Raw genomic sequence first — 230,686 nt, 5'->3', positions numbered from 1 at the left:
TCATAAGCGGTTCCAACCACTTCATTTGTAGAGTTTAATGTTGCGCTGCGCTGGTAGGCATTATTTTTAATGGTAAGGTAAATGCCAATTAAAAAAAAGATAAAAAACAAGAAAAATGCGTTGTATCTGCTTATGAAAATCCAAAGGTTACGCATGCACGTGATAAGTTATAAGTAATACGTTATAAGTTACAAGACTTAAAACTTATAACTTACAACGTACGACTCGGTTTATTGCATTAAAAATTTATAAGTTCCGATGTTTTTAAGGGCTATACCGGTTCCGCGAACAACCGCACGTAAAGGGTCTTCAGCTACGTGGACTGGTAATTTTGTTTTAGCTGCAACACGTTTATCCAAGCCTCTTAACAATGCACCACCACCGGTTAAGTAAATACCAGTTTGGTAAATATCTGCAGAAAGCTCTGGTGGTGTAATCTCTAAAGCTTTTAAAATTGCTTCTTCAATTTTTGAGATAGACTTATCTAAACAGTGTGCAATTTCAGTATATGAAACTGTAATCTGTTTTGGTACACCAGTCATTAAATCGCGGCCCTGAACAGCAAAATCTGCAGGAGCATCCTGTAATTCAGGTAAGGCTGCACCAACTTCAATCTTAATTTTTTCAGCTGTACGGTCTCCAATCATAATGTTGTGTTGGCGACGGATGTAATTCACAATATCCGAATCGAAATTATCTCCCGCAACGCGGATAGATTGATCGCAAACGATACCCGACAATGCAATTACTGCAATTTCAGTTGTGCCACCGCCAATATCGATAATCATATTACCCATCGGTTCTTCAACATCAATCCCAATACCAACCGCAGCCGCCATTGGTTCATGAATTAAATAAACTTCTTTAGCACCAGCAATTTCTGCGGAGTCGCGTACTGCACGTTTCTCAACCTCGGTAATGCCTGATGGGATACAAATTACCATCCTTAAAGATGGAAACATCCAGCCTTTACCGCCATTTAGCATGCGGATCATGCCTTTAATCATTGCCTCGGCAGCGTTGAAATCGGCGATAACACCATCTTTTAATGGCCTGACAGTTTTAATATTATCATGGGTTTTACCCTCCATTTGCATCGCCTGGCGGCCAATGGCGATAACTTTATTTGTAGTACGATCGAATGCTACGATTGATGGTTCATCTACAACCACTTTGTCGTTATGTATAATTAGGGTGTTCGCTGTGCCCAAATCGATGGCAACTTCTTGCGTAAACCAGTTAAATAATCCCATGTATTAGGTTTGTTTTCTTTATTTTGTTAAATCTATACTATTCCTAATGTAAAAATAGCTTTTTTATTGTTTAGTCAGTTAGTTTGTTGGTTAGTTTTATAGTTGTTTAGTTTTTAACCAATCAATCAAACACCTAATCAACCAAACAACCAACTAGTGTTTAAAATGTCTAACACCGGTTGTAACCATAGCTATTCCTTTTTCGTTTGCTTTTTCAACAGAATCAGCATCTTTAATAGATCCTCCGGGTTGTAGAACCGCTGTAATTCCAGCATCAGCAGCAATTTCAACACAATCAGGGAAAGGGAAGAAAGCATCGGATGCCATAACACTTCCTTTAATGCTGAATCCGAAAGCGGCCGCTTTTTCAATCGCCTGTCTTAAAGCATCAACACGAGAAGTTTGACCAACTCCGCTTGCGATTAAAACGTCATCCTTAACCAAAACAATGGTATTGGATTTAGTATGTTTTACAATTTTATTAGCGAAGTATAAATCTTTTAGCTCTTGCTCAGTTGGTGCTTTTTCTGTAACTGTTGTCATTTGCTCAGGGCCTTCGATAATTAAATCCTTATCCTGTTCAATAACCCCATTTAATAAAGTTTTGAATTGTTTTTTACTCAATTCTACATGGTTACGCTGTAAAATAACGCGGTTTTTCTTTTTGCTGAATAATTCAACAGCTTCACGCTGATAAGAAGGTGCAATTAAAACCTCGAAAAATAAGTTGTTAATTTCATGGGCAGTTTCTAAATCAACCTCAACGTTTGTAATTAAAACACCGCCGAAAGCCGAAACCGGATCGCAGGCTAAGGCATCAATCCATGCTTGTTTAACAGTTGGTCGAGATGCAATACCGCAAGCATTAGTGTGTTTTAAAATCGCAAAAGTAGGGTCTTCGAATTCATCAATTAATGCCACCGCAGCATCAACATCTACCAGGTTGTTATATGAAAGTTCTTTGCCGTTTAGCTTGGTGAACATGGCATCTAAATCGCCATAAAATATACCACCCTGATGAGGGTTTTCGCCATATCGCAAAGTTTTGGCTGTGTTCACGCTTTGTTTAAAAACATCAAGCGGTTCTTCTGTGTTGAAGTAATTAAAAATTGCAGTGTCGTAATGAGAGGAAGTGTGGAAAGCGATTTTAGCATAAGTTTTTCGTTGAGCTAAAGTTGTTTCGCCATTTTGTGCTTCTAATTGAGCTTGCAGCGTAGGGTAATCATTTTTTGATGCAATAATAACCACATCATTAAAGTTTTTAGCCGCTGCACGAATTAATGAAATGCCACCAATGTCGATCTTTTCGATAATTTCTTCAGCAGTTCCACCTGCCTTAACAGTTTCCTCGAATGGATATAAATCAACAATTACCAAATCAATTTCGGGAATTTCGTATTCAGCAATTTGCTGCTTATCGCCTGCTAAGCCTCTGCGGTTCAAAATACCACCAAATACTTTTGGGTGAAGCGTTTTAACTCGGCCACCTAAAATAGAAGGGTAGCCGGTTAAATCCTCAACAGCGGTAACTGGCAGATTTAAATCTTTAATAAATTGTTCTGTACCACCGGTAGAAAACAGCTGTACGCCCTGAGCGGCTAATAATTTTACCAATGGCGCTAAACCATCTTTATAATATACTGAAATTAAAGCATTTTTAATCTTAATCGAGTCACTCATTCTACTGTAAATTTTGAGCCGCAAAGGTAGTAAAATAGGGTGGTTTTTTTGTTATGTTAACAGTAAAAAAACGATTCGCTAAGCTGGTTGTCATCGCAGCCATTTGTTCGGCTCACCGCCGCCGAGGGGCTCCTTCTTTTTTCTTGATAAAAAAGAAGCAAAAAATCAAGGCTTGGAACTGATGTTGGCTATCCTCGTTGAAACTTACATTGCGGCAGCGCAAGCACCCGATGCAGAATCGGGCAAGGGTGTGCTGCCTTGGTTTCTGCTAGCATTAAAATTTCTGCAAAAGCTTTAACGTTTTCTCCTTCCATCATCTGTGCCGGATAGCCGTGGTAATCTATTTATTTAAAGGCCTCCGCTCTGGCTTTGTTCGGCTCACCGCCGCCGAGGGGCTCCTTCTTTTTTCTTGATAAAAAAGAAGCAAAAAATCAAGGCTTGGAACTGATGTCGGCTATCCTCGTCGAAACTTTCATTGCGGCAGCGCAAGCACCCGATGAAAAATCGGGCAGGACGCGCTGCCTTGTGCAGCAGTATTTTAACGTCAGTGCAAAAGTTTCAACGGGCAACCCTTCCATCAGCTCCTATGCCGGATAGCAGGGTGCAAAAACTTGTCTAATCCCAAAGTCGTTATTCTCGCGTATGTGGCAATCTCTCTTTCAGTGGAGTATTCCATTCAGCAAACCTCATCCATCAAAACCTCATCCTCAGCTTGACTGGGGATCTTTTAGATCTAGATTCTTTGGATGCTTTTTCGCCTCATTGGCGGCGGCCTAGTCCTTTTCTCTTGAAAGAAAAGTACCAAAAGTTCAAGGCTTGGATCTGATATCGGCTATCCTCGTTGAAACTTACATTGCGGCAGCGCAAGCACCCGATGAAAAATCGGGCAGGACGCGCTGCCTTGTGCAGCAGTATTTTAACGTCAGTGCAAAAGTTTCAACGGGCTACCCTTCCATCAGCTCCTATGCCGGATAGCAGGGTGCAAAAACTTGTCTAATCCCAAAGTCGTCATTCTCGCGTATGCGGGAATCTTAATGCAAAAGCTTTAACTTTTTACCCCTCCATAATCTCCTATGCCGGGTTCATATTGCAGGGGTTATAAGTTTCCTTGCTCGAACCCTTTTCCTTCGGGGCAGGTGTTCCGGTAGGTGGATTGGTGTTTTTAAACCATATGAGTTCGTCCTTTGACAAGCTCAGGGTTACAACCTGAAATAGGTTAGAAAAAAGGCGATGATCTCCAAAAATTGTGATTGCTTGCTGCGGTAGGCATTCGAGAAACGCTTACAGGCCAATAATACTGTCTATTTCTTTATCTTCTTCACCAAGCTCTCTATTATTCTTGGATAATGTAAATGTTCCAGCTGCTGACCTTTAAACTTAACCATTTCTAAATTATCGTTCTTGTCGATTTTATATTTAGCCTGGTAAATGTATTCGCCTTCATCATAATGTTCATCCACATAATGTATGGTTATACCACCTTCTGTTTCGCCTGCTGCAATTACTGCATTATGAACATGGTCTCCGTACATACCTTTACCACCAAATTTTGGTAAAATAGCCGGATGGATATTTACGATTCTTCCGGGATAAGCATCAATTAGATTTTTTGGGATAAGCCATAAAAAACCAGCGAGAACTATAAAATCAACATCAAGGTTTTTTAATAAATCAATAACCTCATCTGTTTCATAGAATTCGTGTTTATCAAAAATATGGCTTGGAATTTCAAAATTATCGGCTCTTTGCAAAACATAAGCATCTGCATTATTGGTTAATACTAAAGAAATTTCTGTATCGGTACTCCGTTTAAAATGCTCCATGAGTTTTTGGGCATTAGAGCCCGAACCCGAAGCAAAGATGGCTATTCGTTTTTTCACTCAAAATTCGTTTTCTCCAAAAATAACATTTTTAGGCAGCTATTCTTATAGATACTGTTTTTTATACTATATAATTTGTTTATGCTAAATGATTAAATTTATTTTATTTTTGAACTGTAAACTAAGAGCTAAAAAAAATCGATAAAAAAATTAAAAGTGTTTTGTAATTTAAAAACATTAATCCTATATTTGCAACCCGAATTATAGGAAACGATTAAGAAAAAATAAAGGCTAAATTAAAATGGCAAATCATAAATCTTCATTAAAAAGAATTAGAGCAAACGCTACAAAACGTTTACGTAACAGATATCAGGCAAAAACTACACGTACTTTTATTAAAAGGTTACGTGCAGCAGAAGATAAAAAAACTGCTTCAGATTTATTGCCTAAAGTAATTTCTATGCTAGATCGTTTAGCAAAGAAAAATGTTATCCACAAAAACAAGGCAGCTAACAATAAATCTAAATTAACGAAATTCGTTAATGGTTTAAGCTAATTTTTTACGATATTAGTAAAAGGCATCCCAACCAAAAGTTGGGATGCCTTTTTTTTATCCGAAAAAATGGCAGATTACGAACAAAAAATCGGTATTAAGCTTTGGGCTGAAGAAGACCGACCAAGAGAAAAACTTTTACTAAACGGACGCAGGCATTTAACTGATGCCGAACTTATTGCAATTCTTATCGGTTCGGGCAATAGGAATGAAACAGCCGTTGATTTAAGTAAACGAATTCTAAGTTTCTATGATAACAACTTAACAAAATTAGGCAGAGCATCTATTACAGATTTATCTAAATTTAAAGGTATTGGTGAGGCGAAGGCAGTTTCTATTGTTGCAGCCCTTGAGCTTGGTTTAAGACGTAAGGAAAGTATAGAAGATGAAGTTATTCAAGTAACGGCATCAAGCGATGTTTATAAATACCTGTATCGTACCTTTGCAAACCTTAATCACGAAGAATTCTGGATACTTCTATTAAACAGGTCTAACAAAATTATTGGTAAATATCTTATTAGTAAAGGTGGGCAGGCCGCAACCTTTGCCGACCCGAAGATTATTTTTAAAGTAGCAATAGAAAATAATGCTGCAAATCTTGTTTTAGCTCACAATCATCCTTCAGGAAATTTAAAGCCGAGTGATAGTGATAATAAGTTAACAAGAGATATGGTGGCTTCAGGAACAATGCTGGGTTTATTAGTGGTTGATCACTTAATTTTTACGGATAATGCGTATTATAGCTATAAAGATGAAGGTTTAATGTAATTGTATTGTAGAACAATAAAACAATTGTTACTTAACGTTAAATCAATATTGGAGTTAAACAATTTTGTAATTTGGCCAAATGAAAATCTTTTTAAATTTTATAATCTGTTTATTTTTAGCTGTAGGTTCTTTTGCTCAAAAGAAAGAAACGCCCATTAATATTATTACTTACAATATTCGATATAATAACCCTAGTGATGGTATTAATGCCTGGCCCAACCGTAAAGATAATGTTAAGGCTTTGGCTAAATTTTACGATGCAGATATTCTGTGTGTGCAAGAAGCACTAGCCGATCAGTTTGATGCATTAAGCGAGGATACTAATTTTGCATTTGAAGGCGTTGGACGTGATGATGGTAAGCGTAAAGGCGAATTCTCAGCCATATTTTATGATAAAACAAGATTTTTGAAAAAGGATGGAGGCACATTTTGGTTATCAGAAACGCCGGATGTACCTTCCAAAGGTTGGGATGCTGTTTTGCCAAGAATTTGTAGTTGGGTAAGGCTTTACGATAAAACAAATAAAAAAGATTTTCTTGTTTTTAATACACATTATGATCATGTTGGTGTAAAAGCAAGAATTGAATCAGCAAAACTAATTAAGAAAAAAATACAGGAAATTGCACCAAAGTTACCAGTAGTTTATACTGGCGATTTAAATGTTACGCCTGAAACGGAAGCCATTTCTACTATAAAATCTTTTCTGCAGGATGCAAAAGAAATTACCATAGAGCCACCTTATGGCCCCTCAGGCACATTTAACAATTTTGATTTCAATAGTGAATTGAAAAACAGAATTGATTATATTTTTGTAAACAAGGGATTTAAAGTTGAGAAATTTGCCGTGCTAAGCGATAGTAAAGACAGAAGATATTTTTCTGATCATTTACCTGTTTTTGTAAGACTTTTCTTTAATTAATCATTATTATTGAATACCAACCGCCTCTTCCCATTTCAGTTTAAGCTTTTTGGTGATTACTATCATTACCATTACATTTTTGAAACACTTGCATTCATAATTGGTGTTCGATTATATTACTATCTTAAAAAGGGAATTAAAGACCCAATTTCTGATGAAAATCGCTTGTGGATTATGCTTGGTGCCATGCTTGGTGCGTTGATTGGCTCGAGGATTATTGCAGTTCTCGAAACGCCTGCTACTTTAAATCAGATTACTTTTTTTACCCTTTATCAAAGTAAAACCATTGTAGGCGGCTTACTTGGTGGCTTGTTTGGCGTAGAGCTGATAAAGAAAATTATAGGTGTCAAAATTGCCTCTGGTGATTTGTACGTTATTCCGATTATCGCAGCGCTATTTATCGGCCGTATTGGTTGTTTTTCGATGGGAATTGACGAGCCAACTTACGGAATACCCACAAACTTTTTTACAGGAATGGATTTAGGTGATGGAATTAAAAGGCACCCGATTATGCTCTACGAAATGTCGTTTTTAATTCTGCTCTTATTGCTATTCAGGTTAATTAAACGAAAAGATATGCTAAACGGCGATCGTTTTAAGCTTTTAATGGTTTTATATTTTTTATTCCGTTTTCTTGTAGAATTTATTAAGCCTTATCAACCATTATTCCTACATTTAAGTAGTATTCATTGGTCGGCATTGTTTATTTTTCTATATTATTATAAATTTATAAGTAGAACATTGAATGTTGCTTTCATTGAAAAAGGAAAAGAATATGGCTAATACAAGAGATTATATTTATTACGATTATACAAAAAGCCTTTGCCCGGAATGTCTTATGCTTTGCGATGCAAAAATTGTTTTTCAGGATGCAAAGGTTTTTATGCTTAAGCATTGTAAAACACATGGCGATAGCAAAGTAATGATTGCTGATGATGTTGAGTATTATAAGCAAATCAGAAATTACAATAAACAGTCAGAGATGCCGCTTAAGTTTAATACAAAAGTGCACTATGGTTGTCCTTATGACTGTGGTTTGTGTACAGACCATGAGCAGCACTCTTGTTTAACCGTTATCGAAGTTACAGATAGGTGTAACCTTGCCTGTCCCACTTGCTATGCAATGTCATCACCGCATTATGGCAGGCACAGAACACTTGAGGAAATTGAAAAAATGATGGATGTTGTTGTTGCCAATGAAGGTGAGCCAGATGTGGTGCAATTATCTGGCGGTGAGCCAACTGTACATCCTGACTTTTTTGCAATTCTGGATTTGGCAAAAACGAAACCCATTAAGCATTTAATGGTAAACACTAATGGAATTAGAATTGCCAAGGATATTAATTTTGTAGAAAAGCTTGCATCATATATGCCCGACTTTGAAATTTACCTGCAGTTTGACAGTTTTAGTGCTGAAGTACTAACTAAATTAAGAGGGGAAGATTTAACAGAAGTACGTAAAAAAGCAATTGATAATCTTAACCATTTTAATGTATCCACAACGCTCGTTGTTACTTTACAAAATGGATTGAATGATGGCGAAATAGGGAAAATTATTGAATATGCAACAAAGCAAAAATGCGTTCGGGGAGTAACTTTTCAGCCAACGCAGGTAGCAGGAAGAAATGATGATTATAATGACCAGGCTGGTAGAATTACATTGACTGAGGTTCGCAGAAAAATTTATGAACAATACCCAATCTTTACACCTCAAGATTTGATTCCGGTTCCATGTAATCCAGATGCCCTTTGTATGGCTTATGCTTTAAAAATTGGCGATGAGGTTATTCCAATGACACATCTTATCAATCCAGAGGATTTATTAAATAACTCTAAAAATACCATTGTTTTTGAGCATGATGAAAAATTAAAGGAACACATGCTTAATTTATTCAGCACAGGCGTTTCAGTAGATTGTGCAGAAGATACTTTCGGAGAATTGATGTGTTGCTTGCCAAGGGTTAAATCTGACAACTTAAGTTATGATAATCTTTTTCGTATTATTATAATGAATTTTATGGATCCACTTGATTTTGATGTACGTGCTGTAAAAAAATCATGTGTACATATTGTAAGCGATAAGTACAAAATTGTTCCCTTTGAAACGATGAATATCTTTTACCGGGATAATAAAATTGATGCCATCAGAGCGAAATTAAATATGAATTAATATGCTAATCGGTTTTTTAATACTTTACTGTTTTGCCGCTATCGTTTTATTTGTTGTTGGAATTATCATGATGATCGTCGCATCTTCAAATAATACGCCTGTAAAACCTGGCTTAAGGTTGCTTATCATATCGGTAATTATGGTGGTGATAGGTTTTGGCGCCTGTGCTGTTCTTTTAGCAAATGGTTAGCGATGGAAATTTTTATTGTTTATTGGCTGTTGGTTGCCGTACTATTCATCATTGGTATTGTTCAGCTTATTATAAAGTCTGTAAAAAACCAACCGATAAAACCTGCTTTAAAATTAATTATTGCATCGGTAATTTTGGTGGTTATTGGCGCTGGAGCATGTGCTATAATGCTTTCTAATCTAAGTATTGGTCATTAGGCTAAATGGGATCTTCATTTCGAGCATGGACCTAGAACGACGAAAAGCTTAGCGATGGTAGATCTTCTCACGAGCTACACACAGATACTCGAATATTCTTTTCTGCGTAGATCACCGTAATCTGCTGGAGATAATATTGTGGCACTTTATGATTGACATCATTCAGCTGATTATAGGAGGTAAGAAAATTAGATTTTTCCCGCAGATATTCGCAGTTCTTTTTCTGCGTAAATCACCGTAATTTGCGGGAAATAATAATGTTAGGATGTAATTTCTTCCAAAAAGATTTTGATGTCAGGAAGTTTGTTGATTATGATATCCCAAACGATATCGTAATCAACCCCGAAATAATCATGAATAAGTTTATTACGTGTATTTATTATTTTTCTCTATTCAATATATGGGTATTTAGAGCGAAACTCATCATCTATCTTTGAGCTAGCCTCACCAATAATTTCAAGACTTCTAATTATTGCTCTGGATAGAACTGGGTCAGTAGTTACTTCCTCTTTGCTTTTTGAACTTGACTGCTCAAGAATGAAATTAATTTCATCCAACATATGTTTAATTAATTCATGATTAGAAGCTAACATATTTGGTTTGTTTTAAAATATGAGGTCCAATATGTTTGTTTAGAGATTGTGGTGTAACCAATTCCACCTTTCTATTGAGTAGTTCTTCAAGATAAAATGACAAATCAATAAAATTATCAAAGTTTTTCTTTGATGGTTCAAACTCGACAAGAAAGTCTACATCGCTATCATCATTAACTTTGTCAGTCGAAAAGGACCCAAAAACACCTAGTTTCTCTACCCCAAATGATTTGATTTTTTCTGCATTCAGTTGAAGTTGTGTAAACAGAACCGCCTTTGAATTTACCTTAACTGCCATAAACAAATATAGTCTTAATAAATAAATTATAAATCATTCATTGTTTTTCAATTTTGAAAAGCTTTCATCATTAAATATTATCTTTGCATTTTATAAGTTTTCGGGAAATGGATTGTTACATAGTGTGTCTCAAATCTGTTATCTTAAATCTCAAACCTCAATAAATGAAAATATCATATAATTGGCTTAAGCAATTCGTTAAAATAGATAAAACGCCTGCAGAACTTTCTTTAATCTTAACCAATGTTGGTTTAGAGGTAGAAAGTGTTGATAAAGTTCAGCCTGTTATCGGCGGCTTAGAGGGTTTGGTTATTGGCGAAGTTTTAACTTGTGTACAACATCCAAATGCCGATCGTTTGAGGATAACAACAGTAAATGTAGGTGCTAAGGAAAACCTTCAAATCGTTTGTGGTGCGCCAAATGTTGCCGCCGGACAAAAAGTTGTAGTTGCAACTGTTGGAACAACCGTTTTTCCTTTAGAGGGTGAACCTTTTAAAATTAAAGAATCGAAAATAAGAGGAGAAGCATCCCAAGGAATGATTTGCGCTGAAGATGAAATCGGTTTAGGGAAATCTCACGATGGCATTATGATTCTACCTGCAGAAACCCAAATTGGGATTTTAGCAAAAGAACATTTTAAAATGGATGATGATTTCGTTTTTGAAATCGGATTAACACCAAACCGTGCTGATGCGGCATCGCATTTGGGTGTTGCAAGAGATTTAGCTGCATATTTTAGAAGTGAATATGAAATGCCTGATTTAGCCTCATTCAAAGTTGATAATGAAAATTTAGTTATCCCTGTTGAGGTTGAAGATGTTGACGCTTGTCCGCGTTATAGCAGCATAACCATTTCTGGTGTTGCTGTACAAGAATCTCCAGATTGGTTAAAGGATAAATTAAAGGTGATTGGTTTAAGACCGATTAATAATGTTGTAGATGTTACCAATTTTGTGTTGCATGGTTTAGGTCAGCCTTTACATGCGTTCGATGCAGATAAAATTGCAGGTGGAAAGGTAATTGTGAAAAAAGTAGCAGAAGGTACCCCATTTGTAACGCTTGATGAAGTTGAACGTAAATTAAGTGCCGAAGATTTAATGATTTGCAACGCTGAAGCACCAATGTGTATTGCCGGTGTTTTTGGTGGTAAAACTTCGGGTGTTGATGCCAATACAAAAAATATATTTTTAGAAAGTGCTTATTTCAATTCGGTTTCGGTTCGTAAAACATCGAAACGACACGGTTTAAAAACGGATGCATCTTTCCGTTTTGAGCGAGGTACTGATCCAGAAATTACCGTTACTGCGCTAAAGTATGCATCGATTTTAATTAAGGAATTAGCCGGTGGCGAAATCTCCTCATCAGTTTCTGATATATATCCAAGCCATATTAAGCCTTTTGAGTTCGAAGTAAGTTATACTAATATTAATAAACTGATTGGTGCAAATATCCCTTCTGCAGAGATTAAACATATAATTACAGCTTTAGGTATTTCAGCAACCAACACATCCGATGATACTTTGGCTTTACGAGTGCCATCTTTTAAAGTTGACGTGACCCGCGAATGCGATATTACGGAAGAGGTTTTGCGTATTTACGGTTATAACAACATTGCAATTCCATCAAAAATTAATGCATCACTTTCTTACACTTCAAAACCAGACAAAGAAAACACGCAGAATGTAATTGCGGATATGCTTACCGCTAATGGCTACGCAGAAATTTGGTGCAATTCATTAACCAAGTCTACTTATTCAAAAAATTTAGATGAAGCCATATTTATTTTAAATCCTTTAAGCAGCGATTTAAATGTAATGCGACAAAGTTTGTTAATGCCAGCTTTAGAAAGCGTTGCATATAATCAAAACCGTAAAAATGCCGATGTCAAATTTTATGAATATGGCAAAACATATCATTTGATTAATGAGCGGTATGTAGAACGCCCAAGGTTATTGCTTTTAATTTCAGGTGCTAAAGAAAGTGAGCAGTGGAACCAAAATACCAAATCGACCACTTTTTATAATTTGAAAGCTGCGGTTGATGCAGTAATTTCCCGTTTAGGAATCGCATCTTATCAAACTGATGTGCTGCAGGATGATAACTTTGCCTATGGTATTAAATATTTTAGAGGGGATAAAACATTGGTTAGTTTTGGGGCAGCATGTAAAGCCGACCGCAAGCAGGCAGATGTAAATGCAGAAGTTTTTTATGCTGATTTTGATTGGGCTGCACTGCTTGATATTGTTAGAAAAAATAAAATTGTAAATAAGGAAGTTTCAAAATATCCACAGGTTAGAAGAGATCTTTCTATGCTAATAGATAAGGATGTAACTTTCGATATTTTAAAAGGAATTGCATTTAAAACCGACAAAAAATTAATTAAAGAAGTTGGTGTTTTCGATGTTTATGAAGGAGATAAATTACCGGAAGGAAAAAAATCGTATGCTTTAAATTTTATCTTGCAGGATGAGGAGCAAACCTTAACCGATAAGCAAATTGAAAATACAATGTCGAAACTAATTGCCAATTTAATCGGTCAGGCAGGTGCAGAAATTAGGAAATAAAATTTAAATTCGTATTTTTAGAAATAAATTCATGGCTTCTGTTGCAGATCAATTAGATAAGGTATTACAAAAAACGGCTCGCGTAATCGAGTTATGTAATGCTTTGCAGGAAGAAAATGATTTATTAAAGCTTGAAAATCAATCGTTAAAAGTTGCGCTTGATACTTCAAAAAGCAAGCATACTGATCTGGAGGAAAAACTTAAGGTTACTAAAATTGCAAAAAGTATTGAGGGCGCAAGCGAGAAGTCGCTTGACATTAAACAAAAAATTAACGATTTTGTGCGGGAGATTGATAAAAGTATCGCATTGCTAAAAAAATAGGTGATGGGAAAAAATCAGAAACTAAGCTAAAAATGGGAGAAATCTCGATTAAAATAACCATTTCCGACCGTATTTATCCGTTAAAGGTAAATGTGGAAGAGGAAGAGATTGTGAGACGGGCAGCAAAAATGATTAATGAGCGCATAAAAGATTATCAGGATAATTATGCGGTTAGAGATAAGCAAGATCTTCTTTCTATGGCAGTATTGCATTATGCAACTGCGGTATTAAGAACAGAAAATAAGGTGCAAAACCAAGATACTGCTGTTGCTGATAAAGTTGAAGAATTGGATGTTTTATTAAACGATTTCTTTTCAAAATAAGGTACGTTCTTTTTAAGTATTCGTCATTAAGGCGCAAGCCATAATCTGATTATATGGTGCTGAAATGAATTCAGCATGACGGAAACTTAATATAAATTAGCATAAAAACATAGCCGCGGCTAGTTTTTTGAGTTTCAAATTTTATAAAACTTAACACTTCAATATCTATGGGGTTAAGAGGGCGTATTTCATCTGCTATGGCACCTGAAAATGGCTTAAATCCCAATTATGCTTAGTTGAGGTTTAAAATGTATGAGACTTTAAAAAATTAGTTGCGGTTTTTTACTTAAAAAACAAAATGGAAATATTAGGATACGTGTTCGCCTTAATCGCTGGTTTAGCTATCGGGATTGTGGTTGGTAGATTCCTGTTACGTAGCTTGCTTAAACAACAAGAGGTTGCGGCACAGAGTAAAGTGAAGAAAATTTTAAAAGACGCAGAAAATAATGCTGAAATTTTAAAAAAGAATAAACTTTTAGAGGCGAAAGAGAAATTTTTGCAAATGAAAGCAGAGCATGAGCAAGAAGTGAATGCTAAAAATAATAACATTAACCAGCGTGAAAATACCATGAAGCAGAAAGAGCAATCGGTAAATCAACGCATGGAAAACTTTAATAAAAAAGAAGCCGAACTTGATAAGCAAAAGGTTCATTTAGAAAAGCAAACTGAATTAGCAGTTAAAAAGCAAGAAGATGTTGAGGTTTTAAAAAACCAACATTTAACTCAATTGGAAACCATTGCAGGTTTATCTGCTGAAGAAGCAAAAAATCAATTGGTAGAAAACCTTAAAGAAGTAGCTCGTACGCAAGCTATGATACAAATTAAGGATATTGTAGACGAAGCCAAATTAACCGCAAGTAAAGAAGCTAAAAAAGTTGTAATTCAAACTATACAACGTACAGCTACAGAAGCAGCAATTGAAAACTCGGTTTCTATTTTTCATATTGAAAGTGATGAAATTAAAGGACGCGTAATTGGTAGAGAGGGTAGAAATATCCGTGCTTTAGAAGCGGCAACAGGCATCGAAATCATTGTTGATGATACGCCTGAAGCAATTATCCTATCAGGTTTTGACCCGGTAAGAAGAGAAATTGCCCGTTTGGCTTTACACCGTTTGGTTACAGATGGCCGTATTCATCCGGCTCGTATTGAGGAAATTGTAGCCAAAACTAAAAAGCAAATAGAAGACGAGATTGTAGAAATAGGAGAGCGTACTGTTATTGATTTAGGTATTCATGGTTTGCACCCTGAGCTGATTCGTATGGTTGGGCGTATGCGTTATCGTTCATCTTACGGACAAAATCTTTTACATCACTCGCGTGAGGTGGCTAATTTCTGTGCAACAATGGCAGCAGAGTTGGGCTTAAATGCGAAGATGGCAAAGCGTGCCGGCTTATTACACGATATAGGCAAAGTGCCTGATGATAATCCTGAATTGCCACACGCAATTTTAGGTATGCAATTGGCAGAAAAATATAAAGAACATCCTGAAATTTGTAACGCGATTGGTGCCCACCATGATGAAATTGAAATGACTTCGATGATTTCGCCAATCATTCAGGCATGTGATGCGATATCAGGTGCTCGTCCGGGTGCACGTAGAGAAGTTGTTGAAAGCTATATTAAACGTTTAAAAGATTTAGAAGAACTGGCACTCTCTTATCCAGGTGTTGAAAAAACTTTTGCAATTCAGGCTGGTAGAGAACTACGCGTGATTGTAGAAAGCGAAAGAATTACAGATGCTCAGGCAGAATTATTAGCGGCTGATATTTCAACCCGTATTCAAACAGAAATGACGTATCCTGGGCAAATTAAGGTTACGGTAATCAGGGAAACTCGTTCAGTAGCTTTTGCGAAGTAAATAAAACACAAACCTTATAGGTTTTCAAAACTTATAGGGTTTCGAAATGAATAAAATTTAAAGAGATTATCTAATAAATCAATTTCTTAGGGTCTTGTCACGTTGAGCTTGTCGAAACGCCCCAAAAGGTAGTTTTAAAAGTCCTTCGACAGGCTCAGGATGACATTTCGTATTTATGAGACAGCCTCTTTTTTTATTTTTACATAAATGAGTGAGCAAACTATGAAAACAGAAACTAAACGTCCGGTTGATTTATATTTTGATAAATATCAGGAAAGCCACAATAATGAAACCAACGAAATTCTTCACTGGATTTGTGTGCCGCTTATTATTTTCAGTTTATTGGGCTTAGTTTGGTCTATTCCTTTTCCTTATATCGGTTTTTTAGGAAAATATAATGGTTTTGTAAACTGGGCATCATTCTTAATTGCTTTTTCTGTTTATTATTATTACCGTCTTTCGCCTGTACTTTCTTACATGATGTTATTGCTTATTATTGTAATGAGTTGGGGAATTGTATCATTAGAGCAATTGGAAAAAAGCGGTGGTCCGGCGTTATGGCTAATTTGTGTAATCATTTTTGTAGCCTCATGGATTGGTCAATTTATCGGGCATAAAATTGAAGGAAAAAAGCCATCTTTTTTGGATGATGTTAAATTCCTGTTAATAGGTCCGATATGGTTATTGCACTTTATCTGCAATAAAGTAGGTATTAAATACTAAACCAAGATTTGATCACATTAAATTAACTTTTAGCTAAACAAAGCTTAATTAACATCTAACATACAGCTAACATTGTGGTAATAGCTTTGCCTAAAATTAAATAGAGGCAAATTGAACTTACTCACTACTTTTAAGGGCGCAGCATTAACGATGCTCGTTTTATTTTTAAGCATAGCATCTTATGCGCAAACCGGTAAAATTTCAGGTATTGTATCTGATAAAAAAACAGGAGAAACTTTAATTGGTGTATCCGTAAAAATCGCTGGTACTAATAAAGGTATTTCAACTGACGTTGATGGAAGGTATTCTATTGGAGGGTTAGCAAATGGAAAATATACCATTCAGGTTTCTTACGTTGGTTATTCTACCAAAGAAGTAAGTGATGTTGATGTAACGGGCGGAAATGCGGTGAGCTTGAATGTAATATTAGAGGAAGCATCTTCACAAAAATTACAGGATGTAGTAATCAGAGCAACATTTAAACAAGAATCTGTTAACTCGCTTTACGCACAGCAAAAAAACAGTTCGGTTATTTCGGATGGTATTTCTAGTGATCAGATTAAAAAGTCTCCTGATAGAAATACTTCAGACGTTCTAAAAAGAGTAAGTGGAGCGACTATTCAGGATAATAAATTTGTAATTGTGCGTGGTTTAAGTGATCGTTATAATACAGCAACGCTTGATAATTCAACTTTGCCAAGTACTGAGGCAAATAAAAAGGCTTTCTCTTTCGATATTGTTCCTTCTAATTTAGTTGATAAAATCACAATTAGTAAAACAGCAACTCCAGATTTACCTGCAGATTTTGCCGGTGGTGCTGTTCAGATTGTTACTAAAGATATTCCGGAGCAAAACTTTCTTTCATTTGGCATAGGTTATGGCTATAACAGCCAATCTACCTTTAAAGATTTTTTAGCAACAAAGAAAAATGCAGTAAACTATTTAGGTTTTGAAGATGGTTCTAAACAACTGGCTGAAAACTTTCCAACTAGCGAACAGGTTGCTCAAGGAACGCTATCAAATTCAAAAAATGTTGCGGCTCTAAAATCATTGCCAAATGATTTATCAGTAAGAAATAGAAGCGCATTACCTACGCAAAATTACCAGCTTAGCTTAGGTAGAGTTAAGCATTTTGAGAATGGAAATACTTTTGGTGCTTTAATTTCCGGAACTTACAGAAACTCGCAAACAATAAATCAAGATGTTGAACGTAATTTTTACGTTTACAACTATACAGATAATCAATATAAATTCTCGACTAACTTAGGTGGTTTAGCAAACTTTGCATATACTTTTGGAAAGAATAAGATTAGCTTTAAAAATATCTATAACAGAAATTATGATGATACTTATGCCGTAAGAACAGGTATAAAAGACGGAAACTCTTTAAATCAGTTTTATGCATATGATATTATGCAAAAATCACTTTTCAAAACAACTTTAGAAGGTGATCATCAGATTGGTGAAGGAAACAATAAATTGAAATGGACTGCTTCATACAGTAACATTGGGAATAACCAACCGAATCAATTAAAAATTAATTACACAAAACCATTAGCTGCCCAAAACGATCCTAGTGTTTTGTATCAGGCAAATATTACGTCTTTAGGTAAAGATAATACCAGATTATTTTCAGATTTGAACGAAGATATTTACGCTGGCGATGTTAATTATAGCACACCATTTAAATTATTCGATGCATCTACAACGTTTAAGGTTGGTTTAGGTTCTCAGTACCGCGATCGTAAGTTCACAGCTCGTTTTATTGGTGCAGAGTTAATTACAAATAATCCGGATTTGCAGACGCAAATTAGAAGCCTGCCAGTTGATCAGATATTCTCTCAGTCATTGTTCGAGTCAGGTGTTTATAGATTAGCTGAAGTTGGTGGTGAATTGGATAGTTATGCTGCAAATTCGTTTACAAATTATGGGTATTTAATGCTTGATCAAAAGTTTGGTGAAAAACTCAGAGCCGTATACGGAGTAAGGGTAGAAAGTTATAATGTAAAGGTTATGAGTATAAGTAAAACTTATGTTGATGATTCTCAAGTTGATATTTTACCCTCTTTAAATTTAACTTATAGCCTAACGGATAAAGCAAATTTACGAGCATCTTACTATCGTACACTTGCAAGACCGGAATTTAGAGAGCTATCACTTTCATCCTATTACGATTATGAATTATTGGGTAACATTACTGGGAATCCGAATTTGAAAAGATCACTTATTGATAATGCCGATATCAGATATGAAATTTATCCGGAAGCTGGTCAGTTATTTTCGATATCAGCATTTTACAAGCATTTTACAAATGCCATTGAATCTTATCGTTACGATGTTTTATCAACACCAGATGTTTCTTTTTTTAATACACCAAAAGCTTACACATACGGCTTGGAGCTAGAGGCCAGGAAGAATTTAAATTTTGTTAGTGGTAGTAATTTCTTTAAAAATACTACTGCATACTTTAACCTATCATTAATAAAATCTAAGGTTACAAATCCTACAGATCAGAATTATATAGATAAAACCCGCCCAATGGTTGGTCAATCTCCTTATGTAATCAATGCCGGTTTACAGCATAGTGCTTTAGATAACAAGCTTAATTTTAATATTCTTTATAATAAAATCGGAAGAAGAATTGTACAGGCAAGTGGTATCAATTTCCCAAGTACATGGGAAAACCCAAGAGATGTTCTTGATTTGCAGGTAAGCTATAAAGTTCTTAAAACTAAAGGTGAAATTAAGTTAAATGCTGGTGATATATTGAATCAAAGAAGTTTAATTTATTTCGATTATAATGGCGATAAAAAATATAATGGTAGCGTAGGTAACGGTGGAGATGAAACCTTTTCGTCTTACAAGCCAGGAACAAACATATCGCTATCTTTCAATTATACTTTCTAGTCATTAACAATTTAGTAACAAGATATTAATCCTAAGGAAAAATTAAAAGTCTCTATTTGTAAAAAAAATATTAAAACAAAAAAAAATGAAAAACCAATTCATACTACTTGCCTTATCAGTAGTTTTATTTTCAACTTCTTGTAAGAAGAACATTATTGTTGAAGGACCTTCAACAGAAACTCCCGGTGGTTCAACTGCAAATGTTGTTGAGGTTACTGGCGAAATTTCTGCAAGTACCACTTGGTCTGCAAGTAAAATATATTTATTAAAAGGATTTGTATTTGTTAGTAATGGCGCAACTTTAACTATCGAGCCAGGAACAATTATTAAAGGAGATAAAGCTACAAAGGGAACATTAATTGTAACTCGTGGTTCGAAAATTAATGCAACAGGTACAGTTGATAAACCTATCGTATTTACTTCGGCTTTAGCAGCTGGTGCTCGTACTCAAGGCGATTGGGGTGGTGTTATCCTTCTCGGTAAAGCACCTGTTAATCAAGGTACAGATGTTAAGATTGAAGGTGGTTTAGTTCAGCCTACAGGAAAAGACGAGAAAGCGTACATCTATTACGGTGGTGCAGATGCTGCAGATAATTCAGGTACTATGAAATATGTGCGTATTGAATTTGCAGGTATAGCTTATTCTGTTGATAATGAGATTAATGGATTAACAATGGGTGGTGTTGGTAATGGCACAACGCTTGATTATATTCAAATTTATCGCTCTGGTGATGATGCGTTCGAATGGTTCGGCGGAACTGTAAATGCAAAACACTTATTGGCAATTGGCACTTGGGATGATGATTTCGATACCGATTTCGGTTATTCTGGTAATGTTCAGTTCGCTTTAGCACAACGCGTGTCAACGGTTGCCGATCAGTCTCAATCTAACGGTTTTGAATCCGATAATAACGCAACAGGTACGGATCAAACTCCTAAAACATCTGCTATTTTCTCTAATGTAACTGTTTTAGGTCCGATTAAAGCTACTGGTGGTTCTTTTAATGCTAATTACTACCATGGCGCTCAAATTCGTCGTAACTCTTCAATCAGTATTTTAAATTCAGTTATTTCTGGTTTCCCAATCGGATTATATATTGATGATACTAAAGTTGTAACTGCAAATTCTACATCCGCTAACTTCACAAGCGGAAATATGGTAATTGCAAATAACTTAATTTATGGCACAAAAACTACAGAAGTGATTGTAAGCAATGCAGCCGCGGCTGCTGCAATCGAAGCAAAATTACGTTTAGATAATACATTTGCACAAACATCCTTCGCTTCGGCACTTTTGGTTAATCCATATTTATACTTCAGTGATTTTGGTTCAGGTGCAACATTGGGTACTGCAAGTTTCTTAGTTGCCGCTAACTCGGCAGCTGCTACTGGTGCAGCATTTACAAATGCAAAAGTTTCAGGTTCTTTCTTTACGCAAGTTGCTTATAAAGGTGCTTTCGGTACAGATAACTGGGCTTCGGGTTGGGCAGAAGTTGATGCCCAAACTTTAGTATATACAACTCCAGGAGCAGTTAAATAAACAGAATAATAATTTTATTATATATGCAAAAAGCCGGGCATTTCGCTCCGGCTTTTTGCATATATACAGTTTTTTATTCAACCAACTCTTTAACAGGGGCTTTTGCTTTCTTAATAACTTCCTTTTTAGTTGGAACTACCTCTTCTTTAATAAAAGGTGTAATCGAATCACTTTTATCAGAAATGGTTATCTTTTTTGAAAGCTGTTTTGCAAACCGTTCGATTACTTTATCTGCTTTTTTTGATTTACCAACGCTTTTCACAATTTCGTTAAATGAGTCAGCTAATTTTAATTCTAACTCTTTACGTATTTTTTTGCTTGTCGAGTGTTTTTTCGACTTAGATTTATTCTTCTTCATTTTACTACTTGTGGATTTTTCCAAAGATAAAATATCGGTAAGTTAAATTAATATTATTATTATGTTAACAATATTGCGAATGTTAACAACCAAATTATTTAGCGTTACCTTTAATTAGTTAAAAGAACAAGTGTATGGATATCGATTATTTTATAATTGCAGGTGTAGTTGTTGTTTTATTTGTATTGCTTTTTCTTTTTCTGAGAAGGAATAAAAAAGATGAAAAAGAATTTGAAGAGGATGTTATTCAGGAAGAGTTGAACCCTGAAAAGCATAAAGAAGATAAATTTTAAATATTTTCTTAAATTATAGAACCTTTAGCTATACTTCCGCCCATATCCAATGCACTTTGAAACTCATCGAGGTATTGTAAAAGGTGCCTTTCTGCAGTTGCAAAAGAAGTAAAAGATGCTGATGGCTCGTGTGCATCAGCACTATTGTGGTTTTTGTAATATAAACTCGTTTGGAACACAAAAATATCTTGTTTGTTAATTGGAGACATAATTCGTGCTTTAACCGGGTTTGAATGTATCTCTGTAAAATACTCTTTCAAAACGTTGTAAATTGTTGGCTGCATAAGTAGTGATTTATTTATCCGATTTTAACAGAGAATAAAAATAGCTTAAATACAGCTACTTCAATGGTGTTATTGATTTAATAACATTTAGTTAACAATAAATTAACAGTATATTAATTCCTGCTTATCACTTTATCGGCTGGTAATCATACACAATTTTATAGGTTATATTTTTCAATTGAGCAGAAAGCTGCCCGATTTTTAAATTCTGAGGCTGAGGAGTTGGTTCACAAAAAGCATATTTCTTGCCATTGTAAATTAAAAAATCTCCTTTAAATGGTTTGTCAAAACCTACAGCCATAGTTAAATGTGTGGGGTATAAAAGTGCAACCATTGGCAGGTTGTAAATTTCTTTTACCAGATAAAAAAACAGTGCTGCCCTATCATCGCAATCGCTGTATTTATTTAAGAGCGTTTCTTCTGGTGATAAACGCTTTTCTTTCCCAAAATTATCCTGGTCACTTTCATATAGAAATGCATACCTGGTAAATCTCATTAAATAATCAACGCCTTTTTTTTGATTCATTCCATGCAAATTGTTTCTAAGCATGGGTATTAGCGAACTATAAGTTTCTCTACTTAACGGGATATTAAAATATGATTCGAAATCTACGCCTGGATAGTTGGCGAAAATTGACTCAACATTATTGTTAACTTTTAATTTAAAGTGATACGTTTTTTGCTTGTAGCTGAAATCTACATCTTTATCAATATAACTGTCTGGCTTAAAGTCCGGCATTCTAGTAACTTTATACGAAAAAGCATTTATAGCTTCTGGAATTGAAATATTAACGGGTTTGTAAGTATTAGCCTGCTTAAATAATTTTCCATAATCATGGTAGTTTAAACACATATATTTCTTGCCGTCAATAATGAAAAAGGGAATATCACTAATATCTTCGTCATTTCTTACGTAAAAAATAATTTGTCCGTTGCCAATGGCTAACCTGGCATCGTAACCACATTTGTTTATTAAAAACCATTTATATAAAGTATAGCGGGTATAATTTTCTGCTTTAGGGCTTATTTGTTCGGCAGTTTTACGAATAAGCTGATAGTAAATCCAGTCGTTTAGTTTATATTTTTCTTTATATGTTGTTAAAGCTGAAATTAAGGGTTTATAATTTCCATTGTTAACATCTTTGTAAAATTTTTTTATGCTTTCCGTAGAAATATCTTGAGATGCATTTGTAATAATTGAAGAATCTGCAATGAAATTGAAAGTGCCGTTATAAAATTCAAATGAATGATTCTGAGCTTTCATTTCTGTAAATGCAAACATCAGGCAAAAGCATAAAGTTGCGATTGAAGAATATTTATTAGCTGCTATTTTCAATTTAATATATTTGGTAATATTAAATTTACTTATAATTAATAATAAATCAACAATTTCTTTATGTAAAGATGCTATGATTAGTTAATGCAGAGGTAACAGTAAAATTTAATTTGGTCTTTTTTTATCTCCAAGTGCATATAGGCTTATTCTCAAGAATTTTAGGAGCGAAATATTGCATTCTTTTAAAGGGATTTGACTCGGGATAATTGGTTTGCCAATTTTAATTTTAAGCACATGACCGTTTTTATTAAACAGTTCTGAAATCAATTTTGCGGTTTGCAAGGAAGGATGTATAAGTTTTAACAAGCTAAAAAATAATCCATTATTACCATGGAAATAAACCGGTAGGATTGGCACGTTGGCTTTAGAAATTATTTTACCAACAACCGGATGCCACTCTCTATCTGTAATTTTGCGGGTTTTTATTTTAAAGGAAGAAACCTCTCCGGCAGGAAAAATTGCAACTGGTACTCCATCTTTCAAGGTTTTTAAAGTTATTTTTAATCCGCTGATGCTGGATGAATCCTGAACTTTTTCAAAAGGATTAACGGCGATAATACATTTTTCGAGATTGGGTATTTTCTTTAATAAAAAATTACCCATAAACATGGTATCGGGGCGATGTTTAGCGAGTGTACTTAATAAGGCCAATGATTCTATAGCACCATAAGGATGGTTTGCAATGGCTATGAATGCACCGTTAGCCGGTATATTTTTTATTTCATTTTCATCAATCTCTATTTTAATTCCTAATGTATCTATCAAATAGTTGGCAAATGGGGCACCCTCAAGGTTATCGGCATCTCTAATTATCGAGTTAAAGTTGTCGATTTTCATTACTTTCATTAAAAAAGATGTAAGCCCTGGTATCGGAACATTGCAAAGTCCGGTTGCTTTGGAAAAATCTGCCTTGGATATAAGTGTCATAGAGAATTTTTAAACTTGAGGATATTTTCAGGTTGTAATGTTTTAATCAACTAAATACAAGAAGGGGGGCTTTGTTGTTTTTTATAAAAGCCACACAACGCTCATACGGAGTACCTAAAGATAAAAGAATAATGTTAACTGCAAAATATTATCGTAATGAAAGTATGCCTTATTAGCCTAAATAACTTAAAATTAAATATTTATAAGCGTATAATAAACAGTTGCAATTAAGGTATAAATGAGTAAATTACCTGAATGGCTGAAGGAATTGTGTTGTTGTTTAATAAGTTGAAAGGTTTCGGTTTTATTCTGTCTGACTTAAAAGAGTTTCATTTTAGGGAATCGAACGTTAAAGGTGTAATTTTTACCTTTGATTTAGTAACATTTGATGTGCAGAATACACTAAATGGGCAGGAAGCTTACAATATAAAAAAATTAATAAGGTAGTAGATAAGAAATAGAAAACATAATTTATCTGTTTCAAAGTGCCTTTATTCATTTTGATATTAAATTAAAATCTACTTAAGAATTGCAAAATGAGATTTAATAATTTAAATCAGATATTGTAGGCACTTTCATAAATAGTTATTATTAAAAAATTAAATAGATTTTATAACATTTTATTAATGTTGAGATAATGCGCTAACCTCATATTTGCATCATAAATATTTGGTTAGTATTTATAAAGTTAGGTTAGTTGATACGAAAAAACCCGAATGGATATTCGGGTTTTTCTATTAAAGGTTTTTACCTAATTTTTCCAGCATTTCTGGTGGTATATTATGCGTATCTACTAGTAAAAAGCCATCAAGGCAATCAGAAAATTTGGGGTCTATGTTAAAAGAGATAATCTTTGCATTCAAATTCATATACTGCCTTAATAAAACAGGCACTTTAATGTGCGAATTTTCAATATCGCCAATAATGCTATCTAAATCTTTAAAGGAGTCGCTACTATCTACCAAAGTATCTGTAGAAATGGGCAACAAATCTGCTTTGAATTTATTTCTCGGCCTAACATATTTGGCCATTTCATAATCGAAGTGGTTTTTGGTAATATAATCTACAATTAAGGCTTTGCTAAATTTTGAAAAATTATTGCTAATGCTTACCGGCCCAAACATGTACCGATATTGAGGGTTATCAATCAAGTATTTTAAAATTCCTTTCCAAAGTAAAAATAGGGGAAGGGGTTTACCTTGATATTCTTTTCTAATCCAAGAACGCCCAAGTTCAATGCCTTGCCTTAACATTGGGTAAAACTGATCTTTTATTTTAAACAATTCTGACAAGTAAAAACCACGGCGGCCCATGCTTTCTAAAATCTCATCTCCTTTACCAATTCTATACGCACCAACAATATTTTCTAAATCTTTATCCCATATAAAAAGATGGTTGTAGTAGATATCATAGTTATCTAAATCGATTTTTTTGTTGGTTCCTTCGCCAACCTCACGAAAAGTAATTTCTCGCAAGCGACCAATTTCTCTTAAAATATTAGGTATTTTTAAGGTTGGAACAATGTAAACTTCATAATTTTTTTCAGTCCAAACTTTAAAATCTTCTAATGTGGTTACTTCCTCTTTTATTAATATTCTGGAAGTTTCTTCTATTATTTCAGCAGGTTTCTTTTTAATCTTAAATAACTTTAGCGGATTAAAAAGTTTCTTTTCTGTATCCAGGCCAACACCTAAAGCATAGGTACGGGCTCTTAAAAAGTCCATTAGCTTATTGCTGCTGTTCATGTGCGAAATCTCATCGAGTGCAATTGATTTCCCAATTCTTACTCTAATGGTTCTACCATGTTTATTCAGGAATTCTGATGGCAACTTTGCAGTACGTAGCGTTGGATGGATAAAACTTAAAATGTTAAATAAAACCCCATTATTGCCATGAAAATAAATTGGAACAACAGGTACTTTAGCTTTTGCAATTAATTTGCCAACCACCGGATGCCACATTCTATCGGTTACTTGCTGTGCATCTAATTTAAATGTAGAAACTTCGCCAGCAGGGAAAATTCCAATTGGTATGCCACTTCTAAGTAAATCGAAAGTTGTTTTCAAGCCGCTAATGCTTGATGAATGCTGAACGTTTTCGAATGGATTTACAGCGACAAAAAATTCATCAAGATTGGGAATTTTTTTTAAGATAAAGTTTACCATAACCTTTGCATCGGGGCGAACTGTACATAAAAGTTTAACTAAAGCCAGGCCTTCTACACCACCGTAAGGATGGTTTGCTATCGCAATAAATGGTCCGGTTTTGGGTATGCTGTTTAGTTCATCTTCATCAAAATCTATGGTTACACCAATGGTTTCTAAAATCTTATCTACAAACTCTAAACCTTTAAAGTGCTGATTTTGGGAGAAAACATCGTTAATGTCATTCAGTTTCATGATTTCCATCATCAAACCTGCTAATCCTGGAACACCCAATTTATCTATCTTCGTCGCCTTTGCAAATTCTGAGGTAGTAATAATCTTCATAAAAAATAATTAGCTTGTTGAAACGCCAAACAGCAAGTGTTTTGCAATTCCAAAAATAAGATTTATATTTATAATACACATGTAATATCATATAATGAGAATTTGGCTCAACAAATACTTTGGTTTCAGTAAAGGCGAATTCAATGGACTAGTACTTTTAATCGTCATTATTGCAATATTAAAATCTTCTCCCATAATATACAACTATTACAAGCCTGTAGAAAAAGATAACCCAAACTTATTGGCTTCAATTGGAAAGATAAAAATTACAGATCAAGATCAGGATAATTATCATATCACTCGTGATATAATAGAGCGTTCTAACAGTAAACCTGTAGCAAAATTATTTAAATTTGATCCTAATACGATTGATGTAGAAGATTGGCAAACGCTTGGTTTATCTCTAAAACAATCTCAATCCATTATAAATTACCGAAATAAAGGAGGTAAGTTTTATAAAGGAGAAGACTTGCAACGGATGTATACTATTTCACCAGAAATGTATAAAAAGCTTTTGCCTTATGTTGAGATAGAAAGTGAAAATTTAAACTTTTCTAAAAAGGTTTTTGAATACGAGAAAAAAGAATATGTTAAAAAGGCATTAGTTGTTGTAGAAATTAATCGGGCAGACTCTGCAGGGTTGGATCAAATAAAAGGTATAGGGCCTGCTTTTGCATCAAGAATTATAAAATACCGTGAACGTTTAGGCGGCTTTTATAAAAAGGAACAGCTTATGGAAGTTTATGGTTTGGATTCCGTAAGGTATAATGAGATAAAAGATCAGGTTTCGGTTAATGCTGGGGCTTTAAGAATAATAAATATCAATGCTGCCGATTTCAATACTTTAAAAACCTTACCTTATTTGTCGTACAAGCAAATTAATGCCATTATTCAGTATAGAAAACAGCATGGTAGTTATAATAGCTCAAATGATTTAAAGAAAGTTGCGATTCTTACACCACAAGTTGTAGATAAAATACTTCCATATCTATCTTTTTAAGAAATAATATTCAATCAAGAATGCAATTATTGAATTTGCATTAAATCTTCATTTGGCGCTCAAACTCACTCCATTAAGGTTTAATCAGATATTTACTTAAAATAAAATTAATATTCTTTTTTTGAAGTTTATCAATGTTTAAAATTAAGATTCAAAAGAATTGAACCAAATACCATTTCGTTCTGCAATTTGACAAACATTTATTGGTAAATAACTATGAAATAAATGTTTATCATTGCCACTTCTAACCATAAAAAATAAATAATTAATGAGCGTGAGTTATAATTTTTCAGAGACTGAAACCCAGGTAAATGTTAAGGCGATGGTAAAGGATTTTGCCGAAAAACACATTCGTCCGAATATAATGGAATGGGATGAAGCACAAACTTTCCCAATAGAATTGTTTAAACAATTGGGAGAACTTGGGCTAATGGGTGTTTTAGTACCAGAAGAATATGGTGGCTCAGGTTTGGGCTACCAGGAATATGTTGATGTTATTGTTGAAGTTTCAAGAGTTTGTGGTTCAATCGGACTATCCTTAGCAGCTCACAATTCTTTATGTACCGGGCACATTTTAGCTTTTGGTAATGAAGAACAAAAGCGAAAATGGTTACCGAAATTAGCAACCGCAGAATGGATAGGTGCCTGGGGATTAACCGAAGCAAATACAGGTTCTGATGCTTTAAGAATGATGACAACTGCCGTTGAAGATGGTGATGATTATATAATTAACGGTGCAAAAAACTGGATAACACATGGGAAAAGTGGCGATGTTGCTGTTGTTATGGTGCGTACTGGCGAGCAGGGAAGCTCAAAAGGAATATCTGCTATCGTAGTAGAGCGTGGCACGCCAGGTTTTTCTGCCGGAAAAAAAGAAAATAAGTTAGGTATGCGAGCATCAGAAACCACTGAAATGATTTTTGATAATTGCCGTGTACCAAAGGCAAATTTGCTTGGAAATGTTGGCGAAGGTTTTAAGCAGGCTATGAAAGTTTTAGATGGTGGAAGAATTTCGATTGCTGCATTAGGTTTAGGTATTGCTAAGGGTGCTTTTGATGCTGCGGTATCGTATTCAAAACAACGTCAGCAGTTCGGGCAACCAATCTCTAGCTTTCAGGCCATTAGTTTTAAGCTTGCAGATATGGCTACTGATATTGAAGCAGCAGAATTGTTGATACGCCAGGCAGCAGATTTGAAAAACAGGCATTTGCCCATGACTAAAGAGTCGGCAATGGCTAAGTACTTTTCATCGGAAGTTGCTGTACGGGTATCAACCGAAGCCGTTCAAATTTTTGGAGGTTATGGTTATACAAAAGATTTTCCTGTAGAAAAATTTTATCGCGATAGTAAATTATGTACAATAGGAGAGGGTACTTCTGAAATACAAAAGATTGTAATTGCAAGAGAAATATTATCAAGGTAGAGTATTTTAAGGTAAAAGGTTTAGGGCTTTATGCATTAACTTTCTACCTTAAACCTTCCGCCTTCTACCTTATTAAAAACCAAATATATTATGAGTAATCCGGAAGGTTTAAATACCTCCGGATTTTTTTGTTAATTTTTACAAAGCTTATTGAGTATGTAATTGTTTTTCTTAACGAACAACTTTACTGAGGTAAATCTTTTGTAGAAATAACACTATCTACAACATATACAGAAAATCCTCTCCACGGAAGTGTATTTTTGTATTCTTTGTAGTGTAATTCGTAAAACTTACCACTGTTTGCCATCATTTTCTCAGCAATTTCTTTGCTTCCGATAGAAAATTCGAACTCATTATTTTGAAGTGTTCCTGTTTGGCGAGATTTTATACCACTTTGAATTAGCTTTCCTTCATAGGTTTTAAACATATAGCCTTTTTTTACAACATAATTTAATTCGCCTGCTTTAACGCCTTCGCCAAAAACGAAAAAGTACCTGTAATAAGCCAGACCTGCAATGATTAATATTGCAATTACTATAATAATTGAGGTTATTTTTTTTCCTGCTGTCATTGTATGCTTTTTTAATATTTAAAAGTAATAAAACAATAGTGAAAGTTCTTTTAAAAAAAAATAAAATTAAATATTTTATGAGATTCTGTATAAGTAGCGTTACGAAATTAATTTTATTTAATAATCTTATTAATATCAATAACCTAAGTTTTTTATTTATTTTTTATGTTAAAAATTAAATTTATGAGTAATTGTCTAGTTTTTTCATGTTTAAATTTAAGTTTATTCTAAATTATCTAGAATTTATAATGTTTTTTATGATTTTTTGGTATAATAAATTATATTTTTATTTAATAACTAATATAATAGGTTGTTTTTAATGTAAAAATTATATATAATTTATATTTTATATTCTTTTTTTGGTTTTATTTTTTGTTTTTTTAGATAATCAAAACTAAAACAAACTATTTTAAATTTTTTTTGGCGATTTTATGTTGATAATTTAAGTTTTATCAATTTATTCTGCTTGATATCTTTAAAATTTTTAAAAAAATCAGACCCTGGGTGAATTTTTCTCGTAGTTAGGCTTTTTTTTTAGAGCTTATTGTTGATTTTTTTTAGGATTGATCTTTTATAGAACACAATTTCCTCATTTATAATTAATCATAATCCTAAAACTAAAAAGTATGAAAGAAAAACTACTCGTTTTGTTCCTTCTGGCTGTGCTGAGCTTCTCAGTACAAGCGCAACAGAAGAAGATTACAGGAAAGGTAACCTCAATAAAAGATGGGCTTCCAATTCCTGGAGTTTCTGTTGTTGTTCCAGGGGCGAGAATTGTGGCTCAAACCGGGCCCGATGGTATTTATTCGATATCTGTTCCTAATGAAGCTAAATCCCTTATTTTTCGTTTCATTGGCTTTACCGCAAAAACAGTTTCAATTAATTCTTCTATTGTGAATGCAGCATTAGAAGAAGAAAGTAATTCGCTAACAGATGTCATTGTTACGGGTTACTCTACCTTTAAAAAAGCTGATAACATAGGTTCAATATCTACTATTTCAGGTAAAGAATTTGAAAACAAGGCTATTCAAAGTTTTGACCAGGCGCTGGGTGGAAAGGCCGCCGGTGTTCAGATAACAATTCCAAATGGTGTATTAAATAATCCTCCGGTAATTCGTATTCGTGGTACAAACTCTATCTCATTGAGTTCATATCCTTTAATTATTGTTGATGGGGTTGCTACCTATACGGGAGATGTAAGTGGTTCAAGTGCACCTGGTAATGCGTTGTCCAGCATCAATCCTAATGATATTGAACGGTTAGAGGTTTTAAAAGATGCTGCTGCATCTGCAATTTATGGAAGTAGAGGCGCCAATGGTGTTATTGTAATTACTACCAAAAAAGGTAAGCCAGGTAAAGCAGTTGTATCCTATGATGCATGGGTAAGTTCAACAGAAGCCAGGCGCTTACCAATACTTTTGGATGCTTATCAATATACTGATTTAAAAAATGAAGGTTTGAGAAATGCAGGTACTTATGATATTACAAACCCAAATTTAGCTAGCCGAAGGTATTTTGCATTATCAAATGATGCCGCTGGAAATGTAATTAATACAAATTGGTATGATTATATTTATAGGACTGGCTTTTCACACAATAACTCTTTAAGTATTTCTGGTGGAAGTGAATCTACAAATTATTATTTATCTGGAAGTTACACAAACCAGCAAGGTATTGTAACCAATAATAATTACAACAGAAAAGCCGCCTTATTCAAAGTAGATCATAGAGAAGGAAAAATATTTGTTGTAGGCGGTAAAATATCTTACTCTAATGAGGAAAATTTATCTGCAACTTCTACAGGATCTCTTGCAGGTGAAGCATTTGGTACAGGTGGTTTAGGTCGTTTAGCGATTGTTACGGCACCAAATGTTTCTCCTTATAATAATGATGGGTCTTATAGTGTATTTAATGCAACTACGATTGGAAGGGGTGCAAATGTAGGTTCTGATGTAGGTTTTTATAATCCTGCTGCAGTATTGAATTTAGATCGCTCAAATAATGAGATCAATCATATCCAGTCTAACATTTATTTACAAGCGAATATAACACCCTGGTTATTTGCGAAATCAGTTTATGGTATTGATTATATTTTCTCTGACAATGATTCCTTTGCCAATCCTATAAATGGTGGTTCTGCAGCCGCTGGTGGTTCTGCGGCTGAAAGTTTAAATAAAAATAAAAGATGGGTTTTAACAAATACCATTCAGGCGGATAAAACTTTTGGCGAAAAACATAATTTTTCTTTACTATTGGGTAACGAGCAACAAAGAAGTACATCTTTAGGTTTTGGAGCCAGTAGAACTACCTTGTCCGATCCTGCTTTTAATGTGTTTGCTGCAGGATATGCCACCCCTGCAGTAAATGTTGCCAATATGGGTGAAAATTATTTGGTTTCATTTTTTAGTGGCTTAACTTATAATTATAATAAAAAATATTATGTAAATGCAAACATTCGTCAGGATGAATATTCTGCATTTGGAGCTGATAATAAGAAAGGTGTTTTTTATGGTGTTGCTTTAGGCTGGGAAATTGCACAAGAAAAATTCTGGTCGAAATTAGGCTTAGATAAAACCTTCACAAGTTTCAAAATCCGAGGTTCATACGGTACAGTTGGTAATACAAATGGTTTAGGAAACTTAGCCTCATATTCATTCTACTCAACCGGCTTATATAACGGAGCATCTACATTGGTTCCGAGTCAAACGGGAAACGATCAAATTGGATGGGAGGAAAGCAAGAAGCTAGATTTAGGTTTCAATTTTGGTATTCTTAATGATAGAATTACTGTGGAAGCTGCTTATTATAAAAACAAGCTTGATGGTTTAATTTATAACGTGCCACAGGTTCCTTCTGCGGGTTTACCTAGTACCCCTCAGCTTAACATTGCTTCCATGTACAATAAAGGTTTTGAGTTTGCTATCACTGCAGATGCTGTTCGTACACAAGATTTTAGCTGGTCTCCATCATTTAATATTTCGTATAATAAAAATGAAGTTCTTTCACTATCAGATGGTTTAACACAGTTTATTCAGGCAACTTCGAGTTTAGAATCTGCAAGTATTTCTAAAGTTGGTGGTCCTCTTGGTATGATATATGCCGTACAAACTGCTGGTGTAGACCCTGCAACTGGAAGACGTATTTTTATTGAAAAATCTACCGGAAAAAAAGTGCTTTATCAACAAGTTGCACCGGCTGGTCAATTCAGATATTCTTACGAGGACGGTACTGAGGCAAAAAACGGAATATCTCTAAATAATGATGGTATTCCTTATAGAAATACGCAACCAAAATTTTCTGGAGGTTTTGATAATACATTTAGATATAAACAGTTTGACTTAGGCTTAACTTTTACTTACCAACTCGGTTTTTACATTTATTATGGAACTAATTCTGGATTAAGAGATCAGCGTTTCTGGAATAATTCTACTGATATGTTGAGAAGGTGGACTACTCCTGGACAAGAAACAGATATTCCAAAAATTGTAAATGGAGATAACGTATCAAACGGATCATCTTTTCCAATTGATGTAAATGTTTTCAAAGGCGACTTTTTGAAATTGAGAAGTGCAACTTTCGGTTATACATTTCCTAAAAATATTGTATCAAGATTAAAACTATCCAGTGCCAGATTATATGTTAGCGGTAACAATTTAATCATCCTTACCAAATATCCTGGTTCTGATCCTGAAGTTTCGTCTAATGGTAACTCAATCGGAGGAAACGCTTCACAAGGTGTTGAAAGAAATTCTGTAGGCAATGGAAGGGCTTTTACCGCAGGTTTATCTGTTAAGTTTTAACGAACAAGAAAGAATTATGAAAAAGAAAATATTATATTTTACTTGCATCACAATAGGTTTATTAACCAGTTGTAAGAAAGAATTACTAACGCCTGAATCGCAAACTGCGGTTGCAACTTTAGATTACGCTCAGTTTTCTACTGTTGGAAGAATTCAGGGGCAAGTTTTAGGTTTATATGCAGGATTAAGGGCTGGAGATTTTTATGGCAGCAGGTATCTTGTTTACAATGATTTAAGAGCAGATAACTTCCTGGCTCAAAGCAGTAACTCTGTAACGGCTTACCAAACCTATAATTATACCTTAGGTAATGGTGCGCAAGAAGTAACAGATTTTTGGGCTTCTGCTTACAGCACCATTAATCGATGTAACCTATTTATTGAGGGTATGGCTGCTAAAGGAACTTCTGTAATTGGAGATGCAATAGCAAAGAATTATATAGCAGAAGCCAAGCTTGTAAGAGCGATTAGTTATTATAGTTTGCTACAACTTTATGCCAGGCCTTATTATGATGGACAAGGTTCGAAACCAGGTTTGCCTTTACGTTTAACCGGGAATTCTGTTGCTGGAAATTACGATTTAGCCAGAAGTTCTACTAGTGTTATTTATACACAAATTTTAAAAGACCTGAACGAAGCAGAAGTTGATCTTCCACTAAATTATGGAACCGTAGCAGTAACCAATACAACACGTGGTCATCGCAATACGGCTATTGCTTTTAAAACGCGGGTTTATTTAACTATGCAACGATATGCAGATGTTATAACAGAGGCAAATAAGATAGTTAGTGCATCTGCACCATTTGTTGCTAGTACAGGTGTTCCGTTGGCGCTGCAAAGCGACGTTACAAATGTTTTCAAAACACCTTACACTACAAGCGAATCTATTCTTTCTATGCCATTTGTTACTGGTACGGAAGCAGCAGGAGGTCAAAGTGCATTGGGCTCGTACTATTTCGGTGTAAAATTATACTCTTTAAACCCTGATGGAATAATTGGCGACGCAACGATTAAAGCAGTTGATAAAAGGCGATCTTTTATTACCATTTCAGGAAACTTACCTTATTTATCTAAATTTCCAACGCTAGCGGCTGCGGGATATGCCGATTATGTTCCTGTAATCAGGTATGCTGAAGTACTATTAAATTTAGGTGAGGCCCGTGCCAGAAGCACAAACTCACTTGATGCACAAAGTGTAGCATTACTTAACGCAGTTAGAACAAGATCTGATGCAACTACTGTATTTACTGCAGCAAGTTTTGCATCTCCTCAAGCACTATTTGATGCTTTTCTAAAAGAAAGAAATATCGAATTTTTAGGAGAAGGTTTGCGTAGTCCTGATTTGCTACGACTAGGACTAACAATACCTGGAAAGGGAAATGTTCCGTCTGTTGCACCAACATCTACTCAATACATTTGGCCAATTTCTGGAACCGAGCTGTTATACAATAAGTTAATGACTGATAACTAAATTGACTTAATTTCATAAAAACGCCCCAATAAAAATGAGGGCGTTTTTATGTTAGAAAAAAAGCTAATAGCCCTTTGCATATTTTTTTTGTAAAAACCTTTCTCATTTTTAATATTTTACTTACATTTGCATCCCTTACAATAAGGACAAATTAAAAAACCACGAGAGGAGGTATTTCAGCGTTATGATTATTATTAACATTAAAGACGGCGAATCATTAGATAAAGCCCTTAAACGTTTCAAGAAAAAGTTTGAGAAAACAGGTGTATTGAGAGAATTACGTAGCCGTCAGGCATACGAGAAAAAATCTGTAGCCCGTCGTACTGAAATTAAACATGCTGTTTACATTCAAAACATGAATTTAGATACAACTGTATAGTTGTTTACTATATAAATTTAATTAATGCCTTCAGGATTTTTTCTGAGGGCATTTTTTTATGTAAAATTTTCAGTTAATAATTTCTTAATATTAAAACTATTAGTAACTTCATTCTCAATGCAGGATTAATATATACTAAATGTTGTTGAATAGTTTTCTAACATATTTATCACACGAGAAACGTTTTTCTCCGCATACTATAACTTCTTATCAAACCGATTTGACTCAGTTTGAAGAATATATCAACGCAACTTTCGAATCAGATTTCCTGGTAATTAAACATCCCCACATTCGAAGTTACATGGTGGATTTAATGGAGCAAAAATTATCAGAAAGTACTATTAACCGTAAAATATCAGCATTAAGAAGCTTCTATAAATTTTTACTTCGAGCGCATAAAATTTCTCAAAACCCAATGCTTTTAATTAAAGCGCCTAAAATTCCTAAGCGCTTACCTACTTTTGTCGAATCGCATAAGTTGGATATTCTTTTAGATTCTCCTGATCACTTTAATGATAGTTTTAGTTCAGTCAGGGATAATTTAATAATCGAATTGCTATTTGGCACCGGAATGCGATTAACCGAACTTCTTCAGTTAAAAGAAGCTGATATTGATGGGTATTCAGGCACAATTAAAGTTTTAGGAAAAAGAAACAAGGAACGAATTATCCCTATAAATAAACAGCTTATTAATCAGTTAAATAACTATATTGAGAAAAAAAAGTTGCAAAGCTTTGATAACAATTTGCTCCAATTAATCGTTACCAATACTGGTTCAGCGGCATATCCAAAGTTGATATATCGTATTGTACGTTCTTATTTAAGTATTGTTTCTAGTAATGATAAAAAAAGCCCGCACGTATTACGCCATAGCTATGCAACCAGTTTGCTTAATGCAGGTGCTGATTTAAATGCCATTAAAGAACTTTTAGGCCATGCAAGTTTGGCTGCAACACAGGTTTACACACACAATTCAATCGAAAGATTAAAAACAGTTTATAAACAAGCCCATCCAAAGGCGTAAAAAAAGGAGGAAAAATGAAAATCGGAGTTCAATCAATCCACTTCAGTGCAGACAGTAAGTTGTTAGATTTTATACAGAAGAAGGCAAATAAGCTCGATCAGTTTTTTGACCAGATTATTAGTGGTGAAGTGTATTTAAAGTTAGAGAATGTAGAAGATGAGGTCAACAAAATAAGCGAGATAAAGCTGATTGTGCCGGGAGGAACTTTATTCGCTAAAGAACAATGTAAATCATTTGAAGAGGCTACAGACCTTGCAATTGAATCGTTAAGGAAGCAAATCACCAAGCATAAAGAAAAAACCAGAAAAAAAATTAGCGAGCAGAAAATAATATTAATCGAAAGCGAAATATCTGATTACTAAGCAACTATTTTTTTTAAATTTGTATAAAAAATTAGCGGGTCTGTAGGCTCGCTAATTTTTTTTTAATTTTATTTTGAATAGAAATATAAATGTGTAGATTTGCATTCCAATTCGGAAAGGGGGTTACCCTAAATAAAGGAATGGATAGTTCTGTGAAAGTATAATATTTTATAAAATACGCATTCAATTGTTTGAAAAACCAATTTTTAAACATAGAGTATAAAAATAAAAGCCTCCTTAGCTCAGCTGGTAGAGCAACTGACTTGTAATCAGTAGGTCATTGGTTCGATTCCGATAGGAGGCTCTTTTTATTGAAAAGTGTTCGCATTTTAAGATAAAGTTGGGGAGATTCCAGAGCGGCCAAATGGGACAGACTGTAACTCTGTTATCGCAAGATTTCGAAGGTTCGAATCCTTCTCTCCCCACGAATTAATGTAAGAATGATTAAATTTTGAATGACAGAATGATTACATTCACTCATTATATAATTCACTCAATCAATCATTAAAAAGCGGAAGTAGCTCAGTTGGTAGAGCGATAGCCTTCCAAGCTATAGGTCGCGAGTTCGAACCTCGTCTTCCGCTCTTGGTAGTTCATTAGTAAATTGGTTCAATGGTTTATTATTAGACTAATGAACATATGAACGAGTGAACTAATGAGCTTTAAAAAAAGCCGACTTAGCTCAGCGGTAGAGCACTTCCTTGGTAAGGAAGAGGTCATGGGTTCAATTCCCATAGTTGGCTCAGGTAAAATAAACTTTGTTAAATCTGTTATTTACAGAATGGACAAGGTTTTTTGTGTTGCATTGCAATAAAAAAATAAATAGAAATAATAAAAAGTTAACCTACTAATTAGTTATAAATAAAATGGCAAAAGAAAAATTTGACCGTAGTAAACCGCACTTAAACATCGGTACAATCGGTCACGTCGATCACGGTAAAACAACTTTAACAGCAGCTATTACAAAAGTTTTGGCTGATGCAGGTTTATCTGAGGCACGTTCATTCGATTCAATTGACTCAGCTCCTGAGGAAAAAGAAAGAGGTATTACAATTAATACTGCGCACGTTGAGTATTCAACTGCAAACCGTCACTACGCACACGTAGATTGTCCAGGTCACGCGGATTATGTTAAAAACATGGTTACAGGTGCGGCTCAAATGGATGGTGCTATTATCGTTGTTGCTGCTACTGATGGTCCAATGCCACAAACTCGTGAGCACATCTTATTGGCTCGTCAGGTTGGTGTACCTTCATTAGTTGTATTCATGAACAAAGTGGATATGGTTGATGATCCTGAATTATTAGAATTAGTAGAAATGGAAGTTCGTGAATTATTATCGTTCTACGATTTCCCTGGTGATGATATTCCTGTTATTCAAGGTTCTGCTTTAGGTGGCTTGAACGGTGATGCTAAATGGGTTGGAAAAATCATGGAGTTAATGGATGCTGTAGATAGCTATATTCCAATTCCTCCACGTTTAACTGAACTTCCTTTCTTAATGCCTGTTGAAGATGTATTCTCGATCACTGGTCGTGGTACTGTTGCAACTGGTCGTATTGAGCGTGGTGTAATCAACTCAGGTGATCCGGTTGAAATCTTAGGTATGGGTGCTGAGAACTTAAAATCTACAGTTACTGGTGTTGAGATGTTCCGTAAAATTTTAGATTACGGTGAAGCTGGTGATAACGTTGGTTTATTATTACGTGGTATTGAGAAAACTGATATCCGTCGTGGTATGGTAATCTGTAAACCAGGTTCAGTAACTCCACACACTGATTTCAAAGCTGAGATCTATGTATTATCAAAAGCAGAAGGTGGTCGTCACACTCCATTCTTCAACAAATACCGTCCACAATTCTATTTCCGTACAACAGATGTTACTGGTGAAATTTCATTAGCTGAAGGTACTGAGATGGTAATGCCAGGTGATAACGTTACAATTTCGGTGAAATTGATCAACGCAATCGCAATGGAAAAAGGTCTACGTTTCGCAATCCGTGAGGGTGGTAGAACTGTAGGTGCTGGCCAGGTAACTGAAATAGTAAAATAAAAATAAGGAAAGCTTAAGGCAAAAAGCTAAAAGTTTTCCTGAATTAAGTTATAAGCATAAAGCAACAGGTTTAACCCATTAGCTTTATGCTTTTAACTTCTACACGGGAATAGTTCAATGGTAGAATAGAGGTCTCCAAAACCTTTGATCAGGGTTCGAATCCTTGTTCCCGTGCTTAAATAATGATTGATTTTTGAATGAATGAATGATTGAATTTGAAAGACTATCTTCAGATATTATCATTCACACATTTTCTCATTCTCTCATTCAATAATTTTGATATGGCTAAAGTAGTTCAGTTTATAAAAGAATCGTATGATGAAATGACCCAGAAGGTTACATGGCCTACCTGGGGAGAACTTCAAAACTCGGCGGTACTTGTTTTAGTAGCCTCTTTAATTATTGCATTAATCATTTTTGCAATGGATAAAGGTTCAGTTTTCGTTTTAGATACTTTTTACAAATCACTTTCTAACTAATATACTAATGAGCGATCTTTTAAAGTGGTATGTTGTAAGAGCAGTAAGCGGTAAAGAAAAAAAGGTAAAACAGTACATTGATGCTGAAATTAGTCGTTTAGGTTTTTCACATTTGGTTCCTCAGGTTTTAATACCTATGGAAAAATATTACCAAATGAAAGACGGAAAGAAAATTGCAAAAGAACGTAATTTTTATCCTGGATACGTATTGATTGAGGCAACTTTAGATGGTGAATTAGAACACATTATAAAAGGAATAAATAGTGTTATCGGATTTTTAGGCGATAAAGCCGGTAATCCAATCCCAATGCGCCAGGCAGAAGTTAACCGTATTTTAGGTAAGGTTGATGAAATGAGTGAGCAAGGTGAGATGATGAATGTTCCTTTCTACGTTGGCGAAAACATTAAAGTTATGGATGGACCTTTCAATGGTTTTACTGGTGTTATTGAAGAAGTTAACGAAGAGAAGAAAAAATTAAAAGTTATGGTTAAGATTTTCGGTCGTAAAACACCATTGGAACTTAATTATATGCAGGTAGAAAAAGAGTAGATAGATTTACGATTTTAATATTATAACAAAAAAAGCTTTCCTCAAAAGGGAAAGCTTTTTTGCGTTTGGCCTGATTTACTTTGTAGTATAAGTAAAATTGAAATGTATAATTTATTCTTATTTTGTCTTTTTTATTTTTACATTCGCTTACTTCATCTCTCAAATAATTATTAATTACTAAAATCTAAATTAACAAAATGAGGAAAACCTACGCCTTGTTGAAGCAGAATGTGCTAGCTTTAACTTTATTATTTGCGGTATCTATTACTATTTATTCTTGTAAAAAAGATTCGAATAGACAGGAAACTATTTCACAGTCTGATCTGGTGGTGTTGCAAAGCTGGTTTAAACTGAATGCTACTGTTTTTAGTTCGAGTAGATTTAAAACCATGAGTCCTAATTGGGAAAATATTTTTATTAACAATCAGCCAGATCAAACAGTTTATGAGATCACTTTAAATAACCCGGATCAAATTTTCCAAACTAGTAAAACTCTAGATAAGGGAAGCGAGAAAATGTATAGAAACAAAAATGACATCCGGTTACTAATTTTTAAAGATAAAAGAACAAATCATATCTTATATGGTGCTTATTTATCCATAATTAATGAAGCAAGCTCATCCAATATTAATTTAATTAAGTATAAGGCTTACCAAAACTTAACTGGTAAAATTTTATATTATAATATTGACGGCAGTTTTGCAAATGGCTGGAATTACATTAATGGTGCTGTTAAAAATCAAATATCATTAAGTAATGAAGCAGCTTATATAAATTCAAATTTCGATAAACTTGCTCAACTCTCAAATGATAATTATGGGAATGGCAGGTTGCAAAAAGAATCTTCTGATCCTTGTTTAACAGGAATACCTGATTACGGGATTAGTTGTGTCGGTACAGATGCATATATGCAATGCTCGTATTATATAACTGGCTACACTTACATTAACAATTGTGGAGGAGGTGGTGGATTGATTGGAGATACTGGAGGTTATACGCCCACGCCAATAGGTCAACCACATAATGGGGGGGGTGGTGGAAACAGTAATAATTCAAATAGAGATATTATTGATAGTGTTCAAAATCCATGCATAAAAGCACAGCTAGCGCTTGCAAAAAGTGCAAAAACAACAATAAGAAATATGTTGAATAACGAATTTGGGACAAATAACTTCAATGAACGAGACATTTTTTTCTATGATATTACAACTTTACCTGATACGACTGCCGGTACTACACATGGTAATAGTGCATATTCGTTCATTATTAACTTAAATAAAAATACATTGCCACAAAGATCAAAGGAATATATTTTATCTACAATATATCATGAAGTCTTGCACGCTTATATGGATACCCAAATCGGAAAGGATTCTTCGGGTAAATATTTAATATCTAATCAGCATGAAACCATGGCAAATAATTATATATTATTGATGACTGGAGCACTAAAAATTGCTTTTCCAAATCTTGGTGATAGAGATGCCTGGGCATTATCTTGGGGAGGTTTAGAAGAAACTCCATTTTATACAACAATGCTCTCAGTCACTGAGCAAGCAGAAATCCAAAATCTGAATGAAAGGCACAAAAAAGCAACTGATGCAAATTTGAGACATGGTACTTATTGTAATTAGAATAATATGAAACGAATAATTATTTGTATATGTTTTCTATTAAGTTTTGTAAACATATGTTTTTCTCAACAATCAAATATGGATGAATCGATGCCCATATCTATTATATCTTCAAAACAGAAAGAAGATATAAGAATTTCAATTCTGAAAAGATTGGATAAATATATAAAGAGTAAAACGTTATTTAGTAAGCCAAAAAATAGTGTTTTTTTATTTTCACTTGGTCTTTCTGTTGATTCATTAGGTAATGTTGACAATGTTTTTTTTTCAAACGATAGCTTAAGAAATACATCTGAGATTTTAGTTGTCAATGATAATTTAATAGGCGACTTAAAAAAAATGCAAGTTGATAATTTAGTTTATAAAAATAAGATATTGATTTTTTCTGTCCTTTTTAAAAGACCCGAAGATGATAAAATTTCTAATTTTAATGAATTTCTAACTAGCTTTTCATCATTGTGGCCTGCAATTAATCCCAATATAAAACGTGAAGTATTGTTATTACAGCCGTTTATAAATGATTTCTTTGATCCGGTAAATTAAATAATATCCTGTTTGAGAAGCATTTTTGAATTAAATTTAGCTTATTCAGCAATAGCTCGAAGTATGTTGATGCTTGAAAATAAAGTTTAACTACATTAATAAATTTTGCCTAATCTATTGTGCATCTGCAAGATTATTCAAATTAACGAAGAGAAGAAAAAATTAAAAGTTATGGTTAAGATTTTTGGACGTAAAACACCATTGGAACTTAGTTATATGCAGGTAGAAAAAGAGTAATTAGATTTACGATTGAAGATTCACGAATTTCGATTTAAAAATATAAAAACCTCCGGAACGTATTTCCGGAGGTTTTTTTTATAAAAATAATATATTTATACTTTATGCAAAGACATTACCTAAACCTCAAAGTAGTTTTAATCATCGTAGTTTGTTTTCTTTTTTATGGGTGTAAAAAGGATGAAAGTTATGAACAGGAAATTATCAGAAATTCAAAAGCGAAATTTTTAAAAGAATTTAAAAATTTGTATCATCGTAAAGATTATTTAGCAATTGTAAATTGGACTAATTACCAATTATTAGAAAATGCCTATGATAAAATTTATATATTTCCATTTAATAATGAAAGTTATGGAGTAAATTCATATTACTATTATAGTATCGATTCAGATAATAACACAAATGCTTTTGTTCGTATAGCTACGGCAGTACTCAATTATGATGATATTATAGGAAATACAAAAGTTAGGCCAGATAGTCAATCCAGATTTACTCAGTAGGTAAGTTTAGAATCTCTGAATTTAGTATTTCGGGTAAGAAAGGTAGATTAATGTCATTAAATGGGGGTATTCGTGATAATGCGATTAGCTTAGGCGGTTGGGAGGGAATTTCTTACTGTAATAACTGTCATAATGGAATTCCTCTGAATGATGTAATTATCAGGCCCGATAATCCTACTGGTAGTCCGTTTTGGAATCCTTGGGGAGACTCTCCACCATCGCCAGGTGGGGGTATAGGTAACTCAAGTAATGTAGGTAATTTTATTATAGATAAGTCAACACAAGATAAATATCCTAAATTTACTGATTTAATAAAGCGATTAGAAAGTTTTGTCGCCAATGATAAAAAAGTTTTGGATGCTTTAATAAAGTGGTCTGGTTATAATCGGGAGCAAATATTAGAAAAGGTAAAGTTTGGTCAAGGACCAACAATTGTTGTTAAAGAATTGACAGGTAAATATGGTTATTTTGATAGAGCAGAAAATCCTAATGTGATAAATATTGATGCAAGTTGGGTAAGAGGCTTAGAGGCTGCTAATTTACTTGAAACACAGGAGGCAACAGGCTTTTTTCTCGCAGTTACAGCTTTGCATGAATTTGTACATCAGTCACGTGCTGCAAACGGATTAGATCGTAACTACGAATATGGCTATGGCTTTGAGCAGTCTGCTTTTGGTTTAATAATTGAAAACGATGGTGTAGCACCTTATAATTATAGATTTAGGCTTTATAAAAAATGAGAAAATTAGTCATATTAGATATTTGTTTTTGCCTTATAAATATAATGCTTTACTGTTCGTGTAAGGGGTACGAAACTAAAAACCTAAATAATAGGGATTCAGTTTTAATAGTAAATGAAGCATTAAACCATATTTTAAGACAAAATATTCTCCCTAAAGAGTATTATAATCAAGCTTTACAACTTATTAAACCCAAAGGATTTAAGCAGGATGTTAAAATAATGATTAATGGAAAAGAGTGTATAATATTAGCAGAGGATAGTAATGTAAAGGATGTTTTAAATAATATGAATATTTATAACCCTCCTCCATTAGTAGAGATACCATTATTAGAATTGAGAAGGGGATTAATATATATGGAAATAATTTTTAGAGCAACAGGACACAGTTTTCTATTAAAAATAAAAAAGGATAAAATTGGAAGATTTAATATCGTTGAAATAAATGAAAAAACTATTTGAGTAATTATAAATAATATAGCGTTAGAATTATTTTACTTCTTCTGTTGCAATAAAATAATATTATCCATATCTTTGCAGTCCTTTTGGTTTTGTATAGAACCGTCTAGGGAATTAAATGTTACATGCTTCCAATATTTAACATTGAGTTTTAAATAAACAAAAAACACAAAATGGCAAAAGAAGTCAGTGCAATGATCAAATTACAGATCAAAGGCGGAGCTGCAAATCCATCGCCACCAGTAGGGCCTGCATTAGGTGCTAAAGGTGTTAACATCATGGAGTTTTGCAAACAATACAACGCTCGTACCCAAGATAAAGCAGGTAAAGTATTGCCGGTTGTAATTACTGTTTATGCTGATAAGTCATTCGATTTCATCATCAAAACCCCTCCAGTAGCCATTCAGTTAAAAGATGCTACTAAATTACAGAGTGGTTCTGCTGAGCCAAACCGTAAAAAAGTTGGATCGGTGACCTGGGACCAGATTAAAGTTATTGCTGAAGATAAAATGCCTGATTTAAATGCATTTACAATCGAATCTGCAATGAGTATGGTTGCCGGTACAGCACGCAGTATGGGAATCACCGTTTCTGGTGACGCACCCTGGAATAATTAATTAAAAACAGTTTACAACAGTGGCGAAATTAACTAAAAATCAAAAAAAGGCACATGCTAAAATAGAAGCTGGTAAAGCTTATACTTTACAGGCTGCTGCTGCTTTGGTAAAAGAAATCACTACTACTAAATTCGATGCGTCAGTTGATATTGATGTTTCTTTAGGTGTAGATCCACGTAAGGCCAATCAAATGGTTCGTGGTATTGCTACTTTACCACACGGTACAGGTAAAACTGTACGTGTTTTAGCTTTAGTAACTCCTGATAAGGAAGAAGAAGCAAAAGCAGCCGGCGCAGACTTCGTAGGTTTAGACGAATATGTGGCTAAAATTGAAGGTGGTTGGACCGATGTAGACATTATTATCACTACACCAGCTTGTATGGCTAAGGTAGGTAAATTAGGCCGTGTTTTAGGTCCAAGGAACTTAATGCCGAATCCAAAATCAGGTACAGTAACTAACGATGTTGGTAAAGCTGTAACTGAGGTTAAAGCAGGTAAAATTGATTTTAAAGTAGACAAAAGCGGTATTATACACGCTTCAATAGGGAAAGTATCATTCCCGGCAGATAAAATTTATGAAAATGCAATGGAGATTATCTCTGTTATTTCTAAATTAAAACCATCTGCTGCAAAAGGAACTTATTTTAAAAGCATTCACGTGTCTTCTACAATGAGTCCTGGAATTGCAATTGAAACCAAATCAGTAGCGGGGATTTAATCATGAACAGAGAAGAAAAAAACGAAGTAGTTGCAGAACTACAAGGACAAATGCAAGAGTATGGCAATTTTTATATTGCTGATACCTCTAGCCTTTCTGTTGAGCAGATAAACAACATCCGTCGCAAATGTTTTGAAGATGATATCATTATGAAAGTTGCTAAAAACACTTTAATTCGCAAAGCGATTGAAGGTTTAGATGGCGATGCATCAGAGATATACGAAGCCCTAAAAGGCTCTTCATCATTATTGTTCTCAAAAACAGCTAATGCTCCGGCTAAGTTGATTAAAGCTTTGAGAAGAACATCTGATAAACCATTGCTTAAGGCAGCATATATAGATTCATCAGTATACGTTGGTGATGACCAATTGAATAACTTAGTAAGCTTAAAATCGAGAGAAGAGCTTATTGGAGATATCGTTGGTTTATTACAATCGCCTGCTAAGAATGTTATATCTGCACTTAAATCAAGTGGTGGAAAAATTGCAGGAATTGTTAAAACTCTACAAGAAAGAGAAGGTTAACGAACACCTTAAGTTCGCAATTAAACAAAATTATTTTACGTAAATTTTTAAAATCTTAATAAAATGGCAGATTTAAAATCGTTTGCTGAGCAATTAGTAAACTTAACCGTTAAAGAAGTTAACGAATTAGCTCAAATCTTAAAAGACGAGTATGGTATCGAGCCTGCAGCTGCTGCTGTAGTTGCTGGTCCTGCTGCTGGTGGTGATGCACCTGCTGCTGCTGCAGAAAAAACATCTTTCGATGTAATTCTTAAAGAAGCTGGTGGCGCTAAATTAGCAGTTGTTAAACTTGTAAAAGACTTAACAGGTCTTGGTTTGAAAGAAGCAAAAGACTTAGTTGATGGAGCACCAAAAGAATTAAAAACTGGTGTTACTAAAGACGAAGCAGAAGCTCTTAAAAAACAATTAGAAGAAGCTGGAGCAGTAGTTGAAATTAAGTAATCACTTAATTTAGCTATGCTAAAAAAGTATTAGACACCGACTGAAAATGTCGGTGTCTTTACCTGTTTATAAACACCTCATTTTGCTTGGTTAATGAGAATGTTTCAAACCCGAACCAAACAAATAGTTTATTCTTAAACTAAAATCTTTTAGTCCATTGGCAAAGACAGTCGAACAAAGAGTAAATTTTGCAACTAGTAAGCACATTATAGACTATCCGGATTTTCTGGATGTGCAATTGCAATCATTCAGAGAATTTTTCCAGATAGACACCACATCAGACGATCGCTCTAGCGAAGGTTTGTTTAAAGTGTTTGCTGAAAACTTTCCAATAACAGATTCAAGAAATATCTTCGTATTGGAGTTTCTTGATTATTTTGTTGATCCGCCACGTTACGATATACACGAGTGTATTGAGCGTGGATTAACCTACAATGTTCCATTAAAAGCAAAGCTTAAGCTTTCTTGTAACGATGTTGAACATGAAGATTTTGAAACCATTATTCAGGATGTGTACTTAGGTACTATCCCGTATATGACACCAAAAGGTACATTTGTTATTAACGGTGCAGAACGTGTTATCGTTTCGCAATTACATCGTTCTCCGGGTGTGTTCTTCGGCCAAAGCCGTCACACTAATGGAACAAAATTGTATTCTGCCCGTGTTATTCCTTTCAAAGGTTCATGGATTGAGTTTGCTACAGACGTTAATAACGTCATGTATGCTTACATCGATCGTAAGAAAAAATTCCCGGTTACCACTTTATTACGTGCTATTGGTTACGATTCTGATAAAGATATCTTAGAGCTTTTCGATCTTGCTGACGAAGTAAAAGTTAGTAAGTCGGGTTTAAAGAAATACATTGGTCGTAAACTGGCGGCAAGAGTATTGAAGAAATGGGTTGAAGATTTTGTAGATGAAGATACAGGTGAGGTAGTTTCTATCGACCGTAATGAAGTGATTCTTGAAAGAGAAACCGTTTTAGAAGACGAACACATTGATATGGTTATTGAGGCTGGCGTAAAAAGCATCATCTTATCAAAAGAAGATGGCGCAAGTCAGGCTGATTATACCATTATATATAATACATTACAAAAAGATACATCAAACTCAGAAAAAGAGGCTGTTGAAAACATCTATCGTGCTTTGCGTAACGCAGAACCACCTGATGAGGAAACAGCTCGTGGTATCATTGATCGTTTATTCTTTTCAGATAAACGTTACGATTTAGGTGATGTTGGTCGTTACCGCATCAACCGTAAATTGAAAATGAATACCCCTGATGAGGTTAAAGTTTTAACAAAAGCGGATATTATCGCCATTGTTAAATATCTGATCAAGTTGATCAACTCAAAAGAAGAAGTGGATGATATTGATCACTTATCTAACCGTCGTGTACGTACGGTAGGTGAGCAGTTGTACGCACAATTTGGTGTTGGTTTGGCCCGTATGGCCAGAACAATCCGTGAGCGTATGAACATTCGTGATAACGAGGTGTTTACACCAACTGATTTAATTAACGCCCGTACGTTATCATCAGTTATTAACTCTTTCTTTGGTACCAATCAGTTATCTCAGTTCATGGACCAAACGAATCCATTAGCAGAGATTACGCATAAACGTCGTTTATCAGCTTTAGGCCCAGGTGGTTTATCACGGGAGCGTGCTGGTTTCGAAGTTCGTGATGTGCATTATACTCACTATGGTCGTTTATGTACAATTGAAACGCCAGAGGGACCAAACATTGGTTTAATTTCATCACTTTGTGTGCATGCGAAAATCAATAATTTAGGTTTCATCGAAACACCCTACAAACGTGTTGAAGATGGTAAAGTAGTTGTTGATTCGGATGTTATTTATTTATCTGCAGAAGATGAAGATGGTAAAACCATTGCTCAAGCTAATGCAGAATATGATGATAAAGGTGTATTTACCACGCCACGTGTTAAAGCACGTTACGAGGGTGACTTCCCGATTATTGAGCCTGAGAAATTAGACTTAATGGATGTTGCACCAAACCAGATTACTTCAATAGCTGCTTCGTTAATTCCGTTCTTAGAACATGATGATGCAAACAGGGCTTTGATGGGATCGAATATGCAACGTCAGGCTGTACCATTATTACGTCCTGAAGCACCAATCGTTGGTACAGGTTTAGAAGGTCGCGTTGCACGTGATTCAAGAACTTTAATCAATGCTGAAGGTAATGGTATTGTAGAGTATGTTGATGCTAATGAAATCACTATTAAATATGATCGTAACGAAGATGATCGTTTAGTTTCATTTGAAGGTGATAGCAAAACTTACCGTTTAATTAAGTTCAAAAAAACCAATCAGAATACTTGTATCAACTTAAAACCAATTGTTAAAAAAGGTCAGAAAGTTACTAAAGGACAAGTACTTTGCGAAGGTTATGCAACTCAAAACGGTGAATTAGCATTGGGTAGAAACTTGAAAGTGGCTTTCATGCCTTGGCAAGGTTTCAACTTTGAGGATGCGATTGTTATTAACGAGCGTATTGTTCGTGATGACATTTTCACTTCATTACATATTGAAGAGTTTGAATTAGAAGTACGCGATACTAAACGTGGGGAAGAGGAATTAACACCGGATATCCCTAATGTTTCTGAAGAGGCTACTAAAGACCTTGATGAAAATGGTATTATCCGTGTAGGTGCTGATGTAAAAGAAGGTGATATTTTAATTGGTAAGATTACTCCAAAAGGAGAATCTGATCCATCACCTGAAGAGAAATTACTACGAGCAATTTTTGGTGATAAAGCAGGTGATGTTAAAGATGCGTCTTTAAAAACTCCTCCTTCAATCCAAGGTGTAGTAATTGATACTAAATTATTCAGTCGTGCTAAGAAAACTACAAAAGCTGAAGAAAAATCGGCAATTGAGAAATTAGACAAAGGATATACAAATATCACTGAGAAATTAAAAGCAGAATTAGTAGATAAATTATTCACTATTGTAAACGGAAAAACATCTCAGGGTGTATTCAACATTTACAAGGAATTATTGGTTGCTAAAGGCGCTAAATTTACTCAGAAAATTTTAGCAGATCTTGAGTTTGCTCACATTAGCCCTAACAAATGGACTACTGATGATGACAAAAACGAGATGATTAAATTATTGCTTCACAACTACGGTATCCGTGTTAACGAAGAACTTGGTGCTTACAAACGCGATAAATTTGCGATTAGTGTGGGTGATGAGCTTCCATCGGGTATTGTACAAATGGCAAAAGTTTATGTTGCTAAAAAACGTAAATTAAAAGTAGGTGATAAAATGGCGGGTCGCCACGGTAATAAAGGTATTGTTGCACGTATTGTACGTGATGAAGATATGCCTTTCTTGGCTGATGGTACTCCGGTTGATATCGTGTTGAACCCATTGGGTGTACCTTCACGTATGAACCTTGGCCAGATTTATGAAACTATTTTGGCATGGGCAGGTCAGGAATTAGGTGTTAAATTTGCAACTCCAATTTTTGATGGTGCTACCCATACCGAGGTAGAAGAATGGATTGCTAAAGCAGGAGTTCCTGCTTCAGGTAAAACTTACTTATACAATGGTTTAACTGGTGAGCGTTTCGATCAGACTACAACAGTAGGTATTATCTACATGTTGAAATTAGGTCACATGGTTGATGATAAAATGCATGCTCGTTCAATCGGACCATACTCATTAATTACACAACAGCCATTGGGTGGTAAAGCTCAATTCGGTGGTCAGCGTTTTGGCGAGATGGAGGTTTGGGCATTAGAGGCATTCGGTGCTGCTAATATTCTTCAAGAGATATTAACCGTTAAATCGGATGATGTTATCGGAAGAGCCAAAACTTACGAAGCCATTGTTAAAGGTGAAAACCTACCAACGCCAGGTGTACCAGAATCATTTAATGTATTGGTACATGAGTTACGCGGTTTAGGTTTAGATATTACGTTAGATTAACTAAGCTGAAAGCTGAAAGCTGAAAGCAAAAAGATGAAAGCTTAACTGCACAGTCTTTAGCTTTAAGCTTTAAGCTTTGAGCTTTAACCTTATACAAGAGATATGTCTTACAAAAAGGATAATAAATTAAAAAGCAATTTCACATCAATCACGATAAGCTTATCGTCTCCGGAAATTATTTTGGAACGTTCGAGCGGTGAGGTGTTGAAACCGGAAACCATTAACTACCGTACTTACAAACCTGAACGTGATGGTTTGTTTTGCGAGCGTATTTTTGGTCCGGTAAAAGATTACGAATGTCATTGCGGTAAATATAAACGTATCCGTTATAAGGGTATCGTTTGTGATCGTTGTGGTGTTGAAGTAACAGAAAAGAAAGTACGTAGAGAGCGTATGGGGCACATCGCTTTGGTGGTTCCAGTAGCGCACATCTGGTATTTCCGTTCATTACCAAACAAAATCGGTTATTTATTAGGTTTACCTACTAAAAAATTAGATTTAATTATCTATTACGAGCGTTACGCAGTTATTCAATCTGGCGTAATGGAAGAAGAAGGCATCAAGTACATGGATTTCTTAACTGAAGAAGAGTACTTAGATATCTTAGATAAATTACCTAAAGAAAACCAATATTTAGATGATAAAGATCCTAACAAATTCATCGCCAAAATGGGTGCTGAAGCATTAGAAGATCTTTTAAAACGTATTAACTTAGATACTTTATCCTACGATTTACGTCACCAGGCTGCTAATGAAACTTCTCAACAACGTAAAAATGAGGCTTTAAAACGTCTTCAGGTTGTTGAAGCTTTCCGTGGTGCTAATACACGTATTGAGAATCGCCCTGAATGGATGATTGTTAAAATTGTTCCGGTTATTCCACCAGAATTACGTCCTTTAGTTCCATTAGAAGGTGGTCGTTTCGCAACTTCAGATTTAAATGATTTATACCGTCGTGTAATTATCCGTAACAACCGTTTAAAACGTTTGATTGAGATTAAAGCACCAGAGGTAATTTTACGTAACGAAAAACGTATGTTGCAGGAAGCTGTAGATTCGTTATTCGATAACTCTCGTAAAGTTAATGCGGTTAAAACTGAAGGTAACCGTGCTTTGAAATCACTTTCAGATATCTTGAAAGGTAAACAAGGTCGTTTCCGTCAGAATTTATTAGGTAAGCGTGTGGATTATTCAGCTCGTTCGGTAATTGTTGTAGGGCCTAGCCTTAAATTACACGAGTGTGGTATTCCTAAAGATATGGCTGCTGAGCTTTACAAACCGTTTATCATTCGTAAGATGATTGAACGTGGTGTGGTAAAAACAGTTAAATCTGCAAAGAAAATCGTTGATAGAAAAGATCCATTAGTTTGGGATATCTTAGAAAATGTATTGAAAGGTCACCCGGTATTATTAAACCGTGCACCTACCTTACACAGACTAGGTATTCAGGCTTTCCAACCAAAATTAATTGAAGGAAAAGCAATCCAGTTACATCCATTAGTTTGTACTGCATTCAATGCCGATTTTGATGGTGACCAGATGGCTGTCCACTTACCGTTAGGTAACGCAGCAATTTTGGAAGCCCAAGTATTAATGTTGGCAGCACACAATATATTAAACCCTGCAAACGGTACTCCAATTACTGTACCATCGCAGGATATGGTTTTGGGTCTTTATTACATTACTAAAGGCCGTAGAACTGATGACACCAGAGTTGTAAAAGGACAAGATTCTAATTTCTATTCTCCGGAAGAAGTAATTATTGCTTATAACGAGAAAGAATTAGACTTACATGCGTTTATCAAAGTTAGGGTAAATGTTAAACAAGCCGATGGTTCTATCGTTAACAAATTAACTGAAACCACTGTTGGTAGAGTGTTATTCAACCAAATGGTTCCTGAAGAAGTTGGTTATATCAACGAATTATTAACCAAAAAATCTTTAAGAGATATTATTGGTGAAGTAGTTAAAATGACAGGTATGGCTCGTTCATCTCAGTTCTTAGATGATATCAAAGAATTAGGATTCCGTATGGCATTCCAAGGAGGTTTATCGTTCAATTTACAAGACGTTAATATTCCTGTAGAGAAACATACATTATTAGAACAAGCAGCAGCTGAAGTTGAAGAAGTGAGAAACAACTATAACATGGGTTTCATCACAAACAACGAGCGTTACAATCAGATTATCGATATTTGGACTCGTATCAACAACAGGTTAACTACTTTCGTTATGACTCAGTTATCATCAGATAACCAAGGTTTTAACTCAGTTTACATGATGCTTGATTCTGGTGCACGTGGTTCTAAGGAGCAGATTCGTCAGCTTTGCGGAATGCGTGGTTTGATGGCGAAGCCTCAAAAATCAGGTTCAGGTGGTGATATTATTGAAAACCCAATCTTATCAAACTTTAAAGAAGGTTTATCGGTACTAGAATACTTTATCTCTACTCACGGTGCTCGTAAAGGTTTGGCAGATACGGCGTTAAAAACAGCTGATGCTGGTTACTTAACTCGTCGTTTACATGATGTTGCACAAGATATGATTGTTAACTCGGTTGATTGTGGTACTTTAAGAGGTATGTACACTACTGCGTTGAAAGATCAGGAAGATATTGTTGAGCCATTATACGACAGGATTTTAGGGCGTACTTCATTGCACGATGTTTATAATCCTTTGGATAATACATTATTAGTAAGTGCTGGTGAAGACATTAACGAAGATGTTGCAAAATTAATCGAAGAGTCTCCTTTAGAAGGTATCGAAATTCGTTCGGTATTAACTTGTGAGAATAAGAGAGGTGTTTGTGCATTATGTTATGGTCGTAACTTAGCATCTGGAAAACGTGTTCAAAGAGGAGAGGCAGTTGGTGTAATTGCAGCTCAATCAATCGGTGAGCCAGGTACACAGTTAACACTTCGTACATTCCACGTGGGTGGTACTGCATCAAACATTGCTGCAGAATCAAACATTGTAGCTAAGTTTGATGGTGTTATTGAGTTCGAAAATATTCGTACTGTTGATACTAAGACCGAAGAAGGAATAGTTCAGGTAGTATTAGGTCGTTCTGGTGAGTTCAAAATTGTTGAACCAGGAACCGGGCGTATTATTGTAACCAATAACATTCCTTACGGAGCATTTTTATTCGTAAAAGAAGGTGATAAATTATCAAAAGGTGATAAAATCTGTTCATGGGATCCGTACAATGCGGTTATTCTTTCAGAATTTGCTGGTAAAGCGCAATTTGATGCAATTATCGAAGGTGTTACCTTCCGTGAAGAATCAGATGAGCAAACTGGTCACCGTGAAAAAGTTATTATCGATACACGTGATAAAACTAAAAACCCTTCTGTTCAAATCGTTGATAAAAAAGGTGAATTCATCAAAGGTTATAACATTCCAGTTGGTGCTCACGTTTCAGTTGATGAAGGCGAAGCAATCCAAACTGGTCAGATTATTGCTAAAATTCCTCGTGCAACTGGTAAAACCCGAGATATTACAGGTGGTTTACCACGTGTAACGGAATTATTTGAGGCTCGTAATCCATCTAACCCGGCTGTTGTAACTGAGATTGATGGTGTGGTAACTTTAGGTGGTGTTAAACGTGGTAATCGTGAGATTACAATCGAATCTAAAGATGGTGAAGTTAAAAAATACCTAGTTCCTTTGTCTAAACACATCCTAGTACAGGATAATGACTTTGTGAAGGCAGGTATGCCTTTATCAGATGGTTCAATTTCTCCAGCAGATATCTTATCAATTAAAGGCCCTGCAGCGGTTCAAGAATACTTAGTAAATGGTATTCAAGAGGTTTACCGTTTACAAGGTGTAAAAATTAATGATAAGCACTTCGAGGTAATTGTGCACCAGATGATGCAGAAAGTTCACATTGAAGATCCAGGTGACACTATTTTCTTAGAAAACAATGCCGTTGACCGTTGGGATTTTGCTGACGAGAACGATGCAATGTACGACAAGAAAGTTGTTGAAGATTCAGGTGATTCAAACGATTTCAAACCTGGACAAATTGTTTCGTTACGTAGATTAAGAGATGAAAATTCTCAATTGAAACGTAAAGATTTAAAACAAATCACGGTTAGAGATGCAAGACCAGCTACAGCAAGTTCTATCTTACAAGGTATTACTCGTGCATCATTAGGTACTAAATCGTTCATTTCTGCGGCTTCGTTCCAGGAAACTACGAAAGTATTAAATGAGGCTGCTATTGCAGGTAAACGCGATAATATGTTAGGCTTGAAAGAAAACGTAATTGTTGGTCACTTAATTCCTTCGGGAACAGGTGTACGTGGTTACGAAAGAATCATCGTTGGTTCTCAAGAAGAGTACGATAAATTATTAGCTTCTAAACAAGAAGAAGTAGAAGCATAATTTTTTAATACATTTAAAATTTAGTCCTTCACCCAAAGTGGAGGACTTTTTTGTTTGGAATAGATTTTGTAATTTTATTAAAAATATTACCGCATGAGCGTTACAGAAATTCAACTTTTCAAATTCTTAAATTGAAACCTGGCGAACGGGATGCTGAAGAGTTAGTTTCATTTGTAAAGGAAGAAGTTAGAATAGAATTTGATAACAAAAGAGAGATTTTGGCTACTAAAGAGGATATTGCTAATATAAAGGAATATATCTTACAAGTAAAATCTGAACTTTCAAAATCATTTTACTTGGTAGGTCTTATTCAATTTTTAGCCATAGTTGGTTCAGTAATTGGTATTATTAATTTTATGATTAAATAGAACTACAAAACAATTTATTATAGAAGATTACATTTACTTCCGCTAATACATAGCGGAATTTTTTATTTTTGACACATTATGGAAGAACAACAAAACGAAAATCAATTAAATATCGAGCTATCAGAAGAAATTGCTGAAGGAATTTTCTCAAACCTTGCAATTATTACGCATTCAAACACCGAATTCGTTTTAGATTTTATACGCGTAATGCCGGGTTTACCAAAAGCTAAAGTAAAATCAAGAATTATTTTAACACCTGAACACGCCAAGCGTTTGTTAACTGCTTTAGAAGATAATATTCTAAAATTCGAAGCTGTTAATGGGCGTATAAAAACAAATGATGAGCCACCTTTTCCTATGGGTTTTGGCGGGCCAACTGCACAGGCATAATTTTCTTGCAACAAAACAAACAAATATTTGATTGCTATGTAAGCATAATATATATTTGTACGATAACCATATATAATGAAAAAAATTTTATTAAGCGTATTACTATCCGCCCCATTATGGGTTTTAGGGCAGGGTTTCCAGGTTAACTTACAAGGACAGAAACAGATTGGTATGGCTGGAGCAGGTTCTGCACTTGCTTTAGATGAGGCTTCTGTGTTTTTTAATCCTGGTGCAGTTAGTTTCTTAGAGAAAAACTCTATTTCCGCAGGCGTTAATCCATTATTATTCAAATCAGCTTTTCAGCGTACAGGTTCAAATGTAACAGAAGAGGTAAAAAACAAAATTGCTCCTCCATTTGAGTTTTATGCCGTATGGGGTCCAAAATCTAACAAATGGAAATTAGGCTTAGGTGTTTATACGCCCTTCGGAGGATTGGTAGATTGGGGGGATAATTGGTCAGGAAAATATGCTTTAACTTCTTTAAATTTAAAGGCTATATATTTCCAGCCAACATTAAGTGTAAAAATTACAGATAGAATTGGTATTGGAGCTGGTTTTGTTTACAATCACGGAGATGTTAATCTTCAACGGGCTTTACCCGTAAACTTCCCTGATGGTCATTCTGGTCATGTAACTTTAGAAGGTACCGGAAGTGGTTACGGATGGAATGCCGGTATTTACATTAACACCTTAAGCAATATCACTTTTGCTGTAGTTCATAAATCAAAAGTAAATACTAAACTTAATGATGGAACTGCAACTTTTGATGTTCCTCAATCGTTAAAAACTTCTTTTCCTGACGGAAATACATTTAATGCAGAACTACCATTGCCATCTACTACAACTTTGGGTATAGGCGTTCCACTTTCTCAAAGTACAACATTAGCTTTTGATGCAAGTTGGGTGCAATGGAGAGTTTATAAAGAACTTGCATTTGATTATGCAATAAATACATCCGCGTTAGCTGATACAAAATCTGCTCGTAATTATCGTGATGGTTCTTCATTTAAATTAGGTATTAATCATCAGGCATCAGATAAGTTCGCTTTAAGAGCCGGTGTTGGTTATGCATTTACTCCTGTTCAGAATGGTTATGTAACGCCTGAGGCACCCGATGCAGATCGTTATATTTTAAGTGCTGGCGCAGGTTATTCTTTTACTTCTAAATTTGAAGTTAATGCATCGTTCTTTTTTGAAGATGTTAAATCGCGTAAACAAAAAAATATTGAAACGGGCTTAGATGGTACTTTCAAAACTTTGGTTTATGCACCGGGTATTTCATTAACTTATAAATGGTAGGAGAATCACACATGAAAAAATATATATTAAATAGTTTTTTAGCCGCTGTTGTACTTTTTGCAGCATCTTGTAAACCTGAAATTGACACAGTTGTAGGTAATTCAGCAGGACAAGCAAATTTTAGCAAATACATCGCAGTTGGTAATTCATTAACATCGGGTTTTGCTGATGGTGGTTTATACCTTGAAGGACAAAAAGTTGCTTATCCAAACCTTATTGCGGCACAGATGACTACTGTTGGAGGTGGAAGTTTTACTTCTCCATTTTTTACAGATGCTCAAGCAAATGGTTCTGGGTATTTAACATTATCAGCGCTTGTAAATGGAAGTCCAACTTTAATACCTGTAACCAATAATCTTGCAGTTAGAGATGCATCAGGAAGGTTAACAAAATACACCGGAGAGGTTCAAAACTTAGGTATACCTGGTATGCGTGTTGATTTGGCATTTGCTGCTCCATTTGGTGCTGCAAACCCTTACCTAGAGCGTTTATTAACAGATACACAGGTTGGAACGGTAAGTTACTTCCAGTTTATTCAAGGTAGAAGCCATACTTTCTTTTCATTGTGGTTGGGTAATAACGATGCTTTAGGTTATGCAACAAATGGTGGTGTGACAACAGATGCAACAAATGTTTTAACTGACAAATCTACTTTTGCATTATTGTATTCAAACTTGGTTAATGCGTTAACCGCAGGCGGACAAAAAGGTGTTGTAGCAACCATTCCCGATGTAACCTCAATTCCTTATTTTAATACGGTTACGGTTGCAGCTTTACTAAATGCAGCTAAAGCAATTAACCCTGCTGCTGCTGCAATTTATATCCAAACAGGAGCAGGAGCGGTAAGGACTGCAACTGCGGAAGATTTAATTCGATTGCCATTTCAATCTGCAGGTTTATTTGGTGTTCCAAATGCTTCAGGTTTGCCTTATGGTTTACACCCTTTAAATCCGATAGCAAACAATTGGGTTTTAGATAAAGACGAAATTATTAAGGTGAAAGATTACGTTATAAGTTATAACAGTACTATTAAGTCTTTAGCAGATAGTAAAGGATTAGCTATTGCAGACACTTATTCCTACTTAAATCAAGTTAAAACAGGTCTTGTTATTCAAGGTGTTGGAATTAATTCAGCATTTATAACTGGTGGTGCTTTCTCTTTAGATGGTGTTCATTTAACGCCACGTGGAAACGCAGTTATTGCTAATGTATTTATTGATGCCATTAATGGAAAGTACGGTTCGAACATTCCTACGGTTGATATTACGCAGTACAGAGGAGTTAAATTTCCTAACTAAAAATTATTTTCAAAATTGAAAAGGCCTTGATTATTTCAGGGCCTTTTTCATTTAAATATTTTTATCAATTAATTCAATAACCTTCTCAACTTCATCAGGTTCAAACCAGGTAATTTCTTCATCTCGCCTAAACCAGGTTAATTGCCGTTTTGCAAATCTTCTTGTATTCTGTTTAATGGATGAAACGGCATCAGCAAAGGAAGCTTTTTCATCTAAATAATCAAATAATTCACTGTAGCCAACAGTATTTAGGGCATTGTATTTTCGATATTGCACTAATGATTTTACCTCCTCCAGCAATCCTTGGTTTACCATATCATCAACCCGTTGATTAATTCTATCATAAAGCTTTGCTCTATCTGTGTTAAGACCAATTTTTATGATTTGGAACGGTCTTTCTTTTTTCGTTGCAGAAAGCATAGATGATAGTTTTTTCCCTGTAGAAAGAAATACTTCCAATCCTCTAATCATACGCTGCGGATTGTTCTGATCTACTTTATCAAAATACTCTGGGTCATAACTTTTTAGCTGAGTTTGAATTGCATCTAAACCTTCTTCTTCAAATTGCTTATTTAGTTTTGCTCTGATTTCAAGGTCAATTTCTGGCATTTCATCTAAACCATTAATTACTGCATTAATGTAAAGGCCTGAGCCACCAACCATTATTGCAACATCATGATTAACGAAGATTTGACCGATAATTTTTAATGCTTCTATTTCAAAATCACCTGTGCTAAAAAGTTCTTCTACGCTGTGAGAATTAATAAAATGATGTTTTACAGCTGCTAATTCGTTTGTATTAGGTTTGGCAGTTCCGATTTCCATTTCCTTAAAAAACTGACGAGAATCTGCAGAAATAATTTCTGTGTTGAAATGCCTAGCCACCTCAATCGCCAAAACAGTTTTGCCTATTGCTGTTGGACCAACGATAATAATTAGAGTTTTGGATTTTTGGCTTTCTGGCATAAGGTTAAGGTATAAAAAAACTGTCGAATGTTAAATCCGACAGTTCCTGTTTTAAGCTAAAAATAAATTTTAGTAATCGTCTTTATGGGTGTCTTCTTCGAAACCTTCAGTATCTGAAAATTCATCTCCAAATTCATCTGCTGATTCAGTTTCGTCATCCTCTTCCCGCTCTTCTTCATTAATACCCATTTCTCCCATTGCCTCTAACTCATCAGTATCTTCAGGAACAAAATTTAATTCATTAAGAAAATCAAATTCACCTGGTACTACAACTCCTGGATCAACTGCTTGAGGACTATTTTGAAGAATAATTTTTGGAGCCTCACCTGAACTTCTTGCTAAAAAAGGGTACTCAATATGAGGATCAGCATCTAAAATAATTTTGATAAGCTCGACATGGAAATCAAAAGGGCGGTCAAAATTATAAGTGTAATAAAATTTTTGATGAGGGTCTTCTATAAAACCACTGAGCTTAGAGTTTTCCATTAAAACCACACGGTCTTTTTTACGCTCACTTGGTAAATAAGCAATTTCATCCCCTTTTAACCAGTTATCTGTACTTACATAAAACGATGAAGATTTTTCTGCATTGTATCCTGTAGACTTATGAATCGCTTTATGTAGGTCTTCAAATGTTTGGTTGGATTTAATGTCGATCTCTCTCACTACATCGTCAAAATCTTCGAAAGTAATTTTAAATTTATAAATTGCCATTATAGTTAATTGGTGCTGTAAAAATAAAGTTAATTTGTTTATCGCAGAACATCAAATGATACAAAAAGTTGTTTTTTGATTACAAATTATTTATTAACAGGATTTAATCCCATTTGTTTTGCCATATTCAGCATAAAAATAAACGCTTCGGTGTAGTCATTTGTTATTTCACCATCCAAAATTGCCTCACGGATTGCACTTTTTATGATACCAACTTCTTTTCCCGCATCAATTGCAAAGGTATTCATAATATCAATGCCAGAAATGGGTGGTTGCCAATTTCTAATTTTATCTCGTTCTTCCACATCCTTTAGTTTTTGTTTAACCAGTTCAAAATTACTGCGGTATTTTGTTTTCTTATATTCATTTTTGGTGGTAATATCGGCATTGCAAAGCAACATTAAGCTTTCAATTTCTTCGCCTGCATCAAAGAGTAAGCGACGAACGGCTGAATCTGTTACGATGTCCTGAGCTAAAACTATAGGTCTTAAATGTAGTTGTACCAGCTTTTGCACAAATTTCATCTTCTCATTCAGTGGCAACTTCAATTGTGTAAAAATTTTAGGCACCATTCTGGCACCTTTATCTTCATGGCCATGAAATGTCCAGCCGTGTCCCTCTTCGAAACGTTTTGTAGCAGGTTTGGCAATGTCGTGTAAAATTGCAGCCCAACGTAACCATAAATCATCAGTAACCGCACAAATGTTATCTAAAACTTCAAGTGTGTGGTAAAAATTATCTTTATGGCCTTTACCTTTAATCACATCGACACCATAAAGTTGTGCCATTTGAGGAAAAATTATGTGTAGTAAGCCGGTATCGAAAAGCAGTTTAAAGCCAATTGAAGGTTTTTGCGATAATATGATTTTGTTTAATTCATCAGTGATTCGCTCTTTTGATACAATATTAATGCGCTCTTTTTGGGTTTTAATTGCATTTATTGCCGCCTCATCAATTGTAAAATTTAATTGCGATGCAAATCTAATTGCCCGCATCATTCGAAGCGGATCATCCGAAAAGGTTACTTCAGGATTAAGCGGCGTTCGAATTATTTTCTTTTCTAAATCTTGAATGCCATCGAAGGGATCTAAAAGTTGACCAAAATTGTTCGCGTTTAAATTAATGGCAAGTGCATTTATGGTAAAATCTCTGCGAAGTTGGTCATCTTCTAGGGTTCCATCTTCAACAATTGGTTTTCTTGATTCTAAGCGATAGGATTCTTTTCTCGCACCAACAAATTCAATCTCTAAATCTTGAAATTTAATGTTAGCAGTACCGAAATTTTTAAATACAGCAACTTTTGTATTTAGTTTCTTTCCGACAGCTTCTGCATAATCTATCCCACTACCAACAACCACAACATCAATATCCTTTGATGATCGATTAAGAAATAGATCGCGAACAAATCCTCCGATAACGTAAGCTTCAGTTTGGTTTTTATCGGCAATAGCAGATAAAGTTTTAAAAATTGGGTTTTGTAAATGTTGTTGCATTAATTTTATTGAGGCTATTTACTCAAATTGGTAGTGTTTTTGTTTTATAAAACTGCAGATCAATGAAAATCTTCTACCAAACTGAAATGCAAAAATAGCAAAATTACTTACGAATAAATTCAAATTGGCCACCAGGTGAGAGTTTCATAATTGTTGATGGTTTTCTTATGGTACGGTCTTCCTGTTCAAAATCTACAATGTAATCAACAGCTTCGGTGATTTGAGTACTTATATCATCAAAGTTTTTAGGTGATGGTTCACCACTTATATTTGCCGATGTAGATACAATTGGCTTACGAAATCGTTGGATAAGCGCTGTACAGAAATCATGTTTCACAACCCTAATCCCAACGCTTCCATCTTCGTTTATTACATTGGCAGCTAAGTTTTTGGCACCTGAAAATATTACAGTAAGCGGGTTTTCTGCATATTCAATTAAATCATAAGCCACTTCCGGAACCTCGTCAATGTAGCTTTGAATCTTGTTATCATTATCTAGAAGAATTATTAAACTTTTCTCCCTTGGCCGATTTTTAATTTCCAATAATTTATCTACCGCATCTGGGTTAGTTGCATCACATCCTAAGCCCCAAATGGTGTCGGTAGGATATAAGATTACACCACCAGATTTAAGCATTTCTAAAGCTTTATTAATTTCATCTTTAAGCATAGCACAAAGGTAGTTTTTAAAATTATATGTTAAATCTCTTAATGGCTCTAATATTTAACATTTGACATAAAACAAAGGCTTTTTCCAAGCGTTTAAGATTAACTATCTTAGTGTAAAAATGAATACTTTATTTCACTTTCAAATTAAAAATTGGTATTTTTATATAGGTTATTAAACACAAAACACATTGTAAATGAAAACATTCCAAAAACTATTGATGCTATTTACAGTAGTAATTGCATTAGCAGGGTGTTCATCACTCCGCACCGCATCCGATTTTGATAAGGATGTTGATTTAAGCAGCTATAAAACTTATAATTTTTATGATAAGGGGATAGCAAAGGTTAAGCTGAATAATCTTGATAAAAGAAGGTTAATGGCAGCAGTAGAATCTCAAATGAATGCCAAAGGTTTCACCAAATCTACCAGTCCGGATTTACTTGTTAATTTAGTAGTTGTTGCCCGTGAAAGAACAGATTTTTACGGTCCTGGCTATTACGGTGGCTGGGGTTGGGGTGGCTGGGGCGGCTCTAACTTCGCTAATCAATACATTGAAGGAACAATTATTATCGATTTCTTAGATCCTGCAAAAAAAAAATTGTTCTGGCATGGTCAAGGTTCTGGATTTAATTTAGATAGCTTTAACAAAAGAGAAGAGCGTTTAAATACTGGAGTAAAAGAAATTTTAGCCCAGTATCCAACTAAAACGATGGCTACAAAATAGTATTACCTTAGAATATTCTTATAACAATTCATTAATTGTTGAGTTACTAAAGGGCTGTTGAATTTTTGAACAAATTCCAGCCCTTTTTTTTTCATCTCTTTTTGTATAATAGGTGATGCCAGAACTTTATTTATTTCTAAAGCTAATTCAATCTTATTATTTGGATTAACGTATATGCTATCTGGTCCGCCGGCTTCTTCCAAGCAAGATCCGGTTGCTGCAACTGTAGGAATGCCTGAATACAAAGCCTCAATAATTGGAATACCGAAACCTTCATAAAATGATGGATAAACAAATAAGTTTGCCATTTGATAAATTCCAGGCAAATCTGCAAAAGGAATGTTTTCAAGAAAAATAATTCTCTTTCTTAATCCGAGTTTATCAATTTCTTTTTCAACGCTTCTGAAATAGCTTGTCTGCCTGCCGATAACAACCAATTTATAATCTTCATCAACATCTTTTAATGCCTGAACGATTAGCTTTAAATTTTTTCTTTCTTCAATGGTTCCTACATTAAGAATAAATTTCTCGGGCAGTTTATACTTTGATTTAATTCTACTTAAGGTTGCTGTATCAAAAGGTTTTTTAAAACTATCATCGCAGCTTTGATAAATGACTTCAATCTTATCTGCGTTAACGCCATATAATTCGACTATATCTGCTTTGGTTTTGTCACTTATGGCAATAATTTTATCAGCTCTTTTGCAAGCCGATTTACTTTTCCATTGGTAAAGTTTTCTGTCTATAAAGTTGTAATACTGGGGATAGCGAAGGAAAATTAAATCGTGAATGGTTACTACAGACTTAATTCTGGTATGCTGAATGGCAAAAGGAATTTCGTGACTTAAACCATGATAAAGCTGTACTTCATCTTTAACTAAATCTTTTAAAATATTTAGGCTTCTCCATAAAAAGCTCCCACTTTGAGGAAGTTTTAAGGTAATTTTTTCGTTAGATAAAAATGAATCAATTTGTTTGGCAGATTTTACTTTTGGCGAATAAACCAAATATTCATTTTCAGGAAATTGCCTAGCCAAAGCTTCTATTAAAGAGCGGCTATAATTGCCCAAACCCGTTAAATTATTTGCTGCCCGCTTACCATCAAAACCGATTTTTATATTAAAGCTTAAAGCCGAAAGACCAAAGCTTGATTGCTCAAGTTTAGGGCTTTCGGCTTTTGTAATTTGCTCTTCGCTTTCAGCTTTCACCTGTATGCTTTTAGCTTAAACAGCTACATTATTTTCCCTCAACGCATCGTTAAGTGATGTTTTCTTATCTGTACTTTCTTTACGTTTGCCAATAATTAAAGCACATGGAACTTGATAATCGCCAGCCGGGAATTTTTTGGTATAACTACCAGGAATTACAACAGAACGAGCAGGCACAATACCTTTATATTCAACAGGTGTTGGTCCGGTTACATCAATAATTTTGGTTGAAGCTGTTAATACAACATTAGCACCTAAGACTACTTCTTTTTCTAATTTAACGCCTTCAACAACAATTGCTCTAGAGCCTAAGAAACAATCATCCTCTATAATAACAGGAGCGGCTTGAACCGGTTCTAAAACACCGCCAATGCCAACACCACCGCTTAAATGTACACGCTTACCAATTTGCGCACATGAGCCTACAGTAGCCCAGGTATCTACCATCGTACCTTCATCAACATAAGCGCCAATATTTACATAAGATGGCATCATAATTACGCCCTTAGCCAAAAACGAACCATAACGGGCACTTGCCATTGGTACAACACGCACACCGGTAGTTTTATAATCGGTTTTTAAATCCATTTTATCGTGGTAAACAAAAGGACCGCTTTTAATTTCTTTCATCTCACGAATCGGGAAGTATAATATTACGGCTTTTTTTACCCACTCATTAATGCCCCAAGAGTTTAAAACAGGTTCAGCAACACGAATTTCACCTTTATCTAATCCCATAATTACGGCTTCGATGGCTTCACAATAATTGCTATATTTTAAAAGGGTTCTATCTTCCCAAGCGGCTTCAATTAATTTCTTTAAATCTGAATACATGTTGTTTTTAAATTTTATGCAAAATAACTTAAAATTTTTGGTTTTTTAGTTTTTTAGGTGTTTGGTTTTTTGAGTTATGGTTGCTTAACTTTGGTTTTTAATCTTTTTGAATTTTCTAAAAAACATAACAATTTACGATTAGTTTAATTACAATATACCAAATAACCAACCACTAATGACAGAAACAGAAAAACTTAGAATAGATAAATATTTGTGGGCAATCAGGTTATTTAAAACCAGAAGCTTAGCTACAGATGCTTGCAAAGCAGGGAGAATAAAATTCAAAGGCCAAAACATCAAACCATCTGCTGTTGTTAAAGTTGGTGATGTGTATTCTGTATCTAAAGGAATTGAAAAAAAAATTATTGAAGTTTTAGAACTTTCTTACAACAGAACAGACTCGCCAACAGCCTTGAGCAAATACAAAGATTTAACACCTGTAGAAGAAACTCATGCTTTTAAATCAATGTTCCATTCTCCTAATTTAAAAAGAGATAGAGGTACAGGCCGACCAACCAAAAAGGATAGAAGAGAAACAGACGATTTAATAGGAGGTTTATTTGAAGATAAGGATGATTAGTTTTGGTTTCCAGTTTTCAGTCTTCAATTTTGAGCTTATGATTTTCAGTTATTTTTATAGATTGAATATTGAAATACCTCATTCTGTAGCTCATCATTGCGGTTTTTCCTAATTTTTCTATCAGTTTGTAATTTGCAACTGCACCAACTGCCGCACCGATAAAAGGTAGCATCTGAGCAAGTTTAGCTAAATCAATATAATCTCTATATTGTTGTTGAAAAGTTAACCAATCAAACTCATCAATATTAGTTGGGAGTTTATGTGCTTTATTATCCCAATCTTCCATTTTTAAATAAATATTTTTGCTTTCTTCTTTGCTCGAAAAAGCCAATTGAAAAATATGCAAAATAAATAAGCGTTCGCGATAATCTTTTACTTCATACCCATATACGGCAGCAATATCAAAAAGCATTTTCATTTTTATTCCCAGTAATAAAGGGAAATCTGCAAGGCTCATTAAAAAACCTCCTGCACCGGTAATCCCGCCTTCTGCAGCGCCAGTTTTCTTATAATTTTCAATTTTTTGCTTAATTAATGCTTCGCGATGCATTAATGTTAAATTTGTAAAAGGTTTTGATGTGGTAAAAGTAGAACCAAAAAGAACCGCTTTAACCATTTGCTTAATTGCAGTGGTTATAGCATTATGAATTTTATCAGGAATGTAGCTATTAATTTTCTTTTGAACTTTATCTGTAACTTTATTAAAAAGAGATGGCTTTTTTAAGGTTTTATATTTCCAAAATTCCAGTTCATGGATAATTTTTTGCTCGTAGGTCATGCCGGTTTTTTATAATCAGACGCTTTATAGATAGCAAATGTTTCAATGTTATCTAATAATCTCTTCGCATTGGCGATGTTTCCCATAGTTTAAAGGCTTCCATTGCGTCATCTCTCATCATTTGAACCACTGGTAATGTTCTTTTGTCCATAGGTTTATCAAGTTCTTCATAAATAAATTTATCATCAAAACCAATATGTGCGGCATCTGCTTTGGTATTGGCATAATAAATGGTTTCAATCCTCGACCAATAAATTGCACCTAAGCACATTGGGCATGGCTCGCAACTCGTATAAATTACACATCCGCTTAAATCGAAAGTATTTAGGGCAGTACAAGCCAATCTTATTGCCGAAACTTCTGCGTGTGCGGTTGGGTCGTTTGTGGTTGTAACTTTATTAGCTGATTTTGCTATAACCTTTCCATCCTTAACAATTACAGCACCAAAAGGGCCTCCAATGCATTCGCTTACGTTTTTTACTGACAGTTCAACTGCCATGCGCATAAAATCTTCGTGTTGTTGCTTAATCTCCATAATTAAATGTTAAAACAAAAAAAATGCCCTGATTGTTCAGAGCATTTTTTAGAAATCATATTAAAAATTATTTTTTTGCGTAATCTGCATTTAAGCCTTTAATCACTTCAGAAGTTACATCTAAACTTTCATCTGCAAATAAAATGGCACTGTTGCCTTTTGAGTAAGTTAAAACCATTTTATAACCTTTTCCTTTTGCATAACCTTTTAAATAACCAGCAACTTTATCATATAATTTTTCATTTTCTGCAGCTTGCTCGTTTTGCAAAGCGCCACCCGCATTTTGCTGGTAAGTTTGTAATTCTTGTTGTTTACGACCTAAACGCTCTTCGGTAGATTTACGAACATCTGCTGCTAAGGTACCTGCAGTTTGTTGGTATTGAGCAACTTCTCTTTGAAAAGCCTGTGTTTTGGCTTGCATATCTGCCTGTGCATTTTTCGATTTACCTTCGAATTTAACTTTAAGATCTTTGTAATAATCGTATTTAGTTAATAAAGAATCTGAATTTACAAATACAATTTTTTCATTTGCAGAAACAGCTGCAGTACTATCTGTTTTTTTAGTTTCAGTTGTTTTAGTGTCTTTGTTTTGGCATGCAGAAAATGCAGTAATTAAAGCTGCAGTAGCAAATAAACCAAAGGTTTTAAAGGTTCTTCTTTCCATTCTAGTTTAATAAATTTTAGCAAAGATAAAAATGATAATTAAGTATGCAATAAATACTTTTAGGTCATAAACTTTTCTATAGTAATTGTTTACAGTTTAAGTTAACGAAGCTTTACACTTATAGATTATTTGAAAAGCAGATACTGTAGTTCATTTTAAAGGTAATCCCGCCAGCCGCTTTACTTCGCATTTCAGCCAAAGGCTGATGCTACGTGTTCGCTCTTGTCGGGTTTAGGTGGCGCAGCCCATGCTAAAATTTGCAGTTGCAGGGAGCAGAATTAACCTAAAAGCGAAAGATTTAGTTATTTAAACCCGATTGAAATGAAAAGCGCCCGATTCTTCATCGGGCCTTGTAATGGAAAGCGGGACTAACATCTAATTGAAACACAGGTTTTGCTTTCCAAAACATCATTTAAACTGCCATGAAGGCTATTTATGGCTAGTTAGTGTTGGTTCCAAAACTTATCCACATATTAGTTTTATTGCCGAAATTTCCGTATTTTTGATACTTATTGTTTTTAATTAAAATATGAGCGAAGAACAGGATTTAAAGTCAAATTATTCGGCAGATAATATACAGGTTTTAGAAGGTTTGGAAGCGGTGCGTAAGCGCCCTTCGATGTATATAGGTGATACTGGTGTAAAAGGTTTGCATCATTTGGTTTATGAGGTTGTAGATAACTCAATTGATGAGGCTTTGGCCGGTCATGCGGATACAATCGATGTAAGAATTTTAGAAGGAAACTCGATTAGAGTTGAAGATAACGGTCGTGGTATTCCAACCGGAATTAACACAAAAGAAAATAAATCGGCATTAGAAATTGTAATGACGGTTTTACACGCTGGTGGTAAATTTGATAAAGATACTTATAAAGTTTCTGGTGGTTTGCATGGTGTTGGGGTAAGTTGCGTTAACGCATTATCTACGCATTTAATAGCTGAAGTGCACCGTGAAGGTAAAATTTGGATGCAGGAATATAACATTGGTAAACCTTTGTATGATGTAAAGGAAACTGGTGTTACGGATAAAAGAGGTACGATTGTAACTTTTACCCCCGATGCTACAATTTTCACACAAACAACTGAATACAAATACGATACATTAGCTGGTCGGTTACGCGAATTGGCCTTTTTAAATAAAGGAATTAAATTAACGTTAACTGATGAACGTGAAAAACTTGACGATGGAACTTTCTTTTCGGAAGTTTTCCAATCTGAAGGTGGCCTAAAAGAATTTGTTTCGTTTTTAGATGGAACCCGTGCATCTTTTTTACCTGAACCGATTTATATCGATGGTATTAAGAATGGTGTACCAGTAGAACTGGCTTTTCAGTACAATGATAGTTACTCAGAAAATGTACACTCTTATGTAAACAACATTAATACGCATGAAGGCGGTACACACATTGCAGGTTTCCGTAGAGGTTTAACGCGTACTTTAAAAAGTTATGCAGATAAATCCGGGCTGTTAAAAAACCTAAAAATGGAAATCACAGGTGATGACTTTAGAGAAGGTTTAACGGCTGTGGTTTCGGTTAAGGTTCAGGAGCCTCAATTTGAAGGACAAACTAAAACCAAATTGGGTAATACCGAAGTTATGGGTGCGGTTGATATTGCTGTTGGCGAAGCATTAGGAGCTTATTTGGAAGAAAATCCGAAAGAAGCTAAAATGATTGTTAATAAAGTTATTTTAGCTGCTACCGCTCGTGCTGCTGCTCGTAAAGCACGCGAAATGGTTCAACGTAAAAGTGTAATGGGTGGTTCGGGTTTACCTGGTAAACTTGCCGATTGTGCTGATAGCGATCCCGTAAAATGTGAGATATACTTGGTAGAGGGTGACTCGGCGGGTGGAACAGCAAAACAAGGTCGCGATAGAAACATTCAAGCGATTTTACCTTTAAAAGGTAAAATTTTGAACGTTGAAAAGGCAATGGAACATAAAATTTACGAGAACGACGAGATTAAGAACATGTTTACAGCAATCGGTGTGAGTATTGGCACACCTGAAGATGATAAAGCTTTGAACATGACGAAATTACGTTATCATAAAATCGTAATCATGACGGATGCTGATATTGATGGTTCTCACATTACAACCTTAATTTTAACATTCTTCTATCGTTATATGCGTGCATTAATCGAGGCCGGTTATGTTTATATTGCATCGCCTCCACTTTACCAGGTTAAAAAAGGTAAAGATTTCGAATATTGCTGGAATGATACAGAGCGTGATGCTGCTGTACAACGCATTAAAGGTAATGGTAAAGAAGATAGTGTTCACATTCAACGTTATAAGGGTTTGGGTGAAATGAACGCTGAACAGCTTTGGGATACGACATTAAATCCTGCTACCCGTACTTTATTACAAGCTACAATTGAAAGTGCAGCGGAATGCGATCATACATTTTCTATGTTAATGGGCGATGAGGTTGCACCACGTAGAGAGTTTATTGAACGTAATGCAAAATATGCTAAAATTGATGCTTAACTCCTAAATCTCCCAAAAGGGACTTTAAAACAAAAAACGAAGCTGTCTCATAAATCAATTTATCTTTGCATCTTGTCACGTTGAGCTTGTCGAAACGCCCTAAAAGGCAGTTTTGCAAGTCCTTCGACAGGATCAGGGTTACATCTGTTATTTTTGAGACAGGCTAGTTTTTTGTTTTGAATTTTAACTGAGCAAAAATAAGAGCCTAATGAAATTAATCATAGGCTCTTTCATTATTATTAACTTGCGCCAATGTGTTCTTCATCCGAATAACAGTAATGTGGCTTAACTAACCAGTCCAAAAATGGACTTCAACTAAAAATCTATAAAATTATAGAATGTAATATGACCCAACTGGAGCCAATTCCGTTTGAGGTTTATCCTCGTATAATTTGTTATCATCCAACATCTGGCATAAATCTCTTTCTATCGTTCTGCATATTGTGGTTGTTGGCGTATCCGTTGGTTTATTCTCAAAAGGATCCTGTAGGTGAACAGCCATTTTCTCAACCAGTAAAAAGAATGCAGCAATTGCAACAACTAGCGGAACTTCCATGTATCCAAAATACTCTATTAAGCCAAAGGGCAATAAAACGATAAACAAATGAATAGACATGTTTATGTATTTGCTGTAGGTAACCGGAAATACAGTATTTTTAATTCTTTCAGAACCGCCCATGTGGTTACAAAGTGCTGATATTGTTTTGTCGATTTCAATTTGCTGATATTTATTAATCCAGCCTTCCTGCAACGCTTTCTTTAAATCCATTCCGTGTAACTCCAATAAGCTGGTGGTAACATTTTTACGTTTTTTAATAAAAGCTATTTCTTCAGGATTTAAGTATTCTTCCAATCCTTTTCTCGGACTAAAACCCCTTAATGCTTGGCTAAGTGCATAACACCAGGCAATTTGGCGTTTAATAAATTTCGCTTTAAACTGCTCTATTTCTTCCTGATTGTATGGGTTATCTACAAATGATAAAATTTGGCGGGAAATAGATCTGGAATCATTAACGATTGCTCCCCATAAAATTCTGGCTTCCCACCATCTATCATAGGCTTGGTTAGATCGGAAGGCGAGTAAAAGAGATATAATTGTGCCTAATAAAGCAGGTACAGCAACAGGAATTGAAATGCGTGTAACATGAAAATTCTGATAGAGTACAACAATACCTACTGAATAAGCAATGACAAAAAGCAATTCTTTCTTAATTTTTCCGAATATATAAGTTAGGGGAACATTATTTCGTAACAGCATGATATATAATTTTGGAGATGATTAATTACACATTTACTTCTTGTAATTGTGCTTCGTGAATTTTAGTATCAATAAGGTTTTCAGATTGATGAACAGTTAAAACATTTAAGTTAAGTAATTCGCAACCTGAACGCTCTGTTAAATATTTTGGATCGATACTAAACTTATTTATTGGAGTAAACTTGTAGTCTTTTAAATAAGCGATGGCGTTTACATCAAAAGCTTCTATAAAGTTTTTAAAGGCTGCCACAGTGCTTCCATAAAAATATTCTATACCGATGGTTTGTATTTTATCGTGGTATTGATTTTTGTATTCATCAATTTTTAAATAAAACTCGTCGCTAACGTTTTCATAATCACGGCTGCGGCGGCTAAGCATTAGCATATCTGTAATAGAATCTGAAAGTTTAAAAGCATGAACAAAAATTAAATTTAATTTTTCGCCAGTTTGGTTTTGAACAATGGCATCGATTACTTTAATGCTTTCTAAATTAAAGTCGGTTGGAATTAATATTGTTTTCATAACCTGATGTTTTTTAAATAAATTGATTAAATTATTTATACAAGTTTAGGCTGATGATATTATAGCGAAATAAGAATGAGATTAAAATTAGATTAGAATTTAAAGAGCAAGGAAGAGGAAGATGGGATATGGAAGATGGAACAAACAAAGAGCAAGGATAAGAATCTGTTTTAAAGGTGTAACTAAAAACCTAAAAAACCAATAAACCAAAAATCCAACTAAATAACCAACCAACTAACAAACCAAAAACCTAATTTCAACCTTTAATAGGTAATATAATTTTTATTTCTGTACCAATTCCTTCTTGTGATTTTATGGCGATACTGCCTCTGTGCAATCGAATAATATTTAATGATAATGGTAAACCTACACCATAACCTTTAAACTGATTGGTGTTTGATGCACGATAGAAAGGTTCAAAAATATGCTGAATGTCAGTTTCTGGTATTCCAATTCCCTGGTCGTTAACAGCTATTGAGAGTAAATTTGTTTTACTTTCAAGGGTAATGGTAACGGTTTTATAATCAGAGTATTTGCAGGCGTTGCTTACTATATTTGTGATGGCGAGTTTGATTAAATTTTTATTAACTCTGAGTGTGATCAACTCCTCATCTTCGGGTAAAGTGCTAAAATCAATTTCTATTTTACTACCGGGATGAACCTGATTTACAGAGTCTTTAATTTCCCAGATCAATTCATCCATTCTAACCTGTTCCCAGGGTTGGTTTTTTCCATTGAAACCAGATTGAGCTAAGCCTAATAAACTTGTTAATATGTTATTTAGTCTTTCAGATTCATCTTTAATTTTTAGCAATGCATTATGCTGTTTTTCCGAATCATCCTTGGCTTTCATTGCCAGTTCTACTTCGCCGCTAATAATTGTCAAGGGGGTTCTTAGTTCATGCGAGGCATTACTAATAAAATTATTTTGTGTTTCGAATGCAGTTTCCAAACGATTAAGCATATTGTTAAAGGTTTGCGCTAGTTGAGACATTTCATCGCTGCCATTTTTAACATCCAAACGCAAATGAAGATTTTCTGCTTTAATTTTTTTTACGCTTTTTATAATATTTCGTAAAGGCATAAGCATATAATCAGAAAATTTCCAACCTACAATAAAAGATAAAATTACAGATAGAAAAAAACCAATAATAAGAATTTTCTGTAAATCTTTTAATTCACGAAAACCAAATGGATCGTTTGCTGATACAATTACAATATAGCCCTTTTGCGAATTTTTAAAGAATTTACCTGCATAAAAGTGATTATCAACGCGATAGCGGGCTATAGAGCCAGAATTTATCCTGTTGTAAAAACTTTTAGGTAAAATTCTATCAACTTTAATTTCAGGCTTTCCTGCTTCAATTATGTATTCTCTTTCTGCTGGTAAACGCTCAAGATATTGATTGCGCATTTTTGCATAAACATCATTGTTATCATCCTCATAAAGCTTTAGTTGCGCCGCAATATTTACCCTTGCCTCTAAACGTTTGTAAAAATCTTCAAAGGCAAAATCGTTAGAAAAATACCAAACAAAACCACTTAAAAGCGAGATGATAATCGCAGATAAAATGACAAAAAGTAAGGTTATTTTCTTGGCAATCTCCATTACTTTTCTTTTAAAACGTAACCCATTCCAACTGCCGTATGGATAAGTTTCTGTTCTGAATTTTTATCTATTTTTTTTCTAAGATAGTTTACATAAACATCAACAACATTTGTTCCGAGATTGAAATCAATATCCCATACACTTTCTAAAATATCAATTCGCGATAAGATTTTAGATTTATTCTTGGCCATAAATTCGAGCAATCGATATTCTGTAGCGGTTAATACAATATCATGCTGATTCCGTTTAACAGTTTTAGCACTCAGGTTTATCTGTAAATCTGCAACTGTGATTATCTGATCGAAAGAAATTTTGCCACTGTATCTTCTTAATAAAGTTCTAATCCTTGCAAAAAGTTCAGCAAATTTGAATGGTTTTATGAGGTAATCGTCTGCTCCGTTATCTAATCCGTTAACAATGTTTTCTGTTGTTCCTAAAGCGGTTAACATTATTATTGGTGTATTTGGCTTTTGCTCTTTTATAATTTTACAAAGCTCCAAACCATTTATGCCTGGTAGCATAATATCCAGCATAATCAAATCGAATTCATTTTCCATAGCCATTTGTTTGCCTATCAAACCATCTGGAGCTACACTTACCGTAAAACCTTCTTCGGTTAAACCTCTCGAAACTACAGAGACAACGCTGGGCTCATCTTCTACAAGTAATAAATTCATCTGTTGGCAAATAATCTAAAAAACAGGAGATTTCAAAATCTTAATTTAAGAAAACTCAATTTAACTGTTTTTTTAACGCAATGCCGACATAATTGTTTGTTTATCAATATATCCAAAAAAATAAAAGTCTATATCATAAATCAATTTATCTTTGAATCTTGCTACGTTGAACTTGTCTAAACGCCACAAAATGCAGTTTTTGCAAATCCTTCGGCAGGCTCAGGATGACATTTCGTATTATGATACAGCCTCTTTAAAATAAAGTATTAGAATTAAATTTCTTTTTCAGATTTTTCTTTCAAACTGGCTAAACCACTTTCAAAATCTTTTCCTATCATTTTATCCATTCCACCCATTACTAGACACATCCATTTGCTTATCAGATTGTTTTCGCCGCTCATTGTCCAGGTAACTTTATTTGTACTTCCATCTGGTGTAATATTAAATTTTGTATCAGCATGACTTTCGAAAGGTTCTTTAAAAAATAAATCAATATCAACTTGTTTATTTGGCTCTACCTTTAGAATTTTCATTTCGCCCGAACCGGTTTCTTTTCCTATCCATGCATATATGTGACCCGGTTGACCAGCAGTTCCTGAAAATGTAGTTTTGGCTGTAGGTTCCATTTTAGCCCAAGGGTTCCATTTGTAAAATTCGTTAAAGTTTGCAATATTTTTATAGATAACGCTATCGGGTGCGTTAATCAATATAGTTCTGTTTACCGAGTAAGTTTTTGGCAGAAACATACCACCCACAAGGATTATTATTGCCAGTACGACAATAATTCCAAATAAAATTTTTAAGAATTTCATAATTTGATTAGTTTGGTTCATTAAATTTAACAAGAAACCTCTTTATTTCAAAATGTTAATTGATTGGAGTCAACAACATTTATTTATATAATTTTAGTACAAGCTTATCATAATTGATTACGGCTTTGTACTTCATCAAAATATCACCACCAATGATCCCAGAAATTGGTGGGTGTCCAAATTGCTGGTAAGTTTCTGTAACCGATTGCAAATCAAAAGCAACAGTTTGGTAATTCTTTATTTTTAACGAGCCTATTTTAACTTCTGGAATGGTGGCCTGGATAGTTGTAGTAGTTGTAAAGAGTGTAGCCGCATTTATCTCATCCGATACGTGTAAAGTTTCGGAAAGATGCTGCTCTATCAAAGATTTATCGAAAACACTTCGTGATGCTCCGGTATCTAATACAACAAAATGCTTTTGCTTAAAAACAACAATTTCTACCAAAACATGGAAACCGTCGTCTTGTAAGTTTATAAGTTTTAATGGAATTGAAATTGACTTCATTTAACGATTTTTACCACCTAAGGCACCTTATTTTTAGGTTTATATGATGGTTAATTTACTTTTACTACTTGATATTATGAGGTTTTTCTTAGGTGTTTAAGGTGGTTAAATTTTATTATTGGTGCTCAAGATGATTAATTTTATTAAACCAATTTCATATCAGCTAATACGCTATTCATGTTTCTAACAGCATCAGCACTTTTATTAAATGCCGTTTGCTCGTCATCGGTTAAATTAAAATCGATAATTTTTTCCCAGCCGTTACGGCCAATAATTACCGGAACGCCTAAACAAATATCTTGCTGACCGTATTCGCCTTCTAATGAAACGCAGCAGGTAAATAATTTTTTCTCATCGCGTAAAATTGCTTCAACAAGCGCTGCCCCAGCTGCTCCAGGAGCATACCATGCCGATGTACCGATTAATCCGGTTAAAGTAGCACCACCAACCATGGTATCTGCCGCAACTTTATCAAGTGTGGCTTTATCCAATAAGTTGCTCACTGGTAAGCTTTGATAAGTTGCTAAACGCGTTAAAGGAATCATGGTTGTATCGCCATGACCACCAATAACAAAACCTTGTAAATCGCTCGGATTGCAATCTAAAGCCTTTGATAAATAAAATTTAAAACGAGAACTATCTAATGTGCCACCCATACCAATAATCCGGTTTTTAGGTAGACCCAAAGATTTCAAAGCCAAATAAGTCATCGTATCCATTGGATTACTAATCACTATTATTATCGCTTCAGGAGAGTATTTCAAAATATTTTCGGCAACGCCTTTTACAATACCGGCATTAATTCCGATAAGTTCTTCACGAGTCATTCCGGGTTTACGCGGTAAGCCTGAAGTAATTACCACAACATTAGAGCCTGCAGTTTTACTATAGTCGTTGGTAACACCAGTTATCTTTGTATCGAAACCTAATAGGGTAGCCGTTTGCATCATATCTATGGCTTTACCTTCGGCAAAACCTTCTTTAATATCTAACAAAACAAGCTCATTCGCAAGTTCTTTACGTGCAATATTATCTGCACAAGTTGCGCCTACAGCGCCTGCTCCTACAACCGTTACTTTCATATTTCTAAATTTTATGGTTTGCTGTTAATTACCAATCGAAGGTATAAATAAATATAAGGTTTAAAAATCCTTTTCAAAACTTTATAATTTTTAAAATGTTATTAAACGAAACAAATTTATGAATCTAAACAAATTCAAGCTTCTGCACTTACTTACGCTTCTTATTGTGAGTTGTTTTTTCTTTTCATTTACAGGGCTAGATTTGCATAAATCAATTTCCAGCTTCGACTCTGAAAATAAAGCAATTGCTAAAATAAATTTTAAAAAGTTTCAAGGTAAATGGTATTCATTAACAAGTATACCCACTGCTTTGGACAAAAAATGGCGTAAAACTGTTGAGAATTATACATTAAAGGAAGGATATTTTGAAGTATTTACAACCTATTACAAAACAGGAAATACGGAAGAGAAATCGATAAAATCTAAATTATTTTTTTACGATGGTTTACCTGATGGAGAGATGAAAGCGCAGTTTCTTTGGCCTTTCAAAATAGGTTATCGGGTAATTGAATTACCAGATGATTACAGTTATGTTGTTATTGGCCACCCAGATAAAAAATATTTGTTTATAATGGCCAGAAAGCCCGAAATTGATAAAAAATTGATGAGTGCTATTGTTGATAGATGTAAACAAAAAGGGTATGAGGTTGATAAACTCGTAAGCCAGGAACACTAATAGTTGGCAAAATTACTTAAATTAAAAAAACACATACAACAAACCATGGAAAATAAGCCAATAATCAATATCGACTTTAAAGCCTTCGAGGGAAAGTGGTATTCTCTATATTCTATCCCAACCTTATTAGATAAACATTGGAAACAGACAACTGAAACCTATACTTTAGTTGGTGGCGACCATTTTGATGTTTACACTACCTATCACAAAGAAGGAAAACCGGAAGAAAAATCGATTACATCTAAATTGTTTTTTGATGAAAAAAAACCAGATGGTGATATGAAGGCACAATTTCTATGGCCTTTTAAAATTGGATACTGGATAATCGAACTTGCCGATGATTACAGCTATGTTGTGGTTGGACATCCGGATGGGAAATACCTTTTTATTATGACCCGCGAGCCTAAAATGGAATCGGATTTATTGGTTGATATTATTGAGAGATGCCGCGAAAAAGGTTATGATGTTAGTGAATTGGTGAGTCAGGAACATTTTTAACCAATCGTATAGCATTTGTCATTTTAAATGCTAACCCATTTTTCGGCATAGAAATAGATGGCACTTACACACAAATAAATTTATAATAATGAAAGTATTAATGGTATTAACTTCCCATAGTGAATTGGGAAATACAGGTGAAAAAACAGGTTTTTGGATTGAAGAGTTTGCTGCTCCTTATTATGTTATGGCAGATGCAGGTGTAGAAATTACAATAGCTTCGCCAAAAGGAGGGCAACCACCAATTGACCCAAAAAGTGATGCGCCTGATGCACAAACCGATGCAACCAAAAGATTTAAAGCTGATGAGGAACTAAAAACAAAACTTTCAGATACAGTTAAATTAGATGACGTTAACGAAGCTGATTTTGATGCCGTATTTTATCCAGGAGGTCATGGACCGTTATGGGATTTAGCAAACGATGAAAGATCTATTTCACTTATTGAATCATTTTATAATGCCGAAAAACCTGTTGCTTTTGTATGTCACGCTCCAGGTGTGCTTATTAAAGTTAAAGACCAAAATGGCGATCCTTTAGTAAAGGGAAAAGAAGTTACCGGATTCTCAAACACAGAAGAAGAAGCGGTAAAATTGACAGATGTTGTGCCTTTTTTATTGGAAGATGAATTTAAAAAGCTTGGTGGGCACTACAGCAAAGGTGCTGACTGGAGTTCGTATGTTAAAAAAGATGGACTTTTAATTACTGGTCAAAACCCGGGTTCATCAGAAGAAGCGGCAGAAGTGCTTTTGAAAGCTTTGGAAGATTAAGAATAAAATTTATTTCTTTATAAAAAAGCCGAAAACACGTAAAGTATTTCGGCTTTTTTATTAAATAATTTTGAGCAAGGTATCAAGTTCTTTATCCGAAATGTGTGATTGCTCTGATTTATCATAAATCGAGATTAGGAAATCTTTTTTTTAACAATTTGTATGTGTGTTATCACTTTAGCCCCACCAGATTTTCTCTTACCTTTTGATGTGATTGAAATACAAATCTTATAACAATTGTTGCCAAGAGACTTTCCTTATTCGGGATTCTCTCTTAATGATATTATTAATTCTAAAAATTCCTTTTTTTAGTTATGTAAATTTTTTAGCTGAGTTGTTTTCAAAGAAGTGAGTAAGTTCAATATTATAGATCATTTAAAAGTTCTTCAGCATATTTTAGATTTAATTTTCCTTGTTTCGTGAGTTCAACTTCTTCAACCGAAGATTTTAGTTCACTAATAAATTGAGCTTTTTTTATGCTGATTGCTTCTGCCTTTACAAAAGTTAAATTGTTTAACAGTTCCATTACAAAATCAGCTTTATTATCTCCTTTTTTTGTTGATAAAATCCTGACAACATCAACCTTCAAATTTCCTATTTTTGAAAAGCCACTAATATTCTGCAGCGGTTAATTTTTACAATAATATATGTACTTAATTTTTGATACGGAAACTACAGGTTTGCCTCGTAATTACAATGCTCCAATTACCGATACCGATAACTGGCCGCGTTGTATTCAAATTGCATGGCAACTACACGATGAGATGGGGCGGATGGTTGAGCATCAGGATTATTTAGTTAAGCCAGAGGGATTTAATATTCCGTATGATGCGGAGCGTATTCATGGTATTTCGACGGAATTAGCTGAAGAGCAAGGTGTATCGCTTGCCGAAGTATTGGAGAAATTCAATATCGCTTTATCAAAATCTAAATTTATTGTAGGGCAAAATGTTGGTTTTGATGTAAATATTATGGGTTGTGAGTTTCATCGTTTTGGCGTTGAAAACCACATGGCCGGAATGCCTGTTTTAGATACCTGTACGGAAATTACTGCAAGCTTGCTGAAACTACCGGGCGGTAGAGGTGGTAAATTTAAGCTGCCAACATTAACCGAACTTCACTCATATTTATTCGGTATTCCGTTTAAGGAGGCACACAATGCAACTGCCGATGTAGAAGCAACTACGCGTTGTTTCCTTGAATTAATTAAAAAGGAAGTTTTTACTAAAGAAGAATTACTCGTTGATGCAGAATACTTCCCTCGCTTTAGAGAAATAAATCCTGCATCTATTCCAAGTTTTGGAATTAACCATGTTAATTTAAAGTCTGCTTCTGATGAAATTCGTAAACGCCTTCAGAAAGCAGAAGGCGGTGGTGTCTCTAAACAAGAACTTGCAGAGAATAAACAAGAACTTGCTGCGGCAACGTTTGTTCATTTACACAATCATACTCAATTTTCGGTTTTACAAAGTACCATCAGCATTCCTGACTTAGTTAAAGCGGCAGCGGCACAAAAAATGCCTGCGGTTGCAATGACCGACCATGCAAATATGATGGGTGCTTTTCATTTTGTTTCAAACGTTTTAAATCATAATAAAGCTGCAGAAGCAAAAAATGCGATAGCTATTGAAGCTGGAGAGCGACCAACTGAAGTTGTAATGACACCAATTATTGGTGTAGAATTTTTTGTTTGTGATGATCACCTAAACAGAACTGCGAAAGACAATGGTTACCAAATGGTGCTGTTGGCAAAGAACAAAAAAGGTTATCACAATCTGGCTAAAATGTCTTCCATTGCTTACACAAAGGGGTTTTATTATGTTCCGCGTATTGATAGGCAAGTAATTGAGCAATACAAAGATGATATTATTGTTTTATCTGGTAACCTTTCTGGTGAGATTTCTAACAAAATCTTAAACATGGGCGAAAACCAAGCAGAAGAAGCTTTGCTTTGGTGGAAAGAACAGTTTGGAGAAGATTTTTATGTGGAGGTAATGCGCCATAATCAGGAAGATGAAGACAGGGTAAATACTTCTTTAATTTCGCTCGCTAAAAAACACGATGTAAAACTCATTGCAACAAATAATACCTATTACATCAATAAAAAAGATGCAAATGCGCACGATATTTTGCTTTGCGTAAAAGATGGTGAAAAACAGGCAACACCAATTGGTCGCGGCCGCGGCTACCGTTATGGCTTGCCCAATCAGGAATATTATTTCAAATCTCCTGATGAAATGAAAGCACTATTTGCCGATTTGCCTGAAGCAATTTTAAACATTCAGGAAATTGTAGATAAGATTGAAAGTTATCAACTTGCCCGCGAAGTTTTACTTCCCAAGTTTGATATTCCTGAGGAGTTTCTAGTTGCTGAAGATGAAGTTGATGGTGGAAAACGAGGCGAAAATAAGTTTTTACGTCACCTAACTTACGAAGGAGCGAAAAAGCGTTATGGCAAACCTACATCCGAGGTAATCGATAGGTTGGATTTTGAATTGGCTACGATTGAAAAAACAGGTTACCCTGGCTATTTCTTAATTGTACAGGATTTTATTGCCGAAGCCAGAAGGAGAGATGTTTCCGTTGGTCCAGGTCGTGGTTCTGCTGCAGGTTCTGTAGTTGCTTATTGCTTATGGATTACCAATATCGATCCGCTCAAATATGACCTCCTTTTTGAGCGTTTCCTAAATCCCGATCGTGTTTCCATGCCCGATATCGACATCGATTTTGATGATGAGGGTCGCGGGCGTGTAATGGAGTACGTTATCAATAAATATGGTTCCAGTCAGGTTGCGCAAATTATTACCTATGGAACGATGGCTGCGAAATCATCCATACGCGATACGGCCAGGGTTTTAGATTTACCACTTTTTGAAGCAGACAAAATTGCTAAGCTGATTCCGAATATGAAACTTGCAAAAATCTTTACCCTCGATGAAAAGAGTTTAAAAGATGCTTTGCGCCCAGATGAATACGAACGGGTTCAGGAATTAAAAGCAATGGGCCTTATGAAAGATTTAAGTGCCGAAACTATACAACAGGCTCAGGTTTTAGAGGGTTCATTAAGAAATACAGGCATCCATGCTTGCGGTGTAATTATTACGCCAAGTGATATTACCAATTTCGTTCCTGTTGCCACAGCTAAAGATTCTGATTTGTATGTGACCCAGTTTGATAACTCGGTTGTGGAAAGTGCTGGTTTATTAAAAATGGACTTTCTGGGCTTAAAAACCCTCACACTGATAAAAGATACGGTTAAACTGGTTAAGAAAAGACATGATATCCTACTCGACCCGGATAATTTCCCGATTGATGACGTATTGACTTATGAACTTTTCCAGCGTGGCGAAACTATTGGCATTTTTCAGTACGAGAGTCCGGGTATGCAGAAATACATGAAGGAACTAAAGCCTACAGTTTTTGACGATTTAATTGCCATGAATGCATTATATCGCCCTGGGCCAATGGAGTACATACCTAGCTTTGTTAAGCGTAAAAATGGAGAAGAAGAAATCAAATACGATTTAGATGCCTGCGAAGAATACCTGAAAGAAACTTACGGTATCACCGTTTATCAAGAGCAGGTGATGCTTTTATCGCAAAAATTGGCAGGTTTTACCAAAGGTGAGGCCGATGTTTTGCGTAAAGCAATGGGTAAAAAACAGAAAGATGTTCTGGATAAAATGAAACCTAAGTTTGTAAAACAAGCCGCTGAAAAAGGACATGATGCAACAACTTTAGAAAAAATTTGGAAAGATTGGGAAGCTTTTGCGTCTTACGCTTTTAATAAGTCGCACTCTACCTGTTATGCCTGGATTGCTTATCAGACGGCTTATTTAAAAGCACATTATCCGGCAGAGTACATGGCTGCGGTGCTTTCTAACAACATGAGTGATATTAAACAGGTGGCTTTCTTTATGGAAGAATGCCGCCAGATGGGCGTGGTTGTTCTCGGACCAGATGTTAACGAATCAGACCTTAAATTTTCTGTTAATGTTAAAGGCGAAGTTCGTTTCGGCATGTCGGCCGTTAAAGGTGTTGGAGAAAAGGCGGTTGAAAGTATTATCGAAGAACGCCTTGAGAAAGGCCCTTACACAACGGTTTACGATTTCGCAAAACGTTCAAATACCCGGATTGTAAATAAAAAAGCTTACGAAAGTTTTGTTTACAGTGGTGCTTTTGATGCATTTGGTGGTCACAGAGCACAATATTTTTACATCGGACCGAATGATAAAATGAATGGTATTGAAAAGATTATCAAATACGCCAACGATTTTCAGAATAACGAAAGTACATCTCAAGCTTCGCTGTTTGGTGGCTCAAAAGCAGATATGATTTTAGAACCAACACTTCCAGTTTCGCCTGAATGGGCATTGATGGATAGGCTAAAATATGAAAAAGATGCTATTGGAATTTTTCTTTCAGGTCATCCACTTGATAATTATAAACTAGAACTTGATAAATTTTGTACGCATGGCGTAAAGCAATTGAGTATAATTAATAAGGTACGTATGGGTGATACCAATGAAGAGGTATTAGCCGAATTTGAAAAATTAAAAAATCGAGAACTTTGCGTTGGTGGTTTGGTGGTTGCTGCATCGCAGCGAATAACCAAAACAGGTAAGCCCTTCGGTACATTTGTTTTTGAAGATTATGATGATGCTTCTGAAATGGCTTTATTTGGTGAGGATTTTCTAAAGTTTAAGTCATTTTTAACTGAAGGTTATTTTTTGCAAATAAGAGGAAGGGTGGGAGAGCGTTTCGGCAAAAAAGGCGACTGGGAGTTTAAAATTACATCCATTAATTTAATGTCTGAGCTGAGAGATAAATTAACCAAAAGCCTTACCATTCAGGTACCTATAGAAAGGGTAAATGATGATTTGATGCGTCAGATTGAAGTGATATTAGCAGACAATAAGGCAAACTCAGAACAGCAAAACTGTCAACTTAACTTCGCCGTTTTTGATAGCGAAAAACAAATAATGCTAGATTTAACATCCAAGAATTTAAAAATTAACCCTAATAATAAGTTCTTAGAACAATTGATTGGTTTGAATGTTGTAAATTACAAGTTGAACTAGGTTTAATCTTCATTGCGAGGAGGAATGACGAAGCAATCTATTTAGTTGGAAAGATTGCTCGGTTAAAATTATATTGATGTTTTGTATGAAAGATTGCTTTGTTGGCGGAAAAAGCCTCCTCGTAATGACGACATATGATTTAAGTGATAATAGTTAAATTAAGTTAGAAGACTATTTTATGCTTAGCCTTCATTGTTATTAGGAGCGAAAAAGCAATCTATTTAGCATAAAAATAGAACTTTATTAACTGAAAAAGCAAATAACGGCTTATGGTAACAATTTGCCATATAGGAAAGATTGCTTATTGACTCGAAGTGACAGCGTATAATTTTGACTTTATAAAGTCAATGTCAAATTGGCATTACACTATCGCTGGCATTACAATTGAATACATATATTTGAACATAAAAAAATAATTATGGCATTAGAAATCACAGATGCAAACTTCGAGGAGCTTGTATTAAAATCAGATAAACCCGTGTTGGTAGATTTTTGGGCAGAATGGTGTGGCCCTTGTCGCATGGTTGGTCCTGTAGTAGAAGAAATAGCAAAAGAGTATGATGGTAAAGCTATCGTTGGTAAAGTTAACGTAGATAACAATCCTCAAATTTCAATGCAATTTGGTATTCGTAACATTCCTGCTTTATTATATTTCAAAGATGGTCAGGTTGTTGACAAACAAGTTGGTGCGGTTCCGAAATCTGTTTTAGCAGAAAAATTAAATAAGCAATTAGCTTAAATTTAAGCTTAAAGCCTAGTGGCTTGTAATATATTTAAAACCCGGATTCAATTTTAAATTCGGGTTTTTTATTGCGAAAATAATTTTGTTTCTTTATTAAAAACTCTAATCATTTCTATGAACCTATTAACTCACAAAACATTAGGTCTAGCATTTGCAGGATTATCAATTAGTTTGATGCTTACCAATGCTGCTTCTGCACAAAACCCAGTTGAAACCAATCAACCTTCTGCCGATTATAAACCTGCCTTTGAAGGGCAAACTCGAATAGCGAGCGTAAAAACAACAGCAATTTTTGATGTTTCTGTTTTAAACGATAAACTTGAAAATCCATGGGCGATTTCCGTTTTGCCAAATGGAGGCTTTTTAATCACTCAAAAAAAAGGAACCATGGTTATTCTTGGTGTTGATGGTAAATTAAGTAAAACCATTACAGGTTTACCTAAGGTAGATCCGTCTGGACAAGGTGGCTTGTTAGATGTAACTTTAGACCCTGATTTTGCCAAAAACAGAATGGTATATTTTGCATATTCTGAACCTCAGGCTAATGGTGCTTTATTGGCCATTGCAAAGGGTAAATTAGCTGCAAATGAAACTGCATTGGAAAATCAAACGGTAATTTACCGTGCAACACCTTCTTATAAAGATAAACTTCAATACGGTTCAAGAATCGTTTTTGATAAAAATGGCGACTTATTTGTGAGTACGGGAGAGCGCTCGGGAGCTGATATTCGTATCCAGGCGCAATACCTAAATTCATCATTAGGAAAAATTCTTCACTTAACTACAGATGGAAAGCCAATTCCAAACGGGCCTTTTGCAGGTAAGGCGGATGCAAGACCTGAAATATACGCGTTAGGATTGCGTAACCCGGATGGTTTGGCCATTAATCCTCAAACTGGAGATTTATGGGAAGCTGAATTTGGTCCAAAAGGTGGCGATGAGGTAAACCTAATTAAGCCGGGCAAAAACTATGGCTGGCCAATTATTACCTATGGTGTAGAGTATAGCGGTAAAAAGGTTGGAGATGGTATTCAGCAAAAAGATGGTATGGAACAGCCTGTTTATTTCTGGAATCCAAGTATTTCGCCTGGATGTATTGCTTTTTATAATAGCACTGTTATTCCTGAATGGAAAGGAAATCTTTTTGTAGGTGGTTTAGGTGGCTCCCACATCATCCGTTTGGTTATTAAAGACAATAAAGTTGTTGGCGAAGAAAGATTGCTTGAAGGAATGGGAGAACGTTTCCGTGATATGGTAGAAAAAGATGGTGCTTTATATACTGTAACGGATAATGGAAAGCTGTATAAGATTGCAAAGAAATAAGTTACTCGTTTAAATATACTAATCCCGAATCATTTACCGATTTCGGGATTTTTTGTTTGCTAATTTTTATGTTCATTCTTTTTTTGAAAATGTTCGCTCTGTTTTTCATTACATTTTTAGTCCTGCTATCCGTTTTAGATCCGATGAAAAATCGGAGGCTGCCACTACCATCTGGTTTATTAACCATTGATATGTACTCTACTTGTGCCACCTAAACCCGACAAAGTGGAAAACCCGGAAGCCAATTTTTCTTTGGCTAAGGATTTGGAACGATGGCGGGAATGAAGAAACCAAAAAGCTACTGTAACTGCTTTCAAAATATTTTTTTGAACATATAAATACAATTCTAACCGCATATAATTAGCGAATCTTTTACTAGCTTTACGATATGCAGGTTGTAAACTACGAAAACGAAACAAGCTATGGTAATTTAGAATTGCTCGCTCAACAAGTTGTAGAGGGTTTTATTACAGGTTTACACAAAAGTCCATTTCATGGGTTCTCAGTAGAATTTGCAGAGCATCGCCAATATAATGCTGGCGATAATGTAAAAAATATTGATTGGAAATTATATGCAAAAACTGATAAACTATACAGCAAACGCTTTGAAGAAGAAACCAATCTGCGTTGCCAATTTGTAATTGATGTTTCTTCATCGATGTATTTTCCTGAACCAAAAAATAACAAACTTACTTTTTCGATTCAAGCTACAGCTTCTTTAATGTATCTTTTAAAGAAACAAAGAGATGCTTTTGGCTTAAGTTTATTTACAGAAGAAATTTTATTGAGTTCGCCTGCAAAATCTACAACTGTTCATCAGAAGTATCTTTTTAACCAGTTGGAAGAGCTCCTGCAAAAACCGAAAGTAAATGCGAAAACCAATTTAAGCGAAGCTTTACACCAAGTGGCAGAATTGATTCATAAACGCTCATTGGTAATAATCTTTAGTGATTTATTTAATACGCAAACCAGTTCTGAAAAAACTGATGCACTTTTTGATGCACTTCAGCACTTAAAATTTAATAAACATGAGGTTGTAGTTTTTAATGTATTTGATAAATCAAAAGAAGTTGATTTTAATTTTGAGAACAGGCCGTATCAATTCATAGATATGGAAACCGGAGAAATGATTAAGGTGCATACTAATCAGGTGAAAGAAAACTATACTGCTGCGGTTTCAACTTATCGGCAGCAAATTACTTTAAAATGTGCTCAATATAAAATAGATTTAATCGATGCCGATATGAATGAAGGGTTTTATCCGGTTTTGCAGTCTTATTTAATTAAGCGCCAAAAGTTAGGTTAAACTTTATAACAAACAACTGGTATTTAGGGTTGTTTAAATAGTACAATAATTTTTAAACTATACATCATGTTAGAAAAAGGCGCATTAGCACCAGATTTCGAGTTAAATGCTACTCCTGACCAAAAAATAAAACTAAAAGATTTTAGAGGAAAAAACGTAATTCTTGCTTTTTATCCTGCAGATTGGAGTCCTGTTTGTAGCGACCAAATGGCACTTTACAACGAAATGCTGAAATACTTTAATAAATACGACGCCCAAATTTTTGGAATTTCTGTAGATAGTGTTTGGTGCCATTTAGCGTTTTCGGGTGATAGAAAGCTTCATTTCCCACTTTTAGCAGATTTTGAACCAAAAGGAAAAGTATCAAAAGCTTATGGAGTTTACGATGAACAAATTGGTGAAAGCAAAAGAGCCCTTTTTGTAATCAATAAAGAAGGTAAAATTGCTTGGAATTATTTATCGCCAACTGCAGTTAATCCAGGGGCAGATGGAATTTTGGATGCCCTAGAAGAACTTTCTAAAAAATAGAATTTATGAGTACGTTAAAACCTGAAGTATCAGCTAAAGATCATGTTGAAGGTGGAAAGTCCGCATCAATAGAAATTGTAGAATTCGGCGATTACCAATGCCCATACTGTGGTGATGCTTTTCCCCTGATTCAAGAAATACAAGATACTTTCGGCGACCAGATAAAGTTTGTTTTTCGAAATTTCCCTTTGCAGGAAGTGCACCAATATGCTTTATCTGCTGCATTGGCTGCCGAAGCGGCTGCATTACAAGGTAAATTTTGGGAAATGCATGATGCCCTTTACGAAAACCAACATCGGATTGGTGACGACTTATTCATTGAATTAGCCAAAACCATTGGACTTGATTTGGATAAATTTAAAAAAGATGCTGTTTCTGTTGAAATTCAGCAACGCATTGATGATGATTTTGAAAGTGGCATTCGTAGCGGTGTAAACGGAACACCATCTTTTTATGTAAACGGAACCAAGTTTGATGGTGACGCATCAAATTTGTATCAAATGCTGAAAGAAAGTACGGCGTAATAACTTATAAAAAAACCTCATGTATTTTGCAATACATGAGGTATCAGATAAGGGTAACCGGAAAACTAAAAAACTAATTATGAGTTTTTAGAATTTAACAAAACGGAAATCGCTTCTTGTGTTTTGTTATTTCAAAGGTGCATTTCAATTATGAAGTTTTAGTGAAGAAAGTTTATTTTTCCTACCGTTGCCAAAAATGAATTTTTCTTTTTAGAGTCAGAATCGAATCCAAATAAAATATAAGTTGAGTTTTCTGAAACAATACCATACAATCCTTTATTAATATTACATCATTTAACCATTCCGATTAAATTTTAAAATTATTTTATGAGTAAAAATGTTGCAGAGCAATTGGTTGAAATGCTAGTTGAAGTTGGTGTAAAAAGAATTTATGCTGTTACAGGAGATAGCCTTAATTACTTTAATGATGCCGTAAGAAGAAATGGTAAAATTAAATGGATACATGTTCGAAATGAAGAAGTAGGCGCTTTTGCTGCTGCTGCTGAATCAGAACTTGACGGTATTGCATGCTGTGCAGGAAGCTGCGGTCCTGGACACGTACACTTAATAAACGGTTTGTATGATGCACATCGCTCTCACGTTCCACTAATTGCAATTGCTTCGACAATTCCGACTAGTGAATTTGGAACGGAATTTTTTCAGGAGACCAATACAATTAAGCTATTCGACGATTGTAGTTATTACAATCAGGTTGCAACCACCGCTGAGCAGGCACCAAGAATGTTTCAAACTGCTATACAACATGCTATACATAAAAAAGGGGTAGCTGTTTTTGGTTTGCCAGGCGACGTTTCGGAAATGGATGCCGTAGAAAGTGCTACTTCTATGCAGTTGTTTAGAAATAAACCTGTAATTCGCCCATCTGATAATGAATTAAAAGAATTATCTACGCTCTTAAATTCTGAGAAGAAGATTATGCTTTATTGTGGCATTGGTGCTGCTGAAGCACATGATGAAGTTGTAGAACTTGCAGCAAAACTAAAAGCACCTGTAGGTTTTTCATTTCGTGGTAAAATGGGTATTCAATATAATAATCCTTATGAAGTAGGCATGACAGGTTTATTAGGCCAGCCATCAGGTTATCATGCCATGCATGAAGCAGATGTAGTGGTCCTCCTTGGAACAGATTTTCCATATATAAACTTCATGCCCGTAAAAAATAAAATCATTCAGATAGATGAAAGTCCGGAGCGTTTAGGAAGAAGAGCAAAGCTTACTCAAGGCTTGTGCGGGGATATTTCTGATTCAATAAAAGCATTATTGCCTTTGTTGGAAGAAAAGAAGGATGATAAATTCTTGAAATCTCAGCTGGAATTTTATCAAAAAGTTAAAGAAAATCAGCAGGTTTATGTTAAAGATAGGGGCGTGGAAAATAAAATACAACCCGAATTTGTAGCTGATACGATAAATAGATTGGCTAAAACAGATGCAATTTTTACTGTTGATACTGGAATGTGTTGCGTTTGGGGTGCAAGATTTATTGATGGAACCGGTGAAAGAAAGATGCTCGGATCATTTAATCATGGCTCTATGGCGAATGCTATGCCAATGGCAATTGGGGCGGCTCTAGCTCATCCTGAAAAACAAGTAATAGCATTATGTGGTGATGGTGGACTATCGATGCTACTTGGTGATTTGGCTACGATTAAACAATATAATCTTCCTATAAAGCTTATCGTTTTTAACAACCGTGCTTTGGGAATGGTAAAATTAGAAATGGAGGTTGATGGTTTACCTGATAGTGAAACGGATATGATAAACCCTGATTTTGCTTTAGTTGCACAAGCGATGGGTTTTAAAGGAATAACCGTTTCTCAACCAGATGATGTTGAAAATGCAATTGCTAATGCTTTTACAGAAAATGGACCAATACTTTTAAATATTATGACGAATCCAAATGCTTTAGCCATGCCTCCGAAAATTGAGTGGGCACAGATAAAAGGCATGACAGAATCAATGGCAAAATTAATGTTGGGTGGAAAAATGACTGAGGTTTTAGATACGATTAAGTCAAATTATAAACATTTGGGAGAGGTGTTGTAAACAATATCTATATATAAATTTCGTCATTGCGAGGCAAGAAGCAATTTTAAAACGTTTTGTGTATCAATAGTGCTTTAAATAAGATTGCTTCATGCCTCACAATGACGAGTTTTTTGAATATTCTTAGAGCCTGTTTAAATTTATATTGTGAAAATGTTTATCGCTTATTTTTTGAGCGAAACAAGGCAAATGTTGCAGAGATAGCCAAGCGTATCTCGAAATATTTAACGATGTTGCAGCCGAAAAGAAGCATAAACAAATTATTAGATAAATTTTAAACAGGCTCTTAAATGGATAAAATAATTATAAGTTTCCTCTCAGTTCTTGTTCACGTTCCAAAGATTCAAATAATGCTTTAAAGTTACCTGCTCCAAAGCTTTGTGCTCCTTTACGTTGTATAATTTCGAAAAACAAAGTTGGCCTGTCTTCAATCGGTTTTGTGAAGATTTGTAATAAATAACCTTCCTCATCACAATCAACCAATATACCTAAATCTTCAAGGATTTTAATTTCTTCATCGATTTCACCTACGCGTTGGGGCATCATGTTATAATATGCTTCCGGTGGTGCGCTTAAAAATTCTACGCCACGAGATTTTAACTCTTTTACTGTTTTAACAATATCTTTTGTTGCAACAGCAATGTGCTGTACGCCTTCGCCTTCATAGTATTCTAAATATTCTTCAATCTGCGATTTCTTCTTACCTTCTGCAGGTTCATTAATCGGGAATTTTGAAAAACCGTTGCCATTGCTCATTACTTTACTCATCAACGCAGAATATTCGGTGTTGATTTGCTTATCATCGAATGATAAAATATTTACGAAACCCATCACATCTTCATACCATTTTACGGCTTCATTCATTCGGTTCCAACCAACATTACCAACACAATGGTCGATATACAAAAGTCCTGCATCACTTGGTTTATATTCGCTTTCCCAATCGCGGAAGCCTGGCATAAAAGTTCCTTTATAGTTTTTGCGTTCTACAAACATGTGAATGGTTTCACCATAAGTATAAATTCCACTCGTCTTAACTTCGCCAAATTCATCAGTTAATGTTTTTGGTTCCATATATGGCTTTGCACCACGTTTGGTAGTTTCATCGAAGGCGCTGTATGCATCATCAACCCAAAGCGCTAAAACCTTAACACCGTCTCCATGTTTTTTTACATGTTCAGAAATCGGATGGTCAGATTTTAGTGCAGTCGTTAAAATCAATCTGATTTTGCCTTGTTGCAAAACATAAGAAGCTTTATCGCGAACACCAGTTTCGGGACCAGCATAGGCCAGGCTTTGAAAACCAAATGCGGTTTTGTAATAATGAGCAGCTTGTTTCGCATTACCCACGTAAAATTCTATATAATCTGTTCCATTAATCGGCAGAAAATCTTGTGCTTTAGATATTTTTTCTGCAAATGTTAGTGTTTCCATTTTCTTTAGTGTAAAATTTTTATTATCAAGATGTTATCTGTAATTTTTGTGCATTGTGATCGAACTCCGATCTCCCGAATAATTTTATTCAATATTGACCTGCCAGCTTTTGTGATAATTTTCATCCTCAATATCTAATGCTTCCTGCGTAAGCATTAACGGCTTAAAAGGATCAATCATTACAGCTAATTCATCCGTTTTTTCTTTACCAATTGATTTTTCTACTGTTCCGGGATGTGGTCCATGAGGGATGCCTCCAGGGTGTAATGTAATTTGACCTTTTACTACGCTTTTACGACTCATAAAATCACCATCAACATAATACAAAACTTCATCACTATCAACATTACTGTGGTTATATGGAGCCGGAATAGAATCAGGATGGTAATCATATTTACGTGGTACAAAAGAGCAGACAACAAAATTATGCCCTTCGAAAGTTTGATGTACTGGAGGTGGCTGATGTAACCTGCCTGTTATTGGTTCAAAATCGTGTATGGAAAAGGCATAAGGATAATGATAACCGTCCCAGCCTACATAATCAAAAGGATGTGTTCCATAAGTGTAGGGATAGATTAGGCCCTGTTTCTTTATCAATACTTTAAAATCGCCGTATTCATCATGTGTTTGCAGGTTTTCAGGTAACCTCAAGTCGCGTTCGCAATAGGGCGAGTGTTCCATCAGTTGCCCATATTGATTTAGATATCTTTTCGGCGGTCTTAGCGGACTAAAACTTTCTACAATAAACAATCGGTTTTGTTCATTATCGAATTCCATTTGGTAAATTGTACCTCTTGGGATGATGAGGTAATCACCATAAGCAAATTTAATTTCGCCGAAACCGGTTTTTAATTTTCCTGAGCCTTCATGCACAAAAATCATTTCATCAGCCTGGCTGTTTTTATAGAAATAATCGGTCATCGATTTTCGTGGAGCAGCTAAAACGATGTGTAAATCGCTATTTACTAAAACAGGTTTTCGACTTGCCAAATAATCATCTTCAGGTTTAATTTTGAAGCCAATTAAACTAGTATGTTTGAGGTGTTTCTCTCGTGCAATTTTTGGCTCAACACTGTAAGGTTCACCTAAATGTTTAACAATTGTTGGTGGATGGCAGTGATAAACAAGTGAGTAAAGGCTCGAAAAACCTTCGGTTGATACCAATTCTTCTGCATATAGTTTTCCATCAGGTTTACGAAAAACCGTATGTCGCTTTGCAGGAATTTGCCCCAATTTATGATATACAGGCATAATTAGTTATGTTATGGTTAGAGAGAAAAAATCATTAAGAAATAAACAATTAAAACGTAAATGCGTTTCAATTAAATAGAATTTAGAGAGATTTTACAGAGAATATTGAGCCATGATCAATTTCGACAGCATTTTATAACGGCGTGCAGCAATTGCATCGTTTACAAGGTTGATATGTAATGCTTTTAAAATCATGGATTTGATGTTGCTAATGTAAGGATTTTATTTTGAAGATAAAATTTTTAGAGCCTGTTTGAATTTATATTGTGAAAATGTTTATCGTTTATTTTTTGAGCGAAACAAGGCAAATGTTGCAGAGATAGCCAGACTATCTCGAAATATTTATCAATGTTGCAGCCGAAAAAAAGCATAAACAAATTATTAGATAAATTTTAAACAGCCTCTTAGATTTTCAATAAAAATTAATTTATAGTTTTAATTCTTTAGCTAATCATTAGCTTTACCACGATATTTTAACCAAATTATATGAACCCGATATAATTAAAAAATTTTATTTAATTATTAAAGGCTCCGTCTTACTGCTAAAAATAAAATTTAAAAAAGATGAAATTAGTATCCTATAGAACCGAAGAAAGAGAGCATCTTGGCGTTTATATAAATGGCCACATTCATAACTTAAATAGTTGTGATAAATTGCTTCCTGATAATATGAATGAATTTTTGCAAGGTGGTGAAGTGTTAATGGAAAGAGCAAAAAAAATAGATGGGCAAATAAAAAATGGAAGTTTTGAAGCGAAAGAAGAAATATTTTATGAAATTTTAGCACCTGTTCCGCATCCAACAAGTTGTAGAGATGGTTATGCTTTCAGGCAACACGTTGCCGCTGCTCGCCGCAACCGGAAAGTTGACATGATTCCTCAATTTGACGAATACCCGATTTTTTATTTTACCAACCATAATGCGATCCAGGGAACTGGTGACATTGAATGTATGCCAGATCATTTCGAAAAGCTCGATTTTGAGTTAGAACTTGCTATCGTAATCGGTAAAAAAGGAAGAAATGTTAAAGCTGTAGAAGCTGATGAATATATTGCTGGCTATATGGTGATGAATGATATGAGTGCCAGAACTTTACAAATGGAAGAAATGTTGTTAAATCTCGGCCCTGCAAAAGGAAAAGATTTTTCTACAGTTATTGGTCCCTGGTTGGTAACCGCTGATGAATTAGAGCAATATAAAGTTGCAGCAAAAACTGGTCATACCGGCAATGCTTATAATTTAAAAATGACTTGTCGAGTAAATGGAATTGAGGTATCTAAAGGTAATGCCGCAGATATGGACTGGACATTTGCTGAAATTATTGAACGCTGTGCTTACGGTGTCGATATTTTGCCAGGTGATGTAATCGGCTCAGGAACTGTTGGTACTGGATGTTTTTTAGAATTAAACGGTACAGGTTTATTAAACGATCCGAATTATAAAACCCAATGGCTGCAACCTGGTGATGTAGTTGAGATGGAAATTACAGGTTTGGGCGCATTAACAAATACAATTAAAAAAGCCGATACTGATTTTTCGATTTTAGGCTTGAAAAAAGGTGAAAATTAGTTAAAATGTTAATGTTGTTGTAATGTTGAAATTACCCGTAAAATTAATAGTTGACTTGAATAATTAATAGTGATTATTTTTTAAATATGGATTTCTGCGATGGCGAAAATCCAAAAGTTTGAGGATTTAGAGATTTGGCAATTGGCGAAGCAAGTTAGAGTTGAGGCTTATCGAATTTCTGATTTGGATCCTATCAAATCAGATTTTGGCTTGAAAGATCAATTTGGAAGAGCAGCTATGTCGATTTCTGACAACGTTGCTGAAGGTTTTGAATATAATAATAATCCTGATTTTGTAAGGTTTTTAACCTATGCTAAAGGATCGTCGGGTGAATTTAGAAATAAACTAATCATTTTAGAAGAGACCAAAAAAAATTTCAAGAAACGACTTTAAATTTCTTTTATGAAAAATGTGCTGAATTTTCAGCCAAAACCAAACGATTTATAGATTATTTGAGAGACTTTGAAAAAAAAAGAAAAACCTTAAATAAATAACGAATTATTAAAACTTTAAAACCATTAACACTTGTTAACCTTAAAAACATCCGATTTATCTGCTGTTCAACTGCAAGATTATTTGCAATATGCTATTGCACCCAGACCAATTTGCTTTGCATCAACAATAGACGCAGAAGGAAATATTAATTTAAGTCCATTCAGTTTTTTTAATATGTTTAGTACCAAGCCTCCAATTTGTGTGTTTTCACCATCAAGAAGAGTGCGCGATAATACAACGAAACATACTTTAGAAAATGTACTTCAGGTTAAAGAATGTGTAATTAATATTGTTAATTACGATATGGTACAACAGATGAGTTTGGCCAGTACGGAGTATGCAAAAGGGATAAATGAATTTGAGAAAGCAGGCTTTACTATGCTAAAATCGGATTTGGTTCAGCCGCCAAGAGTTGCAGAAGCCCCTGTACAGTTTGAGTGTGTAATTAACCAGGTAATCTCATTGGGCGATAATCATGGTGCAGGAAATCTTATTCTGGCCGAAATAAAACTGATTCATATTAACGAGAATATTTTAGATGAAAATGGTAAAATTGATCAGGAGAAAATTGACGTGGTTGCCCGTTTAGGTGGCGATTGGTATTGTAGAATTACCAATAACAACCTGTTTAAAGTGGCAAAACCCCTTGCTAAATTGGGTATCGGTGTAGACCGTTTACCACATTCTGTCCGTTTTTCGAAAGTATTAACCGGTAATGATTTAGGTATGTTAGGTAACATAGAAAGCCTACCAAAAGATGAAGAAATTGATTTAACAATTCAGTTGCCCGAAGTTAAAGAGGTTTTTGATGCAACTATAGGTGATGCGGCTAATAGAGAAAGAGAACTTCATGAATTGGCGCATCGCTTTCTGGAAGAAGGAAATGTAGAACTTGCTTTAAAGATAGTTTTGCTTTAATTTTAATAAGCTAAAAATTTATTATGCATACAATTGTAGGTGTCGATCAATATATCGCTGATTCTCCCGAGTTTGCGATTCCGATTTTAGAACATTTGAGAAACTTAGTTCATCGGGCTGATGCCCGTATTGAAGAGAAAATTAAGTGGAGTATGCCATTCTTTGATTTTAAAGGAACAGTTTGCCATTTTGCTGCTTTTAAAAATCACTGCGCTTTTGGTTTTTGGAAAGCATCTTTAATGACTGATGAATACAATATTTTTAAAGAAAGAAAAGAGGCGATGGGTTGGTTGGGACAAATTAGATCTTTCAATGATTTACCTGAAGATGATGTTTTAATAGCTTATGTTCAGCAAGCGATTCAATTAAATGAAGATGGCATAAGCTTGCCCGCTAAAAAGAAATCGACCCAAAAAACTTTAGAAATTCCGGAATATTTTATTGATGCTTTGCAACAAGATCCTTCGGCGTTAGCTATTTTCCAGAATTTTAGTAATTCTAATAAAAAGGAATATGTGTTGTGGCTAGAAGATGCCAAAACGGAATCAACAAAATTAAAAAGATTGGAAACAGCTGTTGAATGGATTGCAGAGGGTAAAACAAGAATGTGGAAATATAAAAAGTAAATTTATAAAATGCTTACAATTTTCATAAAACGGTTTTTATAGTGCCCATTAAATTCTGTAATGGTTACGCTATGTGCTTTACCCGATGATGCGTGGATAAACTTTATTCCTGATTCATCGATTGAATAAACAATACCAACGTGGCCTATTCTTCTAACTTTTGAATTACTCCCGGTAAATATTAAAACATCGCCAACTTTTGCATTTTCAATACTTGTTTCTTTTCCTGTTCCACTAAACTCTCTTGAAGAACGTGGAACTTTAAAGCCAAAGTTACTAAATACATAACTCACAAATCCAGAACAATCGAAGCCAACTTTAGGATTACTTGTTGCGTATCGATAGGGAATACCTAACATACTTTTTGCAAAATCGATAAGGCTTGAAGAATTTGTAGAACCCGTTAATTTAGTGGGTTCTAACGATGTTTTAGGTAAATTAGCAACCAGTTTTTTAACTAAATCCTGGTATTGGATTGGTAATGTTGTTTGGGCTTTTCCTGCGGTTGCAGACAAAATGAAAAACGAAATTATGACTAATATTTTCTTCATATGTAGAAGCCAAAGATATAATTTTTTTTTAAATCAAATTAAATTGTTGAAAATAAGCTGAAATAAAGAAGCCCTGACTCAGGTCAAGGCTCTAAAATATTTAAAATTATTTATTAAATGTTTGGGAACATTGTTTGTGCTTTTTCTCCAATAAAAGGAATCGGTTTTTTCTGTGCTTGAATCGCTCCAATTAAACCAATTAACCAAAGTATAAATAAGACTACATATAAAATAGAAAATAAATAATATAGTGTTGCTGAGGCAGTACTTATTAGTACAATTCTTTGAACGATGTTTAAGCCAATATAAATCAGATTTATTAAAAGGGATTGCCTTAAATGAAAGCTTCCTAATGATGTTTTTTTGTCTTTATATAATGCGAAGTAAGCGATTAGCCAGCCAATAATTGTGATATAGCTGACAATGCTGGCCGTTTTGCCATCTTCTGAAGCAAATGGTGCTTGTTGAAAAGATTGATTAGTTTCCATACTGATTTTTTAAGTTTAAATTTTAGATAAATAATTATTGAAAGTATTATAGGTAAAAAAGATTATTATGGCGTATTAACTGCGACAGGTAAAATTTTTCCATTAAAGAATTTATGCCCTGTCTTAGCAAAGTCTGCTACATATTTGCCCATTTCAAATGCCATAACCGGACTTTTATAGCCTGGAAAGGCAGTTTCTAGCATTTCTGTTTGTGCTGAACCTAAAGCGAGGCAATTAACTTTAATTCCTGTTTCTGCCAATTCGAAAGCCAAACATTCTGTTAAAGTATGTAGCGCAGCTTTGCTTGCCGAGTATGCGGATAAACCTGGAAATTTGAGGCTTCCCTGAAAACCACCCATACTGCCAATATTTACAATGTGGCTTCCGGCTTGCATTAAGGGTAAGGTGTTTTGTATCATTCTGAAATGAGCAATAACATTGCTTTGCAGCATTTCACCCAAATCTTCTTCAGTAGTTTCTAAAAATGGTTTATTTATTAAAGCACCAGCATTGTTAATCAGTATATCTATAGTTCCTAATCGTTCCTTTAAAAAAGGAGTTAATGCTGCATAATCATCATTTACGATGTCAAATTCTACAGGCAATATGGTGCAATCAGGATTAATGCCTTTAGCAATCTCTAAGAGTTTTCGTAATTTATCTGCCGAACGGGCAATGGCCACAATTTTATTATCTTTTTGTAAGCTTAGTTCTAAAGCTGTTTCAAATCCAATTCCGCTGCTGGCACCAGTGATTATAATGTTCATTTGTAATTTTTTTGAAAAAGATTCTTAATAGCCTGAATCTTTTGGCAAATTTACTATTCTATTACCAATTGACTAACCGGATTTTTAATTACATGTAAGCCATCGTTAATGAGTTTCGTATAATCTGGCTCTCTCCCTGCTTTAATTTCCAGATATACAAGTAATTCCTTTTCAAGTTTATGATAGATTTTTTTGTGATAAACCAATTCTAAAATCTCCAAAGCACAAAGCCAATCTTTTCTATGATTTAATTTAAGTTGTTCAAAAATATTTTCTAGTTGTTCTAATCCTTCCCTGCTTTCTCTTATTTCCCTAACTGTTTTATATAAATTATGCAATTGAAGCGTTTTATCATCGTAAATAACTTTGTGTGTTTTAGCAGTACTGATTAAAGTAATTTCTTCATAAGCATCCTTATCTGCAGCGCCATTAAAAACAGAAACGATTTTCTCGCCAATGGCCATATCATATATGCCCCACTCTGGTTTGAATAAAATATTTCCATTATTTTCTGTTACAGAACAATCTGTAAAAGCAATTAGCAGAATTTTATTATTTTCGATAATTATATCTTTTACACGGCCTTTAACTTTAATCCCGCTTTCAAAAAGAAGCGTAGTTTGTTCTCCTAAACTAATATTTAATGCTTTAAGTTCAGTAACCGTATAATCTTCAAATGCTTTTGCTTTGTTTTTTAATTTACCCACGGGTGATGAAAAGCCATCTTTGTGATAATCTTTTCCATGTCCGGGTAGTTGCTTTCCGTTAATTGCCAAAGCAGATGGACCCATTGTTTTTATAAAAGTAACATCGTCAGCAGCGCTAATACCAATATCTGTAAAAACACCGCTAACCTGTAAGCCTGAACTGTAAACAGCTGTAGCAACGTTTTTGCAATCAATTGCTTTCATGATGCTTTCTGTACCGCCTCTTCTGAAAGCCATTGTATTTGCAAATTCCTCTAAAACATCAATCAGGTTTTGGAAAGTTTCCGTTACAAAAAGTTGCGGTTGGGTTTTTGTAATATCATAAGGATAATTTACCGTATACATATTGTACCAAAGCTTTTCTACTTCTTTTTGCATACAAGAAGCACTTTCACCAATTGAAGAGAGTAAACCGGCACCATAAATTTTTGGATTTTCTAGGGTTCCGATTAAGCCGTACTCAACAGTCCACCAATGTAAACGGCCTAGTAAAGCCATTTCAGATGGTTCACCCATATTTTCGCTTATGTATCGCAATTCTTTTTCAGCTTTTGCAATTTGCATTTCGTCTGAATTGATTGCCTCCTTTAAAATCGAAAGTTTTCTAATGGCTTCATAAAGTTCAAAATCTTTAGCTGAAAACATGGCTTTAGCACCAATAGAACCAAAATAGCTTAGATAATTATTATAATCTTTATCAGCGATAATAGGCGCATGGCCTGCGCTTTCGTGAATAATGTCTGGAGCAGGTGTGTATTCAATATGATTAATCTGACGGATATCTGCAGCGATAACCAAAACACGATAAGCCTGGTATTCCATAAATGCTGCAGGCGGAATAAAGCCATCAACAGTTACTGCTCCCCAACCAATTTCTCCCAAATTATCGTTCATGGTTTGTAAATCAGGGATATATTCAATACTTAAGCCTGCACTTTTTAGTCCCTTTATATATGGGTAATAAGCAACATTTTTAAGATAACTATAATTTTGGCGCATAACGTAACGCCAAACTGCTTGATCTACAGGTGTATATTTCTCGTAATTTTGGGCAACAATAAATTGCTTCAAATGCTTTGGTAATTTAGCTACCTGGGCATTATTAAAATCATTAAAATCGCTCATTCGGTATTATAAAAAGTTAGTCGCTGGCTAAGTTAGGTGGTTGCATTTACCTAAGCAAGAAAGCCGCTCGATAAATTAACAGGCAGACGTAAATTAAGTTTTATTCGTTATGATGCAAGTAATTAGTTTGCAAAATTTTATTAAAAGGTTCTTCAGCTTTTTATGGGCAAATTCATTCGGGCTGTTCGCTAAATCTTTTTCGCAAGAAAAATGCTCAAAAGGATATCGCTACCATCCCGTTTAGATATTTAAGGCTATACAAATTATAACCATAATCATTAACAGCAATCAAGCTTTATAATGTTTCAATTTAAGCCATTCGAATTCAACTTAAGTAAAACTATTTAGCTTTAATTTTCTTTACGCTAAAAGTAAAGTAATGCTGATATAAATAGCTAAAACCGGCAATCAGCACAGATATGACTACTTTGGATATGGTTGGATAAATACCTAATATTTCTATAAAAAACTTTTGCATTGCAAAGGTTAATAAAATATTTACGAGGTTTAAGTTTAAAAATCTTAATAGCTGAATATGCGCTTTAACCTCGCTATGTGTGAAAATAACATATCTGTTAAGTAAAAAGCTATATGGTATAACCACTAAAAAATCTACTGCTAATGCTGCTGTTTCCCTTTTTAAAGTGAAGAATGTAAAATCAATATCTTCGACATGGAAAAGATGATGGAAAGCAAGATAATAAACGATATTTCCTAAAAGCCATGTACTGCCACCTGTTGCTAAATACCTAAAATTATGTTGAGAAATAAATCTTCTAAAAGGAGGGTAGAAAAAGTCTATAAAGGCTAAAATCGCTTTGCGCATTTGCGTACTATTTTTTAGGCAATTGTATGAAGTTCGAAAATTGCTTCACACTTAAAAAAGTGTAAAGTTAATCTGCAAATATAAATTTTTATATACTTATTAAGGTTTGATTATAATAAAAAATTCTCAGTTATTCGACTGAGAATTTTATAAAATATATTTTGTTAATTGTTTGTTGCCTTTTCGGTTATATCTGAATTAACCATGCCTTCCATACCTTTATCTAAATTTAAGTCTAAACCCTTTACAATGCCTAAACCTAAATTCATATCTGCTCTAAACCAATGGCATAGTTGTCGGTTAACAATTTCATCTTTTTTAACTCCATTTATACCGCCCATTGCGCTTACAATATTTGCAATTGTATTCTTCTTAGCTTGTTGATCCATTAAGCGAAAAAGATTTCCTGGTTGTGAGTAATGGTCGTTTTCACCTGTTCATTTCTATCATATTGATCTGCCAAAAGAGAATCTAAAGGCCATACTGGTTGTTTATAGCTTTCATCAACCTCAATATCATCAAAACTGTTGGGGAAATAATTTGGGTTAGAACTACCGTTTCCATTAATTGCCATTAAGCCATCACGCTGGTAATTATTTGTCATAAATGGACAACGATTCACTGGAATTTGCTCATAATTGACACCTAAACGATAACGTTGTGCATCAGGATAAGATAAAATTCTACCTTGCAACATTTATATCAGGCGAATACAAAATTCCATCTACAACATTTGCGGGTGCAAAAGCTACCTGCTCTACATGTGTAAAATAATTATCTGGGTTTTCGTTTAATTCAAGTTCTCCAACTTCAATCAATGGATAATCGGCATGTGGCTAAACTTTAGTTAAATCGAAGGGATTTAAGTGATAAGTTTTATCATTTTCAAATGGCATTATCTGAATTTTTAAAGTCCATTTAGGGAAATCACCTTTTTCAATAGATTCAAATAAATCTCGTTGCGAATGGTCAGGAGCTTGAGATTTCATATCAACTGCTTTATCATTCGTGAAATTTTGAATGCCTTGTTTAGTTTTGAAATGAAATTTTACATAAAACCGTTCATCTTTATCGTTATACAATTATCGTTAACAATGAAAATGTATGGCTTCCAAAACCATCCATGTGGCGATATCAAAATTAAAACCTGATGCAAACTTTCAGGATTTAAGCTCCAGAAACCCCACATCATGGTCGGGCTTTTCATATTGGTTTGTGGATCTCGTTTTTGAGTATGGATAAAATCACCAAATTTTTTCGGGTTTTTTACAAAAAATACTGGTGTATTATTTCTAAATAAATCCCCTTTACCATCTTCAGTATAAAATTTTAGCGCAAAGCCACAATGATATACTCTCATGCTGTCTTCGTTATTTGCATAAGGAGTGCCGGAAGTACTTGTTAGTTTTTTTTAGCTTATTGTTTATATATTGTATTATTTGAGATTTTGAAAATGAAATTGATAAATAAATCAACCATTATTATTTATTCTAACATAGATGTTGTTGATATGTTTTCTATATAACCTTAATTTTCAATTTAATAATTTTAAGGATTACTAGTATAAAATGTAGGTTGCGCGACAAAATCTAATACGGCACACCAAGTATATGAAGGATGAGGTTGAATGCTAACTCCAACTGTATTTAACCTGTACTTTTGATCGAGTAAGTTAAACCTATGACCAAGAGAAGGAACTCCACAATCCAAAAGCAAATGGCAAACAATATCCAAACTGTTTGAATAGCCAAAGTCTATATTCTCGCTCATTGGTTTATTTGGAAAGTATTTAGATAAGCGTTGGCTAAATTTGTTACCGTTGCTACTTTCATGTGTATCTAAATTATTTTTGTTCAAATCTATAGCGTGCCCACGGCTTAAAGAGCTTAATCTTTGATCAGGATAAAATAACGGTAAATTTTTAGCAACCGTAATGTGTTTCAGTAATGATAAATAGTAGGGATTGGTTTTTGTAAGTTTTAATTCATTATAATTTCTGTACCTTTTTACTTTTGAGTTGTAATTATTTATGTAATCTTCTAAAAATGTGTAGTAAAATTTCTCTCCATCAATTCTAATGAGATTAATATAAAGAATAATATTTTTCTCTTCATTGCTTAGGTAATTTGAATTAGCTGCAGTATTTGCTTTTTTAAATTCGGCATCTGTCCAGGTTTGGGCAAACATTCTGCAGCCAAGCATCATAAAAAAAATTAAACAATAAAAGGGGCGATTCATGTTTGGTATTTCAAGGTAAACGCAAGTTGGATTTATTTATTTTCAGTTTTAGAAATTTAACATCAAATATTTTGGTAAGCAATTAGTTACAGCATTTTGCTAATTGTAGATTTTTATAATATGTAGATTTAACTTTCTTTTAAAATATGAAAAAACTAATCATCCTGTTTTACATTTTAGTGTTGTCAATTTCCTCAAAAGCACAAATTGATACGGCAACCTTCAGAACAATTTTTAATCAGATTAAAAGAGAATTTGCTCCTGATAAGCGGTCGGTTTATTTTAATGTTCAAATTAAAGGCGATAGTATTTTAGTTGAAAGTACATCACCGCAAGCTTTAATTGCTTTAGATAAGCAAGCAAAAGACGTTGAAGGTTTTGTTAAAGTAAACTCCTTACTGCCTGCACAAAATTTAAAAGGCATGGAATACGGGGTGGCAAATTTATCTGTTAGTAATAATCGTTCGGCACCACAAAATTCTGCAGAAATGCTTACCCAAATGATTTTAGGTACCCCTGTACAAGTTTTGAAAAAACAGGGAGGTTATTATTTGGTCAAAACACCCGATGGTTATTTGTCTTACACAGATGGTATCGCCGTTAGTTTAATGAATAAGCAAGATTTTGAAGACTGGAAAGCTTCGAAAAGATTAATTTATATTGCAGATTTCGGTCATGCTTTTAGCAGAGCCAATGTAAATTCAATTCGTGTTTCTGATTTGGTTAAAGGAAATATACTTCAGGTTTTATCAGAAGAAAAGGGCTTTTATAAAATTATTTTTCCTGATAAGCGAATAGGATACATCAAGAAAAATGAAACCAAATTCTTCTCAGAATGGGAGAAAAAACCAAATCCAACTGCTGAAGCGATTCTTGAAACTGCCAAAACACTAATAGGAGTACCTTATTTATGGGGAGGAACTTCGGTTAAAGGTGTCGATTGCAGTGGCTTTACCAAAACAAGCTATTTTTTAAATGGGATTATTATACCAAGAGATGCATCTCAGCAAGCACTCATTGGTTCTGCCGTTGATGTTTTGGAATCCGATTCTATAAGCGTTGAAAAGTGCCTTAAAAACTTGCAGCCTGGTGATTTGTTATTTTTCTCCGCTGCAAAAAGCCGTGGTGTTAATGGAGGAAGAGTTTCACATACCGCAATATACATGGGTAAAGGAGAGTTTATTCAATCTGCAGGAATGGTAAAAATTAGTAGTTTGGTTCCATCCGCCAGTAATTATGATGAACATCAAAGTAAAACTTTAGTAAGCGCCAGAAAATTTTTAACCGAAATTGGGCAGACTGAAATTACAAGGGTTGATAAACATGAATGGTATGGAAAATGATTTTTACAGTTTGTAATTGCCAGGTGCGAAGCAATCTAATTAGAGATATTGCTTCATACCTTGCAATGACGGCAACTGTTAAACGGACAATCGCTTACAAAAACATACCTCCAGATGCTTCGATGCGTTGTCCATTTATCCAACGAGCTTCTTCTGTACAAAGAAACGCTACAACTCCTCCAATATCATCTGGTAAACCAACTCGGCCTAAAGCCGTTTGCGATGCAATCATTTTATTTAATTGCTCATTATCACGGACAGCACCTCCCCCAAAATCAGTTTCTATTGCGCCGGGAGCTACAATATTTACATTAATACCTCTAACACCTAACTCTTTTGCCTGATAACGCGTTAATACTTCCATTGCGCCTTTCATAGATGCATAAGCTGCATAGCCCGGCAAAGCGAAACGAGCCAAGCCGCTTGATACATTCACAATTCCACCACCATCATTTATCAGTGGTAATGCTTTTTGCGTTAAAAAGAATACGCCTTTAAATTGAATGTTTACCAAAGTATCGAACTGTTCTTCAGTAGTATCAGCAAAAGATGCATGGATTCCAATTCCTGCATTATTTACTAAATAATCAAATTTATCAGCATTGAAAACGGATTTTAAAGTTGATTTTACTTCTTCAAAAAAAGTGTCGAAAGTTTTGCCGTTGGCTACATCTAATTGTAATGCAGTAGCATTAACGCCAATTTCTATTAGTTCATTAACCGTTTCATCTGCATCTTCTTTCTTTGATTGATAAGTTAAAATAACATCTAAACCTTTTTTTGCCAAATGTATAGCTGCATTTTTACCTAAACCACGACTACCACCCGTTACCAGTACAATTTTATTTCTTTTTTCCATTTTCTTTTAATTTGATAAACAAAGTTAAATGCAAATTTGATTTAAAAATGGTGAGTACTTAAGTTTTATATAGTAACAATTTCCTTTTTCTGTACCAGCGATTGAAAATAAGCTTCCAGATATTGCTTAGGCTTTGGGCCAGAAAAATATTTAAAGAATTTGGTAAAGTTGGATGGGTTGTAAGTTAAAATCCTGGCAATTTCAGAAATCGGTGGACTCACGTTGCGCAACATCGATTTAGAAATCTCCATTAAACGCTCTTCGAAAAAATAACAAGACGAATGGCCTGTAGCAGATTTAATTGTATTACTAAAATGAGTTGGGTGTACGTGTAAGATTGATGCAAAATCCCGTACCTCAAACATTTTGGTTGCTCTGCCTCAAACAATATCATTAAGATGCTTATCAAGCTCGTTTAAATAATCTGCTGCAATTTTATGTCTGCGGGCAAAGAATTTTTGAGGTAATTTCCTATCATCTAATTACAGATTTATACACTTTGGTTGAATAAAATTTTAATCGATTCATAAAAAAATAACCGCAGGCTTTTAACCTGCGGCTAAATATTATATACCCAGCTTAGTTATCTTTAGATGTTTAAGGTGGTCAAACCTTATGCTAATAAATTTCTCCAGCTAACCGCCTTACCAACAATATCACCTAAATCTGCAATTGCAACACGCTCTTGTTCCATACTATCGCGATGGCGAATTGTAACCGTGTTATCCTCTAAACTTTGGTGGTCAATAGTTAAGCAAAAAGGCGTGCCAATTGCATCCTGACGGCGGTAACGTTTGCCAATTGCATCTTTTTCTTCATAAATACAGTTGAAATCAAATTTCAAAGTATCCATGATTTCGCGAGCTTTTTCTGGTAAACCATCTTTTTTTGTTAAAGGGAAAACAGCGACTTTATATGGTGCCAAAGCAGGATGTAAACGTAACAAAGTGCGACTGTCCTGTTTATCTTCGGTACTTAAATCTTGCTCTTCAAAAGAATTTATCATGGTTAATAAGAACATACGATCTAAACCAATTGAAGTTTCAATAACGTAAGGTACATAGTTTCCGTAAGGCTTACCATCTTCATTTAAATCGTTATCGAAATACTGCAATTTCTTACCCGAAAACTCCTGATGTTGTGTTAAATCGAAATCGGTTCTACTGTGAATACCTTCAACTTCTTTAAATCCGAATGGGAATTCGAATTCAATATCCGTTGCTGCATTAGCATAGTGCGCTAATTTAACGTGGTCGTGGTAGCGGTATTTCTCCGGAGGAGTTCCTAAAGCTTTATGCCATTTCAAACGAGCTTCTTTCCAGTATTCAAACCATTTTTTGTCTTCACCCGGGCGAACGAAAAATTGCATTTCCATTTGCTCAAACTCACGCATACGCATAATGAACTGACGGGCAATCACTTCATTTCTGAATGCTTTGCCAATCTGCGCAATACCGAAAGGAATTTTCATTCTTCCCGATTTTTGAACGTTTAAAAAGTTAACGAAAATACCCTGCGCCGTTTCCGGGCGAAGATAAACTTCATCGCTGCCTTCGGCCATAGCACCAAATTGCGTGCTAAACATCAGGTTAAATTGGCGAACATCTGTCCAGTTTGATGTTTTAGAAATCGGACAAATTACTTTATAATCAACAATTAAATCTTTTAGTAGAGCCAAGTTTTCTGATTTTAGCGCCAGGTTCATTTCAACCTCAAGAGCCAATCCTTTTTTAACAAATTTCCAGCTTACCTCGTCAACGAAAGGAAATTTATTAGAGTCTAAAATTCCTTCTTCATCTTTAAAACTTGGCACCCAACTTGCTTGTCCCTCATCACTTAAGCCTAATATTTCTTGTTGAAATTCCTCAAACTTAGCTTTGTTTTCTGCGCTGAAATTTATTAGTTCTGAATATAATTCATCAATTTTATTTTCTAACAACTGGTCGGCACGGTAACGTTTTTTCGAATCCTTATTATCAATCATTGGGTCGTTAAAACCATCTACGTGTCCGCTGGCTTTCCAAACTTTTGGGTGCATAAAAATTGCAGAATCAATACCTACGATGTTTTCATGCATTTGTACCATGGCTTTCCACCAATAAGTTTTAATGTTGTTTTTAAGTTCAGCACCCAACTGGCCATAATCATAAACGGCACTTAAGCCATCATATATTTCGCTACTTTGGAACACAAAACCGTATTCTTTAGCGTGTGATATTACATTTTTAAATTGTTCGTCGTTATTCTTTTGAGCCATAATGGAGGCAAAGATAATAAAAAGGTGGAGGGTTTAAAGGTATAAGGTTGAAGGTTTTTGAGCAGGGTTTAAAGGTATTAGATTTTGGGCTAAGCGCAATGAGCTTAGATGTTCTTATGTTCCATAAATGGTTCAAAATTTTTTGAAAATCAATAACAGTAATTCTTCGGCTTCAATAGTCCCGCTGTACGCTTTACTTCGTTGCACTCCGTGTTCGCTGCCATCGGGTTTAGATTGCAAAAACAGAATCGCTATTTAACACTTGTAACCCATTTTCCAAATTACATCTTACATCTTCCATTTTTTCCTATTTTTGAATCATGAAATTTTATCACCTACTTTTCTTTGCATTAATTGCAGTTTTTTCATCCTGCAAACAAGAAGAAAAAGTTCATCATTATATTAAATTTAATAAAACTGAAGAATTGTATCAGTTTTTACAATGGTCGCCAGAAAATCGTTTTCCATTAATAAGTGCGCACAGGGGCGGCCCAATGCCGGGTTTTCCAGAAAACTGTATCGAAACTTTTGATAATGCCACAACTTACAATCCTGTAATTATAGAGTTTGATATTGCTTATAGCAAAGATTCAGTAATGGTTATCATGCATGATGATAAATTGGATAGAACATCAACAGGAAAAGGAGCGATTGGCAATTATACTTATGAAGAGCTAAAAGCTTTCAACTTAAAAGATAATGATGGCAAAACAACTAAATTTAAAATCCCAACTTTAGATAGCGTTTTAAGTTGGAGTAAGGGAAAAGTTTTGTTAACCATCGATTTAAAAAAAGGTGTTTCTTACGCCAAAGTGATTGAAAAGGTGAAACAATATAGTGTAGAAAGCAATTCTATTATTATTACCTACACGGCAAATCAAGCTCAAGAAGTTAATCGCTTAGCACCAGATTTAATGATTTCTGCTTCGCTTCAGAAGAAATCTGAATTAAAACGACTTAACAGTTTAGGAGTGCCGAACGATAGAATTGTTGCTTTTGTAGGTGTAAGTGCTCCTGAAAAGGATTTTTATAAATATCTTCATGATAAAAGAATTACTACCATTTTAGGTACAATGGGCAACATTGATAACAGTGCAATTGCGAGTCCGGCGAGAAATATTTACTATCATTTGGTAAATAATGGTGCAGATATTTTATCATCAGATAACATAGGTCAGGCAGCAGAGCAATTGGATAAATTCAGGTATAATAAGAAGATAACTTCAGAACATATAAATTAGATTGCTTCGTGCCTCGCAATGACGGTCGACTTAAAAAAACTTTGCGCAAAACTTAGTGTTCTTTGCGGTTAATAAAACAGTATGAGTATTTCAGTTAAAAACCTATCTAAACATTACGATAAGCAAAAGGCAGTCGATTCGATTAGTTTCGAGGCAAAGGCTGGCCGAATTTTGGGTTTCTTAGGGCCAAACGGTGCCGGAAAATCGACAACCATGCGTATGCTTACTGGTTATTTAGAGCCAACTTCTGGTGGTGCAGAAATCTCAAACTATAATATTTCTACTCAAGCCATCGAGGCGAAAAAGCACATTGGCTATCTTCCTGAAAATACGCCTCTTTATGCCGAAATGTATGTTAAAGAATTTTTAAACTTTGCGGGGCAAACGTATAGGCTTAAAAATCTATCAAATCGTATTGATGAAGTTATTAAAATGGTGGGTTTAACACCAGAAAAACATAAGAAAATTGGAATGCTTTCTAAAGGTTATCGCCAAAGGGTTGGTTTAGCTCAAGCAATTATTCATAATCCTGAGGTTTTAATTTTAGATGAACCAACCTCAGGATTAGACCCAAATCAGTTGGTAGATATCAGAGCTTTGATAAAAGAGCTTGGTAAAAATAAAACCGTAGTAATCTCTACGCACATTATGCAGGAAGTTGAAGCGATTTGCGATGATATCATCATCATTAATAAAGGTAAAATTGTAGCTAATGATACACTTGAAGGCATTAAAAAAGCTCATCAAAATAGTACACTAGAAGATATTTTTAGAAAACTTACAGCATAAACCGATGTTAAAAACACACTGTAAATTTATTTTATTATTAATGGTTTTATTTTTATCAATTTTTGCTAAAGCACAAAATGCAAAGATTGGCTTAGGTGCAGATGCTGGTTTTCCTTCAGGTAATTTTTCAGGTGTTTCTTCAATTGGTGTAGGTGCGTCTTTAAAAGCTGAGTTTCCCATCGCATCAGAATTTGCCATTACGGTGAATGGCGGCTTCATTAACTTTTTTGGTAAACGTAATTACTTATTAAATATTCAGGATTTAACTTATGCACCAGTAAAAGGCGGTTTAAAATATAATATAAGCGAAACATTTTATGCTGAAGGGCAATTGGGTGCTGCTTTATCTTTAAATAATAAACAAAAAACTCTTTTTGCTTGGTCGCCAGGCTTAGGCAACTTATTTAAGCTCTCGGGTAAAAACATGATTGATTTAAGTATCAGATATGAAGGCTGGACAGGAAAGAACGAAAATCTAATATTTTTAAATACCTCTAATACAAAAGGATTTTTAGGAATTCGATTTGCTTATGTGTTTATGCTATAGACTATAATAGTTTTATATTATACTTTCATTAGATCAAGTAAAAGCTACATAGTTGTCAAATGTAATTTGTAATTTTCTGCAACTGAAAACTATTTATGTAAAATACATTAATTACTGCATTATTTGTAGCTGTAACGACAGTTTCATTTGCATAATCAAAACAAATGAAAGTTGGCAGTAAAGCTGGAGTGAGTCTTCCTGTAATGTCATCATCAAGCGATGCTCAGGTTTATTACAGTCCTCCAGAATATGATTTCAAAACAAATACTTCTTTTTATTTAGGTAGCACTGTTGATTTTTCCCGTTTCAGCAACATTTTCTATCCAGGCTGGCTTAACATTAATTGGGAAAGGTGGGAAGGCGGCTTTAGTGATTCAAAACTTACAAACCAAGTTTTTTCTGTAGGAGTTGGATTTGCATTATACAATTAATTTTTTTAAGCTAATAACTGCATTTAAATATGCCCGAATATTTAATTATCTTCGGCAATTAATATCGTATGTACGCAGTATTTAAACGCGAATTATTTAGTTTTTTAAGTTCAATGGTTGCTTATATTACCATTGGTATTTTTCTTTTAGTTTCGAGCCTTTTACTTTGGTTTTTTCCTGGTACTTCCTTATTGGATTATGGCTACGCAGAACTTAGTGGTTTTTTTAACCTTGTTCCATATCTTTTTATGTTCCTGATCCCTGCGATTACCATGCGCTCATTCGCTGAAGAAAAGAGGGAAGGAACTTATGAACTGCTGATTACAAAACCTGTAACACTTTGGCAAATTTTAACAGCTAAATATTTAGCTTGCCTTATATTGGTTCTATTTGCACTTATTCCAACATTGGTTTATTATTATTCCATTTCAAAATTGGGTTATCCCGAAGGGAACATAGATTCAGGTGCAGTAATTGGTTCTTATTTAGGATTATTTTTATTGGGTGCTGCCTTTACATCAATTGGTATATTTGCTTCTGCATTAACTAAAAATCAGGTTATCGCATTCGCAATTTCAGCAGCTTTGTGTGCCTTTGCTTATTTAGGATTTGACTATTCTAGTCAAATTTTCGCCATGCAAAATTTCGAAACTACAATAGCTTCTTTCGGTATTAACCAGCATTATCAATCCATTAGTCGTGGCGTTTTAGATACCAGAGATTTAATTTATTTCATCAGCTTTTGCACGCTCTTTTTATTGTTTACCAAATTAGCAATAGGAGGCAAACGATAATGAAGAATAAATGGATTGCAAAAGTTTCTGTTTTATTGGTCTTGGTTGTATTAAATATTGGCGGTAAATATCTATTTCATCGTTTTGACTTTACTACAGATAAGCGATTTACACTAAATGATAAAACTAAAAAGCTTCTTCACGGTACTCATAAACCAGTAATAATTACTGTATTCTTGAATGGCGAATTACCTGCGGCATTTAAGCGTTTACAGTCTTCAGTTAAAGATTTATTGACTGATTATAAAGCGTATTCTGAGGCCGATTTTAAGATAATATTTGTAGATCCTTTAGCTGGATTAAATTCGGCAGACCAAGATACGGTTATAAATAATCTATACCAGCAAGGTATAGAAGCTACTAATTTAAGCGTGAAAACAGAAAGTGGATTAACACAGAAATTGGTTTTTCCAATGGCGATGGTTGAAAGTGATGGTAAGCAAATGCCTGTTAAACTTTTCCAAAATTTAGATGCAGGTGGAAGCTATGAAGACAACATTAATCGTTCGATAGAAAATTTAGAATATACTTTTACATCGGGCATTAAAAAGGTAATTAATGGAAATAATCCTAGAATTGGTTTTACCGAGGCAAATGGCGAGCCTTCTGATTTACAGCTTTATGATGCCATGCATACACTTGCGAATAGCTACGAAGTTGGCCGCGTTGATTTAAATACAATTGATAAAGCTGGTTTAGATAAACTGAAAATGATGGTTGTTGTAAAGCCACAAATTCCTTTTTCGGAAACTGAAAAATATAAAATAAACTATTTTGTGATGAACGGAGGTCGAGTGCTTTGGAGCATCGATCAGGTTTCTGCAGAATTGGATAGTCTTCGTGGAATGGGAAGTCAAATGGTTTTAAATAAAAACTTAAATCTTGATGATATGCTTTTTATCTATGGCGCAAGAATTAATTACAATATTATTGCCGATAAAAATGCAGCAGAAATTCCTGTTTCTACGGGAAATGTTGGTGGCCAGGCCCAAATTCAACTCGTTCCATGGATTTATTACCCGATTTTATTACCCGATACAGCTGCAAGTTTGGTTAAGAATTTAGATGGTATTAAGGCCGAGTTTCCAAGTACAGTAGATACTATTGGCTCAAAAGGGGTTAAGAAAACTTACATCTTAACTACCTCTAACTTTAATAAGATTTTTAATGTTCCAAAGTTGTTTTCTTTACAAATGGTTGCAGAACAACCTGATCCGAAAACTTTTCAAAATCCGCTACAGAGTGCAGGAGTATTGCTCGAAGGGAATTTCCAGTCCGTTTTTGCAGGCAGACCCTTACCTTTAGGAATAAGTTCGGCCTTTACAAAAGTTGAGGTAAGTAAATTATCTAAAATGGTGGTAATTGGCGACGGCGATATTTTTAAAAATCAGATTATTGCTAAAGATAATTCGCCTTTACCTTTGGGTTTCGACAGATATACACAGCGAACTTACGGAAACAAGGCTTTATTGCTAAATATCGCTGATTACTTTACAGATGATGATAATTTAATTGTTTTGCGTAATAAAGAGGTTAAAATCAGATTATTAGATAAAGGAAAGGTTAAAATTGAAAAAACTAAATGGCAAATCATAAATATTGTTGTACCCTTGCTATTGTTAATATCCTTTGCGATTTTTCAACATTATTACCGCAAGTACAGGTACGCTAAATAATTTTTATATTTTTGAAGAAGACTAATTGATATTATGAGATTTATTGTATCCACATCAACTTTATTAAAACACCTGCAAACTGTTAATGGTGCATCAAGCAGCAGCACAGTTTTACCCATATTAGAAAACTTTCTTTTCGAAATTAAAGATAGTAATTTAACCATTTCAGCTACTGATTTGCAAACCAGTATGACAACAGCTTTAGCTGTAGAATCTAAAGAAGAAGGCAAAGTAGCAGTTCCTTCTAAAATTTTATTAGATACCCTTAAAACTTTACCAGATCAGCCAATTGCTTTTAATATTGATGATACTACATTTGCAATCGAAATTAGTGCAGGAGATGGTAAATATAAACTGAGTGGCGAAAATGGTGATGATTTCCCAAAAATTCCTGTTGTAGAAAATGCATCATCAGTAAATTTACCAGCTTCGGTTTTAACAGAAGCAATTACAAAAACAATTTTTGCAGTTAGTAATGATGAACTTCGGCCTGCAATGACGGGTGTTTATTGTCAGCTATCGCCTCAGCATATAACTTTTGTTGCAACTGATGCGCACAAATTGGTCCGTTATCGCCGTATGGATAGCAAAGCTGATAAAGCAACATCATTTATTTTACCGAAAAAAGCTTTAACACTTTTAAAGGCTGCATTACCTTCAACTGATATTAATGTATCGGTTGATTACAATGCTACAAGTGCTTTCTTTAAATTTGAAAATATAAATTTAGTGTGTCGTTTAATAGACGAGCGTTATCCTGATTATGAGGCAGTTATTCCTCAGAATAATCCAAATAAATTGGTAATAGACAGAAGCTTATTTTTAAATACCCTACGTCGTGTTGTAATTTTTGCAAATAAAACTACACATCAGGTTCGGTTAAAAATTAATGGAAGCGAATTAAATATCTCATCAGAAGATTTAGATTTTGCAAACGAAGCACATGAGCGCTTAAGCTGTCAATACGATGGAGAAGACTTAGAAATAGGCTTTAATGCCCGTTTCTTAATTGAAATGCTTAGCAACTTAAGTGGCGATGAAGTTACTTTAGAACTTTCTACTCCAAACAGAGCAGGCTTATTAATTCCTCAAACTAACGATGAAAACGAAGATGTTTTAATGTTGGTTATGCCAGTAATGTTGAATAATAGTTATTAGGCTACTAATTTTTTAGTTTTCATAGAAAAATGGCTTGGTTTTTGACCAAGCCATTTTGTTTACTACCAAATACAGCTACCTATGAAAATCTTTACAAAACGTGTCTCAAACGCTTTCCTGCCTATTATATTTATTTTTAGCCTAACTCTAATTTCTTGTAGCAAGAACGAACCCGATGTTATTGTGCAAGGCCAAGCCAAGATTAAGCTTATTAATGCCGTTGAACCCGAAATAAAACAAGAAGTTTTTATGGATAATGAAAAGCTAACAACCGCTCCATTGGCGTTTGGAGAAACTAGCGGCTACATTAAAATTCTTTCAGGCAACAGAAATTTAAGTTACGTTGGAAGCAATAATATGAATACAAATACCAGCCTAAATTTTACGCCATCCATCACATATAGTGCATTTTTAGTGTCAGATAGAAATGGTAATAAGCAAATTATAAATTATAACTTGAGTAACGCAGACTTATCAACCGCAAAGGTTAGGTTTATTAACTTAACGCCATTTTTTGCTGCTGGTATAAACGTTAGCATACAGGCAGGTTCTCCATTTATAAATGCATTATTATTTAAAGAAGATTCCAATTATTTTAATGTTGATGGGGGTGCTGCTTTAAGGTGTAATGTTGTAGGCTCGGGTTCGGTAAAAACCATTTCAGCATCTGATTTATTACCAGGCAAAATCTATACCATTTGGTTTAGCGGACTTACAGCGGCAACTTTAGAACCCCATATTATTTTAGATAATTAGTTAAGCATATATTCGTTTATCATTAACTTACAAAGTTTATCTTTGTTGATAAGTTATTATCTACAGGTATGAAAATTAAACCTTCACATTTTCTTAAAACATTCTTATTCATAGGAATTATTTGTTTAATGATGTCTTGCGTAAAAAATGATAATTTCGATCTTGATACTAAAGTTCGCTTTTTTAATGTTGTAGACCAGGCGGCTCAAGATTTTTATTTGAGTGGTACTCGGTTATCAACAGGTATATCTTATGGAAATAATAGCTCATATATTGTGGCTGCGGGTGATAAAGAATATCAAATTATTGCAAAGAATGCAGGTATGCAATTAGGAAACGATACATTGAAATATACTTTAGACGTGGGTAAAAACTATTCAGTTTATTACATAAAAACATCAGCAAAAGACTCAGTTTTGAAAGTTTATGAAGATGATTTGACTCCAGATACATCGAAATCGCGGCTGTTTTTTATCAATGTTGGTTACACATTAAGTTCTAGAGTAAGTATTAGAAATGAGGACTCTAAAATAATAAATACAACATTGGGTAATGGTGAAAAATCAGGGTACATTATTATTCCAACCGGTAAAAATTCTAAATTATATTTTAACCTTACTGATTCTACCGGAGTGATAGATACAATTTCATATACAAACTTTTACAAAGGTAAAACATATACAATTCTTATCGATGGCGTTAATAAGGGTACAAGTACCGGAAAACTTAGAGAACGTTTAATTGTCAATAATTAATTAAAATCGACTAATAAATCTGGAATAGTCTTCTAATCAATTTGATATTCCTATTTTTGGCCAAAATTATATAAATGGAATTATTACAACAACTTTGGGATTTTATTGCCCACATAGATGTTCACTTAGCAGAAATCATTCGCGATTACCAAACTTGGACTTACCTTATTTTATTCTTAATTATTTTTGCTGAAACCGGCTTTGTGGTTACGCCATTTTTACCTGGTGATTCTTTGCTTTTCGCAGCAGGCGCACTAATTGCTGGTGGTAATACAGGCTTAAACATTTGGTTAATGCTGCTCATATTGATCGTTGCTGCCATCGCCGGGAATACACTAAATTATAAGCTGGGTACTGTTTTGGGTTCTGGTGTATTTAAAGAAGATAATAAAATTTTAAAGCTGAAATATTATCATCAATCTCATGAGTTTTTTGAGAAACATGGTGGTAAAGCAATTATGCTAAGCAGGTTTCTCCCAATTTTTAGAACCATTGCACCATTTGTGGCAGGTATTGCAAAAATGCCATTTGGCAAATTTACGTATTACAATATCATTGGTGGTGTGGCATGGATTGTCGCATTATTGCTAGGAGGTTACCTGTTAGGACAAATTCCTATCATCAAAAATAACTTTGAATTGGTTATACTTTTTATTGCTGTTGTAACTTTCGTACCCGCAATTTGGGCAGCAGTTAAAAGCAGAATGGAACCAAAAAAGATAGAAGAAATTATTGAAGGTGATTCCAAAAGGTAGTTAAATTTCTCTTCCAATAACTATACCCTTTTGATATTTATTTTCTGCATCATTATTTTCTTTCTTTTCTTTGGAATCTAAATCAGTTATAATAAGATTTTTTAGTTCGGGCTGACCAGCATCAACCCACGCAGAATACCAAAAAGAGCCTATTTCAATTATGGCAGATCGCATTTGTTTCTCCACCATGCGATTCATTTTGTCATGGTAGATTTTAGAATACTCGACAGAATATTGTTTTAGAACTATATTATTTCTTTCGCTAAAACTATATTTTTTATCGGATGGAAATGATGCGGCTAATTTAGCTTCGAAAGTTAAAACTGTATCAACAAGGCTGTGCGTATGTTTAACAATTTTCCAGGCTTCTTTCAATGGATTTTCAATATAATTAGCTTTACCAACAATGAAATTATAACTGGTAGAAAACAATTCAGGTAAACGACTTTCCCAAAATGCATGGATGCCAACCTGGTTTGTTAGTTGTCCATTGTGATTGGATGTGGTGTGCAAAGGAACGTGTGCATCGCCAATATAATGACCTAAATCTGCAGAATACTTTAAAATTTTAATCGAATCTCTGTTTGTAAATGCCTTTACTAAACTATAGTAAGTCCGCTGAATTTGCCAGGGAATAATGCCATTGGCATTTAAATGTTTTTGCCCATATTTGGCTAAAGCATCATTGTATTTTTCAGGGATGCTATCGATAGATTTTTCATAATTTTCTACATCTAAATAATGCATTAGTGCTTCTAAAGTATCAGCATATCTGCGTTTGTCTGGGTCGACAGCGTGTTCGGTGATGTATTTAATGTTCTTTTTGTAGAAACCAATCATACCTGACGGCAATGTAAAAATAGCCAGATTATTAATTCTTTGGTGTGCAAAGAATCCCCATGATGTACAAAAAAAGAGTGGGATGATTAACGCAACTAAAATCGCTAATCTTTTCATAATGTAAGTTAGTAAATCTTTTAATGATTTTTATACATTTTATATTTACTCAGCATGCCACCCAAAATAGAAATCGGAGCAAAAATGGCTATTGCTAAAATTTGTGTCCAATGGTTGCCGGTTGATTTAAAAATAGAAAATACTGCAAAACTTGCAATAATTGTGGCGAGAATATAATTTACATTCAGTTTTTGAGCTTTTGAAAAGAATTGAGTTACATACCCTGCAAAAATTGAAAATAAAACACCATAAATTGCCGTGAAAATTATGAAGAAATTTGTGGCATCAGCATGTGGCTTTTGCCCTGAAATTTTGAAAAGCAATAGCGATGATATAACAAAAATTGCATAACCAATAACAACACTTAAAATTTTTCTAATCATTTTAATTATACTCTAAATTGATTTAAATGATGGTCTAAATGTTTATAAAACATATTATTCCATTCGACTTTATTTAGTTTACCAAAAGAGTGAGAGTCTTTTCCGTCAAAATGACTTTCACCTAACTGCTGTGTTTTATTGATATAGTTGATTAATCTTTGTTTCTCTTTCTCAAATTCTTTTTCATCTGTAATTACAAACGATTGCGCAGTTCGACTATTTTTTTTATAAGGCTTTTCGCTTACCACGATGTTTTTTACAAACGCTTTCATCACCAATTTCATAAAAGCATTTGGCTTTGGATGTTTATTATCGTAAACCAGTTCATAGCTTACGTTGCAATGCGCTAACATTTGCGAAACATTCATTTTACCCCAAAATTGAGGCGAAGTAGGAATTAGTTTATTAATTCTTTCGATTACTTCGCTAGTTACTGCGGGTTGGAAAATATTTTTCATAGATTGTTTTTTATGATTTACAATAACATTAATTCCTCAACATTTTAAATGAAAACCAACCTAATAATGCTATAATAACTGCCATTAAAACCCAAAGCCAAGCCTTGTTTTCAAATATTGGTTTCTTGATTATAATTGAATAAGCGGGGTTTTTTTGTTCTTCACTAAGAGCTACAAAAGTTAAATTTGAAGGGATTTTACTCTCAAATTTCTCAATTTCGTAGCTTGGTGTTACAGCTTTTTCATTTCCATAATATAAAGCATAAGCATATTTTGGATTATCGAATCGGGCTATAATTTCGTAAACATTACCTTTAAGATCCAATTTACTCAAGCGTAAAGGTTTATTATCGTTATTTTGAATTGTAATTTTTAATCTTGATGTAATGGTATTTGGGAAGTTATATTCAGGTTTTTCTAATGAGCTAATTGTTCCCAAATAAAGATTTGCGTAGTTGTATTGGATGCCTTTATCAGTTTTAAAACTATCGGTTACATACTCAATTTTAATCGAGCGATAAAAATCGAAATCGCTTTGCGCATTTAGTTTTAAATAAGAGAGCGGAATGGGATTTTCTAAAGCAATTTCTATAACAGTTTCTTTATTGGTCGCATCATTTTTTAACTGGAATGTTTTATATTTTACATCCTCATAAGTTCCCTTTACTGTATCAGTTTTCGAAATTTTTGCAGACAATAATTCAGGTTGAACAGTGCTTTTCAAAGCAATTCTAAAATACTGAAATTTAGAATCAGGAAAACTCAATTTGGTAAACTTATAATCAGTGTAATTGTTTTTGATGGAAAGAATCCTATAATTTTTCAGAATTGAAAACCATTCAAGATTGTTGTTACTGCCCTCAAGCGTTACCTGCCAATCGAAATTATCTTGCTTAAAAGCTAAATTAATCTGATTGATGGTATTGGTTGTATCAGATTGAAATGTATAATAGTAGTTACTCAGATTTGAGCTTTGATTTATCTGTTTAAATGTAATATTTTTCGAAGTAACCTTATCGGCTCGTTGTTTTAATAGATAGGGAACTTCTATAGTATCCTTTCCATTTACACCAAAAATCCTTAAATCTTTGAAATCAATATTTGCATTTTTATACAATTGATTGGGCAGTTTCATACTGTGCCAAGCCGAATTTACATTTGTTATATCTCGTTTAAATTTATAAGAATTGGTTTGTGCTTTCGTGACAGCAGCGCTTACTAAAAGCAATAAAAATAGGTTAATCTTCAACTTTAACATCATCAATAATTAAATGTTTATACTTGTTATAAAGGAAAGAAATGATGAGTAAAAGCACACCTAGCGATACAAAAACAATGGTTTTTGCTATCGTACCTAAAGAATAAATGTCGTAAAAGAAAAGCTTAATTAAGGTGATGCCGAATAAAGCCATCGCACCAATGCGCAGATGCTTTTTGTTTTTGCCCAAGCCTATACTTATTAAAAATAGCGAATAAACGCCCCAAAGGATGCTCAAGCCCAATTTATAACTTTCCTGAGTGCTTGATAACTCCAAAATGTTAATTAGCTCACTGCTGATAACCCATAAAATAGAAATATACAGCAGATAATCGAACATGGTTTTAAAGTCTTTTTTAAGCAGTCCAGATTTCTGTAATTGATAACATTGAACAATCAGCAGTGCAAAAAAGATCATTGAAATATATCTGATACCAATGTTGAAAGAACTGATGCTGAAATATTTGTTGTATGGAAATAAATAATGGTCTCTAAGTAAGCTTAAAGTGTAAAGTCCGTGTGTTAAGAATAACACCACAACCAATAAATTAATAATCAAATTTGTAATTGCAAGCTCGCCGTTCTTCAATTTTTTAGTATTGAAATAAGTTATTGCTGAAGCAAAAAACAAAGTGTAGATATAAATCCAGGCAGTTTTCAGCGTGTCGTAATTGTAATTGAATTCATAAGTTGCGTAATCTGATTTAACCTGCGGGTGAAGACTAATTCTTGTCGATTGCATCAGGTTATCGAAGTATTTTGAAATCTCTAATCTAAAGGTTACATACACTGTTAAAAGTAGAATTGATGGGATGGCATAACTTAAAATTTGCCTCATCCATGGCCATTCGGCAGGCTTTTCTGTTTCCTTTTTGCTGATGCTAAACATCCAGATAAAACTTCCGATGAAAATAGAAGCCGTTAAAAAACCAACATTTAGTACCGGTGTGATGGTTGAATCATTTCCATAATAATCGTAATAGCTCGTCCAATCTTGTAGCAAACTAATAAATGCTAGAAATATTAGTGGAAAGGACAGTTTTTCATAAATCGCGATGCTTTTAACCCGAGCCAAATAAAACAACACAGCGGCCTCAACCGTCCAGAAAATAGTTACCCAACCACCATTAAGTTGAACAGGAATGGCAATAGTAATGAAGGTAATCACCATGGCTAAAATCAGGTAAAACAGATTTCTATCGGCGAGTTCTTTTTTATAGATAATTAAACTTACCAAAAAGTGAATAACGGCATTGGCGAGTGTAAATAAACCTAAAAACTCAACACTATTTTTGTTATCGGCAAGGATAAAATAACCGATTCCATAGTAAACAAATGAATTTAAAAGCAAGATTACCACATCGCTAAAGCCAAAAATTTCTTTACGTGTAATCTTGTAAGCTAAATTTGTAATGTAAAATGTGAGGAAGAATAGGGTCGAAAAGAATAAGGATAATTCAAAGAATTTATTATCAGAGCCTAAATCCATTCGCCACGACGCAAAAATTAACCAGGTTAATCCAAATGATGCATAAAACAGAGGTTTCCAGTATTTCTTCAAACTTAAAATTAATATTCCGATGTTAATTATGGCCATATACGTAAACAATACGCCAACTTTTCCTGAACCATCGCTCAGTAGAAATGGAACTGCATAAGCACCAACCAAGCCAATGTGAGCGATAACCTGTTTGTTATATTTTATAGCAGCTACTACTGTAAAAGATGTAAAAACAACCATTAATAAAAATGCTAAAACTTGCGGAATGAGCGAATAAAAATCGTAGGCAGCATAGGTAATAAAGTACATGATGGCAATTGCACCACTGACTAGAACCGCCGAAAAATTTTCGTATTTTTCTTTTAGTTTGATGGCAAAGGCCATTAAGCCTGCACCAATGGCATAACCTAAAACTATTCTGGTTAGAGGACTAACCATATCGTGGTCGATAGCGTATTTTGCACCAATACCAACTCCGAGAATTAAAATCAGTATTCCGATTTTGCTGATTAGATTTTCCCCGATAAACTTTTCGAAATCAGATTTAACTATGTTCTCACGCTTAAACTTATCTGCAAAATTGCTTTGCGGTTGGTTTGCTCGCGGTGGAAATGGATTTGGAACAGGGTTTGGAGTTGAGATGTTTTGAAAAACCGCATTTGGAGGCGTATTTCTCGGTGGAGGTGTAATTACAACTTGAGGTGCCTTTTGCTCTTTAATAATGTAATCCGTTCCAAATTGTAGCACTTCGACCTGTTTTTTTAAAGCATTTATTTCTGCCTCAAACCCTTGCTGTCTAAGTAATAAATTCTCCAGCTTAATTAATAGCAGGTTTAATTGTTCGGAATTATCCATTCTATATTTTGTAATGCGTAATTTGCGTTATTAAATATAGCAATGAATTATATAAGGTTAAGAATTAATCTATAGTTCAAAAAATAAACTCCTGCTAATTTTTAATTACCTCTATCTTTTTTGTTTTGGTATTAGCAAACCAAGCTTGTAAAACTATCATTTTTCTCTTCACATCAATTGCCTCAAAAGGGTTTTTTCCTGCCTTTTTATGTTTGGCAATTGCGCTATCAGCGTCTGCTTTGTAATTCTGTTGCCCCATTGTTCTTACAACTGCAATAATCGATTTTTTTTCAAGGCCTGTTGTGTCAATTCCATCGAGTTCATCCTTATCTAAAACGCCAACAGAGGTGCCCTTGTCGGGCAAATTTTTTGCGAAATCGCTATAATTATAAAGTGTATCCAGTATTACATGTTTAATTCTTTTTCCCTCATTAAAAAATTCATTAAAAACCACAATATTATCGTCATTACCATATACATCAAGTAATTCAAAATAATGGTGATTTATACTATCTAATGTTTTAGATTGAAAAATTGAATACTCCTTTGCAGCCCACTCAGTATTATTTTCGTCTAAATTATTAGTGTAATAAAATGTGTTTGGCGTAAAAGTGCTTAAACTCTGCTGCTTAAATTCTGCAGCATTTTTTTCTTCTTCATTATCCTTATTATTATTTGGGCTTGTGCAGGCATAAAAAAGAGTCAAACAGATTATCAAAAGGTAAATTTTCATGTTGTTTTTTTTAACCAAATTAGTAAAATTGTTGGATTGATTTTTTAAAAATTAGTAGAAAAACCAGGTTTTCAGAAGCAAGCTTCCTATTTTAGCTTTGATGACGTTGCGTTTAATTAAGTTCTTTACAATAGTCTTAATTCAATAAATTCGTTCAAAAATCATAATTATCTTTCCTGATACCAGCTGAACTAGGAATGAAAATGTTGTATGAATGATAGCTTTTATGATTGCACTAGGCTGTATTACGTTTTCAAATTATTGGCGATATTATTGCTTAAGCGCTTTCCTTACTTCTGGAGTAATTTTATTTCCGAAGATTTCTATAGATTTCATCATTGCAGCGTGAGATGGCCCGCCAACATCCATGTGAGCAGAGAAACGAGTTAAACCAAAATTTTCTTCCATCGCTAGAATCTTATCTACTGATTCATTTGCATCACCAATAATTAAGGCACCATTAATATTTCTTCCAGCCTCAAATTGATTTCTTTGAAAAGGTGCCCAACCACGGGTTTTTCCAATTCTATTCATTTGTGCAGAATACAACGGGAAATAATAATCTGAAATTTTCTGACTGTTTTCGCTGAATAATGAATGCATGTGAACGCCAACTTCAAATTTATTCATATCATGGCCATAAGCCTGATAAACTTTTTTGTAGTAATCAAAAAGTGGTTTGAATTGAGTTGGTTGTCCACCGATGATGGCAAACATCACTGGTAAACCTAATCTTCCTGCTCGTTCTACCGATTCTGGCGTTCCGCCAACAGCCACCCAGATTTTTAAATTATCGTTAACAGCACGAGGTAAAACTTCCTGATTAACCAATTCAGGACGGAATTTACCCTTCCAACTGATTTTTGGTTCTTTGTTGATTTTTAAAAGTAGCTCTAATTTTTCTTCATAAAGCTCGTCGTAATCTTGAAGATTATAACCAAACAGAGGAAAAGATTCGATGAAACTTCCGCGACCAGCCATTAACTCTGCTCTGCCGTTGGAAATTAAATCTATTGTAGCAAAATTTTGATAAAGCTTTACAGGGTCTGAAGAACTTAGAACTGAAACTGCGCTGCTTAACTTAATGTTTTTAGTTACTGTTGCGGCTGCGGCTAAAATAATTTCTGGACTCGAAACTGCATAATCAGGGCGATGGTGTTCGCCAATTCCATAGAAATCTAATCCTACTTCGTCCATCAATTTAATTTCTTCTATAATTTCCTGAAGCCTTTGTTGTGCTGGTTGAATTTCTCCCTTTGCATTGATTTGCAAATCGCCAAACATGCCAATACCTAATTCCATATTGCTAAAATTTATAAAGCAAAGCTAAGAGGTTAGCAGGACAGAATTTTTGATGTATGGTAAGAAATGAGTTTGTAATTCGATTACCTGAATTAATGGTCAATTAAAAAAACAAGTTTGCAGTTAATAGCAAATTATAATTTTGCATAATAGAGCTTAAGTTTTGTAGGTGTACCTGAGTAAAATAAACCCGATTGCCGTGGATGCCGATTTTTTCTACCGGCGGAAACAAAAGCGGGGCTATCGGAACCGATTAGCTGTGACAGTACTTTCCAAATATTTTTATTTAATTTTCACCATATAAGAAATATAAGTTCGTATAAGCTCAATAGCCTACATATAACTATTATCTCAGCCTCAATCTTAACCTCAGCCTCAACCTCCTTACTCTATCTTTTTCCCCTTCATAGCTGTCGATATTGCTGCATCCATTACACGTTCTGCAAAAGGACGGGTAAATTCGTTTAGCTCATCCGCTTTTTTCAAAATTGTATCTTTTTCTTCGCTAGCTAAAGCTGTTTTTAAAGCTTCAATATGCGTTTTCGTTTCAGCGATTTCCTCTTCCGTTAAATGCTCTGCATGTTTTTCGATGAAACGTTCGGCCGTGTAAAGCAATTGTTCGCCCTCGCTTCTGGCTTCGATTAACATCCGTTGTTCTACATCGCTTTTGGCGTGAGTAATGCTATCAATCAGCATTTTTTCTACCGTGTCATCGCTCAAACCGTAGCTTGGCGTAATCTCGATTTCTTGTTTCACGCCAGAGCGCAACTCAATGGCCTGAACGGTTAAAATACCATCGGCATTTAACAAAAAGTTAATATCAACTTTAGGTAAACCCGCAGGCATCGCCGGAATGCCTTTTAAATCGAATTCAGCAAGCTTGCGGTTTTCTTTAACCAAATCGCGTTCGCCCTGGTAAACCGAGATTTTCATGTTCACCTGGCCATCAATAGAAGTGGTATACTGGCGACCAGCTTTAGTGGGCACCTTGCTGTTTCGGGCGATAATCACATTCATTAAGCCGCCCATAGTTTCGATACCAAGGGAAAGTGGCGTAACATCAAGCAATAAAATGTCGGAACGATTTCCAGCCAAAACATCAGCCTGAATGGCGGCGCCAAGTGCTACCACTTCATCAGGATTGATGTTGTCTTGTGGTATTTTGCCAAAGAAATTTTCTACCTCTTGCTTAACAAAAGGTGTACGTGTAGAACCACCAACCAAAATCACTTCGTCAATATCTGAAGGGGTTAAATCGGCATCTTTCAATGCATTTTTGCAAGCCGCAATGGTTTCCTCAACCTTTGCTGAAATGAGTTGTTCGAAAGTTTGCTTATCTAGTGTGCACCAAATTTCGCCAACTTTTTCATTGTATAAATTTTGTGTTGATAATGCTTTTTTAGCAGCCTCGGCTTGTAAACGCAAGGTTTGCATCAAAATATTATCTTCGGCAACTGTTTTAATATCTAAATTGTTTTTCTCAATCCAGTGGTTTAAAATGGCTCTGTCGAAATCATCGCCACCTAAATAAGTGTTTCCGTTTGTCGCCAAAACTTCGAAAATTCCATTCTGAATTTGAAGAATAGAAACATCAAAAGTACCACCTCCTAAATCGTAAACGGCAATCGTTTTCTGTTGAGATGGATCTAAACCGATTCCGTAAGCCAAACTTGCAGCGGTTGGTTCGTTCACAATGCGCATTACATCTAAACCCGCAAGTTTTCCTGCATCGCGTGTTGCTTGTCGCTGACTATCGTTAAAATACGCCGGAACGGTGATTACAGCTCTGTTAACGGGTGTTTTTAGAGCATGTTCCGCTCTTGCTTTAAGTTCTTTTAAAATTTCAGCTGATAGTTCTATTGGCGTGTAAAAACGGTCGCCTGCCTGAATTTTTACTAAGGCATCGGTATCATCATCAATAATTTTGTAAGAGAAAATGTCTTTATGTTCAGCAACATCTTTGTAAGAGCGACCCAATAATCTTTTAACCGAGAAAATGGTGTTTGCAGGGTCGGTGGTTAAGAATTCTTTGGCCTCATTACCTACAATCGCTTCATTTTGGTTGTTGAAATAGACTACTGATGGTACCAATAAACCTTTTCCGGCATCGTTTATTACTTGCGGGTTTTTGTCGGGATTGATGAATGCCACTAAACTGTTGGTGGTGCCTAAATCGATTCCGACTATAATTTCTTCCTTTTGAAACGAACCTGTAGCAAGGTTAATTGATATTTTTGCCATGGGGCGAATTTACACAATTGTTGTTCTAAAATTGTTGGAATGTTGTAAAGTTGAAACGTTTTAAAGATTGATATGATTTGGAAACGAACGGTTCGGTAATTCTTGGGGAAGTGCAGTCCTGCTGTCCCTACAAGCCCGAAGAAACCTGTGAAACAAGCTAGCATACAATTAAGAAAATATAGAAAGATGCTTAAATCGGGGCTTTTCGTACCATCAGGTTTATGATGAGCGGGAAACGTTTACAGCTAGCTTTTTTAGACTTGCCAATGTGGGAAAATGAAAGCTCTTCGTTTCAATATTAAACTTTGCGGTTTTGCCACTATCGCAAAGCAATAGTTAACGATTGCTTTATTAGTTAATAAGCTAAATTTTCGTTGTTCATTTCTACATTGAAATTCACTTTAGCACCTAATGCATCAAATACTTTTAAAATAGTTTCAAATCTTGCATTTTTTACGCTGTTCTCAATTTTAGAAATTTGCGCTTTTTGTACGCCAACAAGTTCTCCTAATTGTTCTTGCGTTAAATTCCTCCGTTGTCTTGCCTGCTTAATCGCTTGGCCTAATAAATCAATTCTTAACTCATTTTCAAATGCTTCTCTTTTGTCCGTTCCACGTTTGCCAATATGTTTATCAATCATGGTATCGATTGAAACTGTTTTGAATGTATTTGCCATAATTACTTCTTTTTAATTTTGTTCTCTAAATAGAGTTTTCTAATTTCTTCCGCTTTCTTAATTTCTTTTGATGGCGTTTTCTGTGTCTTTTTTAAAATTCCGTGTGTTGCTACAACTAAGGTTTCCTTACCGTCAATTTTATCCCAAAACGAAAATAGCCGGTATGCTTTATTGTTATACAAAGTGCGAAATTCCCAAATGGAGTCATTTAGTTTTTTAAAAAGCTCATTATCATTAACGAATTGAGATTTTTTTATGTTATAGTAAATTTTTTCTCTCGGTTTTTCGTCAAGGTTTTCTAAAAACTCAATTGCTTCTGGTAATAACTCAATGTCAAAATTTGGCTTCATTCGCAATTTTTGTTAAAGGTAGAAATTTCCCAATTAGGAAACAATTGTTTTATTTAATTTTCTTTTACTTTTTAGATATTGGTTGTGGATAGGCTGATAACGTTTTGAAAATTTGCGCAGAAATGGCATTGCTTGCAGAACCATTTTCAGCCCGCACCAAATTAAATAAATAACAGATGAACTTATTTAAACCACCGTCAGCCATTTTTGAACAAATTTGCTGTTATGCGAAGATTTAATTTATTTCTAATAATTCAGGATTTGTTAAATTGTATGTTTGATTTTGTCTGGTTAGCTTTTGTTTGTATTTAATTCCGTCTTCATTTTCATAAATAAGTTCAACGTCAAATGGAACTTGATTTGAATTAAAATAAGTTTTACTTAAGTCGGAGTAGCCTGTAATTTCTAATTTTTTATTATTGTCAATTTCTTTCGATTTCTCAAGTATATTAAATTTAGCTAACTCATTGTCAACTTGTATTATTTCAATATTCTTTGCGGTATTTCCTTTATTAAGAAGAGATACTTGAAATCTTTCAGGACTTGACATCCCACCAGAAAAAGTGAAGTGTGGCTTAATCTTCGAAAGTCTTTCAAGTCGTTGTAATTCAACCTGATTTTCGGTTGTAACTTTATTTTGTAAGAACTGCTCATTTATAATTTCGAGATGTTTTTTAGCAATGTCATTTGCATCTCTCATATGTTCAGTTTGAAACTGAAATTCAGAAGTTTGTCGTGATAATTCTTGAATTTCGTCGGTCATTTTATTAACGACATCATTCTGCGATTTGGCCAAACTTTCCAATGAGTTTACCTGTTTTTCAAGATTTTTATCTTTTCTAAAAAGCTGAAATATTCCAAAAATAATTGCTGGAATACCTAATAAAGTCCCTATTGCACTAATCCAATCTGTGATAGTTGGTTCATTCATCGTTTCTCGGTTTAAATTTGCGTATAACTCGTAAATATAAGCAACTTTATTACGCCAATACAGCTAATGTAAATGGGTATATGCGAATATTTTATAATAATTTATTCGATGCAGTTTTATTCTTCTCCTCAATCCATAACGACATATACTTTGTGCTTTGCAGCGTATGATGATTCAAAATTTGCCCAAAAAAGTTCTCTTGGCGATGTTGTATCAAACCCGAAAATAATTCTTCAACTTTCAATAAAAAATCATTAGCAAAATAATCCCAGCTATAACGCTCGTTGACAATACGAATACCATTTTGTTGCGCAGAAAGCCACAATTCTTTATCCTGATAAAGTTCTGCGGCCTTTTCAACCAAAAAATCTAAATCATCTTCAATAAAACCATTCCATTCTAAATTGCCTTTCATCGCTTCTGCACCTACTGAAGTGGTTACAGATGGCGTACCAACCTGCATGGCATCAATAAATTTACCCTTAATACCAGCGCCAAACTGAATAGGAGCGAGCAGTATTCTATGTTTGGCAATGGTTTCTTGAGCATTTTCGGCTCTTCCTTTTATAAAGAATTTTTCATTCTTGTTTTCCAATTGTAAAACCTTTTGCGAAGCGTAAGCACCATAAATGTTTAGGCTGGCATTTGGGAGTTTTTTTCGTAATAAAGGCCAAACTTTGGTTTTTAAAACCTGTACAGTATTCCAGTTGGGCTCGTGAAGAAAATTTCCAATAAAAATGAAATCAGCTCGTTCCTCAAAAGGAATCCAGTTTTTACTGGCTCGTACTGTAATTTCTTTTTCGAGAAATGGTAAATAATAAAGCAAGGAAGCATCAATTTTAAACTGCGCTGTTAATATTTTCATTTCTATTTCAGAGATGATTAAAGATAAATCGCAACGTAAAATCGAGGCAATTTCTCGCTTAGCGGTATCATTAAATAAATCTAAACTTAGTTGCTTTTTGGTGCTATGCTCACGAGCACTTCTCAAAAAATGTAAATCTTCGGTATCTAAAATTCGTAAGGCATTTGGGCATTCTTGCTGTACCCTCCAACCATATTGTTCTTCAACCATAAAACGGTCGAACAGTACAATTTCGGGGTTTAAATTTTTTAGAAAAGTATTAAAGCTTTCGTTGTTTAGCTTAATTTCTTGTTCTACAACGTTTTTCCCCTTAAAATCATAACTGAAATTGCTTTTCGATGCGGCACAAGCAAAAGTAATTTCATAATCTCTGCTTAAAAACAAATCGACCAATTGAATCATTCTGGTTCCTGCTGCAGATGAGGTAGGTTCGGGCCAAACGAATCCAATAATTAGTAGTTTCTTAGCGTTCATGATTTGATTTTCTGCAAAATAAAGGTTTTTTATTGTTCAAATATTTTCCTGCATATTTAAAATGATAATATGTGCATATTTAAGTGAATTTTTAAAAGCTATCACAGAATTAAACGACTTTAAACCTACGGTTTTGCAGTTTTTACTGGAAATGTTTTAATTTTGTAGCCATGCTCTCAGCCTCAACCTTAGCCTTAACCTCAAAATGCTTGGATTAAAATTATTAACAGACCCACGTTGGGCAGATATTGCTGAATCGAATTTAGAAGAGATTTTATCCGACCATGCCTGGTGCGAGCAAAAAGCCGCATCAAATGCCATTACTTTAATCACTCAAAATTCTGAATACCAGGATTTGGTTGATGAATTAACGGCCATAGCGATAGAAGAGATGCAGCATTTCCAAATGGTAATTAATATCATCAAAGAACGTGGTTATACATTGAGCCGCGAACGTAAAGATGATTATGTAGGCCGATTGGTAAAATTCAGTAAAAAAGATGGCAGCAGAAACCAAGCTTTTATTGATAGACTTTTATTTGCAGCAATGATTGAGGCCAGAAGTTGTGAACGTTTTCGTGTACTTTCGCTAAATATTAAAGATGAAGAACTGGCTAAATTTTACCACGAATTAATGGTTTCTGAAGCTGGCCATTATACCACTTTCTTAAACTTTGCTCGTAAATACAGTACAGATGTTGATGTGGATAAACGCTGGAAAGAGTGGCTGGATTTTGAGGGCGAATTAATTCAAAGTTTTGGAACAAAAGAGGCGATACACGGATAAGTGTTGCCGGTTACGTGTTTCCTGTTGCGGGTTTGGGTGTCGCCAATTATAACATGGCATTAGTTTTTATCAATGGAATTAAGCACTTAATTTACGCCCCTCCAAGCAACAGATAACACCCAACTCACAACTGATGTTTATGCATATTCCACAGCCAAATTACAATATCCTGATAGCTGTCAATTCCTTTTTTCTGGTTATTCAATTTTAAGAAACTATCAAAAGCGGCATCCATATAGCCAAACATTTCGCCGTTATATTTTCTCCAAAATTCCTTTTCAGTTTTAAAGTCAGCTAAAACACCTGGAGCTAATTTATCGTGTAGTATTTTGTAATCATCTGGCGATTTCATTCTGACCTCGAACAAAATATACCTCAACATTTCATAGTTAGCTGAATATTGGTAATTCACATCAGGACTATTACTTGCTGTTAGGTAACCCAAAAGGTTGGCTTCATCTTCGTATGCAATGCCTAATTGGTGGGCAATTTCATGGCAAGAAACATAAGGCTTAACGAAATCAGGAAGATTCATATTCATGTTTGCTTCGCCAGTAAGCGGTGCGTAATAACCCTCAATACCTACTTTACTGATTATCCAAGGATTCAAAACTGCTTTTAAACAAGGATTCTGATAGCTAAATAATGAGTTTTTCTTTGCCATTAAATTGTATGCAGCAGCCGAATTTGTTTCTAATTCTTTAATCGTGTAAGCTGGTATTTTGCTTTGTTTTAGCTTTAAATCATTAGTTTTTTTAACAAAATAATCGCCCAGTAAAACCAATTCTTTAACGGTGTATTTATCGTTTCCAATGCCTAATTCTTCACTTACACTTGGCCGACTGTAGTTTAAGCCCCAAACAATTTTGAAAACTACGTAAAGAATTAGAACGAAATTTAAAACCTGTAATGGAACAGTAATTCGATGTTGCTTAGTTAAAGTTTTTCGTCGTTTGTAAAACCTGATGATTTTATAAAGTACGTATGCTATAATTAAAGCATAAATAATATCGCCAATGGCAAATGGAAAAATGGAAGAAATGAATCTTAAAGCTGAAGAAATGTAAGGATAGAAACCTATAGAATAATATTTTTGAACAGCCGATGGGAATAAGCCAAAAAGGAAAATAAGTATGGCAATGCCGACTGTAATAATTGATTTTGTAAATATTGACCTGTTTATCATTAACTATTATAATGACCTTTTAGAGAATAAATATTTAGAACATTTTCTATTACATCGTAAATGATTCTATGTTCTTCGTTAATTCTTCTTGACCATTGACCAGATAAACCATATTTAAGTGGTTCTGGCTTTCCAATGCCCATGTAAGGATTTTCTTGAATGGCTGTGATTAATTGTTCTATCTTTTTTTGAATGGCTTTATTCCCTGATTTTTTCCAATATTCAAAATCATCAATGGCTTGTTCATGTAATTCTATTTGCATACCAATAGCTTTAAATTAAATTGGGATGCAATAAATCAAGGATGCTTAACGGTTTATTTCCACATGTTCTGAAGATCGATTTTTCGACCAGGCTTACCAGATTTTCTAGCATTAACACCTTTTAGAACTTTCTCTACAAACTTAGGATTATATGGACGTTCTTCTGTTTCAAAATCAATTTTCAAAGCTTTCATAACTGCTTTTAATGCAGTTGCTTGTTCTTCGTTTTGTGGGTGTGCGATTAAAGTTTCCATTATACTATTTCTTAATAAACAAATATAACAAATCTATCTCGCAAAAGTTAGTCGCTTGCCAATCTGGTCTGTGGTAAATTTGCCTTTTTGATAAGCTAAATTGCCTGATACAAAAGTGTGTGTAACGCTTGCCTGAAATGTATCGCCATCAAACGGACTCCAGCCGCATTTATAGAAATTATTAAGCTTGGTTACTTTCCACGAGTCTTTTAAATCGACCAAAACTAAATCTGCCCAATAACCCTCACGGATGAAACCACGTTTCTCAATATCGAAGCAGATGGCTAAATTGTGCGCTGTTTTCTCCACTATTTTTTCTAGCGAGATTTTACCTTGCAAATGCATCTCCAATAACGCGGGTAGAGCATGTTGTACCAATGGTCCGCCGGATGGGGCTTGGGCGTAAGGCTGATTTTTTTCTTCTAAAGTATGTGGTGCATGGTCCGTTGCGATAACATCAATATTATCATTTAAAACACCAGCAAGAATGCCAATTTGGTCTGCTTCAGTTTTTACAGCCGGATTCCATTTAATAAAATTGCCTTTTGTTGCGTAATCTTTATCATTAAACCAAAGGTGATGAACGCAAGCTTCGGCAGTAATTTTTTTATCTTTTAGTGGAGTTGTATTATCGAATAAAGCAATTTCTTTTGCAGTAGAAATATGCAAAATATGCAAACGCGTTTGATAGCGCTTAGCCAATTCAACAGCCAATGATGAAGATTTGTAACAAGCCTCGGCATTGCGAATTAAAGGATGCATATCGATGGTTAAATCATCGCCGTATTTAGCTTTAAATTCTGCAAGGTTGTGGCGAATTGTTGCTTCATCTTCGCAATGTGTAGCCACCAAAATCGGTGCTTTGCTAAAAATATTTTCTAAGGTTTTTTCGTTATCAACCAACATATTTCCAGTTGATGAACCCATGAAAACTTTAATGCCACAAACGTTTTTAGGGTCGGTTTTTAAAACTTCTTCGATATTATCGTTGCTGGCTCCCATGTAAAAAGAATAATTTGCCAACGACATTTCAGCAGCAATGTTGTATTTATCTTTTAGCAAATCTTGTGTTAAGGTATTCGGAACCGTATTAGGCATTTCCATAAAAGATGTAATTCCACCAGCAACAGCCGCCATACTTTCGGTAAAAATATCAGCTTTATGTGTTAAACCAGGCTCTCGGAAATGAACCTGGTCATCAATCATTCCTGGTAAAAGGTATTGTCCCTCGGCGTTAATTTCCTGTACACCATTGGCAGAAAGATTTCGACCAATTTTGGTAATAAATCCATCTTTAATTAATACATCGGCAACAATTTTTTGTCCCTCGTTTACAATTGTAGCGGCTTTTATCAGGTAAGCATTCATGGTTTCAAAGGTAGTAAATTAGTATTAAGTAGGTAGAAATTAGTATCAAGTATCAAGTATTGAGTATCAAGAAGCGAGTATCAAGTATCAAGTTTGGGTGAAAGAGGTTGAAGTTTGATCGAGGTTAAGGTTGAGATCGAGATTAAGGTATTTGGTTTGGGAGTATGAATTATAAGTTTTGGGCAGATGAAAGGTGGAAAGGATGTTTATTTTACTGTTTTATGTTAATTAAACCTGACAGGAGCGAGCACGTAGAGGTAACCCTTGCGGTTACCATCGGAGTAAAGCGGATGGCAGGGCTGCTGTAACCCAAGAATTACTGGAATTGCTTTTCAAAAAAAAATGAAACCATATAAGGAACTTAAGAACATTTAAGTTTTTAGTGCTTTAGCTTTGGTCTTTAAGCTTTTAGCCTTTCGGCTTAAAAAACATATCTTTGTGCGCTATGGCAAAATCGTTCGAAGAATTTAAGTTAAACAGGCAAATTTTAAATGCAGTTGCCGATGCAGGTTATACCATTGCCACACCGATACAGGAAAAAGCAATTGCTCCAGTATTATCTGGGCAGGATATTTTTGGTATTGCGGAAACTGGTACAGGAAAAACTGCGGCTTTTGTTTTGCCGATTTTAATGCAATTGAAATATGCTCAAGGCGAAAATCCGAGGGCGTTGATTTTATCGCCAACCCGCGAGCTAGCCATGCAAATTGCTGAACAAGTAAAATTATTTTCTACTTATACCGATTTACGCTCGCTGGTAATTTTCGGTGGAATTGGTCCAAAAACACAAAAAGAACAAATAGCGAAAGGCGTAGATATTTTAATTGCCACGCCTGGAAGATTCTTAGATTTATATTTGGCAGGCGATATCAATACTCAAAATTTAAAGTTTTTGGTATTGGATGAGGCCGATAAAATGATGGATATGGGTTTTATTGGTTCGATTCATAGAATTTTAGAAATCGTACCACGCAAACGCCAGAATTTACTGTTTTCGGCAACGATGAGCGATTTAGTGCAAAAAATCGCTGGCGATTTCTTAAATAATCCACTCGTTATTCAGGCATCTGAACAGGCTACGCCAGCAGCAAATGTTACACAAACGTTGTATTACCTTCCTAATTTTAAAACTAAAATAAACTTATTGCAGCACTTATTAAAAAATGACGAGACTTTTAACCGCCTTATTATTTTTTGTAAAACTAAAACTGTCGCAGATAACATTTACAGTTTTATCGAACGTAGATATGGCGCTGCAAATGTTCGAGTTATACATGCAAACAAAGGACAGAATACCAGAATTAACTCAATAAATAGCTTTAAAGAGGGCAATATTCGCGTTTTAGTGGCAACTGATGTTGCGAGTAGAGGAATTGATGTAAGTGATGTGAGCCATGTAATTAACTTTGATGTACCAATTATCATTGAAGATTATGTACATAGAATCGGACGGACAGGTAGGGCTTTTGCCAAAGGCGATGCCATAACTTTTGCCACTGATGCCGAGAAATATTATATCCGTAAAATTGAAAAGCTAATTCGCCAGTATATTCCTGTAGCTGAAATTCCTGAGGGTGTTTTTATTGATGAAACGCCTTATGAAGAACGCCAGCACATTGCCAAAGAGATTGACATGCAGAAACGTAAGGAAGACCCTGATTTTCAAGGAGCTTTCCACGAGAAAAAACATGCTGCTGCGATAGAGAAAAAGGTTAGGGAAAAAGCAAAAGCTAAAGCAGGTAAAGTGATTAAGAGTTTCAAAAAAGGGAAAAAATTCGATAAAAAAAAGTAAGCTAATGAACTTAAGGATTACGCCTTTAAATATAATTGGTGCCGTTGGTTTAGGCTTGGCGGCTTTTAATATTTTAAGTCCGAAAGATAATGCACCTCGCCATATTGATATTAGTGGTTTTTATCTGTTGATTTTAGGTTGCTTAATCATTGTTACTTTTATCACCGACTTAATTTTCCGTTTTACGCTTAAAGACCTTAAAAGAATTTGGATTGTGGAAATGGCGTTCATCGTTTTTGCAGTAATTTTGATGGTAATATTACAAAAAGTAGTGTAAGTCAAAGTTAAATTGTTTGTTAAAATAAGCATCTTTGCAACCGTAAAAATAACCGCTAGTGTGTAATCATTTCATCGGTTGAATCAATTTTTAAAAATGAGACAAGAAAAAATAACAATAACCGTTGAGTTAGATGATGCTAATAACCCAGAAAACCTGCTTTGGGAAAGTACTGATGCTGGAAGTATTGATAAAGTGCCTGTAAAAGCAATGATTTTGGCGCTTTGGGATCATAACTACAAAAACTCAATGCGCTTAGACCTTTGGACAAAAGATATGCCTGTTGATGAAATGAAACGTTTTTTCTATGAAACTTTACAAACCATGGGCGATACTTTTTTAAAAGCGACAAATGAAACTTTAATTGTTGAAGATTTACGAGATTACTGTGCTCACTTTGCCGATAAAATGGGTATTGTTGAGGGACAGTAATGGTTCATTAGTCCGAAGTCCGAAGTCCGAAAAAATATGGTTAGGTAAGTTAGCTGTAAACTATTGTTAATTAAGAAATATTATTAATCAAAATCTGTGTAATCTTGAAATCAGTGTAATCAATCCGCAGGAAAAATCATTTCATTATGTTAGTATTAAATAAATTTTTTGCTTGGGTTGGAATTTTACTTTGTGTAATTTCAGGTTTCTGCCCGATGTTAAAAGTGCCGATTAAAGGGAATTGGAATCTATATCAATCAGATGCACGGTTATTCCTGATTACTTATGCTATTATTGCAATTTCAGTTCTAATTCTCTTTATTAGGAAAGTTGGAGCATTTTGTTTCATGAGTTTCGTAATGGTAATTTGGTATGTTTTAGCAATTGTTGCTGTTTATTTTACATCAAATAATTACACTAAATATGGTTTTGCTAATAAATTAATCGGTAAGGTTGTTCATTTCCAATGGGGATGGATTGTGCTTTTAGTAGGTGTTTTGTTTATGCTTTTCAGCGTTAAACGGGGTGAAAAAATAAAGGCTCAAACCACTAGCCTCTAAACTGGGCAGTAAGCTTAGCTACTTCGTATCCTTTTGCCTTACAACGGGAAATAATTTCATCATGCGTTTTCTTTGGCATGGTTTGACTACGGCTCATGATGAATAAAAATTTACGGTCTGGATGACCTACAACAACATAAGAATAATCATCTGCAAGTTCGATAATCCAGTAATCAACCTTTATTGGCCAAATAAATTGCGCTTGTAATTCGCCATTATTTCCCTCATCTGATGGAAACATTTTAGAGTTTCGCGAATAAATTTTTTCGTCTTTAGGTTTTTTATAAGTGGTTAATACATCGTAAAAACCATCTTTATTTAAGGTGTATCTTGTTGTTGTTTCTCTGCTTCCTTTATCAAAAATTGTAGGAATTGAGTAAAGCGAATACCATGTTCCTGAGTATTTTTTTAAATCTAATTTAGCCACTGGTGCATTTTTTTCCATCGGCAAATAGCTTGAAAGCATTAAAAGTATTGAGCAAATCGTTTTCATAACATCAATAGGTTTTAATGTTATTTACGCAAATCGAATTAAATCGGTTTTAGCGATTAATCAGCCTCAAAATAATCTTCTGCGTCTTCTTCCAGCGGGATATAAATTCGTTCCCATTCATTACCATCTAAAATTTTCCAGGTATGGCCATCGCCAGCGGTATCTGCGGCAATTAAGATAATGCCAGGTTCGACAATAAAACTCTCGCCGTTGCTTACGGTAAATTTCAATTTTCCTTTAAGCGTGATAACATATTGCCTGCGTGGAGCAGTATGAGGACTGTTCTCTAAAGAAACATCTGTTTGAGCAAAGAAATAATTGGCATTAATATGCTGTCTGATTGGAATTCTTCCTGTTTCAAAATCACACCTCCCATCTACAATGTTGATTAAACGAATGGCTTTTAAGTAATTGGGTGTATCGGCTTTATCTAATGTTGTATTCATGCTAAAATTTTAATTCTGTTTGTCCTCTGTGAGAAATTTCCCGTTCATGTTGTAATAACCATTGCTTTCGCCATAAACCACCGGCGTAGCCCACTAACTTCCCATCGCTGCCAATTACCCTATGACAAGGAACTACAATGGCAATATTGTTTTTGCCATTAGCTGCTGCAATCGCTCGAATAGCCAATGGATTGTGCGCTGAAAACTTCGCATAAGATGTCGTTTCACCATAAGGAATACTAAACAAGTTTTGCCAAACCTCTTGCTGAAATTCAGTTCCTTTCTGCTTCATCGGGAAATCGAAATTCTTTAAATTGCCTTTAAAGTAGGCTTCTAGTTGCTTAGAAACTTCTAAAGTGAGTTCATTTTCCGTTAATCCCTCAATATCCTTATCGGAAAAGGTTACGGCATAAACGAAATCATCATCAGCAATGATGGTTATTTTGCCAACAGGCGATTCGATAACTGATGCATAGTTCATATTTTTTACCACAGATGTTTACAGATAAACACAGATTTAGGATTATAAAAATAACTTAAAACTTTATCTGTGTTCATTCTTTTTTATCTCCCGAAAACTCGGGACAAGTTATGGTAAATTATTTTCAGTGTATTCTGTGTTTCCGTGGCAATCTAATCTGCGGCTAAAGCTTTAAAACAAAATTACAACAATCCAACAATTTACACTCACAATATTTATCAATAAAAGTATCTTTGTGGTTATGCAACTGGCCAAAGAGGTTAAATATTTAATCCATAAGGAAGTACTATTAGAGTGGCGCTCAAAATATACCATCAACGGTGTTTTATTATATGTGGTTTCTACAATTTTTACCTGCTACCTTTCTTTCGTAAGTCTAAATGAGAAAGAAAAATTAATCTGGAATGCTCTGTTCTGGATTATTATGCTTTTTGCTTCTATTAATGGTGTTTCAAAAAGCTTTCTCCAAGAAACCAAAGGGCAACAATTATATAGCTATATTTTATCGAGTCCTGCTGCTGTCCTAATTTCAAAAACCGTTTATAATACCTTACTGATGTTGGTTTTAACGACTGTAGCACTAGGGTTTTATATAATGGTTTTTAGTGACTATACACCACCCGATTTACTTTTATATTACGTTGCAGTTGTGATGGGCAGCATCAGTTTTTCAACGGTTTTTACCATGGTTTCGGCCATTGCAAGTAAAGCGGGGAACGGCGGAATGTTGATGGCGATTTTGAGCTTTCCAATCATTATTCCAGTACTGATATTGTTAATTAAATTAGCTAAAAATGCTGTCGACGGCTTGCCATGGGAGAATAGTTACGATGAAATAGGCATGTTATTGGTTGTGAATGTGCTTACTGTAGCAACCTCTTTATTGTTATTTCCTTACCTTTGGAGAGATTAAATGGAATGATTGAATTATAGAATGATAGATTGATTGAATTTCTATAGCTAGTAAAATGAGTGAATTATAGAATGATAGATTGAGAGAATTTGAATTTCTAGAGCTTTAGAAATGATTGAATTTTGAATGATAGATTGAGTGAATGGAATGCAATCAATCAAAATTCAATCATTCAAAATTAAAATATAAAATGGTTGGTTATTGGAATTGAGGGTAAACATTCACTCATTCAAAATTATATACGTATGAATAAAACTTGGTGGAAAATTTTTGGTTCAGTGCTTGTAATTTATACTGCAATTGCAGGTTTATTGCTTGGTGTTCCGCGTTTGCCTATTTTAAATGAATCTATCAGGAATTTGTATTTCCATGTACCCATGTGGTTTGCAATGATTGTATTGTTTTCTATCTCTGTTTTTTACAGCATAAAATCTTTAAGTTCTAAAAGTGAAATTGATGATATGAAAGCTGTTGAGAGTGTAAATGCAGGCATCATTTTCGGTCTATTAGGCTTAGTAACTGGTGCCATTTGGGCAAAATACACATGGGGCCAATTCTGGAGTTTCGACCCAAAACAAAATTTCGCAGCCATTTCCATACTGCTTTATTTTGCCTATTTAATTCTCCGTAATTCGATAGATGAAGAGCAGAAAAGAGCAAAAATATCGGCCATTTATAACATTTTTGCATTCCCGATGATGGTTGTTTTACTTTTTGTTTTGCCACGTTTAAAAGATTCTTTACATCCGGGCAACGGTGGTAACCCTGGTTTTAACAGTTACGATTTGGATAGCAGAATGCGTATGGTATTTTACCCTGCATGTTTAGGCTGGATATTAATCGGCTACTGGGTTTACAGCATCCGTTTCAGAATACGTTCAATAGAAAACAAACAACAAGCGAACTAGGGTTATATAAGCTGAAAGACTAAAGCTAAAAGACTAAAGGTGAAGCGCCAATGTTTAAAGAAAAAAACAAAAAAATAAAATGAAAAAGATACTTTTCTCTATAATATTAATGTTTGCAACTGTACAATTATTCGCACAAGATAATGGTGTAGAAATGGCCGATAAGTTGCGTAGCGACGGTAAAATTTACGTTGTGGTTACTTGTATCGTTATAATTCTGGTTGGTTTATTGGCTTACCTTTTCTCAATAGATAAAAGATTAAAAAAAATCGAAAAAGAAAAACCGACTAAAAACTAAGTTTAAACTGTTTAAAGCTATCTTTCTTATTAAAAATGGTAGGTGTTGGCTTTACACTAAGTGTTTTTTCATTTGGATATATGCATTTTTTTTAGGCAATTTTGCGGCATACTAAATTCATAAAAAATAAATAATGGCTAATCTAGCAGACGAGAACAAGTTTTTTGCAGATGTATGCAAGAACTTTGACAGTGCGGCTCAATTCACCAATCATCCGGAGGGTTTATTGAACCAGATTAAAGCGTGTAACAGTGTGTATCGTTTCCAATTTCCAATTCGCCGCGGAAACGGTTTTGAAGTTATTGATGCATGGCGTGTAGAACACTCGCATCACATGAGTCCAACAAAAGGTGGTATTCGCTACAGCGAAATGGTTAATGAAGATGAAGTTATGGCGCTTGCAGCTTTAATGACATACAAATGTGCCATCGTAAATGTCCCTTTCGGCGGTGCAAAAGGTGGTATCAAAATCAATACTAAACAATATAGTGTTGCCGAGTTAGAAACCATTACTCGTCGTTATACAACAGAATTAATTAAGAAAAACTTTATCGGTCCTGGTATCGATGTTCCTGCACCTGATTATGGTTCTGGTGAACGAGAAATGAGCTGGATTGCAGATACTTACATGACCATGAATCCTGGTCAGCTGGATGCTTTAGGTTGTGTAACCGGTAAACCAATAGCTTTACATGGTATCCGCGGACGAAAAGAAGCTACTGGCCGCGGTGTTGCTTATGCAGTACGCGAATGTGTAGATGTTGTTGAAGATATGGCAAAAATAGGCTTAAAAGCTGGCTTAGGTGATAAAAGAGTAATTGTTCAAGGTTTGGGTAATGTGGGTTATCACTCTGCAAAATTTCTTGCTGAATTTGGTGCAACCATAGTTGGTCTTTGTGAGTTTGAGGGTGCAATTTATAATTCCAACGGCTTAAATGTTGATGAGGTTTTTGCACACCGCAAAAATACAGGCTCAATTTTAGGATTCCCTGGTGCTACGGATTTTAAAAACTCGATGGAGGGTTTAGAGCAAGAATGCGATATTTTAGTTCCGGCGGCTTTAGAAAATCAGTTTACAGAACTTAATATACGTAACATAAAAGCAAAAATTATTGCCGAAGGGGCAAACGGACCAACAACTCCAGAAGCGGAAGCAATTTTTACCGAAATGGGTGGTATCATTATTCCTGATATGTATTGCAATGCCGGTGGTGTTACGGTTTCATATTTTGAATGGTTAAAAAACCTTTCGCACGTAGCATTCGGGCGTATGGAAAACCGTTATGCGGCCAATTCAAACGCCAACTTAATTGCTACTTTAGAAAACTTAACGGGTAAAACAATTCTTCCAGAGCATCGCTTAATGATTGTTAAAGGCGCTTCGGAAATGGAATTGGTAAACTCAGGTTTAGAAGATACTATGATTCATTCTTACCATGAAATTCGTGAAACATTGAAAATTAAACCTGCAACTCAAACTTTGAGAACAGCTGCTTTTGTTAATTCAATTGATAAAATTGCCGTTTCTTATATGAATTTAGGTGTTTGGCCTTAATAAGGTTGAAGGAATAAAGGTGAAAGGTTTAAGGCTTTTCCCCTCAATAGATAAATAATAAAATCCTTGTAGATGTAAAGTCTGCAAGGATTTTTTTTTGGAAATGAACGGTCCTGTTTTAATAGGGGTGGGTTGGCCCCGCTTTTCATTACAAGACCAATAAAATATTGGGGCTTTTCATTTCAATCGGGTTTAGGTACAAGGTTTTGTTTAGCATGTTTCCTAAGTCAAAGTAAATGGCTGAAAGTTATTGAGCTAAATTAATCTGAAGATGTAATGCTTAATTCCTCTAAATCGAGACGCCATTCTTCTTTTCTAATAATGTCATCATCAAAATCTTTATTACTTTTCAAATGGTGTAGTTCATCACGCTGAACTTTAATTAAATCAACCATAATTTCATGGTAAGCTTTTAAATCCTGCTTATCAATATCCCCTTTTTTAAATGCTTGTATGGTGTCTTTTTTCTCGGCAAGCGAATGTTGAAGTTCAGATTTTAAGTTAACCATCAATTCATTGTGCGTACATTGATATTGATAGTCGGCTTTTAGTTTATCTAATGAAAGGTCGATAAGTTTCAGCTTAATTTGATTCGTCTGTTCCTGCTCACTAAGCTTATGTTTCATTTCAGGTATTTTCAATAATTTCACAACCAATGGCAAGGTTAATCCCTGAAGCACAAGCGTAATAAATATGACAACAAAAGTGATGAAAAGAATAAGGTTTCTTAGTGGAAATGGAATCTGCCCTGAAATCATCACCGGAATGGAAAGCGCAGCAGCCAAAGAAACCACACCCCGCATGCCTGCGTAAACAATTACCATGGAAGAGTGCCAAGTCATACCTTGGTAGCGAACCCTGGTTTTCTTATTAAAAAAACTAGTAATTCTAGCCGTTGAAAATAGCCATAAAAAGCGTACGAGCAATGCCAAGAACGTAATTCCAATACCATAACCAATCGCTTTTGAAATTGGATATTCGGCGCCTAAACCATTTACAATATCTGGTAATGCCAAGCCGATTAAAATAAACACAACACCGTTTAGCATAAATGTAATCGCAGACCAAACGGATACTGCTTTTACCCGCGAATTTGAAGTTAGAATTATATGAGATTGGCTAGAAAGCAATAAACCTCCGGAAACTACAGCCATTACTCCCGATGTTTTAAAATGTTCGGCAACAATGTACATGAAATATGGTGTAAGTAAGGTAAGTACAGTATCAATGTTTTCTGTAGTTGGTAACCAACGATGTATTACGTAAAATATTCCTCCAATTGCCAAACCAACTACAATACCGCCTATTGCAACCGTTAAAAAATCTACCATAGCAATTTGCATTACGAAGGTTCCGGTAACAACAGTTGCCAAAGCAAACTTAAATACAATTAAACTGGATGCATCATTAACTAAACTTTCACCCTCTAAAAGTGCCGTAACCATTTTTGGAATTTTTACGCCCTTAAGCACAGCTGCGGCTGCTACTGCATCAGGTGGCGAAATAATCCCACCCAATAAAAATCCGAGTGCTAAAGTAAAACCAGGAATAAAAGCTACAGACGCATATGCAACAGCAACTGAAGTAATAAATACCAATCCAACAGCCATTAAAAAGATAGCACCTTTGTATTCCCAAAAATTTTTCCATGAGGTAAACCATGCAGATTCATAAAGCAATGGCGGTAAAAACAATAAAAAAACAATCTCGGGGTCTATTGTAATGTGTGGAATTCCTGGAATGAAACCAATGATTAGACCAGAAATTACAAGAAATATGGGATAGGAAATTCTCAATTTTTGACCCACCATAACCAAAAGGGTTACGCCGAGTAATAAAATGAGAATTAAAATAAGATTATCGTGCAACATTCTAAGTAGTATTGGTTAGTATAGTTCGAGAAATGTTTATTATAAATATATTAAGAAATTCGATTTATGTAGTGATTTAAATCCTACCTAAAAGTTTTTTAATAATTGATAAAGAGCATTGATGTTTTTGTTAACCAATTCAAGTTTACCATCTACCTTTATTTTATCATTACCTGTAAATTTTCCATTGGCGTTCAATTGAGTTAAATTTTTGGTATAATTGCTGAAAATCGGAATGTTATTTTGCTTATTCAATTTAATAAAATCGACCATTAATGAAGCGAAATTATCTGTAGCAATTTTTTTGTTGTTGACTGGTTCAGGTTTTTTAGTAGCGAAAACAAGTTGTTTATCATCGCCACCAATGAATACTTTGTAGAGTGGAAAGATTGCTTTGTTCACCAATCCACTATCTGTGTTAATGATGTTTTGCTGGCTTAAATATTTTTTTAATCCGTTTGCATCGGCATCAATACTCAAAAGAATATTCGGAACATCTCGTTTTTGCATGGTTACTTTTTCAACCTTTTCAAAATCATCGTTGTATTCATAAGTAATCACCGAATCAGTTTGTTGGGTGGAGTTTATCCACTCAAAATCTAAACGTCCTCTATAATACTTCAATAAACTATCTCGCTGTAAATTGAAATTCTTGAGCTTTAAAGTTTTATCATTATCTGCTTTAAAATCTGCATTTATATAAAATTTGATTGCACTGGTTTCATTAAACGGCATCTGCGCTGGTGTAGTAGTTTGTACAATTCCCTTAGATGAAAACTCATGTATAAAGTTTATTGCGCCATCTTCAAAATCAACCGAACCCGTTAATTCTTTTGCCGCGTAAGCAATATGGTTTGTAGCACTTTTTAGCGTATTAAATCTGCTGTCTCCAACTTTGATAAAATCCTTTTCATTTAATATATCAATTAAAATAGGTTCAAATTCATCTATTTGTGTAGAGAAAGCTATGGCTGCATACTCTTCATTAAAAAGTATAGTAAAATTTTTCAGGTTGTTTGTTGCTAAGTTCAATCCCGATGTTTTGGTGATATTTAGTTTTAAGTTATTTTTTAAGAAATTGGAAAATTCTTGAAAATCATTAATGGCTAATTTGGAAAATAGGGCTGTTTTAGGTTTATCTGCGATAGTATAAAGGTAAATACTGGCTGGTATTTTTAAACCTAAATCGAATTTTGAATTTTTGTTTATTTTATTTATTCCATCCGATTTTAGATAGAAACTAAGGTTTGAAATCATATTTGCTGCCACACTCTTGTAAATTTCATCAACACTAATTTTAACCAAAGAAGTAGCATTTTTAGGAATAGAGACAACGTTGGCTTTGTATTGCCGGTATTTAAAAGTGACTACAAAAAAAATAAGCAGCGATAAAACTATCACTGCCATTATTTTTAAAAATTTCTTCATGGTTTATTTTTAACACATATTTTTACAAAACACAGATTCTAAACATTTAAAATCTGTGCTCATCCCTTTTATCTGTGGTTAATTATTGAATTATTTGGAAGCATTTTCTATCAATGAAAATAAATATTTCAATGCATTCTCATGGCCGTTTGGTATTTCTGCGCTTATATCTGCAGATACAATATTTCCTTTAATTGGGTTCGATTTCATGTATATGTTACCCATTTTACCTAAGGTTTCGTTAAACTTTTTAGCTGTTTCCTCACCACCAATTTCTTCATTTGGTACTTTGCCCACTAAGTTTTTTGCATTGAATAAAAAGCTAAAATTGTTTTTGGCTAAAAGTGTTTTATGTGTTTTGCTTATCGACGTGTTGAAACTACCGTTGCTGATGCTTTCCAATTCAGTTATAGAATTTCCGAAAAATACAATCCCATCTTTTATCATAAAGTAAATATCAATCGGACTTTTCTTTTCCTCTATTTTATAAATGTTATTATTAACGGTTACATAGTTTTTATTGATTCCGTACTTGATTAACTTATTCATTAAACGGTTGTCTTCTGATGAAAACATGAATAAGAAATCTGGTAATGTTTCTTTCTTGGTTTTAGTTACCTCTTTACGGTTATAATCATCATCGTATTCATAGCTTGTGTAAGTAACTTCTTTACTATTTAACCCATTTATAACAAACAAAGCATCACCTTTAACTACTTTGCTAACAGCTTCTTCATCCAATAAAAGTGAAAATAAATCCGTTCCTAATTCAATTTCTTCGTCCATTCTAGCACCAAGAAAAGCGCCATAAGTTTGTTTCATTAGTTTAGGAAATTCTTCCAGATAAGCTTTGGTATCGATAGAATAGCCCATAAAACCAATTGCTTTTTCACTGTCGATGTATTTCAAAAAGTTTTTGTTCAACTTTCTGTTCATAATTTTTTTGTAGGCATCTGCTTGGTCTTTTGCCAATTCTAATCCCGTAGAAATGCGGAAACTTGTCTTATCCATAAAAAGCTTAGCGTTTAAGCTTCCATAGCCTTTCATTAAACCAGTTTTGCCATAGGTGCCAAATTCTGGTGCTATGGAGTTGTAAACATCTTGCAGACTTGAAACCCATAGCTCTGCAATGGCTTTGCTATCTAAACTTGTGGTGTACGATTTATTACTCTCAATTGATTCGTAATTTGAATTAAAAATTTTATCGGCTTGTGCTGTCATCCAAACAAAAGCCAATTGTTTTTTCTTGGCATCTTGTTCAGCCCGCTCTTTTTGGTAACCATCGTACATTTCATCACCGTATGCTGAAGAAGGAGGAGTTACCATATATGTTGAATCAGGTTCTGTTATAACGACACTATTAGCAACTAACTCTTCTTCTACTGCTTTATTTTTTTTGGGTTTTACAATAACTTTTCTCTTCGTCGATTTTTTCTTGCTAATGTTCTTTTTTGTCGTTATCTTTTTAATAGGAGTTTTTTTCTGAATTTTAACTTTAACTAAGGGGGGATCAAACCCTTGTCCGTCCATTGGTTCTGGCGTAGCCATGTATGTTGAATCTACAGCTACGGGAGTAACAACAGCGGTACTGTCTATAATTGTATCATTATTCCATTGAGAACCATAGCCGACATCTTTAATTCCATAAAGAGCTGATTTTGCAGAATCAGCAAAAAATGAAGTTTTAATGCTTCCGGTAACAAAATACATCATACTGTTGTTCCACTTAATAATGCTTAGGCTATCGGGTAAAACCATTGTTCTGATATCGCCTTCGGTTTTAAACTTCTTGTCTTTATCATTTATCAGGTTTTCGAATTTTGCGGCATCTTTTAAAGGGATAAGAAAACAGTTGTATGTAATACTGTCGCTTAATTGATTGAAGTAGTACATGTTTTTCTCTAGATTGATACCAAAATCTTCAATACTTGTAAAATTTTTATCGAGCGATTTTGAAGTTTCGGTAAGTAGTTTTTTGCCTACAAAAGATTCGTTAAAATCTTTTACAAACATCAACTTGAAAACGTTGTCACCTTTAATGGTAGCAACTGTAAAGGCATTGGATGGAATTTTCTTCACTAAGTCCTGAGCATAATTTAGCTTGACCAAAAATAGGAGAGTGATTGCAATTAGAATTTTTTTCATTTTATTTAGATAGTTGTATTTGATTGGAAACATTAATTTTTCCATTTATTAAATCCATAATGCTACTTTTCAGCATCACAGCTTTTTTAGATTTTGATAAGTTAGATGCAGGATTGGTTGTGTTTGTTACCGGTGATTCAAAACGATATATGCTGGTATAAGTTGCACCATTAAAAACAGCTTTGTCTTTACTTTTTAATTTATTAAATTCTGTTTTTGTTGTACTTAGCGCCTGGTACTTTCTGATAAAAGTTTTTGTAGTTTTAATATAACTGTAAGAGGAGGTATTGGTAGCCTTTATTTTTTGCTGAGTTAAGATATTTTTAGTGATATTGTTGATATTAGAAACATCTTTAAATGAAAAGCTAATTGTAGCAATGTAGTTATTAAAGTCGCTGGTACTTTTTACATTCGAAATTCCTTGCGATTTTTTGAGATATGCAACCGCTTCGCTTAGCTCTTGCTGAATTTTCAATTTGCTGGGTACTTTGTAGCCTTGAACACTATCTAAGAGCATTATCGATGCTACTTTCGTTTTACTCTGGCTAAGGTTTATGGTAAGTGCAACATCACCAGTTCCATCGTTTCTTAGAGAAATTTCTTCAACAACTTCAAAACAAGAGCTTAATATTGGTATTAAAACTATAAATAACAAAAGCTTGTAGAACTGTTTAAGGTTCATATTAGTTCAATTAAATTTTTACTGGGATGTAAAACAGAAAATGATTATTTAACGCATCAAACATAATAATTTAACTGCGGTTTTTTATAGTATTGACGGCATATTCGATAAAATATTTAGAACAGTTATAAATAGTTTAGATAATCATTTTTATATCTGTTGAACAATCAGCTAATTGTCAATATAAAGACAAGAAAAATGTAAAAGAATGTTCGCTAAGCCTATTTTTCTATCTTTGTTTCCAGCTTTTAAATCAATATAAGAAATGAAAAAAAGTGCTATAATAGGACTAATTACAATTGCGATTTCAATAGGAATTTTATTTAGCTTAAATGCGAATACTGATACTTATTCAAATTTTAAAGAAGCATCTGCTTCCGAAAAAGAAGAACATGTAATGGGTTATTGGGATAAATCTCAAGGTACTTATTATGATGCTGTTAAAGATGCAAATCATTTTTCGTTCCACATGAAAGATGAAAAAGGAGAAATTCGTGAAGTAATTTACAGTGGAACAAAACCCCAAGATTTCGAAAAATCAGAAAAACTGGTTCTTATCGGTAAAATGGATAAAGACAAATTCTACGCTTCAAAAATTTTAATGAAATGCCCTTCTAAATATAATGATAACCTCGTCGAAATAAATAAAGATGGTAAGGTTGATGAAGTAGGAAAGTACGGCGAGAAAAAAATATAAAAATTTAATGGATATTCAATTTGTAGGCGAAAACCTGTTGCCGGGTAAAATCGGACAGTTTTTTATTGTGTTGGCGTTTAGTGCATCGTTACTTTCAACTATTGCATATTTTTATGCCAGTCGCGAAAAAAATTTAGAAGATAAATCATGGCGTAACCTCGGTCGAATTGGATTTCTTGTAAACTGGGTGAGTATTATCGGTATTGGTGTAACACTTTTTTACCTGATTCTTGGCCACTACAACGAATATAGTTACGTTTATTGGCACTCATCAAAAGAATTGCCCATTTATTATATTGTTTCTGCCTTTTGGGAAGGGCAGGAAGGTAGTTTCTGGCTTTGGGCTTTCTGGCAATCTTTTTTAGGTGCGCTATTAATTTGGAAAGCAAAAACATGGGAACGCCCGGTTATGACTGTCGTGGCATTCTCGCAGGTGTTTTTAACTTCAATGATGTTGGGAGTAGAAATTTTTGGCGAGCGTATTGGAAGTTCTCCATTTATTCTTTTGAGAGATTCTCTTGATTTAAAATCGATGGCTCCTGTTGTTTTCGCCAACCCTGAAAACTTTGCAAATTATTTGAAGTTTATTACCGATGGCAGAGGATTAAACCCACTGTTGCAAAATTATTGGATGGTTATTCATCCGCCAACACTCTTCTTAGGTTTTGCCAGTATGGTTGTTCCGTTTGCTTACGGAATAGCAGGACTATGGCAAAAAAGATATAAGGAATGGATTAAACCTGCTATGCCTTGGACGCTTTTTGCGGTTATGGTTTTAGGAACAGGAATTATAATGGGTTCTTTCTGGGCATATGAAGCACTAAATTTTGGTGGTTTCTGGGCTTGGGATCCTGTAGAAAATGCATCATTAATTCCATGGTTAACCTTAATCGGAGCCGTTCACGTGATGATTGCTTATAAAAATACTGGCCATGCTTATTTCACAGCAATTGCATTAGTTTTCTTAAGTTTTCTTTTAGTGCTTTATGCATCATTTTTAACCAGAAGTGGAATTTTAGGCGATACATCTGTTCACTCATTTACCGATATGGGTATGTTTGGACACTTGATATTGTATAACGTTGTTTTTGCAGTTTTAGCGATTTACTTAATCGTTAAAAGGTGGAAAGAATTACCCATCACAACTAAAGATGAAGAAACTTATTCTCGCGAATTCTGGATGTTTATTGGCGCACTGGTTGTAACCATTGCCTGTATTCAGGTCATATTTTCTACATCGGTACCTGTATTTAATAAAGCCTTCGGAACTAAATTTTCTCCACCAATAGATGCAGTAAAATATTATAATCAATGGCAAGCGCCTTTTGCCGTGTTAATTACGTTAATTTCCGGCTTTTCTCAATACTTAAAATATAAACGTACCGATCCAAGAAAATTTTACAGCAGCTTGGTTTCTGCTATTTTATTCGCAATTGTTTTAACAGGTGCTTTAGTATATGTTACAGGTATTTATACCAACACAATGTATATTTTGATGACTTTCAGTTGCCTGTTTGCAATAATATCAAATTCAAATGTTCTGTATCAGGCTTTTGGTGGTAAGGCAAAACTTGCAGGTTCTGCAATTGCGCACATTGGGTTTGCATTTTTAATTTTAGGTGCTTTAATTTCAGCGGCTACAAATAAACCAATCTCTATTAACGCAAATAATTTTATTCCGGTTAAGGATTTCGAAAAAACTGAAAAGCCTGGTGAAAATATTATGTTATATAAAAACGAGCCTAAAAAAATGGGTAAGTATACTGTAACTTATGTAAGTGATACTACTCAGGCTCCAAATACCATTTACGAACTCAATTTTAAAGTTTATAATGACGAAGGGAAGCTAAAAGAAGATTTTAATTTGCACCCTCACGTTCAGGATAATGAAAAGATGGGCTTAATTGCTTCACCTGATACAAAGCATTATTTAACTTACGATGTGTATACACACATTACCAGTGCTGCAATAAAGAAAACTGATCATGATGATCATGAAGGGCATTCTGACGATGAAAATTACAAAGCACCGCGAATTGTAAAGGTTTCGGCAGGAGATACAATTCGCACCTCAAGTGGAATTGTAACTGTAAAAGCTTTAAATAATAAGCCAACGGCTAAAGATTTAGCTTTATCAAAAGGTGATTTTGCAGTTGGGTTGCCATTAGAAATTAATTCTAGTGGTAAAATTTATAATACTGAACCAATTTTCTTAATTAAAGGAAATAATACTTTCGATTTTGCACGCAAGGTTGATGAGCTGGATTTAAAATTCCGTTTCTCAAGAGTATTACCCGATGAGAAAAAGGTTGAATTACAGATTTTTGAAAAACCACAGCAGGCAAAAGATTGGATTGTATTTAAGGCAATTGAATTTCCTTACATCAATTTATATTGGGCTGGTACAATTATAATGGTTATCGGTTTTTTATTGTCGATTGTTAGAAGACGTAAAGAAGCTAAAACTGCATAAAATAATGAAGATTGTTTTATTAGGTTCGGGTAATGTTGCCACTCATCTCGCAAGTGCTTTAAAAACTGCAGGCGAAGAGATTGTGCAGGTATTCAGTCCTAGTTTAATAAATGCCAAGCTACTTGCTGAAAAAGTAAATGCTGAACCTGTAGATGATCTTTCAAAAATAAATAAGCTCGCTGATTTGTATATCATTTCTGTTAAGGATGATGCAATAGCGAAAGTTGCCGGAAGCTTGAAAACGATCGATGGCCTCGTCGTCCATACATCAGGTACTACAGATATTAATGTACTTTCTTCAATATTAAAAAATGCAGGTGTTTTTTATCCTTTGCAAACATTTTCAAAAAGTAAAGTGGTTAATTTTGCAGTAATTCCACTTTGTTTAGAAGCTACGGATGCTAAGCATCTTGAAATATTGAAAGTTCTGGCACGTAAAATAAGCCATAAAGTTTATGAAATGGGTGGAGAAAAAAGAAAAGTATTGCATCTTGCTGCGGTTTTTGCCTGTAACTTTACCAATCATTTATATTCGTTGGCAAATCAAATTTTAATCGCTAATGATTTAGATTTTGATATCATCAGGCCTTTAATTGCAGAAACAGCTGATAAAATTTTAATAGATTTACCAGAAAATGTGCAAACAGGGCCTGCAGTAAGAAGCGATGAAAGTACTATAGAAAAGCATTTAACAATGCTGGCAGACCTGCCTGAATTGCAGGAAATTTATCAAACCTTGAGCAGCAGCATTAAATTATCTCATAAATAGTATAAATGCCGCTTGTCTTATTACTTTTGCATAATAATTATGAGCATTTTTAAACTTAAAATAAATTTTGAAGAAGCAGATCACGAATCAATAGAACTACCTATTGCTGCGGGAGAATCTGTTTTAGATGTTTGCCTTGATAACGGAATAGAATTGCAGCACAACTGCGGTGGTGTTTGCGGTTGTAGTACCTGCCACGTTTACGTAACAAAGGGTATGAATAATATTGAAGAAATTTCTGATAAAGAAGAAGATTTCATCGATAGAGCTGTTCGACCAAAAATTACTTCTCGATTAGGTTGCCAGTGCGTAGTTATAGATGGCGATATTGAAGTCACCATTCCTGATCAGTCAGATTTTATGGGGCATTAAAAAATCCAATGTCTTTAGTCTTAAGATATTGAGCACTAAAACCTTTTTAACATTTCAACTTTAAAAATTTCCAACTTAAAAAACATGAATAACGATAAATTTGCTTTACCCTTTTATTGGAACGATTATGAAGACATCGCAATGTCTTTGTATGAGAAATTTGGCGACGAGTTTGGTGAAACTAAAATATACAGAATCCGTTTTACAGAATTATTAGAGTGGGTTTTGGCATTGCCGAACTTTAAAGGTACCCGCGAAGAAAGTAATGAAGGACACTTGGAGCAAATTCAAACCGCATGGTGCTACGAGTGGAGAGATAATCAAGATTGAGGTTGAGGCTAAGATTGAGGTTGAGGTCAAGATTGAGGTTGAGGCTAAGATTAGGTTGAGGCGAAGATTGAGGTTGAGGTTAAGATTGAGGTTGAGGTTAAGATTGAGGTTGAGACTAAGATTGAGATCAAGGTTGATTGCGATTTGTTGAAGATAAGATATGGATATATACATTTGGTTTACTTTGAGTAAGAATCTTACAATCTTTAATCGATAAATTATAACACATAACTTACCACATATTACTGATAACGCCTAAACATAACCCAATAACATATATCTTGCAATGCACATGTTTCTCCAAAAGCTAAAAAACATAACAACTTTTATTTTCGATGTTGATGGCGTTTTAACAGATGGGTCTGTTCAGGTTATGGATAACGGACAATCGTTGCGCACTTTTAACATTAAAGATGGTTATGCAATGCAATTGGCTGTTAAACTAGGCTATAACGTTTGTATTATTTCTGGCGGCGATGGAATTGCGATGGCTAAACGCTTTCATAATTTAGGCATCAAAGATGTTTTTTTGGCTGCAGGGGATAAGGTAGAAATATTCAATCAATATATTGCAGATAAGACTATTGCAGCTTCAGAAGTTCTTTACATGGGAGATGATATCCCTGATTTAAAGGTTATGAAATTAGTTGGATTACCAACTTGCCCTGCTGATGCTGTAGAAGAAATTAAAGCAATATCTAAATTCATTTCTCCTTACAACGGTGGTAAAACCGCCGTTCGGGATATCATAGAAAAAGTTATGAAAGTTCAAGGTATGTGGCACGACGAAAGTCCAAGTGCTTCCGATTCTGGTAAATAGATCACAACAAATTTTTTCTTAATTAATTACAAATCATTTAATTGCAACTGCAACAGTTAAGTTACAATTTGTGATTAAACTTTTAATCTTTTTTTAATTCAAATAGGTCTAAAAATTCAACCAATAAAAGAATAAATAGATGAAAATCTAAATATTCGAGACAACTAAAAACAAAAACATGAAAAAATTAATGATGATTTGTGCGTTGCTATTCTCTGTAATAACATACGCAAGTGCACAACAAGGTGGCGGTCGTATGGGCGGTACACCAGAAGAAAGAGCAAAAAGAAGTACTGATCAATTGGTAGAAAAGTTAAAACTTACTGAAGATCAAAAAACAAAAGTAATGGCGATTTATACTGCTCAAAATGCAGAAATGACCAAAGCTAGAGAAGCAGCTGGAGATGATATGTCTGGCATGAGAGAAAAAATGACAAAAATGAATGCTGAAACCAATACTAAAATTGAAGCAGTGTTAACCGAAGAGCAAAAACCAGCTTTTAAAACGATGTTAGAAGAACGTAAAAAAGCAATGGAAGCCCGTATGAATGGTGGCGGCCAATAATCGATTTTATACAATAATATTTTTAATAACAAAAGCGGCTTTATGTCGCTTTTGTTATTTTAGCAGAAATTTTTAAAAATGCTACTTAATACACCAATTATACTTGCTTCAAAATCTCCACGCAGGCAAGAACTTTTAAAGTTGATGGGCTTGAACTTCAAAGTCGAATTGAAAGATGTTGATGAAAGTTATCCAGAAGGTTTAAATCCAGCAGAAATTTCGGTTTATATTTCAGAAAAAAAGGCTAAATCGTTTAAGGCTGAAAATGAAATTGTTATAACTGCCGATACAATAGTTGCAATCGATGGAGAAATTTTGGGTAAGCCAAATGATAGATTACATGCGCAACAGATGTTGCAGAAGTTGTCTGGCTCAGCACATGAGGTTTATACAGGTGTAACCATTGTAAAGGGCAGCAAATTATATTCTTTTTATGATGTAACGGAAGTTATTTGCAGAGTAGTAACTAGCGAAGAAATTGATTTTTACATAGATAATTACAAACCATACGATAAAGCAGGAAGTTATGGTGTGCAAGATTGGTGGGGCGTTGTAGTTGTAGAGAAGATTAATGGTTCTTACACAAATGTAATGGGATTGCCCACAGAAAAACTTTATAATGAATTACAAAAATTTATTTAATACTCATCACTTTGTGGAATTTCCGTAGTTGCGTCATCATGATTTAAAATAATAATTATGAAAACCACACAATTTGAAGTAAAAATACAAGAACCATGTTTGCAAAATTGGGACGAGATGGAAAGCCAAAACCAGGATAAGTTTTGTGTTTCTTGCAATAAATGGGTGATAGATTTTTCAAACTACAGCAATGCTGAAATTATTAGCACGCTAGCCAATTCAAAAACCGAAATTTGCGGAAGATTGTCTCAAAATCAACTTAATCAATTAAACTACTATTTGATAGCTGCTCCTGCAAATAGAGATTGGATGAAGTATTTAGGTGTTCTAGCCATTGGAGCCAGTATCTTTATTCAGGATGTAAATGCTGCTGTACCTGTAAAGTATCCTAATGCAATTTCATTATCTGAGGTAAAACCCAATTTAAAAGATGAGAAACCATCACTTAATCGGGTGTTTTATGGATATGTTTTTTTTGGAGATAATAAACCTGCTGCGGGATTAAAATTGCAGATTAAGAATACCAACTATTCGGCAGTAACTGATAAAAATGGTCGCTACGAGTTTAAACTGAATGATAACTTCGATCGTAAATCAAATGTTGTAATCATCAAGGAATCTGATTATGTTACGGAACTAAAATTAAATTTTAATACCTCAAAGCAACAAAATTATTATCCAGCAAAGATGCAATCGATGATTTTAGGGAGGATGATGTATGTGCCAAAGAAATCTTAATAATTTTACAACAAGCTAGCCAATACGCCCATTTTTAAATCATAGTTTGATAAAGTTAATTGATTGATTTTCAATCTGCCCATGATATAATTTGCCAAAAGTGCTGCAACGACGCACATGTCAATTCGTAAAGGAATCATACCGGGCATCGCAGCTCTATCATCATGCGTTGAGTTAATCAATTTTATTGTAGTTTCTATATATTCATCAAAGTTAAATTCGTAAGTTTTAACTGTTGTTATATCTTCAGAATGATTATTTTTTCTAATGATTAGTTCTGCAAAAGTTTCAAAGGCACCTGCCGATCCAATTAGCATTTTAGGCTGATGAAGCTCACAAATTTCGAACAAATCTATAAGCTGATTTTGAACCTTTGCAAGAATTAAGTTTTTCTCATCATCGCTAATTGGGTCTGACTTAAAATATTGTTGCATTAGCCGTGCTGCACCAATGTTGTAACTTTTTTTCCAGATTAACTTTTCTGTATCACAAAGTATAAATTCAATGCTTCCGCCACCAATATCCATAATTAAGGATGTATTTTGAATGGCACCGCTTAACTTTACACCTTTGTAAATTAACCCCGCTTCTTTATCACCAGTAATTATTTCAATATCGATATTTGCGATTTCTTTAGCTTTCGAAACAAAATCTTTTCCATTTTCTGCACTTCTAATTGCTGATGTTGCAGTTGCTTTTACTTTATCAACATTGTGCTTTTCAATTATACTACTAAAATCTTTCAAAGTATTTATTCCTCTTTCAAAAGCAGCAGGAATAATAATGTTATCATTAATTCTGCCCTCACCTAATTTTACTGGTACATTTGTTTTATAAAGAATGTTAAAACCCTTAGCTGTAGATTCAGCAATAAGTAAATGGAAAGTATTTGTTCCTAAATCAATAACCGCAAAGCGCATATTTATATTTTTGTAAATAAATATCGAGGAAAAATTTTTAATATCCATGCAAACAATCGCCATCTCTTACTCACATATATTACATCAGCTTTATGCTCAATAGCTTTTACAATTTGCTTTGCAGCTTTTCTTACAGGTGTAACCCAAAATAAATTATTGCCTTTTGCCATTGCTGTATCAACATAACCTGGTCTTATGTCAAGAATGTTGATTGGTATTTTGAATTTCTTAGCTTTTCTAGATAGACCTTCGAGATAGTTTATTTGATAGGCTTTAGAGGCACTGTAAGCCGGAGCCTTTTCGTTACCCCGAAGACCGGCAACAGAAGTTATTGCTGCAATTTGACCATGACCTTGTTTTTTAAAATAATCAAATGTCCATGTAATAACATTGGTAAATGAACTAACATTTGTTTTAATGGTATCCTGCTCAATTAAATTATCAAGATTTTCATTTATTTCGCCAAAACCCGCACTGTAAATTAATATGTCGAATCCGCCGAGTCTATTAATCAAGTCAGTTAAATTCTCAATTAAATTGAGTTCATCATTTATATCAAAGCAGGAACCAAATATTTTCTCAGGATTTAAATTCTCGATTTCATTTATCAGGATTTGTCTTTTACCAGTTATGCCAACAATATACCCTAAAGAAGACATTTGAATTGCTAATGCCTTGCCAATGCCTGAAGTTGCACCAATGATAATAATCTTTTTCAAAATATTTTGGTTGAGATTGTTAAAACCAAGTTACAAAAAGCAGGTTAAAACCACGTGTAATATAAAATATAACAACCTGACTAATAATTTATTACAAAATCTTTAGTGATTTTTGCTACGCTCAGGAGTTGTGTATTTTAGTTTTTATACCAAAACCATTTCACCATTTCTTTAAAACTTGCTTTTTTGCCATACATTAAAATACCCACGCGATAAATTCTTGCTGCAAACCAAACTGTACCAATGAAACCAATTATAAGAATTCCCATCGACAATACTAACTCCCAACCTGGAACGCCATAAGGTAAACGTACAACCATAGCGATAGGAGAGGTGAATGGAATTATAGAAAGCCAGAAAGCAATGCTCCCATAAGGATCGTTTGTAACAACACTTAAGGATAGTGCATACCCTAAAAGGAGTGGCATCATCACCGGCATCATAAACTGCTGCGTTTCGGTTTCACTATCTACTGCTGAGCCAATTGCTGCATATAGCGCGCTGTAAAAAAGGTAACCTCCTAAAAAGTAAAAAATGAATACTGTGATAATTTTACCAATATCAAGGTTTTCAAGGCTTTTCTGAACATTTCCTAGCGGTCCATCATTTATTGCTGCTGCCTGAATTTGTTGTGCGCCAGGTTTGCCTGTCGAAATCTTCGAACTCGAAGCTATCATTTTTCTCGCATCTTGTTTGCTTACAAAAACACTAACTGTTAGGGCTGATATTGAAAAAGTAAGTATAATCCATAATAAAAATTGAGTTAAACCAACCATCGCTATTCCGATAATTTTTCCCATCATTAGCTGAAATGGTTTAACAGACGAAATCATAATTTCTATAATTCTACTGGTTTTTTCTTCAATTACGCCACGCATTACCTGTACACCATAAAGCATAATAAACATAAACATCATCACACCTGCAACGAATGCAATTATTGTACTTGCGCCTGCACTGCTATTTTCTTCTTTACCACTATCACCAATTTTCTTCGTGCCGATAATTACTTTACTTTTAAGATTATCCAAATCGGCTTGCGAAATTCCCGATTTTTTGAGTTTGTAATCTCTGATTAAATCTTCAATAGAATCAGAAATTTTTCCATCAAGAGATAAGCCTGCTTGTTTTGTTCCAATTAGTTCTATGCCTTTTGGTGTTTCAATATCAAAATCAGGAATATATAAAATATAGTCGTATTTGCTCCTAGTCAGGCTTTTCTTTAAACTTTCAAATGATTTATCAACGTAATCGTATGTTATGTTTTTATTAGATATTAGCTTTTCAGTTAATGTTTTATTTTGATTAATTACAGCAATGGTATCGGTTTTATCATTAATACCTTTTATGGAGAAGTAAATTATAAGCCCATAAAATCCTGCAATAATTAACGGCGTTAAAAAAGTCATTATAATGAACGATTTTTTTTTAACCCTTGATAAATATTCTCTTCTTATAATTAGTAAAATCTTATTCATACCTTATTTTTTAACACGTTCAATAAAAATATCGTTCATACTGGGTATAACCTCTTCCAAATGATTTATACGCACTTCAGGAAGCATTAATCCTAAAACATCGTTAACAGAATTACCTTCTTTCAGCTTAAATTTTAAACTTTTACCTTCTTTAATTTCTGTGTATTCTATTATATCAAAGAATTTTGAATTACTAAAATCGGCTTCTCCTTTATATTCAATTCTGTAGGTATTGTTTCTATAACTTGCTTTAATATCATCTACGGATCCATCTAAAATCTTTTTAGATTTATCAATAAGAGCAATATTATCACACAATTCTTCTACGCTTTCCATTCTATGCGTAGAGAATATAAAAGTTGTTCCTTTTGCATTTAATTCAAGAATTTCATTTTTTATTAAATCGGCATTTACAGGGTCGAAACCGGAGAAAGGCTCATCAAGAATAATTAATTCGGGATTGTGCAAAATGGTTGCAACAAATTGTACCTTTTGCTGCATGCCCTTACTTAAATCTTCTACTTTTTTATTCCACCAACTACCCATATCTAATTTTTCAAACCAGAATTTTATCCGCTTAGTTGCTTCAGCTGTGTTTAATCCTTTAAGTTTTGAGAGGTAGAGTACCTGTTCGCCAATTTCCATTTTTTTATATAATCCGCGTTCTTCTGGTAAATAACCAATTTGATTGATGTGATTTGAGTTAAGTTTTTTACCATTGAAGATAACTTCACCACTATCAGGAGCGGTAATTTGAGTTATAATTCTAATTAAAGAAGTTTTGCCTGCACCATTGGGTCCTAAAAGACCGAAGATTTTACCTTTTTCAACTTCCAAACTCACATCGTCGAGCGCACGATGGTTTGCGTATTGTTTAACAATATTTTTTACGCTAAGCATAGTTAAAGTTTTAGTTGTTTATTAGTCGTAAAAAAGTACTAAAGGTTACAGAAAATAAAAGGTTTTTCTATAGTATATGCAAAAGTACATAGCTTGCCGCTCCTCTTTTAATGTTTTTGTTATCCTTAAGTAAGTTATAGTAACTTTTTGTTTGTGAGTTGTTTATAAATAATAAAAAATTTATTTGCTCTTTTTAAAAAAAGATTTTGTGTAATAAAAAAAGTAAAATTACTGATATAAATAACTGATTAGTAGTTACTTGTTTTTTTTTGTACTGATCAAATAAATGATTTGTCAGATTTTTGATTTATCTGTTTTGTAATCAACGTTTAATAATTTACTTTCAATTGCATTTAAAATATAAAAACAATCGATAACTCGGTTAAAAACTAAATTCTAGCTAAGAATTAATCTTTAACATATAAAAATATGAATCAAAATAATTTAAGTGGAGTTTATGTAACGGAAGATAATATTCGCTTGGGTTATGATGCATTCGTTACTCAATTAATGCCTGGCAAGATGAATTTCTTAAGGAAATTTTTTGCTCGTTCTGCGAGGGAGAGAAATCCAGGTAAAATGGTTTCAATGAAATACCCTCACTTTAATAAACCTGAGCAACAGCTTATTGAAAGGTTTGGCGGAATTGCTTTTGATAAACAGATTGATGTTGCACAAATTATTGGTGAAAATAGATGGAGCCTTGATATGATTAATTGCGAAATTAATTTTGGCGACGATCTTGTTTTCCCATTTCAAATTCTTGGTTCTTTTTCTAGGTCATCCCAAAGTTGGCTTTGGGCTTGGGCAAACATTGAGGCGGATATGGCTAATGATTCATTACAACACGCCTTTAAACTAAAAAAATATGGTGATGATAATGGAATAGAGTTTTTAAAGGCAGGTAATTTTAAGGCTTCGAATATGGATTTACACTTAATAGGCTTAACTGCTTCTGGTATGATGAATGCCAGCGGTTACTATATTGCTGATTATGGAAAGGGTGCTATTGTTTTTACTTTTAAAAGTGATGTTATAGATAAAGCAGCCAAAAATCAACATGAAAGAATCTTCACTGTTTTTAATCAGTTAATTTCTGATTTTGATGTAGACCACAAAGCGGCTTTAAAATTCTATTTAGAAGCAAAAGGCTATAAAACCTCTGTTGAGAAGTATAAAATTAAAGGCTTGATGGGTTCTAATAAAATTATTGGTGAATTTGATAAAGACAATACATTAACCAAATTAAGTGGCTAGCATAGCCTATGGGAGAAAACAAAAAAACCGATGCATTAGTATCGGTTTTTTTGTTTAATAATTTAATTTAAACTTATTATTCGAAATATTCTTTCATTCTATCGAAAAAGCTTTTCTCATTTTTACCTGGTTGCGGTTTAAAATTGGCAGAATCACGTAATTTTTCTAAAATAGTTCGCTCTTCACTGCTTAAAGCTTTCGGTGTCCAAACATTGATGTGAATAATCTCATCCCCTCTGTGGTATGAATTTACTTCAGGTAAACCTTTTCCTTTTAAGCGTAAAAGTTTTCCGCTTTGTGTACCTGGGTCAATTTTTATTTTTGCTTTACCGTCTATCGTTGGTACTTCAATACTAATACCCAAAGCAGCATCTGCAAAACTTAAATGTAAATCGTAAACTATGTTATTGCCTTCGCGTTTTAAAGTTTCATGAGCATTTTCTTCAATTAAAATAATCAAATCGCCGGGAACGCCTCCGTTTGGAGCTGCATTTCCTTTTCCACTCATGCTTAATTGCATACCTTCACTCACTCCTGCAGGAATGTTAATTGTAATGGTTTCTTCGCCACGCACAACACCATCTCCATGGCAAACCGTACACTTAGCCGTAATTTGCTGGCCACTGCCATTACAAGTAGGACAGGTAGATGCAGTTTGCATTTGCCCTAAAATTGTATTGGTAACCCGACGAACTTGTCCGCTGCCACCACAAGTACCACATGTACTTACTGATGATTTATCTTTTGCGCCCGTTCCATCGCATGTTTTGCAGGCAATTAGTTTATTTACTTTTATTTTCTTCTCAGCACCGTGAGCAATTTCCTCTAAAGTTAATTTAACTTTTATACGAAGATTTGAGCCTTTAGCTACACGACGACCACCACGTTGTTGACCTCCGCCTCCGCCGCCAAAAAAGCTTTCGAATGGATTATGACCACCAAAAATATCTCCAAAATTGCTGAAAATATCATCCATGTTCATATTTCCGCCACCATAGCCTCCAGATGCACTGCTGCCAACTCCTGCATGACCAAATTGGTCGTAACGTTGTTTTTTCTCCGCATTGCTTAACACTTCGTAAGCTTCGGCAGCTTCTTTAAACATATCTTCTGCAGCCTTATCTCCCGGATTTTTATCAGGGTGATATTTAATGGCCATTTTACGATAAGCTTTCTTAATCTCATCAGCCGGGGCGCTTTTCGTTACGCCTAATACATCATAATAGTCTCTTTTACTCATCTCTATTTATAGAATGATTGAATTTTTGAAGGATCGAATTAGAGAATATAATAACCATTCAATCAATCAACTCATTTTCATATTCAAAATTAGTTTAACTGGTATCTTTTTATTTACTAATTATTTTAATGATGGAATTTTGAAGGATTGAATTAGAGCATGTACTAATCATTCAATCAATTATTCATTTTCACATTCAAAATTAGTTTACTCCAGTATCTTTTTATTTACTAATTATTTTAATGATTGAATTCTGAAGGATTGAGTTAGAGCACATACTAATCATTCAATCAATCACTCATTTTCACATTCAAAATTAGTTTAACTGGTATCTTTTTATTTACTAATTATTTTAATGATTGAATTCTGAAGGATTGAGTTAGAGCATATACTAATCATTCAATCAATCACTCATTTTCACATTCAAAATTAGTTTAACTGGTATCTTTTTATTTACTAATTATTTTAATGATTGAATTCTGAAGGATTGAGTTAGAGCATATACTAGTCATTCAATCAATCACTCATTTTTACATTCAAAATTAGTTTACGCTCCTACTACTACTTTTGCAAAGCGGATAACGTTATCATTTAAGGTATAGCCTTTTTCAACTTCATCAATCACTTTACCTTTTAGCACATCTGTTGGTGCAGGAATATTGGTAATTGCTTCGTGGAAATCAGTGTTAAAATCTTTGTTAATGCTTTCTACATCTTTCAGACCTTTTTGAGCCAATGTATTTTTTAGTTTTGTGCTAACCAATAAAATACCTTCTTTAACAGGCGCAACATCTGTAGCGGTTTCCATTGCTTTTAATGCTCTGTCGAAATCATCTAATACAGGTAAAAGAGATATAATTACATCTTTACCAGCAGTTTGTAGCAACTCAACACGTTCTTTTTGAGTACGGCGTTTATAATTGTCAAACTCAGCGTATAAGCGTAAATATTTATCATTAAGTTGTTGAACTTCATTTTGAAGTTTTTCTTCAGCAGATTGCTCTTCAGCTTGCTCTAAGTTTTCCGGGGCATCAGTATTTTCTGAATTCTGGGCTTCAGTATTTTCTGATGGATTTTCAGTATTCATTATATTTTCTTCTATATCGTTATTTTTCTTCTTATTAAACATAATATTCAGGCTGAATTTTTTCTATTATGCGCAACTATTTTGCCATAAACCTAAATCAGCCAAGCTGGCAGAGTTATTTGAATTTACCTGAACAGATTGACAGCAGATGTACGATTGCAGATTTTTGATTTACGATTTTGGCAGAAAGTGTTAGCCATTAGATTTAGCTATTTTGACAATCTGAAATCTAAAGTTATAACTAGCTAAACTATTTGTGCATCTTCATGAACAATTCCACTTTCACATTTAATAATTCTGGACGGGAACTTTCTAATCATTTGATAATCGTGTGTGGCCATTAAAATAGCTGTTCCATTTTGGCTAATCTGTTTTAGAAGGGTTACAATTTCTTCTGATGTCTCCGGGTCAAGATTACCTGTTGGTTCATCAGCAAGAATAATTTCAGGATCGTTAAGTAAAGCCCTTGCAATTACAATACGTTGTTGTTCTCCACCTGAAATTTCATGAGGCATTTTTTTAATTTTTGAACGTAAACCAACTTTATCCAGTACATCTTTAATGCGCTCATTAATAAGATTTGCGTCCTTCCAGCCTGTTGCTTTCAAAACGAATTCGAGGTTTTTTTCTATCGTTCGATCTGTTAGTAACTGGAAATCCTGAAAAACAACACCTAATTTGCGACGTAAAAAAGGAACCTGACTTTCTTTTAAATTTTTTAAATCAAAGCCCACAATATCTCCGTTTCCATTTCCGATGTGCAAATCGCCATATAATATTTTAAGCAGACTACTTTTTCCAGAACCTGTTTGACCAATCAAAAACACAAATTCGCCTTTCTCTATATGTAAATTTACGTTTGATAATACTAAGTGTTTTTGTTGAAAAACATCAACATTGCTTAAATGAATTACTGCGTTTTCTGCCATGTTATATTTCTAATTTAGCAATTTGCCCAAAAGGCAAATCTTTTACCATTTCCATGATGTATTCTTGTTTGTCTCCTAAACCTAATTTATCAAGCGATTTATCAGGTCTATCTACTCTAAAATAAGCAAGCAAAGTAAACTTGTCATCTCTAAGCTGAACATAATCTGGAATTTTGGCGATGCCTTTAACTTTAATGATATACATTGTGCCCAAAAATAGCTATTTAAGCTGAAAGCTGAAAGGTAAAAAACCAAAGAGTATATGCAATGTGATTTGATTTACGAGATAAGATAATATCTGATTGATGTATTTTCTGATTAGGAAATTTAGCTCCCACAAAATAGATATTGCTATACTAAGCCATTCAAAAATTCAACGGTATTAACATCATCAGCATAATCCCACAGTTTTGGATGTTGGCCTTCTCCAAATCCGAATGTTTTAGTTTTGATAGAAGCTTTCGTAATTATGCATTGAATTTGTTGTGCTTTTTCATTTAGCTTTTCTTCAATATCGTTAGTGTTCAAATACTCTTCGTAAAAAAGAACGGCAAGTGGCGAAGTTAAACTTTCATCTTCCTTTAAGAGTAAAAAGCCATTGTCGAAATGCTTAGCTGCATTTACCAGATAAATAGATTTATTGTAATCGTAGTTATTATTATACTTAAAATGATTGATTATTGGTTGGTAGCTTTCTATGCCTTCATAAAATTTAGCAATATCGTAACCTTTTGGGAAATAAAGTTTAGATACATTTCTGCAGCCTAAACCAAAATAATCAAACACGTCTGCACCTAAATTTTGTATATCTTCAAATGATTCAGAACCATCTAAAACTGCGACACTATTTCTATTTTTTCTGATGATGTTTGGAACTTTGCTAAAGTAATAATCGAAGTATCTTGATGAATTATTACTTCCGGTGGCAATTATGGCATCAAAATCTTTTAATCGTTCTACATATTCTATTCTATCCCTAAAGCCATTTTCAATATTTGTAAGTTCGGTAATTATGGCTTTAATCAATTTATCATCAGAAGAAGATAGTTTTATTAATGCAATATTTCCTGTCGCCAGCACAGTTAAAACATCGTGCAAACCAACCATTGGTATATTTCCGGCTAAAATTAAGCCCACTTTTTTTGGTGAAATGCTAAACTTAACTGACTGAAACCAGTAATTTAAATCGTTTTCATTAAGCATTTCAGCAAATGAAGAAACAGATTTTTTTATATTTTCTGGCGTAAACCAGGCATTACTATTTTGTGCAGCAAACATGGTGTTTTCTAGTTTATCAGTAGGATTGGTAAGAAAGTTGCCTAACTGTTTAAAGGCGATTATTACTTTTTCTTGTGTTAAAACTGACATATTTAGAATTATTATTAAATGATTAAGTGCTATATTTGCAGCGCAAAGGTAAACTAAGCAAAAGAATTAGACGAAAACATGGCGATTAAAATAACAGATGAGTGTATAAATTGCGGGGCTTGCGAACCGGAATGCCCTAATAATGCAATATACGATGCCGGTACTGCTTGGCGTTTTTCTGACGGAACAAATTTGAATGGTACTATAGATTTTGGAAATCAACAAATAGAAGCTGATGCTGCGCAAGAAGCAGTTTCTGATGAAGTTTATTATATCGTGTCAGATAAGTGTACGGAGTGTAAAGGATTTCACGACGAGCCTCAATGTGCTGCAGTTTGCCCGGTAGATTGTTGTGTTGATGATGAAGATATCCGTGAAACAGAAGAGGAATTATTAACCAAAAAAGCTTGGTTACACCAAGAAAATTAATTTACTAATTAGCATTTTTAAAATATTAAAGTCCTGATGTGAATCGGGACTTTATTTTTTACAGTTAATTAATGGCTTTATAAATTATCGATTGAAATTTTTCTGCAATTTCGCCGTGTGAAAATGGCCACTGCTGAACATAAATTTGAGCAACAATTTTCTTTTTTGGATCTACCCAGAAATTTGAACCAAAGAAACCTCCCCAACTGTAGGAGCCGACACTTTTACCAAATTTCTTCGCTCCTTTGTCAGTCACAAATTCAAATCCTAAGCCAAAAGTATTATCTCCAAAAGGAATACTTCCTATTTGGTTGGTAGTCATTAAATTAACACTGTTTTCCGAAAGAATTCTTTTCCCATTATACGTGCCACCATTCAGCAACATTTGCAGAAAAACCCCATAATCTTTTGATGTGGAAACTAAGCCCGCCCCGCCAGCGAAATAACCATTTTTATTAATTGGATAATTAATTGTTGCTCCTGGAAAAGTACCATCTTTCCAAACTTTTACCTGATGTGTTTTTTCATCTTCTGTGTAAACTGTGGATAATCTATTGTGTTTATCTTTAGGAAGTGCGAAATACGTATCAACCATATTAAGTGGCACAAAAATTCGCTGCTTAAAAAAGCTATCTAAGCTCAAACCCGAAGTTACCTCAACTAGTCTGCCTAAAACATCCATGCTTAGGCTGTAATGCCAGCTTTCCCCAGGTTGATTTGCAAGCGGTAGGGTTCCCAATCTATTAATTTCTGTTTCTAAAAGTTTTTTATGAATAACGAAGCCCGCTTCAACACCCGCTTTAGCATAAATGGCATTCATTTCAGGCGATCCAATTTGGGCGTAGCCAAGCCCGGAAGTATGGGTAAGTAATTCTCTGATGGTAATTTCGTGATTTGCTGGTTTTGTAGTATAGCTCGAATCAGAAGGATTAAACTTATCTAATACTTTTGGATTTTTAAAGGCCGGGATGTAATTCGAAATCGGATCATCCAATTTAAATTTACCCTCATCAAATAAAATCATCACAGCAGTACAAGTAACAGCCTTAGTTTGCGAGGCAATTCTTAAAATATCATTGGTTTTAAAAGGTCTGTTTAAATTGTTGCCTAATGATTTATTATACACAGTTTTACCATCAACAGCTATGTTTGCGGTAATACCTTTAATCCATCCTTTGCTTAAATACTCCTTAAATAAAGCATCTATTTTTGAAAGTTCAACAAGTGAAACTTTTTGTTGTGTGGTTTGCGAAACCGCCGAATTCCAAATAAGAAAAGCAATGAGGATAGTTGAATGTATAATCTTTTTCATGAACGATATTGGTTAGTCGATATCGCTTTTATTTGGTATAATTAGCACCGGGCAAGCCGATTTTCTGGCTACATGTTCCGCAACACTTCCCATTAAAAAATGATATAAACCTGTTCTTCCATAAGTACCAATTACGATTAAATCAGAACCCCATTCATCAGATTGCTGAATTATACCATGAGCTGCAGTATCAACCACACTTAGGTAGGTGGTTTTAATTCCGCCAGAAAATTTATTTTCCATTTCTTTTAAGAGCACATGGCTATTTTCGTCGCTATTATCATAAGTCTCTAAAAAAACAGGTGCAAGGGTTAAATCAGGATTAACATTGGCAGGAATTGGCTCAATTATGTTAACCAACGCAACTTCTGCATCGAATTTGACTGCAATTTCATATCCGGCTTTCGCAGCTTTTTCTGAGCAGGTACTGTTATCAACAGCAATTAAAATTTTCTTAAAGTTCATAGCGAAGAGATTAAAATGTAAACATTATAAAATTAACAAATTTGTGCGCAAAATGTTAGTCAATGAATGTAATTTGTTAGTTTTACTAAATCTTTTACCAGCATATTTAAATGGAAAATCAATACGGTATTTGCAGAGTTGCAGTCGCACCTTTAAGGGCAAGCGCATCAGATAAAGCAGAAATTGTTTCGCAGCTACTTTTTGGCGAACATGTTGAAATTATCCAGAAAGAAGAGCGCTGGTGGTTAATCCAAAATGGTTATGATGGCTACGAAGGTTGGATGGATTTTAGGCAGCTGGCTCCTGTAACACAGCAGGAATTTATAGAAATGCAAGATTGTAAATGCCTATCACCTTTGAATTTCGATAATACTTTAACTGCTGCTGATGGAAGTTTCTATCATTTAAGTCCGTCCAGCAACCTGCCATATTTAGCCGATGGATATTGTTATGCTGGTAAGGAAAAGTTCAAATTAAATTTTATTCCTCACGATAGTTTGAAAGCCGATTTCAAAGCAGAAGTTGAATCTACAGCTAAATTTTTTCAAAATATTCCGTATCTGTGGGGAGGTAGAAATTTGTTCGGTTTAGATTGTTCTGGCTTTGTACAAACTGTTTTTAAAATGCTTAACATTAAATTAAACAGAGATGCATCACAGCAAGCCGAGCAAGGAGAATTAGTAGGTTTTTTAGCTGAATGTAAGGCTGGTGATGTTGCTTTTTTCGATAATACGGAAGGTAAGATTACCCATGTTGGTATTATGCTGAGCAACAACGAAATTATTCATTCATCAGGAAAGGTAAGAATAGACCCTGTAGATGATGAAGGTATATACAATAAAGAGTTAGGAAAATACACACATAAACTAAGAATTATAAAGCGTTTTGTGGAGTGACTGAATTAATTCTCCATCTCCCAAACTATAACTTTCCTGTCATCTCCTGTAGAGATTAAATACTTGCCATCATTACTCCAGATTATTTTATTGATTGAGTGCGCATGTCCAGACTCACTTTTCTCTAAACTTAAAATTTTATACAATTTAAAGTTTTCTGCATCCCAAATTTTAATGCTTTTATCTTGACTACTCGTTGCAAAATAAGGTAGTGTAAGGTGGAAGGAGATGTCGTAAATGGTAAACATGTGCGCTGGTATGGTTTGGAACAACTCATGGTTTGGTAGATTCCAGATTTTTAATTGCGCATCTCTACTTCCAGAAATTAAATATTTTCCTTCCGGATGGTAGGCGAGCGAAGTAACAGGTAAAGAGTGACTTTCTAACGTTTGCTTTAAACTATAATCGTTTAAATTGTAAATTCTAATTAAATGGTCTTTACAACCAAGTGCAATTTCTTTTTCATCTCGGGAAATTGCTATCGTTCTTACGGTATCGTATGCAGCCTGAAAACGGTAAATTTCTGTAAAATCAGTTAACGACCAAACTGCAACCGTACCATCTTCGCCAGTTGTAATCAACTCATTTTTTGATATCACGGTTTTGATGTCGAAAATTGGCTTCAAGTGTGCATTTACCCGAATAACAATTTTTTCTTTATGTAAATCGTAAACACTAAATGCACCACTGCGTTCTCCAACAAATAAAAAATTATCAAAATGGTGCAAGCAATACACAGAACTTTGAACAGGCATTTTAACCTTCAGAAAAGCCATATCCGCTAACGACCATTCTACAACGCCTTTATCATTTCCGGCGCTATAGAATGTTTCGCCTCCCTCAGAATTGGTTAAAGCATAAACAGGATTTTGATGACCAGAAAGGGTTTTTAAGTGTTTGAGCATTGGATTGAGGATTGAGGTTGAGGTTGAGAGATTGAGGTTAAGGCTGAGACTGAGACTGAGGTTGAGGCCAAGACCAAGATTGAGGCTGAGATTGAGTTGTAAGCAGCCTGCCTCAATCTTAACCTTAACCTTGACTTCAACCTCAATCTCAGTCTTAGCCTTAACCTCAACCTACTTATGTCTTTTCTCTAAATTTTTTGCAATGTCTTGAATGGATAAACCTTTTTCTTTTAGCAAGAATAGCAGATGAAACACAAGGTCTGATGCCTCTCCAATTAGTTCTTCCTCACTTTCCGCCAATGCAGCAATTACGGTTTCTACGCCTTCTTCACCAACTTTTTGTGCAATTTTATTTAAACCTTTTTTGCGCATTTTGTTGATGTAAGAACCTTCAACAGGATTTGCATATCTATCATCAATGATGTTCTCCAATTCAAAAATGAAGTTTTGATTAAATTCTGTTTTGAAACAGCTGCGGCTACCAGTATGGCAAGTTGGTCCGACAGCATCGGCTTTAATTAGGATTGTGTCGTTATCGCAATCAACAAAAAGTTCTTTAACGTAGAGAAAATTGTTGCTGGTTTCTCCTTTAGTCCAAAGGCGATTTTTAGAGCGTGAAAAAAAAGTAACCTTACCCTCAGCTTGCGTTTTCTCTAATGCTTCTGCATTCATATAACCCAGCATTAAAACCTCTAAAGTTTTATAATCCTGGATGATTACAGGCAATAAGCCAGCTGTTTTATCCCAATCAAGAGAAAATGTATTGATATTCATTTTTTTATCTTTTCAGTCATTGAGAGGTACGAAGCAATCTTTCCTGCAAAATAGATTGCTTCGTACTTCGCAATGACGAGTGTAAATTTAAATTCTTACAGGAATTTGATTTCTGTTTAATTCCTGTTTCAAATCTGGTATTAGAATTTCGCCGTAATGAAACACAGATGCTGCTAATGCGGCATCAACATTTGCTTTTTGAAATACTTCTGTAAAATGTTCCATGTTTCCAGCTCCGCCAGATGCAATAATTGGAATATTTATCATTTGATTTATTTTGTGAAGTAAACCACAATCAAAACCTGCCTTGGTGCCATCATGGTCCATAGAGGTTAATAAAATTTCTCCAGCACCTAAATCTTCGGCTTGTTTAATCCAGTTTTCGGTTTCTAGTTCGATAATTAATCGGCCACCGTTTAAGTGAACCATATTTCTACCATCAACAAATTTAGTATCAACGGCTAAAACTACAAACTGAACACCAAAAGCCTTTGCTAGTTCTTCAATCAATTTTGGGTTACGAACAGCAGCCGAATTAATACTAATTTTATCTGCACCTGCATTTAGTAAAGCTTCTGCATCAGCAAGTTCGGTAATGCCACCACCAATTGTGAAAGGAATATTCAATTGACGGGCAACTGATTTAACCATTTCAATCATCGTTTTACGCCGCTCATGTGTAGCCGTGATGTCTAAAAATACCAGTTCATCTGCGCCTTGCTGTGCATATTGAGCAGCTAATTCTACCGGGTCGCCTGCATCGCGTAAATCAACAAAATTTACACCTTTTACCGTGCGACCGTCTTTAACATCGAGGCAGGGAATTATTCTTTTACTCAGCATTTGTTTGGGTTTCGTCATTGCGAGGCACGATTATCCTAAATAGTTCGCTAGGCGCATCGTCACACTGAATTTATTTCAGGGTCTTATATGTATTAAAGATGCTGAAATAAATTCAGCATGACGACCGATTAACAATACTTCAATTATTATTCAAATTGTTGGGTTAAATCGAACTTAACATCCTCAAATTCCACTCTTTAATCTCTTCGATGGTAATTCTATCTTCGTAAATTGCTTTTCCAACTACAACACTTCTAATTGGATATTTAGCCAATTCGTAAATATCTTCCATAGAACTCACGCCACCTGATGCAATCAATTTTATCATTGGAGAGTGTTCGAGTAGTTTTTTGTACAATTCTACAGCAGCACCACCTAATTTACCATCCTTACTAATATCGGTACATAAAAAACGGAAGAATCCTAAGGCCAGGCATTTATCAACATAGTCCATCAATTTGATTGGCGAACTTTCCATCCAACCAGAATATTTAATTACCTCGTCTAGCACATCGATGGCAATTACAATGCGATTTGCATAGTCTTCTTTTTTGGCAAAAGTCTCGCTTAATTCTTGTAAGAAATCAGGATTCGTAATCGCTTGGGTACCTACAATTACACGATGGATTCCTGCATCAAGCAAATTCGTTACCTGATCAATCGTACGAATTCCTCCTCCATACTGCACTTTCATTTCAGTTTTCTTAATGATTTCGAAAAGTGATTTTTGATTACTGAAATCACCTTTAGCACCATTCAAATCAATAATATGGATGAAATCGGTTCCATTTGAACGGTACTTTTCTATCATATCGGCAATAGAAACATCATATTCAGTTTTCTGGTTATAGTCGCCCTCGCGTAGGCGAACAACCTTTCCATCCAAAATATCAATAGCAGGAATTATATACATTTCTTAAGTTATAAATTAAAGGTTGAAAGTTAAAAGTTACTTTTTAATTTCTAAAGCTCAACGGAGATTTGAAAAATTTTTTAATATCTGTTCTCCAGCTTTTCCAGATTTTTCTGGGTGGAACTGAACGCCATAAAAGTTATCTTTTTGTATCGCTGCTGAAAACTTTAATCCGTAATGAGCAGAGGCGATGTCAAAAGTAGGGTTATATTCAATAAAGTACGAATGCACAAAGTAAAATTGTGTATTATCTTCAACACCTTCAAACAGCGAATTGTTTTTCGGATTAACAGCGTTCCAGCCCATGTGTGGGATTTTGATATTCAGCGACTTATCGAATTTTTTCGTTTTCACAGGCACGATACTCAAAAGCGCTGCATCTCCCTCTTCCGAATGTTCAGTAATCAATTGCATACCAACACAAATTCCCAAAACGGGTTTTTTTAAAGCTTTTATAGCATCAATTAATCCGGTGTGCTTTAATTTTTCCATCGCCGTACCAGCATGCCCAACGCCAGGGATAATGATGTGGCTGTATTTTTCTAAGTCTGATTCGGTGTTTACCATGCCATATTGCACATTTAAACGCTCTAAAGCTGCGGTTAATGAGAAGATATTGCCAGCGCCATAATTTACTATTCCAATCATTTTAGTATTAGTATCGAGTATTTAGTATCAAGTATTAGTATCAAGTATTAGTATCAAGTATTTAGTATCAAGTATCAAGACAATAAGCCTATTAATTAGCTGTTATTAAAATTCCTTTTATAAAATTTGAAAACGAATGTTAGTTTTCCAAAGGTTCTGCAGTCCCGCTATTCGTTTCAAGGCCCGATGAAGAATCGGTCGCTTTCCACTGCTATCGGGTTTATTTAACAAAGTACCTACATCAAGGCCTATCCCAATCATCCATCATCCCTCTTACATTTTACAAAAGCCCTTTTGTGCTTGGCAAAACCATTTTCTCCGCATCACGCTTAATCGCCATTTTAATTGCTTTTGCGAAAGCTTTAAAGATAGCCTCAATTTTATGATGTTCATTATCACCTTCAGCTTTGATGTTTAGATTGCATTTTGCTGCATCACTAAACGATTTGAAGAAGTGATAGAACATTTCTGTAGGCATATCGCCAACTTTTTCGCGTTTAAATTCTGCATCCCACACAATCCAGTTTCTTCCGCCGAAATCTATCGCAACTTGCGCTAAACAATCATCCATAGGCAAGCAAAACCCGTAACGTTCAATACCTAGTTTGTTGCCTAAGCCTTTAGCAAAAGCCTCGCCAAGGGCAATTCCAGTGTCTTCTATCGTGTGGTGTTCGTCTATATGTAAATCGCCTTTGGCTATGATTTCTAAATCAACACTTCCATGTCTGGCAATTTGGTCTAGCATGTGGTCAAAAAAGTTTAAGCCCGTTTCGATTTTAGCTTTGCCGGTTCCATCTAAATCTAAATTTATGGTAATGTCGGTTTCATTGGTTTTACGCACATGGTTAATTTTCCTAATTCCTGCCTTAAGCAAGTTGTAAATATCTTCCCATTTTTTAGTTTCTAAAACAATAACATCAAGCAAGGTTTCATGTTTGTCTAGCGCTTCAGTGGAACCTAATGCATCATTCTGACGAAGGAAAATAGCTTTTGCACCTAAGTTTTTAGCCAAAACAACATCGTTTAACCTGTCTCCAATGACGTATGAATTTTTTAAATCGTAATCGCTACTGAAATATTTTGTTAGCAAAGCTGTACCCGGTTTACGAGTAGGAGCATTGTCTTTCGCAAAAGTTCTGTCGATAACTATTTCGCTAAAGTTTACACCTTCACCAGCAAAAGTATCTAACATAAAATTGTGGATGGGCCAAAAATTTTCCTCCGGATTTGATAATGTTCCTAATCCATCCTGATTGGTAACCATTACCAATTCGTAATCCATTTCTGCCGCAATTTTAGAAAGATAATATAACGAGCGTGGATAAAATTTTAGCTTGGCAAAACTATCAACTTGTTCATCATCTGGTTCGATATTTAAAGTTCCGTCGCGGTCTATAAATAATACTTTCTTCATTTATTTAGAAATTTTTCAGAATGGTTATCAATTTATCATTTTCTTCAATCGTTCCTACAGTTATCCTTAAACAACCCTCGCACAAAATTACTTTTGAGCGGTCGCGAACAATGATTCCCTCTTCCACTAATGTATCGTAAATTTTTGTTGCATCGGTTAAGGCAACTAAAATAAAATTCGCATCCGAAGGATACACTTTTGTAACGATATTTAAGTTGCTTAACTGGTCAGCTAGTCGCTCTCTTTCTGATACAGATTCTTTAATCCATGCGTTAACTTGTTCGATGTTTTTTAATGCCTCAAAAGCTAAGTCTTGAGTAGCCTGATTGATATTATAAGGCGGCTTAATTTTATTCAAAACATCGATAACTTTTGTTGATGAAAATGCCATCCCCAAACGTAAAGCAGCAAGGCCCCAAGCCTTAGAAAAAGTTTGCAAAACAACCAGGTTTCCATATTCAGTTAACTCCTGAATAAAGGTCTTTTGTTTAGCATAATTTATGTAGGCCTCATCAATAACAATGATACCTTTAAAGTTGGCTAAAATGGTTTCAATATCTGTTCTATTTATCGAATTTCCGGTTGGATTATTTGGGGAACAAATGAAAATTAATTTCGTGTTTTTATCAATCGTTTCTGCGATTTTTTCGAGGTCTAATTGGAAGTTCGGAAGTAGATTTACTTTTCGAATTTCTACATCATTTATATTCGCAGATACTTCGTACATGCCATAAGTTGGGGGCAAAATAATTACATTATCTTTTCCCGGATTACAAAAGGCACGAAACAACAAATCAATTGCCTCATCACTACCATTTCCAAGGAAAGTATTTTCAATTGGTACACCTTTAATTTTACTAATGGCATCCTTTAAATCTAACTGTAAAGGGTCTGGGTAGCGATTGTAATTTGCGGGTAGGGGAGAACCGTAACTGTTCTCATTGGCATCTAAAAATATAGATGCCTGACCTTTAAACTCATCTCTGGCGGTAGAGTATGGTTTAAGGCTTCTTATATTTTCTCTTACTAATTCGTTAATATCCATTTTTAATGGGTTTTTAGTTTTTTGGTTGTTTAGTTTTTGGTTTATTGATTTTAGTTTTTGTCGGATGTTGCAATAAGTACCTTGCTTACACTCTAACCAACTAGTAAACCAATTAACAAACTAACTATCTTAATCTAATCGTAACCGCATTTTTGTGTGCATCCAAACCTTCAGCTGCGGCGAGTACTTCTACTGTTGGTCCAATGTTTTTTAATCCATTGGTTGATAAGTGTTGAAAGGTTATCTTTTTAAGAAATGAATCAATTGATACACCCGAATAGGCTTTAGCAAAGCCACTTGTAGGTAAAGTGTGATTAGTTCCTGATGCATAATCGCCTGCACTTTCCGGAGTAAGGTTTCCTAAGAATATCGAACCTGCATTGATTATCAGTGGGATAAGGTGCTCAAATTTTTCTGTCGCTAAAATTAAGTGTTCAGGCGCATATTCATTTGAAAACTCCATTGCTACGCTCAAATCATTAACTAAAACAGCATAAGAATTTTCGATTGCTTTAGCTGCTATTTCCTTTCTTGGTAGGATAGCTAACTGATTTTCAATTTCTAAAAGTGTTTCTTCTATTATTTCAATAGATGTAGAGACCAAAATTGCCTGACTATCAATTCCATGTTCTGCTTGTGCAAGTAAGTCGGCGGCTACAAATGACGGATTGGCAGTCTCGTCAGCAACCACCAAAACCTCAGATGGCCCTGCAGGCATATCAATCGCCACCTTGTTTTGAACCATAGTTTTTGCTGTGGTTACATAACGGTTGCCTGGACCGAAAATCTTATAAACTTGAGGCACAGTTTCCGTTCCGAAAGCCATGGCGGCTACGGCTTGTGCACCTCCAATTAAGTAAATTTTCTCTATGCCTAAAAGCACAGCGCAATAAGCTAGGTAGCAGTTGGTTTTGCCATCACTTTGAGGTGGAGAACAAACCACTATATCTTTGCAACCAGCAATAATAGCTGGGGTAGCCAGCATTAAAAAAGTGCTTGGTAAAACTGCTGTTCCGCCTGGAATATAAAGGCCAACTTTTTGAATAGCTCTCGATTCTCGCCAGCAAACTACGCCAGGCATGGTTTCTATTTTATCTTCAGTTTTTAATTGAGACTGATGAAATGTTTTTATGTTATGATAAGCCGTTTCAATTGCTTTTTTAGCATCAGCCGGAATGGTAGATGCAATACTTTTTAATTCCTCAGCATCTAAAAAAAGTTTTTCTAACTCGACTTTATCGAATGCTTTTGCGAAATTAAGGAGTGCTTTATCGCCATCATTTTTTACAGTTTTTATGATGTCTGTAACACGTTCTTCAACCAATTTATCATCTTCAATTTGCCTCGAACACAGTTCTTCAATTTTTGATTTAGATAAATCTTTATAATTATAGACTTTCAATGTGTTATAATTTAAAATTAACTAATAGTTAATATGAATTTATAGGTTTTTAACTAATTTAAGTGATAATTTTTTCGATTGGCATAACCAGAATTCCTTCTGCGCCAGCTGCTTTTAAGCTGTTAATTTTATCCCAAAAATCTTCTTCGGCAATTACAGAATGTACAGCAACCCAGTTCGGTTCGAAGAGCGGAACTACCGTTGGACTTTTAACTCCCGGCAACAAATCAACAACTTTTTGTAAGTTATCTTTCGATACATTTAATACAACATACTTATTAGATTTTGCACTTAAAACGGAGCGGATTCTTTGTAATAATTCTGCAACTTCTGGGTTGTCCAATATTGATTTATTTCCGATTAAAATTGCTTCCGATTGCATCACATCAGCGAACGGTTTTAGTCCATTACTTTTCAATGTTCCGCCTGTAGAAACGATGTCGAAAATGGCGTCACTTAAACCTAAACCCGGGCCAATTTCTACCGAACCAGAGATGGTTCTGATATCAGATTTTATACCCTTTTCTGTTAAAAATTTTTCAAGAATTATAGGGTAGGATGTGGCGATTGCTTTGCCATTTAAGTCTTCCAGTTTTTGGATATCACTACCGGTTTGAATAGCAATTTTTAAGGTGCATTTTCCAAAGCCTAGCCTCTGTAGATATTCTACCCCAGCTTGCGTTTCGGTAATTACATTTTCCCCAACTATACCCAAATCGGCAATGCCATCTTGTACGTATTCTGGAATGTCATCATCACGAAGAAAAAGAATTTCTAATGGAAAATTTTGAACAGTTGATATTAAAGAACTCTTATAGTTTTCGAAAGAAAGACCACAATTTTTTAATATTTCTACGGATTTTTCGTTTAACCTACCCGATTTTTGGATAGCGATTTTTAGTGTTTTCAAAGTATTGAATATAGAATGAACAAGAAATAATTTTTCGGAAAAAAAGTTTTGAATACAAAACAAACATATCATATCGCCTATTGGCGATGGTGCAAATGTAAGTGATGTTTCAAAGTTAAATTCATAAATTATTTATGCCAGTATCAATACGTTAGCTGATATGCGGTGGCAAATATAGTGTTTGAAACCGTAAATCAAAAAATAATGGCACTTAATTTGTCTTAATGCTGAAATTAAATTGCAATAAACTTATTTTGTGCTAAATTTTTACGTGTTGAAGAATTCTCGTTTTCTGGTAGTCCCATTTATTTTATGTATTTCCGCTTGCGGCTGGTTTAAAAGTCCGCCAGAGATTGGCAAAGTTTTGGCTGAACATTTTAACAATAAAATTTACAAAGATTTCGATACCGTAGCATATGACAGTGTTTTCGTCAAAACGATAGATAGTCTTTCTGATAATTTTATTAATCCTAAAACGATTAAAGCCTTTTATGCAGCAAATATAAATGCGCCAAAGCTGGTTACAAAGTTTTATGTGAATGGCCAACTAGATTCACTTACAAATTATCTGGAAAATAGTACGGCTCATGGCTTTAATCCTAAAATTTTTAAAACTGATGAGATAAAAAATTTACTTCAGGAACTCTCTACCAACAAATTTAAAAATGTTGAGGAAAGTTACCCAATAATTGCTAAGCTGGAAATACTCAGTGCTAATGCCTATTTAAATTATTCCAACTTTTTGAAATTTGGTCTTGTAAATCCTCGTAATATTTTTTCAAGATATTATATTAGAGTTAAACGACCAGATAGTTTAGGTATGACAAATTTACTGGGTTCTGTAAGTTTGTTGGATACATTGAGAGCCATTCAGCCAAAATTGGCTCAATATAAAGGTTTACAAAGCGCATATTTAAAAGCTAATTCTGAGGCTGAAAAAAGAACTTTGTTATTAAATATGGAGCGTTTCCGTTGGAAAATGCCCGAAACCGGAGATAATTATATTCAGGTAAATATTGCTGATTTTAAACTTACATGGTTCGATAAACAAGATACTGTAATTTCTATGAAAGTTTGCGTTGGTGGAAAGCGTGAGGATGGTTACGAAGAAAAGATGAAAGCCTTCGTTAAATCAGGAAATTTGGATGATAAGCCTAAAAATCATGAAACGCCATTGTTATTTAGTAAAATTAATTCGATACAGGCAAATCCGATTTGGAACATTCCGGTAAGTATTGCACAAAGCGAAATCTATTGGATGGCTAGAAAAGACCGTTATTATTTATCAAACAGTAACATTAATGTTTATTATAAAGATAAATTAATCGGCGAACCTGATACCATAAATTGGAACCGCTATTCGAGAGATAAACTTCCCTTTAAATTTAAGCAAGGTTCTGGAGGTGGAAATGCTTTGGGTAAGTTCAAATTTATTTTTGATAATGGTTCAAGTATTTATCTGCACGATACAAATAATAAAAATGGTTTTAATTTAAATAACAGGGCAATTAGCCATGGTTGTGTGCGTGTTGAAAAACCATTGGAATTTGCCGAAAAACTATTGAACGACAACTATACTTATGATAAATTAAGGGTTGAAGTAGATATGCTGCCAGTTGATACCACGCACATGAACTGGTACCGCAAACGCATGGCTAAAAAAGCTGACACCTTAAAGTCTTTTCAGTTGAAACCGGCTTGGTTTGGCCCGAAGAAAGCCGTGCCACTTTTAATTACTTATTTTACGGCTTGGGCGCAAAACGACAAAATAGAATATCGTCCTGATGTTTATGCCATGGATGAAAAACTTTGGACGGCCATGAAGAAATTTAGATAGAAGCTGTAGATTTGTCAAATGCAAGATAACATTACTTTTAACCATCAAGCTGATATCGTAAATAGTGCCATTAGGTTTATTAACTCGTGGTTTAAACAATCTAAGTCCATTACTGAAGAATTGAATGATTTTTTTATCCTTCCGGGAAATAAAGTAATTGGCAAAGATGTTATTATTAGTAGGTTGAAAGGTATTTTTGGTAAATCTGATGAATATGTTGGCGGAAGATATGATATTATCGACGTAAATTTTGAATTGCTGAGTGATGAAAAAGGAATGGGCTTTGTGGAAGGTGTTGCAGGTTATCGTGATGTTATTCAAAAGCAATCCAAAATTAAGAGTGGTCCATTTAAACTTTATTTTGCACTTCAAAATAGTGCATGGAAAATAGTGAATATAGAATTTCCGGGCTTTGAATATTAGAACGAGTTTATTACAATTGAAATTCGCCGCTTTACATAATTTTTCTATCTTTGATTTTTAATGAATTTCCTTTATCCGGGCTTTCTTTTCGCACTACTAACGGTTGCCATTCCGGTTATTATTCATTTATTCAATTTTAGGAAATTTAAAAAAGTTTATTTCTCTAACGTTCAGCTTTTAAAAGAGGTAGAACAACAAAATTCATCAAAAGAGAAAATAAAGAATCTCCTTATTCTTTTATCCAGAATTTTGGCGATAATCTTTTTAGTGCTCGCTTTTGCACAACCTTACATTCCTTTAAACAATCAAAAAGCAACAGCTTTAAATAATGCAGTAAGTATTTACATCGATAATTCTTACAGCATGGAGGCCGTTAATAAAGATGGAAGTTTACTTGATGAGGCTAAACGCAGAGCTAAAGAATTGGTTAAAGGATTTGGAATTAACGATAGATTTCAGCTGTTAACAAACGATTTTGAGGGAAAGCATCAACGTTTGTTAAGCGAAGAAGAATTTTTGAAAGCTTTAGATGATGTTAAAATTTCAGCCGCAACCAGAAATCTACAACAGATTTTAAACCGGCAAGGAAATGTTTTAACCGGTTCGGCAAATCAATATAGTTTCCTGATTAGCGATTTTCAAAAAAACATCGCCACGAATAAAAAGCTAGAAACCAAACCGGACATCCAATATTCTTCCTTGAAATTAAATGCAACAACTTTATCTAATATTGCTGTAGACAGCATTTGGACACTTTCTCCAAATCATCAGCCCGGGGCAAATGAAAAGCTTGTGGTTCAGGTGAAAAATTATTCTGAAGAGGATGCGGTAAATATTCCACTAAAATTAACCATTAACAATCAACAGAAGGCCCTAAGTTCAGTTACTATTCGGTCAGGGAAATTCAAAAGAGATACATTAAATTTTTCCGGCCTGGCCGTCGGTTGGCAAAAGGGGGTTATCAGCATTAAAGATTTCCCAGTAACTTTTGATGATTCTCTCTCTTTCAGCTTTAAAGTAGATTCAAGTTTTCCTGTACTCAGTATTAATGGACCGAATGCTGGAAATTACATCAAAGCACTTTTCGCTGCTGATAACTATTATAAACTAACAGAAAACAGCGAAAGCAGCATTAACTACAGCAGTTTTGCCGATTTTGGCTTAATCGTTTTAAATGGATTAAAAAATCCATCTTCAGGTTTAGCACAACAACTAAAAACGTATTTAAAAACTGGCGGTTCAGTCGTAATATTTCCCGATTTAGATTCGGATATTCAGGTTTACAACTCCTTTTTAAGCGGATTATCGCTCCCGCAAATACAAAGCTTAAATACTACGGCAGCAAGAGTAGATAAGATAGATTTGCAACATCCAATTTTTAAAACAGTTTTCGAAGAAATTCCAAAGAATTTAGATTTACCATCAGTTAATCGTTATTTCAATTTTATTGAAAGTAATTCTTCAAACAAGGAATCAATTATGGCTTTACCTGGAGGAAAAACTTATTTTTCTAAGTTCGGCATAGGTAATGGGCAAATTTATCTATCAGCTACGGGTTTGAGCGATAAAGATGGAAATCTAGCTCGCCATCCTTTTTTTGTTCCTTTAATGTATCGCTTAACATTAAACAGTGGAAATGAAGATGCATTGTATTACACCTTGAGCACAGATAATATTTTAGCAAGCAAACGGATTTCTTTGGGTAAAAACCAAAGTTTAAAACTTATCTCAAAAAACTTCGAAGCTATTCCCGAAGTACGTCAGGCAGATGGAAAAACACTTATTTACACAGCCGACCAGATTAAAGCTGCAGGATTTTATAATTTAAACCTGGCAGATTCCTTACTTGCTGTTTATAGTTTTAATAATGGTAGGTCAGAATCTGATATGCATTACTTAACTAAAAGTGAACTTAATAATTTGGTAGAAAATGGAAACTTCAAAATATACGATACAGATAAAGATGCAGTTAAATTAGTTTCAGGAGCTAATAAAATTGGACAGACTTTATGGAAACTTTGTCTAATTTTGTCGCTGATTTTTATTGCAGCAGAAATTCTGCTCATCCTATTTTTTAATAACACAAAAAAAACAATATGAATCTCCTTGTAAAGCATGTAACCATTGCCGATCCGCAAAGTAAATTTAATAAAGAGCAGTACGATGTTAGGGTAGTTGATGGAAAAATTAAAAGCATTGGTAATTTATCGGCAGAAAAAGGCGAAACTGTTTTTGATGCCGAAGGTGCCTTTTTAGCACCAGGATTTTTCGATTTAAATTGTGTTGCAGGCGATCCAGGTTTCGAAACCAAAGAAGATATTGAAACTTTAACCGAAACTGCCAAAGCAGGTGGCTTTACAGGTTTAGCTTTGTTGCCACAAGCAAATCCTGTGGTTCAATCAAAATCTCAGGTAGAATACATCATTAATAAGGCAAAAAATAATTTAGTAGATGTTTATCCTGTTGGCGCAATCAGTCAAAATCGCGAAGCAAAAGAAATTGCCGAACTTTTTGATATGAAGCAGGCCGGCGCTGTTGCTTTCTCTGATGGAGATAGCGCTTTGCAAGATGATGGTTTTATGAGTCGTGCTTTACAATATGCCAAGGGTTTTGATGCACTTTTGATGGTTTACCCAGAAAATAAATCTATTGCTGGCAAAGCACAGATTAATGAGAGCAAGAACTCGGTTTTGCTGGGTATGAAAGGCTTGCCACCTCTTGCCGAAGAAATGCATATTGCCCGTGATATTTTTTTGGCAACTTACAACGAAACCAAAATTCACATCAGCAATATTTCTACAGCAGGTTCTGTTGCATTAATTCGCAAAGCGAAGAAAGATGGTGTTCAAATCTCTTGTGATGTTACGGCACATCATTTAGTTTTTACTGAAGAACTTTTATCAGATTTTGATACTAATTACAAAGTTAAACCCCCTTTGCGCAGCAAAGCAGATATTAAGGCTTTAATCGCAGGTTTAAAAGATGGAACTATAGATGTTATAACTTCGCAACATCGCCCTGAAGAGATAGAATTTAAAAACGTTGAATTCGAAATTGCACATTATGGAATCATTGCTTTGCAAACAGTTCTTCCATTATTAATAAAAGCAGGATTGGATGCAAACCTTATTGCAGAAAAATTAAGCATCAACCCAAGGAAATTACTAAATTTAAATATTCCATTAATTGAAGAAGGAGCGGTGGCAAACTTTACCATTTTTAATCCTAACGAAAAATGGTTGTATAGTGCTGAAAGTAATCATTCAAAATCGGCTAACAGCCCATTATTGGGTGCCGAATTAACCGGGAAAGTAACCTTAGTTTTTAACAATAATCAATATCAAAAGAGCTAAAAGACTAAAGCAGAAAGATTGAAATATTTGCCTCATCTTGATACTAAATAATTGGTACTAAATACTTGATACTTGGTACTTGATACTAAATACTTGATACTAATAAAAATGGATAGTAGAGTAAAAAAAGCGTTAAGCGCATCAATTACTAAATATGCTGAAACAGAAAATGTTGATGCAGCTAATTTTCAAAAAGAGCTAATTGCCGCTTATGAGTTAGATTTAAATTTCTTAGATAAAGCAGCCGCTTTCGATGATGTTTTCGATTCAAATCCAAAGTTTGAAGAGTTGAGAGAAATCTTCTTCGATTTATTGATGGTTAATTTCTTTAGCAGTGATGTTCAGAAATTAGAAGATGATTATTTAGAAAGCGATGAATGGGCCAAAATTGAAGAAGAAACAATTGATAGAGGAACAGAACTTTTAAACTTGCTGCTTTACATTAAAGAATGTAAGGATGAAGATTTAGACCCTGAATTAGGCGATTTCTTAAAAGAATTTTTGCTGGTTGAGGATGATGAATTTCAAGATGAATTTGAGATTTATGAGGAGTTAATCAGTAATCAGCAACTAGCAGAAGGCAGTATAGAAGAAATTTGTAAAACTGCTGAAACTTTAAATGTTAGCGAAGAAATGAAAGATTTATTTGTGCCGTTTATGGCTTTTTTCCTGGATACGGAGGGAAGTGCAGAAACAACAAAAGAATTAATTCAGTTTAGCCGTAACAAATCGTTCGATTCTGCTACTTATATATTGATAACAACTATTAATAACTAAAACTTAATTCAATCAAACAAGATGGACAAGAGCACCTTAATTACCAAACTATCTCTTAAATATGGTTTTATTCTTGCAGCAGTTTCAATTGTGATTTCCTTAACGCTGTATTTTATAAATCCTGTAATGCTTTACACCAATTTCGCATTACCTTTTGTTATTTTAATCATTTTTATTGCCCTGCTTGTTTTTGTAGGAATTAATATCCGTAAAGAGATTGGAGGCTATTGGACATTTGGAGAAGCTTTTAAATCATTTTTAATTATTGCATTAATTTTAGCATTTACTTCTGTTTTGTATAATGTTGTACTGATGACGTTGATAGACCCAGATTTGCCGTCTAAAGCTGCTTCAGCAATTGAAGAATCGCAAAGAAGCATGATGGAGAAATTCGGAATGGGGGCAGATCAAATAGATGAAGCAATGGCAAAGGCAGGTAATATGCAAGAAAAACTTGCTCCAACTTTTAAAAATTCATTTACAAGTTTTGGTGTTTCATTAGCTTTGTATGGTGTTTTGTCTTTAATACTTGCTGCGATTCTAAAGAAAAAAGAACCTGTAACTTTCAATACATTACCTGAGCAAGAAGCTTAAAAACAAAACATAAGAATTTTCTACGCGTAAGTTTTATCATTTAATTTGATGAAATTTGCACGTTTTAATTTAAAAGCAGATATAATTTAGTCTTGATTCTTGATACTTGGATCTTAATACTAATGCTTAATACTCAAATCTTGATACTCATAAATGGATATATCAGTAGTAATACCCTTATATAACGAAGATGAATCGCTTCCGGAATTAACGACCTGGATTGCGAAAGTAATGGCAGAGCATAACTTCAGCTACGAAATTATTTTGGTTGATGATGGCAGTACGGATAACTCCTGGACGGTTATTGAATCTTTAAAACTGCAAAATAATGCAATTAGGGGTATCAAATTCAGAAGAAATTATGGTAAGTCGGCCGCACTTAATGTGGGCTTTGAAGCAACAGAGGGTGATATAATCATTACCATGGATGCAGATTTACAGGATAGTCCTGATGAAATACCTGAATTATACCGTCGAATTAAGGAAGAAAAACTCGATTTAATTTCGGGTTGGAAAAAGAAACGCTACGACCCGATTACCAAAACCATTCCTACTAAATTATTTAATGCCGCCACCCGTAAAATGAGCGGAATCGAATTAAATGATTTTAATTGCGGCTTAAAAGCTTATAGAAGTGATGTTGTAAAAACCATCGAAGTTTATGGCGAAATGCATCGTTACATCCCGGTAATTGCAAAATGGGCGGGTTTTACTAAAATTGAAGAGCAGATTGTAGAGCATAGGGCACGTAAATATGGCACAACAAAATTTGGTTTCAGTAGGTTTATAAACGGCTTTTTAGATTTACTTTCGATATTTTTTGTCGGTAAATTCGGTAAACGCCCTATGCACTTCTTCGGCTCATTGGGTGTTTTAAGCTTTCTTGTTGGAACTTTTATGGCTTTGTGGATGATTTTCATAAAGCTTTACCATATTGCCGCACATATTCCATATAAAAGAGAAATCACCGACCAGCCGCTATTTTACATCGCTTTAGTTGCAATTGTGGTTGGTTCGCAAATGTTTTTAACCGGTTTTGTAGCAGAGTTGGTTACACGTAACGCACCAGAAAGAAATCAATATTTGATAGAAAAGAGGGTGTAAGCTAAATGGTTTAGGGCGTAAGGTTTGTACGCTCAAAACCCTATGCCTTTTACCTTCTACCCTTTACCCTCTAAAACATGTTTTTCTCCATCATAATTCCGCTTTACAATCGTCCGCAAGAAATTAACGAACTTTTGTACACCTTAACAAAACAAACCTATTTACAGTTTGAGGTTTTGGTTATCGAAGATGGCTCCAAAGAAGATGCTAAAGAAATTGTAGAAAGCTATTCCAATAAACTCGATATAAAATACTTCTATAAAGAAAATGAGGGGCAAGGTTTTACACGGAATTATGGCTTTGAAAGAGCTACAGGAGATTATTTTGTAATTTTCGATTCTGATTGTTTAATTCCTGCAGATTATCTTGAAATTGTTAAAAACTATCTTTATGAACACGATTTAGATGCTTATGGCGGTCCTGATGCTGCTCATGAAAGTTTTACTCCTGTTCAAAAAGCAATAAGTTATGCCATGACTTCTCCATTTACAACCGGGGGTATTCGAGGTAATAAAAAACATGTTGGTCAGTTTCATCCACGCAGTTTTAATATGGGTGTTTCCCGAGAGGTTTGGGAAAAAGTTGGTGGTTTTATTTTAACCAGGTTGGGTGAAGATATTGAATATAGCATTCGAATTCACGAGAACGGTTTCAAAATTGGTTTAATTCCTAATGCTAAAGTTTACCATAAAAGGCGGACAAGTTTTGGCCAGTTTTACAAGCAGCTTCATTTTTTTGGCAGGGCGAGAATCAATATTTATATACACTTTCCTAAAGAGTTAAAATTGGTTCACTTTTTCCCTGCAGCTTTTACAGTTGGATTTATTTTTACTGCCCTCTGTAATATATTTTATTGGCCTTTAGGAATTGTTGGTAATTTTATACTGCTAATGTTCTTTTTGTTGATATTTTTTCACTCCTGGTCGGTAAATAAATCTATAAAAGTTGCATTTTTGAGCATTATATCTTCATTCATCCAACTAACCGCTTATGGTTTAGGGTTTATACAGGATTTATTTAAAAGAGTGGTATTTAAACAACAATGATAAATTATCTAAAAGAAAGCACATTTGCTGTTAATGATGTAATTCAGAAAGCCTGGGTTATTACAAAAAAACACTATTTCTCTATAGCTACTTTGTGTTTTTTAATGTTTATAACAGCGAGCGCATCGAGTTTAATGGCTTTTTTTATAAAAGATGTGAGTAAATTTTTAAGCATTGCAATGGTATTCATTTTCATAATGCTTTATTTTACTATTAATCTCTCTCTTTTTAAATACATTTTTCATTTGATGGATGATGAGTTAAACGATGTTAAAATTGTTGATACTTTACCAACTCGACAACAAATTATACGCTTTTTAGTTGCTACATTATACTTTGTTGGCTGTATTTTCGGCGTGTATTTAATAGTAATTTTAATTGCGTTTCCTTTTATTTACACTGGTTTAGATGTAACTATTGTCAAAAATGTTGCAATTTCTGTAGGTATAATTGCAATTTTCATCACTTGGTTAAGGATTTCATTTTTCCCTTTCTTTATTATTGATAAGAATTGTAAGCCTTTCGAGTCTATAAAATTAAGTCTTGCTACAACCAAAGGTAATTTCACTAAAATATTATTGCTTTTGGTAATTTTGGGTGGCGGTTATTTAATTTACCTATTGCTAAACTATTTACAATGGCCTCTCGTTGCATTTATCGTAAATATTTTAAGTTCATTCATAATTGTACCCCTATCCAGCGTTGCTTTAACCGTAGCTTATCGTAAAATTTCTGGGGAATATCAAGGAGATGAACATCCTGATATCTTGCATAATATCGTTTAACAGCTTAAACGCTTAAAGTGGATTTTAGACATTGTTTAATGTTATGCATCCAATAAATAAAGAATTAAACATTAACATTAGAAAGGAGAAAATCCTTTAGGGATTTATTTATGGGTTTAAAAGCTATATTAAGTAAACCTTTTGCTGCCTTTGCAGTTTGGCAGATAAGCAAGTGGAAGAATAATGCCGTTGCGGCTCAGCAAAAAATTCTTTTAAAACTTGTTAATGAAGCAGCGCAAACCGCCTTTGGGAAAGACCATCATTTTAAGGAAATAAAAAACTATTCCGATTTCAAAAATAACGTTCCTGTTCAGGATTACGAAGGTTTGAAGCCATATGTAGATAGAGTTGTTGCAGGCGAGGCTGATGTACTTTGGAAAGGAAAACCGCTGTATTTTGCAAAAACCTCTGGTACAACATCGGGTGTAAAGTACATTCCGCTTTCTAAAGAATCCATGCCCGAACACATAAAGGCAGCTCGAAATGCTATTTTAACTTATATCAACGAAACCGGTAAAACAGACTTTGTAAACGGTAAAATGATTTTTTTACAGGGCAGTCCGGTTTTGAATGTCAAAAACGGGATTAACGTTGGCCGGCTTTCCGGAATTGTGGCGCACCATGTTCCAAAATACTTGCAGAAAAACCGTTTACCATCTTATGAAACCAACATAATCGAAGATTGGGAAGAAAAAGTTGATGCCATTGTTGAGGAAACCATTCATGAAGACATGACATTGATTTCAGGTATTCCGCCTTGGGTTCAAATGTATTTTGATAAACTTACAGAAAAATCAGGTGGGAAAAAGATTGCTGAGGTTTTTAAAAACTTTAGTCTGTTTATTTATGGGGGCGTAAATTTCGAACCATATAGGGCAAAAATCGAACAGAGCATTGGTAAGAAAATAGATTCTATTGAAACTTATCCTGCTTCAGAGGGTTTTATTGCTTATCAGGATTCTCAAAAAGATAAGGGACTGTTATTATTGGCTGATGCAGGTATTTTTTATGAATTTATCCCAGCTGATGAATACCATAATGAAAATCGGACAAGATTATCGCTTGGTGAAATTGAATTGAACACTAATTACGCATTGGTTTTAAATACAAATGCTGGTTTATGGGGATATAGTATTGGTGATACAGTAAAATTTGTATCTAAGAATCCTTATAAAATTGTAGTTACTGGTCGTATCAAGCATTTTATATCAGCTTTTGGCGAGCATGTTATTGGCGAGGAAGTTGAGCATGCACTTTTATCTGTAGCAAATGAAGAAGGTGTAGAGATTACAGAATTTACTGTTGCGCCTCAAGTTAATCCTGAAAAAGGAAGACTGCCTTACCATGAGTGGTTTATAGAGTTTTCTTTGGCTCCGAAAGATATTAATACTTTCAGTAAAAAGGTAGACCAGGCTTTGCAAAAGAAAAATATTTATTACTTTGATTTGATTGAGGGAAACATCCTTCAACCACTAATTATACGTATTTTGAAAAAAGATGCTTTTGTAAATTATATGAAAAGTGAAGGGAAGCTGGGTGGGCAGAATAAAGTGCCGAGGTTAAGTAATGACAGGAAACTGGCTGATGGATTAGTGGATTATATTGTTTAATTGTTTATTGTTATATTGTTTGCATGATTCCCTGTTGCAACTTTAAATGATAAAAAACGGAACAAAATTATTTGCAATTGAATCAGATAACAGCTTACAAAAAATCATTTCATCTAAGTAATTTGATATGGGAACTTAGGTCGAACCGGGATAGTTTTGCGAAGCACACAGTAGGTCAGCAATATGTTAGGGCTATTGATTCGATATCCGCAAACCTGGCTGAAGGCTTTGGGAGATATCATAAGAAAGATAAAATAATTTTTACTATTATAGCTTTGGGTCGGTAAAAGAGTGCCTGGATTGGAATGAGAAAGCCAGGGATAGAAAATTAATTGACAACGAAACATACATAAAGATTTTTTCAATTCTGGAAATCCTGCCAAAAGAAATTCATCAACTGATAAAATTTACAAACGAAAAGCTAAAGATTTAATTGAGCTCAGAATTTATTTTATCATGAATATAAAATAGCTCAATAATTTTAAACATTAGAGAAAGAAATAATTGTGCAGTATAGCAATTATATAATTCTTTTAATAAGAGAGGAAGAACAGCAATTGGACAATATAACATTACGACAATCTATAAAAAATATAACCATATTAGGTTCAACAGGAAGTATAGGTACACAGGCGCTTGAAGTTATTCGGGATAACTCTTCTATTTTCAAGGTATGTGTTTTGTCTGCACTGAAAAATGCTGAACTATTGATTCAGCAGGCGAAAGAATTTAAACCCGAAGTTGTAGTAATTTGCGATGAATCTCAATATTTATATGTAAAAGATGCATTGTCATCTTATGATATTAAAGTTTTAGCCGGAGAAGAAGCACTAACTGAAGTTGCCGTTCATCCGCAAAGTGATGTTGTATTAACAGCACTAATGGGGTCGGTAGGTTTAAAGCCGACAATTGCGGCAATAAAAGCAGGTAAAAATATCGCTCTTGCAAATAAGGAAACTTTAGTTGTTGCTGGCGAATTGGTAACCCAGTTAGCGGCTATTTATAATGTTAAAATTCTTCCGGTAGATTCAGAACACTCGGCAATTTTTCAATGTTTGGTAGGCGAGGAGCAAAATGAAATTGAGAAAATTTATCTTACTGCTTCGGGTGGTCCGTTTTTAGGAAAAAACCTTGTTTACTTATCAACTGTAAAAAAGGAGCAGGCCTTAAAACACCCAAACTGGGTGATGGGCGCTAAAATTACTATCGATTCTGCATCTTTAATGAACAAAGGTTTAGAAGTTATCGAAGCCAAGTGGTTGTTTAATCTTGATGTTGAGCAGATTGATGTAATTGTTCATCCTCAATCCGTAATTCACTCTATTGTACAGTTTACTGATGGTTCTATGAAAGCACAAATGGGTGTGCCGGATATGAAATTACCTATACAGTATGCTTTAAATTATCCCGACAGGCTAAAAAACAATTTTAAGCGTTTTAATTTTCTGGACTACCCGAGTTTTAGTTTCCAAAAGGCAGACCTAGAAACTTTCAGGAACTTAAGCTTGGCATTTAAATCATTACGAAGAGGGGGAAACATGCCTTGCATTTTAAATGCGGCAAATGAAATTGTTGTAGAAGCATTTTTGAAAGATAAGATAGGTTTTCTACAAATGAGTGATGTAATAGAAACATGTATGGATAAGATTGATTTCATTGAAAAACCACAATTAACTGATTATTTAGAAACTGACAAACATAGCCGTATCTTAGCGGCCGAATTAGTAACAAAAAGTATAATTTAACATCTAACTTAAAAATTTTATAATAGCATATGAATGGATTGATTATGGCGGGGCAACTGCTGCTCGGATTGTCTTTATTGGTAATATTACACGAATTAGGGCATTTTCTGGCGGCCAGGGCATTTGGGATTAAAGTAGAAAAGTTTTATTTGTTTTTTGATGCCTGGGGTTTTAAACTTTTCAGTTTCAAAAGGGGAGATGTAGAATATGGAGTGGGTTGGTTACCATTGGGTGGCTATGTTAAAATTGCCGGAATGATTGATGAAAGTATGGATACGGAGCAATTGGCTCAGCCTGCGCAACCTTGGGAATTCCGTTCTAAACCAGCTTGGCAACGTTTAATCGTAATGTTGGGTGGTATTATCGTGAACATAATTGTTGGTATTTTCATTTTCTGGATATTAACATTTAAATATGGCGAAACCTTTACGCCAAATAGTGCTGTGGTTAATGGTATTCAGGTTGGTAAAGTCGCAGCTGATATCGGTTTAAAAAACGGCGATAAAATTTTGGCGATTAATGGTAATAAGGTTATTCGTTTCGAAGAGCTAAAAAGCTCGAAAGTTTTAATGGGTAATTCTTTGTTAACGGTTATCCGTGGAGATAAAACCATAGAAATAAGAGTACCTGATGATTTTTTGAATAAGGTTGCTGATGGTAAAAGCCTTTTTGTAGAGCCTCGTTTAAAAACTATTGTAGATAGTGTACTTGCTGGCTATGGTGTTGAAAAGGCTGGAATTAAAGTGGGTGATAGAATAACAATGGTTGATGGAGTTCCAGTAAAATATCAGGATGAAGTTAAGCCTCTGGCGCTAAAGAAAAAGGGACAAAATATTGCTGTAACTGTTGATCGTAATGGACAACCTTTAAAATTTAATGTTAAGGTAGATACAGCTGGTGCCATTGGTTTTTATGGTCATTTTAATGAAATTCAGCGCAAAACCATTAATTATGACTTTTTTGCTGCATTGCCAATTGGTGCAAACATGGCCTGGAGCACTTTTATGGATAATGCGAAAGGCATTGGTAAAATGATTACCGGTAAAGTGAGTGCCCGTAACATAAGCAGTCCGATTGGTATTGCAAAGGTTTATGGCAGTACTTTTGATTGGGTTAAATTCTGGACTTTAACCGGATTAATCTCTATGGCCTTAGCTTTTATGAATTTATTACCTATTCCGGGTTTAGATGGTGGACATGTGGTGTTCCTTTTAATTGAAATGGTGCAACGCAAGCCTGTAAGTGAAAAAGTTTTGGAGAAAGCGCAAATAGCAGGCTTTGTTATTTTGATTAGCTTGATGGTGTTTGCATTTGGTAATGATATTTTAAAAATATTCGGTAAGTAAAACGAATTTTATATAATTGCCGCAGATGAAAGAATAAATTTTCTACCATCTGCGGCTTTTTTGATGAATACTTATGACTGGTCAAACAACATTTCCTAATTATTTCGAATTTTACGAATTGCCAGTAGAGTTCCATCCAGATTTAAATGCTGTAAAAGCAAAATTCTATGCTTTTAGTAAGAAGTTTCACCCTGATTTTTATGCCAATGAAAGTGATGATAAGCAACAGGAAGTTTTAGACTTATCAACTTTGAATAATAAAGCTTACCAGGTTTTAAGCCATCCTACAAAAAGATTAAGGTACGTTTTAGAATTGAAAGGCATAGTAGAAACTGATGAAGGTTATCAACTACCTCAATCCTTTTTAATGGAAATGATGGATGTAAATGAGGCACTGATGGATTTGGAATTTGAACCGGATGCAAAAAAGCTGGCAAAGGTGAAAGAAGATGTTAATTATATAGAACAGCAATTGAATGATGACCTGAATGAACTTACCAAGCAGTTTGATGAAAATCCTGCTGAATCTGAAAGTTTGCTTGGCTCTATTAAAGATATTTTCTATCGTCAGAAATACATCAACAGAATTAGGGAGCGGCTTCCTAAGGGTTAGCTTTTTATCATGATAGCCAAATTCTTTAAAGTTTATTTTGAAAGCTATGCTGGCATAGCATATGCCTTAACAGGCGATCATCATGCAATAGGACTGGGCGCAACTATAGCCAGGGGTGCTATGGTTTATCCATAATTTCTGGCTCATACTTCTATCCTCCAACAGCCAATTGTAAAATCATTTTTTAGTTTTTGATGAGTCGCTTGTTAACGGTACTTTCGAAAAAAAACAATCAGATACATGAGTTCTCTTTCTATTTTTCGCAAGGTTGCCGTTGCCGAAGGCATATCTTACCTGCTTTTATTATTTGTGGCCATGCCGCTTAAATATTGGGCTGGATTACCTTTATATGTTAAGTATACTGGTTGGGTGCATGGGCTACTGTTTGTACTTTATGCAGCAACTTTAGTTTTAGCCTGGCAGGAACAAAAATGGAAATTTGGTAAAGCTGTTTTAATTTTCTTGGCCTCACTTTTACCCTTTATGCCATTCGTTGTGGACAAAAAATTAAAAGATGAGCGGGCATTATAATTCAATCGCAATGGGTTAAAATCTATTTTAAAATAATTTTGTGATATAGCCTTTCGTTATGTGTAATGTAACTCCTTCCAATACATGTTCTTATGGTTGTGCGGGTCTCAAATACCAGCGGGGGAAAGTGCCAGTCTGTATCTGGGTATAGCTCCTTTTTAAGCAATTAAAGATGAGTTTTAAGTTAATTTATTAAGCAATTGTATATATTATTTTTTCTATTTATGGCGGGATATTAATAGAGAAAGCTATTTTTACACTACCATCAATTTCATTGGGGCTTTGAAGAAACACTATGTTTAAATCTATTCAAATTGCACTAGGTTTCAATTCTGTAAAAAATAAAACCATTTGGAGCGATCTAATCGGTAGTAGAGCTTCATTCTCATTGGAAAGCAGAATTTTCCATTCAATTAGTGCAGGATTAATTTTTCTTTCGGCCATTTATTTTCTTTATAATCTATATGCAGGTTTGTATGTAGGCGCTTTATCGGCGTTGTTATTAGGTATATTTTTTACCTATCAATACTATTACTCAAGATTTAAGGCAAAACCGCATAGCACATTTTTTTTTGCTATTGCAGGCATTTTAATTTTCGGGATTAATTATTTCACTAACTCAGGTATAAATGGTTCGACAGATTTAATATGGCCAGCTTATTTGCTAGTTTTGCTGGCAATTTCTCCATACTACGAACATTTGAGGTGGCTTATTATCTACATTACCTGTTTTTTATGCGTTCATTTATTGGAGTTTTATTATCCTGGTTTGGTACAAAATCCTTTTACAGCAGGCCATGGCCAGTTTATAGATAGGATTACAGCCTTTCCGTTACCAGTTTTAGTCATTTATATTATTATCAGATTTATAAGAAAGAGTTATGATAATGAAAGGCAAGCTGCAGTAGAAAAAGCTTTAGCCTTGGAGGAAAGTAAAGCGCAAATTTTAGCACAAAAGGAGCAGTTGGAGCAAAGTAATAGTGAAAAGAACAAGTTAATGTCTATCATTTCCCATGATTTAAGAACACCTTTAGTAAATATTCAAACTTATTTAGGGTTGTTAAACAATAGGAAGATTGAAAGTAAAGACAGACTAATGTTAGAATCATCATTACTACAATCTACCAATGGAGCAGTAGAAATGTTATCTAATTTGCTGCATTGGTATAAAACGCAAATGGAAGGCCTTAACATCAACTTGCGAGAAATTAATTTGTTAATGGCTTTACAAAGTACCTTGGATATGGGCCAGTTATATGCGTCAAAAAAAGAAATTTTGTTTATCCATCATATTCCATTGGCTATTAATGTAACGGCCGATGCTGATATTTTACAGCTAGTGGTACGAAACATAATTACCAATGCTATAAAATTTACGCCGCAGGGCGGAAAAATTCAAGTAAATGCCGAGCTGATTTTAAACGAATGTAAAATTACCATAAATGATAATGGAAAAGGAATTGCTCCAGAAAAACAAGAAAAAATCTTTTCTATTAATGCAGAATCTACTTATGGTACCAATAATGAAAAAGGTGTTGGCTTAGGGCTTATGTTATGCAAAGAATTTATAGAAAAACTGGGTGGTAAAATAGAATTTGAAAGCAACTTAGCGCAAGGTTCAAGTTTTTTTGTTTACATCCCTACTTCGCACAAAACATAAATCAATACTAATTTCGCCAATTTAAAATTGACAATTGTTTAATTTAAATCCTTTGTTAAAATCAAATTTAGCTACAGAGCGGCATCATCTTTCATCATTTTATATTCAATAAGAAATTAGTTGCCTTAAAACCTGGAATTCCAATGTTAAAGTGGATATTTAGTTAAGCGGCAATATTTTTTATCTAAGATTTCTATTGAGTTTTTGCGCCAATCGAAGATGAACGGAGAACAGGTTAGACTTCCTGAAAAAACCAGGGGCAGATATCCTTAATAGTTTGAGGGGTAAATTACCTGGAGGTGCCAAATTAGCCTACTAAGAAATGTATGCTATTATTTTACCTAAAACCGGAGCATTATGAGCAATTTGAAGTTATATTTTAGCATCTCTATGCGTTTAATGCCATTGGTTGCAGATAGAAAATAAAAAATGAAACGTCATTATAAATTGAAAAGCAAAGGTTTAACAGCTATTTTAAAATAATTTTGTGATTTAGCCTTTCGTTACATACATTTGCAACCCCGCACAATAAGAATGCCCAGTTGGCGGAATTGGTAGACGCGCTGGTCTCAAACACCTGTGGGAAACCGTGCCGGTTCGACTCCGGCACTGGGTACTGACCGGAATCGAACACATCGATTCCGGTTTTTTTAAGCCCTTTTTGTGCTTAAATGCGATTTAAACTTTGTTTAAAGTATTACCGCTGAACTCAATAATTTTTGAATATTATAAGCAGGCATTCTTTGAACCAACTTATTGCACTTTTATTTGTATCGATCGGCATAATACAAATTCCTCTGTTTATATACGGTTAATAGCACTCAATGCAGATAATGTTCATGCCAAGGAGCGGTTGAAGTTATTAACGGAAAAATAATTGAGGCTATAAGAACTATAAAATATGAAACCGTTAAACAAGACATAATTCTTAATAAATGCGCAGATAACAGTATTGGCTTTTACTTTTTCCTTCCAGAGTTTTAGTACAGCCTGGTGAATGGTATACTGAATTTCGCACCCCAAAGGTGATCATTGTCCATCTGATAACTTTTAAAACGCCTGTCCTGATAATAAGGTTCTATATTTATGGTGCTTCCACCCGACTTGTCCTTGAAAGATAGAATAATACCCGTCTGAGCTGACTGGATCCAGCCTGTTTTTTTATCTTCAATATTTGAAATCAATCCGTTGTAGCCCAGGGTGAAATGGATCCCAAACCCGATATATTTCTTGAATGGAAAAAGAACGATAACATCGGCACCAACGTTAGGTAACAGTTTCTTATTTACCTCATCTTTGGCTAGTATAAATACGTTTTGAGTTTTAGACTTGACGAGCACCGAATCGGAGAGTGGATCAAATTTATTCCATTCTGAAGTTGATAATATTTCCGAAAAGGAATCTTTTATCATTCCTTGGGCATACAGGCTTCCATAAAAATTCCATCCCGTATTTAATGCAAAATAGTAGTTTCCGGAAAGCAGTACCGCAGGTGTATAAATAATTTTAGTAATGGGCTGTGAGTAGGTTGCGGCGGTTCCTTTGACTATGTATTTTGCATTATTGAATGACAGTGGGGTAGTTGTTAATTTTAACCAGCCAAACCTTTTTGCCGTGAAACTATTTTTCACCAGCAGCTTTTCATATTTGGCGACCGAATCTAGCCAGGCTTTCTCGATATCCTTGGTGTCGTCAAACTGAGGATTGTTCAAAGATAAAACCCTGTTTTGTTTGGTAGAAATGTATTTTTGGATAAACTGAACTTCAAGATCGTCGTAAAGTTCTGTATAAGAGGCGTTCACGGGTTTGTTGCCTTTGCTGCCACGCGGTCCATCGGAAAAATAATAGCCTTTGTCAAAAACCCATGTTACGCTATGGCTCAAGGCTACCGTCCTCCATTCTTTAAAATCCAGTATGTTTGTTTTACTGACTGTTCCGGCAAAATCAAATGAGTTGATGAATCTGAATTTCGATTCAACTAGATTAGGATTATTTATTACGATAGGTGAGAAAGTAAATGTTGAGGTGGCAGAATTTATATTCAAGGCAGCGAATTTTGATACCGTTGCCGAATTATCTAGTCCTGTTAGCGTAGCAAAGTCTGTTCTGGTAAGGTTCTTCCAGCTATACCAGGAGATAAGCATTTTTGGATTTCCAATAGGATTTATACGGTGTTTTCTGCTGCCATCAATAGATTTCACAATTGGGTCTGCACCGTACTGAGTTAACAGTCCCTGAAGGGTTGGGGTTTGAGAACTAACACTGCCATATGCAAAAGCCATAAGCAATATCATCAGGTATTTTTTCATATTTGAGAGGTTAAAGGGATTAGTTTGTTTATACCATTAAAAAGGTTTTTTAATTGTTGGAATTCCATCGGCATCTTTGCCCTGAATATTTAGTCCCGGATCAATAGCGTCCGCTCAACATAATGTAGATCAGTTTGATCGTAGTAAGATTCGAACCATTTTTTCGCTTCAGAACCATCTTTCAAGTTCAATACCTTTTCGCTATCTGAACTTTCCAAAGCTTCTTCCTTACGGTTTCTCCAATGATAATGGTCAATCAGGCGTATAGCCTCTATGGCAAATGCAGTTACGACATCTTTGTCTCTTATCTCTAATAAGTTGTCCCCGTTTTTTTGCTCAGGACCAAATGCAAGGTTACTTGATCCGCAGTAAACTACCGGGTTCTCGCCCTTAAAATCAACAACTACAAATTTATGATGTATGTTATGCCCGGGGATCTTTGCAACCGCTCTGAAAGGTTTGGGAAGATCTGTTTTCGTCCCAATACCACTAACTTTTACGCCCTTTCTGCTGCCGGGAACATAAAGGATAACATCATCTGTTTCATCTGTTATTCCGTAGCTGAAGACCTTATCGCTGGTAATCTGACTCTTCAATGCATCTAAAATTGAACTGTTGCTGGAATCGATCATTACAGCAAAAAGAACATCACTTTTAGCATTAAGAATTCGGTCCGTAATTTCCTTAAAAAACATTAGCGTCTTCGCCTGGCTGTGCGGAGAGAAACGAATAGTCATATCAGGCACCCAGTCCTTTTTAAAGATATGATCACTCATCGCATATGTAGATTCATTGAATGCTTTCATAAGACCCTTTGAGTTTGATGCCCAGAATACCTTGCTGTATATTTCCGCAACTTCAGGATCATTGAAAATCAGGACATGATTTGCATTGACATATAATCCATTTGTTGTGAAATTGGTAGAACCTGTCAAAACCTTTACAGCCTGATTCTTCTTAACGTCCCTTTGAATAAAGACCTTTGAATGCGCCTGGCTTGCAAAATGTCCCCTGAAAATAGTTGATTGTTTGTGCATTTTCTTTTTGAACAACTTTTCAAATTTCATTTCCCAGCAATCTTCCTCAATATGGTTTGGATAATCATCCAATATAATATCTATTCTTCCCTGCTCTGCAAGGTCTATCAGCAAACCAATGATGGTTGGCTCATTTAAGTCATACGCAAAAACTTCCAGGCGTAACTCTGTATTTTTGACAACTTCCCCGAGAAATTCAATGATCCTGTCTTTCGCCTGCCACCCCAAATAATTATGCTGTTCCCTAAAGGTGTAAGGCGTATCTATTTCTTCTTTGTCCACTTTGTTCCACCTCACGGCCGAGCCTGAAATCTTATCGATATCAAAAATCAAATCTGATTTATTCGGTCGCAACTTTGACTCGTTTCCGAAATAATAGGTGTAGGCCTGGGAGCTAATGAATGCCCGGGTAAAGCCCAATTTTAAATTTCCTTTTTCAAATGGCGATACTGCAATTTTTACAATGACGCTAAGAGAGTCATCAATGGGAATCAGGATGTCTTTCTCAAGATATCTTGGAGATACTGTATATATATATTCGCCGAATTCTGGGTTTTCAGTATAGGTCAAACCAGAGGGCGCGTGAACCCACCTGAATTTTTGATATGGCGAGTAAAGACTGGAAAATTTTTCCTGATCCGAAATTTGGTTCTTAACAAGAATCGAATCTTTAAAAGAAAGCCGGTTGGTCAGATAATATGATTTTTTTGATGTTTGAACATGTACCGTGAAACCGACAAATGTTCCTGTAGGGATTTCTTTCATGTCGAATGCCAACAGAGTCATGGCATCCCCCTTAAGGCATTTTACCTCAAGTTGGCTTTTATTTTGTTTAGACATAGAGCGTTATTGTTTGATTATCAGAAACTAAGATAGCGATTTTATCTTTTTGGGCCTCTCTTCTTAATTTCTTTTTATTTATTAATTGATAATTATCATCTAAAACTTTAAGGAATAAATATTTGTTTTTGGAAATATTTATCGATAATTGATTATGAGAGATCTATTGTACTACCCGGGGTTCGAATCGAAAAATGAGGATTGGCTTAAATTCGCTTTGATTTATATTGATAAGCTAAATCCAATAGTGCCAGTTAGTGGCGATAATCAAAAATCTCCGTTATATAAAAAATTAACTAATGAAACTGACCTGATTCATCAATATAGACCAAGTTTTGATGACGGATATCTGTCAACTCTAGATGCAATTGATTTCACAGAGAGGATCTTCCGCAGGCCTGAGAGTTTCGATATGGTTTTTAATCACGTCAATCCTCTTAGGCAATGGCAGAACAAAGACAATTACACGTTTGAACTTTACGAAGAAAAATTTAGTGGGGAATGGAGGTTTTTTTGTCTGGAAACAGGTTTGGCCATTGAATCGAACAGGGGAATAATGCTTGACGAGTCATTTGGGAATTTTTATATGACCATTCTTGCCAATACGATCGGGGATGCTAGCGGTAAGCAGATTATTACCGATAGGTCAGATCTTGATAGGATGGGACTTTTACTAAAGGCTAAAGGACCAAAGATCGCCAAGGAAATTGAAATGGCCCATGCTATTGTCGAGATAAAACTACCTAAACTCATTTCTCAAATTTCTATTGATGATCTCATCAAACTCCGTAACTCTACTAACTTCAAAACCCAACAAAAAGCTTTTCACGCGACTCTTGAAAGCTTTTGCGCTGGAGTTGAATCAGGAGATACTGCGAATTCTTATATTGAAAAATATGATAAGGCCAGTAAGGATATTTTTGAAACGATAGTTTCTGCAGGCTTTGATGTAGCTACCTTTGCACTCGGAACACAGATAGCTTTTTCAAATCCCGAATTTTCAAACACTGATGTCCTTAAGACTTTTCTACTTGCCGGAGGTGTTTACATAAAATCAAAAATGAATCTTAGTAAGACATGGAAAAATACAGCCGACCATCGTAACTCAAGAAAATTTCTACAAAATCTTTCTCAAATAGATTAGTAAATGTTGCTTTTATAGCAATGAAGAAGTTATCTGATTAATGGACGTAGCTCCCTGCACTTTTATCCATCAAGTTCTCGCTCATTTTTGTCTATACAAAACCCGTAACCATCTCATTGTTCATGGCTTCTTTCAATTAACGATTTAATTCAAATCTAATTTCCGGAGAGATTGGGTCGAATGGCTGCGGGGTTATCCTCCTTAAATTCAAATACATTGCTGATTTAATAAACTTACCTCAATGAATGTTTAAATGAATATTGTTGCTAGTTCCACAGTTGCAGTATTTATAACTTATATTTATTTTTACCTCTTAATATCTAATGTCAATGCCTCAAAAATACCCTACAAGAAGCTTTAGGCTTCTTGCAATTCGTCCGCTTGCGGGATGTTCGGAAAAGTTTTTAAAAATACTTTCTGAAAATCATATCTATCGTTTTTATAATTCAGCAAAATTCCTGAATCAGAAAGGAAAAAAAATCACCGGTGCAGGCAGCGTTTACGCGATTGAACATTTTATCAAGATGCCCCGAGGTTTGTTTGATGCTGATAGTGCTGATGGTCAGCACTTCAATATTAGTATTTCGGCAATTGCGGGAAAAAATGGCGCAGGTAAAAGTAGTGTCGTTGAATTGCTCTTTGCTACCATCTATTGTTTTTCAGTAAATGATGAAATCCTGGAACCAAACCGCGCTTCCATTCTAAAACATTCTACTGATATGGAAGAAGAAATATCCATAATCAGGAAAAATATGGAAGATCTGCAAGCAACAGTTCCAAAAATTCTTAGTGACACCTCAACTCTTCTAAAAGAAGTCAGCTCTGTTCAGAAGGCATTTGCTGAAGTTAAAAATAAGTTCTACAATTATCAGGAAAAGGAAGAACAGCTAAGCAAGAGACTTTCTTATCTAGAAAGCGAGCTTATCCACAATAGTCAGCGACTTGAGGATATTGATGCCTTCACAAGCGGGCTAAAGGTCGAACTCTATTATCACCTAGACGGGGTTAATTACTGTCTTCGGATTGGTGGACATGAAGACGCGACCATTTCACTCAATGTTATTCCAGAACATATAGAAGCCCACTCGAAGGAGGAAAAGCTGACCAAATCCACCAAGAAGGAGCTCCTGGAGCATTTTTTTTACACTATTGCTGTAAATTATTCTCATTACGCGCTCAACGCCAATGTCATGGGAGACTGGATAAATTCGCTATTTCATAAAAATGATGCCTACAAGACGCCTGTTGTTATCAATCCTATGCGTATTAAAGGAAATTTCAATATTAATGATGAAACAATTCTCACTAAAAATCGCTTTGTAGCTAATACCCTAACAGAATATCATTACTCACAAAGCCCTGTTAAGGTAACAGATAGTCAAAATGTCTACCGCATTCGTTTTACTCTGAATATCCCTAAAATAAAAAGACTTAGGGAACGCTTGTCAACAAACATTAAACAGATTTCCGGAGACGAGCGATCTTCAAATATGATTATCGGCCTTTTAGCACGCTACTTTCCAGGTTATGAACTGATAGATATTTTCAACATAAATTTTCCTTTAAAGAAGGAACTCTTGGATTATATCGTCAATAAGGTGGATAGGATCTCTGAACTCTATCCTGGTTTCGAAGACGGTTACCAGTTCGGTCCCGATGCTCCAATGTTGCTGTCAGATAAATTCCTCGATAAGATTGTTGCAGATCGTACACATGTGACATTCAAACTACGGCAGGCAATCAATTATATAAGAAAAAAGACCAATGGTGAGCAGGATAACAGATTTAAATTTGACGATAGGACACTCGATAAAATGGAAAAAGCCTTTTTTGAATACAGTCCCAAACAGCTTTTGGAATGGGCTTCGCCAGAAAACATCGCAGATATTATATCGTTCTTACCACCTTCAATCTTTAAAATCGAGATTATTCTGAAAGATAAAAAAACGCTTCGCACTTCTTCTTTTGGTGAACTCAGTTCGGGGGAACAGCAACTCATTCATACGCTCCAGTCAGTAATATACCACATGAACAATATTCAGTCTGCACACAGGGGAGGGGAAGAAAGAATTAAATACGGTGCTGTTAATATTATATATGATGAAATCGAACTATATTTTCATCCTGAATATCAGCGAAGGTTTATTGCAGAACTTTTAAGGACCCTAAAGCAACTTCACGTTAAAGGTAAGTCAAGAATAAATTCAATAAACATACTTTTTTTAACCCATTCGCCATTTATACTCTCCGATATTCCCAGGGAAAATATCCTTTTGCTTGAAAAAGACCCTCAAACAGGAAAGTCTGTGGCTGCAGCCAATATTGGGGAGACATTTGCGGCAAATATTCACGATTTGCTGGCCAACAACTTTTTTCTTGATGGGACACTTATCGGAATGTTTGCCGAATTACGAATCAAAGCCCTCATAAAAAAGATAAAAAGGGGGAAAAACAGATTGGATGAGAATGACTTTAAACTTATAGATATGATTGGAGATACCTATCTGCGTTTCGGTTTCAAGAAATTTATTGAATAAAAATGATCAAATTAAGTTTACTCTCTGAGTGCAAGCAGTTAAATAGCTATTTTATAAAAGTTGGTTCATTAGTTATCAAGCGGTTAAAGAATCTCAAACGCTCAATACAGCATATACAAAATATAGGTCTTTCTGAGGATGAACCAGATTTTGTAGGTTACAAACTGACGACACAGACGCTCGTAAAGCTTCAGGTAAGCGGACTCAAGAGCAAGCCCAATCCATTTAACAAAGAAACCTATGTGGCAACTGTTCAACAACATTTTAGCGTGGCACAGAAGTTTGGGATAAATAACCTTGATGTTGTGGTTAACTTTGTCGATAGGCTGCTGGATAATGATGCAGAAAACCTGAAATATTTGCTATTATGTCCACCCCAGCTGCTTAGTACAAAAAACAAGGAATTGTTGCAGGAGCTTAATGGAGAAAATTCCGTGCCATTCCAAATTATGCAAATAGCTTTCGACTATGAGACTTGCACCGATATCGCTGTAGCCATAAAAAAATTTTTCCGTAAGCACAACCTGACTGACTACTGTCCCTACTGCAATATGGGAGATACAATTTACATTGAGACTGAAAAACAAGACCCTGCGACCGTTCACCAATTGGATCATTTTTTTGGGAAAGCCGGCAATGCACTCCTGGGCTACTCATTGTATAATCTTGTTCCTGCAGATGTTCATTGCAACGGGGCGATCGGTAAGGGCCAGATACCTTTTGACGACGTATATCATTTGAATCCATATCAGTCTGGTATTGGCAAAGGCTTGACCTTTCGAACTATTCGCTTAGGAGATATTATCACTGGTACTGAACTTGTTGTTTCAGGAAAAAAGGGGGATGAAATGTTCGATAAGTTACTTGGCAAAGGTGGAAAAGTAAACGAAGCTTCGAAATCCGGCAACATCAATGTCTTCAAACTCAAGGCGAAGTATAATGGAAAAACATATCTAAAAAAGGCAAACTTGTCAGCACTGAAAATAAGTAAACAGGCAGGCCATATAAAAACAGATAGCGAGTTTTTTGAACTCATGAACAAGGATGTTAGATGGAAAGCACACAAAGAATGGTTTGAGCACGAAGTGGAAACCTACTTTGAAGAAAATGATTTTGGTTCAGAGCGTTTCTCTAAGGCAATCCGCGACCTGCACGATGAGATTTTTTTAAAAGATACAAGGCCAGAAAATCAATGGATACGTGACTTTATCGCCGCAGGGAAATAGATCAAGGTTGTACCGTGTTTTTAAGGAATCTCCATGTATTTAACATGATAAAATGATTTCTTTCTTGTTTGTTAGATTTTCTGAATATTTTGGCGGAAAAAAGATGACCAGTATAGAACGTGACTATTATTTTAGATGCCAGTATCAGGCAGGTAAGTTGTGCATTTCTACGATCAGGACCTCAAACCAATTTATCTCTGCCAAGGACATGCTTACCTGCCTGGCGGAACTTGCTGTTAAGGTTCGTAATGAAGTTGATGCCACAACAGGAGGAAGGGTGGCCTTGCAGGTGCTTAATATTTTTAAAGATATAATTAAGAACACGGATTATGAACGTTTTGGGACAGGCGGCTCAGTGTCAAGGTTTCTTGATCCAAAATCCAAGTACAAAGAGAACCGGACGGAAAGGGTAGACGTTGAATTTTTTGGGAAAGGAGGAAGAGATGATTATAGCAATCCGCAAATTTCAAGATTCATCCACCTTTGGAAGAAAACCAAATTTAAAAAATCGAGGAACAGGAAAAATAAAAAATAACCTTAATTAACTTCAGCTCCTATCCATTTACCATGGTCAATATTTCATTTTCCTTATTCCATTAAGAATTGATTTTACGGTAACTATACTCAAGGTGTTGTTGGTTGTCTGGTGGTTTCGCTAAAAGTGGCCACTGGTTTTCATCCATCGTGACCATCTTTTTTGGCCTATGTTGGCCACTTTCAAGGCAAATACAGTAATCAAAATAGGCCGAAAAAGATTTTACTAACAATATTAACATTGAAATGGTGTAGTGTTTTTTTCAAAATCTTAAAGCCCTATATGATCTCGGTTATCTAGGACTATTATACGATTTTTAGGCTACAAATCTAATTCGGTAGGATCAATACCCAATTGGATAAACCAGAATGGATTGACCCCGTCCCACCAGAAATAAATTTGTTATAAAGTATTACTTGTCAATTGATTAGTAATTTGGCGCAAAGGGGTTAATCAGATCGGTTTATCCACACTAACAACCAAAAATATCGATATTTGATATACAACTTCCATGGCCTACCTCGAGGGCACGTAGCTGAGATCCGATATTACCGCAAGGACAAAGGAGGAAAGGAGATTTTAGTAGCAGGACGAGCAATTGGTAACATTGGCAGATATGGATCTACAAGAGAAAACGTGTATGACAACGACCCCTTAAGTTATTTTGTTCCCGAAGATAACAAAGAAGAATTTATTGCACTAGATCTAGGGAAAGGAAATGAATCAACAGTTACTAAAATTAAATATTGGCCAAGAAATGATGATAATAGTGTAAAAGCTTTGAAAGTTTACTCACTTTATTATTGGGATGATGTTTGGAAGAAGATATCAGAATCTAAAGCAAATCAGGATAAGAAAATAGTTTTTAAAGACGTAACTGGCAATTCGCTTTTACTATTGAAAGAAAATAATCGTGGATTAGAAAATAGAATATTTACATATAAAAATGATAAGCAAATATTCTGGTAATTGAAATTTATTCGATTTTTACATTTATTCTTTCGTTTTGTGAGACTGTAAAGTTCATATTAATTGATTTAGTTACACACTAAATATTTCGAATAGCAGCCTAAAAAATATCATTATATTAGCAAGCTAAATGCTCATCGAAGATAAAAAGACGCTGGAAGTAATTAACCGTTATGGGATAGAAATCATTTCTCAACCTGAAATGGAAAGAGATTCTTTTATCTCTGCCGAACCACTCTTAAATTTCCTTATTGCCATGCATAGTAATGTGGAGCATGCGGGAAAATTAGTCAACCTAGTCTATATAGCCAATAATCAGCACTTCGCTTATTTCCTGATCTCGAATACTCCGGGTACCGATAATATTGAATATTACCCCGTTTTTAGTCAGGAAGAATATACCGGTTCAGGTCATCTAGTGCTTCCCACAGCGGATATGCTTTCTATAGCCATGTTATGGCAAGCTAAACGGCTCTACTGGATACAGCGGAGTATTGAGGTTGAAGATGGACAGGGCATTATCAGGCTAATCAATGATGATCAGTCCACTGTATTAATTATTGAAAAACCAGTGGCCATGAATTGGCCAGACTGCCATGGAAGTATTGGAGAATACTACGCAGTGTCCTCCTTCCCGGCGCAGCAACGCAAAACCTTAACACGGCAACTGGATGAGGTATTGATTTCTGGCTCAAACAGTAAAGTACTGGAAAGTATCGAGGCGTTTCTGAAACTTTTTGAAAACGGTAGGTATAACATTCATCTCGGTAAAATCAGAGATGAGGACGTAGATGATATTATATTTGACAGGGACAGCAAGACATGGCCTGAAGATAAGGAATGGTTTGCGGCCAACTTTTTTCCATACCATAATGGCTGGATTTACCTCGCTACCCGCACTGAAGACAGCATCAATATCGACAGGGTGGCATTCTACGAGGATCTGATCCGCAAAGGACTTAGGCCAAGAGTTATCGTATACATCCATTACCTAAACCATGACTATAGTTCGAGCAATTATTATATCATAGACGGGCATCATAAATTTAAAGCCTACAATAATCTTAAGATTGACCCTGCCGCAGTATATATCAGTAAAGATTGTTACGAGGAAAAAATGAGTAACGAGATGTTATCAGCAGCGCTGAGTATCCTTAATCCGAATGCTTTCAGGCATTATTTACGAAATTATTCTGAGGAGAATCTATCTGCATTATTGCCTATTGAAGTTACCAACGAACTGGATAAATTGCTAAGGACCGAGAAAGATATTGATACCGGTATCATTGCAAACATCAGGAAAGCCTATACTGATCCTTTGATAAAGAAATGGGCTGAAGAGCGGCTTTCAATCTTGCAGACCAACAAATATATCGGTAAAGGTTTTTATCTATCTTTCCTTCAAACGTTGCCACAAAATAGCTATACGGTCTGGAGTCATTTCCCGATTAATAGCAACAAAGATTTTGAGCATTGGAAAGAAGTCTTCCTCGAAGGAAAGCCCTTGAACAAAGAAATGGAAGATAAACTAAGGCACCGCGCCGCTCAATTATCAGAATCCTATAATCGGTACCCACCCGATAACCCTAGCACCTACCACAGCTCCCATGATACTGAATCCTATTTCAATGGCAGGGAAATACTGATTGTAATAGCTATTTTAGTATTATTAATACAATTGATAATCAGGGGATGCTAATTTTATCAATTGCCAAACGCTGAAACAGGATTTTCTTTGCGGGTAGCATAAAATTTATTTTAATTGATTTTGAATAAATCTTGTCTCATAATCTTCGTTTTTTGAGACATATATAGACTTACTAATTATTGAAAAACTCTTCAACACCCGAATCAATAGCTATTGTTAATAGTAAAGATAAAATCTTCAATGCTTAGTTTAAATTCCGAATTATCTGCTGGATGGAATCATCCTTTCTTTCAAGGGTACCGGTGAACGTTTTTTGCATCTTTGTTGAAAGAAAAACCGAAGAAAATTGCTCATAATGATAATTAAAGAGTGCCTCATCCAGATTTTGGCTGCCAACCTTGTAGATCATTCGGCCTAGAACAATCCGCTTTTCATAGTCTAAAACCAGTACATTTGCCGATAACTTTAAATTAATCCTGTTGACTAATTCACCTATTCTATCTACCTTAAGTTTTGGGATCGGGTAAGGATTAAACTTCCCACTGAAAATAACCAGTCTGGAACCGCTATTATACTCCAATCCGATCTGGAAGTTTGCGAGTGTTCCATCAGAGCGTCTTAAGCCAAATGAGAATAACTTTGTTTCATCGTTATAGAAAAAAGTAAATTTCTGACGCAGGAGAAGCTGGTTTATCTCATCCTGGATGCGCGTGTAAAATTCACCATCTGTTTCGTTTTCAAGAGGCTCATTGTCGTCCGTTGAAGTCGGGGCTACATATTTATTCCATAGTATATAACCTATAGTTAGCGTCCAAAGGATGGTTAGAGTTAGCTGGTCAAATATCATAACGTACTGAGATACTTCTTTAAGGATTAATGCTTCAATGATAGAGAAATTCCTGAATTTAACTTAATGCTATCCATAATAATTGCAAATGATAGTCCATCTTTAATGTTGCATAATCAGTTTTGGAGAGTACAGAAATTATTTAGATGGGTCCAGATGAAAATCAACGCTCTTGCTTGGTGTTTTTTTTGGTAAATTGAAATAGAACTGCCCTGATGGGTTGGCTTGTAAAGATTAACTAAAGACGAGTAGAGACCCTTTATTCTAATTGCTTTAAAGACGGTTGGTTTCAAAAACATCAAATAGGATTACATATTCTTATTAAGAACCTCTTGGTTGCATCTATGTCTGGTGGCAGACAAGTATTTACTTCAATAGGAGCAATCGTTAGTTCTTTAACCTTTGCTAAATAATCATTAATTAACTTTTCGTTTATTGAGTATAAGCAACTCTTGCATCTTATTTACCTATTCCGAAAAGACATCCACTCTTGCAATAGCTTTTTCATATCAGAAAAAGAAATTGTGACACTTTTATCAATTATTATATTTGGGGGCACTATGTGGATTTCATCATTGTCGCTTGCAGCGTCCGCATCTAGTGCGAAAAACTCTTCATAATATTTTCCATCTTCAGCATCGACTATGATTTCGATTAATCCTTCACATTCATTTTGAGACATACTTGAAAGCTTGGAAGCCAATCGAGCATACTCCTGCTTGGGAAATTTCGTACCACAGTAATAATATAGCGAAAACCAGTTTCTCTTTTTCTCAAAAATTAAATCGAATTTTTGTCTAATTAACATTCTTATAGATAAACTTATTGTTATTAAATCAACTATTTATAAAAATACTTAAAATTTGGAAATCAAAGCCAGAATGCCTATAATATTCGTTTTCTAAGACATTTTTTCTATCTGTCTGAACTAGCGCCTACAAACTTACAGCTAAAAAAAAATGTACAGTAGGGGATGGATGACTTCCTTAATTTAAAATATCGGACATGATGGATAAACCTCGATAAATTGACCCCGCCTTACCAGCAATAGATTGTTGTGAGTTTTTGATTTGCTTTATATTTGTACATTGGCGAGAGCGGGTCAAATGTACTGATGTGTCCAAGCACGGTGAACAAGTTGCTCAAACAAAAGAATCTTTCAATGGTTTAGATTACAAATATCCATAATCAAACCCATGAAAAAGCTGTACCAATCCCAGATTTTCCTATTGGCTTTTGTCGTCATGACTATGCTCTTTATCACTCCGAATTTTGCACAGTCGCAAACCGCCATGAATATCAAGGCCTATTCGGACTTTAAAAAGGCAGATGCGGAATTAAATGTCGTATACCAAAAGATCCTGAAAAGCTATTCCAGGGAAACTACTTTCATTAAAAAATTCAGGAATGCACAGCGGCTCTGGATCCAACTTCGTGATGCAGAACTGGCCGCAAAATACCTTAACAGCGGAACCTATGGTTCGGTGGCACCTATGTGCGAATCGATATACCTAGAAACGCTGACTAAAGTCCGGATTAAATTTTTAAATATATGGGTTACCGGAACCGAAGAAGGTGAAGTTTGTCTGGGCTCGGTCAGGATGAAATCTTAGCACATTCTTCTCTTTCAACGATGCATTAATTAATACTATCAATTCCCTATACTTTTACCCAACACCAATAACAATGACTTATTATCAGCTCCTAAAACGATTCTTTAGTCTAATCTTACTGATCAGTATATTCACTTGCTGTAAGAAAAAGGAAGATCAACCCCGACCTGAAATAGATGTGCCGCCGGTAGTTACAGGTAAGTTATACGGATCGTCTTTTACGGCAAAAGTTATACTGGAGCGCTATACAAAATTTGGTATGAACAACTACCGCCCCGAAGACTTGTTCAGTATATACATAGCAGGAGATGGATCCAAAACCTGTAGTTCACCATTGAGTGATTTTTCGATACGCCTGACGGTGCCTAAAAAGACAGGCACTTTTTCGGGCAATGATACCTATATCCTAGTTAATGATCCGGGCGATCCAAGCGGTCAGAATGGTTCATTATTCTCTTCAGAACAAACCATTATCACCATCAGTTCCATCACAGGGGATAAGGTGATAGGCCAAGTTAATGTGAAATGGCCGGAACAGAATATTGATTTTAAAGGGCACTTCGAAGCTTACTACTGCAAATAAGATGAGAGATGTTTTCTAACATATTAATGTAAATATCATCCATTTTTGCTTTGCAGAATCTGGCTTAAATGTATTTCCATTAAAATCGCTTGTAAAATATTGTGTGGCTGAACCGCCTGGCCCACCTGGGTTAATGTTCACTAAAAGAACCCGGTGATTTTCACCATTAAGTTCAAGCGGAAATATGTCAGGACATTCCCAAACGCCACCATGGGCACCAGCTTTTCACCAAACTCACTCTCCTTCATCAATTTTTTAAATCGGGAGAGGAATAAAATGTAATCCGGTCTTTCGTAGCTAAGGTGAAATTGAATTACTAGAACGTTCGTTTTTTGAGACGCATCATTTATAATATAAAATTAATTAGCATATAAAATTCCAAATCTTTATTCATATTTTATTTCTCACTTAAATTAATGTATGTAATAAAGTATTTATGACTACTTTATTATTATTGTTGTGTAAAAAAAATACATTGTAATAAAATGGATTTTAGATTAGACGGCGGTCAACAGGTATTTTAATTACATTACTTATTTTAATTAGATCGTGGTATCCGGGGAATAGAGGGTCCAAAAGTATGTTATACTCTGATCGATTGACCGCCGACTTAACTTTAATTCCCAATAATTTATGCTCGGAAAATAGTTGATCTCCTAATACTTTACATGCTAAATTATCCGTATTGAGCCAATCTTTTGGATAGTCAGAGTCGGGAATTCGATATATTAAATCTTCTTTGGTAACACTAATTTCTATAATGTATAAATCCTCTGGAGTTTCCTCCAGATCAAAATGTACAAGGTTTTCCAAAAATGCCAAGGATGAGTTTTCGGAGGTGTAAAGTACATAAGTCCCTTTATCATTCCATCGTCCACCTGCCCGGAAGGCCCCCATTCCGGATAAGTTTTTAATTCTTTTCTCGGATTTTACAATTCTGTAGACATGCATCTATGAGTAAACTCCTTCCTCTATGCGTGTCAAGACATCTTCGATCATACCTATTCCTGTCGGTGTGGAAAAAAGAGATAAGGGGGTTTCGCCGTGAAGTGCGTTGTTGGGTTTAGAAAGCCATCTTTGGACTTTTTCTTTATCGTCAAATACTTGATAAGTATGCTCCAGAACCCTTGCAACTTCAATTACCATAGATGATGTTCTTATATCGAGTTTATCGTCAGCTTGTTTTCTTTCAAGCGTTTTTATTGATAAATTCAATATATCTTCCACAAAGCTTTTTTTGGACATTCCCGTAAAACTGATTACCGATTCCGCCGAAGCCTTACTTATGCCAGCCCTTGAGAGTAAGATAAGGTCGTAATAATTTTTAATCGAAATACCTAGCGATAATGCCCCACCAAGTAGGTCGCTAATTCCGGGTTTGTGTATTTTTTTGTGAACCAAATTCATATTACGACATTTTTATCAAAAGTAAATATTTTTGTCGCAATATCCAATTCTTAAATTGCCTATGATATTGAATTGGATAGATTGCTTTATTTCGTTCGTTTTTTGAGACATTTTTTTCTTGGCCATATGGCGCAAGGAAATTACCAATCAGAGAAGGATATACCACAGGGAATGGTTAGCTCTTTTCTAAGACATTCGCAGTTTTTCGGACGCTTAAATACATAAAAAAACATAAGCTATATTCTAGTTTCCTATAATATTAATAGCTTTAAGGCTTAAACAAAATATATTATGAAATTAAAAAAATTAACACTCTCGTCGATCTTATTCATAGCGATGGGGCTCAATTCCAATGCACAAGACGCGATAACTTGGAGTACATTCCGAAATAGGTAGTAACGTTGCCGATACCGTTGCATTAGGGGACTATTTGCCTCTTAAATATAACGAAGTTTATGTGGAATCTATTATTGAATTGCCAAACGTATCTAAAACGGAACTTTTTTCGCGTGCCAAACTAGCAATTCAGAAAACATTTACAAGCAGTAAAATGGGCACATCAAATTATGATTCTGAAGCAGGAATATGTATTATAAATAATTTTTATGATATCAGTGATATGACCACATTGAGTGCCTTGGGATCTAATCCAAGTACGGATCAATATTATTTCAATGCATTGCTATCTATAGTAGTTAAAGACGTAATATTTTTTGCTGTTTAAAAATCACTTCAACTTTTTGATCAAGTTCCTGATTCTTTATATTCATTCGCTTCTCAGGAGATGAGTTAGGTCCGCAAGATATGGCGCTTATTGAAACAGCCATCAAAAGTAGTAAAGTTCTCATATATGCTTTTTCAACTATTAGTTGCTTGTATTTTTAAAAACTTACACAAGGAGCAGAATATTTTTTGATAGACGATCAGGTGCCCACCTACTTTCTCCACTATTATCAAAATACGGTGATTGTCAGAAATGGTCGCTAAAGCTTAAATTAATACATCCATATAAATTTGGCAGTTAGACAGCCGCAGACTATTTTTCTGATAACTTCAAATTTTTGGTTCAATTTAAAACCGAACAAGCTAACCAAAAGAAAAAATTAGTCTTACATATTAACTGCAAACTTATCGTGACTACAAGACTTTAAATATTTGTAAGTCTCTTTGCTAATCCAGAAATCCTTTTCGCTCATTAATATTAGTCTTTCGCTAACTGCTTAAAAAAGAGTCTTTTCTATTTTGCCTATTTGCTTTCTGAATCCCTGAAAACAATGGCATCATGGTAAAATCCTTACTGATTTTAAAAAACTATATTTTTATACTGCCTGTTCTAATTTTCTTCCAAGAGCTACAGGCGCAAGATTTCTCCAACCTTAAGAAATTAAAACCATTTACATATTCGGGAGCAGTGGAAGCCAGGGGTATTTTTTACAGTGCCAGCGGAATTTCCAATCGTCGGGCACCTTTTACTTACCTACTCACCGGAAGCCCAAGCTTCCAGATTTACAACCTTCAGGTGCCGCTTTCTTTTAGCTTTTCTCAATCTGACCGTTCTTTCAGTCAACCTTTTAACCAGTTCGGCATGAGCCCAACATACAAATGGCTTACTGTTCACGCCGGATACCGCAATGTTTCTTTTTCACCGTACACCTTGGGTGGCCACACCATATTGGGTACAGGTTTTGAGCTCAATCCAGGTAAGCTTCGTGTTGGTTTTATGTACGGACGTTTGAACCGTGCCACAACTATCGATACCACTTCTCAATCGCTCATCCCTTTTTCATTTACCCGTAAAGGATATGCAGCCCGTTTAGGTTATGGCTCTAGTAACAATTTTTTTGAGTTGAGTTATCTTAGTGCGAAGGATGACGACCAGAAACCTGAAAATCTACCATCCAATTTGGATATTATTAGTCCGGCGCAGAATAATGTACTCGGTTATTCCTTTAAATTTACTTTCTTCAAAAATCTATTCTTAGAAAGTGCCGGTGCCGTAAGTTTATACACCAAGGATATCCGTTCGCCCATCAGCCTAGATGGTCTTAATAATAAAGTGCTGGATCAGGCCAAAAAGTTTTTCGACATCAATGGCACCTCAGAATATTATACCGCTTTATCGGGTTCCATCGGTTATAAGGTTAAAAAATTTGGCCTGAAAGTAAATTACAAACGCATCGACCCAGATTTTAAAACGATGGGCGCTTATTATTTCAATTCCGATCTGGAAAATTGGACCGTTAGCCCAAATGCTATTTTTCTGAAAGGCAAAATTCGCATAAACGGTAGTATAGGTTTTCAACATGATAACCTTAAAAAACAAAAGATGGCACAAAATAAGCGCCTTATCGCTTCCTCGAATGCCAGTTTCGAAATTACCAAGGCCCTTGGCGTTGATGTAATCTATACGAATTTTTCCGACAACCAAAAACCGCAGACCGCAATTTTTGCCGATTCGCTGCGAATCGTACAGACCACGCAGACCATCGGCTTTATGCCACGCTATTTTCTAACTGATCCCGAAACAACACATATAATTTCGGCAGCTATAAATTTCAGTAAGCTCAATGATTTTAATAATTATTTTAGTGCTACAGCTGCTTCCAGGAACATTACAACCAGTCAATACTTTTTGAATTACAGCATCACCTTTTTGAAGAAACAAATGACCTTATATGCCAACATCAATCAAACAAATTTGAAAGGTTCAAATCTCGACAATAGCTTTACAGGCTTCACATTGGGTGGAAACACGCCTTTGCTCAAACAAAAATTGATGGCTGGTTTGAACGGTACTTTTACCAGCGCAAACAACAATCTAACCGGCGATAGTTTTATCGTAAATGCCTCAGGTAACCTGGGTTATGCAATCACTAAAAAACAGCGGCTCTCTTTTAATATGTTCCTTACCAATAATAAGAGCAGTGCGATTAACCTTTTACAATCCAATTTTACCGAAACCCGTGCAGAATTGAGTTACCAATTTAAATTCTAATCTTATGAAAATTCGATTTACGCTAAAACATTATCTGATCCTTGCCTTCCTGATGCTCCACCTGGGGGCTTTAGCACAAATCAGTGTATCTATCCAGATTTTGCCACCCTATCCGACTAAGTTTACCGACTATGCATCGCGGCCGCAAATGATGGTGATCGCCGTAAGGGCTGATCCAAGAAATACAAGGCCGTATAAAGTTCAGTTGCGTGGAACGGTTACCGGCGACAACGGTATTGTGATCCGCGTAAAACAGAATTACCGGAGTGGAAGCCCCATTGAAATGGCTCCTGGTGAAACCAAAATGCTGAATGGCACCAATATCTCTGATTTTTTTGAATATACGCAACTTGAGTATACCGGCATCACGCAGGATGATTTCATCAATAAAGGTGGTTTGCCAGAAGGTTCGTACCAATTGTGTATCCGCGCTTATGATTACGATACCAATGAGCCTATTAGTTCTGACCTAACGGGTTGCAGCAACTATTTTACGATTAGCAGCCTCGAACCACCAACCATTATAAGTCCAATGGATGAAGCCGAAGTAACCAACCCATTGGGTCTGATTTTTCGCTGGAATACGCCTGTAGGTACCCCGCCATCGATCCGGTATAAGATCCGGATGGTGGAAATGCTGGGCAATCAAAATCCGAATGATGCGATAATGACAGCCAGGGAACCTTATTTTTTTGCAGAAGAAACATCAATTAACTTTTATCAATACCAACCCAAAGACCAGGCCTTAACACCGGGTCGAAAATATGCCTTGATGGTTGAGGCTTACGATCTAACCAATCAGGCTGTATTCCGGAACCAGGGGAGGAGTGAAGTAACTTCCTTTACCTATTTAGGTCAGAATACTATTGCAGCGGTTGTTCCGGAGGTAGTACCAAATGCACCGCAAAATGCTAATGTTACCGGTGTGCCGAATTGTAGTTGTAAAGAGATTGTACCCAGCGGCACGATCAATAATGCTGCGGTTAATTCGTCATCTGAGATCACGGTCGGAAAATACAAAATGAAGATCTTTGAACTAAAAAATACCAATGGTGTGTTAAGTGGCAAAGGCACTGTTCCTTTACCTTTTATCGGCGACATCCCTGGTTTAAAAGTAAGGGTAGAATTCTCTGACCTGAATGTAAACGCACAATTGCAGATGATTAGTGGCAAGGTTGATGGTATTTTATCCGCCAGCGGTATGTCGCTTATCCCGACTGCCGATCCACCCGAAGTGCCTACCATTAGCATGAGCAAGGATCAGGTAACCAACTTGGGTTCGTTTTTCGATACGAACAAGGATCAGTTGTTATCTTCCATTAAGCAAGTGCCTTCAACCTTTGGGTTTGAGTTGCCTTTGGGATTAGATGAAGGCCCGGTTACCATTGGTGTAATGGGCATTCACTTCAGGGCCGATCAGGCCTGGTTTGAGGCCGCTACGGTGATCCAGATCCCGGATGGCAATACCCGAGTTGCATTGAGTGCTAAAGGCATTTGTTTGGATGGTTTAAGCTTTTGTAAGGAGGCTACACTATACCTCGCTGAAGATCTTAACATTGAGGCGCTGGGTTTATCCCTGAAAAAATCAAGTGGTATACCCGCATCAGGTACTTTTGTAACTTTCGAAAAGGGGAAATTCACCAACCTGCACATTAAAGCAGAATATACTTTTCCAAAAGCATTACTAGTTTCTGCAACAGGAAACAATGAGGTGAAGGCCACCATCGAAGCCGATGCCAAACAAGGCTGGAGCAACTGGATGGCCTACATTGATTTAGAACCTTTTCATATCGCAGGTTTAGCGGATTTCAAATTTTCCATGAAAGATGGAAATGACGTGCAGCAAAAAATTGTATATGATCATTCAACTCAGGAGAATGACCCTAAAATGCCACCACGTATTGAGGGTTCAAATGGTGATTTTATTGATACTTCCAGTCCAACATGGACCGGCTTTTATATTCCATTGCTTAACGTAGAACTTCCATCCATCATCAAACGGACAGATAGCAAGCCAATTGTTATTGCTGCAACCAACCTGATTTTCGACGGTGGTATTTCCGGAAGGGTTCAAACGCTAACGGCGCCATTAACGCTTGGAGATGGCAGTTTAGGCGGCTGGTTCTTCTCTGTTGATAATATTGGGATCAATTTCTTTAAAAGTAAACTTACCAGTGGCAGCATGGTTGGTAAATTAATGTTGCCCGCTTCAGGTGATCAAACAGCTGAAACGAGGAACCAACTTGAGTACAGTACAACACTAACTGCTCCGGCGGGGCAAGGTTTATCTTTTCAATTTACAGTTAAAACAAAAAATGACCTGGAGTTCTCTGCCTTATGGGCACACGCCCGGATAGATAATGGGTCGAACATCCTGATCTCGGCAGGGAGCAATGGCTTTAAAGCAGAGGCAACCATACACGGTGAACTCACGGTTGATGCTGAAATTCCGCATCTGGATGATATTACCCTGGGTTATATGCGCTTTCAGAATATGAAATTTTCAACTGAAGGCACCTTGTTTTCCCCTGGTAATTTTGACATGGGTGTTGGAAGCCCACCAGCTAACAGTGCGGTATTCCCCGATGAACCCATGTATGGCATGATTGGTGGGCCACGTTATTCCTATGCAGAGGAAGATGGCTATAATTCATCTATATTCAGCGGTCAGCAGAGCCTGATGGGCTTTAACTTCTCTGTAACAAGCGTTGATCCCTACTTTAGCAATGGGCAGGCAGGTTTTCATATCCTTACCCATATGGAATTGGTAAATGGGGTAAATTTCATTCCGAAGGCCGACCTGGGTTTTAGTTTTTATGCCAATACCAATGCAGGTGGTGGTTTAAGGAAATGGTGGAAAAAACTGGATGGTAGTTTAGATCTTGTACACCTGGAGGCCAATGCCAACTTAGCAGGAATGAAACTTGAAGGGGAAATCAACTATTTTAATAGTCCCGGACCGGATGGAGCAGTTGATCGTGGCTTGTCGGGTGGTTTAACGGTTACCTTACCGGGATTTCAGCAATCATTCGCAATGAAAGGCCTGTTTGGCAGCCGAAAAGCAACATCAGGTAATTTCCAGTTTTTCTATGTAGATGCTATGCTTGATCTCGGCAAAGGTGGAATTCCAATGTTTCCGGGTACCACTTTATACGGTTTTGCCGGGGGTGCCTATTATAACATGGTTCGGGGCACAGCAACAGCTACATACAATAAAGAAGGCGAAAGCAATACCAGTACTGATTATTCTTCTATAAAAAGCTTTTCAGGGATTGAATACAAACCCCGAAACGATGATGGTAGTTCATTTGGATTCATAGCCGGAATCTATTTTGGCTTACAGAGCCGCAATATATTGGAAGGCCGTTTGTCTTTGAATATGGAATTCCAAAATGGTGCCTTAAACCTGATCGCTATTGATGGAGATGGAAATGTAATGAATAATGGAGGACCAACCTTTGATGACCGTACAGCAAGTGCGATGGGTAAGGTGCATATTGGTACTGAAATTCTTTTTAGGGAAGGCGATTTCTGGAAATTTGATATGTTGATGAATTTCAGTCTAAAATACCCGCCGTCCACCGCAATTTTCTCCGCAACAGGTGCGGGAGAGTTTTCCATAGAAAATATGCTTGCCGGTGGTGGTACTGTTGCCAAAGGCGACCCAAGTGTACATTGGTTCTTAAAAATAGGCAGACCATGGGATCAGGGCGATCCGCTGGAAGCCAAGTTTGACGCCAAGTTATTTTCCATCGGTGCCAAGTCGTATTTTCAGTTTGGCAACGCCGAGATCGATAATATCCCTAAGGTACCACCATTGATCACGGCGATTATGTCAGGTGCCAAAAAGGAGAAAAATGGTGGCCAGATGAAAGGGGATCCTGCCCCAACCCTGGATCTTAATCCAGAAAATAAACGGTCGGGCGGAACGAGCGATTCTGGTATGATCACCGGCGCGACGGTTGAATTTAGTGCCCACCCGAGTTTTGCAATTTTTTATGCATATCTGGATGCGGCAATGGGCGCAGATTTAAGCCTTAAGTTTTTTGATAAGGATGCCGGGCAATCGCCTTGTGCAGGCTCAAATGCCAGTTGGTATGCCTATGGACAAGCTTATGTGGGTGCAAGCGCAGGCTGCGGCGTAAGGGTAAACGTTTTCGGATTTAAAGGGGAAATAGAATTTTTACAGGCCGGGATTGCGGCATTGGTAACGGCCGGTGCACCCGATCCAATGTTCTTATATGGTGAACTTGGCGGTTATTTTTCGGTTATGGACGGCTTGATAGATGGTAATTTTAATATTCCCTTTAAGGTGGGTAGCCTGTGCACGGAACAAGCAAATAACGACCGGCTGGATCTGATTGCAACTTTAAATCCAGGGAAAAACGGCGGACTGCAGAACACTTTAATGCGGCCATCAGTTTCTTTCAATTTCCCAATCACAAGCGATTTTATCGTACCAATAGTTGATCCCAACACCACGAAAACTTCATATAGACTGTTCCGTTTTGGAAAAGAAGATGTAACGGTTAAATTAAATGGTGGAAGTCAAAGCTTTAGCAGCAATCAGTTTGTATATCCTTGGGGAACAGATAAACTAGTAAGCGGACGGCGTAATGATAGCAAAGTATATTCGCTTCACATGGGGAGTGGCGATGATATTTCCTCCCTGCTTCCGGATACAAAATATACATTTGAAGTAAACGCAACGTTGAAAAAATTCAATATGCCCGGCGTTCTTTTTGAAAGTCAGGCTGCGCTGGATCCAATGAAAAACAGCAAGGCCTTCGATGTTTTGTTCCAGCCGGTGCTGAATGATAATGGATCCGTATATGTAGATAAGGATACTTCTACTTTTACAACCGATAAAGGTCCAAAAACGATTCCCATCTGGAATGTGCAAGAATTGATGCCTTACCACAGGCAACAGGCTTTCCCGATCAATGCCCTTAACCAGGTAGAAACTGATGGCGGCTTTGGATACATCCGGATGCTTGTTGGTATGACCGAGCAGGGTTTTGATCTGAAAGTTAGCAATCCGAAACCCTTTGTTAGGGTAGTGAATTTAAGCGCAGGAAATGTGAAATCATTGGATATCCCGGTAACCATATTGGAAGGCGGTAAATTATGGCGGTTTCCTTTAACTTCACTACCACAATCGGCAGATGTTGCTTTAAAGGTTTATCTTAAAGGCGATGCGATCGATGCGCCGGATAATCCAAATTCGACAACCATTTTAAAGGCAAGGACGAGTACGATAAATTTGATCTATAAAATAAACGACCGTGCATTGGTAATGAATGCTTTAGCTATGAAGAGCAATGAACAGGAACTTTTGGCCTGGTACTTTAAAACTGGCGCCACTACCGATTACCGAACCAAGTTTAACAGCATGAAAATCACCAAATTGATTGTTGGTGGTGCTGAAGCTACACTCAGCAATTCAAAAGAAGTGAATCTTCAAAACTTCAACTGGGCACCAGATGTTGCCACCAAAACGATGAAGGTGCTGAATGTACAATATGAATTTAAAGCCTCGGAGCCTTTCAACCTGCTCGATGGTAATGATGTGCTCAGAAATGTCATCCTGCCAAGTTCTACTACCATCCCTGCCACACGTACATGGATCGGTATGATGGCACGAAGCGGTTTAAATTCTTATAACAGCAACATTGATCAAACCCGGATGTCTCAGCTGTATAAAGATTTTAGCACAACGGCTTTCGGACCGGGCAAAAATTTAACCTGGTCGTTTCAAACAGCAGCCTGGACACCTTCTGCCGGTGGGATCAACACTTCAATGGTAAATGGGTATCCATCACAAACCCCATTAATGCAGCCAAACCTATACGAAATTAACTTTAAGAACAACAATTATGGATATGAGCCAGCCACGACAACCCAGGGAGCTTCGGGGAATAACCCTACTCCAAATAATAGCAATTCAATTGCTGGCCGAGTGGTAAGCCAGGTTTCAATCGGTAAATACAACGGGCAAATTAACCTCCCTGGTTTTGCAACTGCGGGCACAGCGGCAAGCTCCGGTACAGTTGATTACTACGAAAGTATCAGTGTGCATGCTTTGTCTGGTGTAGGTGTGGTGGTTGCAAGCAATAATGCTCTTCAAGGTATTCTTCAAGCCAAAAAAGACCTTGGATATCCTGCAGATGCCATATCATACCTGCCAGGCTTCGGCTTGGCAATGGATAACTTCCAGAAGAGTTTGGGTTCGGGTGCTCAAAATATTGTTGGTTCTTCCGGATTAACCGTACCGAAAATAAATGTAAACGTTCCTAAAATTAATGGTATCAGATAATGATCATTTTAAAACTATGAAATACTTCCTAATCCTTTTAAGTATGCTGTGTTTCTCCAAGGCGGCAGAAAGCCAGACAAAAACAACAAAACCGGTTGATGAGCGGATCAAGTCTGATCTGATTCTTAAAGCAAAGGGATACAACGATAAGATTGTTTTACGCTGGGGCATCAACAATTCCATTGCCTGGCCATTTCTGCAGCAAGCAGGCGTGTGGATCGATCGTGCGGTGCTTGATGAAAATAATAAACTGACCGATCAGCAATGGATACGGGTAAATAAGACACCTGTTAAACCTTGGTCGGCGGCTGAGTTTCAGAAGCCCGGCGTGCTGAATATGAGCGATAAATACATGATGATGGCTGCCCAGGCCCTGTACGGAAATATGGGGGTTTCGGTTAAATCCGATACGGATTTAGACAGTATCCGGCTGGCTTCCATGGTTTACAACAACAACTTCACTATGGCCATGCTGGCTGCCGATCTCTCTCCATCTGCCGCAACAGCGATGGGTTTTAGATACGAAGATCCGATTAAAGTGAAGCCAAAATATAAATATACCTACCGGGTATATCCTGCTGCGAGTCATCCGGCTTTTAGTGTAGATACCGCATATTATATTTATGCCGGTTATTTAAAAGATGAAGTATATGCGCCGAGGTCGGTACAGGCCAGGGGCAAGGACCAGGCGATTGAAATTTACTGGCCCAAAAAAGATCTGTACAACAACTACACCTCTTACAATATTGAACGATCTATTGATGGAAAAAGCTTTAGGCGTCTAAATAAACTTCCACTGGCCTACAGTAAATCCGATACGACCACTAAAGATTTTGTTTTTTCCGATTCTGTGGCCAATTACAAAAAGTGGTTTTACCGGGTCAACGGGATCGATGCATTTGGCGATACGAGCTATTATTGCCCCACTGTTTCTGCAACTGCCATGAACCAAGATGCGCCACCGGCCGGGCACCTTACGGCTCAAACGGTTGCAAACGGCAGTGTTATCCTGCAATGGAGCCAGGCAGAAATAAAGGGCAGGCCATTAAAAGGTTTTGTAATCAGGAGAGGCAGAAACCGTGAAGTGCTGGACGAGGCTGCGCATAAGGAAATTCTTCCTAATGGCACCACTACCTTTACCGATAAACCAGGCAAGCTCGAAGGCGGCGTATATTATCAGCTCATTTCCATTGATACAGCCGGGAACTATGCTTTTTCCAACATTCCTTTTGTTTTTGCGAGCGATTCCATTCCACCAAAGGCCCCACTGGGTTTGAAGGGGATCGTGGATCGATCGGGAAAAGTTAAGGTAAGCTGGAATTTGGATTATACAGATAATGTATATGCCTACCGGATATTTGTTTCAAATAATCCTACCAGTACTTTTTCTCCGGTTACCGCCGATCTGGTGCGTGATACCACATTTACCGATAGCATTAGCTTTACTTTATTGAACCGGAAACTTTATTATAAAGTGGTTGCACTGGATGGCAATAATAATCACAGTAACTTTTCAGAAGTTCTGGAATTGATCAGGCCCAAAAAGAATCCTTCACCTGCTCCGGTGATTTCCGGTTTCAATGTAACTAAGAAAGCGATAAATTTTACATTCGGCTTCCCGCCGGATGATGAAATTATGGGTGTACAGATTCTTCGCCGTTTATCTGGTGATACCACCTGGAAGCCTTTAGCCAAACTTGGTAAACTGGCCACATCTTATAGTGACTCAACGGCTGTTGCCGGAACAAATTATGAATATGGTATACAAACCATTGATGTATTTCAAATGTCCTCCTTAACGAGTTTTCCGTTAAGTGCATCTGCTAGGGCAGTAGATCATCAAAGTGCTGTATCGGCCTTAACGGCTAAACAGGACGATAAAAAAGGGATTCGTTTAAATTGGACACTAACAGGTGATAAACCAGTGTTTTATATTGTGTACAAAGATGGCGGTAAAGGCCTGGTTCAATATAAATCAGCCGATGCGGCTACATTGTTTTTTGTAGACAATCAAACTGCTGTGGCCGGATCGAAATATGGCGTTCAGGCAGTATATCCGGACCAAAGTAAATCGGGTATCGCTATGGTAACTGTGCAGCCTTAAAATAAAGAGAATTTAAATCAATTTTTGAATAATAGGGGAAGTGTAAGTATGGCGGGAAATTTCCTGCCATCTTATTTTACAAAAAGATCAGGCTTCAACTGTTTCCGGCACTTCTTCAGCCACAAACAATAAGGGTAAGGTTATCACGGCAATAGTGCCCTGATGGTCTTTATTTTCTGCTACCGAAAAACCAGCCACCTTTGTTTTGTACTGGAGATTGATCATCTCTACCCGTTCATGGATGGATTCTATGCCAATCGATTTTTCTTTAACGCCCTGCATCCTGTTTGCTTTAGAGCTTTTGGTTAGCCCGATCCCATTGTCTTCAACGGTGATCTTTAGCCGGTTGTTTTCCTTTTCCAACCGGATTTTTAGTTGCTTGTCTGAGTTTTCTGATGGAATTAATCCATGGTAAATCGCATTTTCAATCAAGGGCTGAATGAGCATAGGTGGCAGGAGCAAATTCGAAAGCTGCAAATCTTCAGGTTGAATAAATTCATGTTGAAAAGTGTTGTTGTAACGAAGGGCTTGCAATTCGGTATAAAGGATTAGTGCTTTCCATTCTTTATCGGCTGTGACTAAACTTTTGATCGAATTCTCGAGGATCAAGCGGCTTAATGACGCAAATTTTTGTACCAGGCGCGACGCTGTTTTTTTATCATTTTCCATGATATAAGATTCAATGGAGTTCAATACATTGAAAATGAAATGAGGGTTCATTTGTGCACGAATGGCTTTTAACTCACTTTCTGAAAGTTGATGCTGATACGTTAGTTCCCTTGATTGTTGTTCGGATTGTTGTAGTTGCAAGGTGTTCTTATACCTCAGCTGTCGAATACGGTAAAGATTTAGCAAGTAAATGGAAACTGAAATCACGACCACGATAGATAAAATTCCATAGAGCCAAAATTGGTTCATTCTTAATTTATTGAGTTGCTGCTCCTGCGATAAGACTTTTAATTTTCCGGCTTGCAGCTTCTCTTTATTGGTTGAAATGATCAACTTCTTTTCTTTTTCCTGGGTCTGTAGTTTTTCATTCTGCAACTGGATGGCTTGCAGGTCGCGGAGTTGAATGCCTTTTTGAATTTCAGCATTGTTTAAGGCGAGCTGAAGTTGTTGCTGCTTCAGTTTTTCATTGAAGAGTAATTGTTGTTGTTTGTAGGTGCTTTCCTTTTTATCGAAATCATACTGGATGCCCAATCGCGTAAACTCCTTCGTTTTTTGATCATTGATAATGCTGTCTTTCAAGGTGGAATATTGCCTGTAATACGAAAGCGAACTGTCGGGCATTTTTCGTTTTTCATAAATCCGGCTCAAGGTTTCGCTGGCATCGCGCTGCACTTCCAGAATGTTTAATTTTTTGGCGATTTGCAGCGACGATAATCCGTACGAGGTTGCTTTTGTCAGGTTGTTTTTTTTAAAATAAATTTCTGCCACATTATTCATGTTGTAGCTGATGCTTTTGGTATTACTCAATACTTTGTTTAATTCAATCGCCTTTAATCCGGAGGCGAGTGCCAGATCATTTTCACCAACTTTGCTGTAATGTTCGCTCAAATTTCCGTGTTCCCTGGCCGAACCGATCTTATCATCTATAGAATCGCTAAGCGCAACTGCTCTTTGGCCATATTGAAGTGCTTTACGAAAATTTTGCTGTTTGGAATATATTACCGCCATATTGCCCAGCATATTGGCCTGGCCGTTGGTATTATTTAACCGTTTAAAAATGGCATAACTTTTCTGAACGTGCTCCAGGGCCTTATCATAATCTTTCATTTCACTGTAAATAAGGCCGATATTGGCATATACTGCAGTAGCATCACTTTCCATTTTTGGCAGATGCTCCAATAATCTGGCGGCCTGCTGGTAATAATTAAGGGCCTCCGGGAAATTTGAATAGGCCATATAGATCATCCCGATACTGGCCAAGTCGCCAGGTAAACCAGGTTTATTATCACTCTGTTTATCCATCTGATAGGCCTTTTGCAAAGAACTGAGGGCTTTTGGGAAATCAGAAAGGTAATACAAGGTAATTCCCTTCAAACGATAAGCGCTAGAGATCACGTTTTTATCAACAACCTTCGGATTAAAGGATAAGATCCTGTCGATCAGTTGCAGGCTCTTTTTAGGGTTGCTATAAATGTACTGGGTGCTGAGGGTGTACAACAAGACTGCTTTTTTATTGTCGTCAGGCAGATAAAGCGAAATCTTTTTATTCAAGGTGTCGATGGCTGGCGTTTGGGCAGCAACTTTTGAAGTTCTTGCAAAACACATTGCCAGCAAAAACAACCAAACCTTTATTTTAAAATACTTCATGATCATAAATGCCATTCATTAGGTAGCTAAAGATATTCATTTCGACTTAAAGATCAATGCTTTATCCCATCCGCTTCACTCATTCAAATCGGGTTTTTACACAGTTAAGGCTACCATTCAATCATTGGTCTGAAATAGCATGTCTGACGGTTCTACATTAGCATCATGATTTAAGGGAATACCCCAAATCTTTTATCTACCTAAAAAGAAAAACATGAAAAAATTATTCCTAATCCCGGTTTTCCTAATGCTGATCGTATTCTCCTGTAAGAAGAATAGCGCAGAAGATGGCAAAGAAGTGGTATCCGGAAATGTAAAACAAGTAACGGAAACGGTTAACGGTAGTACATACCGGATTTTCACTAAAGTTGGTACAACCACCTTTAAAGGTATTTTGGTGATGGGCAGCGGGAATGACGAGAGCAATCCATCAGTTGGCAGCTTGGATGGTGCAGCTGAAGCTGATATCTGTTCTAAAGCGGCGGATAACGGTTATGCTGCGGCCATCGTTCAGTACCGCAAAACACCTGGTAATGCGAATTGGAACACCAGCGCCAAAATGGTGGGGGAAGATTACAATCAATGTATCCTGGCCATCTCTTCAAAATATGGGGTGGATAAAAACAAAGCCGTTGTAGGTGGTTATTCTTATGCTTCCTTTATGCTCCTGACAGATAATTCACAAAGCAATACCCTCACCTATGTAAAAGGAATATTAGCGGCTTGTGGTGCTGCAGGAACTTGGAATGCACAGAATTTCAAGATTCCGGTCTACAGCATCAGTTGCAGTGGCAACAATGAAGGTGATTATTCGGGCAAGGCCCTTTATGATCAGATTCCGGCCAATTCTGCAGTTAAAGCAAAAAGCGAAGGAGTAACAGATGGTGGCTGCAATACGCATTGTGGCGGTAGCTGGACCGATAAAATGTACAGCAAAATGGTAGCCTGGCTAAATTAACGTGCGCACAGAAACTTATTTTTTTAACATTAAAACCTAAGAAATGAAAACATTAAAAAAACTTTTAACCTATTTGCCTCTCTTTGCATTGATGATCACTTTTGCTTCTTGCAAAAAGAATACAGATGAGGTAATGCCTACCGAAAGCATGGACATGACCAAGTTTTACATTGCGGGCAAGTACAACACTACCTTTAATGGAACTGCAGTGAGCATCCCATACATCCTTACTTTTGATCCACTGGCCCAAACCGTGCTCACCTACGGCATCGTATCCAACCGAAACGGGAATTATGTTTATGACAACGGAACCCTAACCATTACCTGGAATGCAAATTCGAAAGATGTTTTTAAGATTAGCAATGGAAACATCACTTCTTATGAAGGTAATGCGTTCTCTTCCTATAAGCTTCAGAATATCCCTGAAACCAACCTCTTAAGTGGAAACACCTACAATGGATCTTTAAAAGCTCCGGGAAGCACAATTTTTCTGCTCACCAAACTTAAGTTTTCCGCAACACAGTATGGCGAAGGTTCATTCGGAGATCCAACCATTAATAAAGATTATACCCTTATCAAAAACGTTGCAGCAACCAGCAACACCGGTGCAAACGGTACACTAAGTTTCTTTCTTCTTTTAGATGGAAAACTGGAAGTTTCGCGTTTTACACCAACTAATGTCAATGGATCTGGAAATTTAACTACAGGAACTTTACAATAAAATCTGAAACATCATGAAAAAGCTAATAACTTTTATGCTCTTGTTCCTAATCTCCTTTGGGGGACTGGTTCAGGCGCAGACAAAAAAAACAACCAAAGCGAAAACCCCTGCAAAGAAAACGACGAGCACCACAGCTACAAAAAAAGTAGAAATACAGCCTAAGGCAGAACAACCATTACTTAAAACGCCAGTGTCAACCAAAAAAAACTTTGCTGCCGGAACTCAGGGTTATAAAACGGCAATTGGCCTAAAAATACTTTACGGCATCGGAATTACTGGCAAACATTTCTTTACCTCGAACCATGCTTTTGAAGCTATTGTAAAATATCGCAATTTTACGGGTGTAGCTTCCGATATCTCCCTAACAGCACTTTATGAATACCATGGTCTTTTCAATCAATTGGAAGGTTTGCGGTGGTATGGTGGTGGTGGCGCCTTTGTAGGAAATTTTGCTTTCAAAGAAGAATTTAACTGGGGAGATCAGCAATCTAATATCTACTATGCCGTTTGCGGTGTTTTAGGGCTTGAATACAAGCTGAAAAACATACCAATTGCAATTAGCGCCGATTGGCAACCAGGTTATATGATCAAAGATACCTATAATGATAGCGGCTTTGGAGCAGATAATGGTGGCTTTGGCATTAAGTATACTTTTTGAAAGAAGAGACATGAAAAAATTATTCCTATTGATAATCGTCATGATCATCCGCGTTCAATAAAATGCGCAGTCAAGACCTCATATTCCTCAAACATAGTTGCAGAAGGCCGTAGAGAAAATAAAGATCCCCTTTCCCCAGTCGCCCACGGCTCATAACATTGGCGGCTGGGAAAAAGGACCCAGCAAATGGATGGCCTGTAAAAAGGCCCAATCAATTTTAAGGCAGGCCTGTTGGTTTTGGAACGGAAACAAAATGGAGTGGTGCGCTACATCGCTGTCGAAAATAGGTTTAAAGCATCAGGCACCATAATATTCTCATCAAATAGTACGGACCAGCAGTAGGTCACAATGGCAGGCAAAACATCTTTGTGAAGAAAAATGAAACGCACAAAGCAATTTTCATTATTAAAGAACCTGATTTTGGAACACAAGCTATTTTGCAAATGAGAGATTTTAAGCCTTACAAACAGGGCATCATACACTGATAGGCCTATACCAATTCGTCTAATACCTGTCTACTTGTAATGCCGGAATTAAAAAACGAAATTAGATAAAAATCTATCAACATGTTAAAAGCTGTTATACTCGATGATGAAACCAGGGGAAGTAAGCTATTGAGCCGTAAGCTGGAGAGTTTTGCAAGCATGCTCGAAATTACGGCCGTATTTAATGATCCAATGAAAGCAATTTTATCTATCGGTGATCTGGAGCCAGATGTACTCTTCCTTGATGTAGAAATGCCCGGATTGAATGGATTTCAGTTTTTAGAAAAGTTAGGTTCCTTTAATTTCGAAGTGATCTTTACTACAGCCTATGATCATTATACTTTAGATGCACTAAGATTAAGTGCTTTAGATTATTTGTTAAAACCAGTTGACGAAGATGAACTTTCCAATGCCATCGTTCGTCTAGACAAAAAGGTAAAAGATAAAGCGGTTTTAAAATTAAATAAACCAAAGAAAACACTCAACAATCGCATGGCCGTAACTACTGCAGAGGGAGTTTACCTGATCGATCGAACGAATATTGTACGTGTTGAAGCTATGAGCAATTACAGCATATTCATCCTCGCTGATGGTAAAAAAATTGTAGTATCCAAAACCCTTAAAGAATATGAAAGCATGTTGGATGATGAGCATTTTATGCGGATTAACCGCTCTGCGATTGTCAACCTAGATTATGTTGTCAAATATCGTAAAGGGGATGGTGGTACCCTTGAATTTTCCGATGGCGCAGAAGTTGAAGTCTCTGCAATGCGCAAGGAAGAACTAGTGAGAAGATTATTTTAAACCTACAATATCTTAATTTGCCGAACACTTCTTTTTAACCAAATTTAGTATATGTAGTCGGTAGTCCAGAGAATCCCCATAGTAAGCTTCACCAGGTAAATAATGAATGATCCAATTTTACCAAAAAAAACTGTACAAAACAGATAAATCCTAAAAAGACCCTTAGAAAAGCTTTTCATCCAATGTCACAAAATTTTAGACAAGAACTGCAGAATCGTTTGAGGTTCGTTTCTGCTACCTTCTCAGATCTAGCCAACTTTAAATCTTCCGGACACCGTTCAACAACAAAAAAGCTAAAATAGGTAAGATCTCATGATACCAATCCTTAAAAGTTAATTGGATAGTTCTGCCCTAAATGACTCGGTATTTAAAGTGCTCTTTAATCTAAATGAGGATGAACGGATTTGCAGAAGCTCTATTTCTGAGCGCCTCTCCAAAATCGACCCCGAATATTTTAAACAGATATATGAATGTATTGATGACCAGTTTTCGGCACTATACTCGGTAAAGGAAAAGGGCAAGTAAATCTTATTAGTGTCGACAGTTCAGTGGTAAGTGAGACAGTAGGAAAGTTGATTACAAAAGGAAAAAGTCAGATTGTATAAAGGAATTATCAAAATCTATTTTTTCTATTGATTGCTATTCACTAATTTTATTGTGAACGGCAGATAAGCCAATTATTTAACCAAATAAAAATTACGTGAATTTAAATGGCTCTTTGTTTACAGGTATGAAGCATACTGACGTAAATATTCAAATCAATCTCAGGTACATTGTGCACAAATATTTCCATGGTTATGGATATTCTATACCTATCTAAACATCTATTTTTTAAAAGCTTCTTCATAAGTTCAACAGATGTAAAGCATATTGCTTTAATCAGAACACTTTCAATTTGCTCACAAACCAATGCATCGGCAAACTAATCAAAAAGTAGTAATGAATTATAACAGTACAAATTCCAGGCAGCATTTTGAAATTCTTGATGGCCTGCGGGGTATTGCGGCAGTTTTCGTAGTTGCTTTTCATTTTATGGAAATGACAATTTCAGATTACAGTAAAATTATTATCGGACACAGTTTTTTGGCTGTAGACTTTTTTTTCTGTTTATCGGGATTTGTTATAGCTTATAGCTATGACGGTCGCATCAAAAAGCTGGGCACATTAAGCTTTTTAAAATTAAGATTGATTAGGTTGCACCCTTTGGTAGTTTTGGGAACTTTACTGGGGCTGTTGGCACTGTTATTTGATCCATTTACAGATCAAGGGAAATTACCGGGTTATAGCGAAATTATACCAATGGCTACCACCTCTGTTTTTTTGTTGCCTTTTCCTGTGCTGGCTGCACGGGGATTTGCACTTTTTGCATTAAATGCGCCTGCATGGTCACTTTTTTGGGAGTATATTGCAAATGTTTTTTATGCCATAGTGCTGTCTCGTATCAGTCGTAAGTACTTATCTACAATGCTATTGATTTCAGCAGCCTTGGTTGGATGGGTTATTTTGAAATCTGGCTCCTTAACCGGTGGATGGAATTATGAAACCTTCTGGGATGGTGGAGCCCGTGTAAGTTATTCTTTTATAGCAGGAGTTTTGGTCTACAGGTTTAATTGGATAATAAAGAATAAATTCGGATTTATGGGTATAACTGTACTACTTATTTTGGCTTTTATTATTCCGTTTTCAGTATGGAACTGGATTTCAGAACCCATTGTAGTATTATTATACTTTCCGCTACTGGTGGGGCTAGGAGCAGGAGCAACATTAACACCAAACCTTAAAAAACTATGTAATTTCTCAGGTAATATCTCTTATCCTCTTTACATGACTCACTATTCGGTAATCTGGATATTTTTAAATTTTTATAGCCATTATAAACCCATTACCCACATCAACCTTTTTATAACATTTAGTGTTTTTGTTTTGATTGGATTCGCCTATCTGGTACTGGTATTTTACGACATTCCCGTAAGAACGTATCTGAAAAGAAAAATTTCTTGAATTATGCAAGCCAAAAATACTTTTAAGAATGGTGCAGAGGATGATTTTAGTACTGTATTTGCAATGGAGACGTAGCACATTACTGATTCTATAAATCAGCCCGAATTTCCATCAAAAGTATTGGTTCCCGAATAGGTATATAAAACCTCATCTATTTATGCTTACAGCAGGTAATAAGCGTCTCGCTTTTGCTTAAAATTAGTTATCGGTTTTTAAAATTTAATTGATATTCAATTGATTGTTTTTTTTGAATATATTAGTACCAGCGGGACGCTTTCGAAAGATGGATAGTAGGTTTTGTAAATGAGGGGTGGTATTAGAAATATAATTATTACCACAGATTATAGTGCAGGTATAGGATTAATTGAAATTGAGTATTTATGATGGTATTATAAAATTCATTCATATTTCTTTCATAAAACCATAAGAAATTTTATTACGTAATTTATGTATGCTTTTGAAACGTTCCATTACATCAGTTTTTATTTTGTTTTTTCTATTGATAACAATATTAGCCGATGCTCAGCAAAAAACAATCAACGGGCCTGATTATATTAAGTTATCGCAAGACTTTCTATATGCAGCTAAAACAGGCGATAGTACCGCTGCTTTTATTGATAGCTTAAAAAGTGCCGATCAAAACGGTTTAGCACTACAGCTAAACAACGAGTATAAAAAACTGGCATTTTGGTTAAATCTTTATAACGGATTTACCCAAGTTATATTAAAGAAAGATCCGGATCAGTATAAAACCCGCGGTTCCTTTTTTTCCAGTAAACAAATCAATGTTGCGGGGCATCAACTAAGTCTTGACCTAATAGAGCATGGTATATTGCGACGGAGTAAGGTTAAATGGGCTGAAGGTTTTTTAGGTAAGTTTTTTCCTTCTGGATTTGAAAAGCAATTTCGTGTTGAAAAATTGGATTACCGTATCCATTTTGCTTTAAACTGCGGAGCTAAAAGCTGTCCGCCAATTGCTTTCTATGAGCCCGAACAATTGGATAAGCAGTTAAATGTGGCAGTTAAAACCTACTTAAAAGGTGAGGTAATTTACAATAAAGTGCAAAATGCAGTTGAGGTTCCGGCCTTGATGGGCTGGTTCCGTCATGATTTCGGAGGGAAAAAAGGCATGTTGGAAGTATTAATAAAAAATAAGATCATCCCCGAAGGGATTAAACCAACAATCCGTTTTAAAAAGTACGACTGGAGTTTATATCTGAACAATTATAAATCTGAAAACAATG

Annotated in this window: 218 protein-coding genes, 6 tRNA genes and 4 pseudogenes (3 of these 228 running past the window's edge); 133 read left to right on the top strand and 95 right to left on the bottom strand. The window is 35.2% G+C overall.

Translation table 11 applies throughout. The features are described 5' to 3' along the window. From mreC to purH, 3 genes are all read right to left on the bottom strand, one after another. Positions 1 to 155, bottom strand: the start of a protein-coding gene (gene mreC / locus IEV50_RS06000; protein ID WP_188412316.1) for a rod shape-determining protein MreC. It extends 682 nt beyond the left edge of the window; 155 of the gene's 837 nt are visible here — the first part of the coding sequence; its start codon is at positions 153 to 155; the stop codon falls past the left edge of the window. A 75-nt stretch (positions 156 to 230) separates the two neighbouring features. After that, positions 231 to 1,253 carry a rod shape-determining protein gene (locus tag IEV50_RS05995; protein ID WP_056092903.1) on the bottom strand — a complete coding sequence of 341 codons (1,023 nt, stop codon included), beginning with the start codon at positions 1,251 to 1,253 and terminating at the stop codon, positions 231 to 233. Positions 1,254 to 1,406: 153 nt separating this feature from the next. Next, the gene (gene purH / locus IEV50_RS05990) at positions 1,407 to 2,933 is read right to left on the bottom strand and encodes a bifunctional phosphoribosylaminoimidazolecarboxamide formyltransferase/IMP cyclohydrolase (RefSeq protein ID WP_188412315.1); all 1,527 of its coding nucleotides are present in this window, start codon (positions 2,931 to 2,933) and stop codon (positions 1,407 to 1,409) included. Between the two features lie 369 nt (positions 2,934 to 3,302). Here purH and IEV50_RS05985 point away from each other — a divergent pair, with 369 nt between their 5' ends. Then, positions 3,303 to 3,530, top strand: coding sequence for a hypothetical protein (locus IEV50_RS05985; RefSeq protein WP_188412314.1), 228 nt, complete (start codon positions 3,303 to 3,305; stop codon positions 3,528 to 3,530). 704 nt (positions 3,531 to 4,234) lie between these two features. Here IEV50_RS05985 and purN read toward each other — a convergent pair. Then, positions 4,235 to 4,813 carry a phosphoribosylglycinamide formyltransferase gene (gene purN, locus IEV50_RS05980; protein ID WP_188412313.1) on the bottom strand — a complete coding sequence of 193 codons (579 nt, stop codon included), beginning with the start codon at positions 4,811 to 4,813 and terminating at the stop codon, positions 4,235 to 4,237. A gap of 241 nt (positions 4,814 to 5,054) precedes the next feature. Here purN and rpsT point away from each other — a divergent pair, with 241 nt between their 5' ends. The 6 genes from rpsT to IEV50_RS05950 all read left to right on the top strand — a co-directional run bounded on the left by rpsT (position 5,055) and on the right by IEV50_RS05950 (position 9,550). Continuing rightward, entirely contained in the window at positions 5,055 to 5,309 is a 255-nt protein-coding gene (gene rpsT / locus IEV50_RS05975; RefSeq protein WP_123205479.1) for a 30S ribosomal protein S20, read from the top strand. A 66-nt stretch (positions 5,310 to 5,375) separates the two neighbouring features. Continuing rightward, the gene (gene radC, locus IEV50_RS05970; protein ID WP_188412312.1) at positions 5,376 to 6,074 is read left to right on the top strand and encodes a RadC family protein; all 699 of its coding nucleotides are present in this window, start codon (positions 5,376 to 5,378) and stop codon (positions 6,072 to 6,074) included. A gap of 79 nt (positions 6,075 to 6,153) precedes the next feature. After that, positions 6,154 to 6,993 (top strand): endonuclease/exonuclease/phosphatase family protein, encoded by an 840-nt coding sequence (locus IEV50_RS05965; protein ID WP_188412311.1) that lies wholly within the window; start codon positions 6,154 to 6,156, stop codon positions 6,991 to 6,993. Between the two features lie 9 nt (positions 6,994 to 7,002). After that, positions 7,003 to 7,776 (top strand): prolipoprotein diacylglyceryl transferase, encoded by a 774-nt coding sequence (locus tag IEV50_RS05960; protein ID WP_188412310.1) that lies wholly within the window; start codon positions 7,003 to 7,005, stop codon positions 7,774 to 7,776. Further along, positions 7,769 to 9,163 (top strand): radical SAM protein, encoded by a 1,395-nt coding sequence (locus IEV50_RS05955; RefSeq protein ID WP_188412309.1) that lies wholly within the window; start codon positions 7,769 to 7,771, stop codon positions 9,161 to 9,163. The genes IEV50_RS05960 and IEV50_RS05955 overlap by 8 nt, the downstream gene beginning before the upstream one ends. A 192-nt stretch (positions 9,164 to 9,355) precedes the next feature. Beyond that, positions 9,356 to 9,550, top strand: coding sequence for a hypothetical protein (locus IEV50_RS05950; protein WP_229746641.1), 195 nt, complete (start codon positions 9,356 to 9,358; stop codon positions 9,548 to 9,550). Positions 9,551 to 9,810: 260 nt separating this feature from the next. On the opposite strand, the pseudogene IEV50_RS05945 reads toward IEV50_RS05950, so the two are convergent. Then, positions 9,811 to 10,110, bottom strand: a pseudogene (locus IEV50_RS05945) (HepT-like ribonuclease domain-containing protein). A gap of 19 nt (positions 10,111 to 10,129) precedes the next feature. After that, positions 10,130 to 10,441: a nucleotidyltransferase family protein gene (locus IEV50_RS05940; protein ID WP_188412308.1), complete on the bottom strand. Its 312-nt coding sequence runs from the start codon at positions 10,439 to 10,441 to the stop codon at positions 10,130 to 10,132. Between the two features lie 164 nt (positions 10,442 to 10,605). Between IEV50_RS05940 and pheT the strand changes: the two genes are divergently transcribed. The 7 genes from pheT to IEV50_RS05905 all read left to right on the top strand — a co-directional run bounded on the left by pheT (position 10,606) and on the right by IEV50_RS05905 (position 20,681). Then, the gene (gene pheT, locus IEV50_RS05935; RefSeq protein ID WP_188412307.1) at positions 10,606 to 13,005 is read left to right on the top strand and encodes a phenylalanine--tRNA ligase subunit beta; all 2,400 of its coding nucleotides are present in this window, start codon (positions 10,606 to 10,608) and stop codon (positions 13,003 to 13,005) included. Between the two features lie 31 nt (positions 13,006 to 13,036). Further along, positions 13,037 to 13,327, top strand: coding sequence for a hypothetical protein (locus IEV50_RS05930; RefSeq protein WP_188412306.1), 291 nt, complete (start codon positions 13,037 to 13,039; stop codon positions 13,325 to 13,327). 32 nt (positions 13,328 to 13,359) lie between these two features. Further along, positions 13,360 to 13,650 (top strand): cell division protein ZapA, encoded by a 291-nt coding sequence (locus IEV50_RS05925; protein ID WP_188412305.1) that lies wholly within the window; start codon positions 13,360 to 13,362, stop codon positions 13,648 to 13,650. Positions 13,651 to 13,948: 298 nt separating this feature from the next. Next, complete coding sequence (rny, locus tag IEV50_RS05920; RefSeq protein ID WP_188412304.1) at positions 13,949 to 15,511, top strand: ribonuclease Y; 1,563 nt, start codon at positions 13,949 to 13,951, stop codon at positions 15,509 to 15,511. A gap of 207 nt (positions 15,512 to 15,718) precedes the next feature. Beyond that, positions 15,719 to 16,234, top strand: a complete 516-nt coding sequence (locus IEV50_RS05915) for an Mpo1 family 2-hydroxy fatty acid dioxygenase (protein WP_188412303.1) — start codon at positions 15,719 to 15,721, stop codon at positions 16,232 to 16,234. 111 nt (positions 16,235 to 16,345) lie between these two features. Beyond that, complete coding sequence (locus IEV50_RS05910) at positions 16,346 to 19,141, top strand: TonB-dependent receptor (protein WP_229746640.1); 2,796 nt, start codon at positions 16,346 to 16,348, stop codon at positions 19,139 to 19,141. An 85-nt stretch (positions 19,142 to 19,226) separates the two neighbouring features. Continuing rightward, positions 19,227 to 20,681: a beta-helix domain-containing protein gene (locus IEV50_RS05905; protein ID WP_188412302.1), complete on the top strand. Its 1,455-nt coding sequence runs from the start codon at positions 19,227 to 19,229 to the stop codon at positions 20,679 to 20,681. 73 nt (positions 20,682 to 20,754) lie between these two features. On the opposite strand, the gene IEV50_RS05900 is transcribed toward IEV50_RS05905, so the two are convergent. Then, complete coding sequence (locus tag IEV50_RS05900) at positions 20,755 to 21,039, bottom strand: hypothetical protein (protein WP_188412301.1); 285 nt, start codon at positions 21,037 to 21,039, stop codon at positions 20,755 to 20,757. Positions 21,040 to 21,173: 134 nt separating this feature from the next. Here IEV50_RS05900 and IEV50_RS05895 point away from each other — a divergent pair, with 134 nt between their 5' ends. Beyond that, positions 21,174 to 21,332, top strand: a complete 159-nt coding sequence (locus IEV50_RS05895) for an LPXTG cell wall anchor domain-containing protein (RefSeq protein WP_188412300.1) — start codon at positions 21,174 to 21,176, stop codon at positions 21,330 to 21,332. A gap of 8 nt (positions 21,333 to 21,340) precedes the next feature. Here IEV50_RS05895 and IEV50_RS05890 read toward each other — a convergent pair whose 3' ends face one another. The 3 genes from IEV50_RS05890 to IEV50_RS05880 form a co-directional block, all read right to left on the bottom strand. Then, positions 21,341 to 21,616 carry a hypothetical protein gene (locus IEV50_RS05890; protein ID WP_188412299.1) on the bottom strand — a complete coding sequence of 92 codons (276 nt, stop codon included), beginning with the start codon at positions 21,614 to 21,616 and terminating at the stop codon, positions 21,341 to 21,343. A 127-nt stretch (positions 21,617 to 21,743) separates the two neighbouring features. After that, complete coding sequence (locus IEV50_RS05885; protein ID WP_308785474.1) at positions 21,744 to 22,952, bottom strand: hypothetical protein; 1,209 nt, start codon at positions 22,950 to 22,952, stop codon at positions 21,744 to 21,746. 105 nt (positions 22,953 to 23,057) lie between these two features. Further along, the gene (locus IEV50_RS05880) at positions 23,058 to 23,879 is read right to left on the bottom strand and encodes a lysophospholipid acyltransferase family protein (RefSeq protein WP_188412298.1); all 822 of its coding nucleotides are present in this window, start codon (positions 23,877 to 23,879) and stop codon (positions 23,058 to 23,060) included. Between the two features lie 255 nt (positions 23,880 to 24,134). Here IEV50_RS05880 and IEV50_RS05875 point away from each other — a divergent pair, with 255 nt between their 5' ends. Continuing rightward, positions 24,135 to 24,326, top strand: coding sequence for a cold-shock protein (locus tag IEV50_RS05875; RefSeq protein ID WP_188412297.1), 192 nt, complete (start codon positions 24,135 to 24,137; stop codon positions 24,324 to 24,326). Between the two features lie 290 nt (positions 24,327 to 24,616). Here IEV50_RS05875 and IEV50_RS05870 read toward each other — a convergent pair whose 3' ends face one another. Continuing rightward, positions 24,617 to 26,368, bottom strand: a complete 1,752-nt coding sequence (locus tag IEV50_RS05870) for a bifunctional lysophospholipid acyltransferase family protein/GNAT family N-acetyltransferase (protein ID WP_188412296.1) — start codon at positions 26,366 to 26,368, stop codon at positions 24,617 to 24,619. 94 nt (positions 26,369 to 26,462) lie between these two features. Here IEV50_RS05870 and IEV50_RS05865 point away from each other — a divergent pair, with 94 nt between their 5' ends. Both IEV50_RS05865 and IEV50_RS05860 read left to right on the top strand, forming a co-directional pair. Further along, the gene (locus tag IEV50_RS05865; RefSeq protein WP_188412295.1) at positions 26,463 to 27,368 is read left to right on the top strand and encodes a ComEA family DNA-binding protein; all 906 of its coding nucleotides are present in this window, start codon (positions 26,463 to 26,465) and stop codon (positions 27,366 to 27,368) included. 268 nt (positions 27,369 to 27,636) lie between these two features. Beyond that, complete coding sequence (locus IEV50_RS05860) at positions 27,637 to 28,791, top strand: acyl-CoA dehydrogenase family protein (RefSeq protein ID WP_188412294.1); 1,155 nt, start codon at positions 27,637 to 27,639, stop codon at positions 28,789 to 28,791. Between the two features lie 184 nt (positions 28,792 to 28,975). Here the strand turns inward: IEV50_RS05860 and IEV50_RS05855 are convergent, their stop codons facing one another. Continuing rightward, positions 28,976 to 29,362, bottom strand: a complete 387-nt coding sequence (locus IEV50_RS05855; RefSeq protein ID WP_188412293.1) for a hypothetical protein — start codon at positions 29,360 to 29,362, stop codon at positions 28,976 to 28,978. Between the two features lie 626 nt (positions 29,363 to 29,988). On the opposite strand from IEV50_RS05855, the gene IEV50_RS05850 reads away from it, so the two are divergent. The 29 genes and pseudogenes from IEV50_RS05850 to IEV50_RS05715 all read left to right on the top strand — a co-directional run bounded on the left by IEV50_RS05850 (position 29,989) and on the right by IEV50_RS05715 (position 57,595). Beyond that, on the top strand, positions 29,989 to 33,162 hold the full coding sequence (locus IEV50_RS05850; RefSeq protein ID WP_188412292.1) for a SusC/RagA family TonB-linked outer membrane protein: 3,174 nt from the start codon (positions 29,989 to 29,991) through the stop codon (positions 33,160 to 33,162). 16 nt (positions 33,163 to 33,178) lie between these two features. Next, positions 33,179 to 34,630, top strand: a complete 1,452-nt coding sequence (locus IEV50_RS05845) for a RagB/SusD family nutrient uptake outer membrane protein (protein WP_188412291.1) — start codon at positions 33,179 to 33,181, stop codon at positions 34,628 to 34,630. A 184-nt stretch (positions 34,631 to 34,814) separates the two neighbouring features. Beyond that, positions 34,815 to 35,009, top strand: a complete 195-nt coding sequence (rpsU, locus tag IEV50_RS05840; RefSeq protein WP_123205457.1) for a 30S ribosomal protein S21 — start codon at positions 34,815 to 34,817, stop codon at positions 35,007 to 35,009. 139 nt (positions 35,010 to 35,148) lie between these two features. After that, positions 35,149 to 36,033 carry a phage lytic cycle repressor MrpR family protein gene (locus tag IEV50_RS05835; protein ID WP_188412290.1) on the top strand — a complete coding sequence of 295 codons (885 nt, stop codon included), beginning with the start codon at positions 35,149 to 35,151 and terminating at the stop codon, positions 36,031 to 36,033. A 14-nt stretch (positions 36,034 to 36,047) separates the two neighbouring features. Continuing rightward, positions 36,048 to 36,395: a ribosome hibernation-promoting factor, HPF/YfiA family gene (hpf, locus tag IEV50_RS05830; protein ID WP_188412289.1), complete on the top strand. Its 348-nt coding sequence runs from the start codon at positions 36,048 to 36,050 to the stop codon at positions 36,393 to 36,395. A gap of 231 nt (positions 36,396 to 36,626) precedes the next feature. Then, positions 36,627 to 36,699: transfer RNA gene (locus tag IEV50_RS05825), tRNA-Thr, on the top strand. Positions 36,700 to 36,737: 38 nt separating this feature from the next. After that, positions 36,738 to 36,820: transfer RNA gene (locus IEV50_RS05820), tRNA-Tyr, on the top strand. An 86-nt stretch (positions 36,821 to 36,906) separates the two neighbouring features. Beyond that, a tRNA-Gly gene (locus IEV50_RS05815) sits at positions 36,907 to 36,979 on the top strand. Between the two features lie 87 nt (positions 36,980 to 37,066). Beyond that, a tRNA-Thr gene (locus IEV50_RS05810) sits at positions 37,067 to 37,138 on the top strand. Positions 37,139 to 37,261: 123 nt separating this feature from the next. Then, a complete protein-coding gene (gene tuf / locus IEV50_RS05805; RefSeq protein WP_123205454.1) occupies positions 37,262 to 38,449 on the top strand; it encodes an elongation factor Tu in 1,188 nt (395 codons plus the stop codon). A 103-nt stretch (positions 38,450 to 38,552) separates the two neighbouring features. Beyond that, positions 38,553 to 38,623: transfer RNA gene (locus tag IEV50_RS05800), tRNA-Trp, on the top strand. Positions 38,624 to 38,730: 107 nt separating this feature from the next. Next, positions 38,731 to 38,928 (top strand): preprotein translocase subunit SecE, encoded by a 198-nt coding sequence (gene secE, locus IEV50_RS05795; RefSeq protein ID WP_056092816.1) that lies wholly within the window; start codon positions 38,731 to 38,733, stop codon positions 38,926 to 38,928. A 7-nt stretch (positions 38,929 to 38,935) separates the two neighbouring features. Beyond that, positions 38,936 to 39,478 carry a transcription termination/antitermination protein NusG gene (gene nusG, locus IEV50_RS05790; protein WP_056092813.1) on the top strand — a complete coding sequence of 181 codons (543 nt, stop codon included), beginning with the start codon at positions 38,936 to 38,938 and terminating at the stop codon, positions 39,476 to 39,478. A gap of 197 nt (positions 39,479 to 39,675) precedes the next feature. Beyond that, positions 39,676 to 41,112, top strand: a complete 1,437-nt coding sequence (locus IEV50_RS05785; protein WP_188412288.1) for a hypothetical protein — start codon at positions 39,676 to 39,678, stop codon at positions 41,110 to 41,112. Between the two features lie 6 nt (positions 41,113 to 41,118). Further along, entirely contained in the window at positions 41,119 to 41,655 is a 537-nt protein-coding gene (locus IEV50_RS05780; RefSeq protein ID WP_188412287.1) for a hypothetical protein, read from the top strand. A 132-nt stretch (positions 41,656 to 41,787) separates the two neighbouring features. Next, positions 41,788 to 41,892, top strand: a pseudogene (locus tag IEV50_RS19605) (transcription termination/antitermination protein NusG); the annotation flags it as partial. 104 nt (positions 41,893 to 41,996) lie between these two features. Next, positions 41,997 to 42,392 carry a hypothetical protein gene (locus tag IEV50_RS05775; RefSeq protein WP_188412286.1) on the top strand — a complete coding sequence of 132 codons (396 nt, stop codon included), beginning with the start codon at positions 41,997 to 41,999 and terminating at the stop codon, positions 42,390 to 42,392. A gap of 50 nt (positions 42,393 to 42,442) precedes the next feature. Continuing rightward, positions 42,443 to 43,132 carry a hypothetical protein gene (locus IEV50_RS05770; RefSeq protein ID WP_188412285.1) on the top strand — a complete coding sequence of 230 codons (690 nt, stop codon included), beginning with the start codon at positions 42,443 to 42,445 and terminating at the stop codon, positions 43,130 to 43,132. Next, a complete protein-coding gene (locus IEV50_RS05765; protein ID WP_188412284.1) occupies positions 43,129 to 43,593 on the top strand; it encodes a hypothetical protein in 465 nt (154 codons plus the stop codon). The genes IEV50_RS05770 and IEV50_RS05765 overlap by 4 nt, the downstream gene beginning before the upstream one ends. A gap of 170 nt (positions 43,594 to 43,763) precedes the next feature. After that, positions 43,764 to 44,207 carry a 50S ribosomal protein L11 gene (gene rplK / locus IEV50_RS05760; RefSeq protein WP_010601094.1) on the top strand — a complete coding sequence of 148 codons (444 nt, stop codon included), beginning with the start codon at positions 43,764 to 43,766 and terminating at the stop codon, positions 44,205 to 44,207. Positions 44,208 to 44,226: 19 nt separating this feature from the next. After that, a complete protein-coding gene (gene rplA, locus IEV50_RS05755; RefSeq protein ID WP_123205453.1) occupies positions 44,227 to 44,925 on the top strand; it encodes a 50S ribosomal protein L1 in 699 nt (232 codons plus the stop codon). 2 nt (positions 44,926 to 44,927) lie between these two features. Next, complete coding sequence (gene rplJ, locus IEV50_RS05750) at positions 44,928 to 45,449, top strand: 50S ribosomal protein L10 (RefSeq protein ID WP_188412283.1); 522 nt, start codon at positions 44,928 to 44,930, stop codon at positions 45,447 to 45,449. A 63-nt stretch (positions 45,450 to 45,512) separates the two neighbouring features. Beyond that, the gene (gene rplL / locus IEV50_RS05745; protein ID WP_188412282.1) at positions 45,513 to 45,890 is read left to right on the top strand and encodes a 50S ribosomal protein L7/L12; all 378 of its coding nucleotides are present in this window, start codon (positions 45,513 to 45,515) and stop codon (positions 45,888 to 45,890) included. 157 nt (positions 45,891 to 46,047) lie between these two features. Next, positions 46,048 to 49,851 carry a DNA-directed RNA polymerase subunit beta gene (rpoB, locus tag IEV50_RS05740; protein WP_188412281.1) on the top strand — a complete coding sequence of 1,268 codons (3,804 nt, stop codon included), beginning with the start codon at positions 46,048 to 46,050 and terminating at the stop codon, positions 49,849 to 49,851. A gap of 102 nt (positions 49,852 to 49,953) precedes the next feature. Further along, entirely contained in the window at positions 49,954 to 54,240 is a 4,287-nt protein-coding gene (gene rpoC / locus IEV50_RS05735) for a DNA-directed RNA polymerase subunit beta' (protein ID WP_188412280.1), read from the top strand. Positions 54,241 to 54,290: 50 nt separating this feature from the next. Next, positions 54,291 to 54,608, top strand: coding sequence for a hypothetical protein (locus tag IEV50_RS05730; protein ID WP_188412279.1), 318 nt, complete (start codon positions 54,291 to 54,293; stop codon positions 54,606 to 54,608). 78 nt (positions 54,609 to 54,686) lie between these two features. Further along, positions 54,687 to 54,998, top strand: coding sequence for a DUF3467 domain-containing protein (locus IEV50_RS05725; protein ID WP_188412278.1), 312 nt, complete (start codon positions 54,687 to 54,689; stop codon positions 54,996 to 54,998). Between the two features lie 75 nt (positions 54,999 to 55,073). Then, positions 55,074 to 56,297: an OmpP1/FadL family transporter gene (locus IEV50_RS05720; protein ID WP_188412277.1), complete on the top strand. Its 1,224-nt coding sequence runs from the start codon at positions 55,074 to 55,076 to the stop codon at positions 56,295 to 56,297. 11 nt (positions 56,298 to 56,308) lie between these two features. Then, complete coding sequence (locus IEV50_RS05715; protein ID WP_188412276.1) at positions 56,309 to 57,595, top strand: SGNH/GDSL hydrolase family protein; 1,287 nt, start codon at positions 56,309 to 56,311, stop codon at positions 57,593 to 57,595. A 51-nt stretch (positions 57,596 to 57,646) separates the two neighbouring features. Here the strand turns inward: IEV50_RS05715 and miaA are convergent, their stop codons facing one another. From miaA to IEV50_RS05695, 4 genes are all read right to left on the bottom strand, one after another. After that, positions 57,647 to 58,561 (bottom strand): tRNA (adenosine(37)-N6)-dimethylallyltransferase MiaA, encoded by a 915-nt coding sequence (miaA, locus tag IEV50_RS05710; RefSeq protein ID WP_188412275.1) that lies wholly within the window; start codon positions 58,559 to 58,561, stop codon positions 57,647 to 57,649. Between the two features lie 69 nt (positions 58,562 to 58,630). Then, positions 58,631 to 59,275, bottom strand: a complete 645-nt coding sequence (locus IEV50_RS05705; RefSeq protein WP_188412274.1) for an IS1096 element passenger TnpR family protein — start codon at positions 59,273 to 59,275, stop codon at positions 58,631 to 58,633. 86 nt (positions 59,276 to 59,361) lie between these two features. Next, the gene (locus IEV50_RS05700; RefSeq protein WP_188412273.1) at positions 59,362 to 60,768 is read right to left on the bottom strand and encodes a CCA tRNA nucleotidyltransferase; all 1,407 of its coding nucleotides are present in this window, start codon (positions 60,766 to 60,768) and stop codon (positions 59,362 to 59,364) included. Between the two features lie 103 nt (positions 60,769 to 60,871). Beyond that, a complete protein-coding gene (locus IEV50_RS05695; protein ID WP_188412272.1) occupies positions 60,872 to 61,438 on the bottom strand; it encodes an L-threonylcarbamoyladenylate synthase in 567 nt (188 codons plus the stop codon). A gap of 193 nt (positions 61,439 to 61,631) precedes the next feature. Between IEV50_RS05695 and IEV50_RS05690 the strand changes: the two genes are divergently transcribed. Further along, positions 61,632 to 62,162, top strand: a complete 531-nt coding sequence (locus IEV50_RS05690; protein ID WP_188412271.1) for a DUF4136 domain-containing protein — start codon at positions 61,632 to 61,634, stop codon at positions 62,160 to 62,162. Between the two features lie 2 nt (positions 62,163 to 62,164). Here IEV50_RS05690 and IEV50_RS05685 read toward each other — a convergent pair whose 3' ends face one another. Then, entirely contained in the window at positions 62,165 to 63,370 is a 1,206-nt protein-coding gene (locus IEV50_RS05685) for a glycosyltransferase family 4 protein (protein ID WP_229746639.1), read from the bottom strand. A gap of 15 nt (positions 63,371 to 63,385) precedes the next feature. Then, positions 63,386 to 64,204, bottom strand: a complete 819-nt coding sequence (locus IEV50_RS05680; RefSeq protein WP_188412270.1) for a 2,3,4,5-tetrahydropyridine-2,6-dicarboxylate N-succinyltransferase — start codon at positions 64,202 to 64,204, stop codon at positions 63,386 to 63,388. A gap of 175 nt (positions 64,205 to 64,379) precedes the next feature. On the opposite strand from IEV50_RS05680, the gene IEV50_RS05675 reads away from it, so the two are divergent. Further along, entirely contained in the window at positions 64,380 to 64,784 is a 405-nt protein-coding gene (locus IEV50_RS05675; protein WP_188412269.1) for an RNA-binding S4 domain-containing protein, read from the top strand. Between the two features lie 16 nt (positions 64,785 to 64,800). Here the strand turns inward: IEV50_RS05675 and IEV50_RS05670 are convergent, their stop codons facing one another. From IEV50_RS05670 to IEV50_RS05660, 3 genes are all read right to left on the bottom strand, one after another. Further along, positions 64,801 to 65,562, bottom strand: coding sequence for an EcsC family protein (locus tag IEV50_RS05670; protein WP_188412268.1), 762 nt, complete (start codon positions 65,560 to 65,562; stop codon positions 64,801 to 64,803). Between the two features lie 52 nt (positions 65,563 to 65,614). Continuing rightward, positions 65,615 to 66,097, bottom strand: coding sequence for a nucleoside deaminase (locus IEV50_RS05665; protein ID WP_188412267.1), 483 nt, complete (start codon positions 66,095 to 66,097; stop codon positions 65,615 to 65,617). Between the two features lie 67 nt (positions 66,098 to 66,164). Then, positions 66,165 to 66,761, bottom strand: a complete 597-nt coding sequence (locus tag IEV50_RS05660; RefSeq protein ID WP_188412266.1) for an OmpH/Skp family outer membrane protein — start codon at positions 66,759 to 66,761, stop codon at positions 66,165 to 66,167. A gap of 529 nt (positions 66,762 to 67,290) precedes the next feature. Here IEV50_RS05660 and gyrB point away from each other — a divergent pair. Continuing rightward, entirely contained in the window at positions 67,291 to 69,249 is a 1,959-nt protein-coding gene (gyrB, locus tag IEV50_RS05655; protein WP_188412265.1) for a DNA topoisomerase (ATP-hydrolyzing) subunit B, read from the top strand. A 331-nt stretch (positions 69,250 to 69,580) separates the two neighbouring features. Here the strand turns inward: gyrB and IEV50_RS05650 are convergent, their stop codons facing one another. The 7 genes from IEV50_RS05650 to mdh all read right to left on the bottom strand — a co-directional run bounded on the left by IEV50_RS05650 (position 69,581) and on the right by mdh (position 75,715). Further along, the gene (locus tag IEV50_RS05650; RefSeq protein ID WP_188412264.1) at positions 69,581 to 70,507 is read right to left on the bottom strand and encodes a bestrophin family protein; all 927 of its coding nucleotides are present in this window, start codon (positions 70,505 to 70,507) and stop codon (positions 69,581 to 69,583) included. 25 nt (positions 70,508 to 70,532) lie between these two features. After that, positions 70,533 to 71,030, bottom strand: coding sequence for a hypothetical protein (locus tag IEV50_RS05645; RefSeq protein WP_188412263.1), 498 nt, complete (start codon positions 71,028 to 71,030; stop codon positions 70,533 to 70,535). A 256-nt stretch (positions 71,031 to 71,286) separates the two neighbouring features. Next, complete coding sequence (locus tag IEV50_RS05640) at positions 71,287 to 72,639, bottom strand: sensor histidine kinase (RefSeq protein WP_188412262.1); 1,353 nt, start codon at positions 72,637 to 72,639, stop codon at positions 71,287 to 71,289. Further along, entirely contained in the window at positions 72,639 to 73,316 is a 678-nt protein-coding gene (locus tag IEV50_RS05635; RefSeq protein ID WP_188412261.1) for a response regulator transcription factor, read from the bottom strand. Before IEV50_RS05635 ends, IEV50_RS05640 begins: the two co-directional genes overlap by 1 nt. Before the next feature lie 272 nt (positions 73,317 to 73,588). Then, positions 73,589 to 74,128 (bottom strand): SRPBCC family protein, encoded by a 540-nt coding sequence (locus IEV50_RS05630; protein WP_188412260.1) that lies wholly within the window; start codon positions 74,126 to 74,128, stop codon positions 73,589 to 73,591. A 79-nt stretch (positions 74,129 to 74,207) separates the two neighbouring features. Next, positions 74,208 to 74,633 (bottom strand): aspartyl protease family protein, encoded by a 426-nt coding sequence (locus tag IEV50_RS05625; protein WP_188412259.1) that lies wholly within the window; start codon positions 74,631 to 74,633, stop codon positions 74,208 to 74,210. 143 nt (positions 74,634 to 74,776) lie between these two features. Continuing rightward, positions 74,777 to 75,715: a malate dehydrogenase gene (mdh, locus tag IEV50_RS05620; RefSeq protein ID WP_188412258.1), complete on the bottom strand. Its 939-nt coding sequence runs from the start codon at positions 75,713 to 75,715 to the stop codon at positions 74,777 to 74,779. Positions 75,716 to 75,833: 118 nt separating this feature from the next. Between mdh and IEV50_RS05615 the strand changes: the two genes are divergently transcribed. The 3 genes from IEV50_RS05615 to IEV50_RS05605 all read left to right on the top strand — a co-directional run bounded on the left by IEV50_RS05615 (position 75,834) and on the right by IEV50_RS05605 (position 77,658). Beyond that, positions 75,834 to 76,391: a lipocalin family protein gene (locus IEV50_RS05615; protein WP_188412257.1), complete on the top strand. Its 558-nt coding sequence runs from the start codon at positions 75,834 to 75,836 to the stop codon at positions 76,389 to 76,391. 45 nt (positions 76,392 to 76,436) lie between these two features. Then, on the top strand, positions 76,437 to 76,889 hold the full coding sequence (locus tag IEV50_RS05610; RefSeq protein WP_188412256.1) for a lipocalin family protein: 453 nt from the start codon (positions 76,437 to 76,439) through the stop codon (positions 76,887 to 76,889). A gap of 88 nt (positions 76,890 to 76,977) precedes the next feature. Beyond that, entirely contained in the window at positions 76,978 to 77,658 is a 681-nt protein-coding gene (locus IEV50_RS05605) for a type 1 glutamine amidotransferase domain-containing protein (RefSeq protein ID WP_188412255.1), read from the top strand. 364 nt (positions 77,659 to 78,022) lie between these two features. On the opposite strand, the gene IEV50_RS05600 is transcribed toward IEV50_RS05605, so the two are convergent. Beyond that, entirely contained in the window at positions 78,023 to 78,247 is a 225-nt protein-coding gene (locus IEV50_RS05600) for a hypothetical protein (protein ID WP_188412392.1), read from the bottom strand. Positions 78,248 to 78,305: 58 nt separating this feature from the next. Here IEV50_RS05600 and dnaE point away from each other — a divergent pair, with 58 nt between their 5' ends. From dnaE to IEV50_RS05565, 7 genes are all read left to right on the top strand, one after another. Further along, on the top strand, positions 78,306 to 82,739 hold the full coding sequence (gene dnaE, locus IEV50_RS05595) for a DNA polymerase III subunit alpha (protein ID WP_188412254.1): 4,434 nt from the start codon (positions 78,306 to 78,308) through the stop codon (positions 82,737 to 82,739). Positions 82,740 to 83,157: 418 nt separating this feature from the next. Then, complete coding sequence (gene trxA, locus IEV50_RS05590) at positions 83,158 to 83,478, top strand: thioredoxin (protein WP_109923776.1); 321 nt, start codon at positions 83,158 to 83,160, stop codon at positions 83,476 to 83,478. A 117-nt stretch (positions 83,479 to 83,595) separates the two neighbouring features. After that, positions 83,596 to 84,804 (top strand): PQQ-dependent sugar dehydrogenase, encoded by a 1,209-nt coding sequence (locus IEV50_RS05585; protein ID WP_188412253.1) that lies wholly within the window; start codon positions 83,596 to 83,598, stop codon positions 84,802 to 84,804. Between the two features lie 388 nt (positions 84,805 to 85,192). Continuing rightward, a complete protein-coding gene (locus IEV50_RS05580) occupies positions 85,193 to 86,110 on the top strand; it encodes a DUF58 domain-containing protein (protein WP_188412252.1) in 918 nt (305 codons plus the stop codon). Between the two features lie 66 nt (positions 86,111 to 86,176). After that, positions 86,177 to 86,638, top strand: a complete 462-nt coding sequence (locus tag IEV50_RS05575; protein WP_188412251.1) for a redoxin domain-containing protein — start codon at positions 86,177 to 86,179, stop codon at positions 86,636 to 86,638. A 5-nt stretch (positions 86,639 to 86,643) separates the two neighbouring features. After that, complete coding sequence (locus IEV50_RS05570) at positions 86,644 to 87,162, top strand: DsbA family protein (protein ID WP_188412250.1); 519 nt, start codon at positions 86,644 to 86,646, stop codon at positions 87,160 to 87,162. A 327-nt stretch (positions 87,163 to 87,489) separates the two neighbouring features. Next, positions 87,490 to 89,226 carry a thiamine pyrophosphate-dependent enzyme gene (locus IEV50_RS05565; protein WP_188412249.1) on the top strand — a complete coding sequence of 579 codons (1,737 nt, stop codon included), beginning with the start codon at positions 87,490 to 87,492 and terminating at the stop codon, positions 89,224 to 89,226. A gap of 303 nt (positions 89,227 to 89,529) precedes the next feature. Here the strand turns inward: IEV50_RS05565 and hppD are convergent, their stop codons facing one another. Continuing rightward, the gene (gene hppD, locus IEV50_RS05560) at positions 89,530 to 90,660 is read right to left on the bottom strand and encodes a 4-hydroxyphenylpyruvate dioxygenase (RefSeq protein WP_188412248.1); all 1,131 of its coding nucleotides are present in this window, start codon (positions 90,658 to 90,660) and stop codon (positions 89,530 to 89,532) included. Positions 90,661 to 90,744: 84 nt separating this feature from the next. Then, on the bottom strand, positions 90,745 to 91,911 hold the full coding sequence (locus tag IEV50_RS05555) for a homogentisate 1,2-dioxygenase (RefSeq protein WP_188412247.1): 1,167 nt from the start codon (positions 91,909 to 91,911) through the stop codon (positions 90,745 to 90,747). Positions 91,912 to 92,475: 564 nt separating this feature from the next. Between IEV50_RS05555 and IEV50_RS05550 the strand changes: the two genes are divergently transcribed. From IEV50_RS05550 to IEV50_RS05535, 4 genes are all read left to right on the top strand, one after another. Continuing rightward, the gene (locus IEV50_RS05550) at positions 92,476 to 93,480 is read left to right on the top strand and encodes a fumarylacetoacetate hydrolase family protein (protein WP_188412246.1); all 1,005 of its coding nucleotides are present in this window, start codon (positions 92,476 to 92,478) and stop codon (positions 93,478 to 93,480) included. Positions 93,481 to 93,579: 99 nt separating this feature from the next. Continuing rightward, on the top strand, positions 93,580 to 93,873 hold the full coding sequence (locus IEV50_RS05545; protein WP_188412245.1) for a four helix bundle protein: 294 nt from the start codon (positions 93,580 to 93,582) through the stop codon (positions 93,871 to 93,873). 132 nt (positions 93,874 to 94,005) lie between these two features. Beyond that, positions 94,006 to 94,893 (top strand): flavin reductase family protein, encoded by an 888-nt coding sequence (locus tag IEV50_RS05540; RefSeq protein ID WP_188412244.1) that lies wholly within the window; start codon positions 94,006 to 94,008, stop codon positions 94,891 to 94,893. A 23-nt stretch (positions 94,894 to 94,916) separates the two neighbouring features. After that, a complete protein-coding gene (locus IEV50_RS05535) occupies positions 94,917 to 95,519 on the top strand; it encodes a YdeI/OmpD-associated family protein (RefSeq protein ID WP_188412243.1) in 603 nt (200 codons plus the stop codon). 2 nt (positions 95,520 to 95,521) lie between these two features. On the opposite strand, the gene IEV50_RS05530 is transcribed toward IEV50_RS05535, so the two are convergent. From IEV50_RS05530 to IEV50_RS05500, 10 genes and pseudogenes are all read right to left on the bottom strand, one after another. After that, entirely contained in the window at positions 95,522 to 96,070 is a 549-nt protein-coding gene (locus IEV50_RS05530; protein WP_188412242.1) for a C40 family peptidase, read from the bottom strand. Between the two features lie 113 nt (positions 96,071 to 96,183). Next, positions 96,184 to 96,558, bottom strand: coding sequence for a DUF4870 domain-containing protein (locus IEV50_RS05525; RefSeq protein ID WP_188412241.1), 375 nt, complete (start codon positions 96,556 to 96,558; stop codon positions 96,184 to 96,186). A gap of 65 nt (positions 96,559 to 96,623) precedes the next feature. Then, entirely contained in the window at positions 96,624 to 97,325 is a 702-nt protein-coding gene (locus IEV50_RS05520) for an SDR family NAD(P)-dependent oxidoreductase (RefSeq protein ID WP_188412240.1), read from the bottom strand. Positions 97,326 to 97,378: 53 nt separating this feature from the next. Further along, the gene (locus tag IEV50_RS05515; protein WP_188412239.1) at positions 97,379 to 99,157 is read right to left on the bottom strand and encodes an aromatic amino acid hydroxylase; all 1,779 of its coding nucleotides are present in this window, start codon (positions 99,155 to 99,157) and stop codon (positions 97,379 to 97,381) included. A 340-nt stretch (positions 99,158 to 99,497) separates the two neighbouring features. Then, complete coding sequence (locus IEV50_RS05510; protein WP_188412238.1) at positions 99,498 to 99,983, bottom strand: GtrA family protein; 486 nt, start codon at positions 99,981 to 99,983, stop codon at positions 99,498 to 99,500. 164 nt (positions 99,984 to 100,147) lie between these two features. Then, the gene (locus tag IEV50_RS19820; protein WP_229746638.1) at positions 100,148 to 100,372 is read right to left on the bottom strand and encodes a catalase-related domain-containing protein; all 225 of its coding nucleotides are present in this window, start codon (positions 100,370 to 100,372) and stop codon (positions 100,148 to 100,150) included. Next, the gene (locus tag IEV50_RS19815; protein WP_308785473.1) at positions 100,372 to 100,680 is read right to left on the bottom strand and encodes a catalase; all 309 of its coding nucleotides are present in this window, start codon (positions 100,678 to 100,680) and stop codon (positions 100,372 to 100,374) included. The genes IEV50_RS19820 and IEV50_RS19815 overlap by 1 nt, the downstream gene beginning before the upstream one ends. Then, positions 100,667 to 101,065, bottom strand: a pseudogene (locus tag IEV50_RS19810) (catalase). The gene IEV50_RS19815 and the pseudogene IEV50_RS19810 overlap by 14 nt, the downstream one beginning before the upstream one ends. Continuing rightward, entirely contained in the window at positions 101,032 to 101,343 is a 312-nt protein-coding gene (locus tag IEV50_RS19805) for a catalase (RefSeq protein WP_308785472.1), read from the bottom strand. Before IEV50_RS19805 ends, IEV50_RS19810 begins: the two are co-directional and overlap by 34 nt. A gap of 188 nt (positions 101,344 to 101,531) precedes the next feature. Continuing rightward, positions 101,532 to 102,188 carry a CAP domain-containing protein gene (locus IEV50_RS05500; RefSeq protein ID WP_229746637.1) on the bottom strand — a complete coding sequence of 219 codons (657 nt, stop codon included), beginning with the start codon at positions 102,186 to 102,188 and terminating at the stop codon, positions 101,532 to 101,534. A gap of 179 nt (positions 102,189 to 102,367) precedes the next feature. Here IEV50_RS05500 and IEV50_RS05495 point away from each other — a divergent pair, with 179 nt between their 5' ends. Beyond that, on the top strand, positions 102,368 to 103,564 hold the full coding sequence (locus IEV50_RS05495; protein ID WP_188412236.1) for a C40 family peptidase: 1,197 nt from the start codon (positions 102,368 to 102,370) through the stop codon (positions 103,562 to 103,564). Positions 103,565 to 103,658: 94 nt separating this feature from the next. On the opposite strand, the gene IEV50_RS05490 is transcribed toward IEV50_RS05495, so the two are convergent. The 3 genes from IEV50_RS05490 to IEV50_RS05480 form a co-directional block, all read right to left on the bottom strand. Next, entirely contained in the window at positions 103,659 to 104,423 is a 765-nt protein-coding gene (locus IEV50_RS05490) for an SDR family NAD(P)-dependent oxidoreductase (RefSeq protein ID WP_188412235.1), read from the bottom strand. Positions 104,424 to 104,488: 65 nt separating this feature from the next. Next, positions 104,489 to 104,788, bottom strand: a complete 300-nt coding sequence (locus tag IEV50_RS05485; RefSeq protein WP_229746636.1) for a helix-turn-helix domain-containing protein — start codon at positions 104,786 to 104,788, stop codon at positions 104,489 to 104,491. Between the two features lie 248 nt (positions 104,789 to 105,036). Then, positions 105,037 to 106,680, bottom strand: coding sequence for a glycine--tRNA ligase (locus IEV50_RS05480; protein WP_188412234.1), 1,644 nt, complete (start codon positions 106,678 to 106,680; stop codon positions 105,037 to 105,039). 320 nt (positions 106,681 to 107,000) lie between these two features. On the opposite strand from IEV50_RS05480, the gene IEV50_RS05475 reads away from it, so the two are divergent. The 10 genes from IEV50_RS05475 (at position 107,001) to IEV50_RS05430 (ending at position 115,582) form a co-directional block, all read left to right on the top strand. Next, a complete protein-coding gene (locus IEV50_RS05475) occupies positions 107,001 to 107,921 on the top strand; it encodes a glycerophosphodiester phosphodiesterase family protein (protein ID WP_188412233.1) in 921 nt (306 codons plus the stop codon). 81 nt (positions 107,922 to 108,002) lie between these two features. Next, a complete protein-coding gene (locus IEV50_RS05470) occupies positions 108,003 to 108,710 on the top strand; it encodes an ATP-binding cassette domain-containing protein (RefSeq protein WP_188412232.1) in 708 nt (235 codons plus the stop codon). A 40-nt stretch (positions 108,711 to 108,750) separates the two neighbouring features. Then, positions 108,751 to 109,257, top strand: coding sequence for a hypothetical protein (locus tag IEV50_RS05465; RefSeq protein ID WP_188412231.1), 507 nt, complete (start codon positions 108,751 to 108,753; stop codon positions 109,255 to 109,257). A 164-nt stretch (positions 109,258 to 109,421) separates the two neighbouring features. Further along, the gene (locus tag IEV50_RS05460; protein ID WP_188412230.1) at positions 109,422 to 109,688 is read left to right on the top strand and encodes a hypothetical protein; all 267 of its coding nucleotides are present in this window, start codon (positions 109,422 to 109,424) and stop codon (positions 109,686 to 109,688) included. 68 nt (positions 109,689 to 109,756) lie between these two features. Then, complete coding sequence (gene gldF, locus IEV50_RS05455; RefSeq protein WP_188412229.1) at positions 109,757 to 110,482, top strand: gliding motility-associated ABC transporter permease subunit GldF; 726 nt, start codon at positions 109,757 to 109,759, stop codon at positions 110,480 to 110,482. Continuing rightward, on the top strand, positions 110,482 to 112,158 hold the full coding sequence (gene gldG / locus IEV50_RS05450; RefSeq protein ID WP_188412228.1) for a gliding motility-associated ABC transporter substrate-binding protein GldG: 1,677 nt from the start codon (positions 110,482 to 110,484) through the stop codon (positions 112,156 to 112,158). The genes gldF and gldG overlap by 1 nt, the downstream gene beginning before the upstream one ends. Positions 112,159 to 112,191: 33 nt before the next feature. Further along, entirely contained in the window at positions 112,192 to 113,316 is a 1,125-nt protein-coding gene (gene dnaN / locus IEV50_RS05445; protein WP_188412227.1) for a DNA polymerase III subunit beta, read from the top strand. An 81-nt stretch (positions 113,317 to 113,397) separates the two neighbouring features. Continuing rightward, on the top strand, positions 113,398 to 114,072 hold the full coding sequence (locus tag IEV50_RS05440) for a DUF4397 domain-containing protein (protein WP_188412226.1): 675 nt from the start codon (positions 113,398 to 113,400) through the stop codon (positions 114,070 to 114,072). A 68-nt stretch (positions 114,073 to 114,140) separates the two neighbouring features. After that, a complete protein-coding gene (locus IEV50_RS05435; protein WP_188412225.1) occupies positions 114,141 to 114,827 on the top strand; it encodes a DUF4397 domain-containing protein in 687 nt (228 codons plus the stop codon). A 74-nt stretch (positions 114,828 to 114,901) separates the two neighbouring features. Next, positions 114,902 to 115,582: a DedA family protein gene (locus IEV50_RS05430; RefSeq protein WP_188412224.1), complete on the top strand. Its 681-nt coding sequence runs from the start codon at positions 114,902 to 114,904 to the stop codon at positions 115,580 to 115,582. Here IEV50_RS05430 and IEV50_RS05425 read toward each other — a convergent pair whose 3' ends face one another. From IEV50_RS05425 to IEV50_RS05370, 12 genes are all read right to left on the bottom strand, one after another. Beyond that, positions 115,583 to 116,539: a zinc dependent phospholipase C family protein gene (locus IEV50_RS05425; RefSeq protein ID WP_188412223.1), complete on the bottom strand. Its 957-nt coding sequence runs from the start codon at positions 116,537 to 116,539 to the stop codon at positions 115,583 to 115,585. It abuts the gene before it with no gap. 20 nt (positions 116,540 to 116,559) lie between these two features. After that, on the bottom strand, positions 116,560 to 116,922 hold the full coding sequence (locus IEV50_RS05420; RefSeq protein ID WP_188412222.1) for a hypothetical protein: 363 nt from the start codon (positions 116,920 to 116,922) through the stop codon (positions 116,560 to 116,562). Positions 116,923 to 116,927: 5 nt separating this feature from the next. After that, positions 116,928 to 117,380 carry a DUF1569 domain-containing protein gene (locus IEV50_RS05415; RefSeq protein ID WP_188412221.1) on the bottom strand — a complete coding sequence of 151 codons (453 nt, stop codon included), beginning with the start codon at positions 117,378 to 117,380 and terminating at the stop codon, positions 116,928 to 116,930. 28 nt (positions 117,381 to 117,408) lie between these two features. Continuing rightward, positions 117,409 to 118,629 (bottom strand): DUF3999 domain-containing protein, encoded by a 1,221-nt coding sequence (locus IEV50_RS05410; protein WP_188412220.1) that lies wholly within the window; start codon positions 118,627 to 118,629, stop codon positions 117,409 to 117,411. Continuing rightward, positions 118,619 to 120,994: a DUF2339 domain-containing protein gene (locus IEV50_RS05405; RefSeq protein WP_188412219.1), complete on the bottom strand. Its 2,376-nt coding sequence runs from the start codon at positions 120,992 to 120,994 to the stop codon at positions 118,619 to 118,621. Before IEV50_RS05405 ends, IEV50_RS05410 begins: the two co-directional genes overlap by 11 nt. A gap of 94 nt (positions 120,995 to 121,088) precedes the next feature. Next, complete coding sequence (locus tag IEV50_RS05400) at positions 121,089 to 121,727, bottom strand: hypothetical protein (RefSeq protein WP_188412218.1); 639 nt, start codon at positions 121,725 to 121,727, stop codon at positions 121,089 to 121,091. A 270-nt stretch (positions 121,728 to 121,997) separates the two neighbouring features. Next, positions 121,998 to 123,029 carry an Atu2307/SP_0267 family LLM class monooxygenase gene (locus IEV50_RS05395; RefSeq protein ID WP_188412217.1) on the bottom strand — a complete coding sequence of 344 codons (1,032 nt, stop codon included), beginning with the start codon at positions 123,027 to 123,029 and terminating at the stop codon, positions 121,998 to 122,000. A 384-nt stretch (positions 123,030 to 123,413) separates the two neighbouring features. After that, entirely contained in the window at positions 123,414 to 125,270 is a 1,857-nt protein-coding gene (hscA, locus tag IEV50_RS05390) for a Fe-S protein assembly chaperone HscA (protein WP_188412216.1), read from the bottom strand. A 355-nt stretch (positions 125,271 to 125,625) separates the two neighbouring features. Further along, the gene (locus tag IEV50_RS05385) at positions 125,626 to 125,946 is read right to left on the bottom strand and encodes a helix-turn-helix domain-containing protein (RefSeq protein WP_188412215.1); all 321 of its coding nucleotides are present in this window, start codon (positions 125,944 to 125,946) and stop codon (positions 125,626 to 125,628) included. 2 nt (positions 125,947 to 125,948) lie between these two features. Next, positions 125,949 to 126,296, bottom strand: a complete 348-nt coding sequence (locus tag IEV50_RS05380; protein WP_188412214.1) for a type II toxin-antitoxin system RelE/ParE family toxin — start codon at positions 126,294 to 126,296, stop codon at positions 125,949 to 125,951. Between the two features lie 235 nt (positions 126,297 to 126,531). After that, the gene (locus tag IEV50_RS05375) at positions 126,532 to 127,227 is read right to left on the bottom strand and encodes a hypothetical protein (protein WP_188412213.1); all 696 of its coding nucleotides are present in this window, start codon (positions 127,225 to 127,227) and stop codon (positions 126,532 to 126,534) included. Between the two features lie 91 nt (positions 127,228 to 127,318). Beyond that, the gene (locus tag IEV50_RS05370) at positions 127,319 to 128,566 is read right to left on the bottom strand and encodes a glycosyltransferase family 4 protein (protein ID WP_188412212.1); all 1,248 of its coding nucleotides are present in this window, start codon (positions 128,564 to 128,566) and stop codon (positions 127,319 to 127,321) included. 205 nt (positions 128,567 to 128,771) lie between these two features. Here IEV50_RS05370 and IEV50_RS05365 point away from each other — a divergent pair, with 205 nt between their 5' ends. Beyond that, positions 128,772 to 129,353 (top strand): MiaE family protein, encoded by a 582-nt coding sequence (locus tag IEV50_RS05365; RefSeq protein ID WP_188412211.1) that lies wholly within the window; start codon positions 128,772 to 128,774, stop codon positions 129,351 to 129,353. A 124-nt stretch (positions 129,354 to 129,477) separates the two neighbouring features. Here the strand turns inward: IEV50_RS05365 and IEV50_RS05360 are convergent, their stop codons facing one another. From IEV50_RS05360 to IEV50_RS05345, 4 genes are read right to left on the bottom strand one after another with little or no spacing between them, the layout of a single operon-like run. Next, positions 129,478 to 130,539, bottom strand: a complete 1,062-nt coding sequence (locus tag IEV50_RS05360; protein WP_188412210.1) for a DUF3810 domain-containing protein — start codon at positions 130,537 to 130,539, stop codon at positions 129,478 to 129,480. After that, positions 130,539 to 130,802 carry a Txe/YoeB family addiction module toxin gene (locus IEV50_RS05355; protein WP_188412209.1) on the bottom strand — a complete coding sequence of 88 codons (264 nt, stop codon included), beginning with the start codon at positions 130,800 to 130,802 and terminating at the stop codon, positions 130,539 to 130,541. Before IEV50_RS05355 ends, IEV50_RS05360 begins: the two co-directional genes overlap by 1 nt. 53 nt (positions 130,803 to 130,855) lie before the next feature. Continuing rightward, positions 130,856 to 131,056, bottom strand: coding sequence for a DUF2683 family protein (locus IEV50_RS05350; RefSeq protein ID WP_188412208.1), 201 nt, complete (start codon positions 131,054 to 131,056; stop codon positions 130,856 to 130,858). 33 nt (positions 131,057 to 131,089) lie between these two features. After that, entirely contained in the window at positions 131,090 to 132,424 is a 1,335-nt protein-coding gene (locus IEV50_RS05345; protein ID WP_188412207.1) for a dihydroorotase, read from the bottom strand. Between the two features lie 445 nt (positions 132,425 to 132,869). On the opposite strand from IEV50_RS05345, the gene IEV50_RS05340 reads away from it, so the two are divergent. From IEV50_RS05340 to IEV50_RS05325, 4 genes are all read left to right on the top strand, one after another. Beyond that, positions 132,870 to 134,216: a DEAD/DEAH box helicase gene (locus tag IEV50_RS05340; RefSeq protein WP_188412206.1), complete on the top strand. Its 1,347-nt coding sequence runs from the start codon at positions 132,870 to 132,872 to the stop codon at positions 134,214 to 134,216. A gap of 4 nt (positions 134,217 to 134,220) precedes the next feature. Continuing rightward, complete coding sequence (locus IEV50_RS05335) at positions 134,221 to 134,493, top strand: hypothetical protein (RefSeq protein ID WP_188412205.1); 273 nt, start codon at positions 134,221 to 134,223, stop codon at positions 134,491 to 134,493. A 96-nt stretch (positions 134,494 to 134,589) separates the two neighbouring features. After that, positions 134,590 to 134,925 (top strand): gliding motility protein GldC, encoded by a 336-nt coding sequence (gene gldC / locus IEV50_RS05330; RefSeq protein ID WP_188412204.1) that lies wholly within the window; start codon positions 134,590 to 134,592, stop codon positions 134,923 to 134,925. A 146-nt stretch (positions 134,926 to 135,071) separates the two neighbouring features. Next, positions 135,072 to 135,485, top strand: coding sequence for a hypothetical protein (locus IEV50_RS05325; RefSeq protein WP_188412203.1), 414 nt, complete (start codon positions 135,072 to 135,074; stop codon positions 135,483 to 135,485). Here IEV50_RS05325 and IEV50_RS05320 read toward each other — a convergent pair. From IEV50_RS05320 to IEV50_RS05310, 3 genes are read right to left on the bottom strand one after another with little or no spacing between them, the layout of a single operon-like run. Then, positions 135,475 to 135,978, bottom strand: coding sequence for a lipocalin family protein (locus IEV50_RS05320; RefSeq protein WP_188412202.1), 504 nt, complete (start codon positions 135,976 to 135,978; stop codon positions 135,475 to 135,477). The genes IEV50_RS05325 and IEV50_RS05320 overlap by 11 nt on opposite strands. A gap of 56 nt (positions 135,979 to 136,034) precedes the next feature. Then, positions 136,035 to 136,424, bottom strand: coding sequence for a cupin domain-containing protein (locus tag IEV50_RS05315; protein WP_188412201.1), 390 nt, complete (start codon positions 136,422 to 136,424; stop codon positions 136,035 to 136,037). A gap of 1 nt (position 136,425) precedes the next feature. Continuing rightward, the gene (locus tag IEV50_RS05310) at positions 136,426 to 136,905 is read right to left on the bottom strand and encodes a methylated-DNA--[protein]-cysteine S-methyltransferase (RefSeq protein ID WP_188412200.1); all 480 of its coding nucleotides are present in this window, start codon (positions 136,903 to 136,905) and stop codon (positions 136,426 to 136,428) included. A gap of 241 nt (positions 136,906 to 137,146) precedes the next feature. On the opposite strand from IEV50_RS05310, the gene IEV50_RS05305 reads away from it, so the two are divergent. The 4 genes from IEV50_RS05305 to IEV50_RS05290 all read left to right on the top strand — a co-directional run bounded on the left by IEV50_RS05305 (position 137,147) and on the right by IEV50_RS05290 (position 140,579). After that, positions 137,147 to 137,818, top strand: coding sequence for a heme exporter protein CcmB (locus tag IEV50_RS05305; protein WP_188412199.1), 672 nt, complete (start codon positions 137,147 to 137,149; stop codon positions 137,816 to 137,818). A gap of 245 nt (positions 137,819 to 138,063) precedes the next feature. Beyond that, positions 138,064 to 138,726, top strand: a complete 663-nt coding sequence (ccsA, locus tag IEV50_RS05300) for a cytochrome c biogenesis protein CcsA (protein WP_188412198.1) — start codon at positions 138,064 to 138,066, stop codon at positions 138,724 to 138,726. Positions 138,727 to 138,805: 79 nt separating this feature from the next. Next, complete coding sequence (locus tag IEV50_RS05295) at positions 138,806 to 139,024, top strand: CcmD family protein (protein WP_188412197.1); 219 nt, start codon at positions 138,806 to 138,808, stop codon at positions 139,022 to 139,024. Positions 139,025 to 139,157: 133 nt separating this feature from the next. Next, positions 139,158 to 140,579, top strand: a complete 1,422-nt coding sequence (locus IEV50_RS05290) for a Glu/Leu/Phe/Val family dehydrogenase (protein ID WP_188412196.1) — start codon at positions 139,158 to 139,160, stop codon at positions 140,577 to 140,579. A 260-nt stretch (positions 140,580 to 140,839) separates the two neighbouring features. Here IEV50_RS05290 and IEV50_RS05285 read toward each other — a convergent pair whose 3' ends face one another. The 4 genes from IEV50_RS05285 to IEV50_RS05270 all read right to left on the bottom strand — a co-directional run bounded on the left by IEV50_RS05285 (position 140,840) and on the right by IEV50_RS05270 (position 146,705). Continuing rightward, positions 140,840 to 142,450, bottom strand: a complete 1,611-nt coding sequence (locus IEV50_RS05285; RefSeq protein WP_188412195.1) for a Na+/H+ antiporter — start codon at positions 142,448 to 142,450, stop codon at positions 140,840 to 140,842. 87 nt (positions 142,451 to 142,537) lie between these two features. Then, the gene (locus tag IEV50_RS05280) at positions 142,538 to 143,878 is read right to left on the bottom strand and encodes a hypothetical protein (RefSeq protein ID WP_188412194.1); all 1,341 of its coding nucleotides are present in this window, start codon (positions 143,876 to 143,878) and stop codon (positions 142,538 to 142,540) included. 90 nt (positions 143,879 to 143,968) lie between these two features. Continuing rightward, entirely contained in the window at positions 143,969 to 146,023 is a 2,055-nt protein-coding gene (locus tag IEV50_RS05275) for a hypothetical protein (RefSeq protein WP_188412193.1), read from the bottom strand. Between the two features lies 1 nt (position 146,024). After that, positions 146,025 to 146,705, bottom strand: coding sequence for a hypothetical protein (locus tag IEV50_RS05270; protein WP_188412192.1), 681 nt, complete (start codon positions 146,703 to 146,705; stop codon positions 146,025 to 146,027). Between the two features lie 265 nt (positions 146,706 to 146,970). Between IEV50_RS05270 and IEV50_RS05265 the strand changes: the two genes are divergently transcribed. The 9 genes from IEV50_RS05265 (at position 146,971) to IEV50_RS05225 (ending at position 154,111) form a co-directional block, all read left to right on the top strand. After that, positions 146,971 to 147,402, top strand: coding sequence for a cytochrome c maturation protein CcmE domain-containing protein (locus IEV50_RS05265; RefSeq protein WP_188412191.1), 432 nt, complete (start codon positions 146,971 to 146,973; stop codon positions 147,400 to 147,402). Between the two features lie 7 nt (positions 147,403 to 147,409). Continuing rightward, positions 147,410 to 149,875, top strand: coding sequence for a heme lyase CcmF/NrfE family subunit (locus IEV50_RS05260; protein ID WP_188412190.1), 2,466 nt, complete (start codon positions 147,410 to 147,412; stop codon positions 149,873 to 149,875). A 4-nt stretch (positions 149,876 to 149,879) separates the two neighbouring features. Beyond that, positions 149,880 to 150,644 carry a Rossmann-like and DUF2520 domain-containing protein gene (locus tag IEV50_RS05255; RefSeq protein ID WP_188412189.1) on the top strand — a complete coding sequence of 255 codons (765 nt, stop codon included), beginning with the start codon at positions 149,880 to 149,882 and terminating at the stop codon, positions 150,642 to 150,644. A gap of 39 nt (positions 150,645 to 150,683) precedes the next feature. Next, complete coding sequence (locus IEV50_RS05250) at positions 150,684 to 151,016, top strand: 2Fe-2S iron-sulfur cluster-binding protein (protein WP_188412188.1); 333 nt, start codon at positions 150,684 to 150,686, stop codon at positions 151,014 to 151,016. An 84-nt stretch (positions 151,017 to 151,100) separates the two neighbouring features. Beyond that, a complete protein-coding gene (gene iscX, locus IEV50_RS05245; RefSeq protein ID WP_188412187.1) occupies positions 151,101 to 151,346 on the top strand; it encodes a Fe-S cluster assembly protein IscX in 246 nt (81 codons plus the stop codon). Between the two features lie 286 nt (positions 151,347 to 151,632). Then, positions 151,633 to 152,166, top strand: coding sequence for a KdsC family phosphatase (locus tag IEV50_RS05240; RefSeq protein WP_308785471.1), 534 nt, complete (start codon positions 151,633 to 151,635; stop codon positions 152,164 to 152,166). A gap of 178 nt (positions 152,167 to 152,344) precedes the next feature. Then, positions 152,345 to 152,731: a DUF4890 domain-containing protein gene (locus IEV50_RS05235; protein WP_188412186.1), complete on the top strand. Its 387-nt coding sequence runs from the start codon at positions 152,345 to 152,347 to the stop codon at positions 152,729 to 152,731. A 78-nt stretch (positions 152,732 to 152,809) separates the two neighbouring features. Next, on the top strand, positions 152,810 to 153,373 hold the full coding sequence (locus tag IEV50_RS05230; protein WP_188412185.1) for a Maf family protein: 564 nt from the start codon (positions 152,810 to 152,812) through the stop codon (positions 153,371 to 153,373). Positions 153,374 to 153,430: 57 nt separating this feature from the next. Continuing rightward, entirely contained in the window at positions 153,431 to 154,111 is a 681-nt protein-coding gene (locus IEV50_RS05225; protein ID WP_188412184.1) for a peptidase associated/transthyretin-like domain-containing protein, read from the top strand. A gap of 5 nt (positions 154,112 to 154,116) precedes the next feature. Here the strand turns inward: IEV50_RS05225 and IEV50_RS05220 are convergent, their stop codons facing one another. The 4 genes from IEV50_RS05220 to IEV50_RS05205 all read right to left on the bottom strand — a co-directional run bounded on the left by IEV50_RS05220 (position 154,117) and on the right by IEV50_RS05205 (position 158,128). Continuing rightward, positions 154,117 to 155,031, bottom strand: a complete 915-nt coding sequence (locus IEV50_RS05220) for a Ppx/GppA phosphatase family protein (RefSeq protein ID WP_188412183.1) — start codon at positions 155,029 to 155,031, stop codon at positions 154,117 to 154,119. Positions 155,032 to 155,033: 2 nt separating this feature from the next. After that, complete coding sequence (locus IEV50_RS05215; RefSeq protein ID WP_188412182.1) at positions 155,034 to 155,750, bottom strand: SDR family NAD(P)-dependent oxidoreductase; 717 nt, start codon at positions 155,748 to 155,750, stop codon at positions 155,034 to 155,036. Positions 155,751 to 155,887: 137 nt separating this feature from the next. Then, positions 155,888 to 157,228 carry an ABC transporter permease gene (locus tag IEV50_RS05210; protein WP_188412181.1) on the bottom strand — a complete coding sequence of 447 codons (1,341 nt, stop codon included), beginning with the start codon at positions 157,226 to 157,228 and terminating at the stop codon, positions 155,888 to 155,890. A gap of 3 nt (positions 157,229 to 157,231) precedes the next feature. Next, positions 157,232 to 158,128 carry an ABC transporter ATP-binding protein gene (locus IEV50_RS05205; protein ID WP_188412180.1) on the bottom strand — a complete coding sequence of 299 codons (897 nt, stop codon included), beginning with the start codon at positions 158,126 to 158,128 and terminating at the stop codon, positions 157,232 to 157,234. A 429-nt stretch (positions 158,129 to 158,557) separates the two neighbouring features. On the opposite strand from IEV50_RS05205, the gene IEV50_RS05200 reads away from it, so the two are divergent. Beyond that, entirely contained in the window at positions 158,558 to 159,385 is an 828-nt protein-coding gene (locus tag IEV50_RS05200; RefSeq protein ID WP_188412179.1) for a DUF6882 domain-containing protein, read from the top strand. Positions 159,386 to 159,461: 76 nt separating this feature from the next. Here the strand turns inward: IEV50_RS05200 and dnaJ are convergent, their stop codons facing one another. The 5 genes from dnaJ to IEV50_RS05175 all read right to left on the bottom strand — a co-directional run bounded on the left by dnaJ (position 159,462) and on the right by IEV50_RS05175 (position 164,009). Then, entirely contained in the window at positions 159,462 to 160,625 is a 1,164-nt protein-coding gene (dnaJ, locus tag IEV50_RS05195) for a molecular chaperone DnaJ (protein ID WP_188412178.1), read from the bottom strand. Between the two features lie 547 nt (positions 160,626 to 161,172). After that, positions 161,173 to 161,754 (bottom strand): nucleotide exchange factor GrpE, encoded by a 582-nt coding sequence (locus tag IEV50_RS05190; RefSeq protein WP_188412177.1) that lies wholly within the window; start codon positions 161,752 to 161,754, stop codon positions 161,173 to 161,175. Positions 161,755 to 161,957: 203 nt separating this feature from the next. Continuing rightward, the gene (locus IEV50_RS05185; RefSeq protein ID WP_188412176.1) at positions 161,958 to 162,641 is read right to left on the bottom strand and encodes a cell division ATP-binding protein FtsE; all 684 of its coding nucleotides are present in this window, start codon (positions 162,639 to 162,641) and stop codon (positions 161,958 to 161,960) included. 1 nt (position 162,642) lies between these two features. Continuing rightward, positions 162,643 to 162,846, bottom strand: coding sequence for a fructose-6-phosphate aldolase (locus IEV50_RS05180; RefSeq protein WP_188412175.1), 204 nt, complete (start codon positions 162,844 to 162,846; stop codon positions 162,643 to 162,645). Positions 162,847 to 162,992: 146 nt separating this feature from the next. After that, on the bottom strand, positions 162,993 to 164,009 hold the full coding sequence (locus IEV50_RS05175; protein WP_188412174.1) for an acyl-CoA reductase: 1,017 nt from the start codon (positions 164,007 to 164,009) through the stop codon (positions 162,993 to 162,995). A gap of 78 nt (positions 164,010 to 164,087) precedes the next feature. On the opposite strand from IEV50_RS05175, the gene IEV50_RS05170 reads away from it, so the two are divergent. Continuing rightward, a complete protein-coding gene (locus IEV50_RS05170; protein ID WP_188412173.1) occupies positions 164,088 to 164,438 on the top strand; it encodes a 4Fe-4S dicluster domain-containing protein in 351 nt (116 codons plus the stop codon). Positions 164,439 to 164,502: 64 nt separating this feature from the next. On the opposite strand, the gene IEV50_RS05165 is transcribed toward IEV50_RS05170, so the two are convergent. Then, positions 164,503 to 165,750 carry a serine hydrolase domain-containing protein gene (locus tag IEV50_RS05165; RefSeq protein WP_188412172.1) on the bottom strand — a complete coding sequence of 416 codons (1,248 nt, stop codon included), beginning with the start codon at positions 165,748 to 165,750 and terminating at the stop codon, positions 164,503 to 164,505. A 12-nt stretch (positions 165,751 to 165,762) separates the two neighbouring features. Then, a complete protein-coding gene (locus IEV50_RS05160) occupies positions 165,763 to 166,215 on the bottom strand; it encodes a universal stress protein (protein WP_188412171.1) in 453 nt (150 codons plus the stop codon). Between the two features lie 110 nt (positions 166,216 to 166,325). Here IEV50_RS05160 and IEV50_RS05155 point away from each other — a divergent pair, with 110 nt between their 5' ends. Beyond that, positions 166,326 to 167,111, top strand: a complete 786-nt coding sequence (locus tag IEV50_RS05155; RefSeq protein WP_188412170.1) for a C40 family peptidase — start codon at positions 166,326 to 166,328, stop codon at positions 167,109 to 167,111. Between the two features lie 5 nt (positions 167,112 to 167,116). Here IEV50_RS05155 and IEV50_RS05150 read toward each other — a convergent pair whose 3' ends face one another. The 9 genes from IEV50_RS05150 to hisG all read right to left on the bottom strand — a co-directional run bounded on the left by IEV50_RS05150 (position 167,117) and on the right by hisG (position 175,965). Further along, on the bottom strand, positions 167,117 to 168,016 hold the full coding sequence (locus tag IEV50_RS05150) for a WD40 repeat domain-containing protein (RefSeq protein ID WP_188412169.1): 900 nt from the start codon (positions 168,014 to 168,016) through the stop codon (positions 167,117 to 167,119). A gap of 171 nt (positions 168,017 to 168,187) precedes the next feature. Next, positions 168,188 to 168,790 carry a bifunctional phosphoribosyl-AMP cyclohydrolase/phosphoribosyl-ATP diphosphatase HisIE gene (gene hisIE, locus IEV50_RS05145; RefSeq protein ID WP_188412168.1) on the bottom strand — a complete coding sequence of 201 codons (603 nt, stop codon included), beginning with the start codon at positions 168,788 to 168,790 and terminating at the stop codon, positions 168,188 to 168,190. A gap of 87 nt (positions 168,791 to 168,877) precedes the next feature. After that, complete coding sequence (hisF, locus tag IEV50_RS05140) at positions 168,878 to 169,633, bottom strand: imidazole glycerol phosphate synthase subunit HisF (protein ID WP_188412385.1); 756 nt, start codon at positions 169,631 to 169,633, stop codon at positions 168,878 to 168,880. Positions 169,634 to 169,796: 163 nt separating this feature from the next. Then, positions 169,797 to 170,546: a 1-(5-phosphoribosyl)-5-[(5-phosphoribosylamino)methylideneamino]imidazole-4-carboxamide isomerase gene (gene hisA, locus IEV50_RS05135; RefSeq protein ID WP_188412167.1), complete on the bottom strand. Its 750-nt coding sequence runs from the start codon at positions 170,544 to 170,546 to the stop codon at positions 169,797 to 169,799. A gap of 57 nt (positions 170,547 to 170,603) precedes the next feature. Further along, positions 170,604 to 171,194 (bottom strand): imidazole glycerol phosphate synthase subunit HisH, encoded by a 591-nt coding sequence (gene hisH / locus IEV50_RS05130; RefSeq protein ID WP_188412166.1) that lies wholly within the window; start codon positions 171,192 to 171,194, stop codon positions 170,604 to 170,606. A gap of 280 nt (positions 171,195 to 171,474) precedes the next feature. Then, entirely contained in the window at positions 171,475 to 172,608 is a 1,134-nt protein-coding gene (gene hisB / locus IEV50_RS05125) for a bifunctional histidinol-phosphatase/imidazoleglycerol-phosphate dehydratase HisB (RefSeq protein WP_188412165.1), read from the bottom strand. A gap of 4 nt (positions 172,609 to 172,612) precedes the next feature. Further along, the gene (gene hisC, locus IEV50_RS05120) at positions 172,613 to 173,653 is read right to left on the bottom strand and encodes a histidinol-phosphate transaminase (protein ID WP_188412164.1); all 1,041 of its coding nucleotides are present in this window, start codon (positions 173,651 to 173,653) and stop codon (positions 172,613 to 172,615) included. 124 nt (positions 173,654 to 173,777) lie between these two features. Continuing rightward, positions 173,778 to 175,055, bottom strand: a complete 1,278-nt coding sequence (gene hisD / locus IEV50_RS05115) for a histidinol dehydrogenase (protein ID WP_188412163.1) — start codon at positions 175,053 to 175,055, stop codon at positions 173,778 to 173,780. Between the two features lie 58 nt (positions 175,056 to 175,113). Beyond that, a complete protein-coding gene (gene hisG / locus IEV50_RS05110) occupies positions 175,114 to 175,965 on the bottom strand; it encodes an ATP phosphoribosyltransferase (protein WP_188412162.1) in 852 nt (283 codons plus the stop codon). A 271-nt stretch (positions 175,966 to 176,236) separates the two neighbouring features. Between hisG and IEV50_RS05105 the strand changes: the two genes are divergently transcribed. The 18 genes and pseudogenes from IEV50_RS05105 (at position 176,237) to IEV50_RS05025 (ending at position 194,005) form a co-directional block, all read left to right on the top strand. Beyond that, positions 176,237 to 177,802, top strand: a complete 1,566-nt coding sequence (locus tag IEV50_RS05105; protein WP_371870263.1) for a L,D-transpeptidase family protein — start codon at positions 176,237 to 176,239, stop codon at positions 177,800 to 177,802. Between the two features lie 18 nt (positions 177,803 to 177,820). Next, positions 177,821 to 178,225, top strand: a complete 405-nt coding sequence (locus IEV50_RS05100) for a hypothetical protein (protein ID WP_188412160.1) — start codon at positions 177,821 to 177,823, stop codon at positions 178,223 to 178,225. Positions 178,226 to 178,285: 60 nt separating this feature from the next. Continuing rightward, entirely contained in the window at positions 178,286 to 180,325 is a 2,040-nt protein-coding gene (locus IEV50_RS05095; RefSeq protein ID WP_188412159.1) for a BatA domain-containing protein, read from the top strand. After that, positions 180,322 to 181,578, top strand: coding sequence for a dihydroorotase (locus tag IEV50_RS05090; RefSeq protein WP_188412158.1), 1,257 nt, complete (start codon positions 180,322 to 180,324; stop codon positions 181,576 to 181,578). The genes IEV50_RS05095 and IEV50_RS05090 overlap by 4 nt, the downstream gene beginning before the upstream one ends. Positions 181,579 to 181,686: 108 nt before the next feature. Then, positions 181,687 to 182,355, top strand: a complete 669-nt coding sequence (locus tag IEV50_RS05085; protein ID WP_188412157.1) for a hypothetical protein — start codon at positions 181,687 to 181,689, stop codon at positions 182,353 to 182,355. A 21-nt stretch (positions 182,356 to 182,376) separates the two neighbouring features. Continuing rightward, positions 182,377 to 182,949 (top strand): DUF4199 domain-containing protein, encoded by a 573-nt coding sequence (locus IEV50_RS05080; RefSeq protein WP_188412156.1) that lies wholly within the window; start codon positions 182,377 to 182,379, stop codon positions 182,947 to 182,949. 153 nt (positions 182,950 to 183,102) lie between these two features. Beyond that, on the top strand, positions 183,103 to 184,053 hold the full coding sequence (locus IEV50_RS05075; protein WP_188412155.1) for a glycosyltransferase family 2 protein: 951 nt from the start codon (positions 183,103 to 183,105) through the stop codon (positions 184,051 to 184,053). 77 nt (positions 184,054 to 184,130) lie between these two features. Then, the gene (locus tag IEV50_RS05070; protein ID WP_188412154.1) at positions 184,131 to 185,099 is read left to right on the top strand and encodes a glycosyltransferase; all 969 of its coding nucleotides are present in this window, start codon (positions 184,131 to 184,133) and stop codon (positions 185,097 to 185,099) included. Continuing rightward, on the top strand, positions 185,096 to 185,884 hold the full coding sequence (locus tag IEV50_RS05065) for a hypothetical protein (RefSeq protein WP_188412153.1): 789 nt from the start codon (positions 185,096 to 185,098) through the stop codon (positions 185,882 to 185,884). Before IEV50_RS05070 ends, IEV50_RS05065 begins: the two co-directional genes overlap by 4 nt. Before the next feature lie 110 nt (positions 185,885 to 185,994). After that, positions 185,995 to 187,494 (top strand): GH3 auxin-responsive promoter family protein, encoded by a 1,500-nt coding sequence (locus IEV50_RS05060; protein ID WP_188412152.1) that lies wholly within the window; start codon positions 185,995 to 185,997, stop codon positions 187,492 to 187,494. 71 nt (positions 187,495 to 187,565) lie between these two features. Continuing rightward, positions 187,566 to 187,927: pseudogene (locus IEV50_RS19885) on the top strand (four helix bundle protein). A 151-nt stretch (positions 187,928 to 188,078) separates the two neighbouring features. Next, on the top strand, positions 188,079 to 189,239 hold the full coding sequence (locus IEV50_RS05050) for a 1-deoxy-D-xylulose-5-phosphate reductoisomerase (RefSeq protein ID WP_188412384.1): 1,161 nt from the start codon (positions 188,079 to 188,081) through the stop codon (positions 189,237 to 189,239). Positions 189,240 to 189,268: 29 nt separating this feature from the next. Then, the gene (gene rseP / locus IEV50_RS05045; protein ID WP_188412151.1) at positions 189,269 to 190,585 is read left to right on the top strand and encodes an RIP metalloprotease RseP; all 1,317 of its coding nucleotides are present in this window, start codon (positions 189,269 to 189,271) and stop codon (positions 190,583 to 190,585) included. Positions 190,586 to 190,658: 73 nt separating this feature from the next. Next, on the top strand, positions 190,659 to 191,198 hold the full coding sequence (hscB, locus tag IEV50_RS05040; RefSeq protein ID WP_188412150.1) for a Fe-S protein assembly co-chaperone HscB: 540 nt from the start codon (positions 190,659 to 190,661) through the stop codon (positions 191,196 to 191,198). A 9-nt stretch (positions 191,199 to 191,207) separates the two neighbouring features. Then, the gene (locus IEV50_RS19735; RefSeq protein WP_262890401.1) at positions 191,208 to 191,333 is read left to right on the top strand and encodes a hypothetical protein; all 126 of its coding nucleotides are present in this window, start codon (positions 191,208 to 191,210) and stop codon (positions 191,331 to 191,333) included. 105 nt (positions 191,334 to 191,438) lie between these two features. Further along, positions 191,439 to 191,729: a DUF3817 domain-containing protein gene (locus tag IEV50_RS05035; RefSeq protein WP_188412149.1), complete on the top strand. Its 291-nt coding sequence runs from the start codon at positions 191,439 to 191,441 to the stop codon at positions 191,727 to 191,729. A 295-nt stretch (positions 191,730 to 192,024) separates the two neighbouring features. Beyond that, positions 192,025 to 193,389, top strand: a complete 1,365-nt coding sequence (locus tag IEV50_RS05030; protein ID WP_188412148.1) for a sensor histidine kinase — start codon at positions 192,025 to 192,027, stop codon at positions 193,387 to 193,389. A 536-nt stretch (positions 193,390 to 193,925) separates the two neighbouring features. Then, positions 193,926 to 194,005, top strand: a tRNA-Leu gene (locus tag IEV50_RS05025). Positions 194,006 to 194,369: 364 nt separating this feature from the next. Here the strand turns inward: IEV50_RS05025 and IEV50_RS05020 are convergent. Both IEV50_RS05020 and IEV50_RS05015 read right to left on the bottom strand, forming a co-directional pair. Continuing rightward, the gene (locus IEV50_RS05020) at positions 194,370 to 195,698 is read right to left on the bottom strand and encodes a hypothetical protein (RefSeq protein WP_188412147.1); all 1,329 of its coding nucleotides are present in this window, start codon (positions 195,696 to 195,698) and stop codon (positions 194,370 to 194,372) included. Positions 195,699 to 195,787: 89 nt separating this feature from the next. Then, positions 195,788 to 197,575, bottom strand: a complete 1,788-nt coding sequence (locus IEV50_RS05015) for a phospholipase D-like domain-containing protein (protein ID WP_188412146.1) — start codon at positions 197,573 to 197,575, stop codon at positions 195,788 to 195,790. A gap of 154 nt (positions 197,576 to 197,729) precedes the next feature. On the opposite strand from IEV50_RS05015, the gene IEV50_RS05010 reads away from it, so the two are divergent. The 6 genes from IEV50_RS05010 (at position 197,730) to IEV50_RS04985 (ending at position 205,685) form a co-directional block, all read left to right on the top strand. Next, positions 197,730 to 198,719: a hypothetical protein gene (locus tag IEV50_RS05010; protein ID WP_188412145.1), complete on the top strand. Its 990-nt coding sequence runs from the start codon at positions 197,730 to 197,732 to the stop codon at positions 198,717 to 198,719. A gap of 329 nt (positions 198,720 to 199,048) precedes the next feature. Further along, positions 199,049 to 201,256: a hypothetical protein gene (locus tag IEV50_RS05005; RefSeq protein WP_188412144.1), complete on the top strand. Its 2,208-nt coding sequence runs from the start codon at positions 199,049 to 199,051 to the stop codon at positions 201,254 to 201,256. 2 nt (positions 201,257 to 201,258) lie between these two features. Next, positions 201,259 to 202,482: a hypothetical protein gene (locus IEV50_RS05000; RefSeq protein WP_188412143.1), complete on the top strand. Its 1,224-nt coding sequence runs from the start codon at positions 201,259 to 201,261 to the stop codon at positions 202,480 to 202,482. A gap of 52 nt (positions 202,483 to 202,534) precedes the next feature. Continuing rightward, on the top strand, positions 202,535 to 203,017 hold the full coding sequence (locus IEV50_RS04995; protein ID WP_188412142.1) for a hypothetical protein: 483 nt from the start codon (positions 202,535 to 202,537) through the stop codon (positions 203,015 to 203,017). Positions 203,018 to 203,512: 495 nt separating this feature from the next. Continuing rightward, positions 203,513 to 203,986 carry a discoidin domain-containing protein gene (locus IEV50_RS04990; RefSeq protein ID WP_188412141.1) on the top strand — a complete coding sequence of 158 codons (474 nt, stop codon included), beginning with the start codon at positions 203,513 to 203,515 and terminating at the stop codon, positions 203,984 to 203,986. Between the two features lie 130 nt (positions 203,987 to 204,116). After that, positions 204,117 to 205,685 carry a hypothetical protein gene (locus tag IEV50_RS04985; RefSeq protein WP_188412140.1) on the top strand — a complete coding sequence of 523 codons (1,569 nt, stop codon included), beginning with the start codon at positions 204,117 to 204,119 and terminating at the stop codon, positions 205,683 to 205,685. 193 nt (positions 205,686 to 205,878) lie between these two features. Here the strand turns inward: IEV50_RS04985 and IEV50_RS04980 are convergent, their stop codons facing one another. Together IEV50_RS04980 and IEV50_RS04975 are read right to left on the bottom strand one after the other, a co-directional pair. After that, positions 205,879 to 206,481 carry a hypothetical protein gene (locus IEV50_RS04980; protein ID WP_188412139.1) on the bottom strand — a complete coding sequence of 201 codons (603 nt, stop codon included), beginning with the start codon at positions 206,479 to 206,481 and terminating at the stop codon, positions 205,879 to 205,881. Between the two features lie 463 nt (positions 206,482 to 206,944). Then, entirely contained in the window at positions 206,945 to 207,289 is a 345-nt protein-coding gene (locus IEV50_RS04975; protein ID WP_188412138.1) for a hypothetical protein, read from the bottom strand. A 388-nt stretch (positions 207,290 to 207,677) separates the two neighbouring features. Between IEV50_RS04975 and IEV50_RS04970 the strand changes: the two genes are divergently transcribed. Together IEV50_RS04970 and IEV50_RS04965 are read left to right on the top strand one after the other, a co-directional pair. Beyond that, on the top strand, positions 207,678 to 208,094 hold the full coding sequence (locus tag IEV50_RS04970) for a lysozyme inhibitor LprI family protein (RefSeq protein ID WP_188412137.1): 417 nt from the start codon (positions 207,678 to 207,680) through the stop codon (positions 208,092 to 208,094). A 73-nt stretch (positions 208,095 to 208,167) separates the two neighbouring features. Continuing rightward, a complete protein-coding gene (locus tag IEV50_RS04965; protein WP_188412136.1) occupies positions 208,168 to 208,677 on the top strand; it encodes a hypothetical protein in 510 nt (169 codons plus the stop codon). 15 nt (positions 208,678 to 208,692) lie between these two features. Here IEV50_RS04965 and IEV50_RS04960 read toward each other — a convergent pair whose 3' ends face one another. The 3 genes from IEV50_RS04960 to IEV50_RS04950 form a co-directional block, all read right to left on the bottom strand. Beyond that, positions 208,693 to 208,863, bottom strand: coding sequence for a hypothetical protein (locus IEV50_RS04960; RefSeq protein ID WP_229746651.1), 171 nt, complete (start codon positions 208,861 to 208,863; stop codon positions 208,693 to 208,695). A gap of 306 nt (positions 208,864 to 209,169) precedes the next feature. Next, on the bottom strand, positions 209,170 to 209,628 hold the full coding sequence (locus tag IEV50_RS04955) for an RES family NAD+ phosphorylase (RefSeq protein ID WP_188412135.1): 459 nt from the start codon (positions 209,626 to 209,628) through the stop codon (positions 209,170 to 209,172). Further along, positions 209,629 to 210,084 carry an Xre family toxin-antitoxin system antitoxin gene (locus tag IEV50_RS04950; protein ID WP_188412134.1) on the bottom strand — a complete coding sequence of 152 codons (456 nt, stop codon included), beginning with the start codon at positions 210,082 to 210,084 and terminating at the stop codon, positions 209,629 to 209,631. It lies immediately after the preceding gene. Positions 210,085 to 210,541: 457 nt separating this feature from the next. On the opposite strand from IEV50_RS04950, the gene IEV50_RS04945 reads away from it, so the two are divergent. The 4 genes from IEV50_RS04945 to IEV50_RS04930 all read left to right on the top strand — a co-directional run bounded on the left by IEV50_RS04945 (position 210,542) and on the right by IEV50_RS04930 (position 221,499). Further along, positions 210,542 to 210,808 (top strand): DUF4468 domain-containing protein, encoded by a 267-nt coding sequence (locus tag IEV50_RS04945; RefSeq protein ID WP_188412133.1) that lies wholly within the window; start codon positions 210,542 to 210,544, stop codon positions 210,806 to 210,808. A gap of 558 nt (positions 210,809 to 211,366) precedes the next feature. Then, positions 211,367 to 213,079, top strand: a complete 1,713-nt coding sequence (locus tag IEV50_RS04940) for a hypothetical protein (RefSeq protein ID WP_188412132.1) — start codon at positions 211,367 to 211,369, stop codon at positions 213,077 to 213,079. A 4-nt stretch (positions 213,080 to 213,083) separates the two neighbouring features. Then, positions 213,084 to 219,395, top strand: coding sequence for a hypothetical protein (locus IEV50_RS04935; RefSeq protein ID WP_188412131.1), 6,312 nt, complete (start codon positions 213,084 to 213,086; stop codon positions 219,393 to 219,395). Positions 219,396 to 219,411: 16 nt separating this feature from the next. Next, entirely contained in the window at positions 219,412 to 221,499 is a 2,088-nt protein-coding gene (locus IEV50_RS04930; RefSeq protein WP_188412130.1) for a fibronectin type III domain-containing protein, read from the top strand. Positions 221,500 to 221,586: 87 nt separating this feature from the next. Here the strand turns inward: IEV50_RS04930 and IEV50_RS04925 are convergent, their stop codons facing one another. Continuing rightward, positions 221,587 to 223,815: a tetratricopeptide repeat protein gene (locus IEV50_RS04925; RefSeq protein WP_188412129.1), complete on the bottom strand. Its 2,229-nt coding sequence runs from the start codon at positions 223,813 to 223,815 to the stop codon at positions 221,587 to 221,589. A 247-nt stretch (positions 223,816 to 224,062) separates the two neighbouring features. On the opposite strand from IEV50_RS04925, the gene IEV50_RS04920 reads away from it, so the two are divergent. After that, a complete protein-coding gene (locus IEV50_RS04920; RefSeq protein WP_229746635.1) occupies positions 224,063 to 224,773 on the top strand; it encodes a hypothetical protein in 711 nt (236 codons plus the stop codon). Between the two features lie 43 nt (positions 224,774 to 224,816). Next, on the top strand, positions 224,817 to 225,494 hold the full coding sequence (locus tag IEV50_RS04915) for a hypothetical protein (protein ID WP_188412127.1): 678 nt from the start codon (positions 224,817 to 224,819) through the stop codon (positions 225,492 to 225,494). A gap of 13 nt (positions 225,495 to 225,507) precedes the next feature. After that, positions 225,508 to 226,152 (top strand): hypothetical protein, encoded by a 645-nt coding sequence (locus IEV50_RS04910; RefSeq protein ID WP_188412126.1) that lies wholly within the window; start codon positions 225,508 to 225,510, stop codon positions 226,150 to 226,152. A gap of 566 nt (positions 226,153 to 226,718) precedes the next feature. Then, entirely contained in the window at positions 226,719 to 227,441 is a 723-nt protein-coding gene (locus tag IEV50_RS04905) for a LytR/AlgR family response regulator transcription factor (RefSeq protein ID WP_188412125.1), read from the top strand. A gap of 939 nt (positions 227,442 to 228,380) precedes the next feature. Beyond that, positions 228,381 to 229,442: an acyltransferase family protein gene (locus tag IEV50_RS04900; RefSeq protein ID WP_188412124.1), complete on the top strand. Its 1,062-nt coding sequence runs from the start codon at positions 228,381 to 228,383 to the stop codon at positions 229,440 to 229,442. A gap of 499 nt (positions 229,443 to 229,941) precedes the next feature. Continuing rightward, positions 229,942 to 230,686: the 5' portion of a DUF547 domain-containing protein gene (locus tag IEV50_RS04895; RefSeq protein ID WP_188412123.1), read on the top strand. 5 nt of this gene lie beyond the right edge of the window; only the first 745 of its 750 coding nucleotides appear in the window; it begins with the start codon at positions 229,942 to 229,944; its stop codon lies off the right edge, out of view. Beyond that, positions 230,684 to 230,686, top strand: partial view of an arsenosugar biosynthesis-associated peroxidase-like protein gene (locus IEV50_RS04890; RefSeq protein ID WP_188412122.1) — the 5' portion only. The gene runs 333 nt beyond the window's last position; 3 of the gene's 336 nt are visible here — the first part of the coding sequence; its start codon is at positions 230,684 to 230,686; the stop codon falls past the right edge of the window. Before IEV50_RS04895 ends, IEV50_RS04890 begins: the two co-directional genes overlap by 8 nt.

This window comes from Pedobacter mendelii (genome assembly GCF_014635725.1).
In the GTDB taxonomy this organism is placed as follows: Bacteria; Bacteroidota; Bacteroidia; order Sphingobacteriales; family Sphingobacteriaceae; genus Pedobacter; species Pedobacter mendelii.
This window is presented reverse-complemented; position numbering and strand designations above follow the sequence as displayed.

Excerpts from the sequence above, each read along its gene's own strand:
- IEV50_RS05995 (WP_056092903.1), bottom strand. The coding sequence starts at position 1,253 with ATGGGATTATTTAACTGGTTTACGCAAGAAGTTGCCATCGATTTGGGC.
- purH (WP_188412315.1), bottom strand. The coding sequence starts at position 2,933 with ATGAGTGACTCGATTAAGATTAAAAATGCTTTAATTTCAGTATATTAT.
- rpsT (WP_123205479.1), top strand. The coding sequence starts at position 5,055 with ATGGCAAATCATAAATCTTCATTAAAAAGAATTAGAGCAAACGCTACA.
- radC (WP_188412312.1), top strand. The coding sequence starts at position 5,376 with ATGGCAGATTACGAACAAAAAATCGGTATTAAGCTTTGGGCTGAAGAA.
- IEV50_RS05965 (WP_188412311.1), top strand. The coding sequence starts at position 6,154 with ATGAAAATCTTTTTAAATTTTATAATCTGTTTATTTTTAGCTGTAGGT.
- IEV50_RS05955 (WP_188412309.1), top strand. The coding sequence starts at position 7,769 with ATGGCTAATACAAGAGATTATATTTATTACGATTATACAAAAAGCCTT.
- IEV50_RS05950 (WP_229746641.1), top strand. The coding sequence starts at position 9,356 with ATGGAAATTTTTATTGTTTATTGGCTGTTGGTTGCCGTACTATTCATC.
- IEV50_RS05940 (WP_188412308.1), bottom strand. The coding sequence starts at position 10,441 with ATGGCAGTTAAGGTAAATTCAAAGGCGGTTCTGTTTACACAACTTCAA.
- pheT (WP_188412307.1), top strand. The coding sequence starts at position 10,606 with ATGAAAATATCATATAATTGGCTTAAGCAATTCGTTAAAATAGATAAA.
- IEV50_RS05930 (WP_188412306.1), top strand. The coding sequence starts at position 13,037 with ATGGCTTCTGTTGCAGATCAATTAGATAAGGTATTACAAAAAACGGCT.
- IEV50_RS05925 (WP_188412305.1), top strand. The coding sequence starts at position 13,360 with ATGGGAGAAATCTCGATTAAAATAACCATTTCCGACCGTATTTATCCG.
- rny (WP_188412304.1), top strand. The coding sequence starts at position 13,949 with ATGGAAATATTAGGATACGTGTTCGCCTTAATCGCTGGTTTAGCTATC.
- IEV50_RS05915 (WP_188412303.1), top strand. The coding sequence starts at position 15,719 with ATGAGTGAGCAAACTATGAAAACAGAAACTAAACGTCCGGTTGATTTA.
- IEV50_RS05905 (WP_188412302.1), top strand. The coding sequence starts at position 19,227 with ATGAAAAACCAATTCATACTACTTGCCTTATCAGTAGTTTTATTTTCA.
- IEV50_RS05900 (WP_188412301.1), bottom strand. The coding sequence starts at position 21,039 with ATGAAGAAGAATAAATCTAAGTCGAAAAAACACTCGACAAGCAAAAAA.
- IEV50_RS05895 (WP_188412300.1), top strand. The coding sequence starts at position 21,174 with ATGGATATCGATTATTTTATAATTGCAGGTGTAGTTGTTGTTTTATTT.
- IEV50_RS05890 (WP_188412299.1), bottom strand. The coding sequence starts at position 21,616 with ATGCAGCCAACAATTTACAACGTTTTGAAAGAGTATTTTACAGAGATA.
- IEV50_RS05880 (WP_188412298.1), bottom strand. The coding sequence starts at position 23,879 with ATGACACTTATATCCAAGGCAGATTTTTCCAAAGCAACCGGACTTTGC.
- IEV50_RS05875 (WP_188412297.1), top strand. The coding sequence starts at position 24,135 with ATGGCTGAAGGAATTGTGTTGTTGTTTAATAAGTTGAAAGGTTTCGGT.
- IEV50_RS05870 (WP_188412296.1), bottom strand. The coding sequence starts at position 26,368 with ATGAAGATTATTACTACCTCAGAATTTGCAAAGGCGACGAAGATAGAT.
- IEV50_RS05865 (WP_188412295.1), top strand. The coding sequence starts at position 26,463 with ATGAGAATTTGGCTCAACAAATACTTTGGTTTCAGTAAAGGCGAATTC.
- IEV50_RS05860 (WP_188412294.1), top strand. The coding sequence starts at position 27,637 with ATGAGCGTGAGTTATAATTTTTCAGAGACTGAAACCCAGGTAAATGTT.
- IEV50_RS05855 (WP_188412293.1), bottom strand. The coding sequence starts at position 29,362 with ATGACAGCAGGAAAAAAAATAACCTCAATTATTATAGTAATTGCAATA.
- IEV50_RS05850 (WP_188412292.1), top strand. The coding sequence starts at position 29,989 with ATGAAAGAAAAACTACTCGTTTTGTTCCTTCTGGCTGTGCTGAGCTTC.
- IEV50_RS05845 (WP_188412291.1), top strand. The coding sequence starts at position 33,179 with ATGAAAAAGAAAATATTATATTTTACTTGCATCACAATAGGTTTATTA.
- rpsU (WP_123205457.1), top strand. The coding sequence starts at position 34,815 with ATGATTATTATTAACATTAAAGACGGCGAATCATTAGATAAAGCCCTT.
- IEV50_RS05835 (WP_188412290.1), top strand. The coding sequence starts at position 35,149 with ATGTTGTTGAATAGTTTTCTAACATATTTATCACACGAGAAACGTTTT.
- hpf (WP_188412289.1), top strand. The coding sequence starts at position 36,048 with ATGAAAATCGGAGTTCAATCAATCCACTTCAGTGCAGACAGTAAGTTG.
- tuf (WP_123205454.1), top strand. The coding sequence starts at position 37,262 with ATGGCAAAAGAAAAATTTGACCGTAGTAAACCGCACTTAAACATCGGT.
- secE (WP_056092816.1), top strand. The coding sequence starts at position 38,731 with ATGGCTAAAGTAGTTCAGTTTATAAAAGAATCGTATGATGAAATGACC.
- nusG (WP_056092813.1), top strand. The coding sequence starts at position 38,936 with ATGAGCGATCTTTTAAAGTGGTATGTTGTAAGAGCAGTAAGCGGTAAA.
- IEV50_RS05785 (WP_188412288.1), top strand. The coding sequence starts at position 39,676 with ATGAGGAAAACCTACGCCTTGTTGAAGCAGAATGTGCTAGCTTTAACT.
- IEV50_RS05780 (WP_188412287.1), top strand. The coding sequence starts at position 41,119 with ATGAAACGAATAATTATTTGTATATGTTTTCTATTAAGTTTTGTAAAC.
- IEV50_RS05775 (WP_188412286.1), top strand. The coding sequence starts at position 41,997 with ATGCAAAGACATTACCTAAACCTCAAAGTAGTTTTAATCATCGTAGTT.
- IEV50_RS05770 (WP_188412285.1), top strand. The coding sequence starts at position 42,443 with ATGTCATTAAATGGGGGTATTCGTGATAATGCGATTAGCTTAGGCGGT.
- IEV50_RS05765 (WP_188412284.1), top strand. The coding sequence starts at position 43,129 with ATGAGAAAATTAGTCATATTAGATATTTGTTTTTGCCTTATAAATATA.
- rplK (WP_010601094.1), top strand. The coding sequence starts at position 43,764 with ATGGCAAAAGAAGTCAGTGCAATGATCAAATTACAGATCAAAGGCGGA.
- rplJ (WP_188412283.1), top strand. The coding sequence starts at position 44,928 with ATGAACAGAGAAGAAAAAAACGAAGTAGTTGCAGAACTACAAGGACAA.
- rplL (WP_188412282.1), top strand. The coding sequence starts at position 45,513 with ATGGCAGATTTAAAATCGTTTGCTGAGCAATTAGTAAACTTAACCGTT.
- rpoC (WP_188412280.1), top strand. The coding sequence starts at position 49,954 with ATGTCTTACAAAAAGGATAATAAATTAAAAAGCAATTTCACATCAATC.
- IEV50_RS05725 (WP_188412278.1), top strand. The coding sequence starts at position 54,687 with ATGGAAGAACAACAAAACGAAAATCAATTAAATATCGAGCTATCAGAA.
- IEV50_RS05720 (WP_188412277.1), top strand. The coding sequence starts at position 55,074 with ATGAAAAAAATTTTATTAAGCGTATTACTATCCGCCCCATTATGGGTT.
- IEV50_RS05715 (WP_188412276.1), top strand. The coding sequence starts at position 56,309 with ATGAAAAAATATATATTAAATAGTTTTTTAGCCGCTGTTGTACTTTTT.
- miaA (WP_188412275.1), bottom strand. The coding sequence starts at position 58,561 with ATGCCAGAAAGCCAAAAATCCAAAACTCTAATTATTATCGTTGGTCCA.
- IEV50_RS05705 (WP_188412274.1), bottom strand. The coding sequence starts at position 59,275 with ATGGCAATTTATAAATTTAAAATTACTTTCGAAGATTTTGACGATGTA.
- IEV50_RS05700 (WP_188412273.1), bottom strand. The coding sequence starts at position 60,768 with ATGCAACAACATTTACAAAACCCAATTTTTAAAACTTTATCTGCTATT.
- IEV50_RS05695 (WP_188412272.1), bottom strand. The coding sequence starts at position 61,438 with ATGCTTAAAGATGAAATTAATAAAGCTTTAGAAATGCTTAAATCTGGT.
- IEV50_RS05690 (WP_188412271.1), top strand. The coding sequence starts at position 61,632 with ATGAAAACATTCCAAAAACTATTGATGCTATTTACAGTAGTAATTGCA.
- IEV50_RS05680 (WP_188412270.1), bottom strand. The coding sequence starts at position 64,204 with ATGTATTCAGATTTAAAGAAATTAATTGAAGCCGCTTGGGAAGATAGA.
- IEV50_RS05675 (WP_188412269.1), top strand. The coding sequence starts at position 64,380 with ATGACAGAAACAGAAAAACTTAGAATAGATAAATATTTGTGGGCAATC.
- IEV50_RS05670 (WP_188412268.1), bottom strand. The coding sequence starts at position 65,562 with ATGACCTACGAGCAAAAAATTATCCATGAACTGGAATTTTGGAAATAT.
- IEV50_RS05665 (WP_188412267.1), bottom strand. The coding sequence starts at position 66,097 with ATGGAGATTAAGCAACAACACGAAGATTTTATGCGCATGGCAGTTGAA.
- IEV50_RS05660 (WP_188412266.1), bottom strand. The coding sequence starts at position 66,761 with ATGGAAAGAAGAACCTTTAAAACCTTTGGTTTATTTGCTACTGCAGCT.
- gyrB (WP_188412265.1), top strand. The coding sequence starts at position 67,291 with ATGAGCGAAGAACAGGATTTAAAGTCAAATTATTCGGCAGATAATATA.
- IEV50_RS05650 (WP_188412264.1), bottom strand. The coding sequence starts at position 70,507 with ATGCTGTTACGAAATAATGTTCCCCTAACTTATATATTCGGAAAAATT.
- IEV50_RS05645 (WP_188412263.1), bottom strand. The coding sequence starts at position 71,030 with ATGAAAACAATATTAATTCCAACCGACTTTAATTTAGAAAGCATTAAA.
- IEV50_RS05640 (WP_188412262.1), bottom strand. The coding sequence starts at position 72,639 with ATGGAGATTGCCAAGAAAATAACCTTACTTTTTGTCATTTTATCTGCG.
- IEV50_RS05635 (WP_188412261.1), bottom strand. The coding sequence starts at position 73,316 with ATGAATTTATTACTTGTAGAAGATGAGCCCAGCGTTGTCTCTGTAGTT.
- IEV50_RS05630 (WP_188412260.1), bottom strand. The coding sequence starts at position 74,128 with ATGAAATTCTTAAAAATTTTATTTGGAATTATTGTCGTACTGGCAATA.
- IEV50_RS05625 (WP_188412259.1), bottom strand. The coding sequence starts at position 74,633 with ATGAAGTCAATTTCAATTCCATTAAAACTTATAAACTTACAAGACGAC.
- mdh (WP_188412258.1), bottom strand. The coding sequence starts at position 75,715 with ATGAAAGTAACGGTTGTAGGAGCAGGCGCTGTAGGCGCAACTTGTGCA.
- IEV50_RS05615 (WP_188412257.1), top strand. The coding sequence starts at position 75,834 with ATGAATCTAAACAAATTCAAGCTTCTGCACTTACTTACGCTTCTTATT.
- IEV50_RS05610 (WP_188412256.1), top strand. The coding sequence starts at position 76,437 with ATGGAAAATAAGCCAATAATCAATATCGACTTTAAAGCCTTCGAGGGA.
- IEV50_RS05605 (WP_188412255.1), top strand. The coding sequence starts at position 76,978 with ATGAAAGTATTAATGGTATTAACTTCCCATAGTGAATTGGGAAATACA.
- dnaE (WP_188412254.1), top strand. The coding sequence starts at position 78,306 with ATGTACTTAATTTTTGATACGGAAACTACAGGTTTGCCTCGTAATTAC.
- trxA (WP_109923776.1), top strand. The coding sequence starts at position 83,158 with ATGGCATTAGAAATCACAGATGCAAACTTCGAGGAGCTTGTATTAAAA.
- IEV50_RS05585 (WP_188412253.1), top strand. The coding sequence starts at position 83,596 with ATGAACCTATTAACTCACAAAACATTAGGTCTAGCATTTGCAGGATTA.
- IEV50_RS05580 (WP_188412252.1), top strand. The coding sequence starts at position 85,193 with ATGCAGGTTGTAAACTACGAAAACGAAACAAGCTATGGTAATTTAGAA.
- IEV50_RS05575 (WP_188412251.1), top strand. The coding sequence starts at position 86,177 with ATGTTAGAAAAAGGCGCATTAGCACCAGATTTCGAGTTAAATGCTACT.
- IEV50_RS05570 (WP_188412250.1), top strand. The coding sequence starts at position 86,644 with ATGAGTACGTTAAAACCTGAAGTATCAGCTAAAGATCATGTTGAAGGT.
- IEV50_RS05565 (WP_188412249.1), top strand. The coding sequence starts at position 87,490 with ATGAGTAAAAATGTTGCAGAGCAATTGGTTGAAATGCTAGTTGAAGTT.
- hppD (WP_188412248.1), bottom strand. The coding sequence starts at position 90,660 with ATGGAAACACTAACATTTGCAGAAAAAATATCTAAAGCACAAGATTTT.
- IEV50_RS05555 (WP_188412247.1), bottom strand. The coding sequence starts at position 91,911 with ATGCCTGTATATCATAAATTGGGGCAAATTCCTGCAAAGCGACATACG.
- IEV50_RS05550 (WP_188412246.1), top strand. The coding sequence starts at position 92,476 with ATGAAATTAGTATCCTATAGAACCGAAGAAAGAGAGCATCTTGGCGTT.
- IEV50_RS05545 (WP_188412245.1), top strand. The coding sequence starts at position 93,580 with ATGGCGAAAATCCAAAAGTTTGAGGATTTAGAGATTTGGCAATTGGCG.
- IEV50_RS05535 (WP_188412243.1), top strand. The coding sequence starts at position 94,917 with ATGCATACAATTGTAGGTGTCGATCAATATATCGCTGATTCTCCCGAG.
- IEV50_RS05530 (WP_188412242.1), bottom strand. The coding sequence starts at position 96,070 with ATGAAGAAAATATTAGTCATAATTTCGTTTTTCATTTTGTCTGCAACC.
- IEV50_RS05525 (WP_188412241.1), bottom strand. The coding sequence starts at position 96,558 with ATGGAAACTAATCAATCTTTTCAACAAGCACCATTTGCTTCAGAAGAT.
- IEV50_RS05520 (WP_188412240.1), bottom strand. The coding sequence starts at position 97,325 with ATGAACATTATAATCACTGGTGCCAGCAGCGGAATTGGATTTGAAACA.
- IEV50_RS05515 (WP_188412239.1), bottom strand. The coding sequence starts at position 99,157 with ATGAGCGATTTTAATGATTTTAATAATGCCCAGGTAGCTAAATTACCA.
- IEV50_RS05510 (WP_188412238.1), bottom strand. The coding sequence starts at position 99,983 with ATGCGCAAAGCGATTTTAGCCTTTATAGACTTTTTCTACCCTCCTTTT.
- IEV50_RS19820 (WP_229746638.1), bottom strand. The coding sequence starts at position 100,372 with ATGGATCAACAAGCTAAGAAGAATACAATTGCAAATATTGTAAGCGCA.
- IEV50_RS19815 (WP_308785473.1), bottom strand. The coding sequence starts at position 100,680 with ATGTTGCAAGGTAGAATTTTATCTTATCCTGATGCACAACGTTATCGT.
- IEV50_RS19805 (WP_308785472.1), bottom strand. The coding sequence starts at position 101,343 with ATGAGAGTATATCATTGTGGCTTTGCGCTAAAATTTTATACTGAAGAT.
- IEV50_RS05500 (WP_229746637.1), bottom strand. The coding sequence starts at position 102,188 with ATGATGCTTGGCTGCAGAATGTTTGCCCAAACCTGGACAGATGCCGAA.
- IEV50_RS05495 (WP_188412236.1), top strand. The coding sequence starts at position 102,368 with ATGAAAAAACTAATCATCCTGTTTTACATTTTAGTGTTGTCAATTTCC.
- IEV50_RS05490 (WP_188412235.1), bottom strand. The coding sequence starts at position 104,423 with ATGGAAAAAAGAAATAAAATTGTACTGGTAACGGGTGGTAGTCGTGGT.
- IEV50_RS05485 (WP_229746636.1), bottom strand. The coding sequence starts at position 104,788 with ATGTTTGAGGTACGGGATTTTGCATCAATCTTACACGTACACCCAACT.
- IEV50_RS05480 (WP_188412234.1), bottom strand. The coding sequence starts at position 106,680 with ATGGCTCAAAAGAATAACGACGAACAATTTAAAAATGTAATATCACAC.
- IEV50_RS05475 (WP_188412233.1), top strand. The coding sequence starts at position 107,001 with ATGAAATTTTATCACCTACTTTTCTTTGCATTAATTGCAGTTTTTTCA.
- IEV50_RS05470 (WP_188412232.1), top strand. The coding sequence starts at position 108,003 with ATGAGTATTTCAGTTAAAAACCTATCTAAACATTACGATAAGCAAAAG.
- IEV50_RS05465 (WP_188412231.1), top strand. The coding sequence starts at position 108,751 with ATGGTTTTATTTTTATCAATTTTTGCTAAAGCACAAAATGCAAAGATT.
- IEV50_RS05460 (WP_188412230.1), top strand. The coding sequence starts at position 109,422 with ATGAAAGTTGGCAGTAAAGCTGGAGTGAGTCTTCCTGTAATGTCATCA.
- gldF (WP_188412229.1), top strand. The coding sequence starts at position 109,757 with ATGTACGCAGTATTTAAACGCGAATTATTTAGTTTTTTAAGTTCAATG.
- gldG (WP_188412228.1), top strand. The coding sequence starts at position 110,482 with ATGAAGAATAAATGGATTGCAAAAGTTTCTGTTTTATTGGTCTTGGTT.
- dnaN (WP_188412227.1), top strand. The coding sequence starts at position 112,192 with ATGAGATTTATTGTATCCACATCAACTTTATTAAAACACCTGCAAACT.
- IEV50_RS05440 (WP_188412226.1), top strand. The coding sequence starts at position 113,398 with ATGAAAATCTTTACAAAACGTGTCTCAAACGCTTTCCTGCCTATTATA.
- IEV50_RS05435 (WP_188412225.1), top strand. The coding sequence starts at position 114,141 with ATGAAAATTAAACCTTCACATTTTCTTAAAACATTCTTATTCATAGGA.
- IEV50_RS05430 (WP_188412224.1), top strand. The coding sequence starts at position 114,902 with ATGGAATTATTACAACAACTTTGGGATTTTATTGCCCACATAGATGTT.
- IEV50_RS05425 (WP_188412223.1), bottom strand. The coding sequence starts at position 116,539 with ATGAAAAGATTAGCGATTTTAGTTGCGTTAATCATCCCACTCTTTTTT.
- IEV50_RS05420 (WP_188412222.1), bottom strand. The coding sequence starts at position 116,922 with ATGATTAGAAAAATTTTAAGTGTTGTTATTGGTTATGCAATTTTTGTT.
- IEV50_RS05415 (WP_188412221.1), bottom strand. The coding sequence starts at position 117,380 with ATGAAAAATATTTTCCAACCCGCAGTAACTAGCGAAGTAATCGAAAGA.
- IEV50_RS05405 (WP_188412219.1), bottom strand. The coding sequence starts at position 120,994 with ATGGATAATTCCGAACAATTAAACCTGCTATTAATTAAGCTGGAGAAT.
- IEV50_RS05400 (WP_188412218.1), bottom strand. The coding sequence starts at position 121,727 with ATGAAAATTTACCTTTTGATAATCTGTTTGACTCTTTTTTATGCCTGC.
- IEV50_RS05395 (WP_188412217.1), bottom strand. The coding sequence starts at position 123,029 with ATGGAATTAGGTATTGGCATGTTTGGCGATTTGCAAATCAATGCAAAG.
- hscA (WP_188412216.1), bottom strand. The coding sequence starts at position 125,270 with ATGGCAAAAATATCAATTAACCTTGCTACAGGTTCGTTTCAAAAGGAA.
- IEV50_RS05385 (WP_188412215.1), bottom strand. The coding sequence starts at position 125,946 with ATGGCAAATACATTCAAAACAGTTTCAATCGATACCATGATTGATAAA.
- IEV50_RS05380 (WP_188412214.1), bottom strand. The coding sequence starts at position 126,296 with ATGAAGCCAAATTTTGACATTGAGTTATTACCAGAAGCAATTGAGTTT.
- IEV50_RS05375 (WP_188412213.1), bottom strand. The coding sequence starts at position 127,227 with ATGAATGAACCAACTATCACAGATTGGATTAGTGCAATAGGGACTTTA.
- IEV50_RS05370 (WP_188412212.1), bottom strand. The coding sequence starts at position 128,566 with ATGAACGCTAAGAAACTACTAATTATTGGATTCGTTTGGCCCGAACCT.
- IEV50_RS05365 (WP_188412211.1), top strand. The coding sequence starts at position 128,772 with ATGCTTGGATTAAAATTATTAACAGACCCACGTTGGGCAGATATTGCT.
- IEV50_RS05360 (WP_188412210.1), bottom strand. The coding sequence starts at position 130,539 with ATGATAAACAGGTCAATATTTACAAAATCAATTATTACAGTCGGCATT.
- IEV50_RS05355 (WP_188412209.1), bottom strand. The coding sequence starts at position 130,802 with ATGCAAATAGAATTACATGAACAAGCCATTGATGATTTTGAATATTGG.
- IEV50_RS05350 (WP_188412208.1), bottom strand. The coding sequence starts at position 131,056 with ATGGAAACTTTAATCGCACACCCACAAAACGAAGAACAAGCAACTGCA.
- IEV50_RS05345 (WP_188412207.1), bottom strand. The coding sequence starts at position 132,424 with ATGAATGCTTACCTGATAAAAGCCGCTACAATTGTAAACGAGGGACAA.
- IEV50_RS05340 (WP_188412206.1), top strand. The coding sequence starts at position 132,870 with ATGGCAAAATCGTTCGAAGAATTTAAGTTAAACAGGCAAATTTTAAAT.
- IEV50_RS05335 (WP_188412205.1), top strand. The coding sequence starts at position 134,221 with ATGAACTTAAGGATTACGCCTTTAAATATAATTGGTGCCGTTGGTTTA.
- gldC (WP_188412204.1), top strand. The coding sequence starts at position 134,590 with ATGAGACAAGAAAAAATAACAATAACCGTTGAGTTAGATGATGCTAAT.
- IEV50_RS05325 (WP_188412203.1), top strand. The coding sequence starts at position 135,072 with ATGTTAGTATTAAATAAATTTTTTGCTTGGGTTGGAATTTTACTTTGT.
- IEV50_RS05320 (WP_188412202.1), bottom strand. The coding sequence starts at position 135,978 with ATGAAAACGATTTGCTCAATACTTTTAATGCTTTCAAGCTATTTGCCG.
- IEV50_RS05315 (WP_188412201.1), bottom strand. The coding sequence starts at position 136,424 with ATGAATACAACATTAGATAAAGCCGATACACCCAATTACTTAAAAGCC.
- IEV50_RS05310 (WP_188412200.1), bottom strand. The coding sequence starts at position 136,905 with ATGAACTATGCATCAGTTATCGAATCGCCTGTTGGCAAAATAACCATC.
- IEV50_RS05305 (WP_188412199.1), top strand. The coding sequence starts at position 137,147 with ATGCAACTGGCCAAAGAGGTTAAATATTTAATCCATAAGGAAGTACTA.
- ccsA (WP_188412198.1), top strand. The coding sequence starts at position 138,064 with ATGAATAAAACTTGGTGGAAAATTTTTGGTTCAGTGCTTGTAATTTAT.
- IEV50_RS05295 (WP_188412197.1), top strand. The coding sequence starts at position 138,806 with ATGAAAAAGATACTTTTCTCTATAATATTAATGTTTGCAACTGTACAA.
- IEV50_RS05290 (WP_188412196.1), top strand. The coding sequence starts at position 139,158 with ATGGCTAATCTAGCAGACGAGAACAAGTTTTTTGCAGATGTATGCAAG.
- IEV50_RS05285 (WP_188412195.1), bottom strand. The coding sequence starts at position 142,450 with ATGTTGCACGATAATCTTATTTTAATTCTCATTTTATTACTCGGCGTA.
- IEV50_RS05280 (WP_188412194.1), bottom strand. The coding sequence starts at position 143,878 with ATGAAGAAATTTTTAAAAATAATGGCAGTGATAGTTTTATCGCTGCTT.
- IEV50_RS05275 (WP_188412193.1), bottom strand. The coding sequence starts at position 146,023 with ATGAAAAAAATTCTAATTGCAATCACTCTCCTATTTTTGGTCAAGCTA.
- IEV50_RS05270 (WP_188412192.1), bottom strand. The coding sequence starts at position 146,705 with ATGAACCTTAAACAGTTCTACAAGCTTTTGTTATTTATAGTTTTAATA.
- IEV50_RS05265 (WP_188412191.1), top strand. The coding sequence starts at position 146,971 with ATGAAAAAAAGTGCTATAATAGGACTAATTACAATTGCGATTTCAATA.
- IEV50_RS05260 (WP_188412190.1), top strand. The coding sequence starts at position 147,410 with ATGGATATTCAATTTGTAGGCGAAAACCTGTTGCCGGGTAAAATCGGA.
- IEV50_RS05255 (WP_188412189.1), top strand. The coding sequence starts at position 149,880 with ATGAAGATTGTTTTATTAGGTTCGGGTAATGTTGCCACTCATCTCGCA.
- IEV50_RS05250 (WP_188412188.1), top strand. The coding sequence starts at position 150,684 with ATGAGCATTTTTAAACTTAAAATAAATTTTGAAGAAGCAGATCACGAA.
- iscX (WP_188412187.1), top strand. The coding sequence starts at position 151,101 with ATGAATAACGATAAATTTGCTTTACCCTTTTATTGGAACGATTATGAA.
- IEV50_RS05240 (WP_308785471.1), top strand. The coding sequence starts at position 151,633 with ATGCACATGTTTCTCCAAAAGCTAAAAAACATAACAACTTTTATTTTC.
- IEV50_RS05235 (WP_188412186.1), top strand. The coding sequence starts at position 152,345 with ATGAAAAAATTAATGATGATTTGTGCGTTGCTATTCTCTGTAATAACA.
- IEV50_RS05230 (WP_188412185.1), top strand. The coding sequence starts at position 152,810 with ATGCTACTTAATACACCAATTATACTTGCTTCAAAATCTCCACGCAGG.
- IEV50_RS05225 (WP_188412184.1), top strand. The coding sequence starts at position 153,431 with ATGAAAACCACACAATTTGAAGTAAAAATACAAGAACCATGTTTGCAA.
- IEV50_RS05220 (WP_188412183.1), bottom strand. The coding sequence starts at position 155,031 with ATGCGCTTTGCGGTTATTGATTTAGGAACAAATACTTTCCATTTACTT.
- IEV50_RS05210 (WP_188412181.1), bottom strand. The coding sequence starts at position 157,228 with ATGAATAAGATTTTACTAATTATAAGAAGAGAATATTTATCAAGGGTT.
- IEV50_RS05205 (WP_188412180.1), bottom strand. The coding sequence starts at position 158,128 with ATGCTTAGCGTAAAAAATATTGTTAAACAATACGCAAACCATCGTGCG.
- IEV50_RS05200 (WP_188412179.1), top strand. The coding sequence starts at position 158,558 with ATGAATCAAAATAATTTAAGTGGAGTTTATGTAACGGAAGATAATATT.
- dnaJ (WP_188412178.1), bottom strand. The coding sequence starts at position 160,625 with ATGAGTAAAAGAGACTATTATGATGTATTAGGCGTAACGAAAAGCGCC.
- IEV50_RS05190 (WP_188412177.1), bottom strand. The coding sequence starts at position 161,754 with ATGTTTAATAAGAAGAAAAATAACGATATAGAAGAAAATATAATGAAT.
- IEV50_RS05185 (WP_188412176.1), bottom strand. The coding sequence starts at position 162,641 with ATGGCAGAAAACGCAGTAATTCATTTAAGCAATGTTGATGTTTTTCAA.
- IEV50_RS05180 (WP_188412175.1), bottom strand. The coding sequence starts at position 162,846 with ATGTATATCATTAAAGTTAAAGGCATCGCCAAAATTCCAGATTATGTT.
- IEV50_RS05175 (WP_188412174.1), bottom strand. The coding sequence starts at position 164,009 with ATGTCAGTTTTAACACAAGAAAAAGTAATAATCGCCTTTAAACAGTTA.
- IEV50_RS05170 (WP_188412173.1), top strand. The coding sequence starts at position 164,088 with ATGGCGATTAAAATAACAGATGAGTGTATAAATTGCGGGGCTTGCGAA.
- IEV50_RS05165 (WP_188412172.1), bottom strand. The coding sequence starts at position 165,750 with ATGAAAAAGATTATACATTCAACTATCCTCATTGCTTTTCTTATTTGG.
- IEV50_RS05160 (WP_188412171.1), bottom strand. The coding sequence starts at position 166,215 with ATGAACTTTAAGAAAATTTTAATTGCTGTTGATAACAGTACCTGCTCA.
- IEV50_RS05155 (WP_188412170.1), top strand. The coding sequence starts at position 166,326 with ATGGAAAATCAATACGGTATTTGCAGAGTTGCAGTCGCACCTTTAAGG.
- IEV50_RS05150 (WP_188412169.1), bottom strand. The coding sequence starts at position 168,016 with ATGCTCAAACACTTAAAAACCCTTTCTGGTCATCAAAATCCTGTTTAT.
- hisIE (WP_188412168.1), bottom strand. The coding sequence starts at position 168,790 with ATGAATATCAATACATTTTCTCTTGATTGGGATAAAACAGCTGGCTTA.
- hisF (WP_188412385.1), bottom strand. The coding sequence starts at position 169,633 with ATGCTGAGTAAAAGAATAATTCCCTGCCTCGATGTTAAAGACGGTCGC.
- hisA (WP_188412167.1), bottom strand. The coding sequence starts at position 170,546 with ATGTATATAATTCCTGCTATTGATATTTTGGATGGAAAGGTTGTTCGC.
- hisH (WP_188412166.1), bottom strand. The coding sequence starts at position 171,194 with ATGATTGGAATAGTAAATTATGGCGCTGGCAATATCTTCTCATTAACC.
- hisB (WP_188412165.1), bottom strand. The coding sequence starts at position 172,608 with ATGAAGAAAGTATTATTTATAGACCGCGACGGAACTTTAAATATCGAA.
- hisC (WP_188412164.1), bottom strand. The coding sequence starts at position 173,653 with ATGGATATTAACGAATTAGTAAGAGAAAATATAAGAAGCCTTAAACCA.
- IEV50_RS05100 (WP_188412160.1), top strand. The coding sequence starts at position 177,821 with ATGCAAGATAACATTACTTTTAACCATCAAGCTGATATCGTAAATAGT.
- IEV50_RS05095 (WP_188412159.1), top strand. The coding sequence starts at position 178,286 with ATGAATTTCCTTTATCCGGGCTTTCTTTTCGCACTACTAACGGTTGCC.
- IEV50_RS05090 (WP_188412158.1), top strand. The coding sequence starts at position 180,322 with ATGAATCTCCTTGTAAAGCATGTAACCATTGCCGATCCGCAAAGTAAA.
- IEV50_RS05085 (WP_188412157.1), top strand. The coding sequence starts at position 181,687 with ATGGATAGTAGAGTAAAAAAAGCGTTAAGCGCATCAATTACTAAATAT.
- IEV50_RS05080 (WP_188412156.1), top strand. The coding sequence starts at position 182,377 with ATGGACAAGAGCACCTTAATTACCAAACTATCTCTTAAATATGGTTTT.
- IEV50_RS05075 (WP_188412155.1), top strand. The coding sequence starts at position 183,103 with ATGGATATATCAGTAGTAATACCCTTATATAACGAAGATGAATCGCTT.
- IEV50_RS05070 (WP_188412154.1), top strand. The coding sequence starts at position 184,131 with ATGTTTTTCTCCATCATAATTCCGCTTTACAATCGTCCGCAAGAAATT.
- IEV50_RS05065 (WP_188412153.1), top strand. The coding sequence starts at position 185,096 with ATGATAAATTATCTAAAAGAAAGCACATTTGCTGTTAATGATGTAATT.
- IEV50_RS05060 (WP_188412152.1), top strand. The coding sequence starts at position 185,995 with ATGGGTTTAAAAGCTATATTAAGTAAACCTTTTGCTGCCTTTGCAGTT.
- rseP (WP_188412151.1), top strand. The coding sequence starts at position 189,269 with ATGAATGGATTGATTATGGCGGGGCAACTGCTGCTCGGATTGTCTTTA.
- hscB (WP_188412150.1), top strand. The coding sequence starts at position 190,659 with ATGACTGGTCAAACAACATTTCCTAATTATTTCGAATTTTACGAATTG.
- IEV50_RS19735 (WP_262890401.1), top strand. The coding sequence starts at position 191,208 with ATGATAGCCAAATTCTTTAAAGTTTATTTTGAAAGCTATGCTGGCATA.
- IEV50_RS05035 (WP_188412149.1), top strand. The coding sequence starts at position 191,439 with ATGAGTTCTCTTTCTATTTTTCGCAAGGTTGCCGTTGCCGAAGGCATA.
- IEV50_RS05030 (WP_188412148.1), top strand. The coding sequence starts at position 192,025 with ATGTTTAAATCTATTCAAATTGCACTAGGTTTCAATTCTGTAAAAAAT.
- IEV50_RS05020 (WP_188412147.1), bottom strand. The coding sequence starts at position 195,698 with ATGAAAAAATACCTGATGATATTGCTTATGGCTTTTGCATATGGCAGT.
- IEV50_RS05015 (WP_188412146.1), bottom strand. The coding sequence starts at position 197,575 with ATGTCTAAACAAAATAAAAGCCAACTTGAGGTAAAATGCCTTAAGGGG.
- IEV50_RS05010 (WP_188412145.1), top strand. The coding sequence starts at position 197,730 with ATGAGAGATCTATTGTACTACCCGGGGTTCGAATCGAAAAATGAGGAT.
- IEV50_RS05005 (WP_188412144.1), top strand. The coding sequence starts at position 199,049 with ATGCCTCAAAAATACCCTACAAGAAGCTTTAGGCTTCTTGCAATTCGT.
- IEV50_RS05000 (WP_188412143.1), top strand. The coding sequence starts at position 201,259 with ATGATCAAATTAAGTTTACTCTCTGAGTGCAAGCAGTTAAATAGCTAT.
- IEV50_RS04995 (WP_188412142.1), top strand. The coding sequence starts at position 202,535 with ATGATTTCTTTCTTGTTTGTTAGATTTTCTGAATATTTTGGCGGAAAA.
- IEV50_RS04985 (WP_188412140.1), top strand. The coding sequence starts at position 204,117 with ATGCTCATCGAAGATAAAAAGACGCTGGAAGTAATTAACCGTTATGGG.
- IEV50_RS04980 (WP_188412139.1), bottom strand. The coding sequence starts at position 206,481 with ATGATATTTGACCAGCTAACTCTAACCATCCTTTGGACGCTAACTATA.
- IEV50_RS04975 (WP_188412138.1), bottom strand. The coding sequence starts at position 207,289 with ATGTTAATTAGACAAAAATTCGATTTAATTTTTGAGAAAAAGAGAAAC.
- IEV50_RS04970 (WP_188412137.1), top strand. The coding sequence starts at position 207,678 with ATGAAAAAGCTGTACCAATCCCAGATTTTCCTATTGGCTTTTGTCGTC.
- IEV50_RS04965 (WP_188412136.1), top strand. The coding sequence starts at position 208,168 with ATGACTTATTATCAGCTCCTAAAACGATTCTTTAGTCTAATCTTACTG.
- IEV50_RS04955 (WP_188412135.1), bottom strand. The coding sequence starts at position 209,628 with ATGCATGTCTACAGAATTGTAAAATCCGAGAAAAGAATTAAAAACTTA.
- IEV50_RS04950 (WP_188412134.1), bottom strand. The coding sequence starts at position 210,084 with ATGAATTTGGTTCACAAAAAAATACACAAACCCGGAATTAGCGACCTA.
- IEV50_RS04940 (WP_188412132.1), top strand. The coding sequence starts at position 211,367 with ATGGTAAAATCCTTACTGATTTTAAAAAACTATATTTTTATACTGCCT.
- IEV50_RS04935 (WP_188412131.1), top strand. The coding sequence starts at position 213,084 with ATGAAAATTCGATTTACGCTAAAACATTATCTGATCCTTGCCTTCCTG.
- IEV50_RS04930 (WP_188412130.1), top strand. The coding sequence starts at position 219,412 with ATGAAATACTTCCTAATCCTTTTAAGTATGCTGTGTTTCTCCAAGGCG.
- IEV50_RS04925 (WP_188412129.1), bottom strand. The coding sequence starts at position 223,815 with ATGAAGTATTTTAAAATAAAGGTTTGGTTGTTTTTGCTGGCAATGTGT.
- IEV50_RS04920 (WP_229746635.1), top strand. The coding sequence starts at position 224,063 with ATGCTGATCGTATTCTCCTGTAAGAAGAATAGCGCAGAAGATGGCAAA.
- IEV50_RS04915 (WP_188412127.1), top strand. The coding sequence starts at position 224,817 with ATGAAAACATTAAAAAAACTTTTAACCTATTTGCCTCTCTTTGCATTG.
- IEV50_RS04910 (WP_188412126.1), top strand. The coding sequence starts at position 225,508 with ATGAAAAAGCTAATAACTTTTATGCTCTTGTTCCTAATCTCCTTTGGG.
- IEV50_RS04905 (WP_188412125.1), top strand. The coding sequence starts at position 226,719 with ATGTTAAAAGCTGTTATACTCGATGATGAAACCAGGGGAAGTAAGCTA.
- IEV50_RS04900 (WP_188412124.1), top strand. The coding sequence starts at position 228,381 with ATGAATTATAACAGTACAAATTCCAGGCAGCATTTTGAAATTCTTGAT.